Genomic DNA, 227,142 nt, shown 5'->3' on the forward strand with positions numbered 1-227,142 from the left:
GCGCGGCAAGGAAATTCGATGCATTGATACCGGCCAGCACTTCGGTCGCGGTGAGGCCACGCGCCGCCAGCCGGATCGGATCGATCCAGACGCGCATCGAATAGTTGGCCGCTCCCATGATCTGCACTTCCGCCACGCCCTCGATGGTGGACATGCGGGGGCGGATGACGCGCTCAATGTATTCGGTGAGCTGCTCAGGCGACATGTTCGGGTTCTGCATCGCAAGATACATCGTGGCGAACTGCATGCCCGTGCCCTTGACGATGATCGGGTCCTCGGAATCCGAGGGAAGCTGCCCGCGCACCTGCTGGACCTTCGACATCACTTCGGTCAGCGCAACGTCGGGGTTGGAGCCGAGCTGCATCTGCACCGTCACGACGCTCGCCGATGGGCGGCTCTGCGAGGTGACGTAGTTGATGTTTTCGGTCGTCGACACGGCAGCCGATATCGGCGCGGTGATGAACCCCTGGATCAGCTCCGCATTGGCGCCGGGATACGTCGTCGTGATCGTGATCACGGTTTCCTCGACCTCCGGGTACTGGCGCACCTGGAGATTGAACAGGCCCTGGAACCCGAGGAGCAGGATCAGCAGCGCCAGAACGGTCGAAAGGACCGGCCTGCGAATGAATATGTCGGAAAAACTCATTGGTCGGCAGCCTGCGTGGACGCTGTTGGATCAACGGTATTGTCGATGACGACCGGTGTGCCGTTGTTGAGCCGGTTCTGCCCGGCATTCACGACACGGTCGCCCGCCGAGACGCCTGAGACGATCTCCACCCTGTCGCCGGACCTGCGGCCGACCTGCACGAAGACCTGACGCACTTCGAGCTGCTCCTCGGCGTCCGTATCCTCGCTCTCGCGCGGCTGCACGACATAGACATAGTCGCCGTAAAGGCTGGTGACGACCGTGGTCTGGGGCAACGCGATGACGCCTTCTTCCTCCGGCATCTCCACCTGGATCTGCACGAACTGGCCCGGCGTCAGCTCGCCTTCCGGATTGGCGATCTGGGCGCGAACCGAGGCAAGCCGGCTGGCGGGATCGATCTTCGGATCGATGCCGACGACCTCGCCCGAGAACGCGAATTCTTCGCCGCCCAGACCGAGGCTGATCGGCTGGCCGATGCTGATCGACGCGAGCTGCTGTTCGGGAACAGTGAAGTCGGCACGCATCGTGTCGAGGGCCTGCAGCGTCGCGACCACCGTGCCGGGCTGGATATACTGGCCGGGATCGACGCGCGGAATGCCGAGCGTTCCGGCAAAGGGTGCCCTGAGCTGCTTCTGCGCCACGACGGCTTCATTGCGCTTCACCTGCGCGGAAGAGACGGAGACCGCCGCCTGGGCGGTTTCAAGGGAGACGTTCGAACCGACCCCGCGCTGCTGAAGCTCCTGGGTCCGTTCCAGCGTCTGGCGATCCAGTTCCGCCTGGGTACGGCTCACCTCGAGATCGGCCTGCTGGATGACGTCGTCGAGCTGCAGCAGAAGTTCGCCCTGTTCGACCTCCTGGTTCGAAGTGAAGTTGACCTCGCGCACGATGCCGGTCGTCTCGACCGTCAGGTCGACGCCCTCGGATGCGTTCACGGTACCGATGGCCTCGATCGATGGCGTCCAGCTCGATTCCTCGGCTTCCGTTACCGACACGGTGACATTGGCCACGGGCATGTTGGCGAAGAAGTCATCGATCGCCTGGTCCCGGAACATGTTGAAGCCGACGATGCCGCCCACGAGAATCGCAAGCAGGACGATGGCGATGATGAAACGCTTGATCATTCTTCGACATTCCCGGACGTGAAAACGCAATTGATACCCGCTGCAGGGAGAATCTCAAAATCTCCATGCATCCGGATTGCTGTTGTGGAACCCCTACTGTACCGTCTGGACGGTAATGTCAATAAACCGGGCGAGATCCATGTCGGATAAAGTTAAAGGCGGCGCGCGCGAAAAGGTCATCCAGGCCGCGGAGGAGCTTGCCTGGGAGGCGGGGCCCAACAACATGTCGCTCGACGCCGTCGCCGCCCGTGCCGGCGTCTCCAAGGGCGGGTTGCTGTACCATTTTCCAAGCAAGGCCAGATTGCTGCAGGCGCTGGTCGAGACGTTCGTCGAGCGCTTCGATGCCGATCTCGCGGAGCGCGAAAGGGAAGAAGCGCATACGGCGAACAGCACCGCCCGGGCCTATCTTGACCTTTTCCTGCGCGAGCATGACTGCAACCTGAGGCCGCCGGCCGGCGTGCTCGCCGCGCTTGCCGAAAACCCCGATCTCCTCGATCCCGTGCGCCGGCATCAGCGCATCCTGCTCGATCGCATGAAACAGACTGCCAGCGACCCGACCGTCGCGGTGATTGTCTTCCTGTGCCTGCAGGGCCTGAAATCGATGGAACTCCTGGCGACCGACACGGTCGACGAGGCGGAGTTCGAGGCGGTCACCAAAAAACTTGCAGAGATGCTGCTCTGATTCACGTGCTTCCTTTACAAATTGGAGTTGCACTTGACGTTTCTCAAGACGTTCCACAACTGAAACGAAATGTCTTGAATCGGCGCGTTTTAGACTGATTGTTTCAAGATTGAAGGATTATGTGGGTGGCGGACGCGAGTTGACGTTGGGAAAGCTGCCGGAAAACCTCCCCCAAAGCGCCGCTCCGCGACAAATAATTCCATAAAATCAAGCGATTGCTCGCTTTACACCTGCATTTATGCGAACCGCAAAAGGCCGCTTTTCAAACGCGATGCCCTCCCCTATGGTACGCCTCAATCGTGGGTCGCCTTGTTGCGTCACGGGGAACATCAAACAACAAACGATAAAGTTTGGGAGCAATCATGCGTACACTTCTTCTTACGGCGAGCATCCTTGCAATCGGCGCGGCGGTATCGCCGGCGTCGGCCGAAACCGTCCGCTGGGCGCGCGGCTCGGATGCGCTGACCCTTGATCCGCATTCGCAGAACCAGGGCGTCACCCACAATTTCAACCACCACATCTACGAAACGCTGATGGATCGCGACAGCGAGGGCAACCTCACGCCGCGCCTGGCGACCGAATGGTCGATCAAGGAAGGCGACGATACGGTGTGGGTCTTCAAGCTGCGCGAGGGCGTCAAGTTCCACGGCGGCGAGGACTTCACGGCCGAGGACGTGGTGTTCTCGCTTGACCGCGCGCGTTCGGAAAAGTCGAACATGCGCCAGTTGCACGCCGACGTGGAAAGCGTCTCGGCCGTCGACGACCACACTGTCGAAGTCCAGATGAAGGGCCCGTCGCCGCTCTATCCGAACAACGTCACCAACACGTTCATGATGGACAAGGGCTGGTCGGAAGAAAACGACGTGGTCGAGGTCCAGGATTTCGGCGCCGGCGAAGACAACTACGCCGTGCGCAACGCCAACGGCACCGGCCCCTACGTTCTGGCGAGCCGCGAGCCCGACGTCCGCTCGGTCCTCACCGCGTTCGAGGATCACTGGGCGGAGAACGCGCCGGCGGTCACCGAGATCATCTACCTGCCGATCAAGGAAGCGGCGACCCGCGTCGCAGCCCTCCTGTCGGGCGAAGTCGACATCGTCCAGGACGTGCCGGTGCAGGACATCGACCGCCTCTCGGCGACCGACGGCGTCAAGATCGAGACCGGCCCCGAGAACCGCGTCATCTATTTCGGCTACAAGTTCGGCGATGAGCCGTTGAAGTCGTCCGACGTCACCGACAAGAACCCCTTCAACGATGCCAAGGTCCGTGAAGCGATGGAGCTTGCGATCGACCGTGAGGCGATCCAGCGCGTCGTGATGCGCGGCCAGTCGGTTCCCACCGGCATCGCTACCCCGCCCTTCGTCAATGGCTGGACCCCCGAACTGGACGCCTACCCGGCAACAGACGTGGAGAAGGCCAAGGCGCTTCTCGCCGAAGCCGGCTATCCGGATGGCTTCTCCGTCACGCTCGACACACCGAACGACCGCTACGTCAACGACGAGGCGATCAGCCAGGCAGTTGTCGGCATGCTCGGCCAGATCGGCATCAAGGTCACGCTGGCGTCGCGCCCGATCGCCCAGCATTCGCCGCTGATCCTGAACTCCGACACTGACTTCTACCTGCTCGGCTGGGGCGTTCCGACCTTCGATTCGGCCTATATCTTCAACGATCTGGTCCACACCAAGGACGGCAATTACGGCGCCTACAACATCGGCCTGTACACCAACCCCGAGCTGGACGAGAAGATCCGCTCGCTTGGCACGCAGACCGACCTGGAAGCGCGTGACGCGACCATCGCCGAGATCTGGGAAGTGGTGAAGGCGGACCGCGTTCTTCTGCCGATCCACAACCAGGTCCTGGCATACGCCATGAAGGACAACATCAACCTGGCGGTTCACCCCGAGAACCAGCCAATGATGAACACCGTCACCTTCGACTGATCGGAGACGGCGCAGATACCGGCCCGCTGCGTGGCATTCACGCGGCGGGCCTTTTTCGATAGCATCTTGCAGCGGATATCCATCCGGCCCGCGCGGCGGCGCCGCGTGGCCCCCATCCGCCTACCGTGCATTCGGCGCGCCGCGTCCATCCGGGGACCAAAACCATGCTAGCCTTCATCCTACGGCGGCTTGCCCAGTCCATCATCGTGATGCTGGTCGTCGCACTCATCTCGTTCATGCTGTTCCGGTTCGTCGGCGATCCGATCGCCAATCTCGTCGGCCAGGAAGCACGCATCTCCGACATCGAGGCGCTGCGCGAGCGGCTCGGCCTGAACGACCCGTTCTACGTCCAGTTCGCGCGCTTCATCACCAATGCGGTGCAGGGCGAATTCGGCATCTCCTATCGCCTGCAGGAGCCGGTGAGCCAGCTCATCATCTCGCGGCTGCCGGCGACGATCGAGCTTGCCTTCACGTCGGCGCTCATCGCGCTCGTGGTCGGCATAACGCTCGGCGTATTCTCCGCGCTGAAGCCGCGAAGCTTCATGACAGCCATCGTCATGACATTGTCGCTGGTCGGCGTGTCGCTGCCCACCTTCCTGATCGGCATCGGGCTGATCTACGTGTTTGCGGTCGAGCTGCAGTGGCTGCCGTCATTCGGGCGCGGCGAAGTGGTCGATCTCGGCTGGTGGCGAACCGGCCTGCTGACGGAATCCGGGCTGCGCTCGCTGATCCTGCCGGCGATCACCCTGTCGCTGTTCCAGCTCACGCTGATCATGCGCCTTGTACGCGCCGAGATGCTCGAGGTGCTGCGGCAGGACTATATCCGCTTTGCGCGTGCACGCGGCCTTTCTCAGCGTTCGATCAATTTCGGCCATGCGCTCAAAAACACGCTGGTGCCGGTCATCACCATCACCGGCCTGCAGCTCGGCTCCGTGATCGCCTTCGCGATCGTCACGGAGACGGTGTTCCAGTGGCCCGGCGTCGGCTCGCTGTTCATCAACTCGGTCCAGGTGGTCGATGTGCCCGTGATGGCCGCATACCTGATGTTCATCGCCTTCATCTTCGTCGTCATCAACCTGGTGGTCGACATCCTCTATTACGCCGTCGATCCGCGCCTTCGGATCCAGGCCTCAGGATCGGGGAAATAGGTCATGTCTGCTCAACAGCCCCCTTCGGCGCCCGACGTGGCAAAGCCGCGCTCGCTCGCCTACCGCATCTGGGACTCGGATGTGTTCTTCTCCTTCCGCCGCTCCCCCGTGACGATCGTCGCGGCGATCGTCACCGCCGTGCTCGTGCTCGCCGCGCTGCTGGCGCCCTGGATCGCGCCGTACAATCCGTTCGACCCGTCCAGCCTCAATCTCATGGACGGCTTCACGCCGCCGATGTCCGAGGCGATGATGGGCAACTATTTCATCCTCGGCAGCGATCATCAGGGGCGCGACGTGTTGTCGACGATCCTCTACGGCAGCCGTGTCTCGATTTTCGTGGGACTGTCGGCGACGCTGTTCGCCATGGCCCTCGGCATTTCGCTCGGGCTTGTCGCCGGCTATGTCGGCGGCACGGCGGATTCGGTCATCATGCGCATCGCGGATGTCCAGCTCTCCTTCCCCGCCATCCTCATCGCACTGCTGATCTTCGGCGTCGCGCGCGGCATCATCCCGCCGAGCCGGCAGGAGAGCATGGCGGTCTACGTGCTGATCGTGGCGATCGGACTGTCGAACTGGGCGCAATTCGCCCGCACCGTGCGCGGCGCGACGATGGTCGAGCGGCAGAAGGATTACGTGTCGGCCGCCCGCATCATGGGCGTGCATCCGCTCTTCATTCTGATCCGCCACGTGCTGCCCAACGTGATGGCGCCCGTGCTTGTGATCGCGACGATCGGGCTGGCACTGGCCATCATCGAGGAAGCGACGCTGTCGTTCCTCGGCGTCGGAGTGCCTCCGACACAGCCTTCGCTCGGCACGCTGATCCGCATCGGCCAGCAGTTCCTGTTTTCGGGCGAATGGTGGATCCTGTTCTTTCCGGCCGTAACCCTGGTGCTGCTGGCGCTGGCGGTCAACCTGCTGGGCGACTGGCTGCGCGACGCGCTCAACCCGAGGCTACGCTGATGACGGCGCCCATCGTTTCCGTACGCGACCTCGTCGTCGAGTTCCCGCTGCGTCGCGGCCTGTTCACGGCGGTGGACGGCGTCTCCTTCGACATCATGCCGGGCGAGATCCTTGGCGTGGTCGGCGAATCGGGTGCCGGCAAGTCGATGACCGGGTCCGCCATCATCGGTCTCATCGAACCGCCGGGCCGCATTGCGAAGGGCGAAATCCTTCTCAATGGCGAGCGTATCGACAACCTGCCGGCCGACCAGATGAGCAAGTTGCGGGGCAAGCGCATCGGCATGGTCTTCCAGGACCCGCTGACCTCGCTCAATCCGCTCTACACCGTCGGCCAGCAACTCGTCGAAACGATCCGGCGCCACCTGCCGCTGAGCGAAGCGCAAGCGCGCCAGCGGGCCATCGAGCTTCTCGGCGAGGCCGGCATTCCCTCGCCGGAAACACGCATCGACAGCTACCCGCACCAGTTTTCCGGCGGCATGCGCCAGCGCGTGGTCATCGCCCTTGCGCTGTCTGCGGAGCCGGAACTGATCATCGCGGACGAGCCGACCTCTGCGCTTGACGTCTCCGTCCAGGCGCAGATCATCAAGGTGCTGAAGAAACTTTGCGAAGACCGGGGCGCCGCCGTCATGCTGGTGACGCACGACATGGGCGTGATCGCCGAGACAGCCACCCGCATGATCGTGATGAACAAGGGCAAGATCGTCGAGACGGGGTCTGTCGGCGACATCATCAACCGCCCGCAGGAGGAGTACACGATCAAACTGATCGACGCGATCCCGTCGATCAAGGACGAGACCCGCCGGCACGACGTGCCGCCCGCGGCGACGCCGCTGGTGCAGGTCAAGAATCTCAGCCGCGACTTCGACCTCTCCCCCGGCTTCTTCGACCGGATGTTCAAAGGCTCGCGCAACAGCATCGTCAAGGCGGTCCAGGACGTCTCCTTCGACATCCGCAAGGGTTCCACCTATGGGCTCGTCGGCGAGTCCGGATCGGGCAAGTCGACCTGCGCGCGCATGCTTGTCGGCCTGATCCGGCCGACGGCCGGCCAGGTGCTGCTGGAGGGCGAGGACATCTGGGCAAGCGGCTCCGGCAGCCAGAACAGGCGCAAGCGGGTGCAGATGATTTTCCAGGATCCCTATGCCAGCCTCAATCCGCGCTGGCGGGTGGGCGACATCATCGCCGAACCGATGCGGGCGCTGAAACTTGTCTCCAACAAGCGCGAAGCGGCCGAACGGGTCGCCGACCTGCTGGAAAAAGTGCGCCTCGACCCCATATCGATGCGCAAGTTCCCGCACGAATTCTCAGGCGGCCAGCGGCAGCGCATCGCCATTGCGCGCGCGCTGTCGAGCCAGCCGGAATTCATCGTCTGCGACGAGCCGACATCGGCGCTCGACGTCTCCGTGCAGGCGCAGGTGCTCGACCTGATGCGCGGCCTCCAGGACGAGTTCGGGCTGACCTATCTGCTGATCAGCCACAATCTGGCGGTCGTGCGGCAGATGGCGGACGACGTGGGAGTGATGCATAATGGCGTCCTGGTCGAGCAGGGCGAGGTGGATGCGATCTTCGACGAACCGAAGGTCGATTACACCCGCATGCTGCTCAACGCGGTGCCGGACATTTCGAAACTTGCGTAAGAGGAGGGCGAGCGATGGGCAATGAATGGGTCGATGAGGTTCTGGATTTCTGGTTCAAGGAGCTGACCTTCGAGGACTGGTTCGGCGGCAGTGCGGATCTGGACGACAAGATCCGCGCGCGGTTCAAGGACCTCTATGAAGAAAAGAAGATCGGCTTCCCGCTTAACGCCGTCGACGACGCACGCACCGCGCTCGCCGCGATCATCCTTTTCGACCAGTTTCCCAGGAACATGTTCCGCAAGTCGCCGGCCGCCTTCGGCACCGACGATCTGGCGCTGGGCATCGCACGCCGCGCTCTGGAGAAGGGTTTCGACGCCGAAGCCGAACCGATGGCAAAGCCGTTCTACTACATGCCCTTCATGCATTCGGAAGTCTCCGCCGACCAGGAGCGCTGCGTCGACCTGTTCCGCGCCATCGGCGAGGGCGACGGGCTGAAATATGCGATCGAGCATCGCGACATCGTCGCCGAGTACGGCCGTTTCCCGCATCGCAACCGCGCGCTCGGCCGCGAGAGCACCCCGGCGGAGATTGCGTTTCTCGAACAGCATGCCGGCTATGGCCAATAGTGTGCGCGGCAAGCCGCGAGGCTTGCACGCACAACCTTTGTGGCCCTAGATAGACGCACCAAGCGGGGCTGTTCCCAATCGCCGCCAAGGCAAGAACGTCAAACACGCGTCAACCGGCGCGGTGCAGTCCCGAACTGTGAGGAGGAGTAGGACGTGGTCAAGACACCGGCGAAAGCAGTCTCTGCAAAAACAGCGGCCGACAAGGCCAAGACCGACAGCAAGGACGAAGCCGCCAAGCTCGCTGCCGCGGCAAAGGCGTCGGTGACGCCGAAGGCAAAGACCCCGTCCCCCGCAAAACCCAAGGCAGCTGCAAAGCCTGCCGCCGCAAAGGCCGCCCCTGCCGCCAGGCCGAAGGCGCCCGCAGCCAAGCCGGCCCAGAAAGCCGCCACCAAGCCGGCTGCGGCGAAGAAGCCGGCAGCCACGAAGGCTGCAGCCGCGCCCAAGGCATCCGCCAAGACGGCCGAAGCCCCGACTGCAGACAAGGCCCCGGCCAGGAAGACGCCCGCCAAGTCCGCCGCCGCGCCCAAGGCCGCAAAGGCTGCGCCTGCGCCCAAGGCTGCGAAGGCTTACGCCGCACCAAGGACCGAGAAGTCCGCGCCGGCAAAGACTGCCTCCAAGCCCGCCGCCGCGAAGAAGCCGTCGGCCAGCGCCAAGGCTGCCGCAAAGCCGGCGACCCCGACCAGCAAGGCGAAGCCCGCGGCAACCAAGGCGTCGAGCGGATCGCCCTATGCGTCCAAGCCGTGGCTCGCCAACTATTCCGACGTGGTCAAACCCGAGATCGGCAAGATCGAGGATGCGTCGCTTGGCGACATGATGGTCAGGTCATGCGCGACATTCTCGTCGCGTCCGGCCTTCACCTCGATGGACAAGACGCTGACCTTCACGCAGCTCGAAGCGGAATCGAAGCACCTCGCGGCGTTCCTGCAGTCCAAGGGGCTGGCCAAGGGCGCGCGCGTCGCGCTGATGATGCCCAACGTGCTGCAATATCCCGTGGCGCTGATGGCGGTGCTGCGGGCCGGCTATGTGGTCGTCAACGTCAATCCGCTCTACACGCCGCGCGAACTCGAACACCAGCTCAAGGATTCCGGCGCCGAGGCGATCGTCATCCTGGAAAACTTCGCGACCACGCTCCAGAAGGTCATCAAGAACACCAGCATCAAGCATGTCGTCGTCGCCTCGATGGGCGACATGCTCGGCCTGAAGGGGTTCATCGTCAATCTGGTCGTGCGCCGCGTCAAGAAGATGGTGCCGTCCTGGTCGCTGCCGGGCCACGTGGCGTTCAAGGATGCGCTCAAGCAGGGCCGGGCAAAGTCGTTCAAGAAGCCCGAGGTGGGCCCCGACGACATCGCCTTCCTGCAATATACCGGCGGCACGACCGGCGTCTCGAAAGGCGCCGTGCTGCTTCACCGCAACATCCTCGCCAACGTCAACCAGAATGCCCTGTGGGTGGAAAGCGCCTATGTGAAGCGGCCGAAGCCGGACCGGCTGATCTATGTCTGCGCCTTGCCGCTCTATCACATCTATGCGCTGACGGTGAACGCCTTCATGGGCATGCAGCAGGGTGCCAACAACGTGCTGATCGCCAATCCGCGCGACATACCCGCCTTCGTCAAGGAACTGCAGAAGTACAAGTTCAACGTGTTCCCCGGCCTCAACACGCTGTTCAACGCGCTGCTGAACAATGAGGACTTCCGCAAGCTCGACTTCAAGTCGCTGCTGCTGACCTTCGGCGGCGGCATGGCGGTGCAGCGCGCGGTCGCGGAGCGCTGGCAGAAACTCACCGGCGGGGTGATCTCGGAGGGCTACGGCCTGTCGGAGACGTCGCCGGTCGCGACGACCAACCGCTTCGACGCCGACGAATTCTCCGGCACGATCGGCCTGCCGATCCCGTCGACCGAAATCGCCATCCGCGACGAGGAGGGCAATGACGTTCCGCTCGGGGAAGTCGGTGAAATCTGCATCCGCGGCCCGCAGGTGATGGACGGCTACTGGAACCGCCCGGACGAGACCGCCAAGGTCATGACCATGGACGGCTTCTTCAAGTCGGGCGACATGGGCTTCATGGACGAGCGCGGCTACGTCAAGATCGTCGACCGCAAGAAGGACATGATCCTGGTCTCCGGCTTCAACGTCTATCCGAACGAGATCGAGGACGTGATCGCCATGCACCCGGGCGTGCTCGAGGTCGCGGCGATCGGCGTGCCGGATGAAAAGTCGGGCGAAGTGCCGAAAGTCTTCGTGGTGAAGAAAGACGAGAGCCTCACCGACAAGGACATCCTCGAGTTTTGCAAGGACAAGCTCACCGCCTACAAGCGGCCGAAACACGTCGAGTTCCGCAAGGAACTGCCGAAGACGAATGTCGGCAAGATCCTCCGGCGCGAGCTGCGGTAGGGCGGCTGTCTCTGCCTGGCCGGTAGGGGTGGCGGTGCTTTACGGCGCCCCCCTCTGTCCTGCCGGACATCTCCCCCACGAGGGGGGAGATTGGCTGTATCAAGGGATGGCATCAATCGCCGCCGTTGCAGAATGAGCTAAAACAAAACTGAAAGCTGATCTCCCCCCTCGTGGGGGAGATGTCCGGCAGGACAGAGGGGGGCGCCGTAGAGCGCCGGCGCACGGTGTTCCCTTCGAAGCCAACACCTATCCAGCCCCCTAACCCTTCGCGCCAAGATACGCCGGCAAATCAGCGATCGAATCCAGCACCACGTCGGCCAACGCCTCCAACGTTTCCTTCGTCCCGGTGCCTGAAAGCACGCCCACTGCCAGCCCCGCGCCGCCGGCGCGCGCCATTTCGAGATCGTGACGGTTGTCGCCAACCATCGCGAGTTGCGCCGGCTTGAGCCCCGTCAGGTCGCAAAAGGCATAGAGCGTGTCAGGCGCCGGCTTCGGGTTGGCGACGGCGTCGTAGCCGTAGGCGGCCTCGAAGAGTTGCGCCACTCCCAGTGCCGCAAGCGTGCGCTCCGCGCCGCCGGTGGAATCGTTGGTCGCGACGCCGAGCCGGAAGCCTGCGCGATGCAGGTCACCCAGCGCCTCTTTGCAGCCGGGCAGCACCACCGGCTTGGATGCCCCTTCCTGGGTGGTGAAGCGGTCGAACTCGGCGATCACCTCGTTGCGCGCGGCGGTTCCGAGCTGCGGATACCACAGCGCGACGATCTCGGCATTGGTGCCGGCGGCGAAGATCGAATCCGGACGAAAACGATGCCCCTCGAAGTCGAAGCCCGCAATGTCCAGCAGATGGTTGGCGCGCTCGCGGTCGCCGCCGGCGACGCGCAGGGCGAGCATGTCGCCGATCGCGAACCAGGTCGCGTGGAAATCGACCAACGTCCCGTCCTTATCGAACAGGATACCCTTGATGTCTGCCAAATCGCCTACTCCGGCTTGAGAAGTCCGCGCATGTGTCGCACGAGGCCCGCCGTGGATGCGTCGCGCGCGGCGGCATCTTCCTTACCTTCCACGACAGGGAGAAGACCCGTGGCGAGTTCCTTGCCGAGTTCCACGCCCCACTGGTCGAAGGCGTTGATGCCGTAGAGCTGCGCCTCGACGAAGACGCGATGTTCGTAAAGCGCGATGAGACGCCCCAGCGTGCGCGGGTCGAGCACGCGATACAGCAGCGTGACGGACGGCCGATTGCCGGTGAAAACACGGTGCGGCGCGATACGGTCGACCTCTTCCGCCGTCATCCCCTTTGACGCCATCTGGCTACGTGCCTCTTCCAGCGTCCGCCCCTTCATCAAGGCTTCGGACTGGGCGAAGCAATTGGCAAGCAGCAGGTCGTGATGATGGCGCAGGTCGGGCTCGTGGCCGTTGGCCGCGACGAGAAACTCCACCGGCACGACGTCGGTGCCCTGGTGCAGGAGCTGGAAAAAGGCGTGCTGACCGTTCGTTCCGGGCTCGCCCCACACCACCGGCCCGGTCGGCGTCGCGACTGGCGATCCGTCGATCGTCACGCCCTTGCCGTTCGATTCCATGTCGAGCTGCTGCAGATAGGCGGGCAGACGCGCCAGACGCTGGTCGTAGGGAATGACCGCACGCGTCGGAAACCCGCAGACAACGCGATTCCAATAACCGATAAGTCCGAGCATCATCGGCACGTTGTCGCGGATCGGCGCCGCGGCGAAATGGCGGTCCATCTCGTGTGCGCCGGCCAGGAAGGCGCGGAAATTCGCCGGCCCGACGGCGATCATGATCGGCAGCCCGATTGCCGACCACAGCGAATAGCGGCCGCCAACCCAGTCCCAGAAGCCAAATACGCGCTCCTTTGCGATGCCGAAGGCGGCAACCTTGTCGAGCGCCGTCGAGACGGCGGCAAAATGTGAGGCCACCGCGTCGCTGCCGAGTGCCGCCTCGATCCAGCGGCGCGCCGTCTGCGCATTCGTCATGGTCTCGATCGTGGTGAAGGTCTTGGAGGCGATGATGAACAGCGTCGTCTTCGGATCGAGGCTCGCCAGCGTATCGGCAATATGCGCGCCATCGACGTTGGAGACATAATGGGCGCGCGGGCCGTCGTGGTAGGGGGCGAGCGCGAGCGTGGCCATCGCCGGCCCGAGATCGGAGCCGCCGATGCCGATATTGACGATGTCGGTGATCTTCGCACCCGTCGCCCCGGCAATCGCGCCGGACCGCACGCCGTCCGCGAACCGCGCCATGGCGTCGAGCACGGCATGAACGTCCTGCATCACATCCGCACCGTCGAGCGGCACCGGCTCGCCGGGCGGGTTGCGCAAAGCCACATGCAGCACGGCGCGGCCCTCGGTGGTGTTGATCTTCTCGCCGGCGAACATCGCGGCGCGCCGCTCCTCGACCCCCGCCGCGCCGGCCAGCGCCTCGAGCAGCGCGACCGCCTCCTGCGTGATGGCGCATTTGGAGTAGTCTAAGAGCAGATCGTCGAGTTGCGCCGAAAAGCTTGCAAAGCGCTCCGGATCGTTCGCGAACGCGGCCCGCAATTCGAACGCCGCGTTCGCCTTCCGATGCGCCTTGAGCGCCTGCAGCGCTGCGTCGAAATCAGTGCTGTCCATGTCGAACTCCATTGCAGCCGCGCGATTCATAAGCCCGCGCAGTCGGCGTATTCAAGCATCAAATGGGCGCCTCCCCGCACTCTCGTGTGCGCGGCTGGGCGCGATGGCCCAAAAATCCACCCATCACTGGCACAAATTGGTCCGATCAATTTATTTCATTGGCGCAAGGGATTGGACCAGTCTTCAATGCATTGCGCCAAGAGACTGCGAGTCTCCCTTGCCGGCGCAGGAGCAAAGCCATGTCCGCTAGAACCGATCCGGCCATCTGGTCCGGCCTGTTCAGAATTTCCGCCGATTCGGGCCAGACGCTGCAAGCGCAGATCAGGCAGGCGATCGTGGCGGCCATTCTCGACAGGCAGATCGCGGCCTCCATGCCATTGCCGTCATGCCGCATCCTGGCGGAAAAGCTGGGCGTTGCGCGCGGCACCGTGGTGCTCGCCTTCCAGCAACTGGTCGACCAGGGCTTCCTGATCGCCAAGGAAAGGCGTGGCCATTTCGTCAACCCGGAGGTCCTCGCCTCGCCGAGCCGCATCAAGGATGCCGGCACGCGCGAGAAGGAGGACACGATCGACTGGAAGGCGCGCCGTCGCATCGCCGCCTCCGACATGCCGGAGCCGACGAAGCAGGAGAACTGGATCAAGTCCGCCTATCCTTTCGTCTATGGGCAATTCGACCCGGCGCTGTTTCCCACTGCCGAATGGCGCGAGTGCAACCGCATGGCGCTGGCGGTTCTGGAAATCCGCAACTGGGCGGCCGACATGGTCGATCGCGACGACCCGCTGCTGATCGAGCAGATCCAGGCGCGGCTCCTGCCCCGGCGCGGCATCTTCGCCAATCCGGACGAGATCATCGTCACGCTTGGCGCCCAGCACGCGCTCTACATGCTGGCGACGTTGCTGATGAGCAAGGGCTCGCAGGTGGCGATGGAAGACCCGGGCTATCCTGACGCGCGCTCGATCTTCAAATTGGCCGGCGCACGGGTGTCGCCTGTGCGAGTCGACGACGAAGGCATCGATCCGTCGGCAATCCCCGCCGGGTCCGACTTCGTCTTCGTCACGCCGAACCATCATTGCCCCACCATGGTGGCGCTGAGCCAGGAACGGCGTGACCAGTTGATCGCCGACGCTGAGAAGCACGACCGCATCATCATCGAGGATGGTTATGACAGCCAGCTCGTCGACGATGCGCCGCAGCAGGCGCTGCGCGGGCAGGACCGTTCCGGCCGTGTCGTCTATGTCGGCTCGCTGTCGAAGACGCTCGCGCCAGGTTTGCGTCTCGGCTACATCGTCGCCTCGGCTGGCTTGATCTCCGAACTGCGCGCATTGCGGCGCTTCATGCTGCGCCATCCGCCGGCCAACAACCAGCGGGCCGTGGCGCTTTTCCTGTCGCTCGGCCACCATGAAGCCCTCGTGCGGCGGCTTTCGACGGCCTTTGCAGAGCGCCGCAAGCGCCTGACGGATGCGGTCAACACGTTCCTTCCGGAATGGTCGCTGGCGGACACGCCGGGCGGCACCTCCGTCTGGCTCGAGGGCCCGCGCGGCACCAACAGCGCCATGCTCGCAGAGATGGCGGCCGCGCGCGGCGTGCTGATCGAGCCCGGCGCCCGGTTTTTCGACCAGCCCGAGCGCAACCCGCACTTCCTGCGCCTCGGCATATCTTCGATCGCGCTGCAACACATAGAGCAGGGCATTCGCGAGCTCGCTTTCGCCGCAGGCCACCGGTCCGCCGCGGCCTGAGCGGGCTCAGCCTTCCTCTGCGCTCAGCCCGAAACGGTCGACGACCTTCGGGCTGATCAGGCGCGCATGCAGCGCCAGAAGCACGAGTTGGGCGTCGAAGCTCTCCGGCCTGTCGAGCGCCATCTCCAGCCGCCGCTCGGCGGCAGCGACCGCGTCCGGCCCGTTTGCCTCGCCGAACAGGTCCGGACCCACCATGCAGTAGCCGAACAGTTCCGCGACTGGCGGATAGGCCTCCGGCGGCGGCTCGCCATGCGGCCACTGGTCCTTCATCAGGTTGACGATCGTCAGCTTCGCGCCATCGGGACACAGCGCCGGATGCACATCGACGGCGCGCAGTGCCGCATCGAGCGAACGCAAATCCTCCGAGCGCCCGAACCGGCCGAGAAAGCCAAGCGAGGAATTGCGCCGCGCCATCAGTGATTGTTCCGGGGCACGCCCTTCGTCTGGGCAACGCGCTGGTATTTCACCGCAGGTTTCAGCACCATTCCTTCCGAAAGCTGGTCGACCATGGAGCGCTGGATTTCCTGCCAGGGCGTCTGGTGATCGGGGAAATGGAAGCCGCCCTCTGCAAGGAGGTCGGCGCGGCGGGTCGAGAGTTCCTCGTCGGAGATCAGGATATCCGCCCTGCCCTTGTTGAGGTCGATGCGCACGCGGTCGCCTGTCTTCAGGATCGCCAACCCGCCGCCAACCGCTGCCTCGGGCGACGCGTTGAGGATCGATGGCGAGCCCGATGTTCCCGACTGGCGGCCGTCGCCGATGCACGGCAGCGAGTGGATGCCGCGCTTGATCAGGCTTGCCGGCGGCTGCATGTTGACCACCTCGGCGCCGCCCGGATAACCGACCGGCCCGGTCCCGCGCATGAACAGGATCGTCTTCTCGTCGATGCCCAGCGCAGGGTCCTCAATGCGCTCGTGATAGTCCTCGGGTCCCTCGAACACCATCGCCGTGCCCTCGAACGCATCCGGATCGGCCGGATTGGACAGATAGCGTTTCCGAAATTCCGGCGAGATGACGCTGGTCTTCATGATCGCGCTGTCAAAAAGGTTGCCGCGCAGGTTGATGAATCCCGCCTCCGTCTTGAGCGGCCTGTCGGCACCGCGAATGACGTTGGTGTCGAGGTTCTGCGCATCGGCACAATTGTCGCCCAGCGACTTGCCGTTGGCCGTTTTCGTATCGGGGTGCGGCAGCAGGCCCGCCTTCATCAGTTCCGCGACGACCGCCGGCACGCCGCCAGCGTGGTGATAATCCTCTCCGAGATATTCGCCGGCCGGCTGCAGGTTGACCAGCAGCGGCACGTGGTGACCGATCGTCTGCCAGTCGTCATTGTCGAGGTGGACGCCGAGATGGCGCGCGATCGCATTGAGATGAATCGGCGCGTTGGTCGAGCCGCCGATCGCCGAGTTGACGACGATGGCATTCTCGAACGCCTGCCGCGTCATGATGTCGGACGGCTTCAGGTCCTCATGCACCATGTCGACGATGCGCTTGCCGGTCTCGTAGGAAATCTGGCCGCGCTCGCGATACGGCGCGGGGATCGCGGCGGAACCGGGAAGCTGCATGCCGAGCGCCTCGGCAAGGCTGTTCATCGTCGAGGCCGTGCCCATCGTATTGCAGTAGCCGACCGAAGGCGCCGACGAGGCGACCAGGTCCATGAAACCGTCATAGTCGATCTCGCCGGCAGCAAGCATCTCGCGCGCCTTCCAGACGATCGTGCCCGAGCCCGTACGCTCGCCCTTGTGCCAGCCATTGAGCATCGGTCCGACCGACAAAGCGATGGCGGGAATGTTCACGGTCGCGGCAGCCATCAGCATAGCAGGCGTGGTCTTGTCGCAGCCGATCGTCAGCACCACACCGTCGAGCGGATAGCCGTAGAGCACTTCCACGAGGCCGAGATAGGCAAGGTTGCGGTCGAGCGCGGCCGTCGGGCGCTTGCCCGTCTCCTGGATCGGGTGCACCGGAAACTCGAAGGCGACACCACCGGCTGCCACGATGCCCTCGCGCACGCGCTTTGCCAGTTCGAGGTGGTGACGGTTGCACGGCGAAAGATCCGAGCCGGTCTGCGCGATGCCGATCAGCGGTTTGCCCGACTGCAGCTCCTCCCGGGTCAGCCCGTAATTCAGGTAGCGTTCGATGTAGAGCGCGGTCATTCCGGGATCGGCCGGATTGTCGAACCATTGCTGGGACCGCAATTTCGTCCTGGCGTTGCCGGCCATTGTCTCTCCCTCACATGACTGCCGCGTGTTATTGCATGCTCGCGCATGATTGCGCTACCACGACGGCAGGCGCTTCCGGAGGACAATATTCATGGCGATGATCATCGAAGGCGAAGAACGGATCGAGGCACCGATCGGCAAGGTTTGGGCCGCGCTCAACGATCCGGACATCCTCAGGGAATGCATCCCCGGCTGCGAGAGCCTCGAAAAGAAATCCGACACCGAACTCGTCGCCGTCGTCACGCTCAAGATGGGCCCCATCAAGGCGAAGTTCAACGGCGAGGTCGAGCTCAAGAATCTCAAGCCGCCGCACTCCTACACAATCCAGGGCGAGGGAAAGGGCGGCGTCGCAGGGTTTGCAAAGGGCGGCGCCGACGTGGTTCTGGAAGAGGAGTCGCCGGACGTCACCATCCTGCGTTACGAGGCCAAGGCCGATGTGGGCGGCAAAATCGCCCAGCTCGGCAGCCGCCTCATCACCTCGACCTCGAAGAAGCTCGCCGGCCAGTTCTTTTCGTCCTTCAACGAAAAGGTCAGCGCAGCCGAGGCGTGAAAGCGGTTCCGCGAGAAGCGGAGGAAACGCACCGCCTGCTCGAAAAGACCTTCGGCGAGACGCTTCTCGGCGCTTGGCTTCACGGCTCGGCAGCGACCAGCGGGCTTCGTCCGCACAGCGATATCGACGTTCTCGCGGTGGTTGGGAACGTCCCGTCGCACGCGGTGCGAAAACGCCTTGTCACCGAGATGATGCACCTTTCGGTAATGCCCGGCGCGGGCAATGCATCGCGGCCGGTCGAACTGCTTGTCTTTAGCCGCGATAACCTCGCCGCCCTGCCCTACCCCGCCCGTGCAGAGTTCGTCTTCGGCGAATGGCTGCGCGCTGAATTCGAGACGGGGACGGTCCCCGGCCCCGAGGCCGACCCCGAATACACGCTGCTGCTTGCCCAGGCACGAAACGATGCCCTGCCGCTTGCGGGTCCGGCACTGAAGGAATTCGTGCCCGCAATCCCGGAGATTTCCATCCGGCGGGCTATCGCCGACGCTCTTCCGGCTCTGGTCTCGTCGCTGGAAGGTGACGAACGTAACGTCCTGCTGACGCTCGCGCGCATGTGGTACACGCTGGCCACCGGAAAATTTGCCGCCAAGGATGACGCTGCCCGCTGGGCGGCACCGCAGCTCTCCACGGATTCCGCATCCATTCTCGATGAGGCGCGTGAAGCCTATCTCAGCGGGCAGGATCGCGGGTGGAGTGGCCTTAACATCGAGAACACGGCCGCGGAGCTGCACAAGCAGGTTACGGCATTGCTCTGAGAGCTCGCCCCTACCCCTTCTTCCTCAGGCTGCGATAATCCGCCGGGCGCTTCTGCAGGAAGGCGGCAACACCCTCCTTGTAGTCGTCCGACCAGCCGGCCTCGCGCTGAAGTTCACGCTCGAGTTCGAGCTGTTCGTCAAGCGTGTTGGTCGATGCTGCCTGGATCGCCTGCTTGGTCAGCGCGTAGGCCTTTGTCGGGCCATTGGCGAAGCTCGTCGCCAGCGCTGCCGCCTCGTCCATCAGTTTATCGTCCTCTACCGCTTTCCAGATCAGTCCCCATTGGGCCGCATCGTCCGCCATCAGCGGTTCGGCGGTCATGGCAAGCGCCTTCGCGCGTGCCTCGCCGAGGTGCCGGGTGAGCCAGTACGTGCCACCGGCGTCGGGAATGAGACCGATCTTCGAGAACGCCTGGATGAACTTCGCCGATCTCGCCGCCAGAACGATGTCGCAGGAAAAGGCGATGTTGGCGCCGGCACCCGCCGCAACACCGTTGACCGCGCAGATCACCGGCTTGGGCATGGCGCGCAACTTGCGCACCAGCGGGTTGTAGTAGGTCTGCAGCGTCATGCCGAGATCGGGGCTTTCGCCCTGGATCGTCGGATCGCGGTCGGAAAGGTCCTGCCCGGCACAAAAGCCGCGTCCCGCACCCGTCAGGATGATCGCGCCGCATTCCTCGTCCGCCTCGCAGTCTTCAAGCGCGGCGCGCAGCGCCAGGTGCTGCGCCTCGTTGAAGGAATTGAGCCGATCCGGCCGGTTGAGCGTTATCACGGCATATCCGTCGCGGCGCTCATGAATGACGGGGGTGTCTGTCAACGTTGGTTCTCCTCCTTAGAAGGTTAGTAGGTGAGTAAGGGATAAGGTTAGTAGGGGAATAAAACATCCTACTCACCTACTCACCTACTCCCCCACTCCCTCATTCAAACACAATCGCCGGCGCGGCCGATTGCGACGCCGCCTGCTCGACCTTGACCCGTTCCCAGACCTTGGCGGCGATGGCGCGATAGACCTTCGACTGCGCGCCGTCCGGATCGGACACGACGACCGGCTTGCCGGCGTCCGAGCTCTCGCGCACGTCCATGGTCAGCGGCACCTCGCCGAGGAAGGGGACGCCCAGCCGTTCGGCCTCGCGCCGTGCGCCGCCATGGCCGAATATGTCGTAGCGCGTGCCGGTGTCGGGCGCGAGGAAGTAGCTCATGTTCTCGACGATGCCGAGCAGCGGCACGTCGACCTTGCGAAACATGTTCAGCCCCTTGCGCGCATCGATCAGCGCCAGGTCCTGCGGCGTCGAGACGATCACCGCGCCGGCCAGCGGAACCTGCTGCGCCATGGTGAGCTGGGCATCGCCGGTGCCGGGCGGCATGTCGACGACGAGCACGTCGAGCGTCCCCCATTCGACCTCGCGCAGCATCTGCGACAGCGCCGACATCACCATCGGCCCGCGCCATATCATCGGCGTCTCTTCCTCGACCAGAAAGCCCATCGACATGACCTTCAGGCCATAATTCTCCATCGGTCTCAGGACCTTGCCGTCCACCGTCTGCGGACGTCCGAAAATGCCGAGCAGGCGCGGCATCGACGGGCCGTAGATGTCGGCATCGAGCACGCCGACCTTCAGTCCCTGCGCGGCAAGGCCGAGCGCGAGATTGACTGCCGTCGTCGACTTGCCGACGCCGCCCTTGCCCGATGCCACCGCGATGATCGCGCCGACACCCGGGACGCCTGCCTTGCCCTGCTGCCGGCCTGCCGGTGCCGCGGGTGCGCGCGGCGGCGGTGGCGCGGCGGGGCGCGGGGGTACCGGGCGGGGCGGAGCGGATTCCATTCCGCCGCCTTTCTTCTCCGCCGTCAGCGCGACAACGGCGCCTTCGACGCCGGGAATCGCCCTGACCACGCGTTCGGCAGCCGCGCGCAGCGGCTCCAGCGCCTCTGCGCGGTCGGATGGCACGGTGATCGAAAAGAACACCTTGGAATTGGCGATGAAGATATCGGAGACGAGGCCGAGCGATACGACGTCGCCTTCGAAATCGGGACCCTTGATGGTCCGCAGCTTCTCCAGGACGATTTCCTTGGTGACGGTCATGGTTCGGACTCTATCTGCAATTCTGGCTCTGGGTGTTGGCTGACCCTGAGATAGTGCAAATCGCCACGCGAACCAAGCGCGATGCCGCAAGTCGCGGCACCGCGGGGCAGTGGTGTCTAGCCCTGGCGCATGGGCGCGAGCGCCTGAGCCCATTTGTGCAACTCGTCCAGCATAAGCTTGGCGCCTCCGGCGATGGCCTCGCTCGGCACGAAGCCCTTCTCCGCGTCGATCATCGAATGGACGAGCGGCACCGGCACCGTCTCGGGTATCGGCATCATGCGCAGAGTCGTCGCCAGCAGCCTCAGTTCCTGCGTGGCGCGCAGGCCGCCGGATATCCCGCCATAGCTGACGACGCCGGCTGGCTTGTAGGCCCATTCCCGGCTCAGATAGGTCAGCGCGTTGATGAGCGACGATGGCGGGAAATAATTGTATTCCGGCGTCACGAAGACATACGCATCCGCCGGCGCGATCGCCGCAGCCCAGGTCTTGGTGTGCTCGTGCACATAGTCCTGCATGCGGGGATGCTTCGGCTCGTCATAGACCGGCAGCCCGAAATCGACCAGGTCGACCAGAACGGTGTCGAAGGCGCTCTGGTCGCGCGCCACGCCCTCCAGCCAGGTTGCGACCTTGGGTCCGATGCGGCCGGGCCGCGTGCTGCCGATGATGATGTTGAGTTTCATTGCCATTCCTGTGTCCTGCGATTGTGCTTGATGTGTCGCCCATCCTGACTGGACCCGCCAGCCGGCGCAAACAAGAAGGCACCTGCAGGTGACCGGCGCTGGCGCGTGGCGGCGTTGAAGGGTAGACGTTGAGCATGATCGACAAGCTCGAATTCTTCATCGCGCTCGCTCGTGCCCGGCATTTCGGCCGGGCCGCCGAAGAATTGGGCATCACCCAGCCGACGCTGTCGGCCGCAATCAAGCAGCTCGAAGGCGAGCTCGGCGTCATGCTTGTGCAGCGCGGCTCACGCTTTCAAGGGCTCACCCCGGAAGGCGAGCAGGTGCTGACGTGGGCGCAGCGCATTACCGGCGACGCCCGCACCATGAAGGAAGAGATGCGCGCTGCGCGTCACGGGCTTTCGGGCCGGTTGCGGATCGCGGCGATCCCCACGGCACTCGCCATGACGCCGCTGCTGACGACACCGTTCCGGGCCAGGCACCCCGGCGTCACCTTCACCATCCTGTCGCGGACATCCGTCGAAGTGCTGTCGCTGCTGGGCAATTTCGACGTCGACGCCGGCATCACCTATCTCGACAACGAGCCGCTCGGGCGCGTTACCTCCGTACCGCTCTATGCCGAGCGCTACCAGCTCATCACCGCCTCGGGCAATCCGCTTTCCGAGCGCGACAAGGTGACGTGGGCGGAGGTGGCGGAACTGCCGCTATGCCTGCTGACGCCTGACATGCAGAACCGCCGCATCATCGACCAGCACCTCGCCGAAGCCGGCGCCGCCGCGCGCCCCACGCTCGAAGCCAATTCGATGATCGTCCTGTTTTCCCACATCCGCACCGGCAAATGGGCATCGATCATGCCGCTCAACCTGGCCGAGACCTTCGGCTTTGCCGAACCGATCCGCGCCATACCCATCGTCGAGCCCGACGCCAGCCATCTCGTCGGCCTCGTCGCGGCGGCGCGGGAGCCGCATACGCCGCTCGTCGCGGCACTGCTCGACGAAGCAAGACGGCTTGCAGAAAGCTTCAGGCGCGACGGCTGACCTGTATACTGCACATCGCCTTGATAGAAATTATCTATCGGGCAACGATTCGGTTTTATTGATTTTCAGGGCGGAATACGCGCAAATGCATTGAGGATCGCATACACTGTATACAGGGAGGGCGCTGCATGACGATGCACGCGCAAAGTACCGAGATCGCGGCGCGCACCGCGGAAATCATCGCCGGCCTGCAGGGCCTGGAAGGTCCGCTGCTGCCGATCCTGCATGAAATCCAGGACGATTTCGGTTACGTGCCGCAGGAATCCCTGCCGATCATCGCCGAGGCGCTGAACATTTCCAACGCCGAAGTCCACGGCGTCGTCACTTTCTATCACGATTATCGCCGAGAGCCGGCCGGTCGGCACGTGCTCAAGCTCTGCCAGGCCGAGGCCTGCCAGTCGATGGGCTCCGATGCGGTTGCCGATCGCATCAAGCGCCTGCTCGGCATCGGCTTTCACGAGACCAGCGCCGACGGCGCGGTGACGCTCGAACCCGTCTACTGCCTCGGGCTTTGCGCTTGCGCGCCGGCCGCCATGCTCGACGGCAACGTGATCGGCCGGCTCGATGCCGATGCCATCGACGAAATCGTCGCCGAGGTGCGGGCATGACCACCACCATCTACATCCCCGGCGATTCCGGCGCCCTGGCGCTCGGCGCGGAGAAGGTCGCGAAAGCTGTTGCCGCCGAGATCGAGGCGCGCGGGCTCGACGCGAAGATCGTGCGCAACGGCTCGCGCGGGCTTTACTGGCTGGAGCCGATGGTCGAGGTCGCCACGGAGGCGGGACGCATCGCCTACGGTCCGGTCAAGGCAAAGGACGTCGCCTCGCTTTTCGATGCCGATCTCCTGGCCGGCGGCGCGCATCACCTTTCGCTCGGCGACCCTGAAGCCATCCCCTTCCTTGCCAGGCAGACGCGGCTCACCTTTGCCCGTTGCGGCATCACCGATCCGCTGTCGCTCGAGGATTATCGCGCCCATGGCGGCCTCGCCGGGCTGACGCGGGCCGTTGCGATGACGCCTGCCAGCATCGTCAAGACGGTGACGGATTCGGGCCTGCGCGGGCGCGGCGGCGCCGGTTTCCCGACCGGCATCAAGTGGAACACCGTCCTCAACGCCACGGCCGACCGCAAATACATCGTCTGCAATGCCGATGAGGGCGATTCCGCCACCTTCGCGGACCGCATGGTCATGGAGGGCGATCCCTTCGTGCTCATCGAGGGCATGACGATCGCCGGCATCGCCACCGGTGCGACCAAGGGCTTCGTCTATATCCGCTCCGAATACCCGCACGCGATCCGCGTGATGGAGAAGGCGGTCGAGTTGGCGCGCCGGGCCGGCATCCTGGGGACGACGGTTCTCGGCTCGCCGAATGCCTTCGACATCGAGATTCGCTCCGGCGCGGGCGCTTACGTCTGCGGCGAGGAAACCTCGCTGCTCAATTCGCTCGAAGGCAAGCGCGGCGTCGTGCGCGCCAAGCCGCCGCTGCCGGCGATCCAGGGCCTGTTCGGCAGGCCGACCGTGATCAACAATGTCATCTCCCTGGCGTCCGTGCCGATCGTCCTCGACAAGGGCGCGGAGCACTACCGCGATTTCGGCATGGGCCGGTCGCGCGGCACGATCCCGATCCAGATCGCGGGCAACGTCAAGCATGGCGGGTTGTTCGAGGCCGCGTTCGGCATGTCGCTGGGCGAGATCGTCGACGTCATCGGCGGCGGTACCGCCTCGGGCCGTCCGGTCAAGGCGGTGCAGGTCGGCGGCCCGCTCGGCGCCTACTTCCCGCGCGCGCTGTTCGACACGCCGTTCGACTACGAGGCGTTCGCGGCAAAGGATGGCCTGATCGGCCATGCCGGCATCACCGTCTTCGACGACACCGCCGACATGCTCAAGCAGGCGCGGTTCGCGATGGAGTTCTGCGCCATCGAATCATGCGGCAAGTGCACGCCCTGCCGCATCGGCTCGACGAGGGGCGTCGAGACCTTAGACAAGGTCGCCGCCGGCATCGACGCTGACCGGAACCTCGCGCTTGTCACCGACCTGTGCAACACGATGAAGTTCGGTTCGCTCTGCGCGCTTGGCGGTTTCACGCCCTATCCTGTCATGAGCGCCATCAATCATTTCCCAGACGACTTTGCGCCCCGCGCGGTCGCCGAAGCTGCAGAATAGGGAGACGACGATGCTCTACGGCGCCCCCCTCTGTCCTGCCGGACATCTCCCCCACAAGGGTGGAGATCAGCAGGAATCAAAGCTTTCGCCAATCTTCAGCTTTGCAGAAAAAGCGATCTCATTTCAGTGGCCAATCTCCCCCCGCGTGGGGGAGATGTCCGGCAGGACAGAGGGGGGCGTGAAGGAACGCGACCTCTCCGGCCTTTTTAAGGGAGCCTGAACCATGGGTCTCATTCACGAAATCGACTACGGCACCCCGGCCTCTAATTCCGACAAGCAGGTGACGCTCACCGTCGACGGTTTCACCGTCACGGTGCCCGAGGGCACATCCGTCATGCGCGCATCGATGGATGCCGGCATCGCCATTCCGAAGCTGTGCGCCACCGACATGGTCGACGCCTTCGGCTCCTGCCGGCTCTGCCTCGTCGAGATCGAGGGACGCAACGGCACGCCGTCGTCCTGCACGACGCCGGTCGCCGATGGCATGGTGGTGCACACGCAGACCGGCCGACTGAAGGACATCCGTCGCGGCGTGATGGAGCTCTACATCTCCGACCATCCGCTCGACTGCCTGACCTGCGCGGCCAATGGCGACTGCGAACTTCAGGACATGGCGGGCGCGGTCGGCCTGCGCGACGTGCGCTACGGCTACGACGGCGATAACCACGTCTTCGCCAAGAGCCGCGACGCCCTTTCGGATGGCGCCGCCAACATGCGCTGGATGCCGAAGGACGAGTCCAACCCGTATTTCACCTACGATCCTGCCAAGTGCATCGTCTGCTCGCGCTGCGTGCGGGCCTGCGAGGAGGTTCAGGGAACCTTCGCGCTGACCATCGAGGGCCGTGGCTTCGGCAGCCGCGTGTCACCGGGCATGCATCAGGATTTCCTGTCCTCGGAATGCGTCTCCTGCGGCGCCTGCGTGCAGGCATGCCCGACCGCGACGCTGACCGAGAAATCCGTCATCGAGATCGGCCAGCCCGAGCATTCGGTGGTCACCACCTGTGCCTATTGCGGCGTCGGCTGCTCGTTCAAGGCGGAGATGCGCGGCGACGAGCTGGTGCGCATGGTGCCCTACAAGGACGGCAAGGCCAATCGCGGTCATTCCTGCGTCAAGGGCCGCTTCGCATATGGCTACTCCAACCACACGGATCGCATCCTCAACCCGATGGTGCGCGAGAAGATCACCGACCCGTGGCGCGAAGTCACCTGGGACGAAGCCTTCGCCCATGTCGCCAACGAGTTCCGCCGCATCCAGTACCAGTACGGCAAGGGCGCCATCGGCGGCATCACCTCTTCGCGCTGCACGAATGAAGAAACCTATCTCGTCCAGAAGCTGATCCGCCAAGGCTTCGGCAACAACAATGTCGATACATGCGCCCGCGTCTGCCATTCGCCAACTGGCTACGGCCTCGGCCAGACCTACGGCACGTCGGCCGGCACGCAGGACTTCGATTCGGTCGAGCATTCCGACGTGATCATGGTGATCGGCGCCAACCCGTCGGCCGCCCACCCGGTCTTCGCCTCGCGCATGAAGAAGCGCATCCGGCAGGGCGCCAAGCTCATCGTGCTCGATCCGCGCGAGACCGAGACCGTCACTTCCGTTCACGCCAAGGCGACGCATCACCTGCCGCTGCTTCCCGGCACCAATGTCGCCGTCGTCACCTCGCTGGCGCATGTCATCGTCACCGAGGGCCTGTTCGACGAGGCCTTCATCCGCGAACGCTGCGACTGGTCGGAATTCGAGGATTATGCGGCCTTCGTCGCTGAAGAGCGGCACAGCCCTGAAGCGGTCGAGAAACTGTCCGGCGTGCCGGCCGAGACCATCCGCCAGGCGGCACGGCTCTATGCCACCGGCGGCAACGGCGCGATCTATTACGGCCTCGGCGTGACCGAGCACAGCCAGGGCTCGACCACCGTGATGGGCATCGCCAATCTTGCGATGCTCACCGGCAATATCGGACGTCCCGGCGTCGGCGTGAACCCGCTGCGCGGCCAGAACAACGTGCAGGGCTCCTGCGACATGGGGTCGTTCCCGCACGAGTTTCCCGGCTACCGCCACGTTTCGACCGACGCGGTGCGCGAGAGCTTCGAGAAGCTCTGGGGCGTCGAGCTCGACAACGAGCCCGGCCTGCGCATTCCCAACATGCTTGACGCCGCAGTCGAAGGCTCTTTCCGCGGCATCTACATCCAGGGCGAGGACATCCTCCAGTCGGACCCCGACACCAAACATGTCTCTGCCGGGCTTGCCGCGATGGAATGCGTCGTGGTGCACGACCTCTTCCTCAACGAGACGGCGCGCTATGCCCACGTCTTCCTGCCCGGCTCCACCTTCCTCGAGAAGGACGGCACGTTCACCAATGCCGAGCGCCGCATCAATCGGGTCCGCAAGGTGATTTCGCCGAAGAACGGCCTCGCCGACTGGGAGGTGACGCAGAAGCTCGCCCAGGCGATGGGCGTCAAGTGGAATTACGCCCATCCTTCCGAGATCATGGACGAGATCGCGGCGATGACGCCGTCGTTCACCGGCGTCAGCTATGCCGTTCTCGACGAGAAGGGCTCGGTGCAGTGGCCGTGCAACGAAAAGGCGCCGGAAGGTACGCCGATCATGCATGTCGACGGCTTCGTGCGCGGTCGCGGCAAGTTCATCCGCACCGAATATGTCGCCACGGACGAGAAGACCGGACCGCGTTTCCCGCTGCTGCTGACCACCGGCCGCATCCTGTCGCAGTACAATGTCGGCGCCCAGACGAGACGCACCGCCAACGTCATGTGGCACGACGAGGACCTGCTGGAAATCCATCCCCACGATGCCGAACAGCGCGGTGTGCGCGAGGGCGACTGGGTACGGCTCACCAGCCGGGCTGGCGAAACCACCTTGCGGGCGACGATCACCGATCGCGTCTCGCCGGGCGTGGTCTACACGACCTTCCACCACCCGGACACGCAGGCCAACGTCATCACCACCGACTATTCCGACTGGGCGACGAACTGCCCCGAATACAAGGTCACCGCCGTCCAGGTCGGCCCCTCCAACGGGCCGTCGCAGTGGCAGGAGGACTACGAGGACCTGTCGCGCCAGTCACGCCGCATCGAGCGGCCGCTGGAGGCGGCGGAGTAATAGGCGGTGGCCGAATTGACCCGCCCCCCCATCACCTCCTCCACCCGCATTGCCCGTCGCGCATCGGGCACGGCGGCTGCCGCGCGCAACGTGCCGGAGGAGACGCCGGTGGCGCTGTCTTATGCCGGCACCACGCATGCGGTGATGATGGCAAGCCCGTCGGATTTCGAGGACTTCGCGCTCGGCTTCTCGCTGACGGAAGGCATCATCGCTTCCGCCGAAGAGATCGACACGGTGACGGTCGAGGATGCAGGCACCGGCGTCGACATTCAGATCCGGCTCAAGGACACGGCCAACACGCGCTTCCAGGCGCGGCGCAGGCGCCTTGCCGGTCCCGTCGGTTGCGGCCTTTGCGGCATCGAATCGATCGACGAGGCGATGCGCTCGGCACGCGATGTCAGCGACGCTTCATTGACCCTTGCCGCCGACGACGTCACCCGCGCGGTCAAGCTCCTGTCGAAGCAGCAGCCCTTCCATGCCGAGACCGGCGCGGTCCACGCGGCCGGTTTCTATATCGCCGGGAAGGGTATCGTCATGGCGCGCGAGGATGTCGGCCGGCACAACGCGCTCGACAAGCTCGCCGGCGCTCTCGCCAAGGCGGGCATCGACGGCGGTAGCGGCGCGGTCGTGGTCACCAGCCGCGTCTCCGTGGAGATGGTGCAGAAGGCAGCGGCCATCGGATCGCCCTTCGTCCTTGCCGTTTCGGCTCCCACCGCGCTTGCGATCCGCACCGCGGAAACCTGCGGGATGACGCTGGTCGCGCTGGTCCGCGGTGACGAGTTCGACGTCTTCACCCATCCTGAACGCCTCGATATCGGAGATGCCCGGCATGTCGCATGACGATGCGCACGACACCAATCCTCATGCCAAGCTGATCCGCATGGCCAACCAGATCGGCACCTTCTTCGAATCGAAGCCGCGCGAAGAAGGCGTCGCTGGCATTGCGGAGCACATCAACAAGTTCTGGGAACCGCGCATGCGCCGCCACTTCTTCGAAGTAATGGATACAGGCGGCGAAGGTCTGAAGCCGATCGTCGTCGAGGCCGCCGAAAGGATTCGCCGCCCCGCCGAAGAGCGCAAGGCGGGATAGCCCTATCCTGGTGCAAACGAAAAAGGCCGGGAGACCCCGACCTTTCCCTGCACCCGTTCGTCGCTGCCGGTTCATCCGCGGTCATCGACTGGGCGATCTGTATTGTCCGCCTTTTGCCAGAACGGTGTGACAGCCCAATGACAGTGGTGCGCCTTTCTAAGCCTTCCTGAAGATGATGTAGGCGAAGAGAATCACGCCGGCGAAGGTGACCAGCGAAGAGATCGCAACCAGCGGTTCGACGCCGGTGTAGCCGCTCAGGAGCAGATAGAGGCTGGGCGTCATCACCAGCACGCCGGCCGTGTAGATGTAGTACTGAATTCTCGCCAGTTGCCAGGCGGCCTTGTGCGGATTGAGCGCGAGGTAGGTGCCGAACAGGGACATGGTGACCCAGCCCAGCAGGTTTATATGTGCATGCGCGCCGGCGGGCGCGTAGCTGTGCGTGATCGACATGTGCAGGCCGATCATGATGCCGGCGATCAGAAATATGATCGCCGTGCCGAAATAGTAGTTCGAAACGTTTGGCATCGCAGTTCCCCATGCCCGAAAATGGGCGGAAGGAATATATCATGCCGTCGCGGCCTTTACACCTGCCTGCTTGCGTCCTCTTGCAAACGCAAGAAGGCCGGGCGCTTGGCGCCCGGCCCTCGAAGCAACCAGGGTTCCGAATACTTCAGAACATGGGTGGGTAAGGCCTGCCGCCGCGGTCGAGCGTGATCCAGCGCGTCTCGGTGAAGGTCTCGAGCGACCAGCGGCCGCCATGCTTGCCCGATCCCGACGCCTTGAACCCGCCGAACGGCACATGCGGCTCGTCGTTCACGCTCGAGCAGTTGACGTGGCAGTTGCCGGTGTCGAGCTGGTTGACGATCGCAAGCGCCCTGCCCTCGTCGCGTGTCATCACGCCGGCGGACAGGCCATATTCGGTGTCGTTGGCGATCTGAATGGCCTCGTCGTCGCTGCGGAACGGGATCACCGGCACGACCGGGCCGAAGGTCTCGTCCTGGTAGAGCTTCATGTCCGGCGTCACGCCCGTCAGGATCGTGGGTTCGACGAAGCGGCCTTCGATCTTGCCGCCCAGCACCACCTTGGCGCCCTTGGCGATGGCGTCTTCGAGCTGTTCCTTGACCTTGGCGACCTGCTTGTCGTTGATGAGCGGGCCGATGATGTGCTCCTTGCTCTTGGTCGGATCGCCGACCTTGAGCTTCGATGCGCGTTCGACGAAGCGCTTGAGGAACTCGTCGAAGATCTTCTCGTGCACCAGCACCTTCTCCACCGACATGCAGATCTGGCCCTGGTGCATGAACGAGCCGAAATTGGCGGCCTGGGTGGCGCGCTCCATCTCGGCATCTTCCAGCACGATCAGCGAGTCCTTGCCGCCGAGCTCGACGCAGCACTTCTTGAGATGCGCACCCGCCTTGGCCGCGATCTGCCGGCCGACCGCCGTTGAACCGGTGAACGAGATGCCCTTCACGTAAGGATGCTCGATCAGCTCGTCGCCGACCTCGCCGACATTGTCGCGCGAGCAGGTGACCACGTTGAAGACGCCCTTGGGCAGGCCCGCTTCCTCGAAGATTTCCGCAAACAGCAGTCCGCCGAGATACGGCGTCTCTTCCGACGGCTTGAGCACGATGGTGTTGCCGGCGGCCAGCGGGAACAGGAAGCCGCGCGCCGACAGGATGCAGGGGAAGTTCCACGGGCTGATGACCGAGACCACGCCCATCGGACGGCGAACCGCCATCGAAACCTTGCCGTAGTCCGACGGCAGCACCTCGCCCGTCGACTGCCATACGGACGCGGCAGCGGCATGGAAGACTTCGGTGACGTAGCCGGTCTCGAACATGCCTTTGCCGAACCAGCCGCCGCCTTCGGCCTGGATCGCGTCGATGATCTCCATCTTGCGCTTTTCCCAGATCTCTGCCGCCTTGTGCAGATAGTGCGCGCGTTTGGAAAAGGGCAGCTTCGACCATTCGGGGAATGCCGCCTGCGCGGCCTCGATCGCGGCCGCCGTCTCCGCCTTGCCGGAATCCGGCACTTCGGCCCACACCGAGCCATCAGCCGGGTTCAGGTCCTTGAACGTCTTCTTGGCCGCGGCCCAGCCGCCACCGATATACATGCCTTCGAATACACGAGCCATCGATCAAGCCTCCTTGTGTTTCTTCCGCTTCTTCTTCTTAGCGGGACTGTCATTGTCAGCCTTCTGGGAAGGCTGGATGGGTATCATGTGGGCGGTGAGCCGCTTGCGCCGCTCCGCCACATGCGCCGAATGGATCGACGACGCGCGCGCCACCAGATCCGAAATCGCTTCGTTGGCCGGCCTCACCGGCTTCACTTCAGGCGTCCAGACGTCCACGGGTTCCCTGGCGGTCGCCGGCTTGCGGTTCCGTGCGACATGCGCCGCCTGGATCGCCGCCGCCTTGGCGGCGAGATCGGCGAAGGACACGCCCTGGGTCGGCGCAGCGCCGGCTCCGGTCACGTCTTCCGACGGCACGGCAACTGGCTCTACTTCGACCCGGGCAGGCTTTTCTGCCGCCGGCTTCCGGTTGCGCGCGACATGCTCGGCCTGGATCGCCGCTGCGCGCGCCGCGAGATCGGCGATCGACAGGCCGGGCGGCGCTGCCCGTGATGCGGGTGCAGGCAGCGTCTCGGGTTCGTCCCGCGAAGTATCGATTGGCAGCGGCGTATCCACCACCTCATCGTCAATCTCGATTCCGGCACTGTTGTGGCCCATCAGCCCATGGTTCGGCGGATCAATGCGTTCGATTGGCTGTTCCGGCTCCGGATCATCCTGTCTCGCGGGAGACACCACAGTCACGTCCGGCTTCATCGCGGCGAATGACGGCGCCTGCTTCGACATCCGCCTTGACGCGACATGCGCCGCCAGCCGCTCGCTGGCACGTTGCGACAAGAGCGCGGCGCTGCCGCTCAACCGGCGTGCCTCATCGGATATGACCGTCCGTGCGGAAACCGTCATCGCCGGTTGGGATGCGGCCAGGTCCTGCCACGGGTCAGGCCCTGCCTTGGGATCGTAGCGACCGACGAAGGCCGATGGTAGGCTTTGCTCGCGCCGCAGGACACGCACGAAGGCCTGCTGAATCGCGCCTGCGCGGGCTGCAAATCCGGCCAGCGACCGCGTCATGCCCGCCATGTCCAGTGGCAGGCGCAGGAATGCCGGCAGCACGAAGCGCGGCCCGGCGCGCTCAGCTTTCGGCGCAGCGGTAGCGCCGCCGCCGAGATAGGCGCTCACCACGGCGGGATCGTTCATCAGCGCTTCGGCGGTATTCTCTCCGGTGACGTGGCCATTCTCGATGAGATAGCCGCGCCGGGCGATCTTGAGGCTCTGCTTGGCATTCTGCTCGACCAGCAGGATGCCGACCCCGGTCGCGGCCACTTCGGCCAGCGACTTGAACAGTTCCTTAGAGAGTAGAGGCGACAGGCCCAGCGACGGCTCGTCGAGCATCAGGATGTCTGGGCGCGACATCAGCGCCCGGCCGATCGCCACCATCTGCTGCTCGCCACCCGACATGGTGCGCGCGACCTGTCCCTTGCGCTCCGCGAGCTTGGGGAATAGGCGGTAGATGAGCGCCAGCGTCTCTGCCTCGTGCGAGCGGGCGCGATTGGCGAATGCGCCGAGCTGCAGATTTTCCGCCACCGTCAGGTCGCCGAAGATGCCGCGACCTTCAGGCACCAGCGCGATGCCCTCCTCGACGATCTTGTGCGCCTTCATCGCGGTGATCGTCTTGCCGTTCATGACGATCGCGCTGCCTGCTTCGGCAGGAACCATGCCGGCGATCGTCTTGAGCAATGTCGACTTGCCGGCCCCGTTGGCGCCGAGGATGACGCAGATCTCGCCCTTTTCCACGCGCAGGCTCACGCCTTCCAGCGCGCGGTGGCGGCCATAGCTGACGGCGACGTCCTTCACCTCAAGCATCGTCGTCGTCTCCCAGATACGCACGCACGACTTCCGGGTCGGACAGCGTCTCCGCCACGCCGCCTTCGGCGATCCTGACGCCGCTCGACATCACCACGCAGCGGTCGCACAGCGTCCGGATCGCGTCCATGACGTGCTCGACCATGATGATCGTGCGGCCCTCATGGCGCAGCTCGTCTATCAGCGAAATGCCGATCTTCAGCTCGCTGGGGTTGAGGCCAGCCAGCCATTCGTCGAGCAGCAGCACGCGCGGGTCCGACGCCAGCGCCCGGGCAAGCTCGACGCGCTTCTGGTCGATATAGGTCATCGACGACACCGGCATGTGGGCGCGGTCGGCCAGCCCCACGCGGTCGAGCAGGGTGTGAGCCAGAGCCCGCGCATCGTCGCCCCACAGCCGCCTGTGGCCGAAGACCGCGCCGGCGGTGACGTTCTGCGCCGCGTCCAGCGAGGGCAGTATCTTCACGAGCTGGAACGTCCGGGCGATGCCCTTGCGCGCAATGTGATGCGCGGCGAGCCCCGAAATCGTCTCGCCCTCCAGAAGGATGGCGCCCGACGTCGGCTTGAGTGCGCCCGAGATAAGATTGAGCATCGTGGTCTTGCCAGACCCGTTCGGCCCGATCAGCCCGAGCAGCTCGCCTTGCCGAACGTCGAACGAAACGTCGTTGACGGCGACGAGGCCGCCAAACGTCTTGCGCGCGGCGCGGACGGAAAGAGCGGGGGTCATGACAGGATCTCGCTTCGAGGCGCTCTACGTTGCCCCCCTCTGTCTTGCCGGACATCTCCCCCACGAGGGGGGAGATCAGATTGGACTTCCGTTTTCGCCAATAGCGCCCCTCGCTGGATGAATGCAAAGCGCGAAGCTGCCCATCTCCCCCCTCGTGGGGGAGATGTCCGGCAGGACAGAGGGGGGCGCGAAGGAACGCGACGTGGAAACCCAGCCCTCATGCCGCCCTCTCCGCACTTGCCGCCGCCCCGTTCCGCGCGCGCCACTTCGCCCGTGCCTGCTCGATCACGCCCGTCACCCCGTTTGGGATGAAATAGACGATGGCGAGGAAGGCGAGGCCGATCACGATCGAAGTGTGGTTCGGGAAACGCGAATTGACGATGTCCATGACGATGGTGAACGGGATGACGCCGACCAGCGGACCCCACAGCCGCTTGGTACCGCCCAGCAGCGCCATGATGACGACGAGGAACGAGATCATCGGGTTGAAGGCCGAGGTCGGCTGGATATAGGCATAGCGCGGGGCGCAGATGGCGCCGACGATGCCGATGAACGCGCCGGAGATCATGAACAGGATGATCTTCGAGCGTGCCGTGTCGATGCCGACATGTCGCGCCACGGTCTCGTCGTTGCCGATGATCTGCATGGCGAAGCCGAGACGCGAGCGATTGATCGCCCAGCCCGTGACGAACACCACGACGGTGAGCGCCAGCAGCATCCAGTAGATGTGCATCTCGCGGAAATCGGTGAAGACGTAGAGGCCCATCTTGCCGGTGAACTTCGCCTGCCCCCAAGTCATGAGCTGGCGCACGAGTTCCGCCAGCCCCAGCGTGAAGATCACGAAATAGACGCCCGACAGCCTCAGCGTCGCCGCACCGACGAGCCCCGCCACCACCGCCGCGACCACCGCACCCAGTCCAACCAGCAACGGAAAGGGCAGGAAGTCGATCCACAGCGCGACCGAATAGGTCCCGAGGCCGAAAAAGGCCGCCGTTGCCAGCGAGACGTAATGCGTCGGCCCCGAGAACAGCGACCACGCGGTGCACAGTGCCGCATACATCATGATGTTGACGGACAGCGACAGGTAATAGCCCTGATCCACGAGCGGCAGCAGCGCGGCCACGGCGGCGACGACCGCGCCCACCGCTCCGATGCGCAGTTCCTTCTGCGTCAGGTCGAACGGAAGCGCGCTCACGTCGTCTGTCTCCCGAACATGCCTTGCGGCCTGAACAGAAGCACGATGATGAACAGCGCGTAGGTCGCTGCGAGCGTCAGTCCGGGATCGATCAGGCTTGCCACCGCGGTTTCCGCAAGGCCCAGTATCAGGGCGGCAAGCACCGCGCCGCGTACGTCGCCGACACCGCCCATGATGACGATGATCAGCGCCTTCATGGTGAAGGTGATGCCCATCGCCGCGTTGAAGGTGTAGAAGGTCGACAGCAGCGCTCCGCCGCAGGCCGTCAGCGCGCCACCCAGCGCGAATGCGATCGCAGCGGTACGGGCGACGTCGATGGCGACGAGATTGGCCGAGGCCGGATCGGCCGCGACCGCGCGCACCGCCGTACCCTGCCGCGTATGATAAAGGAAGTAATAGAGCGCCCCCGCGATCACCACCGCGGCGGAAAAGGCGACGACACGGTTGAGGCCATAGGCTGAACCGAAGATCACGAAGCGCTCGGCGAGGAACTGGTAGTTGAAATATTCGCCGCCGAAGCCGAGCAGCATCAGCCCCTGCAGCAGGAACAGCAGGCCGAAGGTCGCCAGGATGGAGTCCACCTCCAGCATGCCCTTGTTCTTTGCCCGCTTGACCAGCGGCCGCAGCGCGATCTGGTAAACACCCCAGTTGAAGGCGAAGGCGAGCGGCGCGATGATCGCCAGCCCGAGGATCGGATTGATGGCGAAGGAGGCGTAAAGCCAGAAGGCGATGAAGCATCCGGCCACCAGCGTCTCGCCATTGGCGAGATTCATGATGCGGGCGACGCCATATTGCAGCGTCAGCCCCAGCGCGATCAGCGCATAGGTGCCGCTCAGCAAGATGCCGGTGACGATGATCTGCATGTGACGTCTCTACCGCTAGTGCCATCCGGCGCGAGCCTTGCTCGCGCCGGAGAGTTGTCCGAGATCGGCGGGGATATTACTCCCAGCCTTCCTTCTTGACCGGCTCCTGGGCCACGTCCATGCCGTCGGCCGCAACCGCGACGAAGACGCCGTCGCGCCACTGGCCCACGGTCCAGACATTCGGATTGACGTTGTTTTCGAACTTCACCTCACCGATCACCGTATCGAAGGTGCCGTTCTTGATCGCCTCGACGACGGCGGCGCGGTCCTTGGTTCCCGCAGCCACGATCGCCTGTTCGAGCACCTGCAGGCCGGCATAGGTGGTGGCGCTCGCCCAGAAGTCCGGACCCTGGCCGGCCGCGGCCGTGTGACGCTCGATATAGTCGGCGATCTTCGGATCGGCGACGTTGATGCCGCCGATGCCGATCACGCCTTCGGCGGCGGCTCCAAAGCGGGCCGCATAGGGCGGGAACGCCGTGCCGACGCCGACATAGAAAGCGCCGACGTCCAGGTCCTGAATCTGCGCCTGCTCGGTCAGCGCAAAAGTGTCGCCTGGATAGGAGAAGCCGATGAAGGCGTCGGGCGCCGCATCCTTGGCCCCGCTGATGATCGGCGCGACGTCCTGTGTGCCGAGCGGATAGGAGGCCTCATACACCACTTCGAAGTTGGCTGCCTCGAGTGCAGGCTTTGCAGCGCCTGCCAGTTCGAGGCCGAACGCATCGGCAACATGCACGAGTGCGACCTTGTTGCCGATGTCGCCCTTGTCGCGAAGCATCGTCAGCGTTTGGACGGCACCCTCGGCAAGCTGTGTGGCGGTACCCAGCATCCAGAACGAGTTCGGCCAACGCGCCGCGAAGTCCTCGACGCCGTCGGTGGCGGCGCTGGTGGTGATGTGCGGATAGCCGTGCTGGGCAATCATCGGCGCGGTCGCGACATTGATGCCGGTGGAGTACGGGGTGACGATGAAGTCGACCTGATCCTGTGTCGCCATGCGCTGGATGTTCTGGATCGCGGTTTCGGCGCTGGTCTGGTCGTCGTATTCGACCAACTCGATCGTGTGCTTGGTGCCGCCGATATCCAGCCCGCCACGTTCGTTGACCTCGTTGACCCACATATGAACGTTAGGCCAATGGGTCATCGCCGCGCCGCCGGCCAGCGGCCCGGTCTTCGGCGCGCTGGCGCCGATCTTCAAGACTTCCTGGGCAAATGATGCGCCGCTCGTGGCGCCAAGCACTGCAACGGATGTTGCAAGCGCGATAAACGTACGTCTCAACATGGTTTCCTCCCTGTTAACCAAAAAAACTGTGGCTCTCCCTTCCGATATCGCACGCTTGCGGCCTCCTCCGGCTCTTGCGAACGAACGATATGGAAACTTCATGCTCTGAACGGCTTCGATTCCTCCCACCCGATCGTAGCGACAGAAACCAGATTATTGGCTTTCCGGCGTTCTGTCACCGCTGATTCTTCAAGATTGTATACACATGCGCACGACGCGCGGAAGTCAATTCCGCCGGGATGTCACGATACCGTTAATGCGTCGCGCCGAGCGAGGGTGAAATCCGGTTCGCCGGAAATGCCGCGGTGTATACATTATAGGCAGGGGCGCTTCAGGCGTGGCGGGCCGCGTAGAATCGCCCCAGCAACATCGGCGTCAGGTACATCGGTATCTGGTAGCAGCCGATGAAAAGCAGCAGCGGGTCTGTCACCGACAGCGGCAGCGCGGTGAGGAAGATGCCGATGTTGCGGTTGCCCGTGACGATGCCGTACGGCACCGCGACGCGGTCCCGTCCCGCACGCCGCAATGCCGCCGTCGTTGCTATCTGAAGCACGAAATTGACGGCGAAGGCGACGGCGAGGTTGATCGCAAGGCCCACCGGGTCGGCGGTAATCGCCGGCCCGACCGCCGACATCAGCCCGATCACCACCACGCCGAGCAGGATCGCCGAGACGCCGTCGATGGACTTTATGGCGTCCGGCCCCGGATCGCGCATCACGAAGGCCCTGACGAGAAAACCGCAGGCGACCGCGATGGCGATGACCAGCAACAGCCGGCCGGCGGCCAGAAGCACCGCTCCGCCGCCATCGAGGGCAGGCAGCAGCCAGAAGACGGGAATGACCGTCAGCGGCAGCAGCGCCGTGCCGAAGATCATCACCCGCAGCGCCGGCGCCGGATCGTTCCCGGTCATGATGGTGATGCTGGGACTGCCGCTGATCGGTGCTGCGGCGGCCATCAGGATGAGCCCCATGGCCAGCGGCCCCGTCCATCCGGCAGCGAGAAAAGCCATCGTAAGAAGAAGCGGAAAGGCGAGCTGGGTAATCGCCAGCACGCCGAGCGTGCTTCCCACATCCGCCATCGCGCCCATCGCGGCGCGCGGCCCTATGCGCAGCGCGGCGAAGAAAAGAAGGGCTGCGATCGTCTCCGGAATCCAGTCGCGCATGACCAGCGCCAGGCCGGGCAGCGCGATGCCGAGCACCAGACCGAGGATCAGCAACGCCCTGCCATGGCGCGCGGCCAGATGCATCAAGGCCGTCATGCGCCACCTGTCAATCGTCGATACTCATGCGTCACTGCGGAAAGCGCCTGGGAGACATCGCCTCTGCGGCGGCGGCCAAACTCGCCGGCAGTTCTTCGCCGAGCAGGATGTTGCTGGCCACCTGGGATAGTGCCGGCGACGTCTGGATGCCGTATCCGCCCTGCCCCGCCAACCAGAAAAAGCCATCGATCCCCGCGTCGAAGCCGACGACGGGCGTTCGATCCGGCGCGAAGGTCCTGAGCCCCGCCCAACTCGTCTCGACGCGCGTCACCTCCGCCAGCACCGCCTGCTGGTAGCGGTCCAGCCCTTCGGCCAGAACCATGTCGTCGACGAACGCATCATGCGGCTCGACCGGATCCTCGTCGCCAGGCGACACCAGCAGGCGCCCGGCGTCCGGCTTGAAATACCAGTGGTCACCGGAACTCGACACCAGCGGCCAATGCCGGCAGTCATAGCCATCCGGGCACGGCAGAACCGCCATCGTCCGGCGCATCGGCACCAGCCCGACGCGCGGCACCTCGCAGGCCGCAGCGACCGTATCCGCCCATGCGCCGGCCGCATTGACGATCACATTCGCCTCGATCGCGCCCGCGCTCGTTTCGACCAGCCATTTCCCCGCCGAGCGGCGTGCGCCCGTCAGTGCGGCGTCGAGTTGGATCACGCAGCCCTTGCCCCGCGCCTTTCTCAGCCATCCCTGGTGCAGCGCATTGACGTCGATGTCGCTTGCATCGGGTTCATAGGCGGATGCGACGATACCGGAGGGATCGAGCAGCGGCACCATTTCCGCCGCGCCTTCCGCGCTGAACGGCACCAGCCCGTCCGACTCTGCCAGCAGGGCCTCGTGGTCGCCAAGGTCGTCCTTCCCGGCGACGAAGAGGATGCCGCGCGGCGACAGCAGCGGCTCGGGGAAATATTCCGGCTCCGGCATGTCGAACAGCGGCCTGCTGGCGGCACTGAGCGCGCGAATGACGGCGTTGCCGTAGTTCTGGATGAAGATCGCGGCGGAGCGCCCGGTCGAATGGTGGCCGGGGCGCGCCTCCTGCTCGAGCAGGATCACGTCGCGCCGGCCATCGATGGCGGCGGCGAGACCGGCCCCGGCGATACCGGCGCCGACGATGAGGATATCGGTTGAAAGCATGGTTGCGCTCTTCCGCCTTCTAGACGCCGGACTTGTCGCGAAATCCCGACAGGAAGGCGGTGAGGTTGTCCGCCAGCGCATCGCACAGATAACCGCCTTCCTGCACGATGACAGTCGGCGTTCCAATGCTGGCACAGCGCTCGCCGATCTGGCGGAAACCGTCGGTCGAGACTGCCAGGCCGCCGAAGGGATCGCCCTCGAAGGCGTCGAGACCCAGCGCCACCACGACCGCGCCGGGCGCGTAGGCCGCAATCCGCTCTAGGGCGCGGTCCAGCGCCTCCAGAAACGCGGCATCCTGCGAGCCGCGCTCCAGGGGAAGGTTGAGATTGTAGCCGAGACCCGGCCCCTCGCCGCGCTCCGAGGCATGCCCCCAGAAGAACGGATAGAAGCGGATCGGATCGGCATGAAGCGACACCGTCAGCACGTCGGAACGCGCATAGAAGATGCCTTGCGTACCGTTGCCATGGTGCAGGTCGACATCGAGGATCGCGACCCGGTCATGGCGGGCGCGCAGCTCCTGTGCCGCGATGGCGGAATTGTTGAGGAAGCAGAAGCCGCCGGCAAGGTCGGCAAAGGCGTGGTGGCCCGGCGGACGGCTCAGCGCGTAGACGGCGCGCTCTTCGCCATCGCGCACCAAGCGCGCGGCATGGGCCGCCGTCTGCGCGCTCCAGTAGGCCGACTGCCACGTCTGCGCGGAGATCGGGCAGGCCGTATCCGCCATATGGTAGCCGGCCTGGCCGACGGCGGAAGCCGGGTAGGAAAAGTCGCGGCGGTTGGGATGAATGTTCGGAATCACTTCCGCCGACGCGCCGGGGATTTCCTGCCAGCGCTCGTAGATCGTCTGCAGGAAGCGCAGATATTCAGGCGAGTGGATCGCGGCTGCCGGACCCAGCCCGTGATCTTGCGGCTCCACCTGCTGCAGCCCGGCGGCTGCGGCACCCTTCAGCAGGCGATTCACCCGCTCCGGCACTTCCGGATTCGGCTTCGGCGCGCCGGAAGAGAGAAAATTCTTCGGGTCGTGGAGACGTTGCGTCTCGTCGAATACGAACTTCATTCCGGTTTTCCCCCTGGATGCAGATGGTGCGATCCAGGAGGCTAACCGATTGTCTCCGCTCAGGTCGAGGCCGCACCTAGAAGTTGACGCGGTCGCCGCCCTTGAGCTGGAGGATTTCGCGCGCATCGTCAGGCGTCGCGATCTCGAGGCCGAGACCTTCGATGATCTGGCGCACCTTGGTGACCTGCTCGGCATTCGACTTGGCAAGCTGCCCCGGCGCAATCCACAGCGAATCCTCCATGCCGACGCGGACATTGCCGCCCATCGCGGCCGCGATCGCCGCGACCGTCATCTGGTTGCGCCCGGCGCCAAGCACCGACCAGCGATAATCGTCGCCGAACAGGCGGTCGGCGGTGCGCCGCATATGAGCGACGTCTTCCGGATGCGCGCCGATGCCACCGAGCAGGCCGAACACCGACTGCACGAAGAACGGAGGCTTGACGATGCCGCGATCGGCAAAATGCGCCAGCGTATAGAGGTGGCCGATGTCGTAGCACTCGATCTCGAAGCGGGTGCCGTTCTCGGCGCATTTCGTCAGGATGTATTCGATGTCGGCGAAGGTGTTCTTGAACATGCCGGCGCGCGACGCCTCGAGATACGGCTTCTCCCAGTCGTATTTGAACTCCTTGTACCGCTCCAGCATCGGGTAGAGGCCGAAATTCATGGTGCCCATATTGAGCGACGCGATCTCCGGCGCGAAGTGCGCCGCGGGACCGACGCGCTCCTCGATCGGCATCGTAGGCGCACCGCCGGTGGTGATGTTGACCACCGCGCCCGAGCGCTGCTTGATCACCTTCAGGAACGGCTCGTAGGCCTCCGGCGTCTGTACCGGACGACCATCCTTGGGATCGCGCGCATGCAGGTGGACGACGGCGGCGCCCGCCTCGGACGCCGCAATGGCGTTGTCTGCGATCTGCTCGGGCGTGATCGGCAAATGCGGCGACATTGTCGGCGTGTGGATCGAGCCGGTAATGGCGCAGGTGATGATGACCTTGCGTTTGGCAGCCAATGGGAATTCTCCTTCGGTATTCTTGTTGTGAGCGGTCGGCCTACCAGTGCACCATCGGCAGTCCGGCGACCGGTGAGCGGAAATGGGGAATGGTGTTGCCCTTGAGGCTGCCGAGATAGACCGTCTTCAGGTCCGGGCCGCCGAAGGTGAGGCTTGCGAGCCACGGTGCGATCTTGCCGCCGGACGCGGCCAGCGTCTCGAACGGCATCGGTCCGCCCGACGCAAACTGCCGCTCGAAGGCCGCGGTCTGCTCCGGATCGCCGTCTTCGAGCAGTGTCAGCGCATCGCCCTCGGGCGTGATCGCGACCAGGCGGTCGGCGAACACCATCGTGCACCAGAGATTGCCATAGGCGTCGAAAGCGAAGCCGTCGATCAGCCCGTCGCCAAGGCTGGAAGGCCCATAGACCTCGCGGTCCGTCAGCGAGCCATCCGGCTGGACCCGCAGCCGCGTCACCCGCTTGGCGGAGGTCTCGGCCACGTAGAGCCACTCTTCCTTCTCGTCGAGCCGGATTTCGTTGGTGAAGGCGAAGCCGTCGGCGACGATGCGGATACCCTTGTCGTCGACGAGGGCGACGTAGCCGTCGGCCAGATCATTGCGGATCGCGTCGCTCCACGGGTTCACCATGGTCGACACGGTGATCCAGATGCGGTTCTTCGAATCGCGCAGGACGAAGTTGACCTTGCCCATCGGCTTGCCGTCGATCGTGTCGTAGAGCGTCCGCGTCTGCCCGTCGCGGGTCATGATTTCCAGCACGTCGGTGCCGAAATTGGATATCAGGATGTCGCCGTTCTCGGCAAAGGCCAGCCCGTTTGGCAGCGTGCCGGTCAGCAGGCTTTGTGCCTGGTCGCCCGACAGGTCGAAATGGCCGCTTACCGTCTGGCTGATAAGCTGCTGCGTGCCGTCCGGCGCGATCTTCATCACACCGCCGCGTGCATCGGCCGCCCACAGCGTGCCGTCGCGCTCGGCGAGAATGCATTCCGGGCGCTGCAAATCCTTACCGATGGTGCTGATCTGCGACCGGTCGACCTGCCAGCCGACCAGCGGGTTGGGTCCTCTCGGATTCGTCATCATGGTCTCCTCCCCACCTGCGCGACTAGTCCTCGAAGATCGCGACCGCGCGGGTGAAGCCGGCGGACGCCTTTTCGATCTTGAACGGGAAGCAGGCAATCATGTAGCCGGTCGCCGGAAGCTGATCGAGGTTGGCCAGCTTCTCGATATGGCAGTAGCCGATCTCCATCCCGGCGCGGTGGCCTTCCCAGATCAGCGACGCGTCGCCGGTCTCGGCGTAGCGCTTCGCCGTGTGGATGAACGGCGCATCCCAGCTCCAGGCGTCGGTGCCGGTCACGTGGACGCCGCGGCTGGTCAGGTACAGCGTCGCCTCTCGGCCCATGCCGCAGCCCGAGGCCAGATAATCGTCCTGTCCGTATTTGGCGGCGGCGGCGGTGTTGACCACCACGATGTCGCCCGGCTGAATCTCGTGGCCGATGCGCGCCAGCTCGGCCTCGACCTCCTGCGCGGTGACGACATGGCCATCTCCCAGATGGCGAAAATCGAGTTTTACGCCGGGGCCGAAGCACCATTCCAGCGGCACTTCGTCGATGGTCATCGCGCGCTTGCCACCATCCATCGTCGAATGGAAATGATATGGCGCGTCGAGGTGGGTGCCGTTGTGGGTCGACACGACGAGTTGCTCGACCGCCCAGCCTTCGCCGGCCGGAAGCTGGTCCTTGGTCAGGCCGGGGAAGAAGCCGGTCAATTGTCCGACCGACTGCTGGTGGTCGACATAGGTGATCTGCGGTTCGGTGCCCTTGGGGTCGGAAGCGATGCCGGCCTTGAGCGCGGTTGAGATGTCGACGATACGGCGAGCCATGGGGTCCTTTCCTTACAACAGACCGAGCGAGATGCCCGGGAAGAGCACGATCAGCAACAGCGCGAAGAGCATCAGGCAGGCAAAGGGCGCAGCGCCGACGAAGACGTCCTTGAGCGAAATCGAGGGGTCGTCGAGCGCGCCCTTCACCACGAAGACCGACAGCCCCATCGGCGGTGTCAGCAGGCCGATCTCGACCGCGAGCACGGTGATGATGCCGAGCCAGATGAGATCGATGCCGAGCGACTGCGCCACGGGAAGCGCCAGCGGCACGGTGATGAGCATGATCGACGACGAATCGAGGATCGTGCCGAGCAGCACCAGAATGGCGATGTAAAACAGCAGGAAGCCGTAGACCCCGACGTCGAGGGCGATGATCCATTGCGTGAGCGAGACCGGCAGGCCGGTAAGCGCCAGCATGCGGCTGTACATCGTCGCGGCGATGATGAGGAAGCAGATCGAGGCAGTGATATGCCCGGTTTCCAGCGTCACCTGCCACAACATTTTCGGCGAAAGGCGACGCTTGACGAAAGCGATGACGATCGAGCCCAGCGCTCCGATGGCGCCCGCCTCGGTGGGCGTGAAGATGCCGCCGTAGAGGCCGCCCAGCACCAGCCCGACGAGCACCACGATCGGAGCAAGCTTGCTCACCACGTCGGCGACTGCGGAGAAACCGGAAGTGTCGTAGGCCTGCGGCGGCGCCGCGGTGCCGGTGAACCCGCTCCAGAAGCGCACCATCAGCCAGATGCCGAGGCAGAAGATCACCGTGACGAGGATGCCGGGCCCGATGCCGGCGATGAACAGCGCACCGACCGACTGTTCCGCGAGGATACCATAGAGGATCATCAACAGGCTCGGCGGGATCAGCATGCCGAGGATGGACGAGCCGACCACGACGCCGGTGGCGAAGCGCGCGGTATGGCCGGCGCGCATCATTTCCGGCACGGCGATCTTGGTGAAGACGGCAGCCGAGGCGATCGAGATGCCGGTGATCGAGGCGAAGATCGCATTGGCGCCCACCGTCGACATGCCGAGCCCGCCGCGCAATCCGCCGAGCAGCCGTGTCGCCACGTCGAACGTATCGCGGCCGATATTGGCGCGGCTGACCACGAGCCCCATCAGCACGAACAGCGGCACGACGCCGAACAGATAGCTGGAGATGCTTTCGCGCGCCGCCAGCGACAGGATGCGCGCCGCCTGATCGGCGTTGTCGCGCAGGATCCAGATGCCGAAGAACGAGGTCAGCGCCAGCGCGATCGCCACATGCATGCCGGTGTAGATCAGCACAAGGATCGCGGCGAGCGACCACATGCCGATTTCGAAGCCCGTCATTGCTGGTCTCCCGGCGCTCGACTTTCGCCGAAGGTGGCGAGCAGGATGCCGATCGCCCGCAACGCGAAGGCGATGCACAGGGCGATCGAACCGACCAGGACGACGAGATAGGTTGGCCAGATCGGCGCGAGGAACTGCCCGACTGTGCCGATCATCTCGTCGCGCCCGTAGCTGCGCACGAAGAGCGGGTAGAAGGCGTAGATCAGCACGCCAACGAGCCCGACGCCGGCAAGGTGCATGATGGCGTCGAGGATGCCGGCCGCGCGCGGCGAGCGCGCCCGAACCAGCATCAGGAATCCATCGGCCCGGGTCAGCTTGCCGCGCAGCAGCGTGTTGGCGATCTGCAGGAAGACGATGCTGAGAATCAGCATCGAGACGATCTCGGGGACGCCGGGGATCGGCATCCCGAAAAATGCGCGCCCGACGACATCGGCGGTGATCAGCACCATGATGAACAGGATCGCGACCGTGCCGGCGACGCTCATCGCCGCCGTCACCCGGTCGAAGAACCCCAAGACGAGATCGAAGCTCCGCTGACCGGTGCTTTCATTTTCCGGTATCATGGACATGATTTTCCCCCGGCTGGCATTGCCGGCTGCGGAACGCATGTCCCGCAGCCGGTCGGTCGATCAGCGCTGCGACCAGTCGCGCGCGAGGCTGACGCCGGCATCCTTGAGCTGGCCGATATAGGCCTCAAGCACCTCGGAGCCCGCGAGCCCCTGGCCGTCGGCATTCTTGGCCCACACGTCGGCGATCTGCGGCAGGGCGGCGGCCCACTTGGCACGCTCCTCGTCGCTGAGCTCGGTGATGGTGGCGCCGCCGTCTTCCATCTGCTTGAGGGCCGCCTCGACGCGGGCATTCTGCTCGGCGATATAGGCGTCGGTGTAGGCTGCCGCCCCCGCGCGCAGTGCGTTCTGCACCTCTTCCGGCTGGGCGTCGTACCAATCCTTGTTGGCGACGAGCGAACCGGCATACTGGGCACCAAAATTGGTGATCAGGACGTGCGGCGCGACTTCCTGCAGCTTCGCCGGTGCGGCGGCTGTGGGGAACACGATCGCGCCGTCGAAGACGCCGGTCTGGATGTCGTTGTAGTATGTGGTCAGGTTGCCGGCGACACCCACCGCGCCGGTCCCTTCGAGCCAGTTCACAGCCGGCCCCGGCGCGCCGATCTTGCGGCCCTGCAGGTCGTCGATCGAATCGACGGGGAAGTTGGTCATCATCAGGTAGTTGTCGAGGGCGAAGCCGCCGCCGAGATACTCGGCATTGTAGCTTTCCCACGACTCGATCATGCCGGGGATGTCCTGGTGCAACTTGTCGATCGCGCTGATGACGATCTGCGGATCGGACGTACCGAAAGGCGTGAAGTAGGTGACGTTCTGCAGCGGCAGCGCCGTCGGCTCGAACACGGTCGGCACGACGCCGACTTCCGCGAGCCCGTCCTCGATGGCTTCCAGTTCGCCGCCGACCGCCGCCAGCGTGCCGCCGTAGGCCTCGCTCCAGGTGATGGTGTGGCCTGAGCCTTCCAGCGCCTCGTTGACGGTGGGAATGAACGTCTCGGTGAGATGCTTCACCCACAGGAACACCGGCGGATGACCGTTGACGACCGTCACGGTGATGTCGTCGGCATGGGCGGGAATGGCGACGGACCCTGCGAGCAGAGCAGCCATCGCGGTCAAGCGCATTGTGGATTTCATGTTTACCTCCCTGGATTGAACCTGTTTCGTCCGGCCGGCATCCTCGGCGAGCACCGCAGCAATGCCGGAAACTCCTAACCTGGCGCCACCAGCGCCCGCGTGCCGGCGGCGAGATAGCGCACCACCCGCGCGATCGCCTCCTCCGTCTCGCCCTCGTCGCAAAGCCCGTCCGAAAGCTGCGCCACACGGCCCGTGCGCGCGATCATGAACAGGCCGACCGAAATGGCGTTCATGTAGGCCCAGACGGCATTCTCACGGCCGAGATCCGGCACGTGGCTTTCCAGCGCATCAATGAACTCCAGCGCGATGGGGTTGAAGTTCTCCGCCGTGAGCTGGATCGAGCGATCGTCCGTGCCCGACGCGATCTGGACGATGATGCGCGAATAATGCTGGCCGGCATCGCCATGCTCGTTGCTCAGCTCGATCGTCGGGCGCATCAGCGCATCGAGGATCGATTCCAGCGTCGCCGTCTTCGGATCGCCGAGCAGTCCCGCAAGCAGATCGTGCCTGCGGCCGTTCACCTGCGCGGTGCGCCGCGCGACCACCTGCTCGAACAGCGCTTCCTTGGAATTGAAGTGATAGTGGATGAGGCCGAGATTGACCTTCGCCTCGTCGGCGATGGCGCGCGTCGTCGCGCCGTCGAATCCAAGGCCGGCAAACACGCGCTCGGCGGCATCCATGATGTCGCTGCGCACGTCACGCCGCGCTGCGCTGCTGACCGCCGAACCCATGCTTTCCTCCCTCGACCCGTTCCATCCAACCTCGCAAAGCGATTGGTCGGATGATCAGGTCACTTGACCAAGTCATATGACCAAACGATCAGCGCGGTCAAGCCCGGCAATTGTCGGACCGCGACCGGCAAAAGGGTGGAACGGACGTCGAAAGCCGTGGCGGCGTATTTTTACGCGCTTGCCTTGGCGCTTGCGATATGCACACTTCGGCTCGAGATGCGGCGCGAGACCGCACCTGGGTGGAACAGTCGAGCACCTCTCGGGAGGAGGGCTCACCAACAAGCCGGCCATTCGGTCCGGCAAGTGAGCGAGGTAATGCATGAGTGACGACGTCATTCTTGCCGCAGACGATTTGACTAAAGAATTCAAGGGATTCTTCGCCGTCGAAGGGGTGAGCCTTCGGGTGCGCCGTGGGCATATACACGCGCTGATCGGTCCGAACGGCGCCGGCAAGACCACTTGCTTCAACCTCTTGACGAAGTTCCTCGCGCCGACGCGAGGCAAGATCACATACAAGGAAGAGGACATCACCGCGATGTCGCCCGCCGACATCGCGCGGCTGGGCCTCGTGCGCTCGTTCCAGATCTCGGCGGTGTTCCCGCACCTCACCTCGCTTGAGAACGTGCGCATCGCGCTGCAGCGGCGGCGCGGCGATTCATTCGACTTCTGGCGCTCGCAAAAGGTGCTTGCCAACCTGGACGACGAGGCGCGCGCGCTGCTCGCCGATGTCGGGCTCAGCGCTTTCGAATCGACCAATGCCGGCGACCTTTCCTATGGCCGCAAGCGCGCCCTTGAGATCGCGACCACGCTGGCGCTCGACCCCGAAATGCTGCTGCTCGACGAGCCGATGGCGGGCATGGCGCAGGAAGACGTCGAGCGCATCTCGCAACTGATCAGGAAGATATCCGCCAACCGCACGATCCTCATGGTCGAGCACAATCTGTCTGTCGTGGCGTCACTGTCGGACACGATCACCGTGCTTGCCCGCGGCAAGGTGCTGGCGGAGGGCGACTACGCCACCGTGTCCAAGGACGACCGCGTGATCGAAGCCTATATCGGAGCCGGTCATGGCTGAAGCTGCACTTGCAAACGCGCCGGTGGCCAACCAATCGGCCGAACCGCTTCTCAAGGTCACGGGCCTGGAAGCATGGTATGGCGAAAGCCACGTCCTGCACGGCGTCAACTTCGACGTCCGGCCCGGCGAGGTGGTCACGCTGCTCGGCCGCAACGGCGCCGGCAAGACCACGACGCTCAAGGCGGTCATGGGCATCCTGCCGAAGCGCAAGGGCTCTGTGATGTTCCAGGGCAAGGAACTGATGCACGCGCCGGCACGCTACGTGGCCCGCGAAGGCATCGCCTTCTGCCCCGAGGAACGCGGCATCTTCTCGTCGCTGTCGGTGGAGGAGAACCTGCTGCTGCCACCCCAGGTCAAGCCCGGCGGCATGAGCCTCGACCAGATCTTCGAGCTTTTTCCCAACCTCAAGGAGCGCCTGTCGAGCCAGGGCACGAAGCTGTCGGGCGGCGAACAGCAGATGCTGGCGATCGGCCGCATCCTGAGAACCGGCGCCAAGACGCTGCTGCTCGACGAGCCGACCGAGGGGCTGGCACCGGTCATCATCCAGCAGATCGGGCATACGATTGCGAGACTGAAGCGGGAGGGCTTCACGATCGTACTGGTGGAACAGAATTTCCGTTTCGCCTCGACGGTCGCGGACCGTCATTTCGTCGTCGAGCAGGGACGCGTCGTCGACATGATCCCCAACGACGAACTCGAGTCCAATATCGAGAAATTGCACGCCTATCTGGGCGTGTAGGGAGCAGAAAGGCGCAACGCGCCGCAAACTGGAGGAGAATGGAACATGCGTAAATCAGGATTGCTTGCCGCAATGGCAGGCCTGCTCATGGCAGGCACCGCCCATGCGACCGACGTCAAGATCGGCGTCATGAACGACCGCTCCGGCATCTATGCCGACATCGGCGGCGAAGGCTCGGTCATCGCAGCGCGCATGGCGGTCGAGGATTTCGATGCCGAATCGAAGGGTGTCAATGTCGAGATCGTCTCGGCGGACCACCAGAACAAGCCGGATGTGGGCTCCAACATCGCCCGCCAGTGGTATGATACCGAAAACGTCGACGTGATCGCCGACGTGCCGACATCGTCGGTGGCGCTCGCCGTCAACGAGATCACCCGCGAGAAAAACAAGATCTTCCTCAATTCGGGTGCGGCGACGTCGGACCTCACGGGCTCGGCCTGCTCGCCGAACACCGTTCACTGGACCTACGACACCTGGCAGCTCGCCAACGGCACCGGTGGCGCGATGGTCGCGAATGGCGGCAAGACCTGGTACTTCCTTACCGCCGACTATGCATTCGGCCATGCGCTCGAGCGCGACACCTCCGCGGTGGTGACGGCGGCCGGCGGCGAAGTGATCGGCTCGGTCAAGACCCCGTTCCCCGGCACCGACTTCTCGTCCTTCCTGCTCCAGGCGCAGGCATCTGGTGCGCAGGTTATCGGCCTTGCGAACGCTGGTGGCGACACCGTCAACTCGATGAAGCAGGCGTCGGAATTCGGCATCACGCAGGGCGGACAGGCGATCGCCGGGCTTCTCGTCTTCATCAACGACGTGCACTCGCTCGGTCTCGAAGTCGCCCAGGGTCTGGTGCTCACCGAGAGCTTCTACTGGGACATGAACGAAGGCACCCGTGAGTGGTCGGCCCGCTTCGAGGAGCAGACCGGCAACAAGCCTTCGATGATCCAGGCGGGCGTCTATGCCGCCGTGTTGCACTACCTCAAGGCCGTCGAGGCCGTCGGCGACAAGGACCCCGAGAAGGTCATGGCCAAGATGAAGGAGATGCCGACCGATGATCCGCTGTTCGGCCAGGGCGTGGTGCGCCAGGACGGACGCAAGACCCACGATTCCTACCTCTTCCGGGTCAAGACGCCGGATCAGTCGACGGGCGAATGGGATCTCTACGAGACCGTCGCCACCATCCCTGCGGCGGAAGCCTTCCGTCCGCTGGAAGACGGCGGCTGCTCACTGGTGCAGTAAGGTCGCGGCACGCGGAGGCGCGCGGTTGCCGCGCGCCTCCCGGCCGGCCATGCAATAGCAGGACCCCTCGATGTTCGAACTTATCGGCATTCCTCCCCAGGCACTGTTCGGCCAGTTGCTGCTCGGCCTGATCAACGGCTCGTTCTACGCGATCCTCTCGCTGGGGCTGGCTGTTATCTTCGGCTTGCTCAACATCATCAATTTCACCCATGGCGCGCAGTACATGCTCGGCGCCTTCGTGACCTGGATGCTGCTGAACTATTTCGGCATTCCCTACTGGTGGTCGCTGCTTATCGCGCCGATCGTGGTCGGCTTCACCGGCATCATCCTCGAGCGGCTCTTGATCCGGCGGCTCTATCACCTCGACCATCTCTACGGCCTGCTGCTGACCTTCGGTCTCGCCTTGATCACAACCGGCGTCTTCAAGCAGATCTACGGCGTCTCCGGCCTGCCCTACCAGGCGCCGGCGCTGCTGCAGGGAGGCAACAATCTCGGCTTCATGTACCTGCCGAATTCGCGCGCCTGGGTCATCATCGCCTCGGCCATCGTCTGCCTTGCGACCTGGTTCGTCATCGAGAAGACCAAGCTCGGCTCCTATCTGCGCGCGGCGACGGAGAACCCGACGCTTGTCGGCGCCTTCGGTATCAACGTGCCGCTGATGATCACGCTCACCTACGGCTTCGGCGTCGCGCTGGCCGGGTTCGCCGGCGTGCTGGCCGCGCCGATCTACGCAATCAATCCGGTGATGGGCGAGAACCTGATCATCGTCGTCTTCGCCGTGGTGGTGATCGGCGGCATGGGCTCTATTCTCGGCTCCATCGTCACCGGCTTCGGGCTGGGGCTTATCGAGGGGCTGACGCGCGTCTTCTATCCGGAAGGCTCGGCGGTGGTCATCTTCGTCATCATGGCGCTCGTGCTGCTGGTGAAGCCGGCCGGGCTCTTCGGGAGGACCGCGTGATGGTCGCCACGACTCAGACTGAAATCGCCTCGCCCGGCGTGCCCGCGACCCACTCCGCGCTGGGCATGCCGTGGCATCACATGGCGATTTTCGCCGGCCTTCTCGTGCTGCTCGTCGCGGCGCCGTTCTTCCTCTACCCGATCTTCGTGATGAAGATCCTGTGCTTCGCGCTGTTTGCCTGCGCCTTCAACCTGCTGCTCGGCTATGGCGGGCTGCTGTCTTTCGGCCACGCCGCCTATTTCGGCATGGCGAGCTATGTCTCCGCCCATGCGGCAAAAGTCTGGGGCCTGACGCCGGAACTGGCGATCATATCCGGCACGCTCGTGGCGGCCCTTCTGGGGCTTGCCATCGGGGCGCTGGCGATCCGCCGCCAGGGCATCTATTTCGCCATGGTGACGCTGGCCTTTGCCCAGATGGTCTATTTCTTCTCGCTGCAGGCGAGCTTCACCGGCGGCGAGGATGGCATCCAGGCGGTGCCGCGCGGCATGCTGTTCGGCCTCATCGACCTGCGTTCGTCCGAGGCGCTGTATTTCCTCGTGCTGGCGATCTTCTTCGTCGGCATATTGCTGATCTACCGCGTCATCCACTCGCCCTTCGGGCAGGTGCTCAAGGCGATCCGCGAGAACGAACCGCGTGCGATCTCGCTCGGCTACCGCGTCAACCGCTACAAGCTCATGGTGTTTGTGCTGTCGGCGATGCTCGCCGGACTCGCCGGCGCCACCAAGGCGATCGTCTTCCAGCTCGCCTCGCTCACCGACGTCTACTGGACGATGTCGGGCGAGGTCGTGCTGATGACGCTGATCGGCGGCATGGGAACGGTGTTCGGCCCGATCATCGGTGCCGCCGTCATCGTCACGATGCAGAACTACCTGGCCACCTTCGGAGCGTGGGTCACGATCATCCAGGGTGCGATCTTCGTCATCACGGTGATGCTGTTCCGCGAAGGCATCATCGGCGTGATCGCCAAATGGATCAGGAAGCCGCTATAGCAGTCCTTCCCGCGCGGCGGCCCTCACCAGGTCGCCGCGTGGAGCCGGCATCTTCCTGACCATCAGCCGCTCGCGGCTCAGCCAGCGGCTGATCAGCAGGACGGCGACCACGGCGAGGCCCGCCGACAGGCCGATCCATATTCCCACACCGTTCATCCCAACCTTGAAGGCCAGGAACGCGCCCAGCGGCAGGCCGACGCCCCAGTAGCCGAGCGCCGCGTAGAGCATCGGCACGGTCGTGTCCTGAAGCCCGCGCAGCATGCCACCGCCCACGGCCTGTGCTCCATCGACGATCTGGAACAGCGCGGCCAGTGCGAGGAAGGTCACGGCGAGCTCGATCACCGGCGCGTTGACGGGATCGGACAGGTCGATGAAGGCTGTGATCAGCAGATGCGGAGCCAGCAGCATCAGCAGCGCCATCAGCGCCATGAAGCCGACGCCCATGCAGAATGCCGTCCAGCCCGCGCGGCTGACGCCATCCCTGTCGCCTGCCCCGAACGCGCGCCCCACACGCACGGTTGCCGCCTGGCCGATCCCCATCGGGACCATGAAGGAGATCGACGCCACCTGGATCGCGATCGCGTGTGCGGCCAGCGACACGGCATCGATCAATCCCATGATCAGAGCGGCCGCGTTGAAGATCGACACCTCGAAGGTCAGGATGCCGGCGATCGGCAGGCCGAGCTTGAACAATTCGCGGAAGCGCGGCCAGTCGGCGCGCCAGAAGCGTCCGAACAGGCGATAGCGGCGAAAGTGCCTGTCGAGCGTCACGGCCAGCACCATTCCGACGAACATCAGAATGCTCGACAGCACCGTGGCGATACCGGCACCCATCAGTTCGAGCTTCGGGAAGCCGAAATTGCCGAAGATCAGGCAGTAGTTCGCCAGCACGTTGAAGGCGACCGCCACGAAGACGATCACCAGTGCCCAGCCCGGCCGCTCAAGCGCCGATATGAACGATCGCAGGACCACGAACCAGTAAAAGGGCAGGACCGCCCATTGCAAGGCCCGCAAGTAGCGCCCGGCTTCCGCGGCAAGTGCTTCATCCTGCCCCATGGCGAGCAGGATCGCCTCGCCCTGCCACAGGATCAGCCAGATCGGCACCACCACGGCAAGCGCGACCCACAGGCCTTGCCGCACGGTACGGCGCACGTCGCGCACCGAATGCCGATTGCGGCCCAGTTCGAAAGCGATCATCGGCGAGACCGCGAGAATCAGGCCGAGGCCGAAGATCATCGGTGCGAAATACAGGTTGGCGCCGAGGGTGCCGGCCGCCAGCGACTTTGGGCCGAGGCGGCCCATCATCATCACGTCGGTCGCGGTCATCGCGGTCTGGCCGAGATTGGTCAGGATCATCGGCCATGCGAGCAGCATCATGGCGCGCAGTTCGACGCGCCAGCGCCCTGCGGGCAGGCGAGGATTGATCGTGGTCTCAGACATCGCCACTCAATAAAGCGCAAAGCTGCACAAAACAGAACCACCATGCCGCTTTGTTTGGCGCAGCCGCCGCGCGAACCAATTGCGAAGGGCGGCGTTTGAAGCTAAGACCCCCGACGCGCACGATCCCCGAACCGCCGAGGACCCCATGACGACCGACACGTTTGCCACGGCCGCCGAGCAGGCTCGCCTTCTTTCCGCCGCCCTGCCCTTCATGCAGCGCTACGAGCACAAGACCGTGGTGATCAAGTATGGCGGCCATGCGATGGGCGACATCGAGCTCGGCAAGGCCTTCGCCCGCGACATCGCCTTACTCAAGCAGTCCGGCGTGAACCCGATCGTCGTCCATGGCGGCGGGCCGCAGATCGGCGCGATGCTGTCGAAGATGGGCATCGAATCCAAGTTCGAGGGCGGCCTGCGCGTCACCGACCGCAAGACGGTCGAGATCGTCGAAATGGTGCTGGCCGGATCGATCAACAAGGAGATCGTGGCGCTCATCAACGCCGAAGGCGAATGGGCGATCGGCCTGTGCGGCAAGGACGGCAACATGGTCTTCGCCGAAAAGGCGCACAAGACCATCAAGGACCCCGATTCCAACATCGAGCGTGTGCTCGATCTCGGCTTCGTCGGAGAGCCCGTCGAGGTCGACCGCACCCTGCTCGATCTCCTGGCGCGCTCCGAAATGATCCCGGTCATCGCGCCCGTCGCGCCGGGCCGCGACGGCCACACCTACAACATCAACGCCGATACCTTTGCCGGCGCCATCGCCGGGGCACTGCACGCCTCGCGGCTGCTTTTCCTCACCGATGTTCCCGGCGTGCTCGACAAGGACAAGAACCTGATCGACGAGCTGACCGTCGCGCAGGCCCGCGCGCTGATCGCCGACGGCACCATTTCCGGCGGCATGATCCCCAAGGTCGAAACCTGCATCGAGGCGATCGATCGCGGCGTCGAAGGCGTCGTCATCTTGAACGGCAAGACGCCGCACGCGGTGCTGCTCGAACTCTTCACCGAGCACGGCGCCGGCACGCTGATCGTGCCCTAGCCCACCAGCACCAGCACGACGATGCCGGCGACGATGAGCAGGCAGCCGGCCGTCTCGATCCGGTTGATGCTTTCCTTGAAGAAGAACACCGACGCGGCGAAGGTGAACAGCATCTCGATCTGCGCCAGCGCCTTGACCACCGCCGCCTGCTGCAGGGTCATCGCCATGAACCAGCCGAAAGAGGCGGTGGCGCCCACGAAGCCGGTGAAGAGCGAGACCTTCCAGGCGCCCCGGATGCGGCCGATCTCGGCGCGGTCCTTCCAGAGCATCCATGCGCCCATCACCAGCGTCTGGAGCGTGATCGTCCAGGCCAGCGTCACCGCCGCCTGCATCATGAAGTTCGGCCCCAGCAAGGCGAGTGAGGCCGCCCGATAGGCGACCGCCGCAATGCCGAACAGCGTGCCCGAGGCAAGCCCGATCAGCGCGTTGCGGGCAAATACGGACGCAACGAGATTGCGCCAGCTCATCTGCATGTGCGCGACCGAGATCAGCATCACGCCGAAGACGCTTATGGCGATCGCCGCCAAAACGCCCGCCGTCACCGTCTCGCCGAAGAAGATCAGCGCGAAAAGTGCTGCCTGCGCCGGCTCGGTGCGCGAATAGGCGGTACCGACGGCAAAGTTTCGGTGGGAGAACAGATGGATCAGCAGGAAGGTCGCGCCGATCTGCGCCAGTGCGCCGACCACCACCCAGGCCACGAAGGTGGCGTTGGGCGCGGGCACGGGATAGCCCGCCAGCGCATGCAGCGCCCAAAGATAGAAAAGCGCGAAAGGCAGCCCGAAGCCGAAACGCACGAAGGTCGCGCCCGTCGTGCCCATCACGGCCTTCAGATGCTTCTGCGCCGCCGAGCGCAGGTTCTGCAGGAACGCCGCGGCGATCGTTATCGGTATCCAGAGTTCCATGTCGCCCCCGATGTCGGGTGCGGGTTAGCGCGGAGCCATGCGCGCCGGCAAGGGCCAGATGGGCACCTTGGGCAGGTCAGTGCAGCGATCAGGCCGCCTTCTGGCTTCCGTTCTCGAACACGACGCGGTTGCGTCCCTGCCGCTTGGCTTCGTAGAGCCGCCGGTCGGCCTCGCGCATCAACTGCGACCAGCTCAGATGCGGGCGCAGCCGCGCCGCGCCGATGCTGACCGAAAGCGGCAGGAACTTCCCCTCTCCCGGCGAGAACGGAATCGCCTCGACGCCCAGCCTGACGCGTTCGGCGACCAGCATCGCCTCCTCCGCCGTCGTGCCACCGAGAAACACCGCGAATTCCTCGCCACCGATGCGTCCGACGAGATCGGCATCGCGAACCCCGGCGCGGATCGCGTCGGCGATCAGCAGCAGCGCGGCGTCGCCTTGCTGGTGGCCGTGGGTGTCGTTGATATACTTGAAATTGTCCGCGTCGATGATCAGCAGAACGCCGGTGTCGGTGCGCCGACGACTGTTCTTGAGCGCCGCGAAGAACGATTCCCGGTTCAGGAGGCGGGTCATGTCGTCGTGGCGCGCCTTTTCCGCAAGCTTCTCATGCGCCTCGGCAAGTTCCATGTGCGCATCGGCCAATTGCTCATGGGCGGCGGCGAGCTGTCCGAACGCATCGGCAAGCTTCTGCTTTTGCCAGAGTGTGTAGGCGCTGGCCGGAAACGCGATCACCAGCGGACAGACCAGCGTCATCAGCACCGCGTTGCCTTCGACCACGCCACCGATCGCCGGAACGATCGTGATCACGATGAGGAAGGACGCCGCCGCCGAGCCGATCGCCAGCACAGCCGCCTTCAACAGTATCTGCCTCATGATGGACCCCCTGCACTCGACGTCCTATCTGGCAGGCGAAAGTAAATCCAAACTTGCACTCGCGGCCCGAATTTGAACGATCCGTGAAGTAACGCGGAACTTCTCTCCCGCCGCGGAATCGTCTAGGGAGACGGCATGACCAACGCGCCCGCTTCCGCCCGCTTCGCCCACGTCACCGACTGGGTGTTCGATCTCGACAACACCCTCTATCCGCACCACTCGAACCTGTTTTCACAGATCGACGTGAAGATGACGGCTTACGTGTCGGAATTACTGCAATTGCCGCGCGACGAGGCGCGCAAATTGCAAAAGGAGCTCTACAAGGATTACGGCACAACGCTGAACGGCCTGATGGCCCGCCACGGCATCGACCCGGACGATTTCCTCAACAAGGTCCACGACATCGATTATACGTGGGTCGATCCCAACCCCGCTCTGGGCGATGCGATCAAGGCGCTGCCGGGGCGCAAGTTCATCTTCACCAATGGCGACCGTGGCCACGCCGAGCGCACGGCGCGGCAACTGGGCATCCTCGACCATTTCGACGACATCTTCGACATCGTCGCCGCCGATCTGATGCCCAAGCCCGCGCGCGAAACCTATGACAAGTTCGTCGGCCTGCACCGGGTCGATGCTCCGCGCGCGGCGATGTTCGAGGACCTGGCGCGCAATCTGAGCGTGCCGAAGCTGCTCGGCATGATGACCGTCCTCATCGTACCCAACAATTTCGAGCCGACATTCTCGGAAATCTGGGAACGCGACGCCGAGTTCGAGGACGATGTCGACTTCGTCACCGACGATCTCGCCGGCTTCCTGACGACAATCCTGGAAGACCTGCCACGTTGAAGCGTTTTACCGCGCTCGAAGCACGCATCGACGCAGCGGCTCATCGTGTTCTGGACAGACTGCCGGCTTCGGGCGCCTCTGGCGCCATCGTCGAATTCATCGTCTTCGGCCTCAAGCAGGCATGGGCCTGTCTGTTCGGCGGAGCCATGCTCGCATTGATGATCGGCACCCGTCTATGGTGGCCCGACGACGCGACGTTCGCGCGCTATGACTTCCTTTTTCTTGCGGCGGTCACGCTGCAGGCCGGAATGATCCTTCTCAAGTTCGAGACGCTCTCCGAGGCGAAGGTGATCCTGATCTTCCATGTGGTGGGTACAGCCATGGAAATATTCAAGACCCACGCGGGTTCATGGATTTATCCGGAAGACAGTTTCTTCCGGATCGGCGCGGTCCCGCTCTTCTCCGGCTTCATGTATGCGGCAGTCGGCTCCTACCTCGCCCGGATCACCCGCATCTTCGACATGCGCCATACCGGCTACCCACGCTTCTGGCAGACGCTGGCCCTTGCAGCGGCGATCTACGTGAACTTCTTCACTCACCACTTCATGCTCGACATCCGCTACGGATTGTTCGTCGCCACGGCGCTGCTGTTTGCCAGGACCACGGTGCATTACCGGGTGTTTCGCTTCCGCCATCAGATGCCGCTGCTGCTCGGCTTCCTGCTGGTCGCGCTGTTCATATGGTTCGCGGAGAATATCGGAACATGGAGCCGGGCATGGCTCTATCCAGGGCAGGAACGCGGCTGGACGCCGGTTTCGATACACAAGCTTGGCGCCTGGTATCTGCTGATGATCATCTCATTCGTTCTGGTGACGATCGTGCACCGGCCCAAGGCTCTCGGCGCGGCAGCTAACCCGCTTGATCGCGGAAGCTGATTGTCCGCTCACCCCTGCTCTGTGTCGGGCGTTACCTGAAGCGTCAGCATGTCGGCATCGACGCTGTTCAACTCGCCCTGTTGCTCGGCATCGACATAGTCGCGATGCGGATGCTTGTTGCCTGTCTTCACCGCGAAACGATCGCAAGGCGCGGTTGCGCCCACGGCACCCCGGTTCAGCGGGTGGCCGAGGTCGATCTCCTGCTGCCTGCGGATCGTGTCGCTGTTCGAGTCGATCATGTCTGCCATCAGCGTCTCCTGTTCTTCAGTGGAAAGGAAACGTTCGGGCGGTCCGCCCGTTCCGTGCGAGGCCATGGGGCGTGGGGTCCGCATCAGGGTATCTCGTAGAATTCGCGAATGATCGCCCAGGCTTCATCGGCGGTGTCGACCGACTGGATGATGTCCTGGTCGCCGGGCGAGATCGTGCCCTGTTCCGCGAGGTAATCGAGGTCGATGGCGCGGCTCCAGAATTCCTTGCCGAATAGGATCACGGGCACCCGCTCCATGCGCCCCGTCTGGATCAGCGTCAGCGTCTCGAAGAACTCGTCCATCGTGCCGAACCCGCCCGGGAATACCGCGACCGCCTTGGCGCGCATGATGAAATGCATCTTGCGGATGGCGAAGTAGTGGAAGTTGAAGCACAGCTCCGGCGTGACGTAGATGTTGGGCGCCTGCTCGTGCGGCAGCACGATGTTGAGGCCGATGGACGGTGCGCCGCAATCGGCCGCGCCGCGATTGCCAGCTTCCATGACGCCCGGTCCGCCCCCCGTCACCACGACGAATTCGCGGTAATAGGTGGTCGCTGAATGTCGCGAGCAGAGCTGCGCGAACTGGCGCGCCTCCTCGTAGTAGCGCGAATTGGCGAGCAGGTTCTTCTTCTGCGTCTCGTTCTTCGCCGCCCAGGCCTCGCCGCCGGGCTCGGGCAGGCGTGCTCCGCCAAACAGGATGACCGTCGAGCGAATACCCCGCTCGGCCAGCATCATCTCGGGCTTCAGCAATTCGAGCTGCAGGCGCACGGCGCGCAGTTCGCGCCGGGTCATGAACTCCTCGTCGTCCCATGCCAGCCGGTAGGCGGGCGCGCGCGTCTGCGGCGTGTCGGGCACGGCCTTGGCGCGCTCGAGGTCCTCGTCGGAGTGCGGCAGTGGCGTCCAGCCGGACTTGTCCTCCGGATTCATGCGATCGTCATCCCGTCTCTGCGCCGAAGCCGGCGCGCCCCATCATTGACCCGTTTCGGCGCTTGGCATAGTTTCCGCGCCGACCGGGGAGCCCTCTTCCCTTGTAGCCTATGACTTGTCCCTTAACAGCGCGTGTAACGGAGCCTTTCGATGACAAAGCCGGACCTGGCAGACCTTGAGATCACCATCGAGAAGGCCTTCGACGAACGCGACGTGATCGACACCGGCACACGCGGCGAAGTGCGTGAAGCCGTCGATGCCTGCCTCGAACTGCTCGACAAGGGCAAGGCGCGTGTCGCCGAGCGCGGCGAGGACGGCACTTGGACCGTCAACCAGTGGCTCAAGAAGGCGGTGCTGCTTTCCTTCCGGCTCAACCCGATGGAAGTCATCAAGGGCGGTCCGGGAGAATCGGTCTGGTGGGACAAGGTTGCCTCCAAGTTCGATGGCTGGTCGGCAAACGAATTCGAAAACTCCGGGTTCCGCGCCGTGCCCAATTGCGTCGTGCGCCGCTCCGCCTACATCGCGCCGGGCGCGGTGCTGATGCCGTCCTTCGTCAATCTCGGCGCCTATGTCGGCGAGGGCACGATGGTCGACACCTGGGCAACCGTCGGCTCCTGCGCGCAGATCGGCCGCAACGTGCATCTGTCCGGCGGCGTCGGCATCGGCGGCGTGCTGGAGCCGATGCAGGCCGGCCCGACCATCATCGAGGACAACTGCTTCGTCGGCGCCCGCTCGGAAGTTGTCGAGGGCTGCATCGTGCGCGAGGGCTCGGTGCTGGGCATGGGCGTCTTCATCGGCAAGTCGACGAAGATCGTCGACCGCGCGACCGGCGACATCTTCTACGGCGAAGTGCCGCCCTATTCGGTCGTCGTGGCCGGTACGCTGCCTGGCAAGGCGATGGGCAACGGGCAACCCGGCCCTGGCCTCTACTGCGCCGTTATCGTCAAGCGCGTCGACGAGAAGACGCGCTCCAAGACATCGATCAACGAACTCCTGCGGGATTGATCACGGCGATCATCCCTCACCGGAACCCGAGACACGGAGCAAATCCTTGCCCGCCAACCAGATGATCTGGCTCTTCTTCGGCTTTTCCGGCCGTCTCAGCCGCGCCGCCTATTTCCTGGCCGGCCTGCTGATGATGATCGCCGTGGTGTTCATCACCTATCGGATGATCATGGCGCAGGAGAGCGGCCAGAGCGGCGCGGTATGGGAAACGCTGCTCAGCGTCGTGCTGCTCGCCTCCCTATGGGCGCAGGCGGCGCTCGGCGCCAAAAGGCTGCACGATTTCGCCAGGCCCGGCATCTTCGCCGCCCTTTTGTTCGTGCCGTTCTTCAACTTCATCACCTTCGTCGCCCTGTGCTTCATCCCCGGCACGCCCGGCCCCAACCAGTACGGGACGACCACCAACGCGCCGGCGGCGATCGGCAAGACCTGACTGCCGCGCCTGTGGCGATGCTCCGGCATGGATCCCCGGGTCAAGCCCGGGGACCCATGCCGGAACGCTCAGCCACGCGCCTGCCTTGCAAAACGGGCTTCCGCTCGGTCACTTCCGGCCCGCCAGTTCCCTGAGCCGATAGAGCGCCTCCAGCGCCTCGCGCGGCGTCATCTCGTCGGGCTGCAGCGCCGACACCGCTTCGGCCAGCCTGTCATCAACGGCCGCCTTTGGTGCCTCGCGCCTTGCGGCCACCGAAAACAGCGGCAGATCGTCTACGAGCCGCTCGGCCTTGCCGCTGGTCTCGCCCTCCTCGAGCTGCCGCAGGACCTCGCGGGCGCGCTCGACCACCGCGTCGGGCAGGCCGGCCAGCCTTGCGACCTGCACGCCATAGGAGCGGTCGGCCGCCCCCTTGCCGACCTCGTGCAGGAAGACCACGTCGCCCTCCCACTCCTTCACCCGCATCGTCACGTTGGACAGGCGCGCCAGCTTGTCGGCCAGCGCCGTCATCTCGTGGAAGTGGGTGGCGAAGATCGCCCGGCAGCGGTTCTTCTCGTGCAGATATTCCACCGCCGCCCAGGCGATCGACAGCCCGTCGAAGGTCGCCGTGCCACGCCCGATCTCGTCGAGGATCACCAGCGCACGCTCGCCCGCCTGGTTGAGGATCGCGGCCGTCTCGACCATCTCGACCATGAAGGTGGAGCGGCCGCGGGCCAGGTCGTCCGATGCGCCAACGCGCGAGAACAGCCGGTCCACCACGCCGATATGCGCGGAAGCCGCCGGCACGAAGGAGCCCATCTGGGCAAGGATCGCAATCAGCGCATTCTGGCGCAGGAAGGTCGACTTGCCGCCCATGTTGGGACCCGTCAGCAACCAGATCGCGCCGTTCTTCGCGCCGTCATCCGGCGACAGGTCGCAATCATTGGCCACGAACGGATCGGCGATCTGCCTGCGCAGCGCCTGCTCGACCACCGGATGACGTCCGCCCTCGATGCGGAAGCCCAGACTGTCGTCGACGCTTGGCCGGCAATAATTCTCGCCCGCGGCCAGTACCGCAAGCGCGGAGGAGACGTCGATTTGCGAAAGTGCGCTGGCCGCCGCGCGGATGGCATCCGCGTGCGACACCGCCTCGGCAAGCAGGGTTTCAAAGACGCGCAGCTCGATCTGCAGCGCGCGATCGGCGGCGTTGGCAATCTTCGTCTCCAGCCCGGCCAGTTCAGTCGTCGTGAACCGCATCGCATTCGCCATCGTCTGGCGGTGGATGAAGCGCGCCTTGGCGTCGGCCGTGCCGTTCATGATGTCGGCGTGGTTGGCCGTCACCTCGATATAGTAGCCGAGCACGTTGTTGTGCCGGATCTTCAGCGAACGGATGCCCGTCTCCTCGACGAGATCGCGTTCCATGCCCGCGACGACGCGCCGCGACTGGTCGCGCAGCGCCCGCATCTCGTCCAGTTCGCCATCGTATCCCGGCCTCACGAAGCCGCCATCGCGCTTGAGCAGCGGCAGTTCGTCGGCAAGGACACGCTCGAGATGCGCGGCGAAATCCACCGGCAGCGAGGCGAGCGTCTCGCAGGCCACTTTCAGCCCTTCCGGCAGCATCGCGTCGGAAAAGACCTCGACGAGACGGGCCGAGGCCTGCATTCCGGCCCGCAAGGCGCCCAGGTCGCGCGGACCACCCCGGTTGAGGGCGAGCCGCGACAGGGCGCGCGGCATGTCGGGAGCGCCCTTGAGCACCGCGCGCAGCGTCTCGCTCAAACGCGTTTCGGCAAGCAGGAACGAGACCTCGTCGAGCCGCGCATTGATCGCTGCGGGATCGGTCAGGGGCGAGGTCAGCCGTTCGGCCAGAAGCCGCGCTCCGCCGCCCGTCACTGTCCTGTCGATCGACTTCAGCAGCGAGCCTTCGCGGTTGCCCGACAGGGTCCTGGTCATCTCGAGATTGGCGCGCGTCGCCGCGTCGATGAAGAGGCTTGCACCGCTCTCCTCGCGCTCTGGCCGCGCCAGCGGCGGCCGCTCCGAAATCTGCGTCTTTTCGACATAGGCGATGGCGCCCGAGATCGCCGACAGTTCGGCGCGCGAGAACTGGCCGAAGCTGTCGGGTGTGGCGACGTCGAAAAAACGGGCGATGCGGCCTGTGGCGGCAGCCGAATCGAACAGCGTTGCCGGCTGCGGGCTCGCCATCCGCCCCAGCACGTCGAACACCGGCCGAAGGGCCTCGTCATGATAGACGGGTTCCGGCACGATCAGTTCGCGCGGGTCGACCCGCAATATGTCGGCAAGCAGGCGGTCGCCCAGCGATTCCGCCACCTTGAAGGCACCCGTCGAGATGTCGATCCATGCCAGCGCGTAGGAATGGTCGGCGGCCCCCTTCACCCGGCCCATCGCCATCAGATAGTTGGCCTCGGCCGGCGCAAGCAGCTTTTCCTCGGTGATCGTGCCCGGCGTCACCAGCCGGACCACGTCGCGCTTGACCACCGATTTCGATCCGCGCTTCTTCGCCTCTGCGGGGTCCTCGACCTGCTCGCAGACGGCGACGCGGTGGCCCTGCCCGATCAGTTTCTGCAGGTAGTCGTCGGCGGCATGCACCGGCACGCCACACATCGGGATGTCCTCGCCCTGATGCTTGCCGCGCTTCGTCAGCGTGATGCCGAGCGCCCGGCTGGCGATCTCGGCATCCTGGAAGAACAGTTCGTAGAAATCGCCCATGCGATAGAACAGCAGCGAATCGGGATTCGCCTGCTTGATCTCGATGAACTGCTCCATCATCGGCGTCGCCCCGGCTGTCGACAGCTCGGAGGCACCAAGGGAAGCGGGCGCGTGGTCGTTCAATTCGCAATGCCTTCTGAGGAAGCGGTTTTCCTGCTTGGCGATTTACAGGGGCCAAGTGTAGCCTTAATCGATGCGACGCCGCAAAACTCCACAAGAAGGCGTCACCGGGGAAGGAAGCAGACAACTCATGCCGTTGAAAGACAAGACCACCGAGGGCGGACCGTCCGTCAGCGCCCAGGAAGCGCTCGATTTCCATGCCATGGGCAGGCCGGGCAAGCTCGAGATCAATCCGACCAAGCCGATGGCGACACAGCGCGACCTGTCGCTGGCCTATTCGCCCGGCGTGGCTGTGCCGGTTCTGGCGATCGCAGAAGACCCGTCGCGCGCCTTCGACTACACGACGCGCGGCAACATGGTCGCCGTCATCTCGAACGGCACGGCAATCCTCGGCCTCGGCAATCTCGGCGCGCTGGCCTCGAAGCCGGTGATGGAAGGCAAGGCCGTCCTCTTCAAGCGCTTCGCCGACGTCGACTCCATCGACCTTGAAGTCGACACCCAGGACGTCGAGGAATTCATCAACTGCGTGCGCTTCCTCGGCCCCTCCTTCGGCGGCATCAATCTGGAAGACATCAAGGCGCCCGACTGCTTCATCATCGAGCAGCGGCTGCGCGAGATCATGGACATCCCCGTGTTCCATGACGACCAGCACGGCACGGCGATCATCGCGGCGGCGGGCCTCATCAACGCGCTGGCGATCACCGGCCGCGACATGAAGACGGCGAAGCTCGTCTGCAACGGCGCCGGCTCTGCCGGCATCGCCTGTGTTGAACTCGTCAAGTCGATGGGGTTCTCGCCCGAAAACGTGATCCTGTGCGACACCAAGGGTGTGGTCTATCAGGGCCGCGAGGAAGGCATGAACCAGTGGAAGTCGGCGCATGCGGTGAAGACCGACGCCCGCACGCTGGCCGACGCCATGGACGGCGCCGATATCGTCTTCGGCCTGTCCGCCAAGGGGGCGTTCTCCAATGCGATGATCCAGTCGATGGCCAAGAACCCGATCATCTTCGCGATGGCCAATCCCGACCCTGAAATCACGCCGGAAGAGGTTTCGGAGATCCGCACCGACGCGATCATGGCGACCGGACGCTCGGACTATCCGAACCAGGTCAACAACGTGCTGGGCTTCCCCTACATCTTCCGGGGCGCCCTCGATGTGCGGGCCACCACGATCAACGACGCCATGAAAGTGGCCGCCGCAGAGGCACTGGCCGCACTGGCCCGCGAGGACGTGCCGGACGACGTTGCCGCAGCCTATCGCGGCAACCGCCCGAAATTCGGGCCGAACTACATCATCCCCGTACCGTTCGATCCGCGCCTGATTTCGGCGATCCCCGCTGCCGTGGCACGGGCGGCAATGGATACCGGCGTGGCGCGGCGGCCGATCCTCGATCTCGAGAAATACAAGCAGGAACTGTCGGCGCGCCGCGACCCGATCGCGTCGACGCTGCAGCGCATCCATGACCGCGTCCGCCGCCAGCCCAAGCGCGTCGTCTTCGCCGAGGGCGAGGAGGAGCAGGTGATGCGCGCCGCGGTTTCCTACGTGAACCAGAAGCTCGGCACCGCCATTCTCATCGGCCGCGACGACGTCATCAAGGACAATGCACGCAATGCCGGCATCGATCTTGATCGTCCCGGCATGGAGATCATCAATGCGCGGCTGTCGCGCCGCAACGCCGTCTATGCCGACTATCTCTACGAGCGGATGCAGCGCAAGGGCTTCCTGTTCCGCGACTGCCAGCGGCTGATCAACAACGACCGCAACCATTTCGCCGCCTGCATGGTGGCGCTCGGCGACGCCGATGCGGTGGTCACCGGCGTAACCCGCAACTATTCGACTGCGCTGGACGATATCCGCCGCGTTATCGATGCGCGGCCGGGCCATCGCGTCATCGGTGTCTCGGTGGCGCTGTGCCGGGGCCGCACGGTCATCGTCGCCGATACCGCGATCCACGACATGCCCAATGCCGAGGAGATCGCCGACATCGCCGAGGAAGCCGCCGGCTTCGCGCGCCGAATGGGCTACGAGCCGCGCGTGGCGCTGCTCGCCTACTCGACCTTCGGCCATCCGCAGGGCGAGCGTTCGGAACGGGTGCAGGAAGCCGTGCGCATCCTCGACAAGCGTCGCGTCGACTTCGAGTATGATGGCGAGATGGCGGCGGACGTGGCGCTCAACGCCAATCTGATGCGGCAATATCCGTTCTGCCGGCTGTCTGGGCCGGCCAACGTGCTCGTCATGCCGGCGTTCCACTCCGCGTCGATCGCAACCAAGATGCTGCAGGAACTCGGTGGCTCGACCGTGATCGGCCCGCTGATCGTCGGGCTCAACAAGCCGGTCCAGATCGTGTCGCTCAACGCCAAGGATTCCGACATCGTCAACATGGCGGCGATCGCAGCCTACAACGCCGGGGCCTGAGCCCCGGCGACATCACCGCAAGCTGAGCGGATCAGGAACCCGTGGCGCGGCCGTGGTCGTTCGACGGCTGGCGCATGACACGGCCGACCGCGTGAAGCTGGTTCGCCATCATGGCGGTGCCGCCGCTCGACCCGCTGCCGTCGATCGAGAAGCGCGAGATCAAGGCATTGAGCGCCGTTGCTTCGCGCGCCAGGCCATGGCTTGCGGCGGTCGATTGCTCGGCCATCGCGGCGTTCTGCTGCGTGCCCTGGTCGATGGTGCCGACTGCGGTATTCACCTCCGCGAGGCTTGACGACTGTTCTCGCGCGGCTTCCGCGATCGCGGCGACGTGGTCGTTGATCTCGTTGACCTCGGCGACGATCTTCTCAAGCGAACTTCCCGTGTCGCCGACGAGCCTGACGCCCTGCTCCACCTGCGTCGCCGACGTGGAAATCAGGTCCTTGATCTCCTTGGCGGCCTCCGCCGATCGCTGTGCCAGCCCGCGCACTTCCTGGGCAACGACCGCGAAGCCCTTGCCCGCCTCGCCGGCACGGGCCGCCTCGACGCCGGCATTCAGCGCCAGGAGATTGGTCTGGAACGCGATCTCGTCGATCACGCCGATGATGTTGGATATCTCGCGCGACGAGGTCTCGATGCGCCCCATCGCGGCCACCGCGTTCTGGACCAGTGCACCGGATTCCTGCGCGCCTGTCCGGGTGCGCGAGACGAGCTGCCGTGCCTCTTCCGCCCGGCGGGTGGAGTCGCGCACCGTCGCCGTGATCTCTTCCAGCGCGGCCGCGGTCTGCTCGACGGACGCGGCCTGGCGCTCTGTCCGCTTCGACATGTCGTCGGCCGCGTGGCGGATTTCTTCCGAACCCGCGTCGATGGCGTGGGTGGCCTTGCTGATCTCGCCGATCGTGTCGCGAAGACGCGCGACCGACGTGTTGAAGTCGACCCGCAACTGTTCGAGGCGGCCGGTAAACGGCGTATCGATGTGGCTGGTCAGGTCGCCATGCGCCAATGCGTCGAGACCGCCTGCAAGAGCTTCGACGGCGGCGGCGATTTCCGCATCGACCGCGCGTTTTTCGTCGTCGTTGCGTGTGCGCTCGGCGTCGGACTGGGAGCGCTGGGCCACGTTCTCGCTCTCGATGCGCGCCTTCTCTTGCGCGTTGTCGCGAAACACCGCCAGCGCGCGGCCGATCTCGCCGAACTCGTCCTTGCGCTGCTGATGCGGTGCTTCAGCCGTCGCGTCGCCCGCCGCAAGGCGGCGTACCGATTCCGTCAGCGTCGCCATCGGTCGTATCATGGCGCGAATGGAGAAGAAGGCGATGGTGCCGAACAGCACCATGCAGATGGCGCCCACGCCAGCCACCAGCATCAGCATGGAATTGATCTTCGCGAAATAGACTTCCATCGGAATGCCGATGAATAGGATGCCGACATTGGCGCCGGCCTGGTCCTTGACCGGTATGTAGCCGGTCATGAAATCCCGACCGAAGAGCTGTGCTGGCCCGTAATAGGCTTCGCCGCGTGCCAGAACCGGCTGGGCGGGGTGGTCGGGCGCCAGTTTCGTGCCGACCGCGCGGTTGCCGTCCTCCTTGAGAACGTTGGTGGAAATGCGGACATAATCGCCGTCCTGCGCCTGGAACACCGTTGCAACACCGGCGATGGACTCGGCCGTCCTGTCCACGAGGCCATGATCGGCTATTGGCGGAATGGTTGTGGCCGATACGCTCCTGATGGCTTCGTTCTCGATGACGACATCGACGCCTTCAAGCGACATGCCCGACAGTACGGCCATGGCGCGGCCAGCTTCTCTGGCGTCCTTCAGAGCATCCCGCATGACGGAATCCTTGAGGCCGAAATGCATCGTGGCCACCATGGTGCCGGCGGTGAGCAAGATGAGCGCCACCGTCAATGCACCGATCCTGGATGCAATCGATGAAGTGAAAAACTTGAACATGCGACCCCCGATGGCCCCGCGCCTATTCTGCATGGTTCTATGATCGCATAAGATTTATCTTAAATAGTTAATCCTTCGAGAACTGCCTTCGAGCGCGTGCGCAAATCTCCAGGCGCGCCAATATTTCGTGCTGCAACACAACGTGTATGCGCACCCCCTCAAAACTGCCGGAACTTTGCTGCATTCACACGCTTGTAGATATTTACGCAGAATTTCGGCCGGTATCCGGTCTCATTTGAGCTCAACACATCATGAATTTTCATTCAGGCCCGAAGCTTCGGACCACCGAGATTTCCCTGCCCCGCGGCGGCGAGGTGCCTATCCGCGCGGTCTCCCCGCACTATGGCGACCTGCGTGCCCTGGGTGCGGCGCTGGCGCGCGGCGAGGCCGCCGACGCCCAGGCGTTGCAGCCCTATGATCCGCGCCAGCGCACCGCCGAGAATGCCGAGCATATCCGCAAGGTCGTGCATACGCTCAACCGCGCCCAGCAGCGCGGCGAGAGCGTCACGCCTGCCGCCGAATGGCTGCTCGACAACGCCTATGTCGTCGAGGAAGCGATTGTCGGCATCCGGCGTGACCTGCCGCCGAGCTTCTACAGGCAGCTTCCGCTTCTCGCAGGCCAGCAGGTGCCGCGGACCTTCGCCATCGCCTGGCTTTACGTCGCGCACACCGACAGCGCGATCTCGAAGCAGGGTTTCCGGGAGATCGTCGAAGGGTTCCAGGAAGTCCAGCCGCTGCGGATCGGTGAACTGTGGGCGCTTCCATCGATCCTGCGCTTCATCCTCGTCGAGAACCTGCGCCGTCTGGCCCTCCGGGTGGCACGGGCGCGCGACATGCGGCTCGCCGCGAACAGCGTCGCCGACATGCTGGCGATCACGTCCGGCGGCGAAGAAACGGCCATCCTCGAGGCGCAGGCGCGCACCGCCCACGACCACACCTTCGCCACGCAATTGCTGCACCGACTGCGCGACGGATCGCAGGCATCGAGCACCGGCTTGGCCTGGCTGGAAGCCAGGCTGGAGGAAGCGGACACCGACGCCGAAGAGATCACGCTGGCCGAACACGCCAACCTGTCGGCCGGCAACGTCACCACCGGCAACATCATCAAGGGCCTGCGGCTGATCGATGACATCGACTGGACCGACTGGTTCGAGGATGTCAGCCGCATCGATTGCCTGCTGCGCGACCGGACGGGCTTTGCAGCGCTCGATTTCCAGTCCCGCGATGCCTATCGCCGCGCCATCGAGAAGCTTGCCAAGCGGGCCGGACGCGAGGAATTCGACGTCGCAGCACAAGCCGTCGCGCTTGCCGAGCGCACACAGGCCGATGCTTCAGGCGATCGCAACGCGCTCGATGTCGGCTGCTTCCTGGTCGGGCCCAGGCGCGAAGAATTTGAGCGCGAACTGGGCTGCATGGTTCCGGCAAGGACGCGGTTCCGACGCGCCATGCATCGTATCGGCTGGCCGGCGCTGCTCGCACCAATCGCATTGATGACGATCCTCCTGCTGGCCGCGACCGGGGTGGCGCTGGAGGACTACGGTCTCGGCGACGGCGCCATCGCGCTGCTGGTCGTGCTCTTTATCCTGCCCGCGACGGAAGCCGCTACCGGATTTTTCAACACGCTGGTGTCCCTCGTCGTCAAGCCGACGCGCCTGATCGGCTATGAATACAAGGACGGCGTTTCCTCCCACGCGCGCACGCTCGTCGTTGCGCCGGTCCTCATCGGCAGCCGCGACGACATCGAGGAAGCGGTCGAGAACCTCGAGGTCCACTATCTCGCCAACATGGGCGGCGCGGTGCATTTTGCCATGCTTTCCGACTGGCCTGACAGCCCGACGGAACAGAGCCAGGCCGACACCGACCTCCTCGAACACGCCCGCAAGCAGATCGCCGCGCTCAACACGCGTCATCCGGGCCAGGATGGCCACCCCCGCTTCTACCTGCTGCACCGCCGTCGGCTCTACAACGACGCCGAAGGCTGCTGGATGGGCTGGGAGCGCAAGCGCGGCAAACTGCATGAGTTGAACACGCTGCTGCGCGGCGACCTCGACACCACGTTCTTCCCGCCCTCGGATCCGCTGCCGGACGATGTCGACTACGTCATGACCGTCGATGCCGACACGCGGATGACCCGCGGCGCGGTCGCCAAGCTCGTCGGCAAGCTCAGCCACCCGCTCAACCGTCCTGTCATCGACCATGCGGAGCGGCGGCTTTCCTCGGGCTATGCGATCCTGCAGCCGCGCGTCACCCCGTCGCTTACCACCGGCGACGAGGCGTCGTTCTTCCAGCGCGTCTTCTCCGCCAATCGCGGCATAGACCCCTATGTCTTCGCCGTGTCCGACACCTATCAGGACCTGTTCGGCGAGGGCACGTTCACCGGCAAGGGGCTGTACCATGTCGACGCGATGGAGGCGGCGCTCAAGGACCGCTTTCCCGAAAACGCCATCCTGAGCCACGATCTCATCGAGGGTTCCTTCGCGACCGCCGCGCTGGTCACCGACGTCGAGCTTATCGAAGACTATCCGACGCGCTATCTCGTCGACGCCTCGCGCCACCATCGCTGGGCACGCGGCGACTGGCAGCTCCTGCCATGGATCTTCAACCCGCTTTCGGGCGTGCCGGGCCTGTCGCGCTGGAAGATGGTGGACAATCTTCGCCGCTCGCTGATGCCCATGGTCTGGATAGCGGCGTCGGTCGCGGGCTGGACCCTGCTTCCCTTCACCCAGGCGGCGCAATGGCAGGCACTCCTGGTGCTCAGCCTGTTCTTCTCGCTCACTTACGGCATCGTCGACGCCATCATTCCGCATGGCCGCGATGCCACGCTGAAGAACCACGTGGCCGCATTCGCCCGCGACTTCGCCTTTGCCAGCGCCCAGGTGGCCGCGAAGATCGTCCTGATGGCGCATCTGGCATGGTCGATGAGCGATGCGATCCTGCGGACCCTCTACAGGCTCTTCATCAGCCGCAAGAATCTCCTGGAGTGGCGCACCGCCTCGCAGGCCGCGCGTGGCGGCACCGGACTGCTCGCCCACTACCGCGCGATGGGTGGCGCGCTGCCGATTGCCTTCGTCGGCCTCGCCTTGCCGTTCGCCGCCGATACCACCGGCACCTTCATCGCCTTCTTCTTCGCGCTGTTCTGGATCGGTTCGCCGGCCTTCGCCTGGCTCATCAGCCGTTCGGCACAGACCGAGGATCGGCTGGTGGTCACCAAGGCCGACGCTGCCACGCTGCGCACGGTCGCGCGGCGGACCTGGCTTTATTTCGAGACATTCGTGGATGCGGAGCACAACATGCTGCCGCCCGACAATTTTCAGGAAGTCCCGACGCCGGTCGTCGCCGGGCGAACCTCTCCGACCAATATCGGCGTCTATCTGCTGTCGGTCGTCTCGGCGCGTGATTTCGGCTGGATCAGCCTTCCCGAGACTGTCGACCGGCTGGAACGGACGGTGGATACGATCGAGCGCATGGAGCGCCGACGCGGCCATCTCTACAACTGGTACGACACGCGCACGCTGAAGCCGCTGCAGCCGCTCTACATCTCCTCCGTCGACAGCGGCAACCTGGCGGGCCATCTCATCGCGGTATCGGCGGCGTGCGATGCGTGGGCCGCCGCGACAGCCGCGCACTTGCAGGGCGACTTCGCCGGCATTCTCGATGCCGCGTCGATCCTGGAGGAGCAGCTTCACGCATTGCCCGACGACCGCAGGTCGCTGCGTCCATTGCGCCAGCGTCTTTCGGAGCGCGTCGAAGGCATGCGCCGCACCGTCGGCACCATCATGAGCGAGCCGGAAGTGGCCGCCATCCGCACCATCAACCTGACCGTGACCGCGCGCGACATCACCCGCCTGGCAAAGTCTCTGCATGAGGAGATCGCATCGTCGGCCAGCGAGGACCTGGCGCTGTGGGCGGAGAAGCTCGAAATCGCCTGTGAGGCGCATATGACCGACGCCCACATGGAAGGCGACGGGGTGCAGGCGCTGCGCAAGCGGTTGCGCGCGCTGCGCGAACGGGCGCGCAAATTCGCGTTCGAAATGGAATTCTCCTTCCTCCTGCGCAAGGACCGCAAGCTCTTGTCGATCGGCTATCGGGTCGACGAGGACCAGCTTGACGAGGCGTGCTACGACCTTCTTGCCTCCGAGGCGCGCCTGACCAGCCTGTTCGGCATCGCCAAGGGCGACCTGCCGACCGAGCACTGGTTCCGGCTCGGCCGTCCCGTCACCGGGATCGGCTTCTCCGGCGCCCTGCTGTCCTGGTCGGGGTCGATGTTCGAATATCTGATGCCGCCGCTGGTGATGAAGGAGCCGCTCGGCGGAATCCTTAACCAGACCAGCAATCTCGTCATCCGCAGGCAGATCAGCTACGGGCGCGAGAAGCGCACGCCATGGGGCATCTCCGAGGCCGCCTATAATGCGCGCGACCGCGAGATGACCTACCAGTACACCAATTTCGGCGTACCCGGACTGGGTCTGAAACGCGGACTGGCCAAGAATACCGTTATTGCGCCCTACGCCAGCCTGCTGGCGGCACAGTTCCGCCCGGCTGAGGCGGTCGCCAACCTGCAGCGGCTGAAGGCGGCCGGAGCGCTTGGCCGCTACGGCTATCACGACGCGGTCGACTACACGCCGGCGCGCGTGCCTGACGGCAGCAGTTGCGCCGTCGTGCGCAACTACATGGCCCACCATCACGGCATGTCGATCGTCGCCGTGGCCAACGCCATCTTTGAAGGCCGCATGCGCGACCGCTTCCATTCCGACCCCGTCATTGAGGCGGCCGAACTGCTGATGCAGGAGAAGGCGCCCCGCGACGTGCCGGCGATGCCGATCCGCGACGAGACCGGCGACGACCGGGCGCAGCCCGAACAGGTCGACGACCGGCCGGATTCGCGCCTCGTGCTCGACCCGTTGCGCAGCCCGCGCGCCACCAACGTGATGTCCAACGGCTATTACAACGTGATGCTCAACGCGACCGGCACCGGCTACAGCCGCGCCGGCCAGATTTCGGTCAGCCGCTGGAACGCCGACCCGAGCGAGGACCGGTCCGGCACGTTCCTGTTTCTCGGCGATCCCGCCAGCGGCGAATGGTGGTCGGCGACCGCCGAGCCGAGGCGCGCGCCGGGTGAAACCTGCCGCGCCTTCTTCTGCGACGACAAGGTCACCTTCACCAAGACCGTCGGTACGCTGCGCTCGGAAGTCGAGTGCGTCGTGGTCTCGGAAGCCAATGGCGAAGCCCGCCACATCACCATCTGGAACGACGGCGACCAGGACCGCCACCTCGAGATAACCTCGTTTGCCGAGCTGGCTCTGGCGCTGGAGGCATCCGACAGCGCCCATCCCGCATTCTCGAAAATGTTCGTGACGACGGAACTCGGTGGCCCGGACGGGTCCACGATCTTCGCCGAACGCCGTCGTCGCACCGACAGCGAGCCTGCCATTGCGCTGGCGCATTTCGTCACCTCGGCGACCGGGATGCCGCGCGACGTCACGGCGGAAACCGACCGCCGTCTCTTCCTCGGCCGCGGCCGTTCGATCGCCAATGCCGCCGCTTTCGATGCCGGCGCCCAGCTCACCGGCTCGACGGGATTCACGCTCGATCCCGTGATGGCGTTGCGCGCCAAGGTGCGCGTGCCTGCGCGCAAGAAGGTATCGCTGACCTTCTGGACGCTGGTAGCGGCCAACCGCGCGGATGTCGAGGAAGAGGCACGGCGCTTCCTGCGTGGCGAGAGCTACGAGCGGCAGGCAATGCTGGCATGGACACGCTCGCAGGTGCAGACGCGGCATGTGGGCATCACCCTCGCCGAAGCCGCCATCGTCCAGAAGCTGGCGCGCTACCTGCTCTATCCCGATGCGGCGCTTCGCGCGCCCTCCGAGACCATCGCCACGGGAATGGGACGCCAGTCGTCTCTCTGGCCGATGGCGATTTCCGGCGATTTCCCGATCTTCGCGCTTCGCATCGGGGACGTCGCCGACCTTCCGATCGTCGCCAACGCGCTGCGCATGCAGGAATATCTGCGCGCGCACGGCCTGCTTGCGGATCTGGTCATCGTCAACGAACAGGCCGCGTCCTACGTCCAAGACCTGCAGCAGTCGATCGAGCTGCTGTGCGACAATGCCCGGCTTCGCGGCCGCGAACTCGGACCGCGCCAGCACATCTTCGCCGTACGCCGCGACCTGATGGACGAGGCGTCCTATCGTACGCTCATCGCGTCTGCCCGGATCGTCATGCACACCCGTAATGGTCCGATCCTCGACCAGATCGAGCGCGCCGAGCAGACCGCGCTGGTCACCGATGCGGCGCTGCGCGAGGCAACCGTCGCCCAGCCTGCCGCACTCGCCGCGCCGACCTGGCATCCGTCTGCGAGCGACACGCCGGCACCGGCCGTCGCCGGTGACGATCTGGCATTCTGGAACGGCTTCGGCGGCTTTGCCGATGATGGCAAGGCCTATGTCGTGCGCCTGTCGGGCGACAGCGTCACGCCGCATCCATGGATCAACGTCATTGCCAACCGCGACTTCGGCTTTCACACCTCGTCGGGCGGAGCCTCGTTCACCTGGAGCCGCAACAGCCGCGACTTCCAGCTCACCCCATGGTCGAACGATGCGGTGACGAACCGGCCCGGAGAGGCGTTCTACGTCGTCGACATGGACACCGGCGAGACTTTCTCGCCGCAATCCTGCGTCGTGCGCAACCCGGCCGCGCGCTATGAGGCACGGCACGAACGCGGCGTCTCGACGTTCTCCGCCACGCTTCCCACTTTAACGGCGGAACTCGCCCAGCTCGTCGACCCGGCGGATGCCGTCAAGGTGCAGCGGCTGCGTCTCGCCAGCAGCGCCGGCAAGCCGGCGCGGCTGCGGGTCTACGCCTATGCGGAATGGGTCCTGGGCAACAACCGGGCCCGCAGCGCGCCCTATATCGTGTCCGGCAGGGACGACGCCACCGGCGCTCTGACCGCCGCAAATCCCTATCACCTCGACTACGGCGACCGGGTGGCGTTTCTTGCCTGTGACGCGGCAGACCAGAGCTTTACCTGCGACCGGACGGAATTTCTCGGTGCCGACGGCTCGACCCGGATCCCGCATGCGGTGCGGCGCGGCCTTGCCCTTTCCAGTTCCCTGGAGACCGGACGCGATCCATGCGCTGCGATCTCCTTCGACGTCAAAATCGCGGCAGGCGCCACGGCCGACCTCACCTTCGTGCTCGGCGACGCGGCGTCGAGCGGGGAGATTTCCGGGATCGTCTCGCGGCACCTGAGCGCGGATTTCGAAGACCGGCTTGTTGCCAACCATGCGGAATGGGACGCCTTTTCCGGCGCCCTCCAGGTCGACACGCCCGACCCCGCTTTCAACGCCATGGTCAATGTCTGGCTGCCCTATCAGGCCTATGCCTGCCGTATCCGGGCACGCTCGGCGTTCTATCAGGCCAGCGGCGCGTTCGGCTTCCGCGACCAGTTGCAGGATACGCTGGCGCTTCTTCTGCATGATCCGTCCCTTGCCAGGGAACAGATCCTCAACGCCGCCGCGCGGCAGTTCCCCCAGGGCGACGTCCAGCATTGGTGGCTACCCGGCAGCGGCGCCGGCGTGCGCACGATGATTTCCGACGACGTCGTCTGGCTCGCCTACGGCACGCATCATTATGTGCGGGTCACCGGCGATACCGCCATTCTCGACGAACGGATCCGGTTCATCGAGGGCCGCACGCTGGAGGACGGAGAGCATGATGCCTTCTTCACGCCGCAACCGGCAGGCGAGACGGCATCGCTCTACGACCATTGCGCCCGCGCCCTCGACCTCGCGGTGGAGCGAACCGGCGAGAACGGCCTGCCGCTGATCCTCGGCGGCGACTGGAACGATGGCATGAACCGTGTCGGCGAGGCGGGCCGCGGAACGAGCGTCTGGCTTGGCTGGTTCCTGCTCAAGGCCCTGCGCGATTTCGCCGGGCTGGCAGATGAGCGCGGCGACGCAACGCATGCCAGCGCCTGGCGCACCCATGCTGAAAAGCTGCAAGCCGCGCTCGACGCGGATGGCTGGGACGGCGCGTGGTACCGACGCGGCACCTTCGACGACGGCACACCGCTCGGCTCCAGCGTCTCGGATGAATGCCGCATCGATTCCATCGCGCAATCCTGGTCGGTCCTGTCCGGCGCCGGCAACACCGAGCGCGCGCGGGCCGCACTCGACAAGGCACTCGAACTGCTCGTCGACGACGATCTGCAGATCGCCCGGCTGTTCACGCCGCCCTTCGACAAGACCGACAAGGAACCCGGCTACATCAAGAGCTATCCGCCCGGCGTGCGCGAGAATGGCGGGCAATATACCCACGCGGCGACCTGGCTCGTCGCTGCACTCGCCGAACTCGGCCGTGCCGACGACGCGTGGCGGGTGTTTTCGATGCTCAATCCCGTCAACCACGCTCTCGACGAGGCGGCGGCGGATCTCTACCGGGTGGAGCCCTATGTGGTGGCCGCGGACATCTATTCCGAAGGCGACAAGGGCGGCCGCGGCGGCTGGACCTGGTACACCGGGTCCGCCGGATGGCTCTACCGCGTCGCCGTCGAGAACATTCTCGGCATCCGCCGCAACGGCGACAGGCTTGTCGTGAAACCGGCCCTTCCCTCGGCCTGGAAAGGCTTCACGGCGCGGCTGAAGCTCGGCGACGCCACCTATACGATCATTGTGCAGCGCGAAGACCCCAGCGCCGACGCGGGAGTCCCTGCGGAGTCAATGGATATTGCGCTGCACAAAAATGGAGAACATGAAATTATTGTAATGACACATTAGCGCCGTCTCGCCATGAATTGGCCTTTTTCATAATTATTTCATACCGTTACACGATCACGGATCGTAACGGCCTGTCTTTCTTCTTGTATATTACCTCGCAACGGAATCGCCATTTTTCCATTGAGAAGTATCGAGCCGAAGCATAGCGTCGCGCGATGATGCGGTGCAACAAGACCGCGAGGAAAGCTCTTTGACCCTTCTCGATATTTACTGGCGAGCCCTGGGCTACCTGGCTGCTGAAAAGCGCCGGGCTGCCGTCATCTGCTCAGCCAACGTCTTTCTCGCCGTCGCGATGATCGCGGAGCCGATACTGTTCGGCCGTATCATCGAGGCAATCTCCGACGAGCATAACATCATCAACGAAGTGGCAGTGTGGGCTGGCCTCGGCGCGTTCAACATCGTCGCGTTCGTGCTGGTGGCGCGTGGTGCCGATCGCCTTGCCCATCAACGACGGGTCGAGGTGCTGACGGAGTCGTTCGAAAAGGTCATCGCCATGCCGCTTGCATGGCATCACCGCCACGGCACGTCACAGTCGCTGCACACGCTTCTGCGCGCGGTCGAGACGCTGTTCTCGCTGTGGCTGGAGTTCATGCGCCAGCACCTGTCGACCGCCGTCGCCCTCGTCCTGCTGATCCCCACGGCCATCACCCTCGACTGGCGCATGGCCGGCGTGTTGCTGTGCCTTGGCGCGTGCTACGTCGCGATCAGCCGGTCGGTGATGGCCAAGACCAAGGAAGGCCAGGCCCAGGTCGAGCGTCACTATCATCGCGTCTTCGCCCATGTCAGCGATTCCATCGGCAACGTCTCCGTGCTGCAGAGCTACGGTCGGCTGTCGCGGGAAGCTGAGGCGTTGCGCGCCTACAGCGCCGACCTGATCGGCGCGCAGTTCCCCGTACTCAACTGGTGGGCCATCGCCAGCGCCTTGCAGCGCCTGTCGGCGACCATCTCGATGATGGTGGTGCTGATCATCGGCGCGTTTCTCGTCCAGGCCGGCGAGTTGCGCATCGGCGACATCGTTGCCTTCGCCGGTTTCGCGACGCTGCTGATCGGCCGCCTCGACCAGATCACCGGTTTCGTCAACCAGATCTTCGAGGCACGCGCCAAGCTCGAGCCCTTCTACGAGCTCGAGGACGCGGCCAGCGAGCGCAGCGAGCCGCATGGAACGTACCCCGTCGGTCGCCTTACCGGTGACATCACCTTCGACGATGTCTGCTTCCAGTTCCCGGATTCCGGCGAGGGCGTGGAGAACATCACCTTCCACGTGCCCGCCGGCAAGACCGTCGCCATCGTCGGCCCCACCGGTGCGGGCAAGACGACGCTGATCAACCTGCTTCAGCGCGTCTTCGATCCGAAATCCGGCTCGATCCGCGTCGACGGCATCGACACGCGCACCATCACGCGTACCTCGCTGCGTGACCAGATCGCGACCGTGTTCCAGGATGCCGGGCTGCTCAACCGCACCATCGAGGAAAACATCCGGCTGGGCCGCGCCGACGCACCCTACGACGAGGTGCACGCGGCGGCGACGGCGGCGGCAGCGCAGGAGTTCATCCTCGCCAAGAGCGATGGTTACGACACGCTGGTGGGCGAGCGCGGCGGGCAGTTGTCCGGCGGCGAGCGCCAGCGCATCGCCATTGCCCGGGCGGTGCTCAAGGACGCGCCGATCCTGGTTCTGGACGAGGCGACCAGCGCTCTCGACGTCGAGACCGAAAACAAGGTGAAGGATGCCATCGACCGTCTGCGTGCCAACCGCACCACCTTCGTGATCGCCCACAGGCTTTCGACCGTGTGCGACGCCGACATCGTCATCTTCATGGACAAGGGACGGATCGTCGAGATCGGCGGCTTCCACGAACTCGCCGCGCGCGACAATGGCCGCTTCGCCTCGCTGCTGCGCGCCGGCGGCCTCCTCGACCAGAAGGATCGCCTGAAGGCCGTGCCGCTGCACGAGGTGCCGCACCTGTCGCCGGAAGTGGCGTAAGGCGACCGGGGTCCTTCGCAGGGCGTCATCCCGGAAGCCGAAGCTATCGGGGACTTGTTGATCCGGGAATTGCGGAGCGCGGGCCCGTAATGGGCTCGTCTCGCATACCGCCAACGTTCAGGCATGGATCCCCGGGTCTTCCTCCGCTTCGCTCCGGTCGCCCGAGGATGACGAAAGGTGGAAGCGTCATATGGAAATCGCCAGCGCAGGCGATTGCCATGAATGCATAACCAAGATCGTCATCCTCGGGCGACCGGAGCAAGGCGAAGGGAGACCCGGGGATCCATGCCTGAACGTCACAATGGCGCAACGGCACGTCATGACCCGCCTTGTATTCAGGGCGGGGGTCAACCGAAGGCGCAGAAAGACCCCCTTTCAATCGCCCACCCCCCAACGAAAACGGCCCGGCACAATGTACCGGGCCGTCGCCGTTCGTTGGCCTGCTACGGCTATTCGCTTTCGTCTGCCGAAGCAGCGTTGAGCTGGCCGTATTTCTGCTCGCCGATCGTGTCGAGCAGTTCGAGCTGGGTCTCGAGGAAGTCGATATGGCCTTCCTCGTCGCTCAGCAGTTCCTCGAAAAGCTTCATCGTGACGTAGTCGCCGAGGTCGTTGCAGATCTCGCGGGACTTCTTGTAGGACGTGCGCGCATCGTATTCGCCGGCGAGGTCCGCTTCGAGGACCTCCTTGACGTTTTGCCCGATGCGCAGCGCTCCAACCTTTTGCAGGTTCGGATGGCCTTCGAGGAAGATGATACGCTCGATGATCTTGTCGGCGTGGTGCATCTCCTCGATGGATTCCGCACGCTCCTTCTTTGCAAGCTTCGCGTATCCCCAATCGTCCAGGAGTCGAAAATGCAGCCAATACTGATTGACTGCACCCAACTCCAGAAACAGGGCTTCGTTAAGCCGCTCTATGATCTGTGGTTCGCCCTTCATGGCTCATGCTCCCGTACTGGCCGCGCAGTCCACGCACGCGGTCCAGGAATGGTACGATCTCTGTTTCACCCGCGCCGAGACGCCGGTGATAATCCTCGGTTACCCGAATGATCGTTTCCACCACATTTGGGAAGCAGCCGCAACAGCGGCCACGCTTTTTGAGCGTATGATAGACCTTCGCAGGCACGATGAGCTGCCACGGGTCGGCATCGAGCATTTCGGTGATCGTCTGCTCGATTTCTTTCTGGGTGATGAGGTTGCAGTGGCAGACCAGCATTTACCTACTCATTGGCTTGGCCGCCGCGCTCAGGGACAGCCGGGCTAGAACTCGTCTCAACGGCGCGCCATGTCCCTTCGGGCGGCGCTATAAAGCTGAATATGGGTAGCCGACACGCTGATTTCATCGATCGAGGCCCGTGCCGGCCTCTGGTCGCTCGGTGCGGGCAACAGAAAGACGGCTGCCGTCAGCAGCACCGTCGCCGCGACAGGGGAGACCGATACGACGTTGCGCCGCGCGCGCTCCGGCAGAGTGGGGATGTCGGCGTCGAAACGCCGCATGACAGTCGAGTGCATCCTGCCTCCAATCGAAAGGGTTCAAGGCCCAGACATCAAAGGTTACGCCTTATTGGCATGTTCTTTTAACACCGACCCCCCACGCATTGTCAATTCAAACATGACAAAAGTGCTCAAGGATCAATAGGTTGGAAAGATTCTAAAGAGCATTCGGGGCCGGCCCGATAGTGTGCCCGAGGCACGCCCGCACGTCGCTTGCAAGCGACCCGGCACGTCATGCAAAGCCACAATTTGTGAACACCTGGATGGACTTGCGCGCGTTCTTTTTCGGGAACCGAAAGCCGCCTTATGCCTTGATACGCATGACAAAGCCGCTGCCGACCACTCTTCCCGCAACGCGTGACACCCGCATAGACGTGATCCGGGCACTCGCCCTCATCACCATTTTCATCAATCACGTGCCGAACAATCCGTTCGAGCCCTTCACCAGCAAGAACTTCGGATTTTCCGATGCTGCCGAAGCGTTCGTGCTGATCTCCGGCATTTCGGCGGCGTTTGCATACGGGCTCAAATTCCAGCCCGGCATGGCGCTGCCGACGACGTTGAAGGTCTGGCGGCGGGCGGGTGTGCTCTACATCGCACAGCTCGGCACGACGATGGCGACGATCGGCATCTTCGCCTTCTTCGCCTTGCGTTTCGCGACGCCGGAGCTCCTGGAGAAGATCAATATCGGCCCGATCATGGACCAGACGGCGGAGTCGCTGCTCGGCATCGTCACCTTCGGCCATCAGCTCGGCTACAACAACATCCTGTCGATGTATGCCGTGGTGCTGCTGCTGATCCCGGCCTTCCTGCTGATCGGGCGATATGGGCTCGGATGGATGGTGGCGGCCTCGGGCGCGCTGTGGTTTGCGGCCGGCCTGTTTCGCATCGGCCCGCCCAACTTCCCCAATGAAGGCGTATGGTTCCTGAACCCGCTGTCGTGGCAGTTCCTGTTCGTCATTGGGCTGGCGTCGATGATCCACGTCAAGCGCGGCGGCAGCCTGCCGGTCAACAAATGGCTCGTCGGTGGCGCGGCTGCCTATCTCGCCGTGTCACTCGCCTGGGTGCAGGTTCCGCTCTGGGGCATCGACGTCTCGATGGGCTTGCCCAACGTGCTCACCGGCTTCGAGAAGACGTACCTCTCGGGGCCGAGGCTGCTTCACGTGCTCGCCGCGGCCTATCTCGTTGCGGTCCTGCCTTGGGTGTCCGGCGTTGCGCGCCTCTCCGACACCAACCCGCTGGCGGTCATGGGACGGCACGCGCTGCCGGTCTTCGTCACCGGCACCATCCTGTCGATGGCAGCTCAGGCCTTCCGCGAGACGCATGAGTCCGACTTCTTGACGGACGTACTGATCATCGTGGCAGGCATTGCGCTGCAGTTCGCTCTGGCTTGGTATATCGAGTGGTACCGCGCCGTCATCAGGGCCCCGAAACCGGCCCGGATCGGAAGCCCGCAGGCGGCAGACATCATGTCGAACCGCATGCTGCCGGAGAAGATCAAGCGCTCCTCCGGAGTGGCGTGAGGGGCGGTTCCGCCCGGCGAATCACCCCCTCTCCGACCCGCTACGCGGGCCACCTCTCCCCCTGCCCGGGGGCGAGGAAAAGCGCTGCCGCGATGTAAGCGCTCATCCAGCTTGGGTTCCTCGCCCCCTAACCAGCCTAGGTTCCTCGCCCCCTCTGGGGGAGAGGTGGCCCGCGTAGCGGGTCGGAGAGGGGGTGCTCGGCGCCGCCAAACGCGTCACCCTCCTCACGAAGCCTTCGATCCCGTCACACGCCCAAGACACCCCTCGCATTGCCAGCACCTTTCCCCCGATGATATTCCCGCCTCGCCGCCAGAACCGGCGGCGGGATTTTTCATGCGATGAGCAACCACCCAGCCGGCTCGTCCGGCATCGAAGCACTTCCCGTCCACGCCGTGCTGCCGCAACTGGCCGACGCGCTGGCGGCCAGGTCGAGCGCGGTGCTTGTCGCACCGCCCGGCGCCGGCAAGACCACGCTCGTGCCGCTCGCGCTGCTCGCCGCGCCATGGCGCGCTGACGGGCGCATCCTGCTCCTGGAGCCGCGCAGGCTGGCCGCGCGCGCCGCGGCGCGGCGGATGGCATCGCTTCTGGGCGAGGAGCCCGGCGGCACGGTCGGCTACGCGATGCGCATGGAAAGCCGCGTCTCGGCGAAGACCCGCATCCTCGTCGTCACCGAGGGCGTCCTGGCGCGCATGATCCTCGACGACGCCGAGCTGCCGGGCATCGCCGCCATCGTTTTCGACGAGTTTCACGAGCGATCGCTGGACGGCGATTTCGGCCTCGCGCTCGCTCTCGACGTTCAGGGCGCGCTGCGGCCGGATTTGCGCCTGCTGGTCATGTCAGCCACGCTGGATGGCGCGCGCGTTGCCGCACTGCTGGGCGACGCGCCGGTGATCGAAAGCCAGGGTCGCGCCTTTCCGGTCGAGATCCGACACCGAGAGCGGTCTGCCGACTTGCGCATCGAGGACGCCGTGGCCTCGGCCTGTCGCGACATACTCGCTACTGAGCCCGGCAGCATCTTAGCCTTCCTGCCCGGCCAGCGCGAGATTGAGCGCACCGCGGAGCAGCTCGCCGGACGCGTTGGCGCCGATGTCGACATCGTGCCGCTCTTCGGCGGCCTCGACGGCAAGGCGCAGGACGCGGCCATCCGCCCGGCGCCTGCCGGCAGGCGCAAGATCGTGCTTGCGACGTCGATCGCCGAGACCTCGATCACCATCGACGGCGTTCGCGTCGTGATCGATTCGGGCCTGTCGCGGCTGCCGAAATTCGAGCCCGCAACCGGCCTGACCCGGCTGGAAACGGTTCGCGCCAGCCGCGCATCCGCCGACCAGCGCGCAGGCCGCGCCGGGCGCACCGAGCCGGGCGTGGCGCTGCGCCTGTGGCGCGCCGAGCAGACCGCCGGCCTGCCGGCATTCGCGCCTCCCGAGATCGCCGAGGCCGACCTGTCGGGCATGGTGCTCGACTGCGCTGCATTCGGCGTCACCGACCCCACCGCGCTGTCGTTCCTCGATCCCCCGCCGGCGCCGGCCCTTGCCGAGGCGCGCGAGCTGCTCGGCGAACTCGGCGCGCTCGACACCGACGGACGGCTCACCGCGACCGGCGCCATGATGCGTCGCCTGTCGCTGCCGGTCCGGCTGGCGCAAATGGTGGCCGTCGCCGACGACAGGCGCACGGCGGCCGAACTGGCCGTGCTCCTGACAGAGCGCGGTCTCGGCGGCACCTCGATCGACCTCGACCAGCGCCTGTCGCGCTTCCGCTCCGACCGCTCGCCCCGCGCGCAGGCGGCGCGAAAGATGGCGGAGAGGATCGGGCAATCGCTGACTGGTTCTTCGAGAGAAGCTTCCGCATCCGTGACAGGGACTTTCAAAGCCGGATCGACCCCCACTCCGATCGGCTTCGCCGACCACCTCTCCCCCGCTCGACGGGGGAGAGGAACCCAGGATGGAAAAGCGCCGAGTTTGCGGCAGCGCATTTCCTCTCCCCCGTCGAGCGGGGGAGAGGTGGCCCGCGCAGCGGGACGGAGTGGGGGTCGACCGCGCCATGCGGAATCTTCCGAAGACACACCAATACCAGCCTCCGCCGGCGCGCTGCTGCTGCTCGCCTACCCGGATCGCGTCGCCAGGGCGCGAGGCGACTACGGCCGCTTCGTGCTCGCCAACGGTCGTGGCGCGATGCTGGATGCCGCCGAGCCGCTTGCCCGCGAGGCGTTTCTCGTCGTCGCAGACCTGCAGGGCAAGGCGCAGGGCGCGCGCATCGCGTCGGCTGCCGCGATCACCGAAGACGACCTGCGGACGCTGTTGGCCGATCGCATGGAAACGACGCTTGAAACCCTATTCGACCGGGAACGCCGCGCGGTGCGCGTGCGCGAGACGGTCCGCCTCGGCGCCATCAGGCTGGCCGAGCGTCAGTTGCCGGCACCGAAGGGCCCGGATGCCGATCGCGCGGTCATCGAGGCTCTTCGCGCCAACGGGCTCGGTATCCTCGACTGGGAGAAAAGCACCGCGATCTTGCGCCGCCGCCTCGCCTGGCTGCACAGGGGCCTGGGCGATCCCTGGCCCGACATGAGCGATGCCGGGCTGGTCGCGCGTCTCGACGACTGGCTCCTGCCGTTCCTGACGGGGGAAGCCTCGTTGGCCCGCATCGGCGCCGACGTCCTGTCCAACGGTCTGATGTCACTGGTGCCGCATGATTTGCAGCGCCGCGTCGGGCAACTCGCGCCAACCCATTTCTCCGCGCCGTCCGGCAATTCCGTCCCCATCCGCTACGATGAGGACCACCCGGTTCTGGCGATCCGCGTCCAGGAACTGTTCGGTCTCGACCGCCATCCGGCGATCGCCAACGACACGGTCCCGCTGACGCTGGAACTGCTGTCGCCGGCGCACCGGCCGATCCAGACCACACGCGACCTTCCCGGATTCTGGCGCGGCTCCTGGGCCGACGTGCGCGCCGACATGCGCGGGCGTTATCCCAAGCATGTCTGGCCCGAAAATCCTCTCGAGGCACAGGCCACCAGCCGCGCCAAGCCGCGCGGCAAATAGGACTTGGCTCGCCGCGACAGGCGGCGCATATACGGGACCATCATGGCAGCGACACTGGGCAGACCCGACCCGCTCGAATTCCATCACCTGCGGCTCAACACGCTGATCCGCCTGCGCTGGCTGGCGATCGTCGGCCAGAGCGCGTCGGTGCTGATCGTCGCCTACTGGCTCGAGTTTCCGCTGCCCGTCAGCCTGTGCTTCGCTCTGATCGCGCTGTCGGCCTGGCTCAACCTGTTCCTCGCCTTCCGTTATCCTGCGGCCCACCGCCTGCCGCCGCGGTTCGCGCTGGGCATATTGCTGTTCGACGCGCTCCAGCTCGCCGGCCTGCTCTACATGACCGGTGGCCTCACCAACCCGTTCTCGCTGCTGATGATCGTGCCGGTGGTCATCTCGGCAACCTCGTTGCCGGCGCGGTGGACATTGCTGCTCGGCCTCGTCGTAGTGGCGATGGCGAGCCTACTCGCCTTCATCCACCTGCCGCTGCCGTGGTATTCCGGCACGGTCCTTGCCATGCCGTTCCTTTACGTCGCGGGCATGTGGCTGGCGGTGGTGTCGTCGATCGCGTTTACTGCGGTCTACGCCTATCGCGTCGCCGAGGAAGCGAGGCTGCTGGCCAACGCGCTGTCGGCGACCGAACTGATCCTGCAGCGCGAGCAGCATCTGTCGGCGCTCGACGGGCTCGCGGCGGCCGCCGCGCACGAACTCGGCACGCCGCTCGCCACCATCACGCTGGTGGCCAAGGAGATGGAGCGCGCCCTTGGCGACGATCCCCGCTTCAGGGAAGACGTCACGCTGTTGCGCTCGCAGTCGGAGCGATGCCGCGAAATCCTCAAGCGGCTGACAAGCCTGTCGAGCGAGGGTGAAGTGCACATGGCACGGCTTCCCTTCACATCGCTGATCGAGGAGGTCATCGCGCCGCATCGCGACTTCGGCATCCAGATCAAGCTGGAACCCGGCGACCGGGACGGGGCTGAACCGGTGGGCCGGCGCAATGCCGGCGTCATCTATGGCCTCGGCAACCTCGTGGAGAACGCTGTCGACTTCGCCCGCGAGGCCGTCGTGCTGCGCTGGCGGTGGGACGACACGCAGGTCGAACTCAACGTCATCGACGACGGGCCCGGCTTTCCTGCCGAAATCATCGACCGGATCGGCGAACCCTACATGTCGAAGCGGACCGTGCGCGAAGGCGGCGGCGGCCTCGGGCTGGGTCTGTTCATCGCCAAGACGCTGCTTGAGCGATCGGGCGCGACAGTGAGCTTCGGCAATGCCGGCGAGCCCGGCAAGGGCGCCCTTGTGCGGGTATCGTGGCCGCGCGAGGCGTTTCTCGCATCAGGCCAGGCACTGGAAATCAGCTACTGATGCGCGGGAATTGGAATTTCCGGCGAGACTCGCATAGATAAGGTCCAAAGACAGCAGGACGTAACAAGAATGAACGAGGAAACCGCCCACGATCCCGCCGAAATCCTCGGCGAGGATCGCTCACTGCTCATCGTCGAGGACGACAAGCCGTTTCTGACGCGCCTGGCGCGCGCCATGGAGGGCCGCGGCTTCGTGGTGGAAACGGCGGAGAGTGTCGAAGAGGCGATCACCCGCATCAAGTCCGCCGCGCCGGCCTATGCCGTCGTCGACATGCGCCTGGGCGACGGCAACGGCCTCGATGTCGTTGCCGCGATCCGCGAGAAGCGGGAGGATTCGCGCACCGTCATCCTGACCGGCTATGGCAACATCGCCACGGCCGTCACGGCGGTCAAGCTCGGCGCCATCGACTATTTGTCGAAGCCGGCCGACGCGGACGACATCTTCGCCGCGCTGACGCGGACCACCAACGAGAAGGTCGCCCCGCCGGAAAACCCGATGTCGGCCGACCGCGTGCGCTGGGAACACATCCAGCGCGTCTACGAGATGTGCGACCGCAACGTCTCGGAAACCGCCCGCCGGCTGAACATGCACCGCCGGACACTGCAACGCATTCTCGCCAAACGCGCGCCACGTTAGCGGAAGATTGGCGGAAGCTGAGATTCAGCCTCTCTTCTCCCCGTTTACGGGGAGAAGTGCACGGCAGGGCGATGAGGGGTGGCGCGACAGTCGGGGACTAGGCCGTTCAGAGGGAGAACATAGAAACGCGACGAGCATCAGAGATAGTGTGCCAGAAGCCAGCCAATAACCAACATCAGGAAAAGCGGAAAGAGGCTGAGTTCCCAGATCGAATAGCCGACTCCCATTACCAACACGAACGTCCACCACAGTCCTTTCATACGCGCCCTCTGACTCCCGCTCCTATCATGGTCTAGTATTGAGGAATCGCCCTTATTCGCTCTCGCCTTCGAGCGCCGGGATCGCGACCCCCGCTATTTCAGCCGCCGTCAGCCGTGCCGCACCGGCGCGCGCGATGCGCAGCATCAGCGCCTTGCGCGTGGCAGCCGTCATGCGATGCTCCGGGGCGTCGCGCATGATCTCGGCGCCGTAGCCGTCCGAGAGGATGAAGCCGCATTCCTGCGGGAAGATTTCGGCTGGAACGGCCGGATGCGTGGCGAAGAAGAAGCGGTCGGAATGCAGCCGGTACTCCGGCCATTTGCGGTCGACGCGAAAGTCCTCGATCGACGACTTCACCTCGATGATCCAGATGTCTCCCTTGCGGGTCAGCGCCACGAGGTCGGCCCGCCTGCCTGTCGACAGCGAGATTTCCGGGATCACCACCGCGCCCATCGCGACCAGCAGGCGCTGGACGCCACGGCGTACCACCATGGCGCGCTCGGACTGGCGACCGTCGAGCAGCGGGTTCAGCGGAGTCGGCGAAATGATCGGCATAAGCGGGACAATGCCATCAAACCCCGGCAGGTTGAAGCCCTGTCCCGGCGCGGCCGGGCGGCTCCTGACATTTTGCTTTCTGTTTGCATTCGGCTTCGAGCACGCCCCGATCATCCCGCGCTTGCTTCACGGATGCGTGATAATGTTGCCGAAATACCATATGGCACAAGCAACCATGCGGCCGGGGCCCTCCGAGCCGCCTGTGCCACTTGGCAAATGCAGTGAGGTGAGCCAAACAGGATCATGGTGAAAATGTGGTCCGAATCGGGCCGAAAGCCGACTGGGTTCAGGGTATCGACATGCGTATGAAGAAAATGCTGATCGTCGCGGCGCTGGGCGCTGCCACCGCTCTGGCGGGATGCACCACCGGCGGCATGTCGGTCTACACGGCATCCTATGGCTCCACAACGGATGCCGGCTACCAGCTTCCGCGCATCCCGATCGAGCGTGTTCCGCGCCAGTTCCATCGCCAGGTGGTCAACTATGACACCAGGGAACAGCCGGGCACCATCATCGTCGATACCGGCGAAAAGTTCCTCTACCTCGTGATGCCCGACGGCAAGGCGATGCGCTATGGCATCGGCGTCGGCCGCGAAGGCTTCGAATGGTCCGGCACGGCGCGCATCTCGATGAAGCGCGAATGGCCTGTCTGGACGCCGCCGGCGGCAATGATCAAGCGCCAGCCGGAACTGGCCAAATGGCGCGGCGGACAGCCCGGCGGGCTGCAGAACCCGCTCGGCGCACGCGCGCTCTATCTGTTCAACAAGAGCGGCGATACCGGCTACCGCCTGCATGGCACGCCGGAATGGGCGTCCATCGGCAAGGCGATGTCGTCAGGCTGCATCCGCCTGATGAACCAGGACATCATCGACCTCTACAATCGCGCCGAGAACGGCGCCAAGGTCATCGTGAGCTGACTGCGAACCGTCTGGGCAACAACTGACGTCGCAAACAAAAAACCGGGCCATCGCGCCCGGTTTTTTGTTGTCGGTTGTGAGTCGTTCGAGGCTCAGGAAATCTGCTCGACCTGCTGCACCTCGGGCACGAAATGGCGAAGCAGGTTCTGGATGCCATGCTTGAGGGTCGCCGTCGAGGACGGGCAACCGGCGCATGCGCCCTTCATGTGCAGGAAGACGGTGCCGTTCTCGAAGCCGCGGAAGGTGATGTCGCCGCCATCCTGGGCGACAGCCGGACGCACGCGCGTATCCAGAAGCTCCTTGATCGTCAGTACGATCTCTTCGTCTTCCTTGTCGTAGAATTCTTCGCCGACGGCCGCGGCCTCGCTGTCGCCGATCGACTGCTGCGATGCCATGACCGGCTGGCCGGACATGAAATGCTCCATGATCGCACCCAGCAGCGCCGGCTTGAGGTGCTGCCACTCGGGGCCCTCTTCCTTGGTCACGGTCACGAAGTCGTAGCCGAAGAAAACACCGACAACGCCGGGTACATCGAACAGCCGTCCGGCAAGCGAGGATGCCTCGCGCGCGGCCTGGGCTTCACGGAAATCAGCCGTCCCTTCCTCGAGCACCACCTTGCCGGGCAGGAACTTGAGCGTCGAGGGATTCGGCGTCGCTTCGGTCTGGATGAACATCGACGTTCTCCGTCAATTAGTTTGGAATTGTTCTAAATAGGCCGATCTGAACCCGACTGCAAGCACCAAACGTCCGACATGCCTTGCCATGATATGGTGATTGCCCCGCCGGAAAGCAATCATGCCAGGCTTTCAATGTCCTCGTCCGACAGGTTCATCGGCACCACGGTGACGGGAATCGGAAAGGCCGCGCCCTTGCCGGCAACTGACGTGACGAGCGGTCCTGGGCCTTCCTTGGCGCTGCCGGCCGCCAGCACCAGGATCGCGATGTCCTGGTCTTCCTCGATCAGCTTGTGGATTTCCTCGGTCGGGGTGCCATCCTTGATCACGAGTTCCGGCTCTACGCCGACCGTCTCGCGCACTCTGGCGGCGTGTGCGTCGAGCGCGGCGGCAGCCGTCGCGCGTGATTCCTCGCGCATGATCTGCTCCACGCCCAGCCAGTGCTGGAAGTCGCCGGGTTCGATCACGTAGAGCAGCACGAGCACGCCGCCCGTCGAATGGGCGCGCCGCGATGCATAGGCAATGGCGCGCTCGGCTTCAGGCGTGTCGTCGACGATCGCGAGAAACTTGCGCCGGTGGCCGGCTTCCCGGATCAGGCGTTTCGATACCATGTCCCCTCCTGCACCAGGCGGTGCGCGTTCTCGGCGGCAATCTGCCACCGGGCGAGGCGACGGGCAAGCGCCTCGCGTGTCGCGCTTGCGCGCAGATCAGTCATCCAGCAGGCCGATGATCTCGCGCACGGTCTTCATCGTCGTCTCGGCGAGGGCGCCCGCGCGCTCGCCGCCGTCTCGCAAGACAGCATCGACATAGGCCGTGTCGGCCGAAATGCGCCGCATCTCGGCGGCGATCGGCGCGAGCTTGTCCACGGCTAGGTCGGCCAGCGCCGGCTTGAACACCGAAAACTGCTGCCCGCCATATTCGGCAATCACGTCCTCGCGGCTGCGCTCCGAAAGCGCGGCGTATATGCCCACCAGGTTCTCGGCTTCAGGGCGCTCCTTCAGCCCCTCCATTTCGGAGGGCAGCGGCGCCGGGTCGGTCTTGGCCTTGCGGATCTTCTTGGCGATCGTGTCTGCATCGTCGGTCAGGTTGATGCGCGACAGGTCCGACGGGTCCGACTTCGACATCTTCTTGGCGCCGTCGCGCAGGCTCATCACGCGCGTCGCCGGCCCCTCGATCAGCGGCTCGGTCAGCGGGAAGAAGCCGTTGACCGTCTCCTCGCCCACCGTCATCTCGACGCCGACGCCAAGCTCGCCGATCCGCTTGGAAAAATCGTTGTTGAACTTGGCGGCAATGTCGCGGGTCAGTTCCAGATGCTGCTTCTGGTCATCGCCGACCGGCACGTGCGTGGCGCGATAGACGAGGATGTCGGCCGCCATCAGGCTTGGATAGGCCAGCAGGCCGAGCGAGGCGTTCTCGCGGTCCTTGCCGGCCTTGTCCTTGAACTGCGTCATGCGGTTCATCCAGCCGATGCGCGCCACGCAATTGAAGATCCAGGCGAGTTCCGCATGCTGCATCACCCGCGCCTGGTTGAAGACGATGTGCTTCGTGGGATCGATGCCGGCGGCGAGGAACGCGGCCGTGATCGAGCGTGTCTGACCCTTCAGGTCCTCGTGGACGAGTTGCGCGGTGATCGAATGCAGGTCGACGACGCAGTAGATGCAGTCATGGCTCTCCTGCAGCGCGACGAACTTGCGGATCGCACCGAGATAGTTGCCGAGGTGGAGATTGCCGGTGGGCTGGACGCCCGAGAAGACGAGAGGCTTGAACGTGTTCATGTGTGCGGTCCGGGGCTGGTGGAGGGCCTCGTTTCAGGCGAGGGCGAAAACGCGAGGGGCTTATGGCGGAAGCCGGGCCGAGTATCAAGTGGCGGCGTGAATTGCGCGCTCGACAAGATCACGCCGCGGGCGGCGTAGGCGGGGCCTTGCGCCTGCGCCGGAACGCCCGTGCCAGCTCGCGCCGGTCGACGCCGCCGGCCAGGATGACGATCGCGAAGTAGACGATCGCCGCGATGCCGATCGTGCCTAGGACTGCCGCCAGTCGCGGCAGCAGCGACGGGCTGGACAACCACGCCGCAAGCAGCGCATCCAGCGCATAGACGACCGCGCCCATCGCCACGCTTGCCACCACGATCACCGCCACGCGGCGAAGCGTGACGGACGATGGCCGGAAATCGCCCCGGTACCACAGCACCCCCGCCAGAAGGGCAAAGTTCAGCCATGCCGCCAGCGACGTCGCCAGCGCGATGCCGACATGGCCATAGAGAGGGAAAAGCGCAAAGCTTCCGATGACGTTCGCCATCACAGCAGCCATCGAGAACCACATCGGGCTCTTCATGTCGAGGCGGGCGAAATAGGCCGGCGAAAATACCTTGATCAGCACATAGGCCGGAAGGCCGGTGGCGAAGGCTGCAAGCGCCGCGGCGGTCATTGCCGTCGTTTCGGCGGTAAACGCGCCGCGTTCGTAGACGATGCTGATCAGCGGGTCGGCGAAGACGATGAAGCCCACCGCGGCAGGCAAAGTGAGGCCGAGGGCGAACTCCAGCGAACGGTTCTGCAGGTGCTCGGCATCCGCCAGATCACCGGCTTTCAGGGAGCGCGCCAGTTCCGGCAGCAGCACGACGCCGATGGCGATGCCGATCACGCCCAGCGGAAGCTGGTTGAGCCGGTCGGCATAGTTCAGCAGCGCGATCGCGCCGGCCTGCGCCGATGCAATGATCTGGCCGACGAGCAGGTTGATCTGCGTCACGCCACCGGTCAGCAGCGCCGGCCCCATCAGCACCAGAAGCTGCCTGACGTCGGGCGTCAGCTTCGGCATCCGCAGCCGCATCGAGAAGCCCTGCCTCCGCACGCCCCAGAACAGGAAGCCGAGCTGCGCGAGCCCCGAGGCAAACACGCCCCAGGCGAGCCACAGCCCGGTCTGCGACGCATCGAGGCCCTGGTTCAACGCGACAAACAGCACGCCGATCAGGATGACGTTCAGCAGGATCGGCACGAAGGCGGCGAGGAAATAGTGCCGCATCGAGTTGAGGATGCCTGACAGCATCGCCACCAGCGACATGCAGAACAGGTACGGGAACATGACGCGCGTGAGCACGACCGTCAGGTCGAACTTGGCAGGGTCTTCCGCAAAGCCCGGCGCAATGACCCATTCAACGAGAAAGGGCATCGCCAGTATGGCGAGCGCGGAGACCAGCAGCAGCGCCGACACCAGCACCGCCAGCACGTCTTCGGCAAACTGCCGGGCCGCTTGCGACCCGCCACCCTCGAGTTCCTTGGCGAAGAGCGGCACGAAGGCCGTGTTGAAGGCGCCTTCCGCAAACAGCCGCCTGAACAGGTTCGGGAAGCGGAACGCGGCATAGAAGGCATCGGCCACCGGGCCGGCGCCGAGGGCTGCGCCGATCAGCGCCTCGCGCACGAAGCCGGCGACGCGGCTCAGCGAGGTGGCACCGCCCACGGTGGCGAATTTCCCGACGAGGCTCATGCGAGCAGCACTCCCAAGCTGCAGACGTTCATTCTGCGGCGGCTTTGGCGCCGGCCGTGCCGCGATTGCCGCCACGCTCCGCGGTCGTGCCGGCCATCACCGCGATCAGCCGGCTGCGGATGGACGCCTGTCGGGTGGTGTTCTCGATCTTCTGCCCCGTCAGGTCGGTGACGTAGAAAGTGTCGATGACCTTTTCGCCGAAGGTAGTGATGTGCGCCGAGGCGATGTCGAGAGACAGGTCCGAGATCGCACCGGTGATTTCCGACAGCAGGCCCGGACGATCCAGGCCCTTCACCTCAATGACGGAGAAGCGATTCGACAGCGCGTTGCGCACTTCGGCGCGCGGTGCGACACGGAATGCGCGCGAGCCGCGCTTCGGCTTGGTGCGCTTTTCGATCATCTCAGGCAGGTAGCTCTTGCCCGACAGCACGTCCTCGATCAGCCGTCCGACGCGCTCGGCGCGGCGGCGCTCATCCTCGTCCATGTCGAATTCGCGCGAGATCAGGATCGTGTCCAGCGCCCTGCCATCGGTGGTGGTGAAGATCTGCGCGTCGACGATGTTGGCGCCGGCCGCCGCGCAGGCGCCGGCGATCACCGACAGCAGGCGCGGGTGGTCCGGCGACAGCACGGTGATCTCGGTCACTCCCTCGAACTGATGGGTGCGCACCATCGTCGCCAGTCTCTTGCCGGCGGTATCGACCTCGCGGATGAACGCGGAATGGCGCAACTGGTCGTCAAGATCGACCGTCAGCAGGTAATTGTCGTAGTGCAGCCCCAGATAGCGCTCGCGATCGTCGGCGGGCCAGTCGTCCATCGCCGCTTCGAGCATCTGGCGTGCCTGCTCCCCCCGCTTGGCACGCGAGACCTCCGAAAAGCCGCCGGTCAGTTGCAGTTCGGTCTCGTAGTAGAGCGTGCGCAATAGCTGGCCCTTCCAGCCGTTCCATACGCCCGGCCCGACGCCGCGGATGTCGCACACGGTGAGCACCAGCAGCATCTTGAGCCGCTCGACCGACTGCACCACGTCGGCAAAGTCCTGGATGGTCTTGCGGTCGTTGAGGTCGCGCGTCTGGGCCGTCATCGACATGGCGAGATGGTTCTGGATCAGCCACGCGATGGTCTCGGTGTCGCTGGCGTTGAACCCCATGTGGGGGCACAGGCGGCGGGCGATCTTGGCGCCTGCTTCGGAGTGGTCCTCCGGCCTGCCCTTGGCGATGTCGTGGAATAGCACCGCCACGTAGAGCATGTCGCGATGCGACCGCAGGCTCGGCATCAGCGAGTGCGCCAGCGGATGGACCCCTTCCGCCACACCCTGTTCGATCTGCGACAGCACACCGACGCAGCGGATGAGATGCTCGTCGACGGTGTAGTGGTGGTACATGTTGAACTGCATCATCGCCACGATCTTGTTGAAGTCGGGGATGAGCTTGCCGAGCAGGCCGGCCTCGTTCATGCGGTGAAGATTGAGCTCCGGATCGCGGTCCGAGGTCAGCACGTCCATGAACAGACGGTTTGCTTCCTCGTTGCGGCGAAGATTGCGGTCCACCAGCTTCAGCGAACGCGTCAGCAGTTTCAGCGCGTCGGGGTGGTATTCCAGCCCGTGCCGGTCGGCGAACCAGAACAGCCGCAGGAGATTGACGGGGTCACGCTGGAAGACGTCCTCGTCGGCCACGTTGATGCGGTGATTGTCGACGATGAAATCGCTGGTGCCGGCCAGCTTGCGCTTGCGCCGCGAGAAGTTCAGGAAGATGCGGTTGAAGCCGGGCACATGCTTGGCCTGCTCCTCCTCCAGCGCGGCGCAGAAGATGCGCGTCAGGTCGCCCACCGTTTTGGCGGTGAGGAAGTAGTGCTTCATGAAGCGCTCGACATCCGACAGTCCGGGATGGCTGTTGTAGCCCAGGCGGGCGGCAATCTCGCGCTGGATGTCGAAATGCAGCCGTTCCTCGGCCCGCTCGGTCAGGAAGTGCATGTGGCAGCGCACCGCCCACAGGAAGTCCTCCGCCTTGCGGAACTGGAGATATTCCTTGCGTGTGAAGACGCCCTTGTCGACCAGTTCCTCGGCGGTGCGCACGCGGTAGTAATATTTGCCGATCCAGAACAGCGTATGCAGGTCGCGCAGGCCGCCCTTGCCCTCCTTGACGTTGGGCTCCACGAGATAGCGGCTTTCGCCGCCCCTGGCATGGCGCTCGTCGCGCTCCGCGAGCTTGGCCTGAACGTATTCAGGCCCGGTATCCTTCACCACCTCCTGGTCGAAACGCTGCACGAGCGTCTCGAAAAGCGCCTCGTCGCCAGTGACGAACCGCGCCTCCAGGATCGAGGTCCGGATGGTGACGTCGGAGCGCGACAGGCGGATGCATTCGTCGATGTTGCGGGTGGCGTGGCCGACCTTGAGGCCAAGGTCCCACAGCACGTAGAGAATGTATTCGACGATCTGCTCGCCCCACGGCGTCTGCTTGTAGGGCAGCACGAACAGGAGGTCGATGTCGGACCCCGGCGCGAGCGTGCCACGGCCATAGCCGCCCACGGCGACGACCGACATGCGCTCCGCCGATGACGGATTGTCCGACTGGTAGACGTGGCGAACCGCGAAGACGTACAGCGCGGCGATGGTCTCGTCCATGAGATGGGACAGGCGTGCCGCGCATGCCGTGCCCCCGCCATCGGCCATCAGCATGGTTTCGGCGACCGCACGCCCCTGCGCCAGCCGCTGCTTGAGGAGCCGGATGAGTTCTGCGCGCACTTCCGTGCGCGAACCGTCGCCGCCGGTTTTCGCGGTCAGCGCGCTCATGTCATGGCGCAGGGCCGCGCCGTCGACGATCTCTTCGAGCTTGAGGGGTATCTTTGCCATGCCTGCCGGTCTTGGAGCCGTATGCCGTTGCGGCGGCGTCTATAGCGCGATTTGCATTGTTTGGGTATGGGTGGGGCGAGATCGCATCAGGCGGCCACGACTTCCAGCCCCGCCTTCTTCTTGCGTTCGGCCAGCGACACAGGTTCGGGCGTCAGGAAAGCCACGAATGCAGCGATATCGAGGGGCCGGGAGATGAAATAGCCCTGCACGTAGTCGATGCGGGCGCTCATTTCGCGCAGCAGCGCCAGCCTTTCCGCCGTCTCTACTCCTTCGACCACCATCACGCGTCCGGTTGCGTGGATCATCTCGACGGCGTGGCTGAGCATGCGCGCCATCATCGAGTTGTCGGGCGCCATGGCGAAAGCGCGATCGAGTTTCACCCCGTCGACGGACAGCGCCGCCAGGTTCTGCATGTTGGAGTAGCCGGTGCCGAAATCGTCGATATAGGTCCGGATGCCGAGACGCCTCAGACGCTCGATCTCGCGTTGCGCGTTCGGCGGTATCTGGTCGCTCTCGATGATTTCCAGCACCACCTCGAAGCGCTCCGGCTGGCTTGCGAAGCACGAGAAGATGCGCGCCAGGCGGTCGCTGTCGAGATCGCGCGGGAAGATGTTGAAGTTGACCTGGAGCCGCTTGCCCTCCGGCAGCGTCGCGCTCAGTTCCTCGAAGGCGCGCTGGGCCACCAGTTCCGTGAAGCGCAGGGTCATGCCGTTGCGCTCGACGATGTCGATGAAGCGGTCCGGGAAGACGATCCGGTCGTCGACGTCGCGCCACCGCGCAAGGACTTCGCAGCCGTTGATCTCGCCGGTCTCGAGTTCCATCACCGGCTGGTAGGCGCAGACGATCGACCCGGCATCAAGATGGCGCCGGAAGCGCGCCTCGAAAGACCAATAGCTCGCGATCATGCCGTTGGTGAAGCGCGTCACGCCACTTGCCACCAGAACGGCGAGGAGCGCGGCCACGGCGACGAGGTCGAGATTGGCACCCAGCAGCACCGGCAGGTCGGCCTCGGCCGCGATGCAGTGCGGCCCGTTCTCGTCACATACCAGCGTTGCCAGGCGACCGGACAGGACGCCGCCGGCCTGCGGGTCGAGGATGCGGTCGTAGATGCCTTCGACGCCGCTGCGGTGCCACCACGCCGCATCGCCCGATCGAAGGATCACCTGGAGCGACAGCCAGTCGGGCGACCCCAAATCGACCTGCTGGTGCGGAACGACGGTGGCGAACGGTTCGCTGAGCGCGATCGACCCACGTTCCCCGGACAGGCCAACGAAGGTGAGGTCCTGGTCGATCCAGAGCTTGATGCCCGTTGCGCCACTGACGACAAAGTCGGCGTGGCCGAGTTCGATCGGCTGCTCAAATCTGTCGATACGTGTCGAGCATTGCGCCCGGCCGCCCGGCGCGTAGAGGAACTCGTTTAGGCCATCGGGCAGATAGGCGACGCGTCGAAGCTGCTCTGCAAATGCAGGCGTGCATGGCGCGGCGGTAACCGTCTCGTGCATGACGTCGAACGTCGAAACCAGGTTCTCGCGCAGCCTGACGAAGTGCTCGGCGACGATTCCGGCCTCCGCCTCCATCGTTTCCGACGTCTGCTGGAGCGCTATCGAGCCTGCGAACCCCATCGCGACGAGAAAGGTCAGCGTCCAGGCAAGCAGGGCGATGAACCGCCTGTAGGCCGGCGATATGAAGACGCTGACAAATTTCGCCATTCAACGATCCCCCGATCAGCCTCCACAACATCACGAAAAACTCAAGCGGGAGTTAAGATCATGCTTCCCCAACGTCGCCCTGCATCGTTTCAGACCGCGCCTTTCCTGGCCTCATCGAAGCGCCGCGTTAACCGGTGACAGGGCGCGCGCTTTGGACTATCCCTGCGCCCTATGAGCACCCAATTTCCAACCGACCCCGCCGCCAATCTCGCGACCCTCATCCGCTGCCCGTCGGTGACGCCGGCCGAAGGTGGCGCCTTGTCGGCCCTGCACGAGATGATCAGCCCGATGGGTTTCGCCGTCGACAGGCCGGTATTTTCCGCTGACGGCACGCCGGATATCGAGAACCTCTACGCAAGACTGTCGGGCAACGGCCCGCATCTGATGTTCGCGGGCCACACCGACGTCGTGCCGGTCGGCGACGAAGCCGCCTGGACGCACCCGCCGTTCGGCGCCGAAATCCATGATGGCATGATGTATGGGCGCGGCGCCGTAGACATGAAGGGCGGTATTGCCTGTTTCGTCGCCGCCGTGGCGCGCCATCTGGAAAAGAACGGCCCGCTCAAGGGCTCCGTCTCGCTGCTCATCACGGGCGATGAGGAAGGTCCCGCCATCAACGGTACCGACAAGCTGCTCGAATGGGCGGCCAAGCGCGGCGAGACGTGGGATGCGTCCGTCGTGGGCGAACCGACGAACCCGAACACGCTCGGCGACGCCATCAAGATCGGCCGGCGCGGCTCGATGTCGGCCGACATCGTGGTCCACGGACGCCAGGGCCACGCCGCCTACCCTCATCTCGCCGACAATGCAGTGCGCGGCATGGTCACGCTGGTCGAAGCGCTGCTGCATCCTGCCTTCGACGAAGGCACCGGGGATTTTCAGGCCACCAATCTCGAAGTAACGACGATCGACGTCGGCAATCCGGCGCTCAACGTTCTTCCTGCCAGGGCGAAGGCTTCGTTCAACATCCGCTTCAACGATACGTGGAGCGTCGAGACGCTGCAGGCGGAAATCCGCAACCGGCTGGAGCGTGCCGCAGGCAGGACCGAACTGCGGCCCGGCCGCGAAGAAAAGATCGCGTTCGACCTCGTCTGGCGCGACCGGCCGAGCCCGGTCTTCCTGACCCGCAACGAAAAGCTGACCGCCGCGCTCGGCGCGTCCGTCGAGGCGGTCACTGGGCGCAAGCCGCAGCTTACGACGTCGGGCGGCACGTCCGATGGCCGCTTCATCAAGGATTATTGTCCCGTGGTCGAATTCGGCCTCGTCGGGCAGACCATGCATATGGTGGACGAGCGCGTGGCGGTCGCCGACCTCGAGACGCTGACGCAGATCTACCAGCGCTTCCTGGAAGACTGGTTCTCCTGACCATGCCGCCCGCCGACGATATCCAGCGGCAACTCGTCGCCGCCTGGCAGTTGATGAACGGCCGGCGGGAGGCCATGCGCCTGCTTGACGTCTCGGCGGACGGATTCTGGAATTCGTTCTTCGCCATCCTCGTGGCCATGCCGGTGCTCGTCGTCGGCTGGGTGCCGCTGGCCAACGCGGCGTTTCCCGACTCGACGATCTCCGAGCGCATCGGCGTCATGGTCAGGATCGCGATGGTCGACATCGGCGCATGGGTGCTTCCCATCGTCGTCCTGGCGCTGGTTGCCCGCCATATCGGCATTCGCGACCGCTTCGTGCATTTCGTCGTGGCCAGCAATTGGGGCTCGGCGCTGTTTGCTTGGTTCATGCTGCCGGCGTCGCTGCTGCGGCTCGTTTTCCCGGGCACCGACGAGCTGGCGCTGGTGCTGTCGCTCGGCATTTTCCTTGCCTCGCTGGTGCTTTCCTGGCGGTTGACCAACGCCTCGCTGGAAAAGGGACCGGGTGTCGCCAGCGGCGTCTTCGGCGCGATGCTGCTCGCCTCGTTGCTGGTGCTCTTCGCCTTGCAGGACCTGCTCGGCGTGGCCCCGGTTCAGTAGTCGACGCGGGTGAGGTAGAGACCGTCCGGCGGCGCCACCTGGCCGCAGCGCGCGCGATCGGCAGCCTTCAGCGCAGCTTCAAGGTCGTCGGCGCTCCACGCACCCTCGCCCACGCGCTTGAGCGACCCGACCATCGATCGCACCTGGTTGTGCAGGAACGAGCGCGCGGATGCGCGTATCTCGATCAGGTCGCCATCGCGGGTGACATCAAGACGATCGAGCGTCTTTTCCGGGCTTGCGGACTGGCATTGCACCGAGCGGAAGGTGGTGAAATCGTGCTTGCCGAGCAGGCGCTGCGCAGCGCCGTGCATAGCTTCGGCATCGAGTGCGCGCGGGACATGCCAGACATTGCCGCGCATCAGCGCCGGCGGCGCGCGGCGGTTGAGGATGACATAGAGATAATGCCGCGCTTTGGCAGAAAACCGCGCATCGAAATCATCGGCCACCTTCGCGACCGCCAGCGCGGCGACGCTTTCGCCGGCCAGCTTGAGATGCGCGTTCAGTGCGCCCTGCACCTTGTCGGCATCCATGTCCTTTTCGAGATCGACATGGACGACCTGCCCCGTCGCATGGACGCCTGCATCGGTGCGGCCCGCGGCACGAATGGTCACCGTCTGTCCGGTGAAGGACAGGATCGCCTTCTCGATTGCGGCCTGCACCGAATGCAGGTCCGCCTGCCGCTGCCAGCCGGCATAGGCACGCCCGTCATATTCGATGTCGAGCCGGTAGCGGGGCATGGTCAGAGCGCCGAGAATGCGTCCGCATAGACGAGACGCCCTGAATCCGGGGCCTCGCCCCACGACAGCGCCTGCAACGCCTCGCCCTGCCATTGGCAGTCAAAGCCGGCGGCGCGCGCGTGGGTGTAGCCGAAGCGGCCGTAATAGGCAGGGTCGCCAAGCACGACCGAAAGCCGCTCGTCGGCGTGCTTCAACAGATTGTGCGCACTCTCCACCAGCGCCGTGCCGACGCTCGTTCCATGCTTGTCGGGCCGCACCGCCAGCGGCGCGAGCGCCACCGCATCGGCACCGCGATTCCTGCTTTCGACCCGCAGGCGCGAAAACAGGATGTGGCCATAGAGTTCCTGCTCGTGGATCGCCACCAGTTCGAGAACGTCGTCGCCATTGGCACGCAAGGCGTCGACGAGCCTGACTTCGTCGGTCCCGCCGAACGCCGCCTCGACCACGCTTCTGACGTCGTCCGCATCCTCGGCCTCGAAAGGCCGGATCACCAATCCACGTTTCAAAGCCTGTCGCCTTTCGTCAGCGCCGCCCCGCGCAGGAAATCTCCTGCCGGCAATGGTTTGCCGCCGGCCCGCTGCAACTGCAGCAACCGCACCGCGCCCGTGCCGCAGGCGATCGTCAGCGCGTCGTCGAGCACGGTGCCCGCCACGCCGCTTCCGTCAGCCAAGATGGAGCGCAGCAGTTTCACCCGTTCCGTCTTGCCGGCGATAATCATTTCGCACCATGCGCCGGGAAAGGGCGACAGTCCACGGATGCGGTTGTGAACCTCGGCAGCGCTTGCCGTCCAGTCGATGCGGGTTTCCGCCTTGTCGATCTTCCTGGCGTAAGTCGCACCCTCGCCTGCCTGCGGTTCCAGCGACAGCGTGCCGGCTTCCAGCGCGGCAAGCGCGTCCACGATGAGAGAGGCTCCCGCGCGCATCAACGCGTCATGCAGTTCGCCCGCCGTCATGTCGGGAGCGATCTCGACCCTCACGGCCATCGCGACGGGGCCTGTGTCCAGACCCTCGTCCATCTTCATCACCATCATGCCGGTCTGCGTGTCGCCGGCCATGATGGCGCGCTGGATCGGTGCCGCGCCGCGCCAGCGCGGCAAAAGCGAGGCGTGGCCGTTGAACGCGCCAAGCCGGGTGCCGTCGAGGATCGCTTTGGGCAAGAGAAGCCCATATGCGACGACGATGGCGACATCGGCGCCGAGCGCACGGAAAGCCTCCTGCTCGGCTTCCGACTTCAACGACAACGGCGTGCGTACCTCGACGCCGAGCTCCTCGCCCAACTGGTGCACTGGGGATTTCGTCAGTTCCAGCCCGCGCCGGCCGGCCGGTCTCGGTGGCTGCGAATAGACCGCCACGATCTCATGGCCGGCATCGGCAATGGCGCGAAGCGTCGCCGCCGAAAACTCCGGCGTTCCCATGAAGACGACGCGGAGCGCCATCTCAGCCGGCCAGCCGGCTTGGGGGCCTCTCGCGCGCCAGCTTCTTGAACTTGCGCACCACCATGTCGCGCTTCAGCTTGGAAATGTGGTCGATGAACAGCACGCCGTTGAGATGGTCGATCTCGTGCTGCAGGCAGGTCGCCAAAAGACCATCCGCTTCCACGGTGCGTTCCGTGCCGTCCCGGTCGAGATAGCGCACGCTCACCGTGTCGGGACGCTGCACCTCGGCATAATAGTCGGGGATCGACAGGCAGCCTTCCTCATAGACCGAGACGCCATCGCCGCGTGCTTCGATCTGCGGGTTGATGAACACTTGTGGCGCCTTCGGCTCGTCCTCCTTGGCGAGGTCGATGACGAGCATGCGCAGAGGCTCGCCGATCTGGATCGCGGCCAGGCCGATGCCCGGTGCGTCGTACATCGTCTCCAGCATGTCGTCGGCCAGCTTGCGCACGTCGTCATCGACGCGCTCCAGCGGCTTGGAAAGCTCGCGCAATACGGGATCGGGAAGCAGGACGAGAGGTCTGATCATGCCCGTCAGGTAATCGCTAACCCCAAACTCGTCAACGCCTTTGGCGAGGTGAGATAGGCCTTCGTTCACCTTTTGGTCTTATGCCAGGAGAGCGAATCGCCTATGCTCGTGCGATGAATGCTCCCGATACGCTGTTTTCGCTTCCCGTCACCCAGCTTGGCGCGACCACCATCACGCTCGGCCATGTGCTCGCCGCCGCCGGCCTGATCGTCATTCTGGTCTTCTTGGTGCTGTGCATGTCGCTGTGGCGCGCCGGCCGGGAGCGTGCCCGGGCGGCCGAGGACGCCGCGATCCGCGCGCGCCAGGCCGAGGAGCGCATTGCCGACATCATCCGGTCTCAGAACGAGATGCAGGGCCGGATGGGCGCCATCGCCGACGTGTTCGGCAGTCGCCAGGCCGAACTCACCAAGGCGATCGGCGAGCGCCTCGACGGCATGTCGTCACGGCTGGGCAATTCGATCACCGAACAGACCAAGTCCACCCACGAAAACCTGGCAAAACTGCAGGAGCGGCTCGCCGTCATCGACACGGCGCAGAACAACATCCAGTCGCTTGCCGGACAGGTCGTGCAGCTCCAGCACATCCTGTCCAACAAGCAGACGCGTGGCGCGTTCGGCCAGAGCCGCATGGAGGCGATCGTTGCCGATGGCCTGCCGCACGGCGCCTACGAGTTCCAGGCGACGCTGTCGAACGGCAATCGGCCCGACTGCCTCGTGCGCATGCCCAACGGGGCGCCGGACCTCGTCATCGACGCCAAGTTCCCGCTGGAATCATGGAACGCCATCCGCGCCGCAGCCGACGAGGGCGGGCCAGACGCGCAGAAGGTTGCCGCGCAGACCTTCCGCCGCGACGTCGAGGTTCACGTCAAGGCAATCTCGGAGAAGTACCTGCTGCAGGGCGAGACGCAGGACACCGCCTTCATGTTCGTGCCGTCGGAGTCCATCTTCGCCGAGATCCACGAGAATTTCGAGGCGCTGGTCCAGAAGGCGCACCGTGCCCGCATCGTCATCGTCTCGCCATCCCTGCTGATGCTGTCGATCCAGGTCATCCAGGCGGTGCTCAAGGATGCGCGCATGCGCGAACAGGCACACCTGATCCAGGGCGAAGTCATCCGCCTTATGGAAGATGTCGGCCGCCTCGACGAGCGGGTGCGCAAGCTGCAGACCCATTTCGTTCAGGCAAATCGCGACATCGACCTGATCATCACCTCGACCGAAAAGGTCACCAAGCGCGGCGCCCGGATCGAGGCACTGGAACTCGGCGCCGAACACGCCGGCGGCGATGAACCCGCCGCGCCCGCGCGCGTCGCCGACGGCACCTCCGGAAGGCTGCGCCTGCACGTCGTCGACGAGGACAAGTAACGTAACCCGAAACGCGGCATGAGAGCCTCTGGCCTGCCTGCCGGCATCCTTCTTCTCCCCCATCAGTCGGAATGCGGAGCGTTCTTGCCGTCGTCGACCCCCCATCCCTAACCCATCCCCATGTGGAGGAGGGGTAGAGGCTGGCCTGCACGGTGGGGTTTCGTGCGGCGTACCGGCATGGATCCCCGGGTCAGGCCCGGGGATGACGAGGTGGAGGAAGTTTGGACAATCCTCAGCGGAAACCGCTAAATCCAAACATTCCTGTCGTCATCCCCAGGCCTGACCCGGGGATCCATGCCAGAACGGTGGTGACGGGTTCGACGGACGTGACCATCCGCAGGCTTCGGATCGCCTACGCAACCGGCGCTGGATTGTTCGGCTGCGACGGAATTTCCGCCGGCGTATCCGGTGGAACCTGGAGCGGCTCGTCCGGCCCCGGGACCACGTCTGGCTGCGACGGCGGAATGCCCGGCGGCTCCAGCGGCGGCGTCTCGGACGGTTGCGTCGGCTGTGCCGGTGAAGGGTTGGGATTGTCCGGCGTCGGTTGTGGACTGTTGGGGTCCGGGTTGATAGGCATGTCTTGTCTCCAGTTTTGATGGGGCCAGCGCGCGATCTGTGATGATCCGGCATGAATCCCCGGGTCTCCCTCCGCGTCGCTGCGGTCGCCCGGGGACGACGACGTGGGTATCGAGGTGCTCATTCGTCGATGCGGTGGTGCGGTCTCTCTCGCAGCCGCAAAGCTTATGATCCGCCGCCCTCGCCACCTCGTCATCCCCGGGCTTGACCCGGGGACCCATGCCGGAACATCGATTATGGGCCCGACGATCCAAGACGACGACACGGTTGCGTCGATCCCCGCATCCTTCGAACTACCCGGCCTTCGGCCTGACCTTCGTCGCCAGCGGGCCGGTATCGCCCATCTCCTCGACATAGTGGACCTCGTCGCCACGCTTCAGCGCGTCGAAATCGCCGGCCAGCACGCTGTTGCGGTGGAAGTAGAGCAGCCCGCCTTCCTTGTTCATCAGGAAGCCATGGTCCTTGTCAGGCTGGATTTCGGCGACCTGGCCGAGAAACTGGTGAGAGGCCTCGTGGTCCGTCGCATCGGGCCTGCCGCGCCGGCGGTCCTTGAAGGTGCGCAACTGGCGCTCGGCCAGGTTGAACGCGTCATTGATCGCGTTGCGAAGGTCTGGCGACTGGAACTTCCGCTGCAGGCGATCAGGCTCATAGGCCACGACGACGGGCGCGGCGTGCGGCAGCGAAAGCTCGATCCGGACCACCGGAGGAACGCTCTCATCGGCGTTGCTGGCACGCTGGTCGACGGTGACGCTCGCCGATATGAGTTCGGCGTAGACTGCTTCGAGCTTGTCGAGCCGGGCGCGGATTTCCTCTTCCGCCTGATCGGACGCGGGATAGTGACGAAAGGCAATTTGAGCGGGTGTTTGCACATCGACCTCCAGGGATGGTGTCTGAACCGAACCCCCGAAAGGCCAGTCAGGTTCCCTGGAGAATTTTCGGCCCGCCGGTCGGCAAGGATCAGCCGAAGAGCTTGGCGAGCTTTCGCGGCCGCCGGCCATAGAGGCGTCTCGATTCGCGCAGCACCTGCTTTTCCAGCGCCGCCGCGTGCTTCTTCAGAAGCTTCGCAAACGGCCCGACGTCAGGCGCTTCCGGCAGCGCGGCATCGTTCTCGTCGAGTGTCTGGCGCAGCACGTGCACGTCGTTCAGTTCGCCCAGCAGCTCGCCCAGTTCCGTCACCTTCTTGCGATGCTTCCTGAAGCCGCCCTTCCTGAATTCGTGCAGCAGGCCCAGTTGCGCGGCGAGCGCCTTGATCACCTTGCGCAGCTCGTGGAAATCCTCCGCATCGCCGCTGCCCCGCGCCTGTTTCTGCGCCTTGCGCCATTTGTGCAGCGTCTTGCTGAACCCCGCCTTCAGGATGTCGCCGTCGCTCATCTGCGGGTCGAAGCGCACGGCGAGAACCTCCTGCCGTGCCGCGTCGCGCAGCGCCAGCGCCTCGTCGCGCGCGCTTTCGAGCAATGATGCTTCCGTGTGCTCGCTGCGCGCCTGGAACACGCCCCTGATCTCATCCAGCCGACAGCGCTTCACCTCGTCAGGGAAATCCATGATGAAGCGGTCGATCGTCTCCACCGCCGCCTTGGCATCGCGGGCGCCCGAGACGGCGCGCGCGGCATCACGGTACAGCCTTTCCGCCTGCTTGAGCCTGTCGGGATTGGCCGGCCGCACGAGGCGCAGCAGCGCTCGCAGCTTCTTGATCGCCTTCCTCGAATCATGCGGATCCGCATCGTGGAGATGGGAGGCGACATCCTCGTCCAGCGCCTGCGCGATACGGGCAACCTCCTCCTCGAGCTGGCTGGAAGGATCGATCTGCGGTGCCATGGTTCAGTCTCCGGGAATGCCGTTCAACGCCAGCGCGGCGTTGTAAAATGCCGCCTCGCCCGTAACCTCGCGCCCCAGCCACGGAGGAAGGTCTTCGTCCGCGACCATCTCGGGCGTCTCCAGCTCGGCCACGACGAGGCCGTCAAGCGCGCCGGCGAACCGGTCCACCTCGTAGCGCTTGCCGCAATGGATGACGATGTGGCGGGTCTTCTCGATAACGCGCCCGACGGCGAAACCCTGCATCTCGCGCGCATCGTCCAGCGGCACGGGATATTCGAACTCGTCGCGCTCCAGCGCCGCGCTGCCGAATTTCAGCGTCAGCAGCGCGTCGCGGTCGTCGCGGATGCGGATGCGCACCGAGCGATCGTCGCTGGCGGCAACATAGAACTGCACGATCGATACACCCGCGTCGGCCAGCTTGCGCCAGCCGTCATCGCGGACCAGGAACTTGCGCTCGATCTCTTTCGCCACGCGCCATTTGAACCCGAGATTTTCGGCAAGCACAAGACGCTCATGCGCCGTGGGCGGCGCGGCTGTCTGCCGGAGCCTGCTCGCGCCGTTCGTCGAGCCCGTAGTCCCGCACCACATGGGCGATGCGCAGGCGGTAGCCTTCGAAGATGCCGCCGCGCCCCGCCACCTGCGCCTGCCGGTGTTCCTCCGTGGTGCGCCACGCCTTCACCGCCTCCTCGTCGCGCCAGAAGGACAGCGACAGAATGCGGTCGGGGTCCGACAGGCTCTGGAAGCGCTCGATCGAGATGAAGCCGTCCATGCCATCGAGCATCGGCCGCAATCCGCCGGCGATCGCCAGATAGTCGTTCCTGCGGCCCGATGCCGGCTCGACCTCGAAGATGACGGCGATCATGGAACGATCCTTTCCGCATGCGGCCCGGAGGCGCGTTTCAGGAAGATGCGGTCCTCCTTGAGGATGAACCGCCGCTCGCGGGCGAATTCGTAATTCGCCTTGCCGAGCGGGTCTGCGGCCAGTCTTGCCCGATAGGCTTCGTACTGCGCAAGATTGTCGATCGAATAGACGCCGTATGCGGTCGTCGCCGAGCCTTCATGCGGCGCGAAATAGCCGATCAGGTCGGCGCCGGCGCGCGGGATCGCCTGGCCCCAGTTGCGGGCGTATTCTTCGAACGCCTCTTTCTGGAACGGATCGATCTCGTAGCGGATGAAGCAGGTGATGGTCATGGCAACGCCTCGTTTGCATGCTTCGATCACGCTCGAAGCATCTCGTCATTGTCGGGTGATTTGATCAGCGCCAGAACGGCTTGCGCCGCTCCGCGTCCGCCATCGCGCGGGTGACGCCGATATCCGCCAGCATGTGGTCGTCGAGCTGCCCGAGATCGCGGCGCTGGCGGTGGCGCTGACACCACCGCACAAGCAGCCGCCCGAGGTCGCATGACATGGTTCCAGCTACGCTTTCCGTCGCCATCAGCGGCACGATCGGCGGGCGGTTCGGCATGGGTGGGCTCCTCTGGTCACCCACGCACCCTAGCTGCTTGCGCCGCCATCATGCTTCGACTACCATCGAACAATGCTCGGAGAATTGAAGCGATGAAGGAAGGTCCGGAACTGTCGCGCGTCGCGGCCCTCGTCGGCGATCCGGCGCGCGCCAACATGCTCACCGCGCTGATGGGCGGCACTGCGCTCACCGCGAGCGAACTGGCTATTGAAGCGGGCGTCACGCAGCAGACGGCGAGTTCGCATCTGTCGCGGCTCACCGATGGCGGCCTCGTCCGCGTCGCGGCACAGGGGCGGCATCGTTATTTCGCGCTAGCCGGCCCGCAGGTCGCCGGCATGCTGGAGGCGATCATGGGCGTTGCGGCACTTTCAGGCCCGCGCCGCACCCGGCCCGGCCCGCGCGACCAGGCGATGCGCGAGGCGCGCGTCTGCTACGACCACCTCGCCGGCACGCTCGGCGTGTCGCTTCACGACGCATTGCTTGCCCGCGGACTGATCCGCGAGACCGATTCGGCGCTCTCCGTCTCGCCCGAAGGCAGGGCCTGGTTCTGCGATTTCGGCATCGACATGGATCGCCTTGAAGCCGCGCGGCGCCCCGTCTGCAAGGCCTGCCTCGACTGGAGCGTGCGGCGCTCGCACCTGGCTGGCAGCCTTGGCGCGGCACTCCTCGATCGTTTCGTTGCCAATGGCTGGGCGCGGCGCGAGGCCGGCAGCCGCGTCGTCGCCTTCACGCCGCCCGGGCATCGTGCCTTTACAGGCTTGCTGGCGCGCTGATCCTACTGCTCCAGCACCATCGTGCCGCTTTCGACCTGGTATCGCCGCAGCCGCGACAGGAAACTCATGCCGACCAGCGTGCTTGTCAGCACCTCGTCCTCCAGCACCACGGCGCGGATGTCGCGCACCTCGATGCCACCGATTTCCAGCCTGTCGATCGTCGCCGGAGCCGCCATCGCGCGGCCATTGGCGGTCTCCACCGCCGCAGTGAAGTCAGCCCGTGCAAGATAGAGCCCGATGCGCCGCGCCGTCGTCTCGTTGATGGCGACCACCGTGGCGCCGGTATCGATCATCGCCGGCACGGTACGGCCGTTGAGCCTGAAATCGCCGCTGAAATGGCCGCGCGCGTCGGCGTCGAGCCGCACTGTGCGGCCGCTGGCCATCTCCCCGCGCCTCTCCGGCTGCGCCAGCGCCACCACCGGCGCGGCCTCGCCACCCCGCCCCGCCAGGAGCCGTTCCACCAGCTCGGGATTGTTTTCGTACAGCACCGGCACGGATGCCGCGAGGCCGGCGAACGCCCCGGCATAAACGAGTTTGCGCAACATGGTCACCTGCCTGCCTCCCGCACAGCCAGACTAGCGCGGCGCGGCTGCCGCGCCATTAACGCGGCACGGTGCGCTGGTGGATTGGTTAACAACTCGTCTGCATGCGCCCGCGCCGCCCAAATCGCGCTTTGCCTTTGCCTGCTGTCCTGCTAAAGCGCAGCCCATGAAAACCCCGCTCAAGAACATCCGCAATTTTTCCATCGTCGCCCATATCGACCATGGCAAGTCGACGCTCGCCGACCGGCTGATCCAGATGACCGGCTCGCTCGAGGACCGCGAGATGAAGGACCAGGTGCTCGACGCCATGGACATCGAGCGCGAGCGCGGCATCACCATCAAGGCCAACACCGTGCGGCTCGAATACGACGCCAAGGACGGCCAGCACTACGTGCTCAACCTCATCGACACGCCCGGCCATGTCGACTTCGCCTACGAGGTGTCGCGCTCGTTGCGCGCCTGCGAGGGCTCGCTGCTCGTCGTCGACGCCTCCCAGGGCGTCGAGGCCCAGACGCTGGCCAATGTCTACCAGGCGATCGACGCCAACCACGAGATCGTCGTCGTGCTCAACAAGGTCGACCTGCCGGCCGCCGAGCCCGACCGCGTCAAGGAGCAGGTCGAGGAGGTCATCGGCCTCGACGCCTCCGACGCGGTGATGATCTCGGCCAAGACCGGGCTCGGCGTCGACGCCGTGCTGGAGGCGATCGTCACCCGCCTGCCGCCGCCCAAGGAAGGCGACCGCGACGCGCCGCTCAAGGCGATGCTGGTCGATAGCTGGTACGACGCCTATCTCGGCGTCATCGTGCTGGTGCGCGTCATCGACGGCGTCATGAAGAAGGGCCAGCAGATCCGCATGATGGGCACCGGGTCGAAATACCAGATCGACCGCGTCGGCGTCATTACGCCCAAGATGGTGGTGGTCGACGAGCTCGGCCCCGGCGAGATCGGCTTCCTCAACGGCTCGATCAAGGAAGTGGCCGACACCCGCGTCGGCGACACCATCACCGAGGACAAGCGCCCCACCGCCGAGGCGCTCCCCGGCTTCAAGCCGGCGCAGCCGGTCGTCTTCTGCGGCCTGTTCCCGGTCGACGCCGCCGACTTCGAGGATCTGCGCGCCGCGATGGGCAAGCTGCGGCTCAACGACGCCTCGTTCTCGTTCGAAATGGAGACCTCGGCCGCGCTCGGCTTCGGCTTCCGCTGCGGCTTCCTCGGCCTGCTGCACCTGGAAATCATCCAGGAGCGGCTGGAGCGCGAGTTCGACCTCGACCTCATCGCCACCGCGCCCTCCGTCGTCTACAAGCTCAACATGACCGACGGCACGGCGATCGAGCTGCACAACCCGGCCGACATGCCCGACGTGGTCAAGATCGCCGAGATCGAGGAGCCGTGGATCCGCGCCACCATCCTCACGCCTGACGACTATCTCGGCTCGATCCTGAAACTCTGCCAGGAGCGGCGCGGCCTGCAGATCGACTTGTCCTATGTCGGCAAGCGCGCCATGGTCACCTACGACCTGCCGCTCAACGAAGTCGTCTTCGACTTCTACGACCGGCTCAAGTCGATCTCCAAGGGCTATGCCAGCTTCGACTACCAGCTCACCGACTATCGCGAGGGCGACCTCGTCAAGATGTCGATCCTGGTCAATGACGAGCCGGTCGATGCGCTGTCCATGCTCGTCCACCGCTCGGCCGCCGAAAAACGCGGCCGCGTCATGTGCGAAAAGCTCAAGGAGCTGATCCCCAAGCACATGTTCAAGATCCCGATCCAGGCCGCCATCGGCGGCAAGGTCATCGCCCGCGAAACCATTTCCGCACTCCGCAAGGACGTGACGGCCAAGTGCTACGGCGGCGACGTCACCCGCAAGCGCAAGCTGCTCGAAAAGCAGAAAGAGGGCAAAAAGCGCATGCGCCAGTTCGGCAAGGTCGAGATCCCGCAGGCAGCGTTCATCGAGGCGCTTAAGATGGGGGATGGGTAGGGGCGGTTCGCGCCAAGCCTGACACCACCCTCCCCACCTCGTCATCCTCGGCAAGTAGGGTCTCAACCCCTCCACCTCGTCATCCTCGGGCTTGACCCGAGGATCCATGCCAGAACGCTTCCACCGCCGCAGCGGCGTCATGCTGGCGGCTGCCCGGCACACAACACTTCGTCGTCACCGCCGCATGACGTTATCCGTTCCGGCATGGATGCCCGGGTCAAGCCCGGGCATGACGAAGTGGTGAGGACGCATCCGTCCGGCTACCGAAGAACCGCCGCACCTCCAGATTCTCTTCGCCCCCCCGACAAAAAATCCCATCCACCCCCTCCCCACCTCCCACCACACTCCCCCCTCCCAAGGAGGCGCGGATGGACTGGAATGCGGCGATCGAGAAGAACCGGCAGGCGTTGAAGCGCGTGCTGGGAGTGCTCGTCGCCATGGTGGGGCTGGCGGGCGAGCGGCCGGTGCTGGCGCGTTACCGGCGCGCGGCCGTGCTGCGGCTGTTGCGGCCGGCCGAGTCTGCCGCGCGGCGGCTGGTGGTGGTGCTGGCGCAGACGCTGCCGGTGGCGCTCGGGCCGCTGCCGCGCAAAGCCTCGCGGCGGAAGCGTCGGCGTGAAGCGAAGCCTTCGACACCGTCGCTGCCGCTGTTCGACCGGCTGGCGAACCCGCTGCGCCCGCGCCGGCCGGCGCAAAGCGCCGTGCCGCGTGTTTCGACGCCCGGCCATGGCGCGCCGTTCAGGATTACGCCGCGCCTTGCGCCCCGGCCCGGCGATCCGGTCGATGCGACGCGCATCGTGCAGCGCCTGCATGCACTTGCGGCGGCGCTCGACGACCTGCCCGCGCAGGCGCGGCGCATGGCACTGTGGCAGGCGCGGCGCGCCCGGGCCGCGAGCGATCAGCGCGGATCGGCCGGCGCCGGCCGGCGGCGGCGTTTTCGCCGTATCGCGGCGCTGCGTCCCGGCCGCCCGCCCGGCAGCCACCGGCCGCGCTCCGGTCTTGGTCCGCGCGGCGAGGTTCACGACATCCTGGCGGCAACGCACGACCTTGCCGTCTGGGCGCTGGAGCGGCGCGACACGTCGTGAGGCCGGCATTGGTGCGGAGGTTTTGCGCTTTCAGGCTGCGAATGCCGTCTTCGCGGCCGCGCCGGCTATCCGGCGCGTTCGCCCGCCGTTCGGCGTTGGACAGGCGGGCGCGGCTGTGGTTGGATCGGCCACCAATGAGGAGCGGTCATGAAACAGTCAGTGGATGCCATCGCGGTCGAGAAGTGGTCGATCGGCTATCACGAGCAGAGCGACAGCGTCATCCTGTCGTTCGAATTCGAGGACTCCGACGAGCCCATCGCCTTCGCCATGAGCCGCGACCTTGCCGGACTGATCGGCCCCGCCCTGGCCCGCATGCACAAGATCGAGCCGCCGAAGTCCGGCAACTGAGCGCGCCACCACGCTTCGGCCACGAAGCCGGCCTATCGGCGGCCGCATGGCCATCCGCTCTGCCCTCCTCCTCGCCTGCGTGGCGCTTGTTTCCGCCTGCAGCACCACGGCGCCGGCGCCGCGGCAGGCCGAACGGCCCGCAGCGCTTGAGCCTGCGATCGTGCCGCTGACGCTCGAGCAGGAGTGGGAGATCGCCGGCGTCAGGCCGGGTTCCTGAGGGCTGCCTCCATCATGGCGCGCACGCGCGCCTCGACCGCGCGGGCGATGTCCTTGCGGCCTTCATCGGGGCCGAAGGCGAGCGGTTCGCCGAAATGCACCTCCACGTCCAGCGCGCCCTCGCGCAGCAGCCGCGCCAGATGCGGCACCAGCGTCTGGTCGCCGATCCAGGCAGCGTGGCGGCGGTGGCGGCGGCCCATGGCGATGCCGTGCAGGCGGGTGTAGACGATGGCGACGGGCTGGATCGCCACGCCCGTGCCGCTGCCGACAGCGGCGCCGAACAGGGTCGAGTTGAACGGCAGCACGCGGTTGCCGTCGCCGGTGGTGCCCTCGGCGAACAGCACCATCGCATCGCCTTCGGCCAGCCGCGCCGCGATCTCGCCGACCTGCGCGCCGGAGCGGCGGCGGGCGCCGCGCTCGACGAAGACGGTGCGCTGCAGCCGCGACAGCGGCCCCATCACCGGCCAGCCGGCCACGTCGGCCTTGGCGATGAAGTGGACGTCGGCGATCGCGCCGAGCACCGTGATATCGGTCCACGAGACGTGATTGCATGCGATAAGGAGCGGACGGTCGCCGGCCGGCTTGCCGTGGGCGGTGATCTTCAGGCCGAGCAGCCGCGCCATCAGCCGGTGCCAGGCGCGCGGGGCGCGGTGCGGGTCGAGCCGGCCGGTGCGCAGCGCCACCACCTGCCAGAGCGCGAGCGCCGGCGTGGCAAGGACGGCCACGGCCAGCGCCAGCACCAGCCGCGCGCTGGCGATCATCGCTTCAGGTCGCGCCGCATCACCAGCGCGTCGGTGCGCGGCGTGTCGCCGGGGTGGTCGTAATAGGCGCGGCGGCGTGCGACTTCGCGGAAGCCCAGCCTGCGATAAAGCGCGACGGCCGGGGCGTTGGTCTCATCGACCTCGAGGAACAGCGCCTCGGCGCGCTGGGCGTGCAGTTCGCGCAGCACCGCCTCCATCAGGTCGCGGCCGAGCCCGCGGCGGCGCTGGACGCGGGCAACCGCGATGGTGAGGATCTCCGCTTCGCCCGCCGCCAGCCGCGCCAGCACGAACCCGGCCGGACCGGCCTTGCGGTTGCCGACCTGCCAGACGCCGAAGCCGAAGACCGTGTCCTGCGCCAGCAGCGACTGGAACTCGTGCTCCGACCATGGCCGCGTGAAGTGTTCGGCATGAAGTGCTGGAAGACGCGACAGATCATCGTCGCCAAGCGCCTCGATCGCATAGTCGTAGACACCGGAGAGAAACGGGACCTTCATGGCACGGCCTTGCGTGGCAGGGCGAACGCCGCCTGCGGCTTGGCATCGGCGTCGCGCAGGTAGAGCGGCTTTGGCTTCTCAAAGGCTCCGCTGGAAAGCCTGTCCACGCCAAGGCGGGCGTAGGTGATAATGTCTGCGGTGGTCTTTCCCGACACCAGCATCTGCCCCTCGGGATCGCGCGCCAGTCGCTCCGCTTCTTCGAGAGTCACGGCAGAAGGAGACACGGTCTGCGCCCCATCTTCTCCAAAGCCGGCGACATAGGCCTGTCCTCGGCCGGCCTCGATGCGCACGAAAACCGGGCGGCCCGGTTCGGCCTCGTGCGCTTCGGCTGCCAGCGCTTCCAGCGTCGAGATGCCGATGGCGGGTCTTTTCAGCGCCAGCGCGAGGCCGCGCGCGGTGGCAACGCCGACACGCACGCCGGTAAACGAGCCCGGGCCGACGGACACAGCGATGGCGTCGATGTCGGCATAGGCGGTGCCGGCGTTCGCGAGTGCGGCGTCGATGACGCCCATCAGCCGCTCGGCATGGCCCTTGCCGAGGTCGAGCACTTGGCGGCCAAGCTCGCCGGCCTGCGTGTCGTAAACACAGGCCGCGCAAAGAGCCGCCGCAGTGTCGATGGCAAGGATGCGCACGGCGGCTATGGCCCTCCCCTACGAGGCGCGATTGCGCGCCTTGAGCTCGAGCCTGCGCGCGTGGAGCACCGGCTCGGTATAGCCGCTGGGCTGTTCACGGCCCTTGAAGACCAGGTCGAGCGCGGCAAGAAACGCGATCGAACTGTCGAAGTCGGGCGCCATCGGCCGATAGAGCGGATCGTCATGGTTCTGCCGGTCCACCACCGACGCCATGCGCTTCATGGTCTCCATCACCTGGTCGCGCGTGCAAACGCCGTGATGCAGCCAGTTGGCGATGTGCTGCGAGGAAATGCGCAGCGTGGCGCGGTCCTCCATCAGGCCGACATCGTTGATGTCGGGCACCTTGGAGCAGCCGACGCCCTGGTCGATCCAGCGCACGACATAGCCGAGGATGCCCTGCGCATTGTTGTCCAGCTCATGCTGGATTTCCTCCGGCGTCCAGTTCGGACGCGGCGCAACCGGCACGGAAAGGATGTCCGAGAGCTTCGCCCGTCCACGGGTTTTCAGTGCCTCCTGAACGGCGTGCACATCAACCTTGTGATAGTGGGTGGCATGCAGGGTGGCAGCCGTCGGCGACGGCACCCAGGCGGTGTTGGCGCCTGCCTTGGGGTGGCCGATCTTCTGCTCCAGCATCGCAGCCATCAGGTCCGGCATGGCCCACATGCCCTTGCCGATCTGGGCATGGCCCGACAGGCCGCATTCCAGCCCGATATCGACATTCCACGCCTCGTAGGCGGAAATCCACGAAGCCTGCTTCATGTCGCCCTTGCGGATCATCGGGCCGGCTTCCATCGAGGTGTGGATCTCGTCGCCGGTGCGATCGAGGAACCCGGTATTGATGAAGACGACACGGCTGGCTGCCGCGCGGATCGCTTCCTTGAGGTTCACCGTCGTGCGGCGTTCCTCGTCCATGATGCCCATCTTCATCGTGTTGGGCGCCATGCCGAGCATGGCCTCGACCCTGCTGAAGAGTTCGGACGCGAACGCGACCTCTTCCGGCCCATGCATCTTGGGCTTCACGACATACATCGAGCCGGCTCGGGAATTGGCGCGACGGCCATTCGGGCCGATGTCGTGCAGCGCGATCAGCGCCGTGATCGCGGCATCCATGATGCCTTCGGGAATTTCGTGACCGTCATCCAGCAGGATCGCCGGATTGGTCATCAGGTGCCCGACATTGCGCACCAGCATCAGCGAGCGCCCGGGCAGGGAAATCTGCGCTCCGTCGGCAGCCGTGTAATCACGGTCTGCGTTCAGTGTGCGCGTGAACGTCTTGCCGACTTTGTCGATCTCCTCTGCAAGGTCGCCCCTCATCAAGCCGAGCCAATTGCGGTAGACGACGACCTTGTCTTCCGCGTCGACGGCTGCGACGGAATCCTCGCAATCCTGAATGGTGGTCAGCGCGGATTCAAGCAGGACATCGGCGATGCCCGCCTTGTCGGACTTGCCGATCGAGTGATCGCGGTCGATGACGATTTCGAGATGCAGGCCATTCCTTTTCAGCAGGATCGAAGTGGGGGCGGACGCATCTCCCCTATGGCCAGCCAACTGCGTACCATCGACCGGCCCCGTGATGCGGCCATCCTCCAGCGTGACCGCGAGGCGCCCCATGGCGACATCGAAGCTCTTGGCGTCCGACCAGCTCGCTCGATCCAGCGGCGCGCTGTCGTCGAGGAAAGATCGCGCCCAGGCGATGACCTTCTCGCCGCGCTTCGGATTGTAGCCCTTGCCCTTCTCCGCGCCGTCCGTTTCCGGGATCGCGTCGGTGCCGTAAAGCGCGTCGTAGAGCGAGCCCCAGCGCGCATTGGCGGCGTTGAGCGCGTAGCGCGCATTCATCACCGGCACGACGAGCTGCGGGCCGGCGAGCGTCGCGATCTCGGGATCGACATTCTCGGTGGAAACCGCAAAGGCGGGTCCCTCGGGCAGCAGATAGCCGATGTCGCGCAGGAACGCCTCGTAGACCGCCATATCCGAGGGCGCGCCATTGGCGCGATGCCATTCGTCGATCTTTGCCTGAAGCTCTTCGCGCCGAGCCAGAAGAGCGCGGTTCTTCGGCGCCAGTTCTCTGGCGACCGCGGAAAATCCCGACCAGAAGGCTTCACGGTCCACGCCGGTTCCGGGCAAGGCCTCGTTGTCCACGAATGCAAGCAGTTCGGGTGCGACCTTCAGGCCGTGGATCTCGACGTGCTCGCTCATTCGCTTCTCCTCCGCTGTATGGGCTCGCCAGGCTCGGTCAGCAGCTTTCACCACGCAGGGAACGCGCGGTCAATCCGGATACAATGCGAGAGATTTTCAACGCGATCGGAAACAAGGCGTCGGGGCGCGGCGTCAGGCGCTCCGGGGACGGATGCGCACGATGATGTCGACGTTGACGATTTCCATGCCCTCGGGCGGCTCGGGCAGGTTGTGGACGGAGACCGGCCCGGTCTCGATGTCCATGACGCGGTTCTCACCTTCGATGAAAAAGTGATGGTGGTCGGAAGTGTTGGTGTCGAAATAGGTCTTTGCGCCTTCGACCGCCAGGATACGCAACAGCCCCACCTCGGTGAACTGATGCAGCGTATTGTAGACGGTCGCAAGCGAAACGGCGACGCCGGCCACCAGCGCTTCTTCGTGCAATTCTTCGGCGGAAAGGTGCCGATCGCCCTTGGCAAACAGCAGATCGGCGAGCGCAACGCGTTGTCGCGTCGGCCGCAAACCGGCTTCACGCACACGCTTCTCGATATAGGCGCTCTGGCTGCTGTTGGTTTCCATCAAGCGGATGCTCATCCTTTTCGGGGCGTCAAACGACCGGCGGCGGGACATTTCTTTGTCTCGCCATCCTCCCACCATATATTCCGTCACGGATATACGATCAATAGTGGCACATTGACCCCCCGACCGGGGCGGGATAGAGCGCCTCGGCTGTTTCCCGACAGAAACAGTCTGTGATAGGGGGAATGCGTCGACACGCGACGCAGGCGCGATCAATCGGCCGCCAGGGGCTGACGGGGACGAGAGAACGGGATTCATGTTCGAACAGAAATCGAGCTACGACTACGAAGAACTGCTGGCCTGCTCGCGCGGCGAGCTTTTCGGCCCGGGCAACGCGCAGCTTCCCGCGCCTCCGATGCTGATGTTCGACCGCATCACCGAAGTCAGCGAGACGGGCGGCGAGTTCGACAAGGGCTTCATCCGCGCCGAACTCGACATAAAGCCGGACCTGTGGTTCTTCCCCTGCCATTTTCCCGGCAATCCGATCATGCCGGGCTGCCTTGGCCTCGACGCCATGTGGCAGCTCACCGGCTTCTTCCTCGGCTGGCTTGGCGAGCCCGGCAAGGGCATGGCGCTGTCGACCGGCGAGGTCAAGTTCAAGGGAATGGTCACGCCGTCGGTCAAGAAGGTCGAGTATGGCGTCGACTTCAAGCGCGTGATGCGCGGCCGCCTCGTGCTCGGAACCGCCGATGGCTGGCTGAAGGCCGATGGCGAACCTATCTACAAGGCCACGGACCTGCGGGTGGGCCTGTCCAAGCAGGAAGCCGCCTGAGCCGCGACGACCATTGCGGTCCGCCAGTCCACGCATAGATGAGGGAGCCTTTCATGAGACGTGTAGTCGTAACGGGGATCGGCATCGTTTCCGCGATTGGAAATGACGCCGATGAAGTGCAGGCCTCGCTGCGGGATGCGAAATCGGGCATTTCGTTCTCGAGTGACTTTGCCGAGCACGGCTTCCGCAGCCAGGTCTGGGGCATGCCGACGCTCGACCCCACCGATCTCGTCGACCGGCGCGCCATGCGCTTCCTGCACAAGGGCGGCGCCTGGAACCATGTGGCCATGCAGCAGGCCATTGCTTCCGCAGGGCTCGAAGAAGGCGACATCACCAACGAGCGCACCGGCATCATCATGGGGTCGGGTGGTCCATCGACCAGCACGATCGTGGAAGCCGCCGCGATAACGGAAAAGAACAACAGCCCGAAGCGCATCGGGCCGTTCGCCGTGCCGAAGGCGATGTCTTCCACCGCATCGGCGACGCTTGCCACCTGGTTCAAGATCCACGGCGTCAACTATTCGATCTCGTCGGCCTGCTCGACCTCCGCGCACTGCATCGGCAATGCCTACGAGCTGATCCAATGGGGCAAGCAGGACGTCATCTTCGCCGGCGGCCACGAGGATCTCGACTGGACGATGTCGAACCTGTTCGACGCGATGGGCGCGATGTCATCGAAGTACAACGACACGCCGGCATCAGCCTCGCGCGCCTATGACACAAGCCGGGACGGTTTCGTCATCGCAGGCGGCGCCGGCGTTCTCGTTCTGGAAGAGCTGGAACACGCCAAGGCGCGCGGCGCGAGAATTTACGCCGAAGTGACCGGTTATGGCGCGACCTCGGACGGCTACGACATGGTGGCCCCGTCCGGCGAAGGCGCGATCCGCTGCATGCGGCAGGCACTTGCTACGGTGGAAGGCGACGTCGACTACGTCAACACCCATGGCACCTCCACGCCTGTCGGCGACTCCAGGGAGATGGGCGCGATCCGCGAGGTGTTCGGCGACAAGCTGCCGCACATCGCGTCGACCAAGTCCCTCACCGGGCATTCGCTGGGTGCGGCGGGCGTGCAGGAATCCATCTATTCGATCCTGCAGATGCAGGGCGGCTTCATCGGCGAAAGCGCGCATATCACCGATCTCGATCCCGAGTTCGAGGGCATGCCGATCGTGCGCAAGCGCATCGACGATGCCAAGATCGATACCGTGCTCTCCAATTCCTTCGGGTTCGGCGGCACCAATGCAACGCTGGTGTTCCAGCGTTACCAGGGTTGACCGGAGGAGCAGCATGGACGGTCTGATGAAAGGCAAGCGCGGCCTCGTCATGGGTGTCGCCAACGATCACTCCATTGCCTGGGCGATCGCCCAGCAGCTCGCAGCCCAAGGCGCGGAAATGGCCTTCACCTATCAGGGTGAAGCGTTCGGCCGGCGCGTCAAGCCGCTGGCTGCGCAGGTGGGCGCCAATCTCGTGCTGCCATGCGATGTCGAGGACAGCGCGACCGTGGACGCCGTGTTCGACACGCTGAAGGCGGAATGGGGCTCGATGGACTTCCTCGTCCATGCGATCGGCTTTTCGGACCGCAACGAGCTCAAGGGGCTCTATGCCGACACCAGCCGCGACAATTTCGTGCGCACGATGGTGATCTCCTGCTACTCGTTCACGGAAGTTGCGCGCGGCGCGGCAAAGCTGATGGGCGATGGCGGATCGATGATCACGCTGACCTATGCTGGCTCGATGCGCGTCATGCCGAACTACAACGTCATGGGCGTGGCCAAGGCGGGCCTGGAAGCCAGCGTGCGCTACCTCGCCAACGATTATGGCCCGCGCGGGATCCGCGTCAACGGCCTGTCGGCCGGTCCGGTCCGCACCCTTGCCGGCGCCGGCATATCCGATGCGCGGCTGATGTACACCTATCAGCAGCGTAATTCGCCGCTGCGCCGCTCGATCACGCCGGAAGAGGTCGGCAAGTCGGCGCTGTACCTGCTCTCCGACATGTCATCGGCGGTAACCGGCGAAATTCACTATGTCGACTCCGGCTACCATGTCGTTTCCATGCCGACGCTGGACGAGTTGAAGCGCACTGACGACGAATGAGCGATTTTCATCTTTTGTGAGAATTGTAGCCATCGACGGCAACGGTTTTTAAGACATCATCGCTATATCATGCCATTGTTCAGGGGACCTTGGCATGAACGGGACGACCATTCATCCGGCGAGAAGTACCACTTTTCGCCTGCTCACCATCGCGGCGTCGGGCATCGGCAGCTTCATGCTCGGCCTGTGGGGGCTGAAGTTCGGCTTTGGTGGCCACATCGCCGGTTTGCCGGCGGACGTGCTGGGTGCCGTGCTAGCCGCGCTGTGCGCGCTGTCGGCCGCGCTGGCGGCAATGTCGTTCTTCGCCGGGGTGGATGAATCGGCCACCTATGTCTACCAGGAAACCCAGATCGACAAGCTGACAGGGCTGCATGCCCGTACCGCGATGGTCGGCAAGATCGCCGAGGCCGCGTCGGCCACCATCCGCAGTGGCGAGCCGATGTTCCTGATCGACATTGACATCGACCGCTTCAAGCAGATCAACGATTCCATCGGCTACAGCCAGGGCGATCAGCTCATCCGCGCGTTCGCCAAGCGCCTACGGGAGCTCTTGCCAGAGCAGACTGAGATGGGGCGCATCGGTGCCGGCGAATTTTCGGTGCTGGTGCCCGACACCGCCGAGCTCGGACCGGTGGACCGCCTGGTGGAAGGCCTGATCGAAGAGCTGATGAAGCCCTACCAGCTACCCTCGCACCTGCAATCGGTGAACATTGCCGTGGGTATCGTGGCGATGCCGAAGGACGGGCTCGACCCGGTCATCCTGTTGCGGCGCTCGAACCTGGCGCTGCAGCATGCGCGCGCGGCCGGCATCGGCAACTGGTCGGTGTTTCATCAGGAGATGGGGCTCGTCGCCGAATACCGGCAATGGATCGAGTCGGAGCTGCACACCGCGTTCCTGCGCGGCGACTTCGAAGTGCACTACCAGCCGCAACTCGACCTCGTCAGCGGGCGTACCGTGGGCTACGAGGCGCTGGTGCGCTGGCGGCATCCGGAGCGCGGCATGATCCCGCCGCAGGAGTTCGTGCAGATCGCCGAAGAGACCGGCATGATCGGCGTGATCGGCAACTGGGTGCTGCAGAAGGCTTGCAAGGACGCCACGCTGCTGCCGCCGGACTGTTTCGTGGCGGTGAACATCTCGCCGGTGCAGTTCATGAACAAGGACTTCCTCGACCGGGTTCGCGAGACGATCCGAGACAGCGGCATCAAGCCCGAGCGGCTCGAACTCGAGGTGACCGAGACCGCGATGATGCAGGACCGTGGCCGAGCCGCGCACATCCTCAACGAACTCGCGGCCATGGGGATCTCGGTCGCGGTGGACGATTTCGGCACCGGCTATTCCAACCTGTCCTACCTGATCGATTTCTCGTTCAAGAAGTTGAAGATCGACCAGTCCTTCGTGCGCCGGCTGGAGACGGACGCCAATTCGGGCGCCGTGGTCTCGACGATCGTCGGACTGTCGCGAGCGCTAGGCGTGCATACGATCGCCGAAGGCGTCGAGACGGAGAACCAGGCCACGCTGCTCCGCGCTGCCGGCTGCGACGTGGTGCAGGGCTACCTGTTCGGCAAGCCCGGCCCGATCGTCGTGCGCGCTGACCAGGTCCAGCCGGTCTACAAAGCCGCGGTCAACTGACGGTTCAGCGCACGGCCCACAAGACCTTGAATTTCTCGTCGCGTATGATCTCGCCGGAACGGGCGAATGCGTTCGCCAGGACCGGCTCATAGGGCAGCGTACGGTTTGAGACGAGGTAGAGCCGCCCTGACGGCTTGAGCGCGGCGGACGCGGCGCGGATCATGGCCTCGCCGAGCGATGGCTCGGCCGCCCTGCCCTGATGGAATGGCGGATTCATGATCACCGCATCATAGCGGCGCTCGACAGGCTCGGCGAGCAGATCGTACCAGAGCACGCGGCATTCCAGGTGCGCGGCCAGATTGGTCATGTTCGCCTTGGCGGCAACGCAGGCCGAAAAGCTGGATTCGAACAGCGTGAGCGCTGTGACGGACGGTGCACGTTGCGCGAGCCGCACCGACAGATAGCCCCAGCCCGCCCCGAAATCGGCGACTTCGCCGCGGATGTCCGAGGGCAGATTGTCGGCGAGCAGCTTCGAGCCGGCATCGACATGGGCCTGTGAGAATACGCCGGGGACCGTGAGGAAACCGCCATCCAGGATGAGCGGCGGATTTGCCGCCTCAAGCGCCTCGACGGCCGCATCTGCATCGGGCGTGCGGATCAGCCAGAAAACGACGCCATGGCTCTTGGAAGCATGGTCTTCAACCGCCAGAAGCGACGCCATGCGCTTGCGCAGGCTGGCCGCGCCGTCGGTCTTGCCGCCGGCAATGACGATGCGCCCGCCGATACGGGTGCGCTTCAGCGCTTCGGCGATCCAGAGCTCGTTCTGTCCGCGATGACGCCCGGCAAGCACGAGCGTGAGGTCATAGTTCTCGCCGTCGGCCTGCGGCTGCAGCGCATGCGCGCCACCTTCGAGAGCCCGAAAGGCGGGACGGAGATCCTGTTGCAGCGAAATCGCGCCCGGAAAGCCCTCGGGCAGGCGGAAACCCGGCGCGGCGTTGAGAAAGAATACGCGCGCGGCTTCGCCCGGGGCCTCCAGCAGACCCGCGTCGAAGGGATGAAACAGCGTCTTCAAAGATCCGTCGTTCATCGACGGTGCCTCCTGGAAAATGAAAAACGGACGCGGCCTCCCGGCCGCGCCCGTTTTCAGTTCGTTACGGTGAACAGATCAGGCGTCAGCCTCTTCGGCGTCTTCCGTCTTCTTATCCCTGGCGATCTCCTTGCCGGTCGTCTGGTCGACAACCTTCATGGACAGGCGGACCTTGCCACGCTCGTCGAAGCCCATGAGCTTGACCCAGACCTTGTCGCCTTCCTTGACGACGTCGGTGGTCTTCTGCACGCGTTCGCTGGCGAGCTGCGAGATGTGGACCAGGCCGTCCTTGGGACCGAAGAAGTTGACGAACGCGCCGAAATCAGCGGTCTTGACGACCGTGCCTTCGTAGATCTCGCCCACTTCCGGCTCCGCGACGATGGTGTGGATCCACTTCTTCGCCGCCTCGATCTCCTTGGCGTTGGACGAAGCGATCTTCACGGTGCCGTCGTCCTCGATGTTGATCTTGGCGCCGGTCTTCTCGACGATCTCGCGGATCACCTTGCCACCGGAACCGATCACGTCACGGATCTTATCGGTCGGGATGTTCATCACCTCGATGCGGGGTGCGAACTCGCCGAGTTCCGAACGGCCCTCGGTGATTGCCTTGCTCATTTCGACGAGGATGTGCTCGCGACCGCCCTTGGCCTGCTCCAGCGCGGCCTTCATGATCTCTTCCGTGATACCGGCGATCTTGATGTCCATCTGCAGCGAGGTGATGCCGGCGGTGGTGCCGGCGACCTTGAAGTCCATGTCGCCGAGGTGATCCTCGTCGCCGAGGATGTCGGACAGCACGGCGAAACGCTCGCCTTCGAGGATGAGGCCCATGGCAATGCCGGCAACCGGCTTGGCCAGCGGCACGCCTGCATCCATCAGTGCCAGCGAGGTGCCGCAGACGGTGGCCATCGACGACGAACCGTTGGATTCGGTGATCTCGGACACCACACGCAGCGTGTAGGGAAACTGATCAGCGGCGGGAAGCATCGGATGAATGGCGCGCCAGGCGAGCTTGCCGTGGCCGATCTCGCGGCGGCCGGGCGAACCCATGCGACCCGTTTCACCGACCGAATAGGGCGGGAAGTTGTAGTGCAGGAGGAAGGTTTCCTTGCGGGTGCCGGTCAGTTCGTCGACGAACTGCTCGTCCTCGCCGGTGCCGAGCGTGGCAACCACGATGGCCTGCGTCTCACCACGGGTGAACAATGCCGAGCCGTGGGTGCGCGGCAGGAGGCCGACTTCGGAAACGATCGGACGGACCGTCTTGAGGTCGCGGCCATCGATACGGCTGCCGGTGTCGAGGATGTTCCAGCGCACGATCTTGGCCTGGAGCTCCTTGAACACGGAACCGACCTGTTCGGGCGTCCATGTGGTCTCGTCCGCGCCTTCGGGGAGCAGCGTCGCCTTGACCTTGGCCTTGGCGGCGTCGACGGCGGCGTATCGGGCCTGCTTGTCGGTGATCTTGTAGGCGGCGCGCAGTTCGTCCTCGACGAGGCCGAGCATGGTGGATTCCAGCTCCGACAGATCGGTGACGGAATGGTCGCGCGGCTCCTTGGCTGCAACTTCGGCGAGCTTGATGATCGCGTCGATGACCGGCTGGAACGCCTTGTGGCCGAACATCACGGCGCCGAGCATCACTTCCTCGGACAGCTCGTGCGCCTCGGACTCGACCATCATCACCGCGTCGGTCGTGCCGGCCGTGACGAGATCGAGCTTGGATTCCGGCATTTCATCGAGGTGCGGGTTGAGCACATACTCGCCGCCGATGTAGCCAACGCGCGCAGCGGCGATCGGGCCCATGAAGGGCACGCCCGACAGGGTCAGCGCCGCTGAGGTGGCGACCATGGCCAGAACGTCGGGATCGTTTTCGAGATCGTGCTGGACGACGGTGACCACGATCTGCGTGTCGTTCTTGTAGCCGTCGGCAAACAGCGGACGGATCGGGCGGTCGATCAGGCGAGACGTAAGCGTCTCCTTTTCGCTCGGCCGTCCCTCACGCTTGAAGAAGCCGCCCGGGATCTTGCCGGCGGCGAAGGTCTTTTCCTGATAGTTGACGGTGAGCGGGAAGAAGTCGAGGCCGGGCTTGGGCTCCTTCATGGAGACGACGGTGGCCAGAACGACGGTCTCGCCATAGGTGGCGAGCACCGCGCCGTCAGCCTGACGGGCGATCTTGCCGGTCTCCAGGATGAGCGGACGACCGCCCCACTCGATTTCCACTTTGTGGTGATTGAACATGTGTTGTCCTTCAATGCGGGAAGGCGCCGCGCTGCCCTTTGCAGCGCGCAATACCATCCCTGGCTTCGTTGCAGGACGAGCCACGGGCAAGACAACGGGACGCTTCTCTTTCTGAACGGGCGACGGTCATCCGCCGAAAGCGCCCTGCAATCCTGCCCCATGACCCTGTCCCGGGGCGGCTCCGACATACTGCCTTTTCCAAACGCGGAGCCGATTGGGCCGCCACCGGCCCTTGATGATCGACCGGCGGGAGCCCTGAGGCACCCGCCGGTCAAACTGCTTTAGCGGCGCAGGCCGAGCTTCTCGATCAGCGTCTGGTAGCGCGCTTCATCCTTGCGCTTGAGATAGTCAAGCAGGCTGCGGCGCTGGGAGACGAGGGCGAGCAGACCACGACGGGAATGGTTGTCCTTCTTGTGGTCCTTGAAGTGCTCGGTAAGGTTACGGATGCGCTCGGAAAGGATCGCGACCTGAACTTCCGGAGAACCGGTATCGTCCTTCTTGGTCGCGAATTCCGTCATCAGTTCCTGTTTACGCTCTGCGGTAATCGACATCGCGCTTTTCCTTTTCATGTTGGAGGAAACGGGTCGCCCACGGCCAGGATGTCGTCCAGCAGGGGCCAGTACACATGCGCTACTGGAGCGGATGTTGGGCGGCATATAGTGGAAATCGCCGTGGATTGCCAGCGAAATGATGCATTTGCGGGCGGGGCTCAGCCGGCCCCCGACGCGTCCTCGACTTCGTTCTGCTCGGGGCCAATCTTTTCGATCGGGATGGAGAAGCGCATCTCGAGACCATTGCGATGGAACACCCGTTCGATCTTGGCGCCGAGAGCTCCACCAAGCATGCGCTCGATAACCTCGGTCCCAAAGCCCGTCGTCGGCCTCGCCTTGCGGCGCAGCCGTGGCACCTGTTCACGCCATACCAGCTCCAGATTGTCGCCCGCAGCCTTCCAGTTGACCGCCAGCCGCCCATCATTGGAGGCGAACGCACCATATTTCGCGGCATTCGTCGCCAACTCGTGAAGCGCCAGCCCAAGCGTCTGCGCCGCCTGGTTCGAAAGACGGAAGGGAGGACCCTTGATGTCGAGACGCTCCGCCTCGCTGGGCTGGAACGGCTCGATCTGCGCCCGGATCAGTTCCTGGAGCTCGACGCCTGCGACGCCGCCGGCGATGAGCAGGTCGGTCGAACGCGCCAGACCCTGGATACGCTTCTGGAAGCTGTCGTGGAAACCGGGCAATGTCCGCGCGTGCCGCGCGGTCTGCTTGGCAATCGAGGACACAACCGTGAGCTGGTTCTTCGAGCGGTGCGCGACCTCGCGCATCAGGAAGCGTATCTCGTTGAGGGCCGCCTGGCGGTCACTCGAGGCTTGTGCCATCGCGAAGGACACGGTGGCGATTTCCTGCACCGGATAGTTGACCGCCTGGACGTTCTCGCCGGCGCCGAGGCGTTGCGCATCGCGAGCGAGCCTTCGGATCGGGGTCGCGATCTGCCGCCCCAGCAGCCATGCCAGCACGACACCGATGGCAATGATCGCCACGCCTCCGAGCACCAGCAGACGCAACGAGCGCGCCATGGGCGCATGGATGACCGATGTCGGAGCCCATACGATGGTCTGCCACCCGCTGAGGGGCGAGACCGACTGGATCTTCTCGTAGGACGCCCCTTCGATCGAGACCTGCCGGCGGATCGTACCCTCCGTCGGCTCCAGCGTCTCAGCGAGAAGGAAGGGCTTGCCGATATCCGAGCTCAGGAACGAGGAGGACAGGACCGTGCCCTCGCGGTCCGTGATGACCGCGTTCCATCCTCCGCGAAGATTGCCGCTGCCGAGCGCACTGGTGAGATGCTCGGCATCGTGGGCGATGATCAGCAGGCGTGCGGGAGCAAAGCGCTCGGGCAGCGGGAGGATGACGTTGAAGACCCAGTTCTGCGCCGTCTCGCCATAGAATGCGTTCGATACCTGCGGCTCCAGCGTCGCCAGCGCGCGCGCCGCTGTTTCCGTGTCGGCGATCCTGCCAAGCGGAGTACCGTATGGCACGCGCGTGTTGATCAGTTGTTGCAGGCTTTCGTCCGTGACGATCAGATGAGACCCGCTGTCGCGGAGCGCATTGCGCGCACGAAAATAGAAATCGGCAAGGTTGCCTTCTTCAAGGGGCTGCGAAGTGGAAAGGACCCGCAGCGTCGTGAGCGTGCCCGAGAGTTGCCGATCCACGGTCTCGGAGATCGATCCGGCCGTGGCCTCGGCAAGCGAGGTCAGCATGTCCTGCTGCGCCTGATTGTTGCGCTGGAGCAGTACCAGGGCAAAAACCAGCGCGGGAACAAGCATCGCGGCCATTAACAGCGACAATATGGTGATGATGGAAATGCGCTTCGGGCTCAAGGCGGCCGGCACCTCGGCTACGGGGTCGTCCGGTCTCGCGTTGGTCGTATCGGAGGGCAATTCGGCATCCTTACATCCGCGAAGCAGACAATGCCCGCAAGATCGCTTGCGTTCCAGACCAAAATCAGCCCGCGAACACCCGCTTCGGCTTGAACATGCCTGCCTCTATGGCGCCGATCGCAACCAGGCGGCCATGCGCGAATGCGCAGGCCTCGTCGGCCTCCACCGGGGCATCGCGCCCCCGCACGATCACCGGATTGCCCAGGCGCAGCCGTCCGGCCGCGTCGTCGTTTATGATCACCTGGGGAAGGCAATCCAGCGCCGCGCCGGTGTCCATCAGCAAGGCGTCGAGCGCCTTCCATTGCTCGGGGCCGGGCCGTGGCGAGCGCGGACGCTCGTCGCCCTCCACCGGTTCCGGCTGTGGGATGGGCGGCGACGCGGCGATAGCCGCGTCGATGTCTTCCATGGTGACGAGATCGTCGGCGGTGAAGGGATCCACCTCGGTGCGACGCAGATAGGAGATGTGCCCGAAGCAGCCGAGATCACGGCCGATGTCGCGCGCCAGCGAGCGCACATAGGTGCCCTTGCCGCATTCGATCTCGAAGATCGCTGAATTGACGTCGGGGATTTCGATCAGGTCGAAGCGGCCGATCTCGACCTCGCGCGCCGGAATCTCGACGGTCGCTCCGTCGCGCGCAAGGTCGTAGGCGCGCTCGCCAGCGATCTTGATGGCGGAAAACTGCGGCGGCGTCTGCATGATGACGCCCGTATAGGCGGGCATCACGGCGCGGATGGCAGCCTCATCGGGCCGAAGATCGGACACCGCGGTAACCGCGCCTTCGAGATCGTCGGTGGAACGCTCCTGCCCCCAGGCGACGGTGAAGCGGTAGACCTTGGCCCCGTCCTGGACATAGGGCACGGTCTTGGTCGCCTCGCCCAGCGCGATCGGCAACATGCCGGAAGCAAGCGGATCGAGCGTGCCGGCGTGGCCCGCCTTCTCGGCACCGAACAGCCATTTGATCTTCGACACAGCCTCGGTCGAGCCCATGCCGTGGGGCTTGTCGAACACCAGCCAGCCGGAAACCGGGCGGCCCTTCTTCTTGCGTTGGCGGGACATCAATTCTCTTCCTGGTCGTCGGAGTCGAGATCGCGTGCGACTTCGGGCGAGCGCAGCAATTGATCTATCCTGGCCATGTTGTCGTAGCTGGAATCGAGCCGGAAGCGGAATTCCGGCATGTATTTCATCTGTTTCAGGGCGCCGGAGACCCGGCCACGAATGAACTTGGCATTCTGGGCCAGGGCCTTGATGACGGCCTGGTCATCCTTGGCGGCGAGCGGCGCAACATAGGCCGTGGCGATCTTCAGATCCGTAGACATGCGGACCTCGGATACGGAGATCACGGTGGCCTCTATGAGGTCGTCGCGCACCTCGCCGCGCTGGAGCACGTCGGCAAGCGCATGACGAACCTGTTCGCCGACGCGAAGTTGGCGCTGGGAGGGGCCGGAACTGGCAGAGCGGGGCATTGCAGGTTTCCTTGCTCGCGGAAGCCCAGGATCGAACTGGGACACCGTTCAAAGCGCGCCTGGCGGCGGGATGTTCCCGCCGCCAGGCGATACACAACGACAGGGGCGCGATCAGAGCGTCCGCGTCACCATCTCGACGCGGAAGGCTTCGATGACATCGCCGACGCGCATGTCTTCGTAGTTGGCGAAGGCCATGCCACACTCCTGGCCGCCCGGCACCTCGGACACTTCGTCCTTGAAGCGCTTGAGCGTCTTGAGCGTGCCTTCGTGGATGACGACGTTGTCGCGGATGAGGCGAACGCCCGCACCACGTTCCATCTTGCCTTCCGTGACACGGCAACCCGCCACCTTGCCGACCTTGGTGATGTTGAACACTTCGAGAATCTCGGCATTGCCGATGAAGGTCTCGCGGCGCTCCGGCGACAGAAGGCCGGACATGGCCGCCTTTATGTCATCCACGAGGTCGTAGATGATGTTGTAGTAGCGGATCTCGATGCCGTTCTGCGCCGCCGCGTCACGCGCCTGCTTGTTGGCACGCACGTTGAAGCCGATGATCGCGGCACCCGACGTCTCGGCCAGCGAGATGTCGCTTTCGGTGATCGCGCCGGCTCCGGCGTGGACGATGCGCGCCCGGACCTCGTCGGTGCCGAGCTTGTCGAGCGCGCTGACGATCGCCTCGATCGAACCCTGCACGTCGCCCTTGATGACGAGCGGGAATTCCTTGAGCCCGCTGGTCTGGAGCTGCGACATCATCTGCTCGAGCGAACCGCGCTGGCCGGCCTGGCGGGCCACTGCCTTCTCGCGGGCAAGACGCTGGCGGTACTCGGAAATCTCGCGGGCACGCGCCTCGTTCTCCACAACCGCGAAGCGATCGCCTGCCTGCGGCGTTCCCTGCAGGCCGAGAACCTCGACCGGCGTGGATGGGAGCGCTTCCTTGAGCTGTTCGCCGCGATCGTCGACCAGCGCGCGGACACGGCCCCACTCGTTGCCGGCAACCACGATGTCGCCGATCTTGAGTGTTCCGGTCTGCACCAGGATGGTGGCGACCGGACCACGGCCCTTGTCGAGCTTGGCCTCGATGACCACGCCTTCGGCGGTACGGTCGGGATTGGCCTTGAGATCGAGAAGCTCCGACTGCAGAAGGATCGCCTCGAGCAGCTTGTCGAGATTGAGCTTCTTGGTTGCCGAGACCTCGACGTCGAGAACCTCGCCGCCCATCGACTCCACGAACACCTCGTGCTGGAGCAACTGGTTGCGAACCTTCTGCGCATCGGCCGAAGGCTTGTCGATCTTGTTGATCGCCACGATGATCGGCACACCGGCCGCCTTGGCATGGCTGATGGACTCGATCGTCTGCGGCATCACGCTGTCGTCGGCCGCGACCACGAGGATCGCGATATCGGTCGCCTGCGCGCCGCGGGCACGCATGGCGGTGAAGGCAGCGTGGCCGGGCGTATCGATGAAGGTGATCTTCTGGCCGTTCTGCTCAACCTGGTAGGCACCGATGTGCTGGGTGATGCCACCGGCCTCGCCCGAAACGACATTGGCGTTTCGGATCGCGTCGAGCAACGAGGTCTTGCCGTGATCGACGTGGCCCATGATGGTCACGACCGGCGGACGAGACTTCAGATCCTCGGACTTGTCCTCGATGTTGAACATGCCTTCTTCGACGTCGGACTCGGCAACGCGGCGAACCGTGTGGCCAAATTCGCTGGCGATGAGCTCGGCCGTATCGGCGTCGATGACGTCGCCCGGCTTCATCATCTGGCCCTGCTTCATGAAGAACTTGACGACATCCACCGCCCGCTCGGCCATACGCTGAGCAAGTTCCTGGATGGTGATCGTCTCCGGCAGGATGACCTCGCGCATGATCTTCTCACGCGGCTCGTTGTGCATCGCGCGCTTGAACTTCTCCTGGCGGCGACGCATCGACGACAGCGAGCGCCCACGCGCCTCGTCGCCCGACAAAGCCGCGTTGAGGGTCAGCTTGCCGCGACGACGATCGTCCTCGCCCTTGGTCTTGGTGGGCTTGGGAGCTGCAACCTCGGGCTTGACCGGACCACGCCTGACGGCAGCGGCGGTGGCGCCACGCGGCTTCTTCTCTTCCTCGTCCTCGACCATGGCCGGCGTCTCGGCAGCGGGCGCGCGACGGCGTGCTTCCTCTTCCGAACGGCGGCGCGCATCGGCCTCTGCCTGCAGACGGGCTTCTTCCTCGGCCTGACGGCGCGCAGATTCCTCACGCTCGCGACGACGGCGTTCGTCTTCTTCGCTGCGGCGCTGGGCTTCCTCGACGGCACGCTTGCGGTCTTCGACCTCGCGAACCTTGGAATCCTGCAACGCGCGACGGCGCGCTTCCATCTCGTCGTTAGAGAGCTCGTTGAGAACCATGCCCGAACGCGAAACCGACGGGGTCGGCGGCGTCGGACGCGGCGCGACCTGCGCCTGCGGCGGCACGGGCGCCTGCGGCGCGCGCGGCTTCAACGTCACCGCTGGCTGCGGCGCGTCCTGCTTTTCGCCAGGCAGCGCAAACTTGCGCTTCTTGGTTTCGACGACCACTGCTTTCGTGCGTCCGTGCGAGAAGTTCTGCCGCACGGTGCCCTGCTCAGTGCCGGGCCGCTTCAGCGTCAGCGTCTTCTTCGTGTTCACACTCAGCGTCTTGTCGTCTTTGGTATCGCTCATTCCGTATCCTCTGCTGCGGCGTCATCATGATCGCCGGTCGCCGCAACCGCAATCCGCTCGTCGGGGGTTCCGCCCCTGTATCGGTCAAGCGCCACCACGCGCTTAAGCACCGCCTTGCCGGTATCTCCGGCGAGCACGGCTGCATGTATCACATTTGCCCCCCCCAATGCCAAACCCAATTCGGCCTCCGAAAAGAGTTTGTACGAGGGTATGTCGGGGCCTTCCTGCCAGACTACGGCGCGGCGCGCCTGATCGATCTTGCGCACCCCATCCGGAGAGGCTTCAAGTGCGTGAACAACCAGCACCGCCTTCCCCGACCTGACCGCGCCCTCGACCTTCGCGGCGCCGAGCACCAGTTGGCCCGCCTTGCGAGCAAGCCCGAGCGAGCCGAGCACCGACTGGGCCAGAAGCCTGTCAACCAGCCCACCGAGATCCGCGGGCGGCTTAACCTGAGCCTTGAAGGCACGTGCAAACAAGTTCTTGCGCGTTGCCTCATCCACATGGGTCCGGTCAGCCGTGACCCAGCAACCACGTCCGGGGAGCCGCCTCTTAAGGTCGGGAACAACCGACATGTCGGGACCCGCCACGAAGCGCAGCAAGCCATCCGGCTCGCCTGCCCGGCGTGTCACTATACATGTGCGTTCGTTCATCTCGTTCAAGAGCTCTCCTGTCCGGACGCATGGTCATGCCCCGGCCGTTTCCTCTGCGACTTCCTGTTCGTCCTCGCCTTCGCTGTCGGCGACGAGGTCTTCTTCGGTGATCCAGCCCATGCGCAAGCGCGCTGCGACCACCATCTGTTCGGCCTCGGCGCGGCTGATGCCGAAATCGGCCAGCACGCCGGGGAAGAACTTGGTCTCGCCGTCCTTGCGCTCCTTCCAGCCGACAAGGTCGTCGACGGCGTAGCCGGCGAAGTCCTCGATCGTCTTCACGCCGTCCTCACCCAGCGCGACCATGATCGCGGTGGTGATGCCCGGCAGTTCGCGCAGTTCGTCCTCGACGCCCAGTTCACGGCGCTTCGCGTCGTGCTCGGCCTCGATCTTCTCGAGGTATTCGCGGGCGCGCATCTGGATTTCAGAGGCGGTGTCGTCGTCGAAACCATCGATCGACGAAATCTCGTCGGACTCGACATAGGCGACTTCCTCGACCGAGGTGAAGCCTTCCGAGGCAAGCACCTGGCCGACCATCTCGTCGACGTTGAGGGCATCCATGAACAGGTTGGAGCGCTCGACGAATTCCTTCTGGCGGCGCTCGCTCTCTTCCTGCTCGGTCAGGATGTCGATATCCCAACCGGTCAGTTGCGAGGCAAGGCGCACGTTCTGGCCACGGCGACCGATCGCCAGCGAGAGCTGGTCGTCGGGCACCACCACCTCGATGCGCTCGGCATCCTCGTCGAGCACCACCTTGGCAACTTCCGCCGGCTGCAGCGCATTGACGATGAAAGCGGCGGCGTCCTGCGACCATGGTATGATGTCGATCTTCTCGCCCTGGAGTTCGGCGACGACGGCCTGGACACGGGAACCGCGCATACCGACGCAGGCGCCGACCGGATCGATCGAGGAATCACGCGAGATGACGGCGATCTTGGCGCGCGAACCGGGGTCGCGGGCCACCGACTTGATCTCGATGATGCCGTCGTAAATTTCCGGCACTTCCATGTTGAACAGCTTCGCCATGAACTGCGGATGGGTGCGCGACAGGAAAATCTGCGGGCCGCGCTGCTCGCGGCGCACATCGTAGACATAGGCGCGGACGCGGTCGCCATATTTGAAGTTTTCGCGCGGGATCAGCTCGTCGCGACGGATGATCGCCTCGCCGCGGCCAAGGTCGACGACCACGTTGCCGTATTCGACCCGCTTGACCGTACCGTTGACGATCTCGCCGACGCGGTCCTTGTATTCGTCATACTGCCGGTCGCGCTCGGCCTCGCGCACCTTCTGCACGATGACCTGCTTGGCCGACTGGGCGGCAATGCGGCCGAAATCCATCGGCGGAAGCTGCTCGGCGATGAAATCGCCGACCTGAGCATCGGGATTGCGGGTGCGGGCATCGACCAGCGAAATCTCGCGGGCATATTCTTCTACCGTCTCGACGACCTCCAACAGGCGCTGAAGCTTCATCTCGCCGGTCTGCGCGTTGATGTCGGCGCGGATGTTCGTCTCCTGGCCATAGCGCGAGCGCGCCGCCTTCTGGATCGCATCGGCCATCGCAGCGATCACGATCTGCTTGTCGATCGACTTTTCGCGCGCGACCGCATCGGCGATCTGCAGAAGTTCCAGCCTGTTTGCACTGACTGCCATGTTGGTCTCCTCGGGCAATTCCGCCGGCATGCCGGCAGGTGCTCGTTCAGTTAGCGTTTTCGTCTTCGTCCTGCGCTTCGGCCTCGGCCTCGGCGCGCATCTTCTTGGCCTGCTTGTCCTTCTTCAGCGTTTCGCTGATGAGATCGTCGGTCAGGATAAGCTTGGCATCGCCGATCGCGTCCCACGGCACATGAACGACGGGTTCGTCGCCATAGCTTGCCTGGTCGCGCTCGATCGTCACGCCGTTCTCGTCGGTCGCGGCGATCTTGCCGCGAAAGCGCTTGCGCTCCGCCACCATCACCGCCGTCTCCATCTTGACCAGATGGCCAAGCGCTGCCTCGAAATCCGACTTGCGCACGAGCGGGCGGTCGATGCCAGGGGACGAGACTTCCAGGTGATACGCCTTGTCGATCGGATCTTCCACGTCGAGGACCGGCGATACCGCGCGGCTGACCGCTTCGCAATCCTCGACGGTCATGGTGCCGTCCGGCCTCTCGGCCATGATCTGCAGGGTCAACCCGTTCTGGCCCGAAAGATGCACACGCACGAGTCGGAAATCGATTGATTCAAGAACCGGCAGAATGATCTGCGCGACACGCGCGTCAATGCCCGTTTCCCGAATGAGGCGGTCGTCGCCTGTCTGTTGCTCAGCCATGGCCGATGTCATCTTGTCTCCAGCAGCCGGCGCCAACAAAAAAGAGCGGGACCGGGAGGACCCACTCTTCGCCTTACCGACCAAGAATTTGACGCTGATATAGACCAGAATCCGCGCCCTATCAAGGTCGAAGCCGCAATCGCCCACAAGCAGCCATGACGCTTTGCCCTTTGCGACGTGTCTTGATAGCGTGCGCCGCGATCAGGACAGGGCAGGCAGAGCCATTCGATGACACAGCAGAAGGACACCTTTCTCGACCGGCTCGGGCGGCTTCTCGCCCGCACGCTGCAGAGCGAATCGTCCGGATACCAGCCTTATACGCCGTCCGATCCAGAGACCCTGCTGCGGACGCTGCAGCCGGGCGACATCCTGCTGGTCGAGGGCAACCAGCGAATTTCGGCGGCGATCAAGTATCTGACGCAGTCGACGTGGTCGCACGCAGCGATCTATGTCGGCGACGCCCTGCCGGAAGACGACGCCGGCGGCGACCGGCCGCGCCTGGTCGAGGTCAATCTCGGCGAAGGCTGCGTCGCGGTGCCGCTGTCGAAATACCAGACCTACAACACGCGCATCTGCCGCGCGTCGGGACTGATGCCGGAAGACAGGCAGCATGTCGTCGACTTCATGATCTCGCGGATCGGCATACGCTACGACATGAAGAACATTGTCGACCTTCTGCGCTACTTCCTGCCCACGCCGCCGGTGCCGGTGCGGTGGCGGCGGCGCATGCTGGCGTTCGGGTCCGGTGACCCGACGCGGGCGATCTGCTCGTCGATGATCGCCGAAGCCTATGGCGAGATCAGCTATCCCATCCTGCCCGAAATCACGCTGGCACCCGGCCGCGCCTCGGCGCAGTCGAGCTATTCGCGCGAAGAAATCCTGCACATCCGGCATCACTCTCTCTATACGCCGCGCGACTTCGACCTCTCGCCCTATTTCCAGATCGTCAAACCGACGCTGATCTACGGGTTCGACTATCGTTCGCTGAACTGGGCGCAGGACAACCAGCGGCCTTCAACGCCGGAGGCTGAGCCGGAGGCATCGCAAGGGGATGCGACGCCGACCGGCTCTTGATGGTTCAGGGGTGACCTAGTCCTCGTTCGAGGCCGGGGCGATGCGCAGGATTTCGCCATTTGCTTCGTCGGTGGCGACATAAAGCGCACCGTCGGGTCCCTGCGCGACATCGCGGATGCGCAGGCCGAGATCCTCGAGCAGCCGCTCCTCGGAGGCGACCGTATCGCCATCGATGTCGAGCCTGACCAGAGCCGTGGAGGCAAGCCCACCGACGAACAGGTCGCCCTGCCAATCGGCGAATGCGTCTCCGGTGTAGAACGCCATGCCCGAGGGCGCGATGACGGGCGTCCACTGATAGACGGGGTCGACCATGCCTTCCGCCGAGCGCTCACCTTCGCCGATCGGGTCGCCACTGTATTCGACGCCATAGGTGACGAGCGGCCATCCGTAATTGGCACCGGGTTCGATGATGTTGAGTTCGTCGCCGCCCCTGGGTCCATGCTCGATCTCCCAAAGCACGCCGGTCTCCGGGTTCAGCGCCGCAGCCTGGACGTTTCGTACGCCATAGGCATAGATTTCCGGCAGGGCACCATCCTGATCGACGAAGGGATTGTCGTCGGGAACGGACCCGTCCGGATTGATGCGGACGATCTTGCCGAGGTGCGAATCGAGATCCTGGGCCTGACCGCGGAACTGCGCCGCAGACCGTTCGCCCAGAGTTACATAAAGGTGGCCTTCACCGTCGAAGACGAGGCGTGAGCCGAAATGGGCGGTGCTGTCGACCTTGGGTTCCTGGCGGAAAATCACCTCGACGTCATCCAGCGCCGTCATGTCGTCACTCAGAACGCCGCGTGCGACCGCCGTGCCGTTGCCGCCATCACCCGCTTCGGCGAAGCTGAGATAGACAAGCCGGTTTTCCTCGAAGTCGGGGTCGAGGGCCACGTCGAGCAGCCCGCCCTGGCCGCGGGCATCAACCTCTGGCGTCCCGGAAATGGCGTCGGACATCTCACCTTCGGCGCTGATGTGGCGCAACGCGCCCTCCTTCTCTGTCACCAGCATGCCGCCGTCCGGCAGGAAGGCGATCGCCCATGGATTGACGAGACCATCGGCGAGCGTCGATACTTGGATGGCTCCGCTTTCGGTCTCGAAGACCTCGTCCACCTGGGCCAGTGCGGGTACTGCGGCAAAGGCGGTGAGTGCGGTGGCGGCAAGCGGGATCGTGTGTCGGCGCATGAGATTTCCTTCCGTTTTTTCGGGCGTACTGAGGAGCTAAGGCCTCCCGAGAGGAAGGGTTCCGCCTCACAGATTGTTGATGTGGGATTGTGAACGCCTTGCGCGCAAAGACCCTGTGGCGACGGGTTTGCAAGGTTTCCCGCCGGCTAATACTTTAACTCGCGCTTAATTACGCTGCGTTAGCTTGATCTCACCGCGAAGCTTTGCTTAAGGCACTGGCGCGGGAACAATGTGATGGGCGCTTCGTTCGTGGCCCTGGGAGCAGGCATGCCTCGGGAGCCGCGCGATGCGTAGTATGGGGGTACTGGCGTAGCCATGACGGGTCAGACGATTCGAACACCGGATCAGGCCGAAGGACGCGCCGGGGATGGGGCAGCCAACCGGCCCGATGCCGCCACCTCCGTGGTGATCACGATGCGCCAGCTCGGGGTGCCGGGCCTGCCACGAAACTACGAACTTTTCTACGAGGCCATCACGGCGGGAAACCGGGAGCTCACGAACGCGCTTTCCGCTTTGGGCGGACGCCCGGCCCAGAAGCAGCTCGACGAAATCGCCCGCCGGTTCCTGCGACGCAAGGACGACAGTGTCGTCGACGAGGCGCATGTCAGGGTCGCTCACAAGCTCGACGAGATCATCAGCCTGCTCAAGAAGGAGCGCAGGTCGATGGAGACGTACGACCAGATCCTCGGCGAGACATCGCAGGGGTTGAGCGGCCGCCAGTCGATCTCGCGCGAATTCCTCGAAAAGATCATCAGCGTCACGGCCACCGCGACGAAGTCGTCAATCGCCAATCGCGAGCACACCGTGCTGTCGATTTCCGACAAGTCGGAGGAACTGCAGGAGGTCCGGCTGGAGCTGGAAGAGTACAAGCGGCTGGCCGACACCGACCCGCTGACGCAGCTCCACAATCGCCGCGCTTTCGACCGAACCATGTCGGCGATCTACGACAACAACCGCAACGTCGCATTCGGCGCGCTGATCCTTATCGACATCGACCGCTTCAAGTCGGTCAACGACCGCTTCGGCCACCCCGTCGGTGACCGCATCCTGCAGATCGTCGCCAACATCATTCGCGGCGGGGTGAAGGATGACGTGTTCATCGCCAGGACCGGGGGCGAGGAGTTCGCGCTGGTGCTGAACGGCATGGGCGAGGAGGCGGCGTTCCGGCTCGGCGATGAAATCCGCTCGGCGGTCGCGGAAGCGCCGTTCGTCAATGTTGGCAGCGGTACGAATTACGGACCGATCACCGTGTCGCTGGGGATCTGCATGGCGACGCAGGCACAGGACCCGGACGACCTGTACATCAAGGCGGATCGCGCGCTCTATGCCTCGAAGGCTGGCGGGCGGAACCGTACGACGCGTTTTTCTTCGCTGTCGGAAGGCAACTTCGTCAAGAACTGGCTGCTTTACCGCAAGGCTTGATCAGCGGGGCGACATATACGGCCCGACCGTGATCAAGGCGATGGCGGCGATGGCGGCTGCGATGCCGAGCCCCTGAACGAGGCCGACCTTCTCGTCGAACCAGACGACGGCGACGAGATTGACCGCGACGAGCTGGATGACGGCCGAAAGGCTGAGCGCGACACCCATACCGAATTCGCGGATCAAACGCAGCATGATCAGGTTGCCGGCGGTATAGAGCGCAAGGACCAGCGCGAGGCGCAGGTGACTGGGAGACATCGTCCAGCCCTTCGCCGCGCTTGCGGCCATGACGAAGATCGCCGTCGAGGCGCCAAGCTGCACCAGTCCAGACAAGGTCACTAAGGTTCTCCAACGATCGAGGAAGGCCGAAGCCTGATGCGGCAGATGCGCCGATCGCGTGGCGCCGTCAAGCCGCCAGCGGTCGCCAGCCGCAGCGGACAAGTGTGCCAGATGCACATTTCGTTAACCCTCCGTAAGGTGCTTGGACCTTAGCAATGAACGAGGCGGTCGCGCGGGGTGCGGGATCGCGCACTTCTTGCGCGGGCGGGACATGACGGCAAGCGTCTGGAATTCGGTTAGGCGGAACTTCGACGCAAGTCTTCGTCTTCGCGTTCTTGCGCTCACGCTTGCAGCCTTCGCGATCGTCGCCGTTCCCGCCGCAATAACCTTTTCCTGGATCGTCGACAGGACGGTGATCAAGCTCGGCACGCTGGTCGCCGAGCGGCAAATCCTCTATGACCGCTACCGTGGACTGGAGGCTCTGAGGCGTGAGGTCGCGCTGGCAGAGACGCTGATGCGTTCGCCGACGATCATAGACTGGGCGACCGACGAACTGGACCGCGACAAGTATGCGCGCGGCGTCGCAGAGCTGGAGCACTTCCGCCGCACCTTCGTGGATCGAAGCTATTTCTTCGTCATCGACGCTTCCGGCAACTACTATTTCAACGATCACAATGGTGCCTATACGGGCGCCCAGCGACGCTACACCATCTCGCCCGACAATCCGGACGATTCCTGGTACTACAAGACGCTTGCCGCCGGGCCGGGCTGCCACCTCAACGTCAACCATGACGAGGTGCTGGGGGTCACCAAGGTGTGGATGAACTGCGTCGTGCAGGAAGCGGGACGCAACCTCGGCATCGTCGGCACAGGCATCGACCTGACGCATTTTCTGCGCAACGTGGTCGATACGCGCCAGGCCGGTGTGGAGAGCATGTTCATCGACGCGGCCGGCGCCGTGCAGGCCAATCGCGACGAAAGCCTGATCGATTTCCGCAGCCTGACCAAGCAGCAGGCGGACAAGAAGACCCTGTTCCAGTTGCTGGAGGGGGAGGAGGACCGCGCCGCGCTGCGGTCGATGATGGTCGAGGCGAGATCCGGCGAGGCAAGCACCGCCTCCCAGTTCATCCAGATCAATGGCCGGCGGGCGTTGGTCGGGGTCGGCTATCTTGACGAGCTCGACTGGTACAATGTCACGGTGATGGACGTCGACCAGATCATCGACAAGGGGCTGTTCGTCCCGATCGCTACGCTGGTGGCGCTGGCGATGGGTGCGATCGCGGCGCTGATGACGCTCCTGTTCAAGCGCAGTGTGCTCGACAGACTGGCGCGCGCCGAGGAAACCGTCCGTCACATCGAGGCCGGGGATTTCACACGTCCGGTCCGCGACGACGGCGCCGACGAGATCGGCCGTCTCGCCGGGGCGCTCGATCGCATGGCGCGCGTGGTGGGGGCCGACAGGGCAACGCTCGAGGCCGCCGTGCGTGAGCGCACCGAGCAGCTTGAAAAGATCGCGTATGTGGATTCCTTGAGCGGCGTGCTCAACCGGCGCGGCTTCATCGAGGCCTTCGACCAGCAGGAGCGCCGCGCGCAGGTGGATGCGCCGGCGCCGGGGCTGCTGATCCTGGACATCGACAACTTCAAGGCCGTCAATGACGAGAACGGCCATGCGGCCGGCGACGAGGTAATCGCGGAGATCGCGCGACGGCTGCTGGACGTCACGCGCGAACAGGACCTGTGCGCGCGCTGGGGTGGCGACGAATTCGTGGTGATTCTGAAGGATTGCGACTTGCGGGCGCTGGCCGCGATCAGCGCCAAGATCCTCGACGGCGTGCGATCAAGGCCGATCGAGCTTCCCCAAGACGCGCGGCTGCGCGTCACGACGTCGATCGGTGCCTGCCTCATCGAAGCACAGGACACGCTTGAATCGGCAACGAGCAAGGCAGACGCGGCACTCTACGCCGCCAAACGCCAGGGTCGGAACCGAGTCGTCATCCACAATCCCGACCTGCACGGCGACATGCAGACTGTCGGCCGCGTGGCGTGAACAGCCGCCTCAGACGTCGATGCGTCCCCTGCTGTCGGCGCCGGCGCCATGGCGGTCGTAGGCCCTGACGATCTCCGCTACGAGCGGGTGGCGAACCACGTCGACATCGTTGAAGCGCACGGTGACGATGCCAGGCACGCCATCAAGAACCTGCAGCGCTTCGACAAGCCCCGACTTGGTGTTGGGCGGAAGGTCAATCTGGCTGGGATCGCCGGTGACGATCATGCGTCCGCCCTCGCCCAGGCGAGTGAGGAACATCTTCATCTGCATCGCGGTGGTATTCTGCGCCTCGTCGAGGATGACCGCAGCGTTGCGCAGCGTGCGTCCGCGCATGAAGGCGAGCGGCGCGATCTCGATGACTTCGGCCGCCAGCGCGCGCTCCACCTTGTCTGCGGGCATCATGTCGTAAAGCGCGTCATAGAGCGGGCGCAGATACGGGTCGACCTTTTCCTTCATGTCGCCCGGCAGGAAGCCGAGACGCTCGCCGGCTTCGACGGCGGGGCGCGACAGGATGATGCGCTCGACCATGCCGCGCTCCAGCATCATGGCGGCGTGGGCAACGGCGAGATAAGTCTTGCCGGTGCCGGCCGGGCCAATGCCGAAGACGAGTTCGGACCGGTCGAGGGCACGCATGTAAGCGTCCTGGTTGACCGAGCGCGCATAGATGGTGCGCTTGCGCGTGGAAATCTGGGCGGCGGCCACCTTGCCCTTGCTTTCCAGGGTCGGCAGCGTCAACTGGTCATCGGCGGCGATCGCCATGCGAACCGCACCGTCGACCTCCGAGGGAGAGACCTCGTGGCCCTTCTGAAGCAGCCCGTAGAGGTAATCGAGCGCGCGCCGTGCCTGCTCGGCCGCCGTCGGCTCGCCCTTGATCGAGAGCTGGTTTCCCTTGGAGCGGATATCGACACCGAGCTTCTGCTCGAGCCTTGCGAGGTTTTCGTCGAACTGGCCGTAAAGCGCGCTGGCGTGCCTGTTGTTGTCGAAGGTCAGAACGATATGCGCCATGTCGGACGCCCCTGAGGGCGGAGCTTTCAGATCGGGTGCGGCGCTCAAACGTATCTCCTGGTTGATGCCCTTCTCCGGTCACACAGGCTCGGAGAACAGGCTGTTGGGACCCGCCTTCGTGATTCGTACTCGAACAATGTCACCGATTTCGCCGGCCTTTTCATCAACTATTACCGGCTGCAGCCACGGCGACCGCCCGACACGCTGGCCGGCTTCGCGCCCGGCCTTCTCGATCAGCAGGTCCATTTCCTTGTTCACGAGGCTGGCGGCGAAGGCGCGCTGCTGCGTGATGAGCAGAGCCTGGAGCCGCTGGAGCCTCTCGTCCTTGACGGTCTCGTCGACATGAGACCCCATCTCCGCTCCCGGCGTTCCGGGACGCGGCGAGTATTTGAACGAGAACGCCTGCGCATAGGTAACGTCGCGGACAAGCTGCATCGTCGCCTCGAAATCCTCGTCGCTCTCGCCGGGAAATCCGACGATGAAATCCCCGGACATCGCGATATCCGGCTTTGCCGCCCTGATCCGGTCGACGAGGGCGAGATAGTCTGCTGCGGTATGCTTGCGGTTCATCGCCTTGAGGATGCGATCCGAACCGCTCTGCACGGGCAGATGGAGATAAGGCATCAGGATATCAAGATCACGATGCGCCTCGATCAGGGCGTCGTCCATGTCGCGCGGATGGCTGGTGGTGTAGCGCAGGCGCGCGATGCCGGGGATCTCGGCCAGCCGGAAAAGCAGCTTGCCCAGGCCCCACTCGGAACCGTCGGGGCCCTCGCCGTGCCAGGCATTGACGTTCTGGCCCAGCAGCGTGACCTCGCGGACGCCGGCATCAGCCAGTTTCTCGGCCTCCGCCACGATCTTGGCCACCGGGCGGGAAACCTCCGAGCCGCGCGTGTAAGGCACGACGCAGAAGGTGCAGAACTTGTCGCAACCCTCCTGCACGGTCAGGAAGGCGGTAACGCCCCTGCTCCGCGTTGCGTTTCGTGATGCAGACGGCAGATGCTCGAACTTGTCCTCAATGGCGTATTCGGTCTCGACGACCTTTTCGCCGGCGCGCGCTTTCCTGACGACCTGCGGCAGGCGGTGATAGGTCTGCGGCCCGATGACAAGGTCGACAACGGGCGCCCGGCGCAGGATCTCATCGCCCTCGGCCTGTGCCACGCAGCCTGCGACGCCGACCAGCGTCTCGCGCCCCCGTGCGGCACGCTCGTCCTTCAGCTTACGCAGGCGGCCGAGCTGGGAATAGACCTTCTCCGCCGCCTTCTCGCGAATGTGGCAGGTGTTGATGAGAATGAGGTCGGCGTCTTCGATCACTTCGGTCGGAAGGTAGCCTTCCAGGCTCAGCGCATCGGACATGCGCTGGGAATCGTAGACGTTCATCTGGCAGCCATAGGTCTTCATGAAGACCTTCCTGGGAGCGGCGTTTTCCGTCTCCACCGGCTGCAGGGCTTCGCGCGTGATCGTATCGTTCAGTTCCATGCCGCGTCTCTAGCGTTTTTCGGTCGCAAATGACAGATGCTTTGCCCCCCAGATGTGGCACCGTCGCCACAAGGCAGGCCTGAATCGGCTGTATGGCGCTTCCGCGACCACGGGCGATCGGCTAAAGCCTGTGTCCCGCCAGCAGAAACAGCGTCCCATGCCTGCCACCAAACTCCCGCTTTTCCTCGGCATCGACACCGGCGGCACCTATACCGATGCGGTCCTGTGGTCGGATGCCACAGGGGTCGTCGCCAAGGCGAAGGCGCTGACCACCCGTCATGACCTGGCCGTCGGGATTTCTGGCGCGGTTGACGCGGTGCTCGAAAAAGCCGGCGTCGCCCCGGCGCAGGTCAAGCTTGTCTCGATGTCGACGACGCTGGCCACCAACGCCCTGGTCGAAGGACAGGGCGGGCGCGTGGCGCTGGTGATGATCGGCTTTTCGGAGACGGACCTGGATCGAGACGGGCTGCGCACAGCACTTGGGTCCGATCCGGTGCTGTTCCTGCCGGGAGGCCACGACGTACACGGGAACGCCGCGGCACTCGACCTTCATGCGCTGGAGCAGGCCCTGCCGGAACTGGCGGGCTCCGTCTCGGGATTTGCCGTGTGCGCCTATTTCGCGGTCCGCAACGCGGCGCACGAGCTGGCTGCCACGGCGCTGATCCGCGAGCGCACCGGCCTGCCGGTGACGGCGAGCCACGAGCTTTCTGCCAAGCTCGGCGGTCCGCGCCGCGCGCTGACGACGCTGCTCAACGCGCGGCTGATCTCGATGATCGACCGGCTGGTCGCGGCGACCGAGGGATTTCTGGCCGAACGCGGCATTGCAGCGCCGCTGATGGTGGTGCGCGGCGACGGCGCGCTGGTCTCGGCGGCATTCGCACGGCGACGGCCGATCGAGACGATCCTGTCAGGACCAGCGGCCAGCCTCGTCGGCGCCCGCCACATGACCGGGCTGGACGATGCCGTGATCTCGGACATCGGCGGAACCACCACCGACGTCGCGGTGCTCGACAAGGGGCGCCCGAGGCTCGACCCGGAGGGTGCCACGGTCGGCGGCTTCCGCACGATGGTGGAGGCCGTGGCGATGCGCACCTTCGGGCTTGGAGGCGATTCCGAGGTCACGCTCGAAGACGGCGGGCTGACGCCGCGGATCCTGCTCGGCCCCAGGCGGCTGGTGCCGGTCTCGCTTGCCGCAAGCACCCACGCAGAGGCGATCATCGGAGTTCTGGCGCGACAGGCGAGAGGCGGCAATCCCGGCCGGCTCGACGGGCGCTTCGCAGTGCGGACCGGAGTGCCCGACCACCTCGCCGCCGGTCTCTCGGCTGCCGAACAGAAGCTGTTTTCGAGCGTCACTCCAACACCGGTGGCCCTGGATCAGTTGCTTGGGTCCACCGCACAGGCGGCGACACTGAACAGGCTGGTGTCGCGCGGGCTCGTCCATGTCATCGGCTTCACGCCATCCGACGCGGCCCACGTAATGGGGCTGCAGGACAACTGGAACGCTGAGGCGGCCGGACTTGCCGCAACACTTTTCGCACGACGGCGCGACGGGCGGGGCCAGCCGATCGCAGCCGACGGCGCGGCAATCTCGCGGCGCGTGCTGCGGGCCCTGACGCGACGCTCGGCCGAAGTGATCCTGGAGACGGCGTTCGCCGAAGACGGGCTCGAGGGGGCGCCGACCGTCGCGCATGCGCTTGTCCAGCGGGCGGTGGATGGCGGTGGCGGCATCGCGCGGCTTTCGGTGTCGCTCGACCGTCCCGTGATCGGGCTCGGCGCGTCAGCGCCGCTCCACTACGCCGCGCTCGACGGGCTTGTCGGCAATGCCTGTGTCGTGCCCGCTGACACCGACGTCGCCAATGCGCTTGGCGCGGTCGTGGGGCAGGTTCGCGTCACCGCGCAGGCGCAGGTCACACAGCCGCAGGAAGGCCTCTTTCGCGTCTCCTCGACGCTCGGCATCGCCGATTTTCGAAACGAGGACGCGGCATTTGCCGAGGCGGAACGCATGGTCGGGACGCTGATTGCGCGACGTGCCGCAGAAGCGGGCGCGGACGAAGCGCAGATCATGGTGGATCGCGACGTGCGGGCCGCGACCGTGGAGGGCCAGCGTTCGTTCATCGAGGCGACCGTGAGCGCCACTGCCGCTGGACGTCCCCGCATCGCCGAATGAGCGATCCCACAAAATTGTGATTGCGCAGCGGGCGGCGGTATCTCCCCGCCGCTTGTGCCGCTAAGATTGCCGGCAACAGGGTTCCGGAGCTAGGAAAGACCATGAAGGGCGTCACCGTCGTCGACCATCCGCTTGTCCAGCACAAGCTCACAATCATGCGGGACAAGGAGACCTCGACGGCCGGGTTCCGGCGGCTGCTGCGCGAGATATCGCTGCTGCTGTGCTATGAGGTGACACGCGACCTCGACCTGACGACCCGCACCATCGAAACGCCGCTGATGCCGATGGAAGCGCCGACGCTGGAAGGCAAGAAGCTGGTGTTTGCCTCCGTGCTGCGCGCCGGCAACGGGCTGCTCGACGGCATGCTGGACCTGGTGCCGGCGGCGCGTGTCGCCCATATCGGGCTCTACCGCGACCACGAGACGCTGCAGGCGGTGGAATATTTCTTCAAGGCCCCGAGCGACCTGGCCGACCGGTTGATCATCGTGGTCGATCCCATGCTTGCGACCGCCAATTCGGCGATCATGGCGATCGACAAGCTGAAGGAGCGCGGCGCGACGAACATCCGGTTCCTCTGCCTGCTGGCCGCGCCCGAGGGCATCGAGCGCTTCACCACAACCCATCCGGACGTTCCCGTATTCACCGCCTCGATCGACGATAGGCTGAATGAAAAGGGCTATATCGTGCCCGGCCTGGGTGACGCGGGAGATCGCATGTACGGAACGAAATAGCGTCCATGCTCGACATCGACATCTCGGTGGAAGCAGGCGATTGGCCCGAAGAAGAGACGTTGCAGTCGATTGCTGCCGCCGCAGCTGACGCCGCCTTTGCCGAACTCGGGATCGGGACGGACAGCGGACCGGAACTCAGCCTGGTGTTTACCGACGATCCGCACATCCAGGCACTCAACCTTGCGTGGCGCAGCAAGGACAAGGCGACCAACGTGCTGTCCTTTCCCGCCTTCGACGTGGCGCCCGGCGACCCGCTGCCGCCAATGCTCGGCGACATCGTGCTGGCCGAGGAGACAATTTCCTCCGAGGCGACACTGGAAGAAAAGCAGTTCGAACACCATCTCACCCATCTTGTCGTGCATGGTCTTCTGCATCTGTTAGGATACGATCACGAGACGGATGAAGACGCCGAGGAGATGGAGGCAATCGAACGCCGTGCACTGGCGAGGCTTGCCATTTCCGATCCATACGGATAACTGGACTAGTCCAACTTTGACGAGACGATGAACGAGCACACACAGACGGCCGCCTTTGCAGAGCAAAGTGACGAGCAGGGTTCCGACCAGTCGGGCGATCCCCAAAGTATATCCGCCGGGCGATCCGGCTCCAAACCAACATTCTTCGAGCGTCTGACGGCGCGGTTCCGTCCGAGAAACGGCTCGAATCTGCGTGAAGACCTGGCGGACGCGCTGGCTGAACGGCGCTCCGACGACGATGCGACGTCGTTTTCGCCGGCTGAACGCGCGATGCTCAACAACATCCTCAGGCTGCGCGAACTGCGCGTCGAGGACGTGATGGTACCGCGCACCGACATCGAAGCGATCGACCTGTCGACGCCGCTGGGCGAATTGTTGGCAATTTTCGAAGAATCCGGGCGCTCGCGCATGCCCGTCTATCACGAGAATCTCGACGACCCGCGTGGCATGGTCCATATCCGCGATGTCGTCGGATACATCACCAGCGCGGCCAAGCAGAAGCGCGGACGCAGTACGAAGAAGCCGCCAGCAGGCACGCCGCTCGACCTTTCGAATGTCGACCTGACGAAGACCGTCGGTAGCCTCGGCATCGTGCGGCCCGTGCTGTTCGTGCCGCCGTCCATGCACGCCTCGGACCTGATGACCCGCATGCAGGCGGCGCGCATCCAGATGGCGCTCGTCATCGACGAGTATGGCGGCACCGACGGCCTCGTCTCGCTGGAAGACATCGTCGAGATGGTCGTAGGCGACATCGAGGACGAGCACGACGAGGACGAAGAGCCGATGATCACGCAGACCGGCGACGGCATCTTCGTGGTCGATGCCAAGGCGGAAATCGACGACGTCGCGGAGATTATCGGAAAGGCATTCTCGGCCGAGGAACATACCGAGTATGTCGATACGATCGGCGGGCTGATCTTCAACGCGCTGGGTCGCGTGCCCGCGCGCGGCGAGGTGGTTCAGGCCATTCCCGGCTTCGAATTCCACGTTCTCGACGCCGATCCGCGACGCGTCAAGCGCGTTCGCATCGTGCAGGGGCGCTCCAGCGAACGGCGGCGTGTCCGGGCGACCGGCCGTGAAGACACCAAGGAAGGCGCCGAGGCGGCCTAGCGGGACGACGCCCGAGGCGGTCTGATCCTCGCGGCAGGGCGCTGCCCCTCATCGCCCTGCCGGGCACTTCTCCCCGTGAACGGGGAGAAGGAGGCTGGCGTGGAAGATTTCGCCAATCAGCAATTTAAGAATGAGAGCGGGTGCGGAGACGCGACACGTCTCAGCTCGGGAAGATGCCGCGTTCGGACACCTGGATGCCGGCTGGCCCGAGGATGACGGCGAACAGCACCGGCAGGAAGAACAGGATCATGGGGACGGTGAGCTTGGGCGGCAGGGCGGCCGCCTTCTTCTCGGCCTCGTTCATGCGCATGTCGCGGCTTTCCGATGCCAGCACGCGCAACGCGTGGGCCACGGGCGTGCCATAGCGTTCAGCCTGGGTCAGGGCCTGCGTCACGCTCTTGACCGTATCGAGGCCGGTGCGGGCGGCCAGATTCTCGTATGCCTGCTTGCGTTCCTGCAAAAAGGATAGCTCGGCATTGGTGAGGACGAATTCCTCGGCCAATGCGACCGACTGGGCGCCGATCTCGTCGGCCACGCGCCGGAAGGCCGCTTCGACCGACATGCCCGACTCGACGCAGATCAGCATCAGGTCCAGCGCGTCGGGCCACGCACGCTGGATCGACTCCTTGCGCTTCGTGGCGCGATTGGAAACGTACAGCACGGGCGCATAGAAGCCCGCATAGGCCAGCACCACACAGACGAAAAGCTTGATCGCCCACGGCTGCTCCGCCAGACCGTTGAGGAAGACGATGTAGACGAGACCTAGCGCAAACCCGACAAATGGCAGCACGAGGCGGAAGAAGAGGAACCGCGTCAGCGGGTTCTGGCCGCGGAAGCCGGCGACCTTGAGCTTGGCAACCGTCGCCTCGTCGGCAAGCGCGCGCTTGAGGTCAAGCCGGTCGACGACGCGCCGCATGCCTACCGACTGTTCCTCGCGCAAACCGCGACGCCGCCGATCGGCCTCCGCGGCAAGCCGCGCACGCTGCTTGGCGCGGAGCTCGTCGCGCTCCAGCGCGACGGTCTTCATCCGCGCCTTGAGCGGGCTGCCGCCGAGAGCCGGCAATGCGGTGAACATCGTGACGAAAACGGCAACCGCGACCACCAGCGCAAGCATGAAGCTCGGATCGAGTATGGACCTCGTGATCTGCTCGATCATCGCGATAGCCTTCCGTTCCTAGATGTCGAAGTTCATCATCTTGCGCATCACGAAGATGCCCATCGACATCCAGATGCCCGAGAAGATGAGGATGAGGTGGCCTGTCGGATGCGTGAAGAGCGGCATGATGTAGGTCGGGCTCGACAGGTAGACGAGAAACGCCACGATGAAGGGAAGCGCGCCAATGATCACGGCGGATGCCTTCGCTTCCATCGACAGCGCCTGAATCTTTGCCTTCATCTTCTTGCGGTCGCGCAGCACCTTGGACAGGTTGCCAAGGGCCTCGGACAGGTTGCCGCCGGCCTGGCTCTGGATCTGGATGACGATGCCGAAGAAGCCGGCCTCGGCACACGGCATGGTTTCGGGCATGCGCAGCACAGATTCAGGCAGCGACAGGCCGAGCTGCTGGCCCTCGACGACACGGCGGAACTCGGACTTGATGGGTTCGGGCGCTTCCGAGGCGATGAGCCGCACGGCATCATTGAGCGGGAGGCCAGATCTGACCGCGCGAATGATAACGTCGAGCGAGTTCGGGAACTCCTCCAGGAACGCCTTCACACGGCGCGCGCGGCGGAACGAAACGTACCAGCGCGGCAGACCCAGCGCGCCCGCGACGAGCGCGCCGAGCGCAACAAGAAGCGGCGCACCGATAAACAGGACGAGCCCTGCGACGACGACGCCGCAAATGACCGAATAGACGTAGAAACGCTCAAGGCTGAGGTCCAGGCCGGCCTGCCGGATCTGCACTTTGAGAGGCGGCTTGGCGACCTTGTCGTCGCGCGATTTCTGCTTGTTCTCAAGGTCCTTGAGTGAATCCTGCACGGACTTGCGGCGTTTGGCGACTTCAGCGACGCGGTCGCGCGACGCCTTTACCGCCGCACGGTCGGTTTCGGCCCGCTTGACCGTCTCCAGCCGACGGCCGGCCTTGCGCTCGTTCTCGATCGAGGAAAACAGGAATGCATAGGCGAGCGCGCCGACGCTGACGGTCGCCAGGGCGATGAAGGCAAGCAGGGTCGTATCCAGCCCGAACATCTGCTCTTCCTAATCCTTCCGCGCGCGGGTGCCGGTCGCCTGCATCATTGCGTGTGCTTTTCCATGGCCTCGAGGGCGGTGGCGAGGCGTGCCTCCTCGCCGTAGTAGCGGGCGCGGTCCCAGAAAGAGGGACGGCCGATACCCGTCGAGATATGCTCGCCGATGATGCGGCCCTGCGCATCCTCGCCCTTGATGTTGTAGAGGACCAGGTCCTGGGTGATGATGACGTCGCCCTCCATTCCGATGACCTCGGTGATGTGGGTGATGCGACGCGAGCCGTCGCGAAGCCGGGCCGCCTGGATGATGACGTCGATCGAGCCGACGACGATTTCGCGAACCGTCTTCTGGGGCAGCGAAAAGCCGCCCATGGCGATCATGGATTCGATACGGTTGAGGCACTCGCGCGGGCTGTTGGAGTGGATCGTGCCCATCGAGCCGTCGTGACCGGTGTTCATGGCCTGGAGGAGATCGAAGACCTCGGGTCCGCGCACCTCACCCACGACGATGCGTTCGGGACGCATGCGCAGGCAGTTCTTCACCAGATCGCGCATCGTCACCTCGCCCTCGCCTTCAAGGTTCGGCGGACGGGTTTCGAGGCGGACCACATGAGGCTGCTGGAGCTGAAGCTCGGCCGAATCCTCGCAGGTGATGATGCGCTCTTCGCGATCGATATAGTTGGTCAGGCAGTTCAGCAGGGTCGTCTTGCCGGAGCCCGTGCCGCCGGAAATGACCACGTTGCAGCGGACGCGGCCGATGATCTTGAGAACCTCGGCCCCCTCCGGGGTGATGGCGCCGAACTTGACGAGCTGGTCGAGCGTCAGCTTGTCCTTCTTGAACTTTCGGATGGTCAACGCGGCGCCGTCGATGGACAGTGGCGGCGCGATGACGTTGACGCGCGAACCGTCGGGAAGACGCGCGTCGCAGATCGGGGAGGATTCGTCGACACGCCGTCCGACCTGGCTGACGATGCGCTGGCAGATGTTGAGAAGCTGCTGGTTGTCGCGGAAGCGGATGTTGGTCTGCTCGACCTTGCCGCCGACCTCGATGTAGACGTTGCGGGCACCGTTGACCATGATGTCGGCGATGTCGTCGCGCGCCAGCAGCGGCTCCAGCGGGCCGTAGCCTAGCACGTCGTTGCATATGTCCTCGAGCAGTTCCTCCTGCTCGGAGATCGACATCGCGAAGTTCTTGATCGCGATGATGTCGTTGACGATGTCGCGGATTTCCTCGCGCGCCGCGTCGGGCTCCAGCTTTGCGAGCTGCGACAGATCGATGGTGTCGATCAGCGCCGAGAAGACCTGGCTCTTGGTGTCGTAGTAGCTGTCGCCGCGTTCGCGGGCGGCGCGGCGCGGCGGCTCGTGGGCGATCGGTGGCGCCTCGATGGTCCGCTTCGGCGCCGGCGGGGCAACGGTTTCGGTCACGATGCCGGGCGCAGCAGGCTGCGCCTGCGGCACGGCGGTCGTCACCGGCGTGGATGGGCCGGGCGAACGGGGGGCCGGCGTCTCGCCACGCCCGCTGTCACTGCCTCTTCTGCCAAACATGTGCGCGTGTATCCGCTTCCTGGAACTACTTCTTCAACTTCAGCCGGCCGAGCAGGTCACCCAGTCCCGGCTTCTTCCTCGACTTCACTTCAGATCGACCGGTCAGCACGTGCGCCATTTCCGCGACGATCTTGACCACCGCATGCTGTGCATCCATCTCGCCCAGCATGCGGCCATTGTTGGCGCTGTTGCCGAACAGGGCCGGATCGAACGGGATCACCGCCATCGGGACCAGGTCGAGCGGCTCGGCGAAGTCGTCGGCGCTGATCTCCGGCCGCTTGGGGACGCCCGCCTGGTTGATCACCAGCTTTGGCGCGGGATCGTTGGGCCGCAGGCGCCGGAGCGTATCGATGAGGTTCTTGGTGTTGCGCAGATTGGCAAGCTCGGGCGTCGCCGTGATGACGATCTCGTCGGCCTGGGTCAGGACGCTCTTGGCCCAGCCGTTCCAGATGTGCGGCACGTCGAGCACCAGGAGAGGCGCGGTGCGCTGGGCGATGTCGATGATCTGCGTGAAGGCCTCGGCATCGAAATCGTAGGTGCGGTCGAGCATCGAGGGCGCGGCCAGCAGGGAGAGCCGTTCGGCGCACTGCGCCAGCAGGCGGTCGAGATAGACCTCGTCGATACGCTCGGGCGAAAACACCGCTTCGGCGATGCCCTGTGCTGGATCCTGGTCGAAATTGATGTTGGCTGTTCCGAATGCGAGGTCGAGATCGGCAACCACGACTTCGGAACTGAACAGGGTCGACATCGACCAGGCGACGTTGTGGGCGATGGTGGACGAGCCGACGCCGCCCTTGGCGCCGATGAAGGCGATCGACTTGCCGATCGGCGCGGCTTCGGGATCGACGAAGATGGTGGAGATCACCGACAGGATGTCGGCCATCGATATCGGCGCCACCACATACTCGGAGATGCCGAACTTGATCAGTTCGCGATAGAGCCAGACGTCGTTGTAGTGGCCCACGACCACGACCTTCGACGACGGGTCGCACACTTCGGCAAGCTGCGTCAGCGAGGCGATGAGCTGTTTGGGCTCTTCGCGCGATTCGACGATGATCAGGTTGGGCGTCTGGGCCGACTGGTAGAACTCGATCGCCGTGCCGATGCCGCCCATGTGCACCTTGAGATGGGCCTTGGCCATGCGCCGGTCGGAGGCGACCCGCTCGATCGGGTTCGCGACGCTTTCCGTCTCGCAAAAGGCCTGGATCGAAATGCGCGGAACCGGGCGCAGTTCGCTCAGTGCGGCGATTTCGCTTTCGGTCGCGGATTCGACGTCCGCAGCCGCGTCATAGGCAAGGTTGCTCATGTCGTCGCCCCGGTTCCCATTACCAATTGATGTCTACTTCGGGAGTCCAGATGGACTCGCGGGCACGATAATCGTCGATCGAGATGCCGCGACGCGCGGCGTCGATCTCGGACGGCTTGCGCGGTCCGAGGAAATCGGCCGGGTTGGCGACCTGCGCGGCGAGGTTGTTCTGATAGGAACAGCCGAAATTCGCCCAGTGCTTGTTTTCGGCGTTGGCGAGCATGTCTTCGGGCCACCGGCCGCACTGGCCGGTAGAGGCAGCCATCTCGGCATAGATCAGCCGGATCGGAGCTGCGTCGCCATAGCGGGCCGCCTCGTATTGCTGATAGAGGACGCGCCCCTCTGGAACGCCGGCCGCGCGAAGGCGCTTGGCCATGTCCGCCGCCACGATCGAGGCCGCGGACTGATTGGCGGAGCCGTAGGGCACCATCATCGTGACGACCGGGCCGACGGCGCGATCATAATTGGCGACGAACCCATCCAGGGCAACGCGCTGGACCCGCGAGAGGCCGGTATCCGATGCGCCGACGGGAATGTCGATCTTCTTGTCGCGTTCGGAGATGACGATCGGATGATTGGTGCGGTAATCGTCCGGGATCGCGCCCACGGTGATGCTGTCGCGCTTGGCGCAACCGGCCATCAAAGCGGCGGCGAGGACGGCGACGACCGAGAGGCGCGGGACGATGTTCAGCAGAGCGTCAGACATGGCAGGTGGTCCCGATCACTTGTAGATGAAGCCGACGACGCCATGGTAGCGACCGGCCGGCCGGTCGGTCTTCATGGCCCCGTAGACCCGGTTGACGCGGCCGAGGAACATGCCGGCGCCATCGCTTGCAGGGTTGAAATTGTCGTCGGGCTTGGAAAGCGCGGCACGTGCTGTCGGACGCGAAAGATATGGCGTGACGATGATGACGAGCTCGGTCTCGTTGCGCTCGAACGCCTTGCTGCGGAAGAGCGTGCCGAGCACCGGTATCTTCGACAGACCCGGCAGGCCGTTGGCGACCTGGCGGACGTCGTCGCGCACGAGGCCGGCGATCATCATCGAGCCGCCCGAAGGGAGCTCGACGGTCGTGTCGGCGAGACGCTTGCGGATGGACAGCGCATTCATGCCCTGCATGTTGACGCCGCCGGAGAACGCGACGGACCCTTCCGAGGTCGGCTCCGAGACCTGCGTCCTGATCTTGAGGCTGATGCGGCCCGGCGACAGCACCACCGGCATGAACTCGAGGCCGATGCCGTAGTCGAGCTTCTCGACGGTATAGGTGACGGTACCGCCTTCTTCCTCCACGTTCTGCTCGGTCACGAGATTGAACTCGCCGCCGACGCGGAAGGTGGCCTTCTCGCCCGACACCGCGGTAAGTGCCGGCTCGGCGAGCGTCTTCATGACGCCGGCCTGTTCCATCGCATTGAAGTAGGCGTCGATCATCGAGCCCGAGATGCTGCCGCCGCTGTGCGACATCGGCTTGCCGAGGCCGGCGAAGTTGTCGCCGATCGCACCCCACGTGATGCCGTCGACACTGCCGGAGCCAAGCATGTTCACGCCGAGCTGCTTCATCACGGAGCGGCTGACTTCCGCCACCGTGACTTTCAGCGTGACCTGGTCCTCGCCGATGATCTGCAGCATGTTGACGATGCGGCTGGTGCGGCGCTGCTGGTCGGGATTGTCGATGTCGACACCGCCCGCCGCGCTGCCGCCGGCGGCGGTCTGCGAATACTGGCCGGTCGTCGCTTCACCGCCAGACACGAAAATCTCGGCGAGTTCCTGCGCCCGCTTGGCGTCGAGCGGCGTTTCCACGGTGCCCGTCAGCACGACGTTGTCGTTGATGAGCTCCGCGGTGATGTCGGCATTCGGCAGGTAGCGCCTGAGATAGTCGACGAGGCCGGAGACGTCGCGCTCCACCTGCAGGTCGAGGCTGGCGATCTGCTCGCCATTGGGGCCGAAGACGAAGATGTTGGTCTCGCCGACCTGCTTGCCGAAGAGGTAGATGCGGCGCGCCGTGCGGGTCACCGCATCGGCGACCGCCGGGTTGGCGACGAGAATATCGTAGGCGTCGCGCGGCAGGTCGATGACCACCGACTTGTTGAGACCGAGCTTGACGCGCTGCGTGGCGGTCTGCGCTCCGACGAGCGCGGTCTGCGCATGCGCCTCGCTGGTCATCAGCGGCGTCGCGCCCACGCCCATGGCCGCCACGGCGATCATCGCCGCCAGCGAAACGGCGGCGCGGCGGGCGGCCGGCTGGTGGTTCCTCTGGATCATTTGCCTGCCCCTACTTCGCTGACTTCCCCGGACTTGATCATGCGCACCGTGCCACGACGGCCCTGCCCCGAAACGAGGTAGTCACCTTCATCTTCGACAACTTCCTGCGTATCGACGACAGCCCGAAGCGCCAGTGTGAGACGGTCGGCCATCTGCTGAGCGACCGTGATGATTTCCGCTTGCTGCGGCGTCAGTTCCAGCGTCGCGGTGTCGCCGACGCGGACGCGGCGCCCTTCCTCGTCTTCCTGTATCGCCTGGTCGATCGCCAGCACGCGGATGTTCTTGAGGATGGTCTCCGTCACGAAACCGTCGGCCGCGCCGCCACCGCCATCGGTGGTCGACCGCCGGGTCATGATCACGTCGACGAAATCGTTCGGCAGGATGAAGCCGCCCGCGGACGTGTCGGCGGCGATACGGGTCGCGACCGCGCGTTTTCCGGCCGGCAGGATAGAGGACATGAAGCTCTGGCCCTCGCCGATCAACTTGAAGCGACGCAGAGGCTCGCCCTCATACATCGGCACGCGGGCGATCGCGCCCTGGAGTTCGTCAAGCGCGGTGGGATCGCTTTCCCTTGTGATGAAACCGTCGGCGATGTTGTCGGAGGGCCAGGACTGCCATGCGAGCTGATCGCCGACGACCGCGCCCATCGGCACGTCACCGTCGAGGACAAGCACTTCCTCGAGCCTGATCGCCGGCTCGCTGGCGCGATTGTCGATCACGACCGGCGGCGGCGGCGTCGACATCCGCTTGGCGACATAGCCGGCACCGATCGCCGTTACCACGGCGACGCCCAGAATTATCACACGGGATGGAGCCATTCGTCGAAACCTCGTACTCGGCAAGTAAGCCGGACATTGAGGTCCCAATCGTCAAATTACGGTTAATGGAGCACTTACAATCGTGATTAATTTAAAGTTTAAGCAACCGGGTTCCAGGGCAGCACCGATGCTTCCTTAAAGTGCGACGAGGCGCTCCAGTGCCCATTGCATCAAGGTCGTCGAGGGATAGACGATCAGGCCGCTGATGCCGAGCGCCACACCGTAAGGGATTCCCGCCTTGGTGTTGGCGAAGTGGCGCAGGAACATGTTGCCGCCGGTGAAGGCCGACAGGGCCGACGCCCGGTAGAGGACGATCAGCAGCGTCATCAGCCCGCCCAGCAGCGACGCGTAGACGAGATACTGCATCAGCTCGACCGAATAGCCCATCCACAGCGCGGTGGCCGCGAGAAGCTTGGCGTCGCCACCGCCCATGACGCCGATGGCAAACAGTGAGAACGTGATGGCGAGGACCATCGCCGCCACGGCGAAATGCCATCCATAGATCGCCCAATCCATGCCGGTGAACGGCGCCACGGCCGCGAACGTTGCCACAAGCAACAGCGACACCCGGTTGGCGATCGTCATCGACAGAATGTCGGAAACGGCGGCGAAAACCATGCAGAAGGGGAAGACAACGAAAATCAGCGCTTCAAGCATCGGGATACCCTGTGGCATGCGAGACCGCCGGAAAATCTATGCCGGCGGCGCTTAAGCTTTGATGAAGGCTAAAACAGAAATGGCTGCCCGAGGGCAGCCAGATCTGGACGTCAAACTGCTGAAAAATATCAGCAGTTGGTAGCGTTCGGATCGCCAAGGCACGTCCCGATGTCGGTGAACTGCGTGTTCAGCGCAGTGCCGAGCTGGCCGGCGCCGACAACGATTGCGAGGGCGATGAGGGCGGCGATGAGGCCGTATTCGATAGCGGTCGCGCCAGACTCGTCTTTCGCAAAGCGCGCAAAAATCTTAGCCATGTGAGAGCTCCTTACTCCATGTGATTACAGCACTTCCGTCAACGTTTCTGCTGTGTCGATCGGATGGAGTGCACACTAGGCCCCAGCCGTTGCGATCGGCTTAAGAAACATTCTTACCGACATCTTACGCAGTCAGCGCATTGCGCAAGGTTAATGGCAGCCTAATCTGGAAACTAAACTTCGAACGACAAATCGCCCTAGGCAGGCGCCATGTCCCACCGAACTGACAAGGCCGGCTTTCATCGTTTTTCAGCAATTTCCAGCGATATATCGCGCATGTCTGAACAGAATACGTTCCTGCAAGCCGAACGCCTCGTCCAACGGATCACGCTGGCGACGATAGTTCTTTGCATGGCTCTGATCATGATAAAGGGAATAGCGGTCGACGTTCCCGCCTATGGGAGCGCTGTCGGTACGGGCCTGCTCCTGATCACGGTAGGGATGATCTATCGTCGTTCCGGACGAGACCAACGGATCGGCTCGACCGCCATCTGCGCGGGCTGGTTCATTCTCTTCACGCTGTCGCTTTCGCTTTTCAACTATCTGCTCATGCCCCATTGGGCGCCGACGATCGATGTCTACCTGGCCGAGATCGACCTGCTGCTGTTCGGTTATCACTGGCCCGACTTCGTAAGGGCGAACGCCGCCAATCCGATCGTCTACGAAGCCATGCGATATGCCTATCTTTCGACGCTGCCGCAGATTGCCTGCCTGCTCATCGCTCTTGGTCTGTCGGGAAGAACGCGCGAGATGTACGGGCTGACGACGACGGTCACGCTTGCGGGCACGATGACGATCGTGATCTGGGGTGTGGTCCCTTCGCTCGGGCCAAGTGCCCTTTACGAGCTTCCCGCTATGGCGGGACATGCCCCACCGGTGGTCGAGGCCGCTTACGGACGTGAAATCGCACGCCTGTTTGCCGAGGGCGCCACAATCTTGTCGCCCGACGAGATACGGGGCCTCATTGCCTTCCCGTCATTTCACATCGTGCTGGCAATGGCGGCGGTCGTCTATTCGCGTCGCGTCGCCTGGCTGTTTCCCCTGTTTCTCGCGGTCAACCTTCTCGTGCTGCCGGGCGTCCTCGTTCATGGCGGGCACCATGTGATCGACATTCCCGCCGGCATGCTGGTGTTCGCCGTCGCGATGCGTCTTTCCAGACAGTCTGTCCCGCAGGTGGCCGCCAGCCCTAGCCAACTGGTACTCCGCAGTCGCTGAGGCTGGCGGGCGGATCCCACTTAACCCTTGGTTCACCAATCTCGTTCATCTTCCTTTCAACTGTACAAAAGCTGGAGAGTTCGCATGAAGGCGCGTCGCCTCACTCGTTTTGCAACGGCGGCATTGGCGCTGCTTGCCGCGACGTCCAACGTCGCGCTTGCGGCCGAACCCATCCAGGTGCTGATGAACCAGGCGAAGATCGTCAAGCTGGCGCGGCCGGCGGACACGATCGTGATCGGCAATTCCGAGATTGCCGACGCGGCGGTGCAGGATCCGTCGACCATTGTGCTGACAGGGCGTGACTTCGGCGTCACCAATCTCGTCATCCTCGATGCCGACGGCGTGCCGATTGTCGACGAGCAGATCGTCGTCTCGCGTCATTTCAGCAATTCGGTGCGCATCTATCGCCGGTCGGACGTGCAGACACTGTCATGCACGCCTTATTGCGAGAGCTCCTTCAAGAGCGAAGCGGAGCAGCGCTCCGAAGGCGAACTGAGCGCCGGGCAGTAACGTCGTTCTCCAAATGGTTGACGACAACTTAACCCGATAGCTGCAATTCGAAAGACCCGCAAAACCGGAACGCAACCCATCTCCGCTATACAGTCCGCCATGACATTCCATTGACGGGATGAGGACATGACGGACTTGACTACGGACGATCCCCAAAAGGCGCGCGCTACGCGTCGAAAGGGTCTGCTTCGACGGTTTTCGCGCAATTCGAAAGGCAGCATCGCGATCGAATTCGCCGCGCTTGCCCTGCCCTTTTCCATGCTCGTCTTCGCGATACTCGAAAGCTGCATCTCGTTCGCTGCACAGCAGGTGCTGTCGAACGTGACCGACGACATCGCCCGGGAAATGCGCACGGGGCAGATCAGGGCCGCAACGCTGGATCCCGAAGATCTGGAGGAAAGGATCTGCAACCGGCTGCAGATCGTTGTCTCAACGGGCTGCCCTGGCTTGGAAATCGACCTGAAGGAATACGATTCCTTCGAGGACGCCGCGAAACAACGGATCGAGTACACGTCGACCGGCGACATCGACACGTCTGACTTTTCGATCGAGATCGGCCTGTCGGGCTCCAAAAACCAGCTTCGCCTGTTCTATCGCTGGCCGGTGATCACCGATTTCATGCGTAGATCGATGGCCAATCTGCCGGATGGCAAGACGCTGCATTTTGCAAGCGTCACCTGGCAGAACGAGCCGTTCGACGATTGAACACTACCGGCGGGGGCATAATTCGATGAAAACTTTGGTAGATGAAGTGCAGGGCCGGCTACGCAGTGCGGCGCGCGCAGTGCGTGCTCTGGCGAGCGATCGGCGCGGTGTGGCCGCCGTGGAGTTCGCCTTCATCGCACCGGTGCTGCTGAGCCTCTATTTCGTGACGATGGAAGTCTCGCAGGCCATCGAGACCAACAGGAAGGTCAGTCGTGTCGGCTCGATGGTGGCCGACCTGGTCACGCAACAGTCCAGCGAAGTGCCGAAGGATGAGTTGGAAGCGATCATGAAGATCGGCAGCGTGATCCTGCAACCCTACAATCGCTCGGAGCCGACGATCACTGTCACGGCCATCTATCTCACCGACGAGAACAACCCTGACGCAGAGGTACAGTGGTCGCGCAAGATGACCGGGACCAGCTTCGGCGAAGGACCAGCGAAGGATACGATCACCTCCGTGCCCGACACGCTGAAAATCAGGAACACGTTCCTCATTCGCGTCACCAGCGAACTTGACTACGAACCCGTGATCACATGGTCAGCAAAGAAGGAGGCTGCACTGGGTTTTGCTGCCGCGTTCGATGGGATCGGCATGAAGGAAACATATTACCTGCGTCCTCGCATGACGGAACGGATCGAATGCAAGGGCTGCTAGCAGTTCACTCCCCCGCATCGCGTCCGGACAGGGCAGCCACCGCCTCGATCACTGCCGCGTAATCGCCCTGTGCGGCGGCAACGAAGCCGCCACCATAGTGATTTGCCAGATAGGCCGGCATGTCCGGGTCCCGCCCGCCAATCTCGACGAGCAGCCGCCTCAGCAGATCCAGGCGCTCGGGTGCGATGTCCGAGCGTACGGCATGCGGCCCGTAGCGCAGGATGTCCGAGCGCCAACCGATCTCGTAATCGTCGGCCTCCAGCCCGGCTGCCTCGAGACGCTCGGGCGTTCCGCCCACGAGCGCTTGGCCACCATCGGGCCAAGCGGGCATCCAGCCAAAGAACGCATCGACACCGCCTTTGACGAACATCGTCTCGGCTTCGGCCAGGCTCTCGGTTTGAATGAGCGCCTCGCGCCCGCCGGCCGCGCCGTCGCCCGGCCACAGAGCCATGGGCGCGAGCGTGGCTGCCAGACTGTCGCGCGGACCGGTCGCGATCCTTTCGGGCGGCGCGCCCGGCCTGAGAAGAAGAATGGAGCGCAGGCCGATCGCGCCCGTGGAATCGACTGGAGACACGACGGGTTCGAGGCATTCGCAGCGGATCGATGCGGCGGCGTAGGCTGCCGCGCTGTAGATGGCGTAGTCGAGCCGGCCGCCGATCTGGCCGTGGATGAGCGCTTCATAGTCGCGCGCTGCGACGACCTCCACCGGCAGACCGAGCGCTTGCGAGAACATGGCCTGGATGGCCGAGAGGCCTTCAACCACGGGCGTGTCGCCAACCACCATGCCGATGCGAAAGGGTTGCTGGGCTTGTCCGGTATCATCGTTCGCCGCGACGCTGCCGATGCCAGCGAGGACAAGCGCCGAGGCCAGGGAGAGCCGTTTGGTCCAGTTGCGCAAGCAAGTCACGTGGCGCGCCTTCCGTGTTGGTGCAGGCATGCATTCTGGCATCGCGGGGTTTCCGAATTGCCAAGATGGCCACGCGCGCCTATCTCTGCTCAAGATTTCTGGTGAAAGGTCCATCGTTACATGGCTCGCGCATTCCTGTTCGTGCTCGATTCCTTCGGCATAGGGGGCGCTCCGGATGCCGCGCGGTTCGGCGACGAGGGCGCCGACACGTTCGGGCACATCGACGCCGAATGCGCACGCGGCAATGGCGACAGGGCCGGGCTGCGGGCGGGACGGCTGCACCTGCCGAACATGCGCTCCCTGGGGCTGTGGCATGCCGGCGCGCTGGCGACCGGGAGAGCAATGCCTCACGGCGCCGTGACGGGTTTCTTCGGTGCTGCAACGGAAACGTCGAGCGGCAAGGATACGCCATCGGGCCATTGGGAGATCGCCGGCCTGCCGGTCGATTTCGAGTGGGGCTATTTTCCCGATACGCAGCCGGCCTTCCCCGCCGCGTTCACGCAGGCGCTGATCCGAGAGGCTGGACTGCCGGGGATTCTGGCAAACTGCCATGCATCCGGCGTCGAGGTGATCGAGCGCTTTGGCGAGGAGCATGTGCGCACCGGCAAGCCGATTTGCTACACCTCCGCCGACTCGGTCATCCAGATCGCCGCCCACGAGACGGATTTCGGGCTCGAACGGCTGTATGAGCTTTGCCGCATCGGCCGACGCCTTGCCGACCCGCTCAATGTCGGCAGGGTGATCGCGCGGCCATTCATCGGCGAGACGGTGGACACGTTCGAGCGGACGCCCAATCGCAAGGACTTCGCCACGCCGCCGCCTGAAGCGACGCTGCTCGACAGGCTGACGGAGGCCGGGCACCAGGTGCTCGCTGTCGGCAAGATCGGCGACATCTTCGCGCATCGCGGAATCTCCAACCTGCGCAAGGCGCCCAACAACATGGCGATGTTCGACGCGGCACTGACGGCGATGGACGATGCCGGCGCGGGGGACTTCGTCTTCGCCAATTTTGTCGACTTCGACACGAATTTCGGCCATCGGCGCGACGTCGCGGGATACGCGGCCGCACTGGAAGCGTTCGACGCCAGGCTGCCCGAGGCATTGGCGAAGCTGCGCGAGGGCGACATGCTGATGCTCACAGCCGACCACGGATGCGACCCGACCTGGAAAGGCACCGACCACACGCGCGAGCGTGTGCCCGTGATCGGGACCGGTCCGGGGCTCAAGGTCGGGCCGGTCGGGGTACGGCAGAGCTTCGCCGATATTGGCGAGACCGTCGCAGAGCATCTGGGCATAGCGCCAGGTCGGCACGGGACATCGTTCCGCAGGCAGCTTGCCGCGGATGCCTGAGCTACCGGAGGTCGAAACCGTCAGGCGCGGGCTGCAGCCGGTCTTCGAAGGCTCGCGCATCGTGCGTGTCGAGCAGCGACGCGCGGATCTGCGCTTCCCCTTCCCGGCTGCGTTCGCCGAAAGGCTGACGGATCGCTCCGTGGTCTCGCTGGGGCGACGGGCGAAATACCTGACCATGCACCTCGACCGCGACCCGGTGCTGATCTGCCATCTCGGCATGTCCGGTTCGTTCCGCATCCTGAGCGGCGGCACACAGGCGATGCCGGGCCAATTCCACCACGAGCGCTCGCGCAACGAAGCCCACGACCATGTGGTGTTTCACCTGCTCGACCGCACGGGCGGCGAGCACCGCGTCGTCTTCAACGATCCACGGCGCTTCGGCTTCATGCTGTTTGCCGATGCCGCGACGCTGCACGAACATGCATCGCTTGCCGGGCTCGGCATAGAGCCGACGGGCAACGCACTGGATGGCCGGCTGCTGGGCGATCTCTTTCGCGGCAGACGCGCACCGCTCAAGGCGGCGCTGCTCGACCAGCGGCTGATCGCCGGCCTCGGCAACATCTATGTGTGCGAAGCGCTGTGGCGGGCCGGCCTGTCGCCTCGGCGGACGGCCGGATCGATCGCGCCGGCGCCCGGGCGGTCCAACCTGCGGTGCGACAGACTCGCCGGCGCCATTCGCGAGGTCATCGCCGACGCGATCGCCGCAGGCGGATCATCGCTGCGCGACCACGCCCAGGCGGACGGTTCGCTTGGCTATTTCCAGCATTCCTTCAGCGTCTACGATCGCGAAGGGCAACCATGCCCCCGGCCCGGCTGCGGCGGGACGGTGTCGCGCATCGTCCAGAGCGGCCGCTCGACATTCTATTGCCCGGCCTGCCAGCGTTAGCTATGGGGCTCAATCTGCAAGCGCCAAAGGGAGAGACCAATGTCCTATGAAACGATCCTCGTGGAAACCCGCGGCAAGGTGGGGCTGATAACCCTCAACCGCCCAAAGGCACTGAATGCGCTCAATTCCCAGGTGCAGGCGGACGTGCTCTCCGCATTGCAGACGTTCGACGCGGATGACGCGGTGGGCGCCATCGTCCTGACCGGCTCGGAAAAGGCTTTCGCGGCCGGAGCCGACATCAAGGAGATGAGCGAGAAGTCCTACATCGACATGTACATGGCCGACTTCTTCGCCGGCTGGGATGCGATGCTGCGCGTGCGCAAGCCCATCATCGCGGCGGTTTCGGGCTACGCGCTGGGCGGCGGCTGCGAACTCGCCATGATGTGCGACTTCATCATCGCCGGCGACAACGCCAAGTTCGGCCAGCCGGAAATCAGCTTGGGCGTCATGCCGGGCATGGGGGGCTCGCAGCGCCTCACACGCTTCGTCGGCAAGTCGAAGGCCATGGACATGTGCCTGACCGGGCGAATGATGGACGCCGCAGAAGCGGAGCGGTCGGGCCTCGTGTCGCGCGTGGTGCCTGCCGCCGACCTGCTCGATGAGGTGATCAAGGCCGCCGACAAGATCGCGTCCTTCTCGTTGCCTTCGGTGATGATGAACAAGGAGGCGGTCAACCGGGCCTATGAGACCACGCTTTCCGAGGGGCTGCGCTTCGAGCGCAGGGTGTTCCATTCGATGTTCGCGCTCGACGACCAGAAGGAGGGGATGACCGCCTTCATGGAAAAGCGGCCGGCGGCGTTCCGCAACCGCTGAAATCGCTGCAGCACGAGTCGCATGAAGCGTTGACGCGCCGAGAAAGCTTAGCTATAAGCCGCCCCGACTGGGTGGCCTGAGGCTGCCCCTTTTGATTATTGCGCCTGGCCGCATTCCCGCTTTCGGGAAAGGTCTGCCGGTCGCCAAGCTGACATAGTGAGAGAGAGACATCATGGCCAATACGCCTTCGGCCAAAAAGGCTACGCGCAAAATCGCCCGCCGCACCGCGGTCAACAAGAACCGCCGCTCGCGCGTGCGCACCTTCTTGCGCAAGGTCGAAGAGGCGCTGGCAGCCGGAGACAAGGACGCCGCGCAGGCCGCCTTCACGGCCGCACAGCCGGAGCTGATGCGCGCTGCCTCCAAGGGCGTCTTTCACCGCAATACGGCATCGCGCAAGGTTTCTCGCCTTGCCCAGCGCCTCAAGTCGCTGAACGCCTGAATTAGCCTGCATCGATGGAATGGAAAGCCTGGCGCATGCGCCAGGCTTTTTTCGTTTGCCCGCTACCCTCATGTGACTGTATCTTGGGCAGCAAGGTCATTTGACTAGCTTTGCCGGCACATCAGGCCTGCACCTGCCCGGCAGTTCACCTCGCGCCTTGATCAGCCGCCGAGTCTGCAAAAAATACCGTTCTAAAACAGCGGATTGCGGAGGGTTGCCGCGCCCCTGCGAGGCTGGCGCCGAGTCTCTCCGAAAGGCCCGAGAGTCAAGCATTTTTTGTGGCAAAAATTGGCTTGAGCGGCCCGTTGTCGAATTGTTTTGAATCACAACGGTTTGGGAAAAAACGATTCTCTGGAGCCTCCGAGTCAAGCTGAATCTCGGCACCGAATCATGAAAAATTCCTTACCTGTCTATTGCCCTCCAGACACCGTTTTCGGTAGTGTCCGGACATCGAAAAGGCGGGGCGATAGCCTAGCCGATCCAGCCAGACAGCGGCGATCGAACGGCGCGGATTCACATCCGCGCGGGCCGAAGACGTGCCTTTTCGCGGACAGGGGATTGCAGCGTTGCGGGACTTTTGGCTCCAGGAGCATCTCCTGGGGGCGGAATTGCGTTGACCTGCGAGGGGTCGACGCAGAGCAGCGTTGCGCGACGAACACAAGGAGACGGCGAGCCGACAGGAACTACGAGGAACGGCGAATACAAACAATGCGTCGTCAAGTCGGATGCGGACAAGAACGACAGCGACGCGGGGCGGCAATTACACAGGGAAATTTCAAGCATGCAGAGCGGCATCGAAGAAACGGGAGCCGGATCGGTTTCATTTGTCCCAGCAACACAGGTCGAGGAAACGGTCATGGCATCATCAGGCGGGTCGGACGCAAATTTCGAGCGCGTTAAGGCCCAACTGAAAGCCAGACTCGGTAACGATGTCTATTCAAGCTGGTTCGGGCGGATGAAACTGGCGGAAGCGTCCCGCGGCATGGTGCGGCTTTCCGTTCCCACCGCCTTCCTGCGCCAGTGGATCAACAACCACTATCTCGACGTGATCAGCGAACTGTGGAAGCAGGCCGAACCGGCAACGCTGAAGGTCGAAATCGTCGTGCGCTCGGCGACCCGCGGAATTCTCATTCCCGTGGAAGACGACCGTAGCGCGGCGAAGAAGGCTCAACGGCCCGCGACGACCAGCGCGCCGTCGGCAAACACGCCTCGCCTCGAAGCCGGCGCATCCGCCCATACCGCGGCACCCGACCGACAGGGCAGACAGGCCGTGCTCGGCTCGCCGCTGGACAGCCGGTACACGTTCGATTCCTTCATAGAGGGGTCGTCCAATCGCGTCGCCTTCGCGGCCGCCAAGTCGGTGGCGGAAGCCTCGGCCAGCGCGCTTCGCTTCAACCCGCTGTTCATCCACGCCTCTGTCGGCCTCGGCAAGACGCACCTGCTGCAGGCGATCGCGGCAGAAGCGATCCGGCTGAAGCCCAACGCCCGCGTCGTCTACCTGACCGCCGAATATTTCATGTGGCGCTTCGCGACCGCGATCCGCGACAATTATGCGCTGCACCTGAAGGAGCAGCTTCGCGACATCGACCTTCTGATCATCGACGACATGCAGTTCCTGCAGGGCAAGTCGATCCAGCACGAGTTCTGCCACCTGATCAACATGCTGCTGGACAGCGCCAAGCAGGTCGTCGTGGCAGCGGACCGTCCACCATCGGAGCTGGAGTCGCTCGAACCACGCGTACGCTCACGCCTCAATGGCGGCGTGGCGCTCGAAATGGCCTCGCCCGACTACGACATGCGCCTTTGCATCCTGCGCCAGCGTTATGCAGCGGCAATGGTCGACATGCCGGCCCTGAGCATTCCCGAGGAAATCCTCTCCCACATCGCCCAGACGGTGACGGGCAGCGGTCGGGAGCTCGAAGGCGCGTTCAACCAGATCCTTTTCCGCCAGACGTTCGAACCGGAAATGTCGATCGACTGGGTGAAGGAGGTGCTGGGCAACATCTACAGCACCGGCGAACCGAAGCGGGTGCGCATCGAGGACATCCAGCGGATCGTCGCGCGCCACTACAATGTGTCGAAGACGGAACTGCTGTCGAACAGGCGCACACGCACGATCGTCAAGCCGCGCCAGGTGGCGATGTACCTCGCCAAGGTGATGACGCCACGATCGCTGCCGGAGATCGGACGCCGGTTTGGCGGACGCGATCACACGACGGTCCTGCATGCGGTGCGCAAGATCGAGGGGCTGTCGGATTCCGACAACACGATGGCTCAGGAAATCGAACTGCTGAAGCGCCTGATCGCCGAACAGGCCTGAACCGGACAGGGCTGATTTTCCTTCGGAAAAGCGGATGCGGGCGGCTTGCAAAGGTTGCCCGCACTTGCGTTTCGCGGCATTTGCCTTCAGGGTCTATTTCCATTTACGCGCCCGCCAACGCCCGTTCGGGGACCGCTTGGCAGCGCCATTCCGAAATTTTCTGCCTGCGAGAGCCTGCGTGTCATGCGTGTAACCCTCGAACGCTCAAATCTCCTCAAGTCGCTGAACCACGTGCACCGCGTGGTGGAACGTCGCAACACGATTCCGATTCTGTCGAACGTGATGCTTTCGGCCTCCGGCGCCAGCCTCGAAATGAAGGCGACGGATCTGGACCTCGAGATCACCGAGGCGACGGCCGCCAATATCGAGCAGGCGGGCGCCACCACGGTTCCGGCGCACCTGCTCTACGACATCGTGCGCAAGCTGCCCGACGGGGCGGAGGTGATGCTGAAGATGGACGAGAGCGGCAATGCGATGTCGGTCATTTCCGGCCGCTCGTCCTTCCGCCTCCAGTGCCTGCCGCAAGCGGATTTCCCCGAACTGACAGCGGGGTCGTTCAGCCACATCTTCCGGATGGATTCCGAGGCGTTGCGCGGGCTGATCGAGAAGACCCAGTTCGCCATCTCCACCGAGGAAACACGCTACTACCTGAACGGCATCTACTTCCACACCCACGAGGAAGGCGGCAAGCTGAAGCTGCGCTCGGTGGCCACCGATGGCCATAGGCTGGCGCGCGCCGAGATGGAGGCGCCCGCAGGTTCGGAGGGCATGCCGGGCATCATCATTCCGCGCAAGACGGTGAGCGAACTGCAGAAGCTGGTCGACAACCCGGAAGTCGCGGTGACGACCGAGCTGTCGGACACCAAGATCCGCTTCACGATCGGCAGCGTCGTCCTGACATCGAAGCTGATCGATGGCACGTTCCCCGACTACCAGCGCGTGATCCCCACCGGCAACGACAAGAAGCTGGTCATCGACCGGCAGAGCTTCGCCCAGGCGGTGGACCGCGTATCGACGATCTCGTCGGAGCGCGGCCGCGCGGTGAAGCTGGCGATCGCATCGGGCCAGGTGACGCTGACCGTCAACAACCCGGATTCGGGCAGCGCGACGGAAGAGATCGCGGCGGATTACGATTCCGATCCGATCGAGATCGGCTTCAACGCAAAATATCTGCTCGATGTCGCAGCCCAGCTTTCGGGCAGCGAGGCGCGCTTCATGCTGGCGGATGCCGGTTCTCCGACGCTGATCCATGACGTGGCCGACGAGCACGCGCTCTACGTGCTGATGCCGATGCGTGTCTAGGCACGACGGGCGGCCGGATGACGCGATGGCGCAGACGCACGTTTCACGGCTTCTGCTGACGGATTTCCGCAACTATGCAAGCCTGGCGCTGGACTTCGCGCCCGGCGCGGTCGTGCTAACAGGCGACAACGGCGCCGGCAAGACAAACCTGCTGGAAGCCATCTCCTTCTTTTCGCCAGGCCGGGGGCTGCGCCGCGCGGCCCATGAGGACGTCGCGCGCGCAGGCGCGCAAGGCGGCTTCGCGGTTCATGGCCGCGTCGAAGGCGCGTTCGGGGAGGTGGAGATCGGCACGGGAACGCTGTTCGACCGCGCGATGGCGGGGGAAGGCTCCGGCCGCAAGGTTCGCATCAACGGCGCAACCGCACGCTCGGCCGACGACATGCTGGAATGGCTGCGCGTGATCTGGCTGGTGCCGGCGATGGATTCGCTGTTCACCGGCCCGACGGCCGAACGTCGCCGCTTCATCGACAGGCTGGTTCTGGCGATCGATCCCACGCATGGCAGGCGGGCGCTCGATTACGAGAAGGCGATGCGCGGGCGCAACCGGCTGCTGGCCGAGCAGGCTCGCGATGACGCGTGGTTCGAGGCCATCGAGGTGCAGATGGCCGAAACCGGCACGGCCATCGCCGCAGCGCGGGTCGAGATCGTCCGCCTGCTTTCCGCCATGGTCGAGCGGCTGCCCGACGACAGCCCGTTTCCAAAGGCCGATATCGCGCTTGCCGGCACGCTGGAGGAGGCGCTGGGCGCTCAGGCGGCGGTGGATGTGGAAGAAGGTTTCCGGCGGGCGCTGGCGGACAACCGATATCGCGACAGGGCGGCGGGCCGGACGCTCGAGGGCCCGCACCGCTCGGACCTGCTGGTGCGACACCGGCCCAAGGACATGCAGGCGGCGTTGTGCTCAACGGGAGAGCAGAAGGCGCTCTTGACCGGGCTTGTGCTTTCCCATGCGAGGCTGGTGACCGAACTGTCTGGAGCGGCCCCCATCCTGCTGCTCGACGAGATCGCGGCGCATCTGGATGCCGGTCGTCGCGCCGCACTGTTTTCCATCCTCGACGACTTGAACTGCCAGGCATTCATGACCGGTACGGACGCTTCCCTCTTTTCAAGCCTCGAGGGACGCGCGCAGTTCTTCAGCGTGTCAGGCGGAGCGGTTCACTCAGCCTGACACGCTGACAAGCGTCGCGCGTGAGCTTATGCTCGTCGGCATGGACCAGACGCAGCCCCTCTCCCCGGAAGAACTCGAGCGCTACGCGCGCCATATCGTGCTCGCCGAAGTCGGCGGGCCGGGCCAACAGAAACTCAAGCGCGCACGTGTGCTGGTGATCGGGGCCGGCGGCCTCGGCGCACCTGTGCTGCATTATCTGGCGGCGGCGGGCGTCGGCACGCTGGGGATCGTCGACGACGACATCGTCTCGCTCTCCAACCTGCAGCGCCAGGTGATCCACGATACCGACAGCGTTGACCGCCCGAAGGTGGACAGCGCCCGGGGTACGCTGGCGCGCATCAATCCGCATGTGAGCGTCGAGGGCCACAAGATGCGGCTGACGCTCGACAATGTGGCCACGCTCGTCGCCGCCTACGATCTCGTGATCGACGGTTCCGACAATTTCGACACCCGCTATGCCGTGGCCGACGCATGCGCGCAGGGCGGCAAGCCATTGGTGACCGGAGCCGTCGGCCGCTTCGACGGCTCGGTCACTGTGCTGAAACCGTTCGAGACGGATGCAGAGGGACGCCGCAATCCCTCCTATCGCGACCTTTTCCCGGAGCCGCCGCCGCGCGACTTGGTGCCGTCCTGCGCGGAGGCGGGCGTGCTGGGTGCGCTGGTCGGCGTGATCGGCACGCTGCAGGCGATGGAAGCGATCAAGCTGATCACCGGCATCGGCGAGCCGCTGGTGGGACGGCTGCTGATGTATGACGGGCTCGGCGCGAATTTCGAAACGGTGCGTTACAAGGCACAAGGTTAGTCTTTGCTTACCAAGACACAGATAGCGCTGCAGCGCGTCGATGCGGACTTCGACCGCATGGCTGAATTGCTCGCACTCGTTTTGCGCGCGTTCGCCTATATGGATGGCGTGATCGATCCTCCGTCATCGGCCAAGCGGCTGACGGTCGAGAGCCTGCGGAACAAGTGCGCAGGCGAGATCGCGACGGTCGCGCTGGATGCAGGGGCCATCGTCGGTTGTGTCTTTCTTTCCGAGAGCAGCGACCATTTCTACCTCGGCAAACTGGCCGTCGATCCAGCACGCCAGGGCGCCGGCATCGGCAAAATGCTGATGGCTGAGGCCGAGCGGATCGCGCTGGCAGCCGGCAAGCCGGTCATCGAGCTGCAGACACGTGTCGAACTGACCGGCAACCAGTCGGCGTTCGCCAGGATGGGCTTCGTGGAGACAGCGCGCACGGCGCATGACGGCTATGATCGCCCGACCTCGATCACCTTGCGCAAGGCGCTTTCATGAGCCTGGCACTGACAGCGGAGGAACGCGCGACAGCCGCTGGCAACGACGGCGCAGCAATGGCAATGCGTATCGTCGCCGACGCCGCCCGCCTGATGGGCGCCGACCGGCTCATACCGATACAGTCGGCGCATATCGACGGCGCGCTCTATCATGGCGATTCCGGCACCCATTTCGCCGAGAAGCTCGTCGCGGGCGGCGCGAGGGTCGTGGTGCGTTCGACACTGAACGTCGGGGCATTGGACCTGATGGGATGTTCACGCGTGAGGCTCGAGGAGCCAGCGCGCGGAATGGCGCGCCGGATGATGGAGGCCTACCGGACGCTTGGTTGCGAGGCGACGTGGACCTGCGCGCCGTATCAGGCGGGACATCGCCCGGAAAAGGGCAGCGACGTCGCCTGGGGCGAATCCAACGCCGTGGTGTTCTGCAATTCGGTGCTGGGCGCGCGCACCAACCGCTATGGCGATTTCCTCGACATCGCCTGCGCCATCGCCGGGCGGGCGCCGGATTACGGATTGCACCAGCCAGAAAATCGCCTCGCGCGGGTGGTGTTCGATGTCTCCGCCCTTCCCTCCTGGCTTCTTGGCGCGGAAATCGCCTGGCCGGTTCTGGGCAGCCTGTATGGACGCCAAGTCGGCGAGGCGGTCGGCGTCGTATCGGGGATCGATGTGCAGCCGGGAGAAGACTCGCTCAAGGCTTTCGGCGCGGCTGCCGCCTCGACGGGCGCGGTTGGACTGTTCCATATCGCCGGCGTGACTCCGGAAGCGCCGGACCTCGGCTCGGCACTTGGCGGCGCGGAACCGGACGAGGTCATCGCCGTGACGCCAGCGATGTTCGCCGATGCAAAGGCGCGGCTTTCCACAGCCGAGAGGCCGGCGCGCATCGACGCCGTCGCCATCGGCAGCCCGCATCTGTCCGCCGACGAACTGGCCAGGCTCGAAGCGCTCATTGCGGGCCGCAAGCTCGCTGTACCGCTTTATGCCTGCACAGGCCGTCACGTGCTGGCCGGACTCAACGCGCTGCGCCGCACGGCACTGGAGAATGCCGGCGTCGTTCTGGTCGCCGACACATGCGTGGTCGTCACGCCCATCCTTCCCGACCTCGATGGTGGTGTGCTGATGACAAATTCCGGCAAGTTCGCGCAATATGCTCCCGGCAATACCGGCTATGCCGTGCTTTACGGCTCGCTGGAGGAATGCGTGAACAGCGCGGCATTGGGTAAGCCTATGCTTACGGAAATTCCACGATGAAGGCGGATGTGCTCGTCGAAGGTGAAGCAGGAACCGGCGAGGCGCTCGTGCTGACCGCGCCGATCAGCTTCTGGGGTGGCGTGGAACCGGCCACCGGACGCATCGCCGACGTTCGGCATCCCGAGCACGGCCAGTGCATCGCCGGCCACGTGCTCTTCCTGCCCGGCACCATCGGCTCGTCGTCAGCCTCGGCGGTGCTGCTGGAGCTGGTCCATGCCGGCAAGGCGCCGGCGGCCCTCGTGCTGCACGAACCCGATGCCATCCTTCTCCTCGGCCTCGTCGTCGCCAGGGAGATGGGCTGGGCAACACCGGTGGCGATGCGGCTCGATCGTGAAACCTTCGGTTCCTATGCGGGAAGCCGCGTGCACGTGGGCACGGATGGGACCGTGGTGATCGTCAACTGAGTGGGCGATGAGCAGGTCCTGTGATCGCTCATCGGCGCCGTTGAATTCGTCGTCAAGGTTCAGGCATGGATCCCCGACACTCCTCCGCTTCGCTCCGGATGCCGAGGATGACGAGGGTTATATGGAAATCACCAGTGCTGGCGATTGACATAAATCCACAATCCCAATCGTCATCCCCGAGCTTGACCCGGGGATCCATGCCGGAACGCCAGTTAAAAGCGATCGGTGGAGGAACCGCCTCCGCCGGCTCACACCCGCGAGGGGAGGACCCGATCTGGCGGCCGGTGGCCATCGAAGAATGTGCGGATGTTGATGATGACCTTCTCGCCCATGTCGACGCGGCCTTCGATGGTGGCCGAACCCATATGCGGCAGGATCAGCACCTTGCCCTTGGCCGCCAGCTTGAGAAGCTTGGGGCTGACGGCCGGTTCGTGCTCGAACACATCCAGGCCGGCGCCCGCGAGCTTGCCGGTCTCGAGCATCTTCACCAGGGCGTCCTCGTCGATGATGTCGCCGCGCGCGGTGTTCACCAGATAGGCGGAGGGCTGCAGCAGTGCCAGCCTCCGCGCCGACAGCAAGTGGAAGGTAGCCGGCGTCGACGGACAGTTGACGGAAATGATGTCCATGCGGGCGAGCATCTGGTCGAGGCTCTCCCAATAGGTCGCTTCCAGCGCGTCCTCGGTGGCCGGCGCGACGCGCTGGCGATTGTGGTAGTGGATGGAGAGCCCGAATGCCTTGGCGCGACGGGCAACCGCCGTGCCGATGCGCCCCATTCCGACGATACCCAGCCGCTTTCCCCAGATGCGGTGGCCCAGCATCCAGGTCGGCGACCAGCCACCCCACTTGCCGTCTCCCTTGAGAACGGCGGCGCCTTCCGTCAGGCGGCGCGGCACGGCCAGCATCAGCGCCATGGTCATGTCGGCGGTGTCCTCGGTGAGCACGTTCGGCGTGTTGGTCACGACGATGCCCTTCGCCGCCGCCGCCGCGACGTCGATGTTGTCCACCCCATTGCCGAAATTGGCGATGAGCTTGAGGTTGGGGCCGGCCTGGGCGATCAGCGCGGCGTCGATCTTGTCGGTGACGGTCGGAACCAGCACGTCGGCTTCGCGCACTGCGGCGACCAGTGCAGGCTGCGTCATGGCGACGTCTTCGACGTTGAGGCGGGCGTCGAACAGCTCCCTCATTCGAGTCTCGATCGCGTCCGGCAGCTTGCGCGTAATCACGACGAGAGGCTTTTTCCTGCCAGCCATTGCTTCCTCGAATCCGGGCCTTGTTGAGACCTCTTTAACCAAGATTGGCGACACTTGGAATTGGCGTCGGCAGGGTCGTGGCTTCGATCCTGTGTATCAATCCACCCTGTCGATGACAAAGGAAAAGGGTTCGGCGTGCCCCATGCGGCCGCCACGTCCAGAGAGTGTGAGTCAAAGACATGTCACTTCGCGCAATGTTTCGCGTGATCATTTCCGGCGCACTGGCCGTCCTCGGCGTCGCGGCGGCCGGCATATCCACACCTTCATCCATCGCATGGGCCCAAAGCGCGGCAGTCGGCCCGAGCGGGCTCCCGCTGCCACGCTATGTCAGCCTCAAGTCCGGCCGCGTCAATCTGCGCATCGGTCCGGGCCTGAACTATCCCGTCGACTGGCTGTATCTGAAGTCGGGCGTGCCGATGGAGATCATCCAGGAATATGACAACTGGCGCCGCGTTCGCGACGCGGAGGGAGCGGAGGGCTGGATCAACCAGTCGCTGCTTTCCGGCCGCAGGACTGCGATCGCCGCACCGTGGCAACGCGGCAAGGAGGCGGAGCTTCTGCTGCGCGCAGAGCCCGACACCACCTCGCGCATCGTCGCCAAGCTGGAGCCCGGCGTGATCGGGACGATCAAGACCTGCAACGGGCAATGGTGCGAGATGACCTTCTCGGGCCACAGCGGCTGGCTGAGCCAGACGCAGATATGGGGCGCCTATCCCGGAGAGGTCTACCAGGACTGAGTTCAGGCTTTCGGTGCAGCATCGAGCCGGGCAAGCAGCGCCGCGCGGGTCTTGCGGTCCACGAAAGCCGCCTCGATCGCCGTGCGCGTGATTGCCGCGAGGTCCTTGCGCGTCAGGCCGAAATGCTCGGCGGCGACATCATATTCGCGCTTGAGCGTCGTCCAGAAATAGGGCGGGTCATCGGAGTTGAGCGTCACCTTGCAACCAGCCTTCCGAAGGGCGAGGAACGGGTGCGCGGCGAAATCCGGGAACACCTTTAACTCGATGTTGGAGACGGGGCACACTTCCAGCACCACCCCCTGGTCGGCGATGCGCCTGACGAGATCAGGATCCTCGATCGCCCTCACGCCGTGGCCGATCCGTGACGGCCTGACATGGTCCAGCGCGTCGCGCACGCTGTCGGCACCCCCGAATTCGCCGGCATGGACGGTAATGCCGAGGCCCGCCTCTCGCGCGATCTCGAAGGCACGGACATAGTCTTCCATGGAGCCGATCCGCTCGTCGCCGGCAACACCGAAGCCGGTGACGAGCGGATGGCCGCACGTGGCGGCAAAGCGCGCAGCCTTCTCTATCGATTCCACGCCGACGTGACGTACGCCCGTGACGATCATGCGGCCTTCAATGCCGGTCTTGGCCTTCGCGCGCGCCATGCCCTCGCCCAGCGCCTCGGTATAGGCCTTCGGAGACAGGCCAGCCTTCACCGCGTGATCCGGGGAGGTGAACACCTCGGAATAGATGGCACCATCGCGCGCAAGGCTCGTCAGATAATGGTCGGCAAGCCGCGCATAGTCATCTTCCGAGCGAAACAGGTCGGCGGCGAAATCATAGGCCTGAAGGAATGAGGTGAAGTCATCCCAGACAAAGGAGCCATCGCGAATGAACGGTTCGACGGACCGATTATACTTGCGGGCCTGCTCGACGACCAGTTCCGGCGCGGCCGCTCCTTCTATGTGACAATGCAATTCCGCCTTCAGCACCATTCCCCGTCTCCCGTTCGCCGCCGCCGGGCGCGGCCTATCATCGCGGCGGGGACAATAGCGCCCACGGTCGGGATCGGCTATGGTCCGGCCCGAAAATGAATGGATGAACAGCATGTCGGAACAGCGCACCACCGCCACGGGCGGCATGGAGACGGCCTACGGCTTTCGCGAAGTCGGCGCGGGTGAGAAGCAGGGGCTCGTGAACGAGGTCTTTCACAAGGTCGCCAACCGCTATGACCTGATGAACGACCTGATGTCGGGCGGGCTGCACCGGCTGTGGAAAGACGCCATGGTCGCCTGGCTCAATCCGCCGAAGAGGCCGGGCTGGCGCGTTCTGGACGTGGCAGGTGGGACCGGTGACGTGGCCTTCCGCATAGTCGAGGCTTCGCGCGACAACGCCCATGCCACCGTGCTCGACATCAACGGCTCGATGCTCGCCGTGGGCCGCGAACGCGCCGAGAAGCGCGGGCTTGCCGCCCATGTCGACTTCGTGGAGGCCAACGCCGAAGAACTGCCGTTCGAGGACCGGACCTTCGATGCCTATACGATCGCCTTCGGCATCCGCAACGTGCCGCGCATCGAGGTGGCCCTGTCAGAGGCCTATCGCGTGCTGAAGCCGGGCGGCAGGCTGCTCGTGCTGGAATTCTCCGAGGTTGAGATGCCGCTGCTCGACAAGGTCTACGAGGCCTGGTCGTTCAACGCGATCCCCCGGATCGGCGAATTCGTCGCCGGCGACGGAGAGCCATACCGGTATCTCGTCGAATCGATCGCCCGGTTTCCGAACCAGCAGAATTTCGGCGCCATGATCGGCAGGGCGGGCTTCGACCGCGTGACCTGGCGCAACTACTCCGGCGGCATAGCGGCGCTGCATTCCGGCTGGAAGCTGTGAGGCGGCACCTCGCATGAGCACAGTAGCCGCCTGGTTCCGGCTGGTCCGCGCCGGCTGGATCATGACCCGCGAGGGCGTGGTCGGCGCGCTGCCGGGCGACCAGCTCACCGGACCGCCCCGCACGGCATGGGGCATCGCGAAACTCCTTGCCCGGCGCACCACCCGGAGCCGTGAGCGCAGCCAACGCATGACGCGCGCGATCAACCGGCTCGGCCCCTCCTACGTCAAGCTCGGCCAGTTCCTCGCGACCCGGCCGGACGTCGTGGGTACCGATATCGCCCTCGACCTTGCCAACCTGCAGGACCGGATGGAGACATTTCCCACCGCGCTTGCGGTGGCGGAAATCGAAGAATCGCTCGGCAGGCCGGTGACCGAACTTTACGAGACGTTCGAGGAGCCGATCGCAGCGGCTTCGATCGCGCAGGTGCATCCGGCCACGATGATCCGCGACGGGATCCTGGAAGACGTCGCGGTCAAGGTCATCCGCCCCGGTGTCCGGCGGCGCTTCTACAACGACCTCGAAAGCTTCTTCCTCGCGGCGCGGCTGCAGGAACAGTTCGTTCGCTCCTCCCGCAGGCTGAAGCCGGTCGAGGTGACGAAGACCCTCGCCCAGACGACAAAGATCGAGATGGACTTGCGGCTGGAGGCGGCGGCGATCTCCGAGCTTGCGGAGAACACCAAGGGCGACCCGGGCTTCCGCGTCCCATGGGTGGATTGGGAGCGCACCGGCCGCGACGTCATCACCATGGAGTGGATCGCCGGCGTCAAGATGAACGACATCGACGGGTTGCGCGCTGCCGGGCACGATCTCGCGCAATTGGCGGCGACGCTCATCCAGTCCTTCCTGCGCCATACGCTGCGCGACGGCTTCTTCCACGCCGACATGCATCCCGGCAATCTCTTCGTCGAAGCCGACGGCACGATCGTTGCCGTCGATCTCGGCATCGCGGGACGCCTCGGCAAGAAGGAGCGGCGGTTCCTTGCCGAGATTCTCTACGGCTTCATCACGCGCGATTACCTGCGCGTGGCCGAAGTGCATTTCGAGGCCGGCTATGTGCCGCGCACCCATGACGTGCATGCCTTCGCGCAGGCCATCCGGGCCATCGGCGAGCCCATTCACGGCCAGCCAGCAGAGACGATCTCGATGGCGCGCCTGTTGACGCTTCTGTTCGAGGTGACAGAACTGTTCGACATGCAGACGCGCACCGAACTGGTGCTGCTGCAAAAGACCATGGTGGTGGTCGAGGGCGTGGCGCGCACGCTCGACCCGGCCTTCAACATGTGGCGGACGGCCGAGCCGGTGGTGGGCGACTGGATCAGGGCCAATCTCGGCCCGCGCGGTATGCTGGACGACGCGCGCGAGGGGCTGGGCGCCATGGTGTCGCTGGCGCGCCAGGCACCGGAACTGGCTGCGCGCACCGAGCGCCTGTCACGCGAGATCGATGCCATGGCCGAGAACGGGCTGCGCTTCGACGACGAAACCGCGCACAAGATCGGCCGGGCGGAGGCGCGCCACACGCGCTCCGGCCGCATCGCGCTGTGGGTGATCGCTGCAACGCTGGTCTGGATCGCGTGGCAGATGGCGTGATAGCATTGACAGCAGTGCTAGCACTCACTAGCTTATGTGGGCAAAGGAAACGCTTTTGGCTGCGCTGACGATCAGGAACATCGACGATGAAACCAAGCAGGCCTTGCGGCTGCGTGCTGCCAGGCATGGCGTTTCGATGGAACAGGAAGTCCGCACCATTCTGAAGAACGCCGTACTTTCAAGCCACCCGAAAGAACGCAGCGACGAGAGGCCGGGGCGGAACTTCTACGAATCCATCCGTGAACTGGTCGAACCTTACGGGGGATTTGACTTGGACATTCCCGAACGTTCCAAGGATATGCGTGACCCGCCCGTGTTCGAGTAGACATGCTGGTATTGGACACCAACGTCGTATCCGAATTGTTTCGGCCAAGCCCTGCCCCTGCTGTCGTCGATTGGTATGTGAGTCAATTTCCTGAAGATCTCTTCGTAACCGCGATCACGAAAGCCGAATGTCTTCTGGGAGTCGAATTGATGGCGGCGGGTCGGAGAAGAGATGGCCTAGCCTCGGCGATCAAGACGTTCTACGAGGATCGCCTGATTACACCTGTTCTCCCGTTTGGCGCTCTTGAGGCTGAGCATTTCGTGGAGATCGTGGTGTATCGAAGATCGACGGGCAGGCGCATCGGGGAGTTCGATGCGCAGATTGCCGCGATCACCCGGTCCCGCGGTTTTTCCATCGTCACCCGCAACGTCGACGATTTCACGGAGTGCGGTGTCACGGTGATCAATCCCTGGGAGACCGCATGACCCTTTCCGGTAAACGCGTCCTGCTCATCATCGGCGGCGGCATCGCGGCCTATAAATGCCTCGACCTGATCCGCAGGCTTCGCGAGCGCGGAGCTGCCGTGCGCTGCGTGATGACGAAGGGCGCGCAGGAATTCATCACGCCGCTGTCCGTCGGAGCCCTGTCTGCCGACCACGTCTTCACCGACCTTTTCGACCGGCAGGACGAGCATGATGTCGGGCATATCAGGCTGTCGCGCGAGGCGGACCTCGTCGTCGTCGCGCCGGCCACCGCCGACCTGATGGGCAAGATGGCCAACGGGCTTGCCGACGACCTCGCCTCGACGACGCTGATGGCGACCGACAAGCCGGTGCTTGTGGCGCCGGCGATGAACCCGCGCATGTGGGCCCACGCCGCCACGCGGCGCAACCATGAAACGCTGAAGCGCGAAGGCATCCATTTCGTCGGACCCGGCAAGGGCGAGATGGCGGAAAGCGGAGAGGCTGGCGATGGCCGCATGGCCGAGCCGTTGGAAATCGTTGCGGCGGTCGAAACCCTTCTCGACGGGAAGCCGAAACCGCTCGCAGGCAAGAAAGTCGTGGTGACCTCCGGGCCGACCCACGAGCCGATCGACCCGGTGCGCTACATCGCCAATCGTTCGTCGGGAAAGCAGGGCCACGCGATCGCCGAGGCGCTTGCGAGGCTTGGTGCCGATGTCCGTCTCATTGCAGGACCGGTGGCGATAGCCGACCCCGCAGGCGTGACGGTCATGCGGGTGGAGACCGCGCGCCAGATGAAGGACGCCGTGCTTGCATCCCTGCCCGCCGATGCCGGCGTCTTCGTCGCGGCGGTCGCCGACTGGCGCACCGAGGGCGAGGCAGGGCAGAAGATGAAAAAGCAGGAAGGCAAGGGGCCGCCCGCGCTGCAGATGGTCGAGAACCCCGACATCCTCGCCACCGTCGGACACCACGAGAACCGCCCTGCCCTGGTGATCGGTTTTGCCGCCGAAACCGGCGACCTTGTCGAGAATGCGCGCAGCAAGCTTGCAAGGAAGGGCGCCGACCTGATCGTTGCCAACGACGTGTCGCATGACAGCGGCGTCAACGCTTCGGGCGTGATGGGCGGAGACCGCAATCTCGTGCGCATCGTGTCGGTGGGGGGCGTCGAAGAATGGCCGGAAATGAGCAAGGACGACGTCGCCCGCAAGCTGGCTGATCTGATCGCGGAGCGCCTCGGGCGTGGGTGAGCCTGTCGGCCTCGTGAAGAGCCGCCGCGGCGTCTATCCGGGCTTGTTGCTGATCTACCAGGGCCGGCCTCCGCCTCGCCAGGCTTCGGCGAAGTGTCCCCGGGTTCCCTTCGATTCAGACGTATATTTCCCCTCCAGGTGGATTTCGTACGCCCATTCGGGCTAAAAGTCCTTTGATTTGCCCGTAGAACTCAAATGCCGGGGGCAAGACAGGCGACAATTTTCCGTCGCTCTACGATGGGCAACAAGGAGGGACCAACGATGTTCAAGACATTCGTGATCAACCCGCCGGTCTTTTTTGGCTCCGTCGCCATCATTGGCCTGTTTCTGGCAATAGGCATCGTGATGCCTGACCGCGCGGACGCCATTTTCGGTGGCTTGCAGGCCAACATTCTTGCGAGTTTCGGCTGGCTCTACCTGCTCTCGGTGGGCATTTTCCTTGCCGCCGTGCTGCTGTTCTGCCTCGGGCGCTTTGGTCAATTGAAACTTGGCCCAGATGATTCAACGCCGGATTTCCGCTTCGTGTCGTGGATCGCGATGCTGTTTGCCGCCGGCATGGGCATCGGCCTGATGTTCTACGCCGTCGGTGAGCCGATGACCCATTTTCTGGCCCCGCCGACCGCAGAACCGGGCTCGATCGCGGCGATGCGCGAATCGATGTCGGTGACGTTTTTCCACTGGGGCATTCATGCCTGGGCGATCTATGCCGTCGTCGGCCTGTCGCTGGCCTATTTCGGCTATCGCTACAACCTGCCGCTGACGATCCGGTCGGGCCTCTATCCCCTTCTCAAGGAGCGGATCAACGGACCTATCGGCCATGTCGTCGACATCTTCGCGATCGTTGGCACCATGTTCGGCATCGCCACCTCGCTCGGCCTCGGCGTGAGCCAGATCAATGCCGGCCTAAACTACCTGACCGGCATTCCGATCGGGCCCGGCGTACAACTTCCCCTGATCGCCGTGATCACCGCGCTGGCCACGATCTCGGTGGTGACCGGGCTCGACAAGGGCGTGCGCATCCTGTCGGAAACCAATCTCGTCGTCGCGATCGTCCTGATGCTCTTCGTGCTCGTGGTTGGGCCGACGGCACAGCTATTCCGCGACTTCGTGCAGAATCTCGGGCTCTATCTCGACACGCTGGTGCTGCGCACCTTCAACATCTACGCCTACGAGCCGACGCCCTGGGTCGATGCCTGGACACTGTTCTACTGGGCGTGGTGGATTTCCTGGTCGCCCTTCGTCGGCATGTTCATCGCGCGGATTTCGCGTGGCCGTACGGTGCGGGAGTTCATCGTTGCCGTGCTCTTCATTCCCGCGGGCTTCACCTTCTTCTGGATGACCGTCTTCGGTAACACGGCGATCTTCGTCGACACGGGAGTGGCGGCCGGTGAACTGGGCGCGGCGGTGGCGGCGGATGTGTCGGTCGGCCTGTTCCAGTTCTTCCAGTATCTGCCGTTTCCGGCTTTGACGTCGACGCTCGCGGTGATCCTGGTCGCCGTGTTCTTCATCACCTCTTCGGATTCCGGTTCACTCGTCGTCGACTCGATCGCCGCTGGTGGCGAAACCGAGACGACGACGGGCCAGCGTGTGTTCTGGTGCGTGCTCGAGGGTGTCGTTGCGGCAAGCCTGTTGCTGGCCGGCGGGCTTGGCGCATTGCAGTCGGCAACGATTGCGAGCGCCCTGCCCTTCACCTTCGTCATGCTGGCGCTGGTCTGGGCGCTTTTCAAGGGCATGCGTGCCGACGTTGCGCAGCAGGAAGCCCATGTCGGCGTGAGTTCGCCGCCGACGCAGCCTGCTTCCGGCCTGACGTGGCAGCGCCGGCTTGCGCTGATGTTGCATGCGCCTGAGCGCAAGGAGATCGAAGCCTTCATCGCAGGCGACGTGCGGGCCGCGCTCGACCAGGTTGCCAAGGAGCTCACCCAACGCGGTCGTGATGCGCATGTGCTCGAAGAGGAAAACGGGGCGGTGGCGCTGCGCTCTCCTGCGGAAGGGGTGCGCGATTTCCTGTATGGCGTCAGCCTGGCCGAGCACCGCCTGCCGTTCTTCTCGACGGTTGGAGCGGGCAAGCCGGAGTATCGCTACGAGGCGAGAACCTACTTCTCGAGCGGCGGGCGCGGTTATGACGTCATGGGTATGACCCGCGATCAGTTGATCCACGACGTCCTGGTGCAGTTCGAGCGCTACCTCAACCTCGTGCAGTCGCCGGAGACCCAGTTGGTGCATGGGGCACCGGAGCACGAAGTCCAGCTCTGAGCAGCCGGATCGGGCACCTCCGGGCGAACCCGCCCGGAGGTCACCCCTCGTGCAGCATGATGAGGTTGCCGCAGGTGTCGTCGAAGATGGCCATGGTCGGTGCGCCTTCCTGGCGGGTCGGAGTGCCCTGAAAGACCACGCCCAGACCCTTGAGCCGCTCATATTCGGCGATCACATCATCGCAGCCGAGCGACGTCAGCGGAATGCCGTGGTCGTAGAGCGCTTTTTGATACGTCCTGGCGAACTCGTAGCCGGCCGGCTCCAGCGACAGCATCGCGCCTGAGCCGTCGGCCGCCTGGATGGTCAGCCACCGATACTCGCCGGCCGGAAAGTCCTGGTGCTTCACGAAGCCGAGCGTGCCGACGTAGAAATCCTCGGCGCGTTGCTGGTCCGACACGATGATGGATGTGAGGTTGCAACGTATCATATCGCGGTCTCCCTTGGTTGTCCTTGCTTCACCACGCGCCCGAGCGCTCGTCGACGAGGTGGATGATGGAGGCCGGGCTCGATACCCAGAACCCCTTGAAGTCTTCACCGAGCGATTCGATCTCGTCGCATCGCACAACGCCTGCCTGCCGCAGGTGGCTGGCGGCGGCTTGCTTGTCGTCGGTGACGATTTCCAGCCACAGTTCCGCCTGGCTCATGGCCGGCGCCCGGTCGATCCAGAGCTGGCATCCGCCGAAGACGAAGCCGACAGACGGTTCATGTCCCTCGACTTGCGGCAGGCCGATCACGTCGCGATAGAACCGTACCGTCGCGTCGTATTGATGCGGCGGCACCTTCAGGGCGATGTTGCGGCCGCCTGAAAAATTCGGGCTCATGATATCCTCGTCAGATCGGGTTCTCGTTCAAAAAGTTCGTCGAGAAGGTCGAGCCACATCGACCAGCCGGTTCTCAACAGTTCGGCATCCTCATCGCTGGGCGCGGGGCCATTCCATCCGTTGTGCAGTTCGAGCCGCGATCGTCCTTCCGCCGCGTCTCGAAAGACAAGCGCGACAAACTCGTCGGCGTATGGGCTGGGATCGTCGCTTTCGATGGCGAATGTGAACTTGATGAAGTGATGCGGCAGCAGCGTCAGATATTTGCCTGAATGGACGAAGGTCTCGCCGTCGTCGCCGTCGGTCTCGACGCGAAAACGGCCGCCGACGCGCAAGTCGGATACCAGCCGCCCGAACCAGCGATTGAGAATTCCTGCATCGGTCCAGGCCGTGTACAGCGCCGCGGGCGAGGCGGCAAAGTCCCGCTCGACCGTGATTATGTGCTCGGGCATTACACCTGCTTCGGTGGTCAGAGCAAAACGCTCGCGATAGACCGCCTCCATGCGTGCGTGGGTCGACCAGAAGCCGCGCGGCTGATCGCCGTTGAGGACATCCTCAAGGACGCCCAGATGCGCGTCCCATCCACTCGCCACGCTGACCATCGTGTCACTATCGGCAAGGCGCCGATGGGTGACGACCAGCAGGACGTCGTTTCCGTCGGGAAAGAGTTCGAACGTCACTTCGCTGGCGCCACGGTCGCCGGGCCAGCTATAGGCGAGCGTGCGCGGCGGGTCCCATTGCGTGACGGTTCCCGGAAGCGGCGGGCTGTTCTCAAAGGCCTTGTAGCGATCCGGCGTTGGCTCATGCGAAAGCTCCGCATGGCGGAAAAGATGCTCGACCGCGCCGCCATTGCGCGGCTCCATGGGACCGGCGGCAAGCCATTTGCGGCGCTTTTCGGAATCGGTGAGATAGTCCCAGATACGCTCCGCGGGACCGGGAAGCAGCCGCTCGATCCTGACAGTGGCATCGGCGACGATCGTTCCGACGCCACCTTCAGTTCGGTCGGTCATGGCGCGCTCCTACCCCTCAACCAGCACCGCGAGCCCATCCAGCATCCGCGTCCATCCCGCCTTCGTCTGCTCGCCCCATTCGGCGAAGATCGCCGGCGACATCTCACTGGTCAGGGTGAGTTCGCACCCGGTGTCGAGCCGCACTATCTCGATCGTCACGCGATCGTATTCGGGGCTGATCGACGGAACGGCAAAGGTGAAGACCAATCGCCTCGGGCGATCGATCTCGAGATATTCACCGACATGCTCCAGGTCACCATTCGCGTCGCGCCTGACGAAGGAGAACGTGCCGCCGACACGCGCATCAACCCGCGCGCTGACGATCTCGCCATTCTGGTCACTGAAGATCCATCGTCTGGCGATCTCCGGCACGATCCAGGAGTCGAAGACACGCTCGGACGACGCGGCAAAGCGGCGCTTGACCTGCAGGGAGACTGTTTCAGTCGTCATTTTCGGGTCCTCCCACTTGTTCGTCCTCGGCGCGCAACAACGCCTCCAGCGTATCGAGCTGAGCCGTCCAGAAGCGCTGGTAATATCTCAGCCACGCTTCGGCCTCGGCCAAACGTGCAGCTTCGAGGCGGCAGAAATGCGTGCGGCCGCGGATTTCGCGACGGACCAGCCCCGCCGTTTCGAGCACCCTGACATGCTTGGAGGCTCCGGCGAGGCTCATTGAAAACGGGGCGGCAAGCGCGCTGACGCTGCGCTCGCCTGCCGACAGGTCCCGCAGCATTGCGCGACGCGTCGAATCGGAAAGCGCGTGAAACACCGCGTCGAGATGTTGTTGCTCAACCATGTGGTTTAATTAATCGGCGCGCGGATTAAAGTCAACCAGATGGTTTATCTTATTCGATTTTCAGGCGTCGATCGCCATCCTGCGCAGGACGGGCCTGCGGCCACGCGGCTTGGCGTCGTCGAGGGAAAAGGCGTCAAGAACGGCGACATCCGCCGCCTGAGCATCTGCCTCGCTGGATGCATGGATGACCGCCAGCGGCTCGCCTTTCGCAAGCTGGGCGCCGATGGGCGCGAGAGCCGTGATGCCAACGGAATGGTCGATCACATCGTCAGGTCGGGTGCGCCCGCCACCCAGCGCCACGACCGCAAGGCCGATCTGGCGCGATTCGATGGCGGCGACGAAGCCGTCCCGCTTTGCCAGGACGGGGCGCACCACGGAAGCCTTCGGCAAGTGCTTCTCATGGTTTTCGACGAAGTCGGCCGGACCGCCCAGCGCCGCCACCATATGCCCGAAGATTTCCGCGCCGCGACCACTTGCCAGGGCCTCACCGGCGCGGGCCGCCGCTTCCTGATGGGTTTTCGCGATGCCCGCCGAAAGAAGCATCTCGCCTGCCAGGGCGAGCGTCACCTCTTCCAGTCGGCGGTCGCGGAGCCGGCCGGTGAGGAAATCGACCGCGTTGGCCACTTCCACGGCGTTTCCGGCGGCACTTGCCAGGGGTTGGTCCATGTCGGTGATCAATGCCGTCGTCGCAAGGCCCGCGCCGCTGGCGACCTCGACGAGGCTCTGCGCGAGCGAGGCAGCGCCCTTGATCGTCGGCATGAACGCCCCGTTGCCCGCCTTGACGTCGAGCACCAGCGACTGCAGCCCGGCCGCGAGCTTCTTCGACAGGATCGATGCGGTGATCAGCGGGATCGATTCCACCGTGCCGGTGACATCGCGGATGGCGTAGAAGCGCTTGTCTGCCGGTGCGAGGTCGGCGGTCTGCCCGATGATGGCGCAGCCGACGTCGCGCACGACCTGGCGGAACCGGGACTTGTCCGGCTGGCTGACATAACCGGGTACGGAATCCATCTTGTCGAGCGTGCCACCGGTGTGGCCGAGACCGCGCCCCGAGATCATCGGCACATAAGCGCCGCAGGCGGCGACGATGGGGGCCAGCATCAGCGAAACATTGTCGCCGACGCCGCCGGTGGAGTGCTTGTCCGCGACGGGGCCGGGAAGATCGGACCAGTCGAGCACCGAGCCGGAATCGCGCATCGCCAACGTCAGTGCGACCGCCTCGTCACGGTTCATCCCGTTGAGGAAAATCGCCATCGCCAGCGCCGCGACCTGCCCTTCGGAAAAGGAGCCGCGCGCCAGCCCGTCGACGAACGCGGCGATGTCTTCGGCGGCGAGGGACTTGCCATCGCGCTTCTTCCGGATGATCTCCTGGGGGAGCATGGTCAGCTTGCCCACGAAGGGTGGCGCTCTACGTTGCCCCCCTCTGTCCTGCCGGACATCTCCCCCACAAGGCGGGAGATTGGCTGTCTCGAAGGATTTCGCCTATCGCAGGCGTTGCAAAAAAACCGATGCCGCCGAAATTGCTGATCTCCCCCCTCGTGGGGGAGATGTCCGGCAGGACAGAGGGGGGCGCGAGGGAACGCGACGCTTGCCCCTGTCACCAAATTATCCATCCAGTCCGCCATCGGAAAACATCTGCTTGAGGATGGTGGCGAGACGTTCGCCACCGCGTGGCGCCATGTCCTTGGTTTCCTCGTGCGACAGTTCCTGGCCGGTCATCCCGGCCGCGAGATTGGTGATGACCGAGCAGGCGGCGACCTTCAGGCCGAGGAACCGCGCGACGATGACTTCGGGCACTGTCGACATGCCAACGGCGTTCGCGCCCATGATACGCGCCATGCGGATTTCCGCCGGCGTCTCGAAGGACGGACCCGAGAACCACATGTAGACGCCCTGATGAAGCGGCGTGCCGGTTTCCTCGGCAGCCTTCTCGAAGGCGGCGCGCATGCGCAGGTCATAGGCTTCCGTCAGCCCAACGAAGCGTTTGTCGGTCGGCTCTCCGAAAAGCGGGTTGGTGCCAGAGAAGTTGATGTGATCGTTGATCAGCATCACCGAACCCGGCTCCATGTCCGGTTCCAGGGAGCCGGCGGCATTGGTCAGGATCAGCCGTTCGATGCCGATGCCGGCAAGCGCCTCGAGAGCCGGACGCATCGCGGCCGGGTTGCCGTGTTCGTAATAATGCGAGCGGCCGGCCAGCATGATCACCGGCGTGCCGGACAGATTGCCGGCAACGAGCTGCCCGGCATGTCCAGTGACGCCGCTTTGCGGAAAGACCGGCAACTCGCCGTAGGAAATCCGCACGGCGTCCGTGACCTCGGCGACGAGGCCACCGAGCCCGGAGCCCAACACCATGGCGGTCTTGGGCGTGCGGCCCTCCAGCGTCTCGGTGATCCTGGCAATGGTGCGGTTCATTTCAGCGTATCTCCGGCAAATCCGAGCGGCAGGATTTCCGCCATGGTCATGGTCTGGACAACGCCGGTCTGGTCGCACAAGTGTAGCCTGGCATCCGGCCCGGCAAATTCGGCGAGACGCTGGCGACAGCCGCCGCACGGCGTGATGCGGTCCATCTTTTCCGCGACCACCGCGATCTCGGTGATACGGCCGCCGCCACCCATGACGTAGTGGCCGAGAGCCGTGGTCTCGGCGCACCAGCCTTCCGGAAACGAGGCAACCTCGATGTTGGCACCGGCATAGACCCTGCCGTCCTCGGTGCGGATCGCGGCGCCCACGGGAAACTTCGAATAAGGCGCGTGGCATTTCGCCATGGCTTCGCGCGCGGCGAGGAACAGATCATGCGACATTTGTCACCGCTCCTTGACGTAGGGCACGCCGCCGGCTCGCGGCGGGATCGCCTTGCCGATGAAGCCGGCAAGCAGGATCACAGTGAGCACATAGGGCAGCGCCTGGAAGAATTGTACCGGGACGCGGCCGACGATCGGCAGCGGGGTGCCCTGAAGGCGGATTGCCAGTGCGTCGAGGAAGCCGAAGAGCAGGCAGGCGAACATCGCCGGGACTGGGCGCCATTTGGCAAAGATGAGGGCGGCAAGCGCGATGTAGCCCTTGCCCGCCGTCATGTCCTTGACGAAGCCGGCATTCTGGGCGAGCGCGAGGTAGGTGCCGGCAATGCCGCACAGGATGCCGGTGATGATCACCGCGCGGTAGCGCAGCCATGTGACCGAGATGCCGGCGGTGTCGACGGCGGCCGGGTTTTCGCCGACGGCGCGCAGGCGCAGGCCGAAGCGGGTGCGGAACAACACCCACCAAGTCACGAACACCATGAAGAATCCGAAATAGGCCAGGATCGAATGGCCGGAGATCAGCTCCTGGTAGATATAGCCGATCCCGGGAATGCCACCGATTTCCTCGGCGAATGGCAGGGTGACGGCGCCGAAACGGCCCTCTGCGCTGAGCGACGGCGTGCGGCCGCCCTGACTGAACCAGGCCTGGCCGAGTATGATCGTCGAGCCGGCGGCGATGAAGTTGATCGCCACGCCGGAGACGATCTGGTTGCCGCGATGCGTGATCGAGGCAAAGCCGTGCACCAGCGCCAGGAAGCCCGAGACCAGGATGGCGGCGCCGAGCCCCGCCCAGGCCGAGCCGTAGACGGCCGCAGCCGCGCCGGAGGCGAAGGCGCCAGCCAGCATCTTGCCTTCCAGGCCGATGTCGAAGATGCCTGCACGCTCCGAAAACAGCCCGGCGAGGCAGGCCAGCAGCAACGGGATCGAGAGGCGGACGGTGGAGTCGAGGACGACGACGGCGACGCTGAAGAAGTCCATCTCACGCCCCCTCGCGCTTTGCAGCCGTCACGCCCATGCTCCGTGGACTGAGGCTGGCGAAGAACGCCTGGATCGACGGCCGGAACATGTTCTCCAGCGCGCCTGCAAACAGGATGACGAGGCCCTGGATGATGACGATCATGTCGCGGCTGATCGACGGCATCTCGAAGGCAAGCTCGGCGCCGCCCTGATAGAGCATGCCGAACAGCATCGCCGCCGGCACGATGCCCGCCGGATGCGAACGGCCCATCAGCGCCACGGCGATGCCGACGAAACCGGCGCCGGTGACGAAGTCGAGCTGCAGCCGGTTCTGGTCGCCCATCACCGGGTTGAGCGCCATCATGCCGGCCAGAGCGCCGGAGATCATCATCGTGATGATGACGATGCGCGCCTCGCCGATGCCCGCATATCGCGCCGCCTTGGGACTGAATCCTTGCGTCCTGATCTCGTAGCCGAGCCTGGTGCGCCAGATGAGAAGCCATACGAGGAACGCGCAGACGAGCGCCAGAAGGAAGGAAACGTTGAACGGCGACGACCGCACCGCGAAGCCGAGGGATTCCATCAGCCAGTTGAGCTTGGGCAACTGCCCGCCTTCCAGGAAGGTGCGGGTCTGAGGCGCCATCGAGCCCTGCGGCTTGAGCATGCCGACGAGCAAATAGACCATCAGGCTCGCAGCGATGAAGTTGAACATGATGGTGGTGATGACGATGTGCGAACCGCGCTTGGCCTGCAGATAGGCCGGAATGAATGCCCAGGCGGCGCCGATCGCGGCGGCGCCGAGGATTGCCAGCGGGAAGGTCAGCCACCATGGCAGAATGGAATCGAAGGTGAGGCACACCAGCGCCACGCCAAGCCCGCCGACATAGGCCTGGCCCTCGCCGCCGATGTTGAAAAGCCCACCATGGAATGCGACCGCCACGGCGAGGCCGGTGAAGATGAAGCTTGTCGAATAGTAGAGCGTGTAGGCGATGTTGCGGCCGCCGCCGAACGCGCCATCGACCATGATGGCAGCGGCGCTGAACGGGTTTTCGCCGACCAGCAGAACGACGAGACCGGCCACCGCGAATGCGACGATCAGGTTGATCAGCGGGATGAGACCATAATCGGCCCAGGCGGGAAGCTTCGCGTATGGGCTGCTCATTCGGCTGCCTCCCGGCCCTGCGCATAGCGCGCCAATCGTTCGGCCAACGTACCGGTGTGAAGCTCGAACATATGATTGTCCCGATCGTAGAAATACAGCGACCGCCCTTCGCCCTCGACGCGCGGACGCGGCGGGCGCATGTCGAGGCCGAGGTCCTTCACCCGGGCGACGCATTTGTCGAAGTCGGCGTCGTCGATCTTGAAGGCAACGTGGTTGTAGCTGCGCGACGGCAGCGGCTCGCCTTCCATGATCGCTACCCACAGGTCGCCGATCAGGAAGAACTTTTCAGGTGATACGGAGAACGTGTCGTCACCGCTGGAGTAGACCTCTCGCGCCTCCAAGACTTCTGTCAGGATTTTGGTCATCGGCTCCAGATCGCGGACGATGAAGGTCATGTGCGATAGCCCTTCGATCACTCAGCAGCCTCCCGGCCTTCCACACCGGCCATCAGCAGGCCGAGTTCGCCTTCGGTGGCCTCGGGGCCGCGCTCGCCGACGATGCGGCCATCGAACATCACCAGGATGCGGTCGGATAGCGAGCGGATCTCGTCGAGTTCGACCGAGATGAGCAGCACCGCCTTGCCGGCGTCGCGCATGTCGATGAGGCGCTTGTGGATGAACTCGATGGCGCCGACATCGACGCCTCGGGTCGGCTGGCCGACGATCAGGACGCCGGGGTCCTTCTCCATCTCGCGCGCGAGCACGATCTTCTGCTGGTTGCCGCCGGAAAAGTTCGCCGTCTTGAGCCGTTCGTTGCCGGGGCGGATGTCGTATTTCTCGATCTTCTCGCGCGCGTCGGCGCGGATCGCCTCGATGTTGAGGAAGGGTCCGTTCAGATACTGGGCGTGATCGTGATAGCCGAGGATCGAATTCTCGTATTCCTCGAATGGCAGGACCAGTCCCACATAATGCCTGTCTTCCGGCACGTGCGCGAGCCCGCGGTCGCGCAGCTCACCGGGATCGGCCGCACCCATGATGTCGATGGGCTTGCCGTCGAGCGTCACGCTGCCGGACTCGGCCTTGCGGATGCCCGCGATCGTCTCAAGCAGTTCCGACTGGCCGTTGCCGGCCACCCCTGCGATGCCGACGATCTCGCCGGCGCGCACGTCGAACGACACATCGCTGACCATCGTCACGCCACGGGAATCCGTCACCGTGAGGTTCTTCACCGACAGCTTGAATTCTCCGGCCTTGCTTTCCTGCTTCTCGACCTGAAGCAGCACGCGGCGGCCGACCATGAGTTCGGCAAGTTCCTCGACGGTGGTCTCCGACGTCTTGCGGGTGGCGACCATCTCGCCCTGCCGCATGACCGAGACGTTGTCGGTGATCGCCATGATCTCACGCAGCTTGTGCGTGATCAGCACGATGGTCTTACCCTCGTTCTTGAGCTGAGCGAGGATGCGGAAAAGATGGTCGGCCTCGGAGGGTGTCAGAACGCCGGTGGGCTCGTCGAGGATCAGGATTTCGGCGCCGCGATAGAGCGCCTTCAGGATCTCGACGCGCTGCTGGAGGCCGACCGGCAACTCCTCGATGATCGCACCGGGGTTCACCTCCAGCCCGTAATCCTTCTCCAACCGCACCAGTTCGGAGCGCGCCTTGGTGATCGAGGCGTTGAGCAGCGCCTCTCCTTCGGCACCGAGGATGATGTTCTCCAGCACCGTGAAATTCTGCACCAGCATGAAATGCTGGTGCACCATGCCGATCCCTGCCGCGATGGCGTCGCTGGGCGTGTCGATCGTGATCGGCTTGCCGTCGACGCGGATCTCGCCGCTGTCGGCCTGGTAGAAGCCGTAAAGGATCGACATCAGCGTAGACTTGCCGGCGCCGTTTTCGCCAATGATCCCGTGGATGGTGCCGCGCGGGATTTCCAGGTGAATGTTCCGATTGGCGTGAACCGCGCCGAAACTCTTGTTTATGCCGACAAGTTCGATCGCAGCTTCTGCCATGCGACGGACGAGCCCCTCTTTTTTATCGTTTGGTCAAACCATCTAACATGGGCGGTTTCGGCTTGCCAATCCGCCACGCGAGACTTGCGCGCGCTTCACTCTCGACAAATGCGCGTACCCTTGTCAATTTCGCCGCCATGAAAACGGACGCGATCGCTTCATTCACCTTCAACACCACACCGTCGCTCGTCTTCGAGGCGGGTGCGGCGCGGCGCCTGGGCGCGATCGCGGGCAAGCGGCTTGGCCGATCCGTGCTCTTCGTCACGGATCCGGGGCTGAAGACCCTCGGCCTGTGCGATCCGGCGGTGGTGTCCCTGCAATCGGAAGGGATCAGCGTCGCGATGTTCGATGCGGTCGAGGCCGATCCTTCGCAGGCCACGCTGATGAAGGCGGTGGAAGCCGGGCGGACGGCGGGTGCGACCGGCGTGGTCGGTTTCGGCGGCGGCTCTTCGCTCGATGTCGCAAAGCTGGCGGCACTGCTCGTCGGTTCCGGCGAGGCTCTGGACGCTGCGTGGGGCGTCGGCCAGGCGAAAGGGCCGCGCCTGCCGCTGGTGCTGGTGCCGACGACGGCGGGCACCGGATCGGAGGTGACGCCGGTCTCGATCATCACGGTCGGCGAGGAGGAGAAGCGCGGCGTCTCGTCGCCGGTGATCCTGCCGGATCTCGCTGTCCTGGATGCCGAACTGACGCTCGGCCTGCCACCAGCGATCACGGCGGCCACGGGTGTCGACGCGATGGTGCATGCGATCGAGGCCTATGCCTCGAAGAACGCCAACAACAATCCGCTGTCGCGGATGCTGGCACGGCAGGCGCTGCAATTGCTGGGTGCCAATATCGAGACCGCCGTGTCCGATGGGCGCAATGTCGAAGCCCGGGGCAACATGCTGCTGGGCTCGATGCTCGCCGGTCAGGCCTTCGCCAATTCCCCGGTCGCCGCCGTGCATGCGCTCGCCTATCCGATCGGCGGCACGTTTCACATTCCCCACGGGCTTTCCAATGCACTTGTGCTGCCGCATGTGTTGCGCTTCAACGCGCCCGATGCCGCGCGGCTCTATGCCGAAATCGCGCCGGATGCCTTTCCGCATCTGGCGCGCGAGGAAAGCATGCAGTCGCGATGCGCGGCGTTCATCGAGGAACTGTCGGCACTGTCGATGCGCGTGGGCCTGCAGCCGCGATTGCGCGATGTCGGCATCGGCGAGGACGCGCTTGGCAAGATGGCCGCCGACGCGATGAAGCAGCAGCGGCTGCTCGTCAACAACCCGCGCGAGGTCGGCGAGGCCGATGCGCTGGCGATCTATCGGGCTGCGTGGTGACTGACCGCCCTTCTCCCTCCATGCGCGACGACTATCGCGCCTTCCGCACCATAACCACGCGTTGGATGGACAACGACCTCTACGGCCACATGAACAATGTCGTGCATTACTCGCTGTTCGACACGGCGGTGAATGGCTGGCTGATCGAGGAAGGCGTGCTCGACATCCATCGCGGTGCGCAGATCGGGCTGGTTGTGGAGACCGGATGCCGATATTTTGCCGAGATGGGATTTCCCGACGTGGTGACCGCCGGTATCAGGGTCGCCCGTCTCGGGAGCTCGTCGGTGCGCTACGAGGTTGGCCTTTTCCGCAACGAGGAATCGACCGCAGCGGCGGAGGGTTTCTTCGTGCATGTCTATGTCGACCGGCAGACCCGCAAGCCGATCCCGCTTGAAGCCCCGTTGCGGAGCGCGCTCGAAAGGATCGTCTCATGAGCAACGACATGCGCATTGTCCAGCTCGAGGTGCTGACGACGCATCAGGAAAAGACGATTGCCGAGCTTTCCGAACAGATCGCCGAGCAGTGGAAGGTGATCGACAAGATGCAGCGCAAGCTCGATGCGTTGACCGGCCGGTTCCTGGCGCTGGAGGACCAGAGCGCGCCGGACGTTCCGATCACCAAGCCACCGCACTGGTAGTTGCGGACAGGAGCCAGTCATGAACGCCAATGACCGCATGGCACGTGCTGAAGACTACGTTTTCGGGCTGATGGACGAGCGTGAGCGCGAACGCGCCGAACGCGACATGGAGGTCGACGCTGAGTTCCGCGAATGCGTCATGGTGCTGGCGGATCGACTGCGCAGGCTCCATCGCGCCAAGGGTGCGGCCCCGATGTCGGATACGGACTGGGACGCGATCACCCAAGGAATTGCCGGCCTGCCGCAGATGGGTGGGGTCGACGCATCCGTGCGCATGTCCGGGCCACGCTTCTCCGGGATGGCCTTCGCGTCGCCCGACACGGACCGCAAGGGCATGCTCGGCATCAAGCGGCCGGGAGCCCAGCAATTGGGCGGCTGGCGGGGCATCGTCGTCGCCGCCGCGCTCGCCGCAGCCCTGGCGCTGGGCTACGCGGCCGGCCAGGGCACCGTCGTCGCCAGCGGCCCCGTTGCCGTCGCAATGCTGCAGGACGATGCCGGCATGCCCGGAATGCTCGTCGAGACTTTCGAAGACGGTGCGCTGCGCATCCTGCCTCTGGCCGAGATTGGCCTGAGTGACGGCGAAATGGTGCGGCTGTGGACGCAGCGCGACGGCGAAGCCATGCCGCTCGCCACCTTGTCGACGGTGGAAGAGACGGTGGTGCAGGCGCCGCGCATCGATGGTTCGGCGAGCGGGCGCTTCTTCCAGCTCACGGTTGAAACGGCCGCCGACGGACCCGCACCGGAAGGGCGCGTGCTGTTCAGTGGCGAGGCTGTCTCAGCCCCCGGCTGAGGCCCGCCATGCAGGCAAGCCCGACCAGGGCCGTGGCGGCGAGGAAGACGCCGAAGCCTGCCCAGCCGAAACGCTCGGCCATGAACGCGGCGACCGGTGGACCGAAAAGCGTGCCGATACCGCCGGCCTGCGCGACCAGGCCGAACGCGACGGAGACCGACCCACCGGCTGGCGTGAGGAAAGGAACGGCGGCGAATTGCGACGATGCGATCACCGCTCCCGATATCGCCAGAAGGAGCGCGCACGCGGTCGCCACCAGCGGGTCCGAACTCGTGAACGCAGGCGCCGCGACCACGGCACAGACGAGGAAGCCTGCGACCGCCAGCCGCGCCATGAAAGACGCCTGCCTGCCGCGCACCAGCACGCTGGCCAGGAAGTTGCCGAGGGGCACGGACAGGGCGATGACGCCCGCCGACACAAAATAGTGCGCGCCCTCACCCGCCACGAAGGCCGGCATGAAGGTGAACATCGGCACGGACATTACCACGAAGGCGCCGAAACCAGCGGCGAGAAGCAACACCTCGCGTGACAGGGTCGGCAGGATACCGCCGGTGCTTCCGGCACTCGCCGCCACGGGTATGCCGCGAAGCGCAAGCAATGCGGCGGCGGCGAAAAGCGCAAACAGCAGCGTCATCGACAACAGGAACAGCGGTGGTGCGAATGACGGCAACATTGCCAGCGCGATAAAGTCGGACACCGCGAAGCCCAGCGGCACGAAGCCGCTCCAGATCGCCAACACTGACCCTTTCCAGGACGATGGCGAGATCGCGCTCAGCACCGTCGGCAGCCCGACGCACAGGGCCAGGTAGCCGACAGCCTCGACGAGGCGCGCGGCGAAGATCGGCACCGGCGATGTGGCGTACGACAAACCGATGCCCCCGGCGATCAACGCGGTCGCGCCGAGCAGGATCGACGACTGCAGGCCGAGACGATCGATGACCCATCCGGCCGGCAACGCCGACACCGCGATGAACAGCCCGAGAATGGCGGCAAGCCAGCCGGACTCGACCATCGAAAGACCGAGCGCCTCGCCGTACCACGGGATCAGTGGCGCGATCTTGCCGAGCTGCGCCCCGGTCATCACACCGGCAAGCAGGATCAGCACGATCGCTGCAAGGCGTGCCGGACGGTCGGAAATGGCTGCGGGAGAATCGGCGGTCATGGCTGCCATGATAGACCAGGCAAACCCGAAACGGTTGCGCGGATGCATCGAAAAAGAAGAACCGCCGGGCTCGCACCCGGCGGTTCATGTGCCTTCAGTCGCTGCCGATCAGTAAGGGCAGGAATTGTCGCTCATATAGTCGTGAACCTCGATCTCGCCGGCGATGATCTTGGCCTTCGCTTCTTCGACGGCGGTCTTCATCTCTTCGGTGATCAGCGATTCGTTGTTTTCGTCGACAGCATAGCCGACGCCGTCCTCGGCGAGGCCGAGAACGTTGATGCCCGGCGAGAATTCGCCGTTGCGGGCATCCGAGAAGGCATTGTAGACGGCGACGTCGACGCGCTTGAGCATCGAGGTCAGCACGCTGCCAGGGTGAAGGCCGTTCTGGTTGGAGTCGACGCCGATGCCGAGCTTGCCGGCGTCGGCGGCCGTCTGAAGCACGCCCACGCCGGTACCGCCGGCAGCGTGATAGACGACGTCCGCGCCCTGGTCGATCTGCGAGCGGGTGATTTCACCGCCGCGTGTCGGATCGTTCCATGCGGCAGGCGTATCACCGGTATAGTTGCGGATCACGGTGGCTTCGGGATTGGTCTCCATCACGCCCGAGGCGTAGCCGCACTCGAACTTGCTGATCAGCGGGATCTGCATGCCGCCGACAAAGCCGACGGTGCCGGTCTCAGAGGCCATCGCCGCCAGCACGCCGACGAGGTACGAGCCTTCCTGCTCCTTGTAGACGACCGAGCGTACGTTCGGCTTTTCGACGACCATGTCGATAATGGTGAAGTTGGTCTCCGGGAACTCCTCGGCAACCACTTCCAGGGCGGACGCCCAGGAGAAGCCGGCCATCACGATCGGGTTCAGGCCGTCCTCGGCGAAGCGGCGCAGGGCCTGCTCGCGCTGCGCGTCGTTGGAGATCTCGAATTCCTCGGCCTTGATGCCGGTTTCTTCACGGAATTTCTCCGCGCCGTTGAACGAGGCCTCGTTGAACGACTTGTCAAACTTGCCGCCGAGGTCGAAGAGCAGACCCGGCTTGATATCTTCCTGCGCGAAGGCGCTGGCGCTCATCGCGGTGGCGGCCAGGAGGCCCAGAACAAAACGCTTCATGTGATCCACACCCTGTCGGTTGCTTTTTTTCGCTTTTCGTCAGCGCATCCAACATCCGTTCGGACGTGGCCGCGCCGCGCCGGCAGAGGACTTTGGTCCCCGCTCAAACGCCACTGTTGCATGGAGCCGACGAAAATTCACGCGGAATTTTGACCTTTTGGAAAACACCGCGTGAAAGGGTGAAGGGCGGCGAAGGTTCAGGCCGATGCCGCCGCCGGAACCGCGCAGGCGACGCCCGTTCCCTTAAGCCCGCAATAGCCATAGGGGTTCTTGGCCAGATATTGCTGGTGCTCGGCCTCGGCGAAATAGAACACCGGGGCCGGCGCGATCTCGGTCGTGATGCGCCCCTGTCCGGCCGCCGACAGGGCCACCTCGTAGGCCTGCCGCGACGCCTGCGCTTCGGCCAGTTGCGTGTCACTGGTGGTGTAGATCGCCGAGCGGTAGGTGGTACCGACATCGTTGCCCTGGCGCATGCCCTGGGTCGGGTCGTGGCTCTCCCAGAAAAGCCGCAGGAGTTCCGCGTAGGAGACCTGCGTCGGGTCGAACACCACCATCACGATTTCCGCGTGGCCCGTCAGGCCGGTGCAGGTTTCCTGGTAGGTAGGGTTGGGCGTGTGTCCGCCCTGGTAGCCCACGGCGGTCAGCCACACGCCGGGCGTCTGCCAGAACAGGCGTTCCGCCCCCCAGAAGCAGCCCATGCCGAAATAGGCGGTCTCCATTCCTTCGGGATAGGGACCGTGCAGCGGATGTCTGGAGACGTGATGCTTCACCGCCGTCGGGATCGGCTGGTTACGCCCCGGCAACGCCTCGGCGGGCTCCGGAAGCTTGAGTTTCTTGTTCAGCATGTCGCTCAGGAAGAACATCGAGGTCACTCCTTTCGCCCCGCAGGGCCTTTATTGCGCCGCGAACCGGTTGCTGACGCGCGTGCGCCGCCGCCCGGCAAAGCCGAAGATCACCGCAATCGCCAGCACCACCGCAAAGCCGGGCAAGCCAAGAAGACCGGTGACGACCGGATCCCAGACAAATGGCGGCAGCCCTTGGCGGATCGTCGATTCAAGCCCGGCAAGCGTCGAGGGCGACACGGCTTCCCATGTCTCGCCCAGCGGCGTCCATACGATCGCTTCGGCTGCGATGGAACGCGTCGCATCCAGCACCGCCATGATGACGGCGACGGACAGGGTGATCATCGACAACAGGCGAAATAGAGCTTTGACCATGCCAGGCTTCGAACGGCTGCGCCCACCGCGCATCGCGGCGGCATCTGCACCATCAGATAGGCATCGCGCGCGCAAATGGCAATCCGGCACGCCGCCGCCGCGCGCGCGCAGCGCTGCGATCAGCCACAGGAAACAGTGCATTGACGGCTTGGCATTCGGCAAAGGATAGACTAGATGAGCGCCAACGACCGTCTACGGCTTGCCGGGACGGTTTGCGGAGAGGTGGCCGAGTGGTTGAAGGCGCACGCCTGGAAAGTGTGTATACGGGGAACCGTATCGAGGGTTCGAATCCCTCTCTCTCCGCCAGAACAGCCGCTAGCTGTCTGATTTACCTTCGATTTTCTCGTTCCATCGGCCACTGTCCCTATACGTGCGTTACGAGCTAGTTCCACGCCGTTCGTGGAGAAGCGAAGGCAAGCGCCACAATCCGGCTGTGCCATTTTTTCTTTATCCACACGATCCGACGCAAGCATATCATGTCGACATGCTGCAGGCTGCGCCAGCCGACTATAGCTGAACCGGCACTCTGGCGCGGCTCACCGATCGAGGTTCGCGCTCAAGAGCGCGTTGCCGTCATGTCTACTTTTCCGCGCCCTATTCTTCGCAGCCCTCTCGGCCGCTGATCGGTAGTGTCCCGCAACGGTTCATCCTCTAGCCAATCAAGGCCGAGGAGAACTCACATGGGCCATTCTCAGTTCGATGATGCTAATCACGAGCGCGCAGCCTGGAATGCGGGAAAGAAGGTCGGCAGCAAGCGCCGGCTCATCCAAAAGCAGATTTGGGCCATTCGCTTTTTCCTCGATCGCGAAAACCGCGTTCGCGACCGAGCGCTGTTCGATCTGGCTATCGACAGCAAGCTTCGAGGCTGTGACCTGGTCAAGATCAGGATCCGCGATGTGGTCGCCGGACCGGAGATCAGAACCCGAACTATCCAGATCCTGCTCGGTCACTCCAAGATCGAGAATACAGAGCGGTATCTCGGCGTCGACTTGGAGGACGCGTTGATGGTGGCTGATCGTACCGAAATCCAGGGGTTCGGCAGCCAAGGTTATGGACGCCTCTCGCCACACTCCACGATCGCTGCGGAGTGCGGATTCTCCCCAGTCGCGTTTATGCGCTGTTTACGCCGAACGCCGGGATAACGCATCGCGCATTGATGCCTCGGTGCCATAGATAGGTCGCTCCTGAAACCACGGAGCGACCCATGCTCGACATCTTCTACATTGCGCTTGCCGCCGGCTTCTTCGTCGCGGCCGCTGCCTCCGTCCGCCTGCTCGAACGGCTTTGAGGTCACGCCATGGCTCTCGACCTCCTCGTCGGTGGCGCGGTCGCCGCGCTCCTTCTCGTCTATCTCGGATATGCGCTGGCCCGGCCTGAACGGTTCTGACCGCGCGCAAGGACATTCCTCATGGCACCCGACATTCTGCAGTTCATTCTCTACGCGGCACTCGTGACCGCGCTGGCCTGGCCGCTCGGCCTTTACCTTGCCCGCATCTATGAGGGCAGCACGACCTGGCTGTCGCCGGTCCTCGCTCCCGTCGAGCGCGGGTTCTTCGTCCTCGCCGGCATTCGTCCGGACCAGGGCCAGCACTGGACGCGCTATGCATTGTCGGTGCTTGCCTTCAGCCTTGGCTCGTGGGCGCTGCTCTACGCGATCCTGCGGCTGCAGCACCTCTTGCCGTTCAATCCGCAGGCGCTCGGACCGCTCTCGCCGGACCTCGCCTTCAACACGGCGGTATCGTTCACCACCAACACCAATTGGCAGGCCTATGGCGGCGAGACGACCATGTCGTATTTCAGCCAGATGGCGGGCCTGACGGTGCAGAACTTCGTTTCCGCCGGCGTCGGCATGGCTGTCTGCGCGGCGATCATCCGCGGCTTCTTCGCCCGCGAACAGAAGACGCTCGGCAATTTCTGGGTCGACCTAACGCGCTCGGTTCTCTACGTGCTGTTGCCGCTTTCCATCGGGCTGACGCTGTTCCTCGTCTGGCAGGGCGTGCCACAGAATCTCATCGCCTACGTGTCGGCGACGACCGTAGAAGGCGCGCAGCAGACGATCAGTCAGGGTCCGGCCGCCTCGCAGATCGCGATCAAGCAGCTCGGTACGAATGGCGGCGGCTTCTTCAACGCCAACTCGGCCGTGCCCTACGAGAACCCGACACCGCTCTCGAACCTCGTCGAGATGATATCGATCCTGCTTATTCCGGCGGCGTTCTGCTTCATGTTCGGGAAGATGGTGAGGGACATGCGCCAGGGCGTAGCGATCTTCGCGGCTATGGGCATCCTGTTCCTCGGCGCACTCGCGCTGACTTATGGTTCCGAAGTCTCCGGCAATCCCGCCTTCGCGCAGCTTCCCGTCGAGCAGTCGGCCGGCAACATGGAAGGCAAAGAAGTCCGCTTCGGCGTCGGCAATTCCGCGCTGTGGGCAACGGCAACCACCGCGGCGTCCAACGGCTCGGTCAATTCCATGCACGACTCGTTCATGCCGCTCGGCGCGCTTGCCCCGATGCTCCTGATGCAGATCGGCGAAGTGGTCTTCGGCGGTGTCGGTTCCGGCTTCTACGGGATGCTATCCTTCGTCGTGCTGACCGTCTTCCTCGCCGGACTGATGGTCGGGCGGACGCCGGAATATCTCGGCAAGAAAATCGAGGCGCGCGAGGTGAAGCTCGCCGTCATCGCCTTTCTGGTGATGCCCATTGGCGTGCTGGGGCTCGGCGCGCTCGCCGCCGTGCTGCCGATATCGCTGTCATCGCTCCAGGATACCGGGCCGCACGGACTGTCGGAAATCCTTTATGCCTATTCCTCGGCGACCGGAAACAATGGCTCGGCCTTCGCTGGCTTCGGTGCCGGGGTGCCCTACCACAACACAATGCAGGGTATCGCCATGCTGCTCGGACGCTTCGTCTACATCGTCCCGATGCTGGCGGTCGCGGGTTCGCTGGCCGCCAAGAAGTCGGCGCCGGCATCGTCCGGTACCTTCCCGACGCATGGGCCGCTGTTCGTCACGCTCCTAATCGCCGTGATCCTGATCCTCGGCGGACTGACCTTTTTCCCGGCGCTCGCGCTGGGGCCGATCGCCGAGCACGTCTCGATGCTCGCCGGCGAAACCTTCTGAGGCACACTATGCGCAAGAATCCCGACATCTCCCTCCTAGATTGGCGCGTCACCGGTCCGGCGCTGAAAGTGGCTTTCAGAAAGCTCGATCCGCGCCTGATGGCCAGGAACCCGGTCATGTTCGTCACCCTGGTGGTGGCAGCGCTTTCCACCTTGCTGTTCCTGCGCGATCTGCTCATCGGAGGTGAAAGCGTGGCCATCAGCGGCCAGATCGCAGCGTGGCTGTGGTTCACGGTGTATTTCGCCAATTTCGCCGAAGCTATGGCGGAAGGCCGCGGAAAGGCGCGCGCCGACACGCTGCGCGCCACCCATTCCGAGACGCCTGCCCGCAAGCTCGCCTCGATCGACACGGGCGAACCGGAGGTCGTCTCAAGCCGTTCGCTCAAGCCCGGAGACCTGGTGCTGGTGAAGGTCGACGACATCGTTCCCGCCGACGGGGAGATCGTCGAAGGAATCGCGTCGGTCGATGAAAGCGCGATCACGGGCGAATCCGCCCCGGTGATCCGCGAGGCTGGCGGCGACCGATCCGCAGTGACGGGCGGCACGCGTGTCGTGTCCGACTGGATCAAGGTCAGGATCACATCCAAGCCCGGCGAGAGCTTCCTCGACCGGATGATCGCGATGGTCGAGGGTGCTGAACGCCAGAAGACCCCGAACGAGATCGCGCTCAACATCCTGCTCGCCGGCATGACGATCATCTTCCTGATCGTCGTCATCACGCTTCAGCCCTTCGTGATCTATTCCGGCGCCCTCGTGCCGGTGGTCTTCCTGATCGCGCTGCTCGTCACGCTCATCCCGACCACGATCGGCGGCCTTCTGTCGGCCATCGGCATTGCAGGCATGGACAGGCTGGTGAAGGCGAACGTGATCGCCAAATCGGGTCGTGCGGTCGAGGCCGCCGGCGACGTCGACGTGCTTCTTCTTGACAAGACGGGCACGATTACCTTCGGAGCACGGCAGGCCGACGCCTTCGAACCATTGCCAGGTGTGTCGCCGAAGGAGCTGGCGGAGGGCGCGCTGCTTGCCTCGCTTTCGGATGAAACGCCCGAGGGCCGTTCCATCGTCGACTTTGCGCGCAAACAGATCGGACGCGCACTCGACGGTACGGACCGGGTGGGAGAAGCAATCGCATTCTCGGCCAATACGCGCCTGTCCGGCGCGGACCTTACGGACGGCACGCAGCTTCGCAAAGGCGCGGCAGATTCCATCCTCACGTGGTGCGGCACATCGGCGTCACCGGAACTGCGTGCCATCGTCGAGCGCATCGCCAAGTCCGGCGGCACGCCGCTGCTCGTTGCCCGCGACAAGCACGTACTCGGCGTCATCCAGCTCAAGGATATCGTCAAGCCGGGCATCCGCGAGCGGTTCGCCGAGCTGCGCCGCATGGGCGTTCGTACGGTCATGGTTACAGGCGACAATCCTCTGACAGCCGCTTCCATCGCCGCCGAGGCGGGCGTCGACGATTTTCTCGCCGAGGCCACCCCCGAACGCAAGCTGGAGCTGATCCGCAAGGAACAGGCCGAAGGCAAGCTCGTCGCCATGTGCGGCGACGGGTCGAACGACGCGCCTGCGCTTGCCCAGGCCGATGTCGGCGTGGCGATGAATACGGGCACGCCCGCCGCCAAGGAGGCGGGCAACCTGATCGACCTCGACTCCGACCCGACCAAGCTCATCGAGATCGTGCTCGTTGGTAAGCAGTTGCTGATCAGCCGCGGCTCGCTGACGACCTTCTCCGTCGCCAACGATGTGGCCAAGTATTTCGCCATCCTGCCTGCCCTGTTCGTCACAGCCTATCCAGCGCTCGATGCACTCAACGTCATGGGCCTCGGCAGCCCCGGCAGTGCAATCCTTTCGGCCGTGATCTTCAATGCGCTGATCATCATCGCGCTGATCCCGCTGGCGCTGCGCGGCGTCAAATACCGGCCCGCGACGGCTGCAACTCTTCTACGCCGCAACCTGCTCGTCTATGGCCTTGGCGGCCTGATCGTTCCTTTCGTCGGCATCAAGGCGATCGACCTGATTGTCAACGCCGCTGGCATCGTGTGAGGTGAAACCATGATTTCCGAACTCAGACCCGCTCTGGTCCTGCTCGCCCTGTTCACGGTGCTCACCGGCGTCGCCTATCCGCTCGCGATGACGGGCGCCGCGCAAGCACTTTTCGCGACACAGGCAAATGGCAGCCTGATCGAGCGCGATGGCCGGATTGTCGGCTCCTCGCTGATTGGCCAGTCCTTCACGGGCGAAGTCTATTTTCACGGACGCCCGTCGGCCGCCGGAAGCGACGGCTACGACGCTGCCTCAACGGGCAGCAGCAATCTCGGCCCTACCTCGAAGACGCTTATCGACCGTGTGTCGGCAGATGCGCAGCGGATCAGCGCCGCGAACGGCCGCGCGTCCGTCCCGGTCGACCTCGTCACCGCGTCCGGCAGCGGTCTCGACCCGCATATCTCGCCAGCGGCCGCGAACCTGCAGGTCGAACGCGTCGCCGCGTCGCGAGGTGCAGACATCCAGGCAGTGCGCGCGCTGGTCGCCGAGCACCTCGAAGGCCGGACACTGGGCGTGCTCGGCGAGCCGCGCGTCAATGTGCTGTTGCTCAATCTCGCCCTCGACGAACGCATCCCGGTCGCCGACTGACGATGGAAAAGGAAAGCCGCCCGGAACCCGACGCCCTCCTCGCGGAAGCCGCGAAGGAGGGACGCGGGCGGCTGAAGATCTTTCTCGGTGCCGCACCTGGTGTGGGGAAAACCTATGCGATGCTGGAGGCCGCGCAACGCCGCAGGGCGGACGGTCTCGACGTGGTTGTCGGTGTGGTCGAGACGCATGGCCGCGCCGAGACCGAGCGACTGGTTGCCGGGCTCGAGATCGTCCCGCGTACACAGATACCATATGGTGGGCGTCTGCTCTCCGACATGGACCTGGACGGCATCATCGCACGTAGGCCGAGACTGGTTCTCGTCGACGAACTGGCGCACACCAATGTACCGGGAAGCCGCCACGCAAAGCGATGGCAGGACGTCGAAGAGCTCTTGGCAACGGGCATCGACGTCTACTCGACGCTGAACATCCAGCATCTCGAAAGCCTCAACGACGTCGTCGCCCGGATCGCCCGTGTGAAGGTGCGCGAGACGGTCCCGGACAAGGTGCTGGAACTCGCCGACGACATCGAACTGATCGACCTTCCGCCGGACGAACTCATAGAACGGCTGCGGCAGGGCAAGGTCTACATCCAGGACCAGATCGCCCGCGCAATCCAGAACTTCTTCTCGAAGGGCAACCTCACAGCGCTGCGGGAACTCGCAATGCGCGTAGCCGCCGACCGCGTCGACGCGCAGATGGCGGCCCATATGAAGAGCCATGCGATTCCCGGCCCGTGGCCGGCGCAGGACCGGGTACTCGTCTGCGTCAACGAGGCGCCCGTCTCAAAGGCGCTGGTCCGGGCCGCCAAGAGGATGGCCGAGCGGTCGAGGACAGACTGGATCGCGGCAAGCGTGGCGACGCCGCAGTCCGAGCACCTGCCGGATGCGGCCAAGGATTCGATCGCCGAGACCCTGCGGCTGGCGGGATCACTGGGGGCAGACATCTCGACCATCAATGCCGAAAGCCATGTCGCCGACGAGATCCTTGCCTTCGCCCGCAGCCGCAACGTCTCGCGCATCGTGCTCGGACGCCCGAGGCCGCGCCTCTTCACGGCCTGGTTCACGCGTGAGACGGTCGCCGAGGAGATCATCCGCAAAGCGGACGACTTCGAGGTGACCATCGTTTCGGCTGATCCGGGCGAGGCGAGAAAAGCCGCGATCCGTGGTGCCGCGCTCGTTCCCGAGCGCGACCCCAAGGCCTATCTCTGGTCGGCCGCCGCTGTAGCGGCCGCAACTGCTGTCGCGATCTTCGTCAATCGCATCTTCCCGGTCGAGAGCCTGTCGCTCTTCTTCTTGGTGGCTGTGCTGGGGGTTGCCGCCCGTTTCGGCCTGTGGCCCTCGATCTTCGCCAGCGGGCTTGCATTCCTCAGCTACAATTTCTTTCTAACCGAACCGTTCTTCACCTTCGAGATCGCCAATCAGGATCTGGTGCTGACGCTCTTCCTGTTCCTCGCGGTGGCGGTCGTCACAGGCAACCTCGCGGCACGCCTGCGGGACCAGGCGCATGCCCAGCGCGCGATCGCCAGAAGAACGGCGAACCTGTTCGACTTCTCGCGCAAGGTCGCCAGCGTCGCCTCGCTCGACGATGTGGTCTGGGCGGCGGTCACCCATGTCGCGTCGACGATGCAGTGCTCTTCCATGATCCTGATGCCAGACGCGTCTGGCCGGCTTGCGATCGTCGGTGGAATGCCGCCCGAGGACCAGCTCGAACCGCGAGACCGCGGCGCGGCGGAGTGGGCATGGGACAAGCGCGAGCCGGCGGGCTGGTCGTCACAGACATTGCCATCGGCCACATGGCTTTTCCTGCCGATGAAGAGTGCCGGCCGGATTCACGGCCTGCTCGGCGTCCAGTTCGGAACGCGCCAGTACATCACCGCGGAGGAACACCGCCTGCTCGACTCGCTCGTCGATCAGGTCGGTATCGCCATCGAGCGCACCAAGCTCACCTCAGACATGGAGCAGACGCGACTGCTGGCGGAGACGGAGAGCCTGCGCGCGGCACTGCTGTCCTCCGTCAGCCACGATCTCCGGACACCGCTGGTCTCGATCATTGGCGCGGCGACCTCGCTGGTCGACGCGGACGCGGCGCTGGGCGCGACGGGCCGCCGGAGCCTCGCAGAAACGATCCGCGACGAAGGCGAGCGGCTCAACCGCTACGTCCAGAACCTTCTCGACATGACCCGGCTCGGCTACGGTGCGCTGAAGGTCGCCCGGCAACCGGTCGATCTGCGCGAGGTCGTGGGCCGGGCCCTGCGGAGGCTTGATCGTGATCTCGTGGGACATCGTATCATCCGGGATCTCCCCGCCTCGTTGCCCGAGGTGTCGGGCGACGCGGTCCTTCTGGAGCAGGTGGTGACGAACATTCTCGACAATGCGGCAAAATACGCGCCCGACGGTTCGCAGGTCACCCTTTCGGCCAAGGCGATCGGCGGGGAGGTAACGCTGACTGTCTCGGATGAAGGCCCCGGCATACCCGAGCCCGATCGCGCGCATGTCTTCGACATGTTCTTTCGCGTCCGCGCCGGCGACGGGCAGCCCGGCGGCACAGGTCTCGGCCTTGCCATCGCCAAGGGGATCGTCGACGCGCATGGCGGCTCGATCCGCGCCGAGGCGGCGACGAAGGAGGGCGCCGGCACCCGCATCGTCGTGACCCTTCCCGCCGCCGCACCACCGGGCGTGCCCGAATGAACACCGGCCGTATCCTTCTCATCGAAGACGACCCGGGCATCCGGAAGTTCCTGCGCGTGGCACTGGAGGCGCAGGGCTTTACGATGGAGGAGGAGGCGTCTGGCAAGAGCGGGATCGCAAGGGCAGCGACCGCGCAGCCAGACCTCGTCGTGCTCGACCTCGGCCTGCCCGACATGGACGGCAAGGCGGTGATCGCCCGCATCCGCGAATGGTCCCAGGTGCCGATCCTGATCCTATCGGTGCGTCAGTCCGAGGACGAGAAGGTCGCAGCCCTTGACGCCGGGGCCAACGACTATGTCGTCAAGCCCTTCGGCATTGCCGAGATGCTGGCACGTGTCAGGGCACTTCTTCGATCGGCCTCGGGCGGTGCTGCAGCCGAAACGGAGATCTTACGGGGCGACCTTCGCATCGACCTCGCCCGCCACGAAGTCGCCCTCGCAGGGGAGCCGGTCAAGCTCACGCGCAAGGAGTTCGACCTTCTCGCGCTGCTCGCCCGCAACGCCGGCCGCATCGTCACCCATCGCCAACTGCTGGCCGACGTCTGGGGTCCCGCCCACGAGCACGACCTCCAGTATCTGCGCGTCTTCATCGGCCGCCTTCGCGCCAAGCTCGGCGACGACCCGGCATCACCTCGCTTCATCCTGAACGAGCCGGGAGTTGGGTACCGATTTCTGGACTAGCCAGTCTTTCGGGCAAATGGCCGCTTGCACACTCTCGCCACTGTAGGCCGACTGTCTCACGGCCCCTTAACGGCCACGGAAAATCACTTTTCGGCAGACGGGTGTAGAAGACGCCAACGGTCGCACCGGGGTGGGAATGCGGAATGGCAGGTTTCAGACTGAAGATTTGAAGAGCGGACGTTCTGTAACTGGTCGCTTCGGGGCGATGACCGCCTGTCGAGTTGCGTGTCCGAAAAGATAGAGGCCTTGACGGTCGGGCGGAGCCAAAGCCTCTGTGAGTTGCGTGCACTCCCCCATCGAGAGTGAACCGCCCGGTGATGGTTCAATCAAGATTTTTTCAATGACGGAGTCGATTTGTCGTTTCCCGTTCGTCAGTGCCCCGCAATATCAAAAAAGCGAGGGCACCATGCCATTCCAAGTCACTTCTATCTACGCCGCCATGATCGTGCTTGGCGTGCTCATACTGAGCAACGTTGTCAGTGCGAACCGGGGACGAACGGGGACCTCCATCTATCACGGCGAAGACCAGCGCCTTGGCCTGGCCGTTCGGCGACACGGAAACCTTGTCGAGAATGCCGCGCTGGCCATGCTCATGCTCGCGCTCTGCGAGGCAAGGGGCTTGCCCGGCTGGGGGCTTCACACGCTTGGCCTGATACTCGTCGCATCACGCATTGCACATGCAATTGGGCTTGATGCCGACAACCCGATGAAACCACTCCGCATCGCTGGCGGCGCCGGGACCCAACTCGTGCTGCTGGCCACGGCGGGCTACCTGCTCTGGTCGCAATTCTAGTCTTGCGGCAGCACAATTTCCATCCAAACTGACCCTCCAAGGAGAAACCAATGAAATACATCGCACTGATTTACTCGGACCCTGCTGCGGCTCCCGCCTTTGACTCGCCTGAGTTCGGCGCGTTCATGGCATCGTATCACGCCGCCAATGAACGCTACTCCAAGGACGCGGTTCTCGTACTGGGCGAAGCGTTGAAATCGGCCTCGACCGCGACGACGCTGCGTGTCCGGGGCGGCAGGACCGAGACAATGGATGGGCCGTTCGTCGAGTCCAAGGAACAGCTTGGCGGTTTCTACGTCTTCGATTGCGAAAACCTCGACGAGGCGCTCAAATATGCCGCGATGATCCCGGCGGCGCAACACGGCGCTGTCGAAGTCAGGCCAATCGAGGACTACGGCCGCTCATGACCGATATGGTCGACGAGGCCGCGATACGGACCGCAATTGCCGGCGTTGTGCGCGGCGATGGTGGGCGGTTGCTGTCGAGCCTCGTCGCCAATCTGCGCGACTTCCAACTGGCTGAAGACAGCCTGCAAGACGCGCTGGAATCTGCACTGATCCACTGGACACGCTCCGGGCTGCCGACCACGCCAGCGGCCTGGCTGATGCAGACGGCGAGGCGCAAGGCCCTGGACAGGCTTCGCCGCGCTGCGAATTTTCGATCCAAATCGTCCCAGATCGCCCTGGCCGAGGAAATCATTCGTGCCGACCGGGATGCCGGGGAAAAGGAAGCTATTTCCGATGACCGTCTTCGGCTGATCTTCACCTGCTGCCACCCGGCCCTCGACAGCCGAACGAGCGTGGCTCTGACATTGCGCTCTGTGGCAGGATTGACCACGGAAGAGATCGCGAAGGCCTTCCTGGTGTCCAACGAAGCAATGGCGCAGCGCCTCGTCAGAGCCCGGCACAAGATCGCCCAGGCTAATATTCCCTTCGAGGTTCCGCGACCGGAGACGATGGCGGAACGTCTTGATGCGGTGCTGACCGTGATCTACCTAATTTTCACCGAGGGGCACTCGTCCAGTGATGGGCAGTTGTTCAGAATCAATCTATGCGAAGAGGCCATTCGCCTAGTCACGATATTGGCCGACCTGTTGCCCGATCAGCCCGAGATTGAAGGCCTGACCGCGCTCATGTTGCTGCATACCGCCCGCACCGGAACACGCCTCTCCGGTACCGGCGAGATGATCTGCCTTGAGGATCAGGACCGTTCACAGTGGGACAGCGACCGTATTGCTGCCGGCCTTGAACTGATTCAGCGGGCCTTGGCGAGAAAGTCGGTCGGACAATATCAGCTGCAGGCCGCGATAGCGGCACTGCACGCCGAAAGCCCGAGTTTTGCGGAGACCGACTGGGCTCAAATCGCCCTTATCTATGCAGGCTTGTTTGATATCCGACCAAACCCGGTCTTTGAGCTGAACCGGATTGTGGCTGTATCGTACAGCCAGGGTGCGGAGGTGGCTCTGGTAGCACTGGATGGGCTGGCTCTGCCATTATCCGGCTACCAGCCCTATTACGCGGTCAGGGCTGATCTGCTCGTACGGCTGGGTGATCGCGAAGCCGCGGGCCGAGCATACCGACGCGCGATCGACCTGTCCTCATCGCCTGCGGAGAGACAGTTCCTGAAACGCAAAGCTAACGTTGCTCCACGCGACGGTGAATGACCGCTCTCCAGATTACGGTGCACAACCCGAAACGACCAAATGGGGTCGTGAGCGGTCTAGGCACACTTTGCCAGATGATGTCGGCCCAGAACGGCAGCTCACCGCCGAGCGTTGCCCAGAACCGGACCGTCGATAGACGGCCCCCAAACGGACGCTACCGAGCCGGCGCCGAGATGCGCTTCCATAGCCTGACTCTATGGCGCCAGCGTCTCAGGCGGTCGTCCTGCGGTACAGGCGCGCCATCTTGATGAAGGCGCGGAACGCTGCTGACGGATTCTGGCGGCCAGGGTAGTAGAGGCAAAGCGGTGCTGTTGGCGGCGTCCAGTCCTCGAGAACACGCTCCAGCCGCCCTGCGGCGATGTCCTCGCGCACGTCCGCTTCCATGAAGAAGCCGATTCCGATTCCATCATGCACCGCGATCAGCGCCAGCGTCGTCTCGTCGAGCGTGACGGGACCGGTGACGTCGATCTGCACGGGATTGCCGTCCTTCTCGAATTGCCATCGGTAGAGCGCGCCGTTGGGCAGGCGAATGCGGATGCAGCTATGGCCGAGAAGGTCCGGCGGCACCTGCGGCCTGCCATGGATTCTCAGATAGGCCGGCGTCGCGACGACGGCGAAGCGGCGGGCCGGGCCGAGCGGTACGGCGATCATGTCGCTCGGCACGAGATCGGCGGTCCGCAGACCCATGTCGAACCCTTCGGCGACGATGTCGACGATGCGGCCCTCGGTGACCAGATCGACATGGACCTGGGGATGGCGTCGCAGGAATTCGAGTACCAGCGGCTGAAGGATCTCGCGGGCGCCGCTGGCAAAGGCGTTGATGCGCAGCGTGCCCGACGGCGTGTCCTGTTGCGATCGCACGGCGGCAACCGCCTCCTGTATCTCGCGCAGCGCGGGCGAGATCCGGTCGACGAAGGTTTGGCCCGCATCCGTCAGCGAGACACTGCGGGTCGTGCGATTGAACAGGCGCACGCCGAGCTGGCGTTCGGTCTTGCCGATCAGATTGCTGAGTGCGGTGGTCGACAGGCCGAGTTCGAGGGCGGCCGCGCGAAAGGATCCCCGCGCAGCAATCGCAAGCACCGCTTCCAGCTCGATCAGGCCCTGACGTGACATTGTCCAGCTTTTCGCAATGAGACGTTCAGCTTTGTCCCAATTATCGTGACGAACGTCCAGACCTAGATTGCAACCACCAACGGCGGATCGGGTCACTGATCCGGTCCCCGCCATCCCAGAAGACGGAGATACAAGATGGACGTGCTGCTACCCAGGCCGATCGCCGCCTATTTCGAGGCTGACCGGAACAGGGACGCCGACGCCGTCGCGGCGTGCTTTGATATCGACGGTGTGGTGAAGGACGAGCGGAAGCGTCACGTTGGACGTGAAGCCATCCGTCGCTGGAAGGCGGAAGCCTCCACGGCATACAGCTACACGGTCGAGCCTTTCGCGATCTCGACAGATGAAGGCCGGACGGTCGTGACAAGCGCGGTCACCGGCACCTTTCCCGGCGGCCCGGTCGATCTCAGATATTTCTTCGTCCTCGAAGAGGACAGGATCGCCGAACTGGAGATCGTACCGTGATCCCGTTCTCCGCGACCTATCGACGAAACTCCCCGCGGCCTGCGCGGGCTTAGCGGAGCAGGCCATCGAGGTCGAAATCGTCCCAACCCCTCAGCGGCGCGGCCGGGCCGTCCCGGCGGTCTGCGACAGCGGGTGCGGCGTCGGCGAGCTTTTGCGCCTTCTTCAGCGCGGCCTTCTGTGCGCCCCGCCGCCGGTTCTCGGCAGCGGCCAAGGCATCCACCTCGCGCCACATCTGGGGCAGATCTCGGTCGAGAACGTCCTCGACATGGCGCGGATCGAAGACGTGGAAGGTGATCTTCCGCGCCCGGCCGCGCAGTTTGACCGTGCGGGTCCCCGCACTCTGGAGCCGGCCGTCCTTCAGCCAACGATGCCGTTCGGCCGGCTTGATGGAAAGGATGTCTTCAATTTCGCGCGGAATCACGGGGAGGTCCTCGATGCCGACGAGCTTGCCGGTGATGGCATCCTTGGTCGCGCGATGATCGTCCGCGTCGTCTTCTGCCGTGCGCAGGACGATCGTGCCGGGCTCCACGTCCACCAGCCGCCGCTCCGCAAAGGGAAGATGCGCTCTGATCTCAAGCAGGATGCCCCTTGCGCGGACAGACGATCCCAGGGTCGCGGCCGGCGACAAGGGCCATTCCCGGATGAGCCTTGTCGGAGGCTTCTGTTTCGGCGATCGAGGCATCGTGGTGAGATGGCGTCAGGAAGGGCGGCATTCAAGCGAATTCGAGCGGCGTATCAGGCTCTTTATCGATCGGCCCTCTGCGACCGGTTGCGCCAAGCGCTTCTGTTCGGTATTGGCGGCTCATGAAGTCCTGTCCGAGTACCACCTGCATGACGCCCCCGCGCTGAGCGCGTGAGGGGCATGAGAGCGAGCGGCCGCGCGTGGCTCGCATCCCGGCGTTTGTCCAATGCAAGCGCGCTACATGCAGAGTTTCAAGATGGACAATTTCTTCGAGAGCCCTTTCAGGGGCAAGCTGCTCGTCGAGCAGGTGAGCAACCCGAACATCATCGTCGGACGCTACAGCTACTATTCCGGTTACTACCACGGGCACAGCTTCGACGACTGCGCCCGCTTCCTCAGCCCGGAGGAGGGAGCGGATCGGCTGATCATCGGCAGTTTCTGCTCGATCGGATCCGGTGCGGCCTTCATCATGGCCGGCAACCAGGGCCATCGACACGAGTGGATCAGCACCTTTCCGTTCTACTGGATGCCGGAGGTGCCCTGGTTCGATGGCGCGCGAAATGGCTACCAGCCGGCCGGAGACACCATCATCGGCAACGATGTGTGGATCGGGTCGGAGGCGATCATCATGCCCGGCATCAGGATCGGAGACGGAGCGGTTATCGGCACGCGGGCGGTCGTCACCCGTGACGTCGAACCTTACGCGATCATCGGCGGGAATCCTGCCAGGACAATCAGGGCGCGCTTTGATGCCGCCGACGTCAAACTGCTTCTGGAGATGAAGTGGTGGGAGTGGGCAGACGAGCGACTAAGGGATGCCATGCCCATTCTGACCAGCGGCGAAATCCAAGCCCTCCATGAGTACTGGCGCGCTTTCGCTTAACTATCGAGAAGGAGGCTCATCCCCTTGCGGTGAGCCTCCAGACCTTTCGGCGACTGCACCGTGTCATGGCGGACCACATTCGTGGGGCGGGCAAACCGCCAGCACACTGCTCGGCGCTACCCATCCCGATCCTGACGACGGATCCGTGGTCGACAGGAAAGATACGCGGATCAAGGCGGCGTGCTGCTGGCGACACCTGGAAATGGCGGCGAGGATATCGGGGACGTTCGGCCCTGTCGGCGATCTGCTCGCGAAGCTGGCGCATTTCCTCTCGCTTCGGCGTCACGATCTGTCCGCGCTCGCGCCAATATGCGATGGCCCAAATCCAGCGTGAGAAGACCCCTGCCGCAACGCTCGCCCAGGTGATCCGCGCGAGCCAAAGCGCTTGCCGCTGCGGTCGAGCGACCGAGATAGAGAGCCGGAACGGGAGCAGCCGTCGAGATAGCCGGCGCCCGACGGCTCCGTGATGGTTTTCATCGATTGGGCCTACTGCGTTTGCGGGTCTGCGCCAGCGACATAGCGGCGCCAGTTGTGTTGTTCCTTGAAACCCAGAACCTCCCGGATCTTGCGGTTTGAAATGGGTGCTTCGAAAGCGTCCATGGGCCGCACGATTGGGGTGTTCGGCGCCCATTTGGCGAGAAACACTTCACTGGGTTCGTTGGCAGTGATCTCGTCATTGACGGCATTGAATACCTGGAAGCCGAGACCATCCTTGGCAATACACCGGTCAACAATCTGACCCAGATCGCGCGCGTCGATATAACTCCAGGCGTTGCGCTTGCGAGACAGCGGATCGGCGAGGAAAGCCGGAAAGCGAGCATAGTCTTCCTGTTCGATGACATTGCCGATGCGCAGGGCATAGATGTCTGCGCCCATTCGCTGGGCGAAAGCCTTGCCGGTCTTTTCGTTGACGAGCTTCGACAGGCCGTAGCTGTCCATGGGATCGATGTCATAGTCTTCTTCGAGAGGAAACTGCCGGTAGTCCTTGTCGCCCTCGGCGAAGCACACGCCATAGGTGGTTTCGCTCGAGGCGATGATGATCTTGCGGATGCCGAGTTTGGACGCCGCTTCGATGACGTTATAGGTCGAGGTGACATTGGCTTTGAATGTTTCATTGTCCGGTCGCAGCAGCACCCGGGGTATGGCCGCGAAATGCACCACGGCATCGACGGGCGCCGGCCCATCCCCGGTCTCGAACCCTTCAAACCCGAAATGCATCGAGAGCGCATTGAAGACTTGGCCGCTGTCGGTCAGGTCGGTTTGCAGCGTATTGACGCCCTGCATGTCGAGGGGGGTTAAGTCGAGATTGAGGACGCTGTGACCTTGCGCCATGAGATAGGCAACGGAGTGGCGCCCCGCCTTTCCGCTCCCGCCAGTGAAGATAATCCGTTTGCTCATGGCTTTCCCTCGCTCCATCGATTGACTGTCGTCGCGCTCGTTCTCCCGCCCGATGATCTAGGGCAAGAGCCTGCTTACGGCGAAAGATAGACCGATCATGTTGAAGGCTGGACATGGTGCTTCAAGATTACCCGCTCTACCTGCATATGCGGTCGCCGAATATCTTGGATACGCGGACAGGATGTGCGGCGCGGGCCGGACGAGCAAGCCGGCTCGACACGCCACGTACGGCGGACGCGTTCGCACAACGGGCAGTGGCAGAGCGGTCAACCTGCGCCTGGTCGCGTGCCGTCCTCTTCGAGCTCGGGAGCGACCTGCCCGAAGTTCAGGCAGGCGACAAGAGTTACCCCACCAAGGACATTGCCGAGCAGCGTGGGCACAAAGAAGCGGATCATGTAATCGGCCAACGTCGCGTCGCCCAAATGTACGAGGAATGACGCTTCGACCGATCCGGCGATGACATGCGCCAGGTGGGCGAGCGCCACAACATAAGTCACGACGATGATCACGAACGGCCTGGCATCGCCCGCTGCTGGCATGAGCCAGACCATCAACGCGACGAGCCATCCCGCGAACACCGCTTTCAGGAAGGTCGGCCAGAAGTCGTTCTCGATGGCGTTCTGCGAGAACGTTGCCATCGCGGAGCGGATTTCCGGGTCGAATACGGGGGTGTGTGCCAACACGGCGGAAAAGACCCAGGTCGCCGCGATGTTCGATGCGAGGACGATAGACCAGAGCCGGAGAACCTGGAGCAAGTGATGGCGGTCGCGAAACTTGAGGAGGGGCAGGACGGGCGTAAGCGTGTTCTCGGTGAAGAGCTGCTGGCGCCCGAGGACCACGATCAGGAAGCCCACCGTATAGCCGAGCGAGGTTAGCAGATGCTCCCAGGACGTATCCGGTAGCGCCACCATTATGATCGCCGGCACCACGATGGAGAAGCCGATCGATAGCCCGGCCGAGAATCCGGACAACATCAATGCCACACTGCTGCGGTGAAGTTCCCTTTCTCCCTCCGCCCTAATGGTCTCGTGGATCAACGCCGCGCTGGGACGGCTTTGATTATCGACCGCCTTCTTTTCCCGCTCGTTCAGGTTAGACAACTCGGAGGCCGGTGTCAGACGGTTCTGGTCGGTATCGTAATTCACAGGAATGGCCTTTTGCTTGGAGCGCTGCAGCCAAGCTGCTTAGCGAGACCATCGAGGACGCGGTCAGCCTTTATTTCGGCCGCTGCTGCCGCCATGTGAGGTGTCAAACCCGCGCTGCAGACTAACCGTCGTCGCTTCGATCCGTTCCTTGCGATGTCCAAGACCTCCCAGCTTCGAGACGCCAGATCCGCCTCAGGCGCATCACCCTCATCGCTTCGGGAGCGAAGATCTGGAGGTCTGCCGGAGGTCGCCTCCTCAGCCGCTTGCCTTGATCGTGTTGACTTCGATTTCGGCGACGACTGCGTAGAGAAGGCTCCGGACCTGATCTTCGGCTGATTGAACAGAAATGCCGCTTCTTGTGAGCCGACTCAGAAGATCCTTGGCGGTATCGCGCCAGAACAGCGTGGCGGCCTGTCCTTCCTTTGATTGCAGAACGCGAGCCAAGTCGGTGACAAGCGTTCGCCGCCGGTGCAGCGGGAATGCAACGATTTCTGACCCCATGAATGCTCCCTCCGATTCGAGGGGGAGACTAGAGACGGGATGGTTAACGGCGGGTGAGCGCTGAACCACGTGCCCTTCGCTACGGCTTCACTCTTCCTGCCACCATAGCTTCCTACTTGCCGCTTCTAATTGCCCGACGACGCTGCCGGCGATGCGCTACCAGAGTGCGCCACCGGTGACCTGAATGTTCTCCATCGTCAGGCCACGGGACGCATCGCTGCATAAGAAGGCGACGAGATCGGCGATCTCTTGAGGTTGGATGATCCGCTTTTGAGGATTTTCGTCGGCGATATCGGCGATCGCCTGCTGCACCGACCGTCCCTTGCCCTCGGCATGCACGATCTCTTCCACGTCGCGTCGCATCAACTCTGTTTCAACCCATGTCGGACTGACCATGACGCAGTTGACGCCATGTGCGGCCCCTTCCAGCGCCACGCAGCGGGTGAGGCCGAGGAGACCGGCCTTGGAGGCGCAATATGCCGGGTTGTCGGCCCAGCCTACTGTTGCCGCGGTGGAGCCGATATTGATGATCCGTCCGTGTCGGTTTTCGATCATCGAAGGCAACAGCGCCCGCGTCATACGGAACGCTCCCGTCAGGTTGGTATCGAGGATGTCATGCCATAGCGCATCGCTATGGCCGCAGACCGGCTGTTCCCTGGTCATGCCGGCTGCGTTGACGAGAATGTCGATGGCACCGAGCGCTTCTTGTGCAGTTGCGACGAAGGCATCGATGCTGCGCTGATCGGTTACGTCCAGCGGCCCGGCATGGACCTTTTGACCCGCGGCGCGCAGCTGATCGAGCTGCCCGGCATGTCGCGGATCGTCATTGCCCCTCGCAGAGCGCGAACCCACCGCCACCGAGGCTCCCGCGCTGGTCAGAGCGGTGGCGATCGCCAGTCCAATCCCTGAAAGCCCACCGGTGATGATCGCTTGTCTGCCTGATAGATCGCTCATCGCTTACACCATCAGATAGCCGCCATCGACGACCATCTCCGCTCCCGTCACGAATGTCGATTCATCGCTGGCGAGATAAAGAACCATGTTGGCGATATCCTCCGGCACACCAAGCCGCCCGATGGGATGGCGCGCGAGAGTCTTCGCCCGCGTATCCTCCAGCTTGCCGAGGCCGGAGAGATAATTTTCGGTCTGCGGCGTCCAGATATAGCCGGGGTGGATGGAGTTGCAGCGAATGCCATAACCCTGTTCGCCGCAATGTACCGCGACGGCCTTGGTCATTGTCCGCACCGCGCCCTTTGCGGCGCAGTAGGCCAAAAGCTCGCTTTCACCGATGATGCCATCAATGGAGCTCATATTGATGATCGAGCCGATGCGGTGCTCCTTCATCAGCGCAACGGCGTGCTTGCAGCCGAGAAAGACGCCCTCACCATTTACATTCATCGACGAGCGGAACTGGGCCAGGTCGCAACTCTCGATGTTGCCGATCGGCGCAATTCCCGCATTGTTGACGAGGATGTCAAGGCGGCCTTCGGTTTCGCGCACTGAGGCTGCAACGCGGTCCCAGTCCTCGGCCTTCGACACATCGTGCTGAAGCGCGCGTGCCGTGCCGCCAGCCTCGCCGATGCGTTTCACAGTCTCTTCCAGATCCGGCATGCTGATATCGGTGCAGATCAGCTTGGCGCCCTCGCGTGCCAGCATTTCGGACGAGGCCCGGCCAAGTCCCATGCCCGCGCCAGTGACGAGCGCGATCTTCTTTTCGACACGACCCATGCAAAATCTCCTAATTGTTTCTGTCGGTTCCGTCGGATCGGACCCCACCGCGCATTCTGGTGGGGGCCCGTTGTGCCTCCAGGCATTTGTCATCGCCGGGAGACGGCCTTTGAATAAAACTCTTGTCCTGCCACATGTGCTTCTTCGCGGCTGCCAGCAATGATGTGGCCCCTCCCCTCGGGGCTGGTCGATGATCGGCAGCCAGCCCACAGGCGTTGCGCGTGGAGAAGGAGACCCTCGCGCCTAGGCTTGCGGTTGGTCCATCGCACCGCGCTGCGGGATCACTGCCTGCAGGATCCTGTCCGTCGTCATGGCGATGAGAGCCATTCCAAGCCCAGCCACCAGCCCGGCGCCGGCATTCGCCTCTCCCAGGGCGACGAAGATCGCCTGCCCGAGCCCCGTGGTGCCAACCAGCGCTGCGATGGCAAGCATCCCAAGACTGTAGAGGATGGTCTGGTTGATCCCGACTAGGATCTGCGGAAGAGCTTGCGGTAGCCGGACCTGCCAGAACAATTGCCAGTTGGAACAGCCGCAGGACCGGCCCGCATCGATCAGCGTCTTGGGGACCGTGCGTAGGCCGTTTTCCGTGTAGCGGATCATCGGCACGATCGCATAGGCGATGATCGCCAGCAGCGCGGTGAAATCCCCGACCTGAAACAGCATCAGGGCCGGGATCAGCAGCACGAATTGCGGCAATGTCTGCAATGTGTCGTTGACCGGTCTGATGATGCCCGACACCGTTCTTGACGAAGCGGCCCATATCCCCATCATCCCGCCGAAGACGATGCAGAGGAACACCGCCACGGAACAAAGGTAGACGGAGATCATGGCCTGCTCCCAGAGGCCGGTGATCAGCAAGAAGGCGACCGAACTGCCGGAAAAAAGCGCGAGGCTCGTGCCACCCACCTTGTAGGCGACCAGTGTCATCAGCAGCAAGACGGTGAGCCATGGCAGCCCAGTGGTCCCGAAATAGATCACACCCGCAAGCACGAGCACCGTGACCCCGGCTTTCCATCTGGCGAACCCGAAAGCGACGGCACAGCTCGCGAAAGCGAGCACCCAGTAGGCGGTCTTCATCGCCGGTGTAAGGGTCATTCCCCAGGTGAAGGGTACGATGGCCCGTTCCAAGCCGAGCTTGACCGGCAGAAGAATAAAGAACTGGATCGCGTTCTTCACCTCGGCCATGAGGTCGCCATAAGTGCGGATGAAGTCTGTCGTGGCATCGTTGACCGCTTGGGCCGGAGAATAAATAAGTCCGGCGGGCCATTCACGGAACGCTGGAAACATGTGTGCTGCCAGCACGGCCGTGGTCACCACCATGGCGAGGATCGCCACGAACCGGGACACGGGCAAACCGCTGTAGCTCGCCGTGGGAAGCTGGCGCGCGGCGTAGGCTGCGCTCACCCGGTCAAGCAGGATCGCCAACAAGACGATTACCGCGCCCGACAGCAGGCTTTGACCAAACTGTGCCTTGCGCATGGCCGATAGCACGGCCCAACCGATATCGTCGAAGCCGCCGATAATCGCGGCGATGATGACCATGGAAAGTGTAGCCATGGTGGTCTGGTTCACACCGACGAGCATCTGCGGCAGGGCCGTGGGCAACTCGACCCAGGCGAATTGCTGCCGCCGCGAACAGCCCGACATGCGCGCGCTTTCGAGCACGACTGGCGAGATGCTCTGCAGGCCAAGGATCGTATTGCGCACCATCGGGGGGATGGCGAAGACCACGCTGGCGATCAGACCAACGACAGGACCGAAGCCGAAAAGCAACAGGATCGGAATCAGGTAGGCGAAGGGCGGCACCGTCTGCATGAGATCGAGTATCGGCATGACAAGATGGCGTGCGCGGCGCGATCGAAACCCCAGATAGCCGATTCCAAAACCGATCAGGACCGACAGTGGCAGGGCAACCAGGACCAGAGACAGGGTTCTCATGGCAGGAACCCAGTATCCCGAGACCAGAACATAAAGCAGGATCATGAAGGCCTGAACAGCGAGTTTCCACCCGCCGCCCTGCCAGGCTATGAGTGCGAACACGGTAAGCGACGCCACCCAGGGGGCTTCGATCAGCAGCGACTGTACGGCGGATACAGCGATGCCCAGGCCGCCGCTGATGGCACGAGAAATCCCGCGCATCCATGCGACGATCCAATCCATCCCCACGTTGATGGCCTCGGCGAGCGGCAGAGTCCAGGATTCCGGATAGGTCACGGTCTGAGGAAATTCGGCCCTTTGACTAACCAGTATGGCGCTCAGCAAGCAGACGGCCAGCCAAGGCCATGTCCGGATGCAGGAAGCGACGAAGTGCCGTGTAAAAGCGCTCAATGGGTAGGCTCGGGATCGTCGTGGTAAAGCGAGCGGATGACTTCCAGAGGGTGCAGCGACCCCATGATCGCGCCGTGATCATCGACCACGTCGACCGTTTCGGTGCTGTTGTCGAACAGCTTGATCGCCTCCTGCAAAATGGCGTTTCGGGCCACAGTCGGGTGGGTTTCGCCATCCCTCCAGGGCGGGCTCATCACGTCGCGGGCGCGCAGGACATTGGCCAGGGGTACGTCCCCGATGAACTCACGCACATAGTCATTGGCGGGCCGCAACACGATATTGGCGGGCGACCCGATCTGGACAATCTGGCCATCTTTCATGATGCAGATATTGTCGGCCAGTTTCAGCGCCTCGAGGAAATCGTGAGTGACGAAGACAATCGTCTTGTGCAACTGCTTCTGGAGACGCAGGAACTCATTTTGCATTTGCGCCCGGATCAGCGGGTCGAGCGCCGAAAAGGGTTCGTCCAAGAACCAGAGCTCCGGTTCCACGGCCAGCGAGCGGGCGATTCCGACTCTTTGCTGCTGCCCTCCCGAGAGCTCGTGAGGATAGGAGCGTTCCTTGCCGCTCAATCCGACCAGTTCAATCATTTCGAGGGCACGCGTGAGACGTCTGTCGCGTGACTGGCCCTGGGCCTTCAAGGGAAAAGCCACGTTCTCGACGACATTGAGATGGGGCAGCAGGCCAAAACCTTGAAAGACCATCCCGATCTTGCGGCGACGTATCTCGGTCAGTTCCTTCGCCGAAGCGGCGAGCAGGTCGGTGCCGTCCAGCATGACATGCCCTGCGGTCGGCTCGTCCAACCGCGATATGGCGCGCAGGACCGTTGACTTGCCCGATCCTGACAATCCCATGATCACGAAGATCTCACCTTGATGGATATCGAAACTCACATCTGCGGCTGCGATAAAATGGCGCCTCTTTCGCGCATGGTCCAGTCGATCGGCGTGCGGGAGGCTCTGAAGCTCGTCAGACAACAGCCGTTTTGGATTGCTGCCGTAGATCTTCCACAGGTTCCGGACCGACAGTTTCGGTTCCGCATGACTCGTCATATTGTGCTCCGACAAGTGACGCGGCCCCTGCCCCGGGGCCGCGTCGGGCTCCACCTACTGGGTCGCGGCATCAACCCATGGCTTCCAGGTCGAGGCGTTGTTTTCCACCCAGGCAGCAACCACGTCCTCGACAGGCTCTCCATCCTGGTCGATCGCCTTCATCATGGCTTCTTGTTCGGCTGTATCCATCTGATAGGCCGACAGGAATTCCCAGGCAGCGGGCCATTTGTCCTCGAAACCGGACCAGGCGACCTTCATCGTTTCGGGTGCTTCCACGCCACAGTCCCCGGTCGCGTCTGGATTGGGGCCCCAAGAAGGATCGCTCTCACAGGCCGGCTCGTACTCGGGCAGTGAAACCCAACCCACCTCCACCTCGGCGAAGACCCAGTGAGGACCCCAAAACATCATGACGAGCGGAGACTTGCGCGTGTCCGCCGACCTCAGTTCGGCGACAAGCGCGCCCTCGGATCCGGCAGGCACTGCCGTGTAGTCCAGTCCCATGCTATCGATGATATCGGCAGAGCGGGTACCCCAATCAGCGGGATAGGCCAGGATACGGCCCTTGGGGAACGTGTCTGCGGTGACCAGTGTTTGCTGGCACTCGACCAGTGCGGTCCAATCTGGCAGGCCGGGGCACTCTTCCTCCATGTGAATCGGATAAAGCCACCCCTCACGCGTGGTCAGGCCCAGTGGACCGATATCAACAATGCTGCCCTCCTGCTTCATCTTTGGATAGATATCGCCGGTGTTGTTGCTCCAGACTTCCAATGTCGCGTGAAGGTCGCCATCGCCCAGCGCCGTGAACTGCGGGTAGTTTCCTGCGGTGATGTATTCGACGTCGTAACCCATCGTGCGCAGCACCTCGCCGGCAATATGCGTCGTGATGTGCTGACCGGTCCATTCGCTGATTGCCAGCTTGATGGTTTCGTCGGTATCGCCGAGCTCCGCCGCTGTTGCCGCACCGGCCAAGGCCATGGTGACCGTGCCCATAGCGAGCGCCGAGCTGAGTTGCTTGAGGTTGAACATGATGTCTCCTGTGGCGGTTTTCGAGCGTTCCATATTCGTGGCGCCATAGCGTCATGCAGTGGCTGACGCAGGAACATTTCTGCAGCCACCGCTCGTCCCCTGGATTGCAAGAGGTCATACAGCGCGAAAGCAAGATACTGACCCAAGAACCTCCGACTTGATCAGAAGCGCCACCATCGCACTGCTTCATAGGAAAGCACGGCACGAAAAAACGACCTAGAATCAATTGCATTCTTGTTTTTCAGCTGGGTGGCTTAGCCGCTCACGGAATCTTTGATAGAATCAGACAATGTTGGCGGATTGGATCAAGAGAGGTGCACACGCCTTCCGGCCGCTGATACGCGCGCGCCTGCCACCAAGCGCCCATGGTATCGCTACCCCGCGTCGGGCGGCGTCGCCATGCTGTGATACACCGAGGCATCAAGAGACTGCCCCCGATCGCGGCTTGGTGCGACCCCAAACCGGCTGCGATAGGTACGCGAGAAGACTTCCAAAGAGGAAAACCCGCAGGCGATGGCAATCTCCGTGATCGAGATGGCGGTCAACTGAACCATCTGATGCGCCTTGGCCAGGCGCAGCTCGCGGTAGGTGGCCTCTATTCCGCGACCCAATCGGGCACGGAAGAGCCGCTGGAGATGCCGGGATGATACGCCCACCATCGCCGCCAGCTCCGCGCAGGAAATCGGCTCCTCAATGCGCTCCTCCATCAATGCGTGGGCGCGGGCCACAGGGTCGCGAGCATCTCGGCTTTCCGAAAACTGCGCCACTTTCGTGCCCTTAGATGGTTGCGGCCGGGAGCCGGGTCGGCGACTGTCCACCAGCAGGTGTTTGCCTACCTCGGAGGCCAGGGCGTCGCCGGCATGCTGCGCAATCAGATCAAGCATCATGTCCGCTGTGGCGCTTCCTCCGGCCGAAAGCGGGTGCTTTCCTGCCGCCGCGAACAACGTTTCCGTGATCTGCAGATCCGGGTGGAGTTCCTCGCTGCCTTTCGCATTGTACCAATGAACCGGAATGCTGCCGCCGCGGATAATGTCGGCTTCTATCAAGAACTCGCTGCCCGTCTCAATTGCGCCGACGCGCACGCCATTGCGATCGGCCCTACGCAGCCAGTTCATCAGCCTTGGATCCCGGGTCGAATCGGGGGCCTCGAAGCTGGCGATGACGAAAACGGTATCGAAGGGCAGTTGAGGTTCGCCCGACAGCGGTTCGTCGACGGCGATCAACCCGCCGCTGCTCGAGCGCACGGCGAGCCCGTCTGCGGATAAGGTGGTCCACTCGAAAATCGACCGCCCGGCCAGCCAGTTTGCAATGAACAGCGGCTCGGTAACGAGGGCGACCGACAGGCTGGAGAAGCCTGGCACCAGCAATAGCCCATAGCGATGCAGCGTCGTCTTCTTAGGATCGGTCATGGCCTTCCAATCACTTGATGGATGCGGCTCAAACTTGGCGTGCAAAGTCAAAAGTGTCAAAACAATTGAAGGCTACGAAATCAATCGTCTATAAGCCTTTGATTTAAATATATAAAAAATCGCACACAGTTTCCACGCGACCGCGGCCGCCTGGCGCAAAGCATCAAACGACTGCCTGCGGCAGACGTACGATCAAGGCATCACATGAACGAGCATGTACGAAGAGGAAGCCAAGATGGGCGCATTCGCTCCGCTCCAAAATCCAGCCGATATGACATGGGACTATAGCGATCCGGTCAATGGGCAGACCCTGCCGGCCCCCTATTTTTTCGACCCGCAGATATTCGGAGAAGAAAAACAGCGCATCTTCATGCGCTGCTGGCACCTCGTGGGCCACGTCAATGAGTTCAGTGCGGTTGGCAACTACGTCGTGCAGGACATCTTCGAGCAGAGTGTCGTCGTCACCGCCGCCAGGGATGGCAACATCCACGCTTGGCACAATGTCTGCCGGCACCGCGGCAACCGGCTGATGAACGAGCGGCGGGGCAAGGTAACCGGTGTCCTGCGCTGTCCGTATCATTCATGGTGCTACAACCTAGATGGGGGCCTGCGCGCCGCGCCGCGCACCGAGCATCTCGACAATTTCAGCCCCGAGGATCACAGCCTGCGCAAGGTGCGGCTGGAGATCTTCGCCGGCTGGGTCTTCGTGACGCTCGACGATGATGCACAGCCGATAAGCGAGATGGCCGACGGGGCGGAAGAGGTGATGCGCCGCTACCTCCCCGATATGGACGATATCGAATTGGTCGAGGAGACCGATGTCATCGTCGATGCGAACTGGAAGGTAATTCAGGAGAACTCCATCGAAGGCTATCACTTCGATCTCAGCGGTCCCGTCCACAAGGACCTAGCCGCATTGATCGATTTCAAGAACTACACGCTGACCTCGCATGGCGACTGGTGGACCTATATCGGGCCGCCCAACAAGGATGTCACCCGAGCTTATGGATTGCCGCTCGAAGGGGCGACCTGGCAGACCGATTCCTTTTTCAACATCGGGCTCTGGCCGAACACGACTCTCTATTCGTTCCCTTATACCGACATGATCGGGACCTTCATCATGATCCCGCTCGGGCCAGAAAAGTCGCTTCTGCGTTTCGGTTATTACGCGCCCAAGGGGCGGTCTGTGCCAAAGGTGACCAAGGCCGCGATCGAATGGATGAACACCCAGCTCGGCCCCGAAGACATTGAACTGAATGTCAGCAACCAGAAGGGTTTGCATTCCATCGGATTTGGTTCAGGTCGTTACCTGATCGACGAGAAACTACCGAACCAGAGCGAGCATCTGGTGCATAACTTCCACAAGCTCTGCTACCAGGCGATCAAAGAATGATCGGCGAAACGTGGGATTACGTGATCGTTGGAGGTGGATCGGCGGGATGCGTGTTGGCTGCCCGGTTGTCCGAAGACCCCGACACGACTGTCCTGCTTCTCGAAGCGGGACCTGAGGACCGATCAATGTGGCTGCGAATGCCGGCCGGCATGTCGCGGGTCGTCTGGGGCAAGCGATACAGCTGGTCCTTCATCTCGGACCCAGAGCCACATCTCGGCGGGCGGCAACTGGGTCATCCACGCGGCAAGGTGCTTGGCGGATCGTCTTCGATCAACGGTATGGTCTGGCTGCGCGGTCATCCGCGCGACTATGACGGATGGGAAGAGCGCGGCGCCACGGGGTGGAGCTATGCCGATGTCCTCCCCTACTTCCAGCGCTCGGAGACGGCCGACCAGACTGCCGATCTCGCACGTGGAACGGATGGTCCGATCCGTGTGACGCGGCCTCGGCTCGAGCCCAGCTCCCTGGCTGATGCATTCGTGCGGGCAGGCGGCGACGCAGGATATCCGATCCTCTCCGATTTCAACGCAGGCGAACAGGAAGGCTTTGGCCCGATCGAACGCAGCACGCATGGTGGCGTCCGTACGAGCGCATCGCGCGCCTATCTGAAACCGGCCCGCGGCCGGAAGAACCTGACCATCGTGACCAGCGCCCTGGCGCAGGAAGTGATCCTCGAAAAAGGCCGTGCCAAGGGCGTCCGATATCTGAAAGGCGGTAAGTCCACCGAGGTTCGAGCGCAGCGCGAAGTCGTTTTATCGGCGGGAGCAATCGGCTCTCCGCACCTGCTGCAACTTTCCGGGATCGGCCCAGCCGGCGTGCTTGAAGCGGCAGGTATCCGCGTGCGCCATGATCTGCCCGGTGTCGGCGAGAACCTCAACGACCATCCTGATCTGGTGATCCAGCATCAATGCCTGGAGCCGGTAAGCATCTATCCCGTAACGCGACGGCGGCAAAGCTGGATTGCGGGCGCAGAATGGGCATTGCGCGGCACCGGCCCGGCTGCCAGCAACCAGTTCGAAGCGGGTGGATTCGTCCGGTCGGGGCCCAATGTGGGACACCCGGACCTTCAGTTCACCTTCATGCCCCTCTCCGTGGTGCCCGGCACGGTGGATATCCGGCAGGAACATGCATTCCAGGTGCACATCGATCTCATGCGTCCGCGCAGCCGGGGTCACGTTCGGGCTCGCACTGCCGATGCCAGGCAGGCTCCCGCGATCCTGTTCAACTACCTCGCTGATCCTGCCGACCGGGCTGACCTGCGCGGAAGCGTTTCGATTCTGCGTGACGTATTGGCTCAGCCGGCCTTATCGCGCTTTGCCGGACCGGAGCTGTTTCCTGGAAAGCAAATGCAAGGCAGCGCGGAAATCGACGCCTGGATCAACCAGACACTCGAGACCTGCTATCATCCGGTCGGCACCTGCAAGATGGGCAGCGAGAACGATCCGGACGCTGTCGTAGATCCCGAATGCAGGGTGCGCGGGCTCGAAGGTCTGCGCGTGATAGATGCCTCGATCATGCCGGAGATCGTCAGCGCCAATACAAACGCGGCCACAATCATGATTGCCGAGAAGGCAGCCGACATCATTCGCGGCAGATCACTGCGAAGTGAAGAGCCCTTTGCAACAACAGGAAGGCGCCAGGCATGACCACAATCGCAACGTCAGGAAAGCCGAACCATTCCCACGCAAGTGATGAGCGCGGCATGCGCGAGGATCTTGCCGCGATCTTTCGCTATTTCGCCAGGCTAGGCATGCATGAATCAGTTGCAAACCATTTCAGCCTTGCCGCGTCTCCCGACGGCCGGAAGTTCCTGATGAACCCCAGGGGCCGGCACTTCTCGCGTATCCGAGCCTCGGACCTGCAGCTCATCGATGCAGAAGATCCCGAAACCTTGCAGCGGCACAACGCGCCCGACCCCACGGCCTGGTTCATCCACAGCCGCATTCACCGGCGACTGCCTCACGCGCGTTGCATCCTTCACCTGCATCCGCGCTATGCCACGGCACTCTCTGCGCTGGCTGACAGTTCGATACCGCCGATCGACCAGAACACCATGCGGTTCTTCAACAGAGTTGCAACGGATGACGGGTTTGAGGGCATGGGCCTGTCAGACGAGGAAGGCGATCGCCTCGCTGCGCGGCTAGGGGACAAGAGCGTATTGATGATGGGCAATCACGGCGTGCTGGTTGCGGCGCCGACCGTCGCACGCGCCATGGACGAGATGTACTATTTCGAAAGGTCTTGCGAGACGCTCATGATCGCGTATGCGACCGGCCGTCCCCTGCGGATTGCTCCCGACCACGTCGCGGAAAATACCGCCCTGCAATGGGAGGAATACGGCCAGCTCGCGATTGATCACCTGAGCGAGGTCCGCGCGATACTCGACGCGCAAGAGCCCGACTATCGAGACTGAAGGCCTCGGTCCTTCGGGAAATTGGCGCCCAACGCATGTGGACGTGCTGTGCGGGTGCTAATGACAGCGCCTGCAGCCCCCAAAGGCGGATCGGCTCAGTTTGTCGGGCTCGGTGATCAGGAAGGCCCATGGCAGCGGCCATTGCCCCGGTTTTCGACCTGCATGTGTGGGAGCGGCGCCCAGAGTCAGACCGTCGTGAATGCATGCACCACCGGGCCCTCGCTTACGCCCTCGCGCGGGCAGCAATAGACGATCCAGTCGCCCTTCTTGAGCGATCGCACAGCTACGTGCTTGCCATGCCCGAGTTGGGCGAAGCCCCCATCGCGTCCGTCGATTGCGTGTTGGACCGATGCGACACCCATCCAGAATGTCACTTTTCTGTCCCCTCAAGCGCCTCGGCGCAGCGATGAAGAAGTTCACCCAGGAGTTTTGTCTCTTCGTCGGTGAGCTTGGCCAGCATCTGGCGCTCGACCGTCTCCGACGCAATCGCGCCGGCCACAGCGGCTGCTTTCCCCTTGTCTGTCAGCTCAGTCATTATGAGCCGGCCGTGCTGAGGATGTGGCGTGCGCACAATGAACCCGTCCCGCTCAAGGGTAACAAGCATGCCCTGCATGGACTGTGGGGTCACAAATGCCGTGCGCGCAAGGGAAGCGTTCGAAATCTGCGGATTGTCGCCGATGGCAAGCAACACTGCATTTTGTGCCGCTGAAACGCCGCTTCCCGCCAATTCCGCTTCCAGCCGCTGGCGCAGCCGATGCTGTGTGATTTTGAGCGTGTAGCCGATCCAGGCTTCTCCACTGGAGGGTGTCATTTTGCGCATTGACGTATCAGGATCCTGATATTAATATAAAGAACCTGATAATAATCTGGAGCACATCGAATGACAATGCCGATCGGGCCATCCTTTATCGCCTTGCAGGTTCGCGATCTCGCGGCGTCTGTCGCGTTCTACAAGGATATATTTGGCTTCGTGACACAGGACCGTAATCCGCCCGGGGCCATCGTGTTCAAAACCAACCCGATTGCGTTGGCGCTTCGCCAACCGCTGCAGCCATTGCCCGCGACCGGCCCGCTTGGAACTGGCATGGTCCTGTGGATTGCCTGCGAGGATGCGGACTCCTATCAGGACCAGATTATCCAGCGAGGCGGAACGGTTCTAAGTCCAGTAAATGATGGCCCGTTCGGCAGGTTTTTTGTGGCCAGCGATCCTGATGGTTACGCCATCACGTTCCACACCGCACAAAAATAGAGCAATTCCACTGCAATTGCGGAGCGCGTTTCGCGCTGGAACGAGCAACGCAATTTTCTGCCACAGCTCACTTCGTTTCCGCGTTGGGCAAGTCCGTATTGATATCGGACTGACCAATGTCAGGCATCAGGCTCTGAAAGATGGTGTCGTTGGTCGCACGCCATTGCTCATCTGCCAGCCATAGATAGGTCTGGTCAGGCATCAACGGCACCTCCTTGACCTGCGCA

The 227,142-nt window shown here is 64.2% G+C and carries 210 protein-coding genes, 1 tRNA gene and 3 pseudogenes (2 of these 214 running past the window's edge); 96 read left to right on the forward strand and 118 right to left on the reverse strand.

All coding sequences use genetic code 11. The annotated features are described in order from the left end of the window. Positions 1 to 646, reverse strand: partial view of an efflux RND transporter permease subunit gene (locus tag AAFN84_RS09300; RefSeq protein ID WP_347514276.1) — the beginning only. It extends 2,435 nt beyond the left edge of the window; only the first 646 of its 3,081 coding nucleotides appear in the window; the start codon lies at positions 644 to 646; its stop codon lies off the left edge, out of view. Then, positions 643 to 1,767 (reverse strand): efflux RND transporter periplasmic adaptor subunit, encoded by a 1,125-nt coding sequence (locus tag AAFN84_RS09305; RefSeq protein ID WP_347514277.1) that lies wholly within the window; start codon positions 1,765 to 1,767, stop codon positions 643 to 645. The genes AAFN84_RS09300 and AAFN84_RS09305 overlap by 4 nt, the downstream gene beginning before the upstream one ends. 139 nt (positions 1,768 to 1,906) lie before the next feature. On the opposite strand from AAFN84_RS09305, the gene AAFN84_RS09310 reads away from it, so the two are divergent. The 7 genes from AAFN84_RS09310 to AAFN84_RS09340 all read left to right on the forward strand — a co-directional run bounded on the left by AAFN84_RS09310 (position 1,907) and on the right by AAFN84_RS09340 (position 11,085). After that, a complete protein-coding gene (locus AAFN84_RS09310; RefSeq protein WP_347514278.1) occupies positions 1,907 to 2,449 on the forward strand; it encodes a TetR/AcrR family transcriptional regulator in 543 nt (180 codons plus the stop codon). Between the two features lie 362 nt (positions 2,450 to 2,811). Beyond that, positions 2,812 to 4,386 carry an ABC transporter substrate-binding protein gene (locus tag AAFN84_RS09315; protein ID WP_347514279.1) on the forward strand — a complete coding sequence of 525 codons (1,575 nt, stop codon included), beginning with the start codon at positions 2,812 to 2,814 and terminating at the stop codon, positions 4,384 to 4,386. A gap of 164 nt (positions 4,387 to 4,550) precedes the next feature. After that, complete coding sequence (locus tag AAFN84_RS09320; protein ID WP_347514280.1) at positions 4,551 to 5,534, forward strand: ABC transporter permease; 984 nt, start codon at positions 4,551 to 4,553, stop codon at positions 5,532 to 5,534. Between the two features lie 3 nt (positions 5,535 to 5,537). Beyond that, a complete protein-coding gene (locus AAFN84_RS09325) occupies positions 5,538 to 6,494 on the forward strand; it encodes an ABC transporter permease (protein WP_347514281.1) in 957 nt (318 codons plus the stop codon). Beyond that, positions 6,494 to 8,128 carry an ABC transporter ATP-binding protein gene (locus tag AAFN84_RS09330; protein WP_347514282.1) on the forward strand — a complete coding sequence of 545 codons (1,635 nt, stop codon included), beginning with the start codon at positions 6,494 to 6,496 and terminating at the stop codon, positions 8,126 to 8,128. The genes AAFN84_RS09325 and AAFN84_RS09330 overlap by 1 nt, the downstream gene beginning before the upstream one ends. A gap of 14 nt (positions 8,129 to 8,142) precedes the next feature. Then, complete coding sequence (locus AAFN84_RS09335; protein ID WP_347514283.1) at positions 8,143 to 8,694, forward strand: DUF924 family protein; 552 nt, start codon at positions 8,143 to 8,145, stop codon at positions 8,692 to 8,694. Between the two features lie 153 nt (positions 8,695 to 8,847). Further along, positions 8,848 to 11,085: a long-chain-fatty-acid--CoA ligase gene (locus tag AAFN84_RS09340; RefSeq protein WP_347514284.1), complete on the forward strand. Its 2,238-nt coding sequence runs from the start codon at positions 8,848 to 8,850 to the stop codon at positions 11,083 to 11,085. A gap of 258 nt (positions 11,086 to 11,343) precedes the next feature. Here AAFN84_RS09340 and AAFN84_RS09345 read toward each other — a convergent pair whose 3' ends face one another. Next, positions 11,344 to 12,054, reverse strand: a complete 711-nt coding sequence (locus tag AAFN84_RS09345) for an HAD family hydrolase (protein WP_347514285.1) — start codon at positions 12,052 to 12,054, stop codon at positions 11,344 to 11,346. Positions 12,055 to 12,059: 5 nt separating this feature from the next. Next, positions 12,060 to 13,706, reverse strand: coding sequence for a glucose-6-phosphate isomerase (gene pgi / locus AAFN84_RS09350; RefSeq protein WP_347514286.1), 1,647 nt, complete (start codon positions 13,704 to 13,706; stop codon positions 12,060 to 12,062). A 239-nt stretch (positions 13,707 to 13,945) separates the two neighbouring features. On the opposite strand from pgi, the gene AAFN84_RS09355 reads away from it, so the two are divergent. Continuing rightward, on the forward strand, positions 13,946 to 15,442 hold the full coding sequence (locus AAFN84_RS09355; protein WP_347514287.1) for a PLP-dependent aminotransferase family protein: 1,497 nt from the start codon (positions 13,946 to 13,948) through the stop codon (positions 15,440 to 15,442). A 6-nt stretch (positions 15,443 to 15,448) separates the two neighbouring features. Here the strand turns inward: AAFN84_RS09355 and AAFN84_RS09360 are convergent, their stop codons facing one another. Together AAFN84_RS09360 and AAFN84_RS09365 are read right to left on the reverse strand one after the other, a co-directional pair. Further along, on the reverse strand, positions 15,449 to 15,856 hold the full coding sequence (locus AAFN84_RS09360) for a hypothetical protein (RefSeq protein WP_347514288.1): 408 nt from the start codon (positions 15,854 to 15,856) through the stop codon (positions 15,449 to 15,451). Beyond that, positions 15,856 to 17,655, reverse strand: a complete 1,800-nt coding sequence (locus tag AAFN84_RS09365; RefSeq protein ID WP_347514289.1) for an IlvD/Edd family dehydratase — start codon at positions 17,653 to 17,655, stop codon at positions 15,856 to 15,858. The genes AAFN84_RS09360 and AAFN84_RS09365 overlap by 1 nt, the downstream gene beginning before the upstream one ends. Before the next feature lie 91 nt (positions 17,656 to 17,746). Here AAFN84_RS09365 and AAFN84_RS09370 point away from each other — a divergent pair, with 91 nt between their 5' ends. Both AAFN84_RS09370 and AAFN84_RS09375 read left to right on the forward strand, forming a co-directional pair. After that, positions 17,747 to 18,205, forward strand: a complete 459-nt coding sequence (locus AAFN84_RS09370) for a carbon monoxide dehydrogenase subunit G (protein WP_347514290.1) — start codon at positions 17,747 to 17,749, stop codon at positions 18,203 to 18,205. Next, positions 18,202 to 18,960, forward strand: a complete 759-nt coding sequence (locus AAFN84_RS09375; protein WP_347514291.1) for an aminoglycoside adenylyltransferase family protein — start codon at positions 18,202 to 18,204, stop codon at positions 18,958 to 18,960. The genes AAFN84_RS09370 and AAFN84_RS09375 overlap by 4 nt, the downstream gene beginning before the upstream one ends. A gap of 10 nt (positions 18,961 to 18,970) precedes the next feature. On the opposite strand, the gene paaG is transcribed toward AAFN84_RS09375, so the two are convergent. The 3 genes from paaG to AAFN84_RS09390 all read right to left on the reverse strand — a co-directional run bounded on the left by paaG (position 18,971) and on the right by AAFN84_RS09390 (position 21,724). Then, entirely contained in the window at positions 18,971 to 19,774 is an 804-nt protein-coding gene (gene paaG, locus AAFN84_RS09380) for a 2-(1,2-epoxy-1,2-dihydrophenyl)acetyl-CoA isomerase PaaG (protein WP_347514292.1), read from the reverse strand. Between the two features lie 100 nt (positions 19,775 to 19,874). Next, entirely contained in the window at positions 19,875 to 21,038 is a 1,164-nt protein-coding gene (locus tag AAFN84_RS09385; protein WP_347514293.1) for an Mrp/NBP35 family ATP-binding protein, read from the reverse strand. A 116-nt stretch (positions 21,039 to 21,154) separates the two neighbouring features. Further along, complete coding sequence (locus AAFN84_RS09390; RefSeq protein WP_347514294.1) at positions 21,155 to 21,724, reverse strand: NADPH-dependent FMN reductase; 570 nt, start codon at positions 21,722 to 21,724, stop codon at positions 21,155 to 21,157. 128 nt (positions 21,725 to 21,852) lie between these two features. On the opposite strand from AAFN84_RS09390, the gene AAFN84_RS09395 reads away from it, so the two are divergent. The 6 genes from AAFN84_RS09395 to AAFN84_RS09420 all read left to right on the forward strand — a co-directional run bounded on the left by AAFN84_RS09395 (position 21,853) and on the right by AAFN84_RS09420 (position 29,121). After that, positions 21,853 to 22,752 (forward strand): LysR family transcriptional regulator, encoded by a 900-nt coding sequence (locus AAFN84_RS09395; RefSeq protein WP_347515091.1) that lies wholly within the window; start codon positions 21,853 to 21,855, stop codon positions 22,750 to 22,752. 128 nt (positions 22,753 to 22,880) lie between these two features. Further along, the gene (locus AAFN84_RS09400) at positions 22,881 to 23,360 is read left to right on the forward strand and encodes a formate dehydrogenase subunit gamma (RefSeq protein WP_347514295.1); all 480 of its coding nucleotides are present in this window, start codon (positions 22,881 to 22,883) and stop codon (positions 23,358 to 23,360) included. After that, on the forward strand, positions 23,357 to 24,913 hold the full coding sequence (locus tag AAFN84_RS09405) for an NADH-quinone oxidoreductase subunit NuoF (RefSeq protein ID WP_347514296.1): 1,557 nt from the start codon (positions 23,357 to 23,359) through the stop codon (positions 24,911 to 24,913). The genes AAFN84_RS09400 and AAFN84_RS09405 overlap by 4 nt, the downstream gene beginning before the upstream one ends. A 223-nt stretch (positions 24,914 to 25,136) precedes the next feature. Next, the gene (fdhF, locus tag AAFN84_RS09410) at positions 25,137 to 28,031 is read left to right on the forward strand and encodes a formate dehydrogenase subunit alpha (protein WP_347514297.1); all 2,895 of its coding nucleotides are present in this window, start codon (positions 25,137 to 25,139) and stop codon (positions 28,029 to 28,031) included. Between the two features lie 15 nt (positions 28,032 to 28,046). Next, positions 28,047 to 28,871 carry a formate dehydrogenase accessory sulfurtransferase FdhD gene (fdhD, locus tag AAFN84_RS09415; protein WP_347515092.1) on the forward strand — a complete coding sequence of 275 codons (825 nt, stop codon included), beginning with the start codon at positions 28,047 to 28,049 and terminating at the stop codon, positions 28,869 to 28,871. Continuing rightward, positions 28,861 to 29,121, forward strand: coding sequence for a formate dehydrogenase subunit delta (locus tag AAFN84_RS09420; RefSeq protein WP_347514298.1), 261 nt, complete (start codon positions 28,861 to 28,863; stop codon positions 29,119 to 29,121). The genes fdhD and AAFN84_RS09420 overlap by 11 nt, the downstream gene beginning before the upstream one ends. 156 nt (positions 29,122 to 29,277) lie before the next feature. Here the strand turns inward: AAFN84_RS09420 and AAFN84_RS09425 are convergent, their stop codons facing one another. The 17 genes and pseudogenes from AAFN84_RS09425 to AAFN84_RS09505 all read right to left on the reverse strand — a co-directional run bounded on the left by AAFN84_RS09425 (position 29,278) and on the right by AAFN84_RS09505 (position 47,188). After that, complete coding sequence (locus tag AAFN84_RS09425) at positions 29,278 to 29,646, reverse strand: hypothetical protein (RefSeq protein ID WP_347514299.1); 369 nt, start codon at positions 29,644 to 29,646, stop codon at positions 29,278 to 29,280. A 145-nt stretch (positions 29,647 to 29,791) separates the two neighbouring features. Then, entirely contained in the window at positions 29,792 to 31,252 is a 1,461-nt protein-coding gene (locus AAFN84_RS09430; RefSeq protein ID WP_347514300.1) for an aldehyde dehydrogenase family protein, read from the reverse strand. A 1,089-nt stretch (positions 31,253 to 32,341) separates the two neighbouring features. Then, a pseudogene (locus AAFN84_RS09435) lies at positions 32,342 to 33,046 on the reverse strand (ABC transporter ATP-binding protein); the annotation flags it as partial. Then, a complete protein-coding gene (locus tag AAFN84_RS09440) occupies positions 33,039 to 33,770 on the reverse strand; it encodes an ABC transporter ATP-binding protein (protein ID WP_347514301.1) in 732 nt (243 codons plus the stop codon). The pseudogene AAFN84_RS09435 and the gene AAFN84_RS09440, both read right to left, overlap by 8 nt. Before the next feature lie 217 nt (positions 33,771 to 33,987). Then, the gene (locus tag AAFN84_RS09445; RefSeq protein ID WP_347514302.1) at positions 33,988 to 34,965 is read right to left on the reverse strand and encodes a branched-chain amino acid ABC transporter permease; all 978 of its coding nucleotides are present in this window, start codon (positions 34,963 to 34,965) and stop codon (positions 33,988 to 33,990) included. Further along, positions 34,962 to 35,828, reverse strand: coding sequence for a branched-chain amino acid ABC transporter permease (locus tag AAFN84_RS09450; protein WP_347514303.1), 867 nt, complete (start codon positions 35,826 to 35,828; stop codon positions 34,962 to 34,964). The genes AAFN84_RS09445 and AAFN84_RS09450 overlap by 4 nt, the downstream gene beginning before the upstream one ends. A 76-nt stretch (positions 35,829 to 35,904) precedes the next feature. Continuing rightward, entirely contained in the window at positions 35,905 to 37,104 is a 1,200-nt protein-coding gene (locus AAFN84_RS09455) for an amino acid ABC transporter substrate-binding protein (protein ID WP_347514304.1), read from the reverse strand. Between the two features lie 331 nt (positions 37,105 to 37,435). Then, positions 37,436 to 38,362 carry a hypothetical protein gene (locus AAFN84_RS09460; protein WP_347514305.1) on the reverse strand — a complete coding sequence of 309 codons (927 nt, stop codon included), beginning with the start codon at positions 38,360 to 38,362 and terminating at the stop codon, positions 37,436 to 37,438. A gap of 31 nt (positions 38,363 to 38,393) precedes the next feature. After that, on the reverse strand, positions 38,394 to 39,500 hold the full coding sequence (locus AAFN84_RS09465) for an FAD-binding oxidoreductase (protein ID WP_347514306.1): 1,107 nt from the start codon (positions 39,498 to 39,500) through the stop codon (positions 38,394 to 38,396). A gap of 19 nt (positions 39,501 to 39,519) precedes the next feature. Continuing rightward, positions 39,520 to 40,554, reverse strand: a complete 1,035-nt coding sequence (locus AAFN84_RS09470; protein WP_347514307.1) for a histone deacetylase family protein — start codon at positions 40,552 to 40,554, stop codon at positions 39,520 to 39,522. Between the two features lie 76 nt (positions 40,555 to 40,630). After that, the gene (locus AAFN84_RS09475) at positions 40,631 to 41,563 is read right to left on the reverse strand and encodes a 3-keto-5-aminohexanoate cleavage protein (protein ID WP_347514308.1); all 933 of its coding nucleotides are present in this window, start codon (positions 41,561 to 41,563) and stop codon (positions 40,631 to 40,633) included. A gap of 40 nt (positions 41,564 to 41,603) precedes the next feature. Then, positions 41,604 to 42,632 (reverse strand): SMP-30/gluconolactonase/LRE family protein, encoded by a 1,029-nt coding sequence (locus AAFN84_RS09480; protein ID WP_347514309.1) that lies wholly within the window; start codon positions 42,630 to 42,632, stop codon positions 41,604 to 41,606. 25 nt (positions 42,633 to 42,657) lie between these two features. Beyond that, positions 42,658 to 43,434: a cyclase family protein gene (locus AAFN84_RS09485; protein ID WP_347514310.1), complete on the reverse strand. Its 777-nt coding sequence runs from the start codon at positions 43,432 to 43,434 to the stop codon at positions 42,658 to 42,660. A 12-nt stretch (positions 43,435 to 43,446) separates the two neighbouring features. Next, complete coding sequence (locus AAFN84_RS09490; protein WP_347514311.1) at positions 43,447 to 44,763, reverse strand: TRAP transporter large permease; 1,317 nt, start codon at positions 44,761 to 44,763, stop codon at positions 43,447 to 43,449. After that, on the reverse strand, positions 44,760 to 45,332 hold the full coding sequence (locus tag AAFN84_RS09495) for a TRAP transporter small permease (RefSeq protein WP_347514312.1): 573 nt from the start codon (positions 45,330 to 45,332) through the stop codon (positions 44,760 to 44,762). Before AAFN84_RS09495 ends, AAFN84_RS09490 begins: the two co-directional genes overlap by 4 nt. Positions 45,333 to 45,392: 60 nt before the next feature. Beyond that, complete coding sequence (locus AAFN84_RS09500; protein ID WP_347514313.1) at positions 45,393 to 46,457, reverse strand: C4-dicarboxylate TRAP transporter substrate-binding protein; 1,065 nt, start codon at positions 46,455 to 46,457, stop codon at positions 45,393 to 45,395. Between the two features lie 74 nt (positions 46,458 to 46,531). After that, positions 46,532 to 47,188 (reverse strand): TetR/AcrR family transcriptional regulator, encoded by a 657-nt coding sequence (locus tag AAFN84_RS09505; protein WP_347514314.1) that lies wholly within the window; start codon positions 47,186 to 47,188, stop codon positions 46,532 to 46,534. A 319-nt stretch (positions 47,189 to 47,507) separates the two neighbouring features. On the opposite strand from AAFN84_RS09505, the gene AAFN84_RS09510 reads away from it, so the two are divergent. From AAFN84_RS09510 to AAFN84_RS09530, 5 genes are all read left to right on the forward strand, one after another. Next, entirely contained in the window at positions 47,508 to 48,263 is a 756-nt protein-coding gene (locus tag AAFN84_RS09510; protein WP_347514315.1) for an ABC transporter ATP-binding protein, read from the forward strand. Next, the gene (locus AAFN84_RS09515) at positions 48,256 to 49,002 is read left to right on the forward strand and encodes an ABC transporter ATP-binding protein (protein WP_347514316.1); all 747 of its coding nucleotides are present in this window, start codon (positions 48,256 to 48,258) and stop codon (positions 49,000 to 49,002) included. Before AAFN84_RS09510 ends, AAFN84_RS09515 begins: the two co-directional genes overlap by 8 nt. Before the next feature lie 45 nt (positions 49,003 to 49,047). Further along, positions 49,048 to 50,238, forward strand: coding sequence for an ABC transporter substrate-binding protein (locus tag AAFN84_RS09520; protein WP_347514317.1), 1,191 nt, complete (start codon positions 49,048 to 49,050; stop codon positions 50,236 to 50,238). Positions 50,239 to 50,308: 70 nt separating this feature from the next. Beyond that, on the forward strand, positions 50,309 to 51,196 hold the full coding sequence (locus AAFN84_RS09525) for a branched-chain amino acid ABC transporter permease (RefSeq protein ID WP_347514318.1): 888 nt from the start codon (positions 50,309 to 50,311) through the stop codon (positions 51,194 to 51,196). Positions 51,197 to 51,276: 80 nt separating this feature from the next. Further along, positions 51,277 to 52,185: a branched-chain amino acid ABC transporter permease gene (locus AAFN84_RS09530; protein ID WP_347515093.1), complete on the forward strand. Its 909-nt coding sequence runs from the start codon at positions 51,277 to 51,279 to the stop codon at positions 52,183 to 52,185. On the opposite strand, the gene AAFN84_RS09535 is transcribed toward AAFN84_RS09530, so the two are convergent. After that, positions 52,180 to 53,562, reverse strand: coding sequence for an MATE family efflux transporter (locus AAFN84_RS09535; protein ID WP_347515094.1), 1,383 nt, complete (start codon positions 53,560 to 53,562; stop codon positions 52,180 to 52,182). The two genes, AAFN84_RS09530 and AAFN84_RS09535, sit on opposite strands and share 6 nt — an antisense overlap. A 208-nt stretch (positions 53,563 to 53,770) precedes the next feature. Here AAFN84_RS09535 and argB point away from each other — a divergent pair, with 208 nt between their 5' ends. Then, the gene (argB, locus tag AAFN84_RS09540) at positions 53,771 to 54,667 is read left to right on the forward strand and encodes an acetylglutamate kinase (RefSeq protein ID WP_347514319.1); all 897 of its coding nucleotides are present in this window, start codon (positions 53,771 to 53,773) and stop codon (positions 54,665 to 54,667) included. On the opposite strand, the gene AAFN84_RS09545 is transcribed toward argB, so the two are convergent. Both AAFN84_RS09545 and AAFN84_RS09550 read right to left on the reverse strand, forming a co-directional pair. Beyond that, positions 54,664 to 55,569 carry a DMT family transporter gene (locus AAFN84_RS09545; protein ID WP_347514320.1) on the reverse strand — a complete coding sequence of 302 codons (906 nt, stop codon included), beginning with the start codon at positions 55,567 to 55,569 and terminating at the stop codon, positions 54,664 to 54,666. The two genes, argB and AAFN84_RS09545, sit on opposite strands and share 4 nt — an antisense overlap. An 88-nt stretch (positions 55,570 to 55,657) precedes the next feature. Continuing rightward, positions 55,658 to 56,440 carry a GGDEF domain-containing protein gene (locus AAFN84_RS09550; protein WP_347514321.1) on the reverse strand — a complete coding sequence of 261 codons (783 nt, stop codon included), beginning with the start codon at positions 56,438 to 56,440 and terminating at the stop codon, positions 55,658 to 55,660. 135 nt (positions 56,441 to 56,575) lie between these two features. Between AAFN84_RS09550 and AAFN84_RS09555 the strand changes: the two genes are divergently transcribed. Further along, entirely contained in the window at positions 56,576 to 57,286 is a 711-nt protein-coding gene (locus tag AAFN84_RS09555; RefSeq protein ID WP_347514322.1) for a pyrimidine 5'-nucleotidase, read from the forward strand. After that, entirely contained in the window at positions 57,283 to 58,161 is an 879-nt protein-coding gene (locus tag AAFN84_RS09560) for a DUF817 domain-containing protein (protein WP_347514323.1), read from the forward strand. Before AAFN84_RS09555 ends, AAFN84_RS09560 begins: the two co-directional genes overlap by 4 nt. An 8-nt stretch (positions 58,162 to 58,169) precedes the next feature. On the opposite strand, the gene AAFN84_RS09565 is transcribed toward AAFN84_RS09560, so the two are convergent. Both AAFN84_RS09565 and AAFN84_RS09570 read right to left on the reverse strand, forming a co-directional pair. Continuing rightward, positions 58,170 to 58,409, reverse strand: coding sequence for a hypothetical protein (locus tag AAFN84_RS09565; protein WP_347514324.1), 240 nt, complete (start codon positions 58,407 to 58,409; stop codon positions 58,170 to 58,172). 83 nt (positions 58,410 to 58,492) lie between these two features. Continuing rightward, on the reverse strand, positions 58,493 to 59,335 hold the full coding sequence (locus tag AAFN84_RS09570) for an LOG family protein (RefSeq protein ID WP_347514325.1): 843 nt from the start codon (positions 59,333 to 59,335) through the stop codon (positions 58,493 to 58,495). Positions 59,336 to 59,485: 150 nt separating this feature from the next. Here AAFN84_RS09570 and dapD point away from each other — a divergent pair, with 150 nt between their 5' ends. Then, entirely contained in the window at positions 59,486 to 60,340 is an 855-nt protein-coding gene (gene dapD / locus AAFN84_RS09575; protein ID WP_347514326.1) for a 2,3,4,5-tetrahydropyridine-2,6-dicarboxylate N-succinyltransferase, read from the forward strand. Between the two features lie 46 nt (positions 60,341 to 60,386). Then, on the forward strand, positions 60,387 to 60,770 hold the full coding sequence (locus AAFN84_RS09580) for a DUF805 domain-containing protein (RefSeq protein ID WP_347514327.1): 384 nt from the start codon (positions 60,387 to 60,389) through the stop codon (positions 60,768 to 60,770). A gap of 108 nt (positions 60,771 to 60,878) precedes the next feature. Here AAFN84_RS09580 and mutS read toward each other — a convergent pair whose 3' ends face one another. After that, positions 60,879 to 63,530 carry a DNA mismatch repair protein MutS gene (gene mutS / locus AAFN84_RS09585; protein ID WP_347515095.1) on the reverse strand — a complete coding sequence of 884 codons (2,652 nt, stop codon included), beginning with the start codon at positions 63,528 to 63,530 and terminating at the stop codon, positions 60,879 to 60,881. 190 nt (positions 63,531 to 63,720) lie between these two features. On the opposite strand from mutS, the gene AAFN84_RS09590 reads away from it, so the two are divergent. Next, positions 63,721 to 66,006 (forward strand): NADP-dependent malic enzyme, encoded by a 2,286-nt coding sequence (locus AAFN84_RS09590; protein ID WP_347514328.1) that lies wholly within the window; start codon positions 63,721 to 63,723, stop codon positions 66,004 to 66,006. Positions 66,007 to 66,037: 31 nt separating this feature from the next. Here the strand turns inward: AAFN84_RS09590 and AAFN84_RS09595 are convergent, their stop codons facing one another. Beyond that, a complete protein-coding gene (locus tag AAFN84_RS09595; RefSeq protein ID WP_347514329.1) occupies positions 66,038 to 67,948 on the reverse strand; it encodes a methyl-accepting chemotaxis protein in 1,911 nt (636 codons plus the stop codon). A 251-nt stretch (positions 67,949 to 68,199) separates the two neighbouring features. Here AAFN84_RS09595 and AAFN84_RS09600 point away from each other — a divergent pair, with 251 nt between their 5' ends. Both AAFN84_RS09600 and AAFN84_RS09605 read left to right on the forward strand, forming a co-directional pair. After that, positions 68,200 to 76,722: a glucoamylase family protein gene (locus tag AAFN84_RS09600; RefSeq protein ID WP_347514330.1), complete on the forward strand. Its 8,523-nt coding sequence runs from the start codon at positions 68,200 to 68,202 to the stop codon at positions 76,720 to 76,722. A 190-nt stretch (positions 76,723 to 76,912) separates the two neighbouring features. Continuing rightward, positions 76,913 to 78,703: a glucan ABC transporter ATP-binding protein/ permease gene (locus AAFN84_RS09605; protein ID WP_347514331.1), complete on the forward strand. Its 1,791-nt coding sequence runs from the start codon at positions 76,913 to 76,915 to the stop codon at positions 78,701 to 78,703. A gap of 449 nt (positions 78,704 to 79,152) precedes the next feature. Here AAFN84_RS09605 and bfr read toward each other — a convergent pair whose 3' ends face one another. From bfr to AAFN84_RS09620, 3 genes are read right to left on the reverse strand one after another with little or no spacing between them, the layout of a single operon-like run. Next, positions 79,153 to 79,638, reverse strand: a complete 486-nt coding sequence (gene bfr / locus AAFN84_RS09610; protein ID WP_347514332.1) for a bacterioferritin — start codon at positions 79,636 to 79,638, stop codon at positions 79,153 to 79,155. Next, the gene (locus AAFN84_RS09615) at positions 79,604 to 79,915 is read right to left on the reverse strand and encodes a (2Fe-2S)-binding protein (RefSeq protein ID WP_347514333.1); all 312 of its coding nucleotides are present in this window, start codon (positions 79,913 to 79,915) and stop codon (positions 79,604 to 79,606) included. Before AAFN84_RS09615 ends, bfr begins: the two co-directional genes overlap by 35 nt. A gap of 56 nt (positions 79,916 to 79,971) precedes the next feature. Next, positions 79,972 to 80,211: a hypothetical protein gene (locus tag AAFN84_RS09620; protein ID WP_347514334.1), complete on the reverse strand. Its 240-nt coding sequence runs from the start codon at positions 80,209 to 80,211 to the stop codon at positions 79,972 to 79,974. 302 nt (positions 80,212 to 80,513) lie between these two features. Between AAFN84_RS09620 and opgC the strand changes: the two genes are divergently transcribed. The 4 genes from opgC to AAFN84_RS09640 all read left to right on the forward strand — a co-directional run bounded on the left by opgC (position 80,514) and on the right by AAFN84_RS09640 (position 86,746). Beyond that, complete coding sequence (opgC, locus tag AAFN84_RS09625; RefSeq protein ID WP_347514335.1) at positions 80,514 to 81,716, forward strand: OpgC domain-containing protein; 1,203 nt, start codon at positions 80,514 to 80,516, stop codon at positions 81,714 to 81,716. Positions 81,717 to 82,054: 338 nt separating this feature from the next. Further along, positions 82,055 to 84,751 carry an ATP-dependent helicase HrpB gene (gene hrpB / locus AAFN84_RS09630; RefSeq protein ID WP_347514336.1) on the forward strand — a complete coding sequence of 899 codons (2,697 nt, stop codon included), beginning with the start codon at positions 82,055 to 82,057 and terminating at the stop codon, positions 84,749 to 84,751. Positions 84,752 to 84,793: 42 nt separating this feature from the next. Continuing rightward, the gene (locus AAFN84_RS09635; protein ID WP_347514337.1) at positions 84,794 to 86,110 is read left to right on the forward strand and encodes an ActS/PrrB/RegB family redox-sensitive histidine kinase; all 1,317 of its coding nucleotides are present in this window, start codon (positions 84,794 to 84,796) and stop codon (positions 86,108 to 86,110) included. A 69-nt stretch (positions 86,111 to 86,179) separates the two neighbouring features. Next, complete coding sequence (locus tag AAFN84_RS09640) at positions 86,180 to 86,746, forward strand: ActR/PrrA/RegA family redox response regulator transcription factor (RefSeq protein WP_347514338.1); 567 nt, start codon at positions 86,180 to 86,182, stop codon at positions 86,744 to 86,746. 137 nt (positions 86,747 to 86,883) lie between these two features. On the opposite strand, the gene AAFN84_RS09645 is transcribed toward AAFN84_RS09640, so the two are convergent. Both AAFN84_RS09645 and AAFN84_RS09650 read right to left on the reverse strand, forming a co-directional pair. Further along, the gene (locus tag AAFN84_RS09645) at positions 86,884 to 87,006 is read right to left on the reverse strand and encodes a hypothetical protein (RefSeq protein WP_347514339.1); all 123 of its coding nucleotides are present in this window, start codon (positions 87,004 to 87,006) and stop codon (positions 86,884 to 86,886) included. A gap of 52 nt (positions 87,007 to 87,058) precedes the next feature. Continuing rightward, positions 87,059 to 87,559: an MmcB family DNA repair protein gene (locus AAFN84_RS09650; protein WP_347514340.1), complete on the reverse strand. Its 501-nt coding sequence runs from the start codon at positions 87,557 to 87,559 to the stop codon at positions 87,059 to 87,061. 299 nt (positions 87,560 to 87,858) lie between these two features. Between AAFN84_RS09650 and AAFN84_RS09655 the strand changes: the two genes are divergently transcribed. Next, a complete protein-coding gene (locus AAFN84_RS09655) occupies positions 87,859 to 88,476 on the forward strand; it encodes a L,D-transpeptidase (protein ID WP_347514341.1) in 618 nt (205 codons plus the stop codon). 92 nt (positions 88,477 to 88,568) lie between these two features. Here AAFN84_RS09655 and AAFN84_RS09660 read toward each other — a convergent pair whose 3' ends face one another. The 7 genes from AAFN84_RS09660 to AAFN84_RS09690 all read right to left on the reverse strand — a co-directional run bounded on the left by AAFN84_RS09660 (position 88,569) and on the right by AAFN84_RS09690 (position 97,184). Continuing rightward, a complete protein-coding gene (locus AAFN84_RS09660) occupies positions 88,569 to 89,150 on the reverse strand; it encodes a NifU family protein (RefSeq protein ID WP_347514342.1) in 582 nt (193 codons plus the stop codon). A 119-nt stretch (positions 89,151 to 89,269) separates the two neighbouring features. Further along, complete coding sequence (locus AAFN84_RS09665) at positions 89,270 to 89,761, reverse strand: universal stress protein (RefSeq protein ID WP_347514343.1); 492 nt, start codon at positions 89,759 to 89,761, stop codon at positions 89,270 to 89,272. Beyond that, positions 89,743 to 89,865 (reverse strand): hypothetical protein, encoded by a 123-nt coding sequence (locus tag AAFN84_RS09670; protein ID WP_347514344.1) that lies wholly within the window; start codon positions 89,863 to 89,865, stop codon positions 89,743 to 89,745. The genes AAFN84_RS09665 and AAFN84_RS09670 overlap by 19 nt, the downstream gene beginning before the upstream one ends. Next, positions 89,858 to 90,925, reverse strand: coding sequence for a tryptophan--tRNA ligase (gene trpS, locus AAFN84_RS09675; RefSeq protein WP_347514345.1), 1,068 nt, complete (start codon positions 90,923 to 90,925; stop codon positions 89,858 to 89,860). Before trpS ends, AAFN84_RS09670 begins: the two co-directional genes overlap by 8 nt. Before the next feature lie 118 nt (positions 90,926 to 91,043). Beyond that, entirely contained in the window at positions 91,044 to 92,630 is a 1,587-nt protein-coding gene (murJ, locus tag AAFN84_RS09680) for a murein biosynthesis integral membrane protein MurJ (protein WP_347514346.1), read from the reverse strand. Positions 92,631 to 92,658: 28 nt separating this feature from the next. Next, positions 92,659 to 95,475: a [protein-PII] uridylyltransferase gene (locus AAFN84_RS09685; RefSeq protein WP_347514347.1), complete on the reverse strand. Its 2,817-nt coding sequence runs from the start codon at positions 95,473 to 95,475 to the stop codon at positions 92,659 to 92,661. Positions 95,476 to 95,561: 86 nt separating this feature from the next. Continuing rightward, complete coding sequence (locus AAFN84_RS09690) at positions 95,562 to 97,184, reverse strand: EAL domain-containing protein (protein ID WP_347514348.1); 1,623 nt, start codon at positions 97,182 to 97,184, stop codon at positions 95,562 to 95,564. 171 nt (positions 97,185 to 97,355) lie between these two features. Here AAFN84_RS09690 and dapE point away from each other — a divergent pair, with 171 nt between their 5' ends. Together dapE and AAFN84_RS09700 are read left to right on the forward strand one after the other, a co-directional pair. Further along, positions 97,356 to 98,549 carry a succinyl-diaminopimelate desuccinylase gene (gene dapE, locus AAFN84_RS09695; protein WP_347514349.1) on the forward strand — a complete coding sequence of 398 codons (1,194 nt, stop codon included), beginning with the start codon at positions 97,356 to 97,358 and terminating at the stop codon, positions 98,547 to 98,549. A gap of 2 nt (positions 98,550 to 98,551) precedes the next feature. Then, positions 98,552 to 99,145: a transporter gene (locus AAFN84_RS09700; protein ID WP_347514350.1), complete on the forward strand. Its 594-nt coding sequence runs from the start codon at positions 98,552 to 98,554 to the stop codon at positions 99,143 to 99,145. On the opposite strand, the gene truA is transcribed toward AAFN84_RS09700, so the two are convergent. The 4 genes from truA to def are packed head-to-tail and all read right to left on the reverse strand — an operon-like array spanning position 99,139 to position 101,846. Further along, positions 99,139 to 99,882 (reverse strand): tRNA pseudouridine(38-40) synthase TruA, encoded by a 744-nt coding sequence (truA, locus tag AAFN84_RS09705; protein ID WP_347514351.1) that lies wholly within the window; start codon positions 99,880 to 99,882, stop codon positions 99,139 to 99,141. The genes AAFN84_RS09700 and truA overlap by 7 nt on opposite strands. Before the next feature lie 2 nt (positions 99,883 to 99,884). Continuing rightward, positions 99,885 to 100,388 carry an N-acetyltransferase gene (locus tag AAFN84_RS09710; protein ID WP_347514352.1) on the reverse strand — a complete coding sequence of 168 codons (504 nt, stop codon included), beginning with the start codon at positions 100,386 to 100,388 and terminating at the stop codon, positions 99,885 to 99,887. Then, positions 100,385 to 101,317 (reverse strand): methionyl-tRNA formyltransferase, encoded by a 933-nt coding sequence (gene fmt, locus AAFN84_RS09715; protein ID WP_347514353.1) that lies wholly within the window; start codon positions 101,315 to 101,317, stop codon positions 100,385 to 100,387. Before fmt ends, AAFN84_RS09710 begins: the two co-directional genes overlap by 4 nt. A 1-nt stretch (position 101,318) precedes the next feature. Next, positions 101,319 to 101,846: a peptide deformylase gene (gene def, locus AAFN84_RS09720; protein WP_347514354.1), complete on the reverse strand. Its 528-nt coding sequence runs from the start codon at positions 101,844 to 101,846 to the stop codon at positions 101,319 to 101,321. 113 nt (positions 101,847 to 101,959) lie between these two features. On the opposite strand from def, the gene AAFN84_RS09725 reads away from it, so the two are divergent. Continuing rightward, a complete protein-coding gene (locus AAFN84_RS09725; protein ID WP_347514355.1) occupies positions 101,960 to 103,207 on the forward strand; it encodes a DNA recombination protein RmuC in 1,248 nt (415 codons plus the stop codon). Between the two features lie 352 nt (positions 103,208 to 103,559). Here AAFN84_RS09725 and AAFN84_RS09730 read toward each other — a convergent pair whose 3' ends face one another. From AAFN84_RS09730 to AAFN84_RS09760, 7 genes are all read right to left on the reverse strand, one after another. After that, positions 103,560 to 103,784 carry a hypothetical protein gene (locus AAFN84_RS09730; RefSeq protein WP_347514356.1) on the reverse strand — a complete coding sequence of 75 codons (225 nt, stop codon included), beginning with the start codon at positions 103,782 to 103,784 and terminating at the stop codon, positions 103,560 to 103,562. A gap of 292 nt (positions 103,785 to 104,076) precedes the next feature. Next, positions 104,077 to 104,652, reverse strand: a complete 576-nt coding sequence (locus tag AAFN84_RS09735; protein ID WP_347514357.1) for an HPF/RaiA family ribosome-associated protein — start codon at positions 104,650 to 104,652, stop codon at positions 104,077 to 104,079. 88 nt (positions 104,653 to 104,740) lie between these two features. Continuing rightward, a complete protein-coding gene (locus tag AAFN84_RS09740) occupies positions 104,741 to 105,598 on the reverse strand; it encodes a CHAD domain-containing protein (protein ID WP_347514358.1) in 858 nt (285 codons plus the stop codon). 3 nt (positions 105,599 to 105,601) lie between these two features. Next, complete coding sequence (locus AAFN84_RS09745) at positions 105,602 to 106,069, reverse strand: CYTH domain-containing protein (protein ID WP_347515096.1); 468 nt, start codon at positions 106,067 to 106,069, stop codon at positions 105,602 to 105,604. A 40-nt stretch (positions 106,070 to 106,109) separates the two neighbouring features. Beyond that, entirely contained in the window at positions 106,110 to 106,460 is a 351-nt protein-coding gene (locus tag AAFN84_RS09750; protein ID WP_347514359.1) for an antibiotic biosynthesis monooxygenase, read from the reverse strand. Beyond that, positions 106,457 to 106,789 carry an NIPSNAP family protein gene (locus AAFN84_RS09755; protein ID WP_347514360.1) on the reverse strand — a complete coding sequence of 111 codons (333 nt, stop codon included), beginning with the start codon at positions 106,787 to 106,789 and terminating at the stop codon, positions 106,457 to 106,459. Before AAFN84_RS09755 ends, AAFN84_RS09750 begins: the two co-directional genes overlap by 4 nt. A gap of 64 nt (positions 106,790 to 106,853) precedes the next feature. After that, positions 106,854 to 107,063 carry a DUF1127 domain-containing protein gene (locus tag AAFN84_RS09760; RefSeq protein WP_347514361.1) on the reverse strand — a complete coding sequence of 70 codons (210 nt, stop codon included), beginning with the start codon at positions 107,061 to 107,063 and terminating at the stop codon, positions 106,854 to 106,856. 92 nt (positions 107,064 to 107,155) lie between these two features. Here AAFN84_RS09760 and AAFN84_RS09765 point away from each other — a divergent pair, with 92 nt between their 5' ends. Beyond that, positions 107,156 to 107,836: a helix-turn-helix transcriptional regulator gene (locus AAFN84_RS09765; protein WP_347514362.1), complete on the forward strand. Its 681-nt coding sequence runs from the start codon at positions 107,156 to 107,158 to the stop codon at positions 107,834 to 107,836. 2 nt (positions 107,837 to 107,838) lie between these two features. Here AAFN84_RS09765 and AAFN84_RS09770 read toward each other — a convergent pair whose 3' ends face one another. Then, a complete protein-coding gene (locus AAFN84_RS09770; RefSeq protein ID WP_347515097.1) occupies positions 107,839 to 108,381 on the reverse strand; it encodes a TIGR02281 family clan AA aspartic protease in 543 nt (180 codons plus the stop codon). A 163-nt stretch (positions 108,382 to 108,544) separates the two neighbouring features. Here AAFN84_RS09770 and lepA point away from each other — a divergent pair, with 163 nt between their 5' ends. From lepA to AAFN84_RS09790, 4 genes are all read left to right on the forward strand, one after another. Further along, complete coding sequence (gene lepA / locus AAFN84_RS09775; protein WP_347514363.1) at positions 108,545 to 110,353, forward strand: translation elongation factor 4; 1,809 nt, start codon at positions 108,545 to 108,547, stop codon at positions 110,351 to 110,353. A gap of 368 nt (positions 110,354 to 110,721) precedes the next feature. Continuing rightward, the gene (locus AAFN84_RS09780; protein ID WP_347514364.1) at positions 110,722 to 111,435 is read left to right on the forward strand and encodes a hypothetical protein; all 714 of its coding nucleotides are present in this window, start codon (positions 110,722 to 110,724) and stop codon (positions 111,433 to 111,435) included. Between the two features lie 147 nt (positions 111,436 to 111,582). Beyond that, on the forward strand, positions 111,583 to 111,783 hold the full coding sequence (locus AAFN84_RS09785; RefSeq protein WP_347514365.1) for a hypothetical protein: 201 nt from the start codon (positions 111,583 to 111,585) through the stop codon (positions 111,781 to 111,783). A 46-nt stretch (positions 111,784 to 111,829) separates the two neighbouring features. After that, complete coding sequence (locus tag AAFN84_RS09790; protein ID WP_347514366.1) at positions 111,830 to 112,000, forward strand: hypothetical protein; 171 nt, start codon at positions 111,830 to 111,832, stop codon at positions 111,998 to 112,000. Here the strand turns inward: AAFN84_RS09790 and AAFN84_RS09795 are convergent. The 5 genes from AAFN84_RS09795 to irrA form a co-directional block, all read right to left on the reverse strand. Then, positions 111,984 to 112,760, reverse strand: a complete 777-nt coding sequence (locus AAFN84_RS09795; protein WP_347514367.1) for a lysophospholipid acyltransferase family protein — start codon at positions 112,758 to 112,760, stop codon at positions 111,984 to 111,986. The two genes, AAFN84_RS09790 and AAFN84_RS09795, sit on opposite strands and share 17 nt — an antisense overlap. Further along, on the reverse strand, positions 112,757 to 113,254 hold the full coding sequence (gene rimI / locus AAFN84_RS09800; protein ID WP_347514368.1) for a ribosomal protein S18-alanine N-acetyltransferase: 498 nt from the start codon (positions 113,252 to 113,254) through the stop codon (positions 112,757 to 112,759). The genes AAFN84_RS09795 and rimI overlap by 4 nt, the downstream gene beginning before the upstream one ends. Next, on the reverse strand, positions 113,251 to 113,886 hold the full coding sequence (gene tsaB, locus AAFN84_RS09805; RefSeq protein WP_347514369.1) for a tRNA (adenosine(37)-N6)-threonylcarbamoyltransferase complex dimerization subunit type 1 TsaB: 636 nt from the start codon (positions 113,884 to 113,886) through the stop codon (positions 113,251 to 113,253). Before tsaB ends, rimI begins: the two co-directional genes overlap by 4 nt. An 18-nt stretch (positions 113,887 to 113,904) precedes the next feature. Further along, positions 113,905 to 116,082, reverse strand: coding sequence for a malate synthase G (locus AAFN84_RS09810; RefSeq protein WP_347514370.1), 2,178 nt, complete (start codon positions 116,080 to 116,082; stop codon positions 113,905 to 113,907). A gap of 132 nt (positions 116,083 to 116,214) precedes the next feature. Beyond that, complete coding sequence (irrA, locus tag AAFN84_RS09815) at positions 116,215 to 116,640, reverse strand: iron response transcriptional regulator IrrA (RefSeq protein WP_347514371.1); 426 nt, start codon at positions 116,638 to 116,640, stop codon at positions 116,215 to 116,217. A gap of 256 nt (positions 116,641 to 116,896) precedes the next feature. On the opposite strand from irrA, the gene fabA reads away from it, so the two are divergent. From fabA to AAFN84_RS09835, 4 genes are all read left to right on the forward strand, one after another. Beyond that, positions 116,897 to 117,412 (forward strand): 3-hydroxyacyl-[acyl-carrier-protein] dehydratase FabA, encoded by a 516-nt coding sequence (fabA, locus tag AAFN84_RS09820; RefSeq protein WP_347514372.1) that lies wholly within the window; start codon positions 116,897 to 116,899, stop codon positions 117,410 to 117,412. Positions 117,413 to 117,465: 53 nt separating this feature from the next. Then, a complete protein-coding gene (fabB, locus tag AAFN84_RS09825) occupies positions 117,466 to 118,686 on the forward strand; it encodes a beta-ketoacyl-ACP synthase I (RefSeq protein ID WP_347514373.1) in 1,221 nt (406 codons plus the stop codon). Positions 118,687 to 118,699: 13 nt separating this feature from the next. After that, positions 118,700 to 119,506 (forward strand): enoyl-ACP reductase FabI, encoded by an 807-nt coding sequence (fabI, locus tag AAFN84_RS09830; RefSeq protein WP_347514374.1) that lies wholly within the window; start codon positions 118,700 to 118,702, stop codon positions 119,504 to 119,506. Positions 119,507 to 119,600: 94 nt separating this feature from the next. Then, the gene (locus tag AAFN84_RS09835) at positions 119,601 to 121,136 is read left to right on the forward strand and encodes a bifunctional diguanylate cyclase/phosphodiesterase (RefSeq protein ID WP_347514375.1); all 1,536 of its coding nucleotides are present in this window, start codon (positions 119,601 to 119,603) and stop codon (positions 121,134 to 121,136) included. Between the two features lie 4 nt (positions 121,137 to 121,140). Here the strand turns inward: AAFN84_RS09835 and AAFN84_RS09840 are convergent, their stop codons facing one another. From AAFN84_RS09840 to rimP, 10 genes are all read right to left on the reverse strand, one after another. Then, positions 121,141 to 122,163 carry a class I SAM-dependent methyltransferase gene (locus AAFN84_RS09840; protein WP_347514376.1) on the reverse strand — a complete coding sequence of 341 codons (1,023 nt, stop codon included), beginning with the start codon at positions 122,161 to 122,163 and terminating at the stop codon, positions 121,141 to 121,143. 78 nt (positions 122,164 to 122,241) lie between these two features. Then, the gene (pnp, locus tag AAFN84_RS09845; RefSeq protein WP_347514377.1) at positions 122,242 to 124,392 is read right to left on the reverse strand and encodes a polyribonucleotide nucleotidyltransferase; all 2,151 of its coding nucleotides are present in this window, start codon (positions 124,390 to 124,392) and stop codon (positions 122,242 to 122,244) included. Positions 124,393 to 124,673: 281 nt separating this feature from the next. Beyond that, positions 124,674 to 124,943: a 30S ribosomal protein S15 gene (rpsO, locus tag AAFN84_RS09850; RefSeq protein ID WP_347514378.1), complete on the reverse strand. Its 270-nt coding sequence runs from the start codon at positions 124,941 to 124,943 to the stop codon at positions 124,674 to 124,676. Positions 124,944 to 125,101: 158 nt separating this feature from the next. Further along, entirely contained in the window at positions 125,102 to 126,829 is a 1,728-nt protein-coding gene (locus tag AAFN84_RS09855; protein ID WP_347514379.1) for an HWE histidine kinase domain-containing protein, read from the reverse strand. Positions 126,830 to 126,893: 64 nt separating this feature from the next. Next, positions 126,894 to 127,886: a tRNA pseudouridine(55) synthase TruB gene (gene truB, locus AAFN84_RS09860; protein WP_347514380.1), complete on the reverse strand. Its 993-nt coding sequence runs from the start codon at positions 127,884 to 127,886 to the stop codon at positions 126,894 to 126,896. Further along, positions 127,886 to 128,293, reverse strand: coding sequence for a 30S ribosome-binding factor RbfA (rbfA, locus tag AAFN84_RS09865; protein ID WP_347514381.1), 408 nt, complete (start codon positions 128,291 to 128,293; stop codon positions 127,886 to 127,888). Before rbfA ends, truB begins: the two co-directional genes overlap by 1 nt. Before the next feature lie 111 nt (positions 128,294 to 128,404). Next, positions 128,405 to 130,972 (reverse strand): translation initiation factor IF-2, encoded by a 2,568-nt coding sequence (gene infB / locus AAFN84_RS09870; protein ID WP_347514382.1) that lies wholly within the window; start codon positions 130,970 to 130,972, stop codon positions 128,405 to 128,407. Next, positions 130,969 to 131,622: an RNA-binding protein gene (locus tag AAFN84_RS09875; protein WP_347515098.1), complete on the reverse strand. Its 654-nt coding sequence runs from the start codon at positions 131,620 to 131,622 to the stop codon at positions 130,969 to 130,971. The genes infB and AAFN84_RS09875 overlap by 4 nt, the downstream gene beginning before the upstream one ends. Before the next feature lie 33 nt (positions 131,623 to 131,655). Then, the gene (nusA, locus tag AAFN84_RS09880) at positions 131,656 to 133,269 is read right to left on the reverse strand and encodes a transcription termination factor NusA (protein WP_347514383.1); all 1,614 of its coding nucleotides are present in this window, start codon (positions 133,267 to 133,269) and stop codon (positions 131,656 to 131,658) included. A 46-nt stretch (positions 133,270 to 133,315) separates the two neighbouring features. Then, complete coding sequence (gene rimP, locus AAFN84_RS09885; protein WP_347514384.1) at positions 133,316 to 133,936, reverse strand: ribosome maturation factor RimP; 621 nt, start codon at positions 133,934 to 133,936, stop codon at positions 133,316 to 133,318. A gap of 216 nt (positions 133,937 to 134,152) precedes the next feature. Here rimP and AAFN84_RS09890 point away from each other — a divergent pair, with 216 nt between their 5' ends. Continuing rightward, complete coding sequence (locus AAFN84_RS09890; RefSeq protein ID WP_347514385.1) at positions 134,153 to 134,998, forward strand: YiiX/YebB-like N1pC/P60 family cysteine hydrolase; 846 nt, start codon at positions 134,153 to 134,155, stop codon at positions 134,996 to 134,998. 15 nt (positions 134,999 to 135,013) lie between these two features. Here the strand turns inward: AAFN84_RS09890 and AAFN84_RS09895 are convergent, their stop codons facing one another. After that, complete coding sequence (locus tag AAFN84_RS09895) at positions 135,014 to 136,171, reverse strand: PQQ-dependent sugar dehydrogenase (protein ID WP_347514386.1); 1,158 nt, start codon at positions 136,169 to 136,171, stop codon at positions 135,014 to 135,016. A gap of 315 nt (positions 136,172 to 136,486) precedes the next feature. Between AAFN84_RS09895 and AAFN84_RS09900 the strand changes: the two genes are divergently transcribed. Next, positions 136,487 to 137,593, forward strand: coding sequence for a GGDEF domain-containing protein (locus tag AAFN84_RS09900; RefSeq protein ID WP_347514387.1), 1,107 nt, complete (start codon positions 136,487 to 136,489; stop codon positions 137,591 to 137,593). Here AAFN84_RS09900 and AAFN84_RS09905 read toward each other — a convergent pair whose 3' ends face one another. After that, positions 137,594 to 137,932 (reverse strand): hypothetical protein, encoded by a 339-nt coding sequence (locus AAFN84_RS09905; RefSeq protein WP_347514388.1) that lies wholly within the window; start codon positions 137,930 to 137,932, stop codon positions 137,594 to 137,596. Positions 137,933 to 138,143: 211 nt separating this feature from the next. On the opposite strand from AAFN84_RS09905, the gene AAFN84_RS09910 reads away from it, so the two are divergent. After that, positions 138,144 to 139,919 carry a diguanylate cyclase gene (locus AAFN84_RS09910; RefSeq protein WP_347514389.1) on the forward strand — a complete coding sequence of 592 codons (1,776 nt, stop codon included), beginning with the start codon at positions 138,144 to 138,146 and terminating at the stop codon, positions 139,917 to 139,919. 9 nt (positions 139,920 to 139,928) lie between these two features. Here the strand turns inward: AAFN84_RS09910 and AAFN84_RS09915 are convergent, their stop codons facing one another. Further along, entirely contained in the window at positions 139,929 to 140,924 is a 996-nt protein-coding gene (locus tag AAFN84_RS09915) for a PhoH family protein (protein ID WP_347514390.1), read from the reverse strand. 78 nt (positions 140,925 to 141,002) lie between these two features. Next, positions 141,003 to 142,403, reverse strand: a complete 1,401-nt coding sequence (gene miaB, locus AAFN84_RS09920; RefSeq protein WP_347514391.1) for a tRNA (N6-isopentenyl adenosine(37)-C2)-methylthiotransferase MiaB — start codon at positions 142,401 to 142,403, stop codon at positions 141,003 to 141,005. A gap of 157 nt (positions 142,404 to 142,560) precedes the next feature. Between miaB and AAFN84_RS09925 the strand changes: the two genes are divergently transcribed. From AAFN84_RS09925 to AAFN84_RS09940, 4 genes are all read left to right on the forward strand, one after another. After that, the gene (locus AAFN84_RS09925; RefSeq protein ID WP_347514392.1) at positions 142,561 to 144,570 is read left to right on the forward strand and encodes a hydantoinase/oxoprolinase family protein; all 2,010 of its coding nucleotides are present in this window, start codon (positions 142,561 to 142,563) and stop codon (positions 144,568 to 144,570) included. A gap of 101 nt (positions 144,571 to 144,671) precedes the next feature. Beyond that, entirely contained in the window at positions 144,672 to 145,301 is a 630-nt protein-coding gene (gene upp / locus AAFN84_RS09930; RefSeq protein WP_347514393.1) for a uracil phosphoribosyltransferase, read from the forward strand. A 5-nt stretch (positions 145,302 to 145,306) separates the two neighbouring features. Further along, complete coding sequence (gene ybeY / locus AAFN84_RS09935; RefSeq protein WP_347514394.1) at positions 145,307 to 145,777, forward strand: rRNA maturation RNase YbeY; 471 nt, start codon at positions 145,307 to 145,309, stop codon at positions 145,775 to 145,777. Positions 145,778 to 145,804: 27 nt separating this feature from the next. Then, positions 145,805 to 146,887: a hemolysin family protein gene (locus AAFN84_RS09940; RefSeq protein WP_347514395.1), complete on the forward strand. Its 1,083-nt coding sequence runs from the start codon at positions 145,805 to 145,807 to the stop codon at positions 146,885 to 146,887. A gap of 160 nt (positions 146,888 to 147,047) precedes the next feature. Here AAFN84_RS09940 and AAFN84_RS09945 read toward each other — a convergent pair whose 3' ends face one another. The 9 genes from AAFN84_RS09945 to AAFN84_RS09985 all read right to left on the reverse strand — a co-directional run bounded on the left by AAFN84_RS09945 (position 147,048) and on the right by AAFN84_RS09985 (position 155,968). After that, positions 147,048 to 148,043: a type II secretion system F family protein gene (locus AAFN84_RS09945; protein ID WP_347514396.1), complete on the reverse strand. Its 996-nt coding sequence runs from the start codon at positions 148,041 to 148,043 to the stop codon at positions 147,048 to 147,050. A gap of 18 nt (positions 148,044 to 148,061) precedes the next feature. Beyond that, positions 148,062 to 149,075 (reverse strand): type II secretion system F family protein, encoded by a 1,014-nt coding sequence (locus AAFN84_RS09950; RefSeq protein ID WP_347514397.1) that lies wholly within the window; start codon positions 149,073 to 149,075, stop codon positions 148,062 to 148,064. Between the two features lie 44 nt (positions 149,076 to 149,119). Continuing rightward, positions 149,120 to 150,616 carry an ATPase, T2SS/T4P/T4SS family gene (locus AAFN84_RS09955; RefSeq protein ID WP_347514398.1) on the reverse strand — a complete coding sequence of 499 codons (1,497 nt, stop codon included), beginning with the start codon at positions 150,614 to 150,616 and terminating at the stop codon, positions 149,120 to 149,122. Positions 150,617 to 150,641: 25 nt separating this feature from the next. Then, entirely contained in the window at positions 150,642 to 151,922 is a 1,281-nt protein-coding gene (locus AAFN84_RS09960; RefSeq protein ID WP_347514399.1) for a CpaE family protein, read from the reverse strand. A 19-nt stretch (positions 151,923 to 151,941) separates the two neighbouring features. Further along, entirely contained in the window at positions 151,942 to 152,628 is a 687-nt protein-coding gene (locus AAFN84_RS09965) for a CpaD family pilus assembly protein (protein WP_347514400.1), read from the reverse strand. Positions 152,629 to 152,643: 15 nt separating this feature from the next. Next, positions 152,644 to 154,122, reverse strand: coding sequence for a type II and III secretion system protein family protein (locus tag AAFN84_RS09970; RefSeq protein ID WP_347515099.1), 1,479 nt, complete (start codon positions 154,120 to 154,122; stop codon positions 152,644 to 152,646). A 53-nt stretch (positions 154,123 to 154,175) separates the two neighbouring features. After that, positions 154,176 to 154,997 (reverse strand): Flp pilus assembly protein CpaB, encoded by an 822-nt coding sequence (cpaB, locus tag AAFN84_RS09975; protein WP_347514401.1) that lies wholly within the window; start codon positions 154,995 to 154,997, stop codon positions 154,176 to 154,178. A gap of 135 nt (positions 154,998 to 155,132) precedes the next feature. Continuing rightward, positions 155,133 to 155,654 (reverse strand): prepilin peptidase, encoded by a 522-nt coding sequence (locus AAFN84_RS09980; RefSeq protein WP_347515100.1) that lies wholly within the window; start codon positions 155,652 to 155,654, stop codon positions 155,133 to 155,135. A 128-nt stretch (positions 155,655 to 155,782) separates the two neighbouring features. After that, complete coding sequence (locus tag AAFN84_RS09985; protein ID WP_347514402.1) at positions 155,783 to 155,968, reverse strand: Flp family type IVb pilin; 186 nt, start codon at positions 155,966 to 155,968, stop codon at positions 155,783 to 155,785. A gap of 276 nt (positions 155,969 to 156,244) precedes the next feature. On the opposite strand from AAFN84_RS09985, the gene AAFN84_RS09990 reads away from it, so the two are divergent. The 4 genes from AAFN84_RS09990 to AAFN84_RS10005 all read left to right on the forward strand — a co-directional run bounded on the left by AAFN84_RS09990 (position 156,245) and on the right by AAFN84_RS10005 (position 159,053). After that, positions 156,245 to 157,183 carry a phosphatase PAP2 family protein gene (locus AAFN84_RS09990; protein ID WP_347514403.1) on the forward strand — a complete coding sequence of 313 codons (939 nt, stop codon included), beginning with the start codon at positions 156,245 to 156,247 and terminating at the stop codon, positions 157,181 to 157,183. 84 nt (positions 157,184 to 157,267) lie between these two features. After that, complete coding sequence (locus tag AAFN84_RS09995; RefSeq protein ID WP_347514404.1) at positions 157,268 to 157,693, forward strand: pilus assembly protein N-terminal domain-containing protein; 426 nt, start codon at positions 157,268 to 157,270, stop codon at positions 157,691 to 157,693. 126 nt (positions 157,694 to 157,819) lie between these two features. Further along, complete coding sequence (locus tag AAFN84_RS10000) at positions 157,820 to 158,398, forward strand: TadE/TadG family type IV pilus assembly protein (protein ID WP_347514405.1); 579 nt, start codon at positions 157,820 to 157,822, stop codon at positions 158,396 to 158,398. Between the two features lie 25 nt (positions 158,399 to 158,423). Beyond that, positions 158,424 to 159,053: a TadE/TadG family type IV pilus assembly protein gene (locus tag AAFN84_RS10005; RefSeq protein ID WP_347514406.1), complete on the forward strand. Its 630-nt coding sequence runs from the start codon at positions 158,424 to 158,426 to the stop codon at positions 159,051 to 159,053. Between the two features lie 4 nt (positions 159,054 to 159,057). Here AAFN84_RS10005 and AAFN84_RS10010 read toward each other — a convergent pair whose 3' ends face one another. Continuing rightward, entirely contained in the window at positions 159,058 to 159,960 is a 903-nt protein-coding gene (locus tag AAFN84_RS10010) for a PhnD/SsuA/transferrin family substrate-binding protein (RefSeq protein ID WP_347514407.1), read from the reverse strand. 120 nt (positions 159,961 to 160,080) lie between these two features. On the opposite strand from AAFN84_RS10010, the gene AAFN84_RS10015 reads away from it, so the two are divergent. The 11 genes from AAFN84_RS10015 to AAFN84_RS10065 all read left to right on the forward strand — a co-directional run bounded on the left by AAFN84_RS10015 (position 160,081) and on the right by AAFN84_RS10065 (position 171,180). Further along, complete coding sequence (locus AAFN84_RS10015) at positions 160,081 to 161,310, forward strand: phosphopentomutase (protein ID WP_347514408.1); 1,230 nt, start codon at positions 160,081 to 160,083, stop codon at positions 161,308 to 161,310. Then, positions 161,303 to 162,196, forward strand: coding sequence for a bifunctional DNA-formamidopyrimidine glycosylase/DNA-(apurinic or apyrimidinic site) lyase (gene mutM / locus AAFN84_RS10020; protein ID WP_347514409.1), 894 nt, complete (start codon positions 161,303 to 161,305; stop codon positions 162,194 to 162,196). The genes AAFN84_RS10015 and mutM overlap by 8 nt, the downstream gene beginning before the upstream one ends. A 39-nt stretch (positions 162,197 to 162,235) precedes the next feature. Then, positions 162,236 to 163,009, forward strand: coding sequence for an enoyl-CoA hydratase (locus tag AAFN84_RS10025; RefSeq protein WP_347514410.1), 774 nt, complete (start codon positions 162,236 to 162,238; stop codon positions 163,007 to 163,009). Positions 163,010 to 163,181: 172 nt separating this feature from the next. Beyond that, entirely contained in the window at positions 163,182 to 163,448 is a 267-nt protein-coding gene (gene rpsT, locus AAFN84_RS10030; protein WP_347514411.1) for a 30S ribosomal protein S20, read from the forward strand. Positions 163,449 to 164,229: 781 nt separating this feature from the next. Continuing rightward, complete coding sequence (dnaA, locus tag AAFN84_RS10035; protein WP_347514412.1) at positions 164,230 to 165,768, forward strand: chromosomal replication initiator protein DnaA; 1,539 nt, start codon at positions 164,230 to 164,232, stop codon at positions 165,766 to 165,768. Between the two features lie 183 nt (positions 165,769 to 165,951). Continuing rightward, entirely contained in the window at positions 165,952 to 167,070 is a 1,119-nt protein-coding gene (gene dnaN / locus AAFN84_RS10040) for a DNA polymerase III subunit beta (protein ID WP_347514413.1), read from the forward strand. A gap of 25 nt (positions 167,071 to 167,095) precedes the next feature. Then, positions 167,096 to 168,235 carry a DNA replication/repair protein RecF gene (recF, locus tag AAFN84_RS10045; protein ID WP_347514414.1) on the forward strand — a complete coding sequence of 380 codons (1,140 nt, stop codon included), beginning with the start codon at positions 167,096 to 167,098 and terminating at the stop codon, positions 168,233 to 168,235. Between the two features lie 40 nt (positions 168,236 to 168,275). Then, positions 168,276 to 169,037 carry a molybdopterin-synthase adenylyltransferase MoeB gene (locus AAFN84_RS10050; protein ID WP_347514415.1) on the forward strand — a complete coding sequence of 254 codons (762 nt, stop codon included), beginning with the start codon at positions 168,276 to 168,278 and terminating at the stop codon, positions 169,035 to 169,037. Positions 169,038 to 169,040: 3 nt separating this feature from the next. Next, positions 169,041 to 169,529, forward strand: a complete 489-nt coding sequence (locus AAFN84_RS10055; protein WP_347514416.1) for a GNAT family N-acetyltransferase — start codon at positions 169,041 to 169,043, stop codon at positions 169,527 to 169,529. Continuing rightward, positions 169,526 to 170,776, forward strand: coding sequence for an aconitase X catalytic domain-containing protein (locus tag AAFN84_RS10060; RefSeq protein ID WP_347514417.1), 1,251 nt, complete (start codon positions 169,526 to 169,528; stop codon positions 170,774 to 170,776). The genes AAFN84_RS10055 and AAFN84_RS10060 overlap by 4 nt, the downstream gene beginning before the upstream one ends. After that, on the forward strand, positions 170,773 to 171,180 hold the full coding sequence (locus AAFN84_RS10065) for a DUF126 domain-containing protein (RefSeq protein WP_347514418.1): 408 nt from the start codon (positions 170,773 to 170,775) through the stop codon (positions 171,178 to 171,180). Before AAFN84_RS10060 ends, AAFN84_RS10065 begins: the two co-directional genes overlap by 4 nt. Positions 171,181 to 171,428: 248 nt before the next feature. On the opposite strand, the gene AAFN84_RS10070 is transcribed toward AAFN84_RS10065, so the two are convergent. Further along, positions 171,429 to 172,430 carry a D-glycerate dehydrogenase gene (locus AAFN84_RS10070; protein WP_347514419.1) on the reverse strand — a complete coding sequence of 334 codons (1,002 nt, stop codon included), beginning with the start codon at positions 172,428 to 172,430 and terminating at the stop codon, positions 171,429 to 171,431. Positions 172,431 to 172,609: 179 nt separating this feature from the next. On the opposite strand from AAFN84_RS10070, the gene AAFN84_RS10075 reads away from it, so the two are divergent. After that, on the forward strand, positions 172,610 to 173,167 hold the full coding sequence (locus tag AAFN84_RS10075) for an SH3 domain-containing protein (protein ID WP_347514420.1): 558 nt from the start codon (positions 172,610 to 172,612) through the stop codon (positions 173,165 to 173,167). A 2-nt stretch (positions 173,168 to 173,169) separates the two neighbouring features. Here AAFN84_RS10075 and AAFN84_RS10080 read toward each other — a convergent pair whose 3' ends face one another. Continuing rightward, positions 173,170 to 174,147: an adenosine deaminase gene (locus AAFN84_RS10080; protein ID WP_347514421.1), complete on the reverse strand. Its 978-nt coding sequence runs from the start codon at positions 174,145 to 174,147 to the stop codon at positions 173,170 to 173,172. A 112-nt stretch (positions 174,148 to 174,259) separates the two neighbouring features. Between AAFN84_RS10080 and ubiE the strand changes: the two genes are divergently transcribed. The 6 genes from ubiE to AAFN84_RS10110 all read left to right on the forward strand — a co-directional run bounded on the left by ubiE (position 174,260) and on the right by AAFN84_RS10110 (position 180,850). Continuing rightward, positions 174,260 to 175,036 carry a bifunctional demethylmenaquinone methyltransferase/2-methoxy-6-polyprenyl-1,4-benzoquinol methylase UbiE gene (gene ubiE / locus AAFN84_RS10085; protein ID WP_347514422.1) on the forward strand — a complete coding sequence of 259 codons (777 nt, stop codon included), beginning with the start codon at positions 174,260 to 174,262 and terminating at the stop codon, positions 175,034 to 175,036. A 13-nt stretch (positions 175,037 to 175,049) separates the two neighbouring features. Beyond that, positions 175,050 to 176,624: a 2-polyprenylphenol 6-hydroxylase gene (ubiB, locus tag AAFN84_RS10090; RefSeq protein WP_347514423.1), complete on the forward strand. Its 1,575-nt coding sequence runs from the start codon at positions 175,050 to 175,052 to the stop codon at positions 176,622 to 176,624. A 55-nt stretch (positions 176,625 to 176,679) separates the two neighbouring features. Beyond that, positions 176,680 to 176,949, forward strand: a complete 270-nt coding sequence (locus tag AAFN84_RS10095) for a plasmid stabilization protein (protein WP_347514424.1) — start codon at positions 176,680 to 176,682, stop codon at positions 176,947 to 176,949. A gap of 2 nt (positions 176,950 to 176,951) precedes the next feature. Beyond that, entirely contained in the window at positions 176,952 to 177,374 is a 423-nt protein-coding gene (locus tag AAFN84_RS10100; protein WP_347514425.1) for a type II toxin-antitoxin system VapC family toxin, read from the forward strand. Beyond that, a complete protein-coding gene (gene coaBC, locus AAFN84_RS10105) occupies positions 177,371 to 178,597 on the forward strand; it encodes a bifunctional phosphopantothenoylcysteine decarboxylase/phosphopantothenate--cysteine ligase CoaBC (protein WP_347514426.1) in 1,227 nt (408 codons plus the stop codon). The genes AAFN84_RS10100 and coaBC overlap by 4 nt, the downstream gene beginning before the upstream one ends. Before the next feature lie 261 nt (positions 178,598 to 178,858). Next, on the forward strand, positions 178,859 to 180,850 hold the full coding sequence (locus AAFN84_RS10110; protein WP_347514427.1) for a BCCT family transporter: 1,992 nt from the start codon (positions 178,859 to 178,861) through the stop codon (positions 180,848 to 180,850). A gap of 40 nt (positions 180,851 to 180,890) precedes the next feature. On the opposite strand, the gene AAFN84_RS10115 is transcribed toward AAFN84_RS10110, so the two are convergent. The 12 genes from AAFN84_RS10115 to AAFN84_RS10170 form a co-directional block, all read right to left on the reverse strand. Continuing rightward, positions 180,891 to 181,277 carry a VOC family protein gene (locus AAFN84_RS10115; RefSeq protein WP_347514428.1) on the reverse strand — a complete coding sequence of 129 codons (387 nt, stop codon included), beginning with the start codon at positions 181,275 to 181,277 and terminating at the stop codon, positions 180,891 to 180,893. Positions 181,278 to 181,305: 28 nt separating this feature from the next. Beyond that, positions 181,306 to 181,671 carry a hypothetical protein gene (locus tag AAFN84_RS10120; RefSeq protein WP_347514429.1) on the reverse strand — a complete coding sequence of 122 codons (366 nt, stop codon included), beginning with the start codon at positions 181,669 to 181,671 and terminating at the stop codon, positions 181,306 to 181,308. Then, complete coding sequence (locus AAFN84_RS10125) at positions 181,668 to 182,678, reverse strand: SRPBCC domain-containing protein (protein ID WP_347514430.1); 1,011 nt, start codon at positions 182,676 to 182,678, stop codon at positions 181,668 to 181,670. The genes AAFN84_RS10120 and AAFN84_RS10125 overlap by 4 nt, the downstream gene beginning before the upstream one ends. 9 nt (positions 182,679 to 182,687) lie before the next feature. Next, the gene (locus tag AAFN84_RS10130; RefSeq protein ID WP_347514431.1) at positions 182,688 to 183,128 is read right to left on the reverse strand and encodes an SRPBCC domain-containing protein; all 441 of its coding nucleotides are present in this window, start codon (positions 183,126 to 183,128) and stop codon (positions 182,688 to 182,690) included. Next, complete coding sequence (locus tag AAFN84_RS10135) at positions 183,118 to 183,471, reverse strand: metalloregulator ArsR/SmtB family transcription factor (RefSeq protein WP_347514432.1); 354 nt, start codon at positions 183,469 to 183,471, stop codon at positions 183,118 to 183,120. Before AAFN84_RS10135 ends, AAFN84_RS10130 begins: the two co-directional genes overlap by 11 nt. A gap of 60 nt (positions 183,472 to 183,531) precedes the next feature. After that, entirely contained in the window at positions 183,532 to 184,851 is a 1,320-nt protein-coding gene (gene deoA, locus AAFN84_RS10140; RefSeq protein ID WP_347515101.1) for a thymidine phosphorylase, read from the reverse strand. 225 nt (positions 184,852 to 185,076) lie between these two features. Continuing rightward, positions 185,077 to 185,883, reverse strand: a complete 807-nt coding sequence (locus AAFN84_RS10145) for a purine-nucleoside phosphorylase (protein ID WP_347514433.1) — start codon at positions 185,881 to 185,883, stop codon at positions 185,077 to 185,079. Then, positions 185,880 to 186,272 carry a cytidine deaminase gene (gene cdd, locus AAFN84_RS10150; protein WP_347514434.1) on the reverse strand — a complete coding sequence of 131 codons (393 nt, stop codon included), beginning with the start codon at positions 186,270 to 186,272 and terminating at the stop codon, positions 185,880 to 185,882. Before cdd ends, AAFN84_RS10145 begins: the two co-directional genes overlap by 4 nt. 3 nt (positions 186,273 to 186,275) lie before the next feature. Further along, positions 186,276 to 187,247, reverse strand: coding sequence for an ABC transporter permease (locus tag AAFN84_RS10155; protein WP_347514435.1), 972 nt, complete (start codon positions 187,245 to 187,247; stop codon positions 186,276 to 186,278). 1 nt (position 187,248) lies between these two features. After that, complete coding sequence (locus tag AAFN84_RS10160) at positions 187,249 to 188,388, reverse strand: ABC transporter permease (RefSeq protein ID WP_347514436.1); 1,140 nt, start codon at positions 188,386 to 188,388, stop codon at positions 187,249 to 187,251. After that, complete coding sequence (gene fosX, locus AAFN84_RS10165) at positions 188,385 to 188,804, reverse strand: FosX/FosE/FosI family fosfomycin resistance hydrolase (protein ID WP_347514437.1); 420 nt, start codon at positions 188,802 to 188,804, stop codon at positions 188,385 to 188,387. The genes AAFN84_RS10160 and fosX overlap by 4 nt, the downstream gene beginning before the upstream one ends. Further along, complete coding sequence (locus AAFN84_RS10170) at positions 188,801 to 190,333, reverse strand: ABC transporter ATP-binding protein (RefSeq protein WP_347514438.1); 1,533 nt, start codon at positions 190,331 to 190,333, stop codon at positions 188,801 to 188,803. The genes fosX and AAFN84_RS10170 overlap by 4 nt, the downstream gene beginning before the upstream one ends. Positions 190,334 to 190,485: 152 nt before the next feature. On the opposite strand from AAFN84_RS10170, the gene AAFN84_RS10175 reads away from it, so the two are divergent. Genes AAFN84_RS10175 through AAFN84_RS10190 form a run of 4 tightly spaced genes read left to right on the forward strand, consistent with a single transcriptional unit; the run spans position 190,486 to position 193,073 of the window. Further along, positions 190,486 to 191,646, forward strand: a complete 1,161-nt coding sequence (locus tag AAFN84_RS10175) for an iron-containing alcohol dehydrogenase (protein WP_347515102.1) — start codon at positions 190,486 to 190,488, stop codon at positions 191,644 to 191,646. Next, positions 191,643 to 192,080: a thioesterase family protein gene (locus AAFN84_RS10180; protein WP_347514439.1), complete on the forward strand. Its 438-nt coding sequence runs from the start codon at positions 191,643 to 191,645 to the stop codon at positions 192,078 to 192,080. The genes AAFN84_RS10175 and AAFN84_RS10180 overlap by 4 nt, the downstream gene beginning before the upstream one ends. Continuing rightward, on the forward strand, positions 192,077 to 192,283 hold the full coding sequence (locus AAFN84_RS10185) for a SlyX family protein (RefSeq protein ID WP_347514440.1): 207 nt from the start codon (positions 192,077 to 192,079) through the stop codon (positions 192,281 to 192,283). Before AAFN84_RS10180 ends, AAFN84_RS10185 begins: the two co-directional genes overlap by 4 nt. 19 nt (positions 192,284 to 192,302) lie before the next feature. Further along, positions 192,303 to 193,073, forward strand: coding sequence for a hypothetical protein (locus tag AAFN84_RS10190; protein WP_347514441.1), 771 nt, complete (start codon positions 192,303 to 192,305; stop codon positions 193,071 to 193,073). Here AAFN84_RS10190 and AAFN84_RS10195 read toward each other — a convergent pair. The 4 genes from AAFN84_RS10195 to AAFN84_RS10210 all read right to left on the reverse strand — a co-directional run bounded on the left by AAFN84_RS10195 (position 193,042) and on the right by AAFN84_RS10210 (position 196,556). Next, positions 193,042 to 194,244, reverse strand: a complete 1,203-nt coding sequence (locus AAFN84_RS10195) for an MFS transporter (protein ID WP_347514442.1) — start codon at positions 194,242 to 194,244, stop codon at positions 193,042 to 193,044. The two genes, AAFN84_RS10190 and AAFN84_RS10195, sit on opposite strands and share 32 nt — an antisense overlap. Positions 194,245 to 194,343: 99 nt before the next feature. Beyond that, the gene (locus AAFN84_RS10200; RefSeq protein WP_347514443.1) at positions 194,344 to 195,339 is read right to left on the reverse strand and encodes a BMP family ABC transporter substrate-binding protein; all 996 of its coding nucleotides are present in this window, start codon (positions 195,337 to 195,339) and stop codon (positions 194,344 to 194,346) included. Between the two features lie 197 nt (positions 195,340 to 195,536). After that, the gene (msrA, locus tag AAFN84_RS10205; RefSeq protein WP_347514444.1) at positions 195,537 to 196,202 is read right to left on the reverse strand and encodes a peptide-methionine (S)-S-oxide reductase MsrA; all 666 of its coding nucleotides are present in this window, start codon (positions 196,200 to 196,202) and stop codon (positions 195,537 to 195,539) included. 30 nt (positions 196,203 to 196,232) lie between these two features. Then, on the reverse strand, positions 196,233 to 196,556 hold the full coding sequence (locus tag AAFN84_RS10210) for a hypothetical protein (RefSeq protein WP_347514445.1): 324 nt from the start codon (positions 196,554 to 196,556) through the stop codon (positions 196,233 to 196,235). 216 nt (positions 196,557 to 196,772) lie between these two features. On the opposite strand from AAFN84_RS10210, the gene AAFN84_RS10215 reads away from it, so the two are divergent. The 11 genes and pseudogenes from AAFN84_RS10215 to AAFN84_RS10265 all read left to right on the forward strand — a co-directional run bounded on the left by AAFN84_RS10215 (position 196,773) and on the right by AAFN84_RS10265 (position 208,130). Further along, a tRNA-Ser gene (locus AAFN84_RS10215) sits at positions 196,773 to 196,862 on the forward strand. Between the two features lie 374 nt (positions 196,863 to 197,236). Beyond that, a pseudogene (locus AAFN84_RS10220) lies at positions 197,237 to 197,584 on the forward strand (hypothetical protein); the annotation flags it as partial. 269 nt (positions 197,585 to 197,853) lie between these two features. Beyond that, complete coding sequence (kdpF, locus tag AAFN84_RS10225; protein ID WP_347514446.1) at positions 197,854 to 197,943, forward strand: K(+)-transporting ATPase subunit F; 90 nt, start codon at positions 197,854 to 197,856, stop codon at positions 197,941 to 197,943. A gap of 21 nt (positions 197,944 to 197,964) precedes the next feature. Continuing rightward, positions 197,965 to 199,671 (forward strand): potassium-transporting ATPase subunit KdpA, encoded by a 1,707-nt coding sequence (kdpA, locus tag AAFN84_RS10230; protein WP_347514447.1) that lies wholly within the window; start codon positions 197,965 to 197,967, stop codon positions 199,669 to 199,671. A gap of 8 nt (positions 199,672 to 199,679) precedes the next feature. Then, complete coding sequence (kdpB, locus tag AAFN84_RS10235) at positions 199,680 to 201,716, forward strand: potassium-transporting ATPase subunit KdpB (RefSeq protein WP_347514448.1); 2,037 nt, start codon at positions 199,680 to 199,682, stop codon at positions 201,714 to 201,716. A gap of 9 nt (positions 201,717 to 201,725) precedes the next feature. After that, positions 201,726 to 202,304, forward strand: a complete 579-nt coding sequence (gene kdpC, locus AAFN84_RS10240; protein ID WP_347514449.1) for a potassium-transporting ATPase subunit KdpC — start codon at positions 201,726 to 201,728, stop codon at positions 202,302 to 202,304. A 2-nt stretch (positions 202,305 to 202,306) separates the two neighbouring features. Next, on the forward strand, positions 202,307 to 204,994 hold the full coding sequence (locus AAFN84_RS10245) for a sensor histidine kinase KdpD (RefSeq protein WP_347514450.1): 2,688 nt from the start codon (positions 202,307 to 202,309) through the stop codon (positions 204,992 to 204,994). Further along, positions 204,991 to 205,674, forward strand: coding sequence for a response regulator transcription factor (locus AAFN84_RS10250; RefSeq protein ID WP_347514451.1), 684 nt, complete (start codon positions 204,991 to 204,993; stop codon positions 205,672 to 205,674). Before AAFN84_RS10245 ends, AAFN84_RS10250 begins: the two co-directional genes overlap by 4 nt. Positions 205,675 to 206,014: 340 nt before the next feature. Beyond that, positions 206,015 to 206,467, forward strand: a complete 453-nt coding sequence (locus tag AAFN84_RS10255; protein WP_347514452.1) for an MAPEG family protein — start codon at positions 206,015 to 206,017, stop codon at positions 206,465 to 206,467. 50 nt (positions 206,468 to 206,517) lie between these two features. Further along, a complete protein-coding gene (locus AAFN84_RS10260) occupies positions 206,518 to 206,874 on the forward strand; it encodes a YciI family protein (RefSeq protein WP_347514453.1) in 357 nt (118 codons plus the stop codon). Then, complete coding sequence (locus AAFN84_RS10265) at positions 206,871 to 208,130, forward strand: RNA polymerase sigma factor (RefSeq protein ID WP_347514454.1); 1,260 nt, start codon at positions 206,871 to 206,873, stop codon at positions 208,128 to 208,130. Before AAFN84_RS10260 ends, AAFN84_RS10265 begins: the two co-directional genes overlap by 4 nt. Positions 208,131 to 208,340: 210 nt before the next feature. Here AAFN84_RS10265 and AAFN84_RS10270 read toward each other — a convergent pair whose 3' ends face one another. Next, the gene (locus AAFN84_RS10270; protein ID WP_347514455.1) at positions 208,341 to 209,243 is read right to left on the reverse strand and encodes a LysR substrate-binding domain-containing protein; all 903 of its coding nucleotides are present in this window, start codon (positions 209,241 to 209,243) and stop codon (positions 208,341 to 208,343) included. Positions 209,244 to 209,378: 135 nt separating this feature from the next. Here AAFN84_RS10270 and AAFN84_RS10275 point away from each other — a divergent pair, with 135 nt between their 5' ends. Next, the gene (locus AAFN84_RS10275) at positions 209,379 to 209,708 is read left to right on the forward strand and encodes a nuclear transport factor 2 family protein (protein ID WP_347514456.1); all 330 of its coding nucleotides are present in this window, start codon (positions 209,379 to 209,381) and stop codon (positions 209,706 to 209,708) included. Positions 209,709 to 209,757: 49 nt separating this feature from the next. On the opposite strand, the gene AAFN84_RS10280 is transcribed toward AAFN84_RS10275, so the two are convergent. Continuing rightward, the gene (locus tag AAFN84_RS10280; protein ID WP_347514457.1) at positions 209,758 to 210,390 is read right to left on the reverse strand and encodes a hypothetical protein; all 633 of its coding nucleotides are present in this window, start codon (positions 210,388 to 210,390) and stop codon (positions 209,758 to 209,760) included. Between the two features lie 256 nt (positions 210,391 to 210,646). Here AAFN84_RS10280 and catB point away from each other — a divergent pair, with 256 nt between their 5' ends. Next, complete coding sequence (gene catB, locus AAFN84_RS10285; protein ID WP_347515103.1) at positions 210,647 to 211,273, forward strand: type B chloramphenicol O-acetyltransferase; 627 nt, start codon at positions 210,647 to 210,649, stop codon at positions 211,271 to 211,273. A gap of 486 nt (positions 211,274 to 211,759) precedes the next feature. On the opposite strand, the gene AAFN84_RS10290 is transcribed toward catB, so the two are convergent. The 9 genes from AAFN84_RS10290 to AAFN84_RS10330 form a co-directional block, all read right to left on the reverse strand. Then, entirely contained in the window at positions 211,760 to 212,671 is a 912-nt protein-coding gene (locus AAFN84_RS10290) for an NAD(P)-dependent oxidoreductase (protein WP_347515104.1), read from the reverse strand. Between the two features lie 266 nt (positions 212,672 to 212,937). Continuing rightward, positions 212,938 to 213,816 (reverse strand): formate/nitrite transporter family protein, encoded by an 879-nt coding sequence (locus AAFN84_RS10295; protein WP_347514458.1) that lies wholly within the window; start codon positions 213,814 to 213,816, stop codon positions 212,938 to 212,940. Positions 213,817 to 214,071: 255 nt separating this feature from the next. Then, positions 214,072 to 214,317 carry a DUF6074 family protein gene (locus AAFN84_RS10300; protein ID WP_347514459.1) on the reverse strand — a complete coding sequence of 82 codons (246 nt, stop codon included), beginning with the start codon at positions 214,315 to 214,317 and terminating at the stop codon, positions 214,072 to 214,074. Positions 214,318 to 214,473: 156 nt separating this feature from the next. Further along, the gene (locus AAFN84_RS10305) at positions 214,474 to 215,271 is read right to left on the reverse strand and encodes an SDR family NAD(P)-dependent oxidoreductase (protein WP_347514460.1); all 798 of its coding nucleotides are present in this window, start codon (positions 215,269 to 215,271) and stop codon (positions 214,474 to 214,476) included. A gap of 3 nt (positions 215,272 to 215,274) precedes the next feature. Then, positions 215,275 to 216,045, reverse strand: a complete 771-nt coding sequence (locus tag AAFN84_RS10310) for a glucose 1-dehydrogenase (protein ID WP_347514461.1) — start codon at positions 216,043 to 216,045, stop codon at positions 215,275 to 215,277. A gap of 243 nt (positions 216,046 to 216,288) precedes the next feature. Continuing rightward, on the reverse strand, positions 216,289 to 218,259 hold the full coding sequence (locus AAFN84_RS10315) for an ABC transporter permease subunit (protein WP_347514462.1): 1,971 nt from the start codon (positions 218,257 to 218,259) through the stop codon (positions 216,289 to 216,291). A 110-nt stretch (positions 218,260 to 218,369) separates the two neighbouring features. Beyond that, entirely contained in the window at positions 218,370 to 219,425 is a 1,056-nt protein-coding gene (locus AAFN84_RS10320) for a betaine/proline/choline family ABC transporter ATP-binding protein (protein WP_347514463.1), read from the reverse strand. A 54-nt stretch (positions 219,426 to 219,479) separates the two neighbouring features. Next, positions 219,480 to 220,451, reverse strand: a complete 972-nt coding sequence (locus tag AAFN84_RS10325; RefSeq protein WP_347514464.1) for an ABC transporter substrate-binding protein — start codon at positions 220,449 to 220,451, stop codon at positions 219,480 to 219,482. 374 nt (positions 220,452 to 220,825) lie between these two features. Further along, complete coding sequence (locus AAFN84_RS10330) at positions 220,826 to 221,860, reverse strand: GlxA family transcriptional regulator (RefSeq protein ID WP_347514465.1); 1,035 nt, start codon at positions 221,858 to 221,860, stop codon at positions 220,826 to 220,828. Between the two features lie 235 nt (positions 221,861 to 222,095). Between AAFN84_RS10330 and AAFN84_RS10335 the strand changes: the two genes are divergently transcribed. Genes AAFN84_RS10335 through AAFN84_RS10345 form a run of 3 tightly spaced genes read left to right on the forward strand, consistent with a single transcriptional unit; the run spans position 222,096 to position 225,666 of the window. After that, a complete protein-coding gene (locus AAFN84_RS10335) occupies positions 222,096 to 223,253 on the forward strand; it encodes an aromatic ring-hydroxylating dioxygenase subunit alpha (RefSeq protein WP_347514466.1) in 1,158 nt (385 codons plus the stop codon). Further along, entirely contained in the window at positions 223,250 to 224,899 is a 1,650-nt protein-coding gene (locus AAFN84_RS10340; protein ID WP_347514467.1) for a choline dehydrogenase, read from the forward strand. Before AAFN84_RS10335 ends, AAFN84_RS10340 begins: the two co-directional genes overlap by 4 nt. After that, positions 224,896 to 225,666 (forward strand): class II aldolase and adducin N-terminal domain-containing protein, encoded by a 771-nt coding sequence (locus AAFN84_RS10345; protein WP_347514468.1) that lies wholly within the window; start codon positions 224,896 to 224,898, stop codon positions 225,664 to 225,666. The genes AAFN84_RS10340 and AAFN84_RS10345 overlap by 4 nt, the downstream gene beginning before the upstream one ends. A 185-nt stretch (positions 225,667 to 225,851) precedes the next feature. Here the strand turns inward: AAFN84_RS10345 and AAFN84_RS10350 are convergent, their stop codons facing one another. Together AAFN84_RS10350 and AAFN84_RS10355 are read right to left on the reverse strand one after the other, a co-directional pair. Next, on the reverse strand, positions 225,852 to 226,040 hold the full coding sequence (locus AAFN84_RS10350; protein ID WP_347514469.1) for a hypothetical protein: 189 nt from the start codon (positions 226,038 to 226,040) through the stop codon (positions 225,852 to 225,854). Further along, positions 226,037 to 226,486, reverse strand: coding sequence for a MarR family transcriptional regulator (locus AAFN84_RS10355; RefSeq protein WP_347514470.1), 450 nt, complete (start codon positions 226,484 to 226,486; stop codon positions 226,037 to 226,039). Before AAFN84_RS10355 ends, AAFN84_RS10350 begins: the two co-directional genes overlap by 4 nt. A 60-nt stretch (positions 226,487 to 226,546) precedes the next feature. Between AAFN84_RS10355 and AAFN84_RS10360 the strand changes: the two genes are divergently transcribed. After that, positions 226,547 to 226,915 (forward strand): VOC family protein, encoded by a 369-nt coding sequence (locus tag AAFN84_RS10360; RefSeq protein ID WP_347514471.1) that lies wholly within the window; start codon positions 226,547 to 226,549, stop codon positions 226,913 to 226,915. Positions 226,916 to 226,982: 67 nt separating this feature from the next. Here AAFN84_RS10360 and AAFN84_RS10365 read toward each other — a convergent pair. Further along, a pseudogene (locus AAFN84_RS10365) lies at positions 226,983 to 227,142 on the reverse strand (PRC-barrel domain-containing protein) (its annotated part continues 242 nt past the right edge of the window); the annotation flags it as partial.

The sequence above is a fragment of the Mesorhizobium sp. CAU 1741 genome (assembly GCF_039839275.1).
Lineage (GTDB): Bacteria > Pseudomonadota > Alphaproteobacteria > Rhizobiales > Rhizobiaceae > Aerobium.

Coding starts and splice junctions, on each gene's coding strand:
- ybeY (WP_347514394.1), top strand. CDS start 145,307: ATGCTCGACATCGACATCTCGGTGGAAGCAGGCGATTGGCCCGAAGAA.
- fabI (WP_347514374.1), top strand. CDS start 118,700: ATGGACGGTCTGATGAAAGGCAAGCGCGGCCTCGTCATGGGTGTCGCC.
- AAFN84_RS09530 (WP_347515093.1), top strand. CDS start 51,277: ATGGCGATTTTCGCCGGCCTTCTCGTGCTGCTCGTCGCGGCGCCGTTC.
- AAFN84_RS09700 (WP_347514350.1), top strand. CDS start 98,552: ATGCCGCCCGCCGACGATATCCAGCGGCAACTCGTCGCCGCCTGGCAG.
- AAFN84_RS10195 (WP_347514442.1), bottom strand. CDS start 194,244: ATGGCAGCCATGACCGCCGATTCTCCCGCAGCCATTTCCGACCGTCCG.
- msrA (WP_347514444.1), bottom strand. CDS start 196,202: ATGTTCTTCCTGAGCGACATGCTGAACAAGAAACTCAAGCTTCCGGAG.
- AAFN84_RS09955 (WP_347514398.1), bottom strand. CDS start 150,616: ATGTTTGGCAGAAGAGGCAGTGACAGCGGGCGTGGCGAGACGCCGGCC.
- AAFN84_RS10275 (WP_347514456.1), top strand. CDS start 209,379: ATGGACGTGCTGCTACCCAGGCCGATCGCCGCCTATTTCGAGGCTGAC.
- AAFN84_RS09620 (WP_347514334.1), bottom strand. CDS start 80,211: ATGCACTCGACTGTCATGCGGCGTTTCGACGCCGACATCCCCACTCTG.
- AAFN84_RS10270 (WP_347514455.1), bottom strand. CDS start 209,243: ATGTCACGTCAGGGCCTGATCGAGCTGGAAGCGGTGCTTGCGATTGCT.
- AAFN84_RS09365 (WP_347514289.1), bottom strand. CDS start 17,655: ATGGCCGGCAACGCCAGGACGAAATTGCGGTCCCAGCAATGGTTCGAC.
- AAFN84_RS10005 (WP_347514406.1), top strand. CDS start 158,424: ATGAAAACTTTGGTAGATGAAGTGCAGGGCCGGCTACGCAGTGCGGCG.
- AAFN84_RS10155 (WP_347514435.1), bottom strand. CDS start 187,247: ATGGACTTCTTCAGCGTCGCCGTCGTCGTCCTCGACTCCACCGTCCGC.
- bfr (WP_347514332.1), bottom strand. CDS start 79,638: ATGAAGGGCGAACCACAGATCATAGAGCGGCTTAACGAAGCCCTGTTT.
- AAFN84_RS10265 (WP_347514454.1), top strand. CDS start 206,871: ATGACCGATATGGTCGACGAGGCCGCGATACGGACCGCAATTGCCGGC.
- AAFN84_RS09390 (WP_347514294.1), bottom strand. CDS start 21,724: ATGGCAATGAAACTCAACATCATCATCGGCAGCACGCGGCCCGGCCGC.
- AAFN84_RS09465 (WP_347514306.1), bottom strand. CDS start 39,500: ATGCTTTCAACCGATATCCTCATCGTCGGCGCCGGTATCGCCGGGGCC.
- AAFN84_RS09450 (WP_347514303.1), bottom strand. CDS start 35,828: ATGCAGATCATCGTCACCGGCATCTTGCTGAGCGGCACCTATGCGCTG.
- AAFN84_RS10280 (WP_347514457.1), bottom strand. CDS start 210,390: ATGCCTCGATCGCCGAAACAGAAGCCTCCGACAAGGCTCATCCGGGAA.
- AAFN84_RS09785 (WP_347514365.1), top strand. CDS start 111,583: ATGAAACAGTCAGTGGATGCCATCGCGGTCGAGAAGTGGTCGATCGGC.
- AAFN84_RS09535 (WP_347515094.1), bottom strand. CDS start 53,562: ATGATGCTGCTCGCATGGCCGATGATCCTGACCAATCTCGGCCAGACC.
- AAFN84_RS10060 (WP_347514417.1), top strand. CDS start 169,526: ATGAGCCTGGCACTGACAGCGGAGGAACGCGCGACAGCCGCTGGCAAC.
- AAFN84_RS09835 (WP_347514375.1), top strand. CDS start 119,601: ATGAACGGGACGACCATTCATCCGGCGAGAAGTACCACTTTTCGCCTG.
- AAFN84_RS09660 (WP_347514342.1), bottom strand. CDS start 89,150: ATGTTCATCCAGACCGAAGCGACGCCGAATCCCTCGACGCTCAAGTTC.
- AAFN84_RS09945 (WP_347514396.1), bottom strand. CDS start 148,043: ATGATCGAGCAGATCACGAGGTCCATACTCGATCCGAGCTTCATGCTT.
- AAFN84_RS09780 (WP_347514364.1), top strand. CDS start 110,722: ATGGACTGGAATGCGGCGATCGAGAAGAACCGGCAGGCGTTGAAGCGC.
- AAFN84_RS09725 (WP_347514355.1), top strand. CDS start 101,960: ATGAATGCTCCCGATACGCTGTTTTCGCTTCCCGTCACCCAGCTTGGC.
- lepA (WP_347514363.1), top strand. CDS start 108,545: ATGAAAACCCCGCTCAAGAACATCCGCAATTTTTCCATCGTCGCCCAT.
- AAFN84_RS09890 (WP_347514385.1), top strand. CDS start 134,153: ATGACACAGCAGAAGGACACCTTTCTCGACCGGCTCGGGCGGCTTCTC.
- rpsO (WP_347514378.1), bottom strand. CDS start 124,943: ATGTCGATTACCGCAGAGCGTAAACAGGAACTGATGACGGAATTCGCG.
- AAFN84_RS10290 (WP_347515104.1), bottom strand. CDS start 212,671: ATGAGCAAACGGATTATCTTCACTGGCGGGAGCGGAAAGGCGGGGCGC.
- AAFN84_RS09940 (WP_347514395.1), top strand. CDS start 145,805: ATGAACGAGCACACACAGACGGCCGCCTTTGCAGAGCAAAGTGACGAG.
- pgi (WP_347514286.1), bottom strand. CDS start 13,706: ATGGACAGCACTGATTTCGACGCAGCGCTGCAGGCGCTCAAGGCGCAT.
- AAFN84_RS10360 (WP_347514471.1), top strand. CDS start 226,547: ATGACAATGCCGATCGGGCCATCCTTTATCGCCTTGCAGGTTCGCGAT.
- AAFN84_RS09900 (WP_347514387.1), top strand. CDS start 136,487: ATGACGGGTCAGACGATTCGAACACCGGATCAGGCCGAAGGACGCGCC.
- AAFN84_RS10210 (WP_347514445.1), bottom strand. CDS start 196,556: ATGGTCAAAGCTCTATTTCGCCTGTTGTCGATGATCACCCTGTCCGTC.
- AAFN84_RS10250 (WP_347514451.1), top strand. CDS start 204,991: ATGAACACCGGCCGTATCCTTCTCATCGAAGACGACCCGGGCATCCGG.
- AAFN84_RS10000 (WP_347514405.1), top strand. CDS start 157,820: ATGACGGACTTGACTACGGACGATCCCCAAAAGGCGCGCGCTACGCGT.
- AAFN84_RS09760 (WP_347514361.1), bottom strand. CDS start 107,063: ATGCCGAACCGCCCGCCGATCGTGCCGCTGATGGCGACGGAAAGCGTA.
- AAFN84_RS09750 (WP_347514359.1), bottom strand. CDS start 106,460: ATGATCGCCGTCATCTTCGAGGTCGAGCCGGCATCGGGCCGCAGGAAC.
- AAFN84_RS10190 (WP_347514441.1), top strand. CDS start 192,303: ATGAACGCCAATGACCGCATGGCACGTGCTGAAGACTACGTTTTCGGG.
- AAFN84_RS09555 (WP_347514322.1), top strand. CDS start 56,576: ATGACCAACGCGCCCGCTTCCGCCCGCTTCGCCCACGTCACCGACTGG.
- AAFN84_RS10260 (WP_347514453.1), top strand. CDS start 206,518: ATGAAATACATCGCACTGATTTACTCGGACCCTGCTGCGGCTCCCGCC.
- AAFN84_RS10325 (WP_347514464.1), bottom strand. CDS start 220,451: ATGTTCAACCTCAAGCAACTCAGCTCGGCGCTCGCTATGGGCACGGTC.
- AAFN84_RS09665 (WP_347514343.1), bottom strand. CDS start 89,761: ATGGTATCGAAACGCCTGATCCGGGAAGCCGGCCACCGGCGCAAGTTT.
- AAFN84_RS09385 (WP_347514293.1), bottom strand. CDS start 21,038: ATGACCGTCACCAAGGAAATCGTCCTGGAGAAGCTGCGGACCATCAAG.
- AAFN84_RS09950 (WP_347514397.1), bottom strand. CDS start 149,075: ATGTTCGGGCTGGATACGACCCTGCTTGCCTTCATCGCCCTGGCGACC.
- AAFN84_RS10145 (WP_347514433.1), bottom strand. CDS start 185,883: ATGAACCGCACCATTGCCAGGATCACCGAGACGCTGGAGGGCCGCACG.
- upp (WP_347514393.1), top strand. CDS start 144,672: ATGAAGGGCGTCACCGTCGTCGACCATCCGCTTGTCCAGCACAAGCTC.
- AAFN84_RS10330 (WP_347514465.1), bottom strand. CDS start 221,860: ATGACCGATCCTAAGAAGACGACGCTGCATCGCTATGGGCTATTGCTG.
- AAFN84_RS09910 (WP_347514389.1), top strand. CDS start 138,144: ATGACGGCAAGCGTCTGGAATTCGGTTAGGCGGAACTTCGACGCAAGT.
- AAFN84_RS09525 (WP_347514318.1), top strand. CDS start 50,309: ATGTTCGAACTTATCGGCATTCCTCCCCAGGCACTGTTCGGCCAGTTG.
- AAFN84_RS10340 (WP_347514467.1), top strand. CDS start 223,250: ATGATCGGCGAAACGTGGGATTACGTGATCGTTGGAGGTGGATCGGCG.
- AAFN84_RS09485 (WP_347514310.1), bottom strand. CDS start 43,434: ATGGCTCGCCGTATCGTCGACATCTCAACCGCGCTCAAGGCCGGCATC.
- AAFN84_RS09840 (WP_347514376.1), bottom strand. CDS start 122,163: ATGAACGACGGATCTTTGAAGACGCTGTTTCATCCCTTCGACGCGGGT.
- AAFN84_RS10025 (WP_347514410.1), top strand. CDS start 162,236: ATGTCCTATGAAACGATCCTCGTGGAAACCCGCGGCAAGGTGGGGCTG.
- AAFN84_RS09510 (WP_347514315.1), top strand. CDS start 47,508: ATGAGTGACGACGTCATTCTTGCCGCAGACGATTTGACTAAAGAATTC.
- AAFN84_RS10065 (WP_347514418.1), top strand. CDS start 170,773: ATGAAGGCGGATGTGCTCGTCGAAGGTGAAGCAGGAACCGGCGAGGCG.
- AAFN84_RS09320 (WP_347514280.1), top strand. CDS start 4,551: ATGCTAGCCTTCATCCTACGGCGGCTTGCCCAGTCCATCATCGTGATG.
- hrpB (WP_347514336.1), top strand. CDS start 82,055: ATGAGCAACCACCCAGCCGGCTCGTCCGGCATCGAAGCACTTCCCGTC.
- coaBC (WP_347514426.1), top strand. CDS start 177,371: ATGACCCTTTCCGGTAAACGCGTCCTGCTCATCATCGGCGGCGGCATC.
- AAFN84_RS09990 (WP_347514403.1), top strand. CDS start 156,245: ATGTCTGAACAGAATACGTTCCTGCAAGCCGAACGCCTCGTCCAACGG.
- opgC (WP_347514335.1), top strand. CDS start 80,514: ATGACAAAGCCGCTGCCGACCACTCTTCCCGCAACGCGTGACACCCGC.
- cdd (WP_347514434.1), bottom strand. CDS start 186,272: ATGTCGCATGATCTGTTCCTCGCCGCGCGCGAAGCCATGGCGAAATGC.
- AAFN84_RS09310 (WP_347514278.1), top strand. CDS start 1,907: ATGTCGGATAAAGTTAAAGGCGGCGCGCGCGAAAAGGTCATCCAGGCC.
- AAFN84_RS10080 (WP_347514421.1), bottom strand. CDS start 174,147: ATGGTGCTGAAGGCGGAATTGCATTGTCACATAGAAGGAGCGGCCGCG.
- AAFN84_RS09810 (WP_347514370.1), bottom strand. CDS start 116,082: ATGAGCGAGCACGTCGAGATCCACGGCCTGAAGGTCGCACCCGAACTG.
- AAFN84_RS09515 (WP_347514316.1), top strand. CDS start 48,256: ATGGCTGAAGCTGCACTTGCAAACGCGCCGGTGGCCAACCAATCGGCC.
- AAFN84_RS09670 (WP_347514344.1), bottom strand. CDS start 89,865: ATGACTGATCTGCGCGCAAGCGCGACACGCGAGGCGCTTGCCCGTCGC.
- AAFN84_RS09495 (WP_347514312.1), bottom strand. CDS start 45,332: ATGTCCATGATACCGGAAAATGAAAGCACCGGTCAGCGGAGCTTCGAT.
- deoA (WP_347515101.1), bottom strand. CDS start 184,851: ATGCTCCCCCAGGAGATCATCCGGAAGAAGCGCGATGGCAAGTCCCTC.
- AAFN84_RS09595 (WP_347514329.1), bottom strand. CDS start 67,948: ATGTTCAAGTTTTTCACTTCATCGATTGCATCCAGGATCGGTGCATTG.
- AAFN84_RS10355 (WP_347514470.1), bottom strand. CDS start 226,486: ATGCGCAAAATGACACCCTCCAGTGGAGAAGCCTGGATCGGCTACACG.
- nusA (WP_347514383.1), bottom strand. CDS start 133,269: ATGGCAGTCAGTGCAAACAGGCTGGAACTTCTGCAGATCGCCGATGCG.
- AAFN84_RS09355 (WP_347514287.1), top strand. CDS start 13,946: ATGTCCGCTAGAACCGATCCGGCCATCTGGTCCGGCCTGTTCAGAATT.
- mutS (WP_347515095.1), bottom strand. CDS start 63,530: ATGATGGAGCAGTTCATCGAGATCAAGCAGGCGAATCCCGATTCGCTG.
- AAFN84_RS09985 (WP_347514402.1), bottom strand. CDS start 155,968: ATGGCTAAGATTTTTGCGCGCTTTGCGAAAGACGAGTCTGGCGCGACC.
- AAFN84_RS09405 (WP_347514296.1), top strand. CDS start 23,357: ATGACCACCACCATCTACATCCCCGGCGATTCCGGCGCCCTGGCGCTC.
- irrA (WP_347514371.1), bottom strand. CDS start 116,640: ATGGAAACCAACAGCAGCCAGAGCGCCTATATCGAGAAGCGTGTGCGT.
- truB (WP_347514380.1), bottom strand. CDS start 127,886: ATGTCCCGCCAACGCAAGAAGAAGGGCCGCCCGGTTTCCGGCTGGCTG.
- AAFN84_RS09615 (WP_347514333.1), bottom strand. CDS start 79,915: ATGCTGGTCTGCCACTGCAACCTCATCACCCAGAAAGAAATCGAGCAG.
- AAFN84_RS09545 (WP_347514320.1), bottom strand. CDS start 55,569: ATGGAACTCTGGATACCGATAACGATCGCCGCGGCGTTCCTGCAGAAC.
- AAFN84_RS10075 (WP_347514420.1), top strand. CDS start 172,610: ATGTCACTTCGCGCAATGTTTCGCGTGATCATTTCCGGCGCACTGGCC.
- AAFN84_RS09655 (WP_347514341.1), top strand. CDS start 87,859: ATGCGTATGAAGAAAATGCTGATCGTCGCGGCGCTGGGCGCTGCCACC.
- infB (WP_347514382.1), bottom strand. CDS start 130,972: ATGAGCGATACCAAAGACGACAAGACGCTGAGTGTGAACACGAAGAAG.
- AAFN84_RS10255 (WP_347514452.1), top strand. CDS start 206,015: ATGACGGAGTCGATTTGTCGTTTCCCGTTCGTCAGTGCCCCGCAATAT.
- AAFN84_RS09740 (WP_347514358.1), bottom strand. CDS start 105,598: ATGGCACCGCAGATCGATCCTTCCAGCCAGCTCGAGGAGGAGGTTGCC.
- AAFN84_RS10015 (WP_347514408.1), top strand. CDS start 160,081: ATGGCTCGCGCATTCCTGTTCGTGCTCGATTCCTTCGGCATAGGGGGC.
- AAFN84_RS10310 (WP_347514461.1), bottom strand. CDS start 216,045: ATGGGTCGTGTCGAAAAGAAGATCGCGCTCGTCACTGGCGCGGGCATG.
- ubiE (WP_347514422.1), top strand. CDS start 174,260: ATGTCGGAACAGCGCACCACCGCCACGGGCGGCATGGAGACGGCCTAC.
- AAFN84_RS09685 (WP_347514347.1), bottom strand. CDS start 95,475: ATGGCAAAGATACCCCTCAAGCTCGAAGAGATCGTCGACGGCGCGGCC.
- AAFN84_RS09565 (WP_347514324.1), bottom strand. CDS start 58,409: ATGGCAGACATGATCGACTCGAACAGCGACACGATCCGCAGGCAGCAG.
- fdhF (WP_347514297.1), top strand. CDS start 25,137: ATGGGTCTCATTCACGAAATCGACTACGGCACCCCGGCCTCTAATTCC.
- AAFN84_RS09325 (WP_347514281.1), top strand. CDS start 5,538: ATGTCTGCTCAACAGCCCCCTTCGGCGCCCGACGTGGCAAAGCCGCGC.
- AAFN84_RS09765 (WP_347514362.1), top strand. CDS start 107,156: ATGAAGGAAGGTCCGGAACTGTCGCGCGTCGCGGCCCTCGTCGGCGAT.
- truA (WP_347514351.1), bottom strand. CDS start 99,882: ATGCCCCGCTACCGGCTCGACATCGAATATGACGGGCGTGCCTATGCC.
- kdpA (WP_347514447.1), top strand. CDS start 197,965: ATGGCACCCGACATTCTGCAGTTCATTCTCTACGCGGCACTCGTGACC.
- AAFN84_RS10200 (WP_347514443.1), bottom strand. CDS start 195,339: ATGAAGCGTTTTGTTCTGGGCCTCCTGGCCGCCACCGCGATGAGCGCC.
- AAFN84_RS09635 (WP_347514337.1), top strand. CDS start 84,794: ATGGCAGCGACACTGGGCAGACCCGACCCGCTCGAATTCCATCACCTG.
- AAFN84_RS09980 (WP_347515100.1), bottom strand. CDS start 155,654: ATGCTTGAAGCGCTGATTTTCGTTGTCTTCCCCTTCTGCATGGTTTTC.
- AAFN84_RS09690 (WP_347514348.1), bottom strand. CDS start 97,184: ATGGCGAAATTTGTCAGCGTCTTCATATCGCCGGCCTACAGGCGGTTC.
- rbfA (WP_347514381.1), bottom strand. CDS start 128,293: ATGCCCCGCTCTGCCAGTTCCGGCCCCTCCCAGCGCCAACTTCGCGTC.
- AAFN84_RS09875 (WP_347515098.1), bottom strand. CDS start 131,622: ATGAACGAACGCACATGTATAGTGACACGCCGGGCAGGCGAGCCGGAT.
- AAFN84_RS09650 (WP_347514340.1), bottom strand. CDS start 87,559: ATGCCGATCATTTCGCCGACTCCGCTGAACCCGCTGCTCGACGGTCGC.
- AAFN84_RS09790 (WP_347514366.1), top strand. CDS start 111,830: ATGGCCATCCGCTCTGCCCTCCTCCTCGCCTGCGTGGCGCTTGTTTCC.
- kdpF (WP_347514446.1), top strand. CDS start 197,854: ATGGCTCTCGACCTCCTCGTCGGTGGCGCGGTCGCCGCGCTCCTTCTC.
- cpaB (WP_347514401.1), bottom strand. CDS start 154,997: ATGGCTCCATCCCGTGTGATAATTCTGGGCGTCGCCGTGGTAACGGCG.
- AAFN84_RS10115 (WP_347514428.1), bottom strand. CDS start 181,277: ATGATACGTTGCAACCTCACATCCATCATCGTGTCGGACCAGCAACGC.
- AAFN84_RS09915 (WP_347514390.1), bottom strand. CDS start 140,924: ATGGCGCATATCGTTCTGACCTTCGACAACAACAGGCACGCCAGCGCG.
- AAFN84_RS09420 (WP_347514298.1), top strand. CDS start 28,861: ATGTCGCATGACGATGCGCACGACACCAATCCTCATGCCAAGCTGATC.
- AAFN84_RS09370 (WP_347514290.1), top strand. CDS start 17,747: ATGGCGATGATCATCGAAGGCGAAGAACGGATCGAGGCACCGATCGGC.
- AAFN84_RS10185 (WP_347514440.1), top strand. CDS start 192,077: ATGAGCAACGACATGCGCATTGTCCAGCTCGAGGTGCTGACGACGCAT.
- AAFN84_RS09970 (WP_347515099.1), bottom strand. CDS start 154,122: ATGATCGCCGTGGCGGCCATGGGCGTGGGCGCGACGCCGCTGATGACC.
- AAFN84_RS09315 (WP_347514279.1), top strand. CDS start 2,812: ATGCGTACACTTCTTCTTACGGCGAGCATCCTTGCAATCGGCGCGGCG.
- AAFN84_RS09500 (WP_347514313.1), bottom strand. CDS start 46,457: ATGAAATCCACAATGCGCTTGACCGCGATGGCTGCTCTGCTCGCAGGG.
- fabA (WP_347514372.1), top strand. CDS start 116,897: ATGTTCGAACAGAAATCGAGCTACGACTACGAAGAACTGCTGGCCTGC.
- mutM (WP_347514409.1), top strand. CDS start 161,303: ATGCCTGAGCTACCGGAGGTCGAAACCGTCAGGCGCGGGCTGCAGCCG.
- AAFN84_RS10345 (WP_347514468.1), top strand. CDS start 224,896: ATGACCACAATCGCAACGTCAGGAAAGCCGAACCATTCCCACGCAAGT.
- AAFN84_RS09430 (WP_347514300.1), bottom strand. CDS start 31,252: ATGGCTCGTGTATTCGAAGGCATGTATATCGGTGGCGGCTGGGCCGCG.
- AAFN84_RS10120 (WP_347514429.1), bottom strand. CDS start 181,671: ATGAGCCCGAATTTTTCAGGCGGCCGCAACATCGCCCTGAAGGTGCCG.
- rimP (WP_347514384.1), bottom strand. CDS start 133,936: ATGACATCGGCCATGGCTGAGCAACAGACAGGCGACGACCGCCTCATT.
- AAFN84_RS09770 (WP_347515097.1), bottom strand. CDS start 108,381: ATGTTGCGCAAACTCGTTTATGCCGGGGCGTTCGCCGGCCTCGCGGCA.
- AAFN84_RS09795 (WP_347514367.1), bottom strand. CDS start 112,760: ATGATCGCCAGCGCGCGGCTGGTGCTGGCGCTGGCCGTGGCCGTCCTT.
- AAFN84_RS09400 (WP_347514295.1), top strand. CDS start 22,881: ATGACGATGCACGCGCAAAGTACCGAGATCGCGGCGCGCACCGCGGAA.
- dnaA (WP_347514412.1), top strand. CDS start 164,230: ATGCAGAGCGGCATCGAAGAAACGGGAGCCGGATCGGTTTCATTTGTC.
- AAFN84_RS10300 (WP_347514459.1), bottom strand. CDS start 214,317: ATGGGGTCAGAAATCGTTGCATTCCCGCTGCACCGGCGGCGAACGCTT.
- AAFN84_RS09360 (WP_347514288.1), bottom strand. CDS start 15,856: ATGGCGCGGCGCAATTCCTCGCTTGGCTTTCTCGGCCGGTTCGGGCGC.
- AAFN84_RS09520 (WP_347514317.1), top strand. CDS start 49,048: ATGCGTAAATCAGGATTGCTTGCCGCAATGGCAGGCCTGCTCATGGCA.
- AAFN84_RS09455 (WP_347514304.1), bottom strand. CDS start 37,104: ATGTTGAGACGTACGTTTATCGCGCTTGCAACATCCGTTGCAGTGCTT.
- AAFN84_RS09335 (WP_347514283.1), top strand. CDS start 8,143: ATGGGCAATGAATGGGTCGATGAGGTTCTGGATTTCTGGTTCAAGGAG.
- argB (WP_347514319.1), top strand. CDS start 53,771: ATGACGACCGACACGTTTGCCACGGCCGCCGAGCAGGCTCGCCTTCTT.
- dapE (WP_347514349.1), top strand. CDS start 97,356: ATGAGCACCCAATTTCCAACCGACCCCGCCGCCAATCTCGCGACCCTC.
- AAFN84_RS09640 (WP_347514338.1), top strand. CDS start 86,180: ATGAACGAGGAAACCGCCCACGATCCCGCCGAAATCCTCGGCGAGGAT.
- AAFN84_RS10130 (WP_347514431.1), bottom strand. CDS start 183,128: ATGACGACTGAAACAGTCTCCCTGCAGGTCAAGCGCCGCTTTGCCGCG.
- AAFN84_RS09395 (WP_347515091.1), top strand. CDS start 21,853: ATGATCGACAAGCTCGAATTCTTCATCGCGCTCGCTCGTGCCCGGCAT.
- AAFN84_RS09460 (WP_347514305.1), bottom strand. CDS start 38,362: ATGACGGCCTTGATGCATCTGGCCGCGCGCCATGGCAGGGCGTTGCTG.
- AAFN84_RS10245 (WP_347514450.1), top strand. CDS start 202,307: ATGGAAAAGGAAAGCCGCCCGGAACCCGACGCCCTCCTCGCGGAAGCC.
- dnaN (WP_347514413.1), top strand. CDS start 165,952: ATGCGTGTAACCCTCGAACGCTCAAATCTCCTCAAGTCGCTGAACCAC.
- miaB (WP_347514391.1), bottom strand. CDS start 142,403: ATGGAACTGAACGATACGATCACGCGCGAAGCCCTGCAGCCGGTGGAG.
- AAFN84_RS09925 (WP_347514392.1), top strand. CDS start 142,561: ATGCCTGCCACCAAACTCCCGCTTTTCCTCGGCATCGACACCGGCGGC.
- fabB (WP_347514373.1), top strand. CDS start 117,466: ATGAGACGTGTAGTCGTAACGGGGATCGGCATCGTTTCCGCGATTGGA.
- AAFN84_RS10050 (WP_347514415.1), top strand. CDS start 168,276: ATGGACCAGACGCAGCCCCTCTCCCCGGAAGAACTCGAGCGCTACGCG.
- AAFN84_RS09600 (WP_347514330.1), top strand. CDS start 68,200: ATGAATTTTCATTCAGGCCCGAAGCTTCGGACCACCGAGATTTCCCTG.
- AAFN84_RS09645 (WP_347514339.1), bottom strand. CDS start 87,006: ATGAAAGGACTGTGGTGGACGTTCGTGTTGGTAATGGGAGTCGGCTAT.
- AAFN84_RS10170 (WP_347514438.1), bottom strand. CDS start 190,333: ATGGCAGAAGCTGCGATCGAACTTGTCGGCATAAACAAGAGTTTCGGC.
- dapD (WP_347514326.1), top strand. CDS start 59,486: ATGACAAAGCCGGACCTGGCAGACCTTGAGATCACCATCGAGAAGGCC.
- AAFN84_RS10135 (WP_347514432.1), bottom strand. CDS start 183,471: ATGGTTGAGCAACAACATCTCGACGCGGTGTTTCACGCGCTTTCCGAT.
- AAFN84_RS10160 (WP_347514436.1), bottom strand. CDS start 188,388: ATGAGCAGCCCATACGCGAAGCTTCCCGCCTGGGCCGATTATGGTCTC.
- AAFN84_RS10125 (WP_347514430.1), bottom strand. CDS start 182,678: ATGACCGACCGAACTGAAGGTGGCGTCGGAACGATCGTCGCCGATGCC.
- AAFN84_RS09305 (WP_347514277.1), bottom strand. CDS start 1,767: ATGATCAAGCGTTTCATCATCGCCATCGTCCTGCTTGCGATTCTCGTG.
- AAFN84_RS09730 (WP_347514356.1), bottom strand. CDS start 103,784: ATGCCTATCAACCCGGACCCCAACAGTCCACAACCGACGCCGGACAAT.
- AAFN84_RS09550 (WP_347514321.1), bottom strand. CDS start 56,440: ATGAGGCAGATACTGTTGAAGGCGGCTGTGCTGGCGATCGGCTCGGCG.
- AAFN84_RS09590 (WP_347514328.1), top strand. CDS start 63,721: ATGCCGTTGAAAGACAAGACCACCGAGGGCGGACCGTCCGTCAGCGCC.
- AAFN84_RS09755 (WP_347514360.1), bottom strand. CDS start 106,789: ATGACCATCACCTGCTTCATCCGCTACGAGATCGATCCGTTCCAGAAA.
- AAFN84_RS09570 (WP_347514325.1), bottom strand. CDS start 59,335: ATGAATCCGGAGGACAAGTCCGGCTGGACGCCACTGCCGCACTCCGAC.
- ubiB (WP_347514423.1), top strand. CDS start 175,050: ATGAGCACAGTAGCCGCCTGGTTCCGGCTGGTCCGCGCCGGCTGGATC.
- AAFN84_RS10070 (WP_347514419.1), bottom strand. CDS start 172,430: ATGGCTGGCAGGAAAAAGCCTCTCGTCGTGATTACGCGCAAGCTGCCG.
- AAFN84_RS09960 (WP_347514399.1), bottom strand. CDS start 151,922: ATGAGCAACCTTGCCTATGACGCGGCTGCGGACGTCGAATCCGCGACC.
- AAFN84_RS10110 (WP_347514427.1), top strand. CDS start 178,859: ATGTTCAAGACATTCGTGATCAACCCGCCGGTCTTTTTTGGCTCCGTC.
- AAFN84_RS10305 (WP_347514460.1), bottom strand. CDS start 215,271: ATGAGCGATCTATCAGGCAGACAAGCGATCATCACCGGTGGGCTTTCA.
- kdpB (WP_347514448.1), top strand. CDS start 199,680: ATGCGCAAGAATCCCGACATCTCCCTCCTAGATTGGCGCGTCACCGGT.
- AAFN84_RS09425 (WP_347514299.1), bottom strand. CDS start 29,646: ATGCCAAACGTTTCGAACTACTATTTCGGCACGGCGATCATATTTCTG.
- AAFN84_RS09965 (WP_347514400.1), bottom strand. CDS start 152,628: ATGTCTGACGCTCTGCTGAACATCGTCCCGCGCCTCTCGGTCGTCGCC.
- rpsT (WP_347514411.1), top strand. CDS start 163,182: ATGGCCAATACGCCTTCGGCCAAAAAGGCTACGCGCAAAATCGCCCGC.
- kdpC (WP_347514449.1), top strand. CDS start 201,726: ATGATTTCCGAACTCAGACCCGCTCTGGTCCTGCTCGCCCTGTTCACG.
- AAFN84_RS09505 (WP_347514314.1), bottom strand. CDS start 47,188: ATGGGTTCGGCGGTCAGCAGCGCAGCGCGGCGTGACGTGCGCAGCGAC.
- AAFN84_RS10320 (WP_347514463.1), bottom strand. CDS start 219,425: ATGACGAGTCATGCGGAACCGAAACTGTCGGTCCGGAACCTGTGGAAG.
- trpS (WP_347514345.1), bottom strand. CDS start 90,925: ATGAACACGTTCAAGCCTCTCGTCTTCTCGGGCGTCCAGCCCACCGGC.
- AAFN84_RS09995 (WP_347514404.1), top strand. CDS start 157,268: ATGAAGGCGCGTCGCCTCACTCGTTTTGCAACGGCGGCATTGGCGCTG.
- AAFN84_RS09330 (WP_347514282.1), top strand. CDS start 6,494: ATGACGGCGCCCATCGTTTCCGTACGCGACCTCGTCGTCGAGTTCCCG.
- AAFN84_RS10335 (WP_347514466.1), top strand. CDS start 222,096: ATGGGCGCATTCGCTCCGCTCCAAAATCCAGCCGATATGACATGGGAC.
- fmt (WP_347514353.1), bottom strand. CDS start 101,317: ATGGCGCTCCGCGTCGTCTTCATGGGAACGCCGGAGTTTTCGGCGGCG.
- AAFN84_RS09895 (WP_347514386.1), bottom strand. CDS start 136,171: ATGCGCCGACACACGATCCCGCTTGCCGCCACCGCACTCACCGCCTTT.
- catB (WP_347515103.1), top strand. CDS start 210,647: ATGGACAATTTCTTCGAGAGCCCTTTCAGGGGCAAGCTGCTCGTCGAG.
- pnp (WP_347514377.1), bottom strand. CDS start 124,392: ATGTTCAATCACCACAAAGTGGAAATCGAGTGGGGCGGTCGTCCGCTC.
- AAFN84_RS09440 (WP_347514301.1), bottom strand. CDS start 33,770: ATGACCCCCGCTCTTTCCGTCCGCGCCGCGCGCAAGACGTTTGGCGGC.
- AAFN84_RS09470 (WP_347514307.1), bottom strand. CDS start 40,554: ATGAAGTTCGTATTCGACGAGACGCAACGTCTCCACGACCCGAAGAAT.
- def (WP_347514354.1), bottom strand. CDS start 101,846: ATGATCAGACCTCTCGTCCTGCTTCCCGATCCCGTATTGCGCGAGCTT.
- AAFN84_RS09480 (WP_347514309.1), bottom strand. CDS start 42,632: ATGACGAATCCGAGAGGACCCAACCCGCTGGTCGGCTGGCAGGTCGAC.
- AAFN84_RS10100 (WP_347514425.1), top strand. CDS start 176,952: ATGCTGGTATTGGACACCAACGTCGTATCCGAATTGTTTCGGCCAAGC.
- murJ (WP_347514346.1), bottom strand. CDS start 92,630: ATGAGCCTCGTCGGGAAATTCGCCACCGTGGGCGGTGCCACCTCGCTG.
- rimI (WP_347514368.1), bottom strand. CDS start 113,254: ATGAAGGTCCCGTTTCTCTCCGGTGTCTACGACTATGCGATCGAGGCG.
- AAFN84_RS09490 (WP_347514311.1), bottom strand. CDS start 44,763: ATGACGGGCTTCGAAATCGGCATGTGGTCGCTCGCCGCGATCCTTGTG.
- recF (WP_347514414.1), top strand. CDS start 167,096: ATGGCGCAGACGCACGTTTCACGGCTTCTGCTGACGGATTTCCGCAAC.